This window comes from Pseudomonas sp. IT-347P (assembly GCF_949768005.1).
Classification (GTDB): domain Bacteria; phylum Pseudomonadota; class Gammaproteobacteria; order Pseudomonadales; family Pseudomonadaceae; genus Aquipseudomonas.
In genome coordinates this window covers 114,257-344,942 of sequence record NZ_CATKPQ010000022.1, presented here as the reverse complement: position 1 = coordinate 344,942, position 230,686 = coordinate 114,257, and the positions used below count along the sequence as shown (strand labels likewise).

Here is a 230,686-nt window from a genome sequence, read left to right as displayed (position 1 = left end):
CGACACCAAGACCACCGGCGAACACCGCCTGGTCTGCCTCGGTGACGTAGTCAGCAGCAGCGATGACGAGGACGAAACTGATGAAAATGCGTAAATTCTGGCCGCTGCTGATGGCCGGCAGCGTCGGCGCCATGGGCCTGTCCACGGCCTCCGCCGAGAGCTTCCAGTTGCTGGTCGGCTCCTACACCGCTGGCACCAGCCAGGGCATCTATCGCATGAACTTCGACAGCGCCACCGGCCAGATCGCCGCCAAGCCGCTGCAAGTGGTGAAGAGCGAAAATCCGTCGTGGCTGACCCTGTCCAGGGATCAGAAACGTCTGTTCGTGGTCAACGAAAACGGCCCGGGCCAGGAAGACCCGGTCGGCCGCGTCAGCAGTTATTCGATCGATCCGAAAACCCACGCCCTGAGCCTGATCAATCAGGTGCAGAGCCTGGGCAACGAGCCAACCCACTCGAGCCTCAGCGGCGATGCCAGCCATCTGTTCGTCAGCAACTACTCGGTCATGGAAGATCCGGGTGGCACCTTGGCGGTATTGCCGGTCGGTGCTGACGGCAAACTCAAACCGGTGGTGCAGATGAGCGCGCACACGGCGAGCCGGATCAATCCGGAGCGGCAGGCCTCGAACCACGTGCACTCGACGGTTTCCTCGCCGGACGGCCGTTATGTGTTCTCCAATGATCTGGGCGCGGACAAGGTCTTCGTTTACCTGTTCGATCCGAAGGCCAACCCTGATCTGCCGCTGACACCGGCGATGACCGCCTCCGTGGCCTTGCCGGGCGGCAGCGGCCCGCGTCATCTGCTGTTCAGCGCCGATGGCAAACACGCCTGGCTGACCATGGAAATGAGTGCCCAGGTCGCGGTGTTCGACTACCACGACGGCGTGCTGACCCAGACGCAAATGGTCGATCTGGCGGCTGGCCAGCCGACCTCGGACAAAGCCGCGGCGGCGCTGCATGCCTCGGCCGATGGCAAGTTCCTGTACGTCAGCAACCGTGGCACCGCCAACCAGCTGCTGGTATTCGCTATCGATCCGGCGTCCGGCCAGCTCAAGGAACTGCAAAGACGTTCGGTGGAAGGTGACCATCCGCGTGAGTTCAGCCTCGATCCGAGTGGCAAATTCCTGTTGATCGCCAACCAGAAGAGCAACGAGATTGTCGTCGTCGAGCGCGATGGCAAGACCGGCCTGCTCGGCAAAACCGTGCAAAAACTGCCGATGGACGCCCCGAGCGACCTCAAGTTTATCGTGCGACAATAAGCCACAGGCCCCGGTTTACGGGGCCTGTGTCTTTGTATTAATCGCGCTGATATCCGGTAATGCTACAAAGCATTTCAGGCGATCAACCCTCGAGCGTTAAGTTTGCTTCACGGCCCAACCGGGCAAACAAGCCAACCGAACACGAGGGTTACCGCCATGAACTTCAATCTCTTCTCCGTTATCGCTGCTTCCGCCATCTCCGCCACCGTTGTGCTGCCAGCCAGTGCCAACGTGGAAATCAACAGCAAGAAATCCCACACCCAGAGCTACACCCAGAAATACCTGCAACAGAGCGCCAACTTCTACGCCGCCCTGGATCACAAAGCCCAACACTGAAATGCCCGCTTCGAACTACTCCCAGTAGGCGCTGCCGAAGGCTGCGATCTTTTGATCTTGTTTTAAAAAGCAAAATCAAAAGATCGCAGCCTTCGGCGGCGCCTACACGTGTGCGTGTGTTTTTCGCGGCCTGATAGGTTTCTTGAAGCGCGCAAATAGACTGGCTAAATAATCAACGAAGCTGATATTTACTATGGCAAACCCTGAGTGGTTAGCGCGGCTTTTTTGATTGATTCTGTGGACATCGAAACATGCCCACGGGAGAACACCATGGCCAGCGCAATCCTTCATTCAGCCAAACGCGGCGCCTACCTGGCCATCGGTCTGTACCTGGCCGTGGTGCTGGTCGTCAGCATCGCCTCGCAGATGGAACACAGCTTCGACGCCCCGATTGAAGTCGCCCACCCCGGTATTCAGTTTGAAGTCCGCTCGCAAAGCGTGATGGTCGACCGGGCCGAACTCGCGGGAGTCGGCGGAGCATGAAAGGCTACAGACTTTGGGTGATTGCCGGTTTGGCGTTCTTCACCAACGGCGCATCGTTATTAGGGTTCGGCCAAGGCTCGGTGGGTGCATTGGCCCGCGCCATAGAGTGCAATCACAACATCGCGCACAACATCGAACGGGCAAATACATTGGGACTGCTGGCTGGCAATCCACCGATGAAGGCCACCGCCAGTTTCCTCGGGCCGTTCGAAGTAGACTGCTCGGCGCTCGGCATGTGCCAGGTACTGGCCTGATCCTGCATTGGATTATTTCTTCATGATCGAGGTGAACAGGTCGGATTCGAGGAAGCGCTGCAACCACGCCTGTAAGCGGATGTGAGGCGTCTGCGCAAACCACTCGCGATCAACATGCGCGAACTGTCGAACAAACGGCAGCAGGGCGATATCCGCCAGGCTGGGGTGATCGGCCAGCAAGTAATCACTATCCGCCAATAGCTCATCCAGCCTCTGCAAAAACAACGCCCCTTCAGCCCGATAAACTTCCATGGGTTGCTCCGGATAGCGCTCGGCGTATTTGTAGCGATTCAAATGCACCTTGAACACTTGATCATTCGTTTCGATCAATTCCGCAATCCGCGCGTCATCTGCCAGCAGCCAGTTCTGCGGATCATTCTGCGCCAGCGCCCAGCGCATGATTTCCAGACTCTCATCAATCACCCGACCCTCCGCATCCAGCACCGGCACCGTACCTTTGGGCGAGATCGCCAGCATCTCTGCCGGTTTGGCCTTGAGGCTGACCTCAACGATGTCCACTGGTACGCCCGAATAACGCAGCGCCATCCGCGCCCGCATCGCGTACGGGCAGCGGCGGAAGGAATACAGCGTGTTCATTTCACCTCCAGTGTGCTCAACCCGTTGCCCTGACGCTGCACCTGAATCTGCACCGGGATCCGTTCGTGCATTTCCTGCACATGGGAAATCACCGCGACCTTGCGGCCCTGCGCCTGCAAGCCGTCCAGTGCATCCATCGCCAGTTGCAGCGACTCCGGATCGAGGCTGCCGAAACCTTCATCGATAAACAGCGATTCGATTTTCAGCGTGCTCGACGCCATTGACGCCAAGCCCAGAGCGAGAGCCAGCGACACCAGGAACGTCTCGCCACCGGACAACGAATGCACTGAGCGCAGTTCGTCGCCCATTTCCGTGTCCATCACCAACAGGCCGAGCATGCTGCCGCCACGCTTCAGGCGGTAACGTTTGACCAGTTGGCGCAGTTGCACGTTGGCGTGATGCACTAGCAGGTCGAGGTTGTAAGCCTGGGCGATCTTGCGGAAGGTGTCGCCGGTGGCCGAGCCGATCAAGGCACTCAGGCGCGCCCAGCGTTGATACTCGGCATACGCCGAGGCAATCTGCTGCGCCAGCGCCTGATTGGCGTTCTGTCGGCGCTGGTCTTCGACCTGTTCGGCACGCAGTTCGGCGCACTGCTGCTCGCTGACTGCAAACTGGTTCTGCAGATCGGCGAGGGCGCTGGCCAGTTGTTCGGCATCGAGGTTGCCGTTGTGCTGCGCCTGATGATCGAGCAGGCGCTTGTCACGTTCCTGCAACAACACCTTCGCCTGTTCGATGGCTTTTTCGTTGTGCTGCAAGCGCTGACGCAGTTCGACGACTTGCGCGTCATCGACCCGCAGCAGATCTTCGAGGCCACCGTCATCCAGCTCCGGATGACGGGCGCGCCAGTCGGCAATTTTGCCGGCCAGATCCTGATCTTCGCTGTGCAGCGCCTGCGAACGTTCCTGCTGTGCCTTGAGTTCGGCGGCGATCTGCACGAGCTGTGTGCGCACGTTTTGCAGCTCCTGCGCGGTGCCGGTTTCAGCGTTGCGCGCCTGTTCCACCGCTTGCTCAAGTTGCTGCTGCCAGTGCTCGGCGCTGCTGTGTTCGCCAAGCAATTGCGCCAGTTTCTGCTGGCAGGCTTGCTGTTGCTCAGTCAGTGCGGTGAATTGCTGTTCGGCGCTGAGCAACTGTTGTGCGCGGGTCTGCTGGCGATCCTGTTCTTTCTCCAGCGTCTGTTGCCGCTGTTGCTGCTCGGCCTGTTCTTCTTTCTGCTGATCGACCTGCGCCAGACGCTCGGCAATCTGCCGGTCCAGCGCCATGAAGGTCGCCGCCGGTTCCTGGCGCAGGGCTTCAAGGGTGTCCGCTGGCAGCAGATTGCCGAATGCGCTGAGTTCTTCGTCGAGGCGCTGACGGTCGCTGCTCAGCTCGCGCTGCTGATTGCTCAGGTGCTGCGCGGCTTGCTGGTGTGCGGTTTCCGCGTGGCGCAATTGCTGGGTCAGGCGCGCCGCGTCCTGTTGCAAGGTGAGCAGGGCGCTCTGGCGTTGTTCGTCCTGCGTGATGCTCTGGTTCAGCTGCTCGTTTTGCCGGGCGAGCCAGGCATCGCGCTGGCCAGCGTCCTGATTGAACAACTGCGCGGACAGCGGATGCGCATCGAGGCTAGGCGCCAACGCTTGCTGCTGAGTGGCCAGTTGTTCTTGCTGTTGCAGCAGTTCTTTCTGCTGAGCAATGACGCCACCGACTTCGGCGCGCAGTTCGATGAGTTTTTCCTTGAGCTGATCGACCACCTGTTGGGCGTTGGCCTGCTCGTTTTCATCATGACGACCGAGGCTTTGCAGCAGCGCTTCGGGCTGGTGATACGGGTGCTCGTTGCTGCCACAGACCGGGCACGGTTGATCGTCCTGCAACTGCGCACGCAACTCTTCGACACTGGCACTGCGCGCCAGACGCTGGCGCTCAAGCAGTTCGCGGGTGACGTTGAGGGTTTGCTCGGCGACGGTCAGATCGGCTTTGCTTTTCACACCGTCCTGAGTCAGCCGCTCGCGTTCCTGTTGGGCGCTGAGCTGGCGCTGTTGCAGCTCGCTGCTGCGTTTGTCGAGATCCTGTTGCGTGGCCCACAGGCGCGACAGGTCTTCGAAGGCGCGCAGTTGTTTGCGATTGTCCTGCAGCAGCGTGCCGAGGAGGCCGATCTGCTCGGCGACTGCATCCGGTTCGGCGCCGGCTTCCTTGAACAGCACTTCCAGTTGCTGTTTCTGCGTGGTCAGCTCTGCGGCACTGCGGGTGGCGTTTTCTTCGAGGCTCGCCAGCTCGGCCTGCCCCTTGTTCAAGCGATTGCCGATCAACATCAACTGTTGCAGGCGATCGCGGTAGGCATTCCACGCATCACTCAGCGGCGCCAGATGAGCGCTTTGCTCAAGTTCGGCGGCTATGCGCTGCAGGCGTTCGGCGACCTGGCTCTGCTTTGCCAGCATGGCTTGAATGGCGTTCTGGCCTTCGGTGCAAGCCTGCTGCGCATTGAGCCTGGCTTCGGTACTTTGCGCGACCTCCCTGGCCAGACGGGCGAGGGTGCTTTGCTCTTCAAAAGCCTGACGCAACAGCGGCGCGTTTGCGCTTTGTCGTTGCTGCGCTTCGCTGAGGGCGACTTTTGCCGCTTCGAGGTTTTGCTCCAGTTGCGTCTGGCGCTCAGTCAGTTCGGCGTGTTGCTGGGTGTGCGCGGCGATTTGCGCAGCCAGTGGCGTCAACAGGGCATCGAGTTCGTTTTTGCGCGCGAACTGGTGCCGCTGCGGGCCGAGCTGCTCCAGTCGCGTCAGCTTCACTCGCTCGCCGGCCAGACTCTCCGATTGCTGTTGCGCGCTGTGCAATTGCTCGGCGGCGGCTTGCTGCGCGTCCTGCAACACACGCAAATCCTTGAGCCAGCCGTGCTGTTGCTCAAGCTGTTTGAGCTGGGCCTGCTGCAACTTCATTTGCTGTTGCGCGGCGTTGAAGCGCTCATCCAGCTCGGCCCGGGCTTCGGGCGCCAGTGGTGTGACGCCGGTGGCCTGATCCTGCAACAGCTTGTGTGCTTCGCGGGCCTCTTTGGTCTTGTCGAAGGCGCGGCGGCCGAGGCGGGTGTACAGCGCGGTGTCGGTGAGTTTTTCCAGCAGTTCGCTGCGGTCGTTGTCGTCGGCTTTCAGGAACGCGCTGAACTCACTCTGCGCCAGCAGCACGGCGCGGGTGAACTGTTCGAAGTTCAGGCCGAGCGCGGCTTCCAGCTGGGTTTTGTATTCACCTTTCTGGCTGGCGAGCAGTTGATCCTGATCGATGTCACGCAGGCTCTGACGGCTGGCCTGCAACTTGCCGCCGGCCTTCTCGCGGGCGCGGTTGGCTTCCCAGCGCGCCCGATAACGACGGCCATCGACACCGACAAAATCCACTTCGGCGTAGCCTTCGCCAGTGCCGCGTCGTAGCAGGGTACGCGGGTCGCCGGTGGCAATTTCGCCGTCGGCATCCGGGACTTTGGCGTCGCGGCCAGTGTTGTTCAGGCGCGGCACGGCGCCGAACAGCGCCAGGCACAAGGCGTCGAGCAAAGTACTTTTACCGGCGCCGGTCGGACCAGTAATGGCGAACAAACCGGCGCTGGCCAGCGGTTCGGCGGTGAAATCAATCTCGAACGGCCCGGCCAGCGAGGCGAGGTTTTTCAGGCGAATGGCGAGAATCTTCATGGCTGCTCGCCCTCCAGTTGCACGTCTTGCAGCAGTTCGGCGAAGTCCTTCAGCGTCTGCTCATCGACCTCGCTGCCGTAGTTATCCAGCCACGCGCGGCTGAACAGTTCCTGCGGGGTGAGTTGGTCGAGTTCGATCAGCGCGCTGCCGTCATCGCTGCCGTCAGCGCCACGGTTGCCGGCGTATTCGGCGGCGATGCGCACCAGGCGCACGGCTTTGCCTTGCAGGGCGCTTTCGACTTGGTGGCGCAGATCCGGCTGCGGCTCGTCGAGGGTTACGCGCACTTCCAGCCATGGCTGACGTTGGGTTTCGGCGAGCAGGTCGATGTTCGGCAGATCGGCCAGTTGCAGCAGAATCTCCGCCAGCGGTGCCGGGCCGATGCGTTGCAGGTTGACCGAGCGCGGGATCAGTTTCGGCTCGACGCTGACCAGGGTTTCGCCGTCGAGGGTGACGTCGAGAATCTGGTGCTGATAGCCAATCTCCGAGAACGACAACGGAATCGGCGAGCCGCTATAACGAATGCGCTCTTCACCGTTGACCTTCTGCGGCTTGTGCAAATGACCGAGGGCGACGTAGCTGATGCTCGGCCCGAACAGACTGGCGGGCAGGGCTTCGGCGTTGCCAATGATCAGGCTGCGTTCGGAATCTTCCGACACCGAACCGCCGGCCATGTGCGCGTGGCTGATGGCAATCAGCGCCTGACCGGGTTTGCGCTTGGCGTTGGCCGCTTCGATCAGCCACTCGTGCACCTGACCGATGCCACGCAAATAGTTGTCGCCCAGGTGCGCGCCAGTCACCTCCGCCGGGCGCAGGAACGGCAGCGCCAGGCACCACGCGGCGACTTCGCCGGTTTTATCCGGCAGCGGCAGCAGCAGGCGCTCGGCATCCAGTTGCCCGTCATCCAGCCACAACACCCGACCCAGCGCATGGGTGCGCAAACGGCGCATCAACGGTGCGGGCAACTCGATCCGCGAGCCGGAATCGTGGTTGCCGGCAATCATCACGATGGTCAGCAACGGCTGCTGTTCATGGGCGCTGACGATGAAATCGTAGAGGCGTTCCTGGGCTTTGACCGGCGGATTGACCGTATCGAAGATGTCCCCGGCGATCAGCAGCACATCCGGCTGCGCCAGTTGCAGTTGGCGCAGCAGCCATTCGAGAAAACAGGCGTGCTCGAAATCGCGCTCCTGGCCGTGCAGGTTTTGCCCAAGGTGCCAGTCGGAGGTGTGGAACAGACGCAAGGTGGACTCCGGTGCATTTAAAGAGGTGATGGCCGCGGGGAAATGAAGGGCGGCGAAAGAGGGGAGAGTTTACAGATTATTGCGGCGGGAGGGCTTCTGCGCGATCGCGGTGAATGGCTCAATTGACGCGCTGAAACGCGCTGCTTACCATCGCGCCACTATATTGATGTCATTTTGGCTGCGGGGGTGATTCGCCGTTGGTTGAAACCGGAGGACAACGGAAATGCGGGTTGAAAGCTTGTTCAATCAGGCCAGAGGCATGGTTAAAGGGCTTTATTCTCTGGCAATGGATGACTGGGGATTTCGTGCGGAGCAAGCGTTTGCCTATGCCCAGGATGATCTGGAACTCCTGCTGCGCAAAGATGCGCCCGGACCGAATGCAATTCTTCAGACAGCCATTTATATGGGGTGTTGATCCTTATGTTTCCAACACTAATTGAAGATCGATTGGGTCAGATGTCTCAAAGTCAAAAGATCGCAGCCTTCGGCAACTCCTGCACATACCCCCTTTAGGACCTGCCGAAGCCTGCGATCTTTTGCTCTTTTACTTTGGATAAAGCGGCGGCAATCCACTATCACCCACCGGATCCTGCACCCGCTCCGCCGTCGGAATAGTGCGGATCGCCCGCCACAAATCCTCACCCTGCCAATGCTGCGCCGTTTCGCTGTACAGCGCACCATTCAACCCATCCAGCGCATCCGACAACGGCACAAACCGCGCCGCCATGTCCGCCAGGGTTTCCGGCTGCTGCCGCGCCCACGCGTCCAGTGCCTGCCGCGTCGCCTGCGGGTCATTGGCCTGACTCGCCCGTTTGATGTCATCCATCAACGTGCGCGGGCTCGGGCCGGTTTGTGCGGCGCGGTGCACGGCGGGTTGCCAGCGCGCGCGCCACCACAGGCCGAAGCCGAGGAGGGTGGTGCAGGCGAGGATCAGGGTGCTGAGTTTCCACCACCACAACACGTCGTTATCGACAACGCTCACTTGCAGATTGCCGGCCGGCGTGTCGACTTGCAGGCTCGGGTTGTTGGCCACTTGCAGGGTGCGCGCAGGCAAGCTGCTGTGTTCCAGATGGTCTTCGAAGGTGTTCCACCAGACCACATCCACGGTCGGCAAATCGATGGCGCCGCTGCGGCTCGGCACCAAGGCTTCGCGCTCTTCGCGGCTGCCGACAATGCCCCGCTCGGTGCTCTGGTTGCTCAGCACTGGTTGATCGGGGTAGCGGCGCAGGCCGTTGACGTCGGTGGCGGGCAGCGCCGGCAATTGCGAGGCAGCCAGGCCTTCGACTTTCAACGTCAGGCTGCGGGTCAGGGAATCGCCAACCTGCGTGTGTTCCGGCTCCGGGTTCCAGCTTTCGCTGAGGCTCAGGCTGCGCGCCGGCAGCCACGGCGCGTCGACCGGGTAGGTCAGGGGTTTGGGTTTGACGGTCAGGGGGATTTCGGCGGAACTGACGTGCATCAGTTTGCCCGGTTTCGGCCCCTGTGCATTCGCGTCCTGCGACGGCTGCGTATCGACCAGTGTGGCGCTGAAGGTTTGTGGGGCAATGGTCAGCAAACCGCTGTGCTGCGGGTAGATCGCATAGCGCATTTCGATCACGCCATGACGGACACCGTTGAGGTCTTTTTCGTAGGTGCGGGTGTCACCGAGTTGCTCGATGCGCGCATCGGCGATTTGCAGCGGCGTCAGGCTGCTGTCGTCGTACAGCGACACCGAATGGAAGATGCGCAGGGTCAGGATCGCCTGCGCCTGCACATAGACGCTGGACTGGTCGAGGCTGGCCTCGATGAACACCGGATCAAGGTTGTTCTTGTTCTCGCGGGTGTCGCTTTCGATCACTTGCACGGTGATCGGCTGGCTCTGCGCATCGCCCAGTTGCAGCGGCGGGATCACCACGCTGCCGTTCTCTTTCGGCAGCAGGGTGATGATCCAGCGCGTGGTCGCGCGGTTGTCGCCATTGAGGGTGTTGAGCTGGTTGACCTGCCGCGTGCCGCGCACTTCGAACAACGCTTCCAGCGCGGTCAGGTCGGGTTTGCCGAACTGGGTGACGTCGCTGGTTTCGAGGGTAAGCTCGACCGTCTCGCCGGAATTGAGGCGACTGCGATCCACGCTGGCGGTCAGCTCGGCCGCTTGGGCGGTGGCCGTGCAGAGCAGCAGGGGCAGCAAGAGAGCGGTGAAGCGGGTCATCGAGTGTTTTCCTGATCCTGATGTTGTTGCTGTTCGTACCAGAATTTGCGTCGCAGCAGTTCGCCCGGATCATCCGGGATCTTGCCCAGCCATTGTTCCAGCGCCTGACGCTGCTCACCTTCGAGGTTGTCTTCACTCGGGCGCAGCGTCGGCACGGTATCCGTTTGTTCTTCCTCGTCGCTACCCGGTATTTCGTTGGGGCCTGGCTGCGGCGGCGTGGTCGGTGGCGGTTCGCTGGCCGACTCGGCGGGTTGCGCCTCGCTCTGGGTTTCACTGTTGACCGCCGGTGGCGGTGCGGTCGCGGGCGATGGTTCGTCGCCGGGCAGACGCTGTTCGGCCGGTTTGTTTTCCGCTTCGGCGGGCGGCGGCGTGCGCTTCTGCTTCAGCAGATTCTCTACCAAAGCCTTGTTGGTCTGCGCCGGACGCAAATCCGGTTGCAGTTCCAGCGCCTGTTCATAGGCATCGATTGCTGCTTCCAGCTCACCGCTTTTTGCCAGGGCGTTGCCACGATTGTAGTGGGCGCGAGCGTCGCTGCCTTCGGCAAAGCGCTGGGCGGCGCCACTGTAGTCGCCGGCCTCGTACAACGCCACCCCTTGCCACTGATGATCGTCGAAATGTTGCGCGGCTTCGGCCGGGCGCTTCTGTTTGAGCAGGTGCAGGCCCTGTTGATCGGGACGCAACCACAAATCCTCAAAGTCAAAAGCGTAGCTCGGCTGCGGCAAGCAAAACAGCAGCGGCAGGCAGAACAACCAGCCGCGCCGCCCGGCGCAAGCGGCGAGCAGCAACAGCGGCAACAGCAGCCAGTAACCCTGATCGGCCCAGGTATCCAGACGCACGGTCTGGCCGTCGTCGCGCAAGCTGCGCGGACCGTTGAGCAGGCCGAGCGCGCCAAGATCCGCTTCGTCGAGGCGGGCAGGGTGGTATTCGCCGCCGACGCTATTGAGGAAGGCCGCCAGCCCCGGACTGTCGAGTTGCGGCACGCGTATCGCGCCTTGTTCGTCCTTGAGGAAACTGCCGTCCTCCTGGGCAATCGGCGCACCTTCGGCAGTGCCGACGCCGAGCATCAACAACTGCGCTGATTGCCCGCTGAGTGCGCGGCGAATACCTTGGCGTTCTTCTTCATCAAGCGACGAGCCGATCAGCAGAATCCGCCCCTGACCGAGCGCGCCCTGTTTCAGCAGGGCCAGCGCCTTGCTCACCGCCAGATCGGCGCGATGGCCGCTTTCCGGCATCAGCGACGGTTTGAGCGCGTCGAGCAGATTGCGGCTGGTCGCCAGGTCATCGGAAAGCGGCACGAGTGTGTGCGCGCTACCGGCGTAAACGACGATCGCGGTTTGCGCATCGCTACGCGCCTGCAACAGATCGAAGAGCTTGCGTCGTGCCTGTTCCAGTCGCGTCGGCGGTGCATCAGTGGCGAGCATTTCCGGGGTCAGCTCCAGCACCACCACTAACGGATCGGCAGGTTTCTGGCTGGTCTGTTCGACGCGTTCCCAACTCGGCCCGAGCAACGCCAGAAGGGTCAGCAACCACGCCACGCCAAGGGCAACCCACGGCAGTTTGCTGTCGCGACCATTGCCGCCGCTGAGCAGGGCGGCGTGGAACGCCGGCGGCAGAATCATCTGCCAGCGCCCGGCGCGTTTCTGTCGGTGCCAGAGTTGCCAGATCAGCCAGCCTAGCAGCGGCAACAGCAACAGCCACCAGGGACGAAACCAGTGCGGCCAGAGCGCAATCATCGGCGCCTCCGCAAACGAAGGCGTTTGAGGCGCTCGCGCCAGTCAGGCAGCGGACTTTGCAGATACAGCTCCTTGGTGAACAGCCGTTGCAACGGATTGTCCGGCCACAATTCACGGGAGACCAGCAACAGGCTCAACCACAGCGCGAGCGCCAACGGCCAGTGATACAAAGCTTGCGCCGGGCGCGCCTGCGTGGGTTGTTGAGTGACGGGTTCGAGTTGATCGAGGGTGTCCTTGATCGCTTGCAGTTCCTTGCCATCGTGGGCACGGAAATACTGGCCGCCGGTGACTTCGGCGATGGCTTTGAGTGCCGGTTCGTCGAGGTCCAAGCTCGGATTGACCCCAAGCAGGCCGGTCGAACCGCTGTCCTCGGGATTGGCGCCGATGCCGATCGGATAGATCTTCACACCTTCCCTGGCCGCCAGTTTTGCTGCGGTCAGCGGATTGATTTCGCCGCCGTTGTTGGCGCCGTCAGTCACCAGAATCAGCACGCGACTTTGCGCCGGACGCAGGCGCAGGCGTTTCAGCGCCAGACCGATGGCGTCGCCGATCGCAGTGTTTTTGCCGGCGATGCCGATGCGCGCTTCGTCGAGCCAGACGCGCACGGTGCGGCGATCAAAGGTCAACGGCGCTTGCAGATAAGCCTGGCTGCCGAACAGGATCAGGCCGACGCGGTCACCATCGCGGCTTTCGAGGAAGTCGCCGAGCAGATGCTGCACTAGCGACAGGCGACTGACTTCTTCGTCCTGCCACTGCATATCGGGGAAATCCATCGAGCCGGACACGTCCACCGCCACCAGCAGATCGCGACCACTGGCGGCAATCGGCAGCGGCTCGCCGAGCCATTGCGGGCGTGCGGCGGCGGTCAGCAGCAACAGCCACAACAGCATGAACGGCGCTTGTTGGCGCCACGCCGGCAGATTGGCCCTGGCGCGGCGGCGGGCGAGGCCTTCCAGATCGGCGAGAAAGCTGACTTTCAGCGCGGGCTCGCCACTGTCCGCCACCGGCAGCACCAGACGCATCAGCCACGGCAGCGGCAGCAGCACGAAGATCCATGGCCAGGCGAACTCAAACATGTTTGCGAATCCACGTGTCGACGGCCTGGGTCAGGCCGGCGATGGCTTTGTCATCGAGTTTGCACTCTGGCTTGTAGGCGCCTTCGACCAGCACCATCCAGCGCGTCAGGCCCGCCGCCGGGCAGCGGTTGTCGAGGAACGCCAGCCATTTACGCCCGTTGAGGGTGTGGCTCTGGCTGTAGGGATAGTGGTTGCGGCACAGGCGTTTGAGCAGGCCGTTGAGTTGCTGCAGCCAGGCCCCGGCCGGGGCACCGTCGTAGGGTTTGGGCATCTGCGCGAGTTCGGCGAGGGCGGCGATGCGCACCGGGTCGAGCGGCTGTTCGGCGCGCACGACCGGGCGTTTCTTCACCGGAATGAAACGCCGCAGCTTCCACACGGCGAAACCCAGCAGCGGCAGCAACAGAAGCAGCAGCCACCAACCCGGTGCCGGTGGCCAGAAGGCAATCGGTGGCGGTGAGATCAGCGGTTGCAGTTGTTCGAGGCCGTTCATCGACCGGTCCCCGGACGCTGCGGATTAAGGAACTCACGCATCTGCTCGACCATCTCGCTTTGCGTGCTCAGCGGCATCAGCAGCACTCGCAGTTTTTGCGCAAGCAATTCCCAGCGAGCGATGCGCGCTTCGGCCTGGGCGCGATAGGTCTGGCGCAGCTCGAAATTCAACGTGTCGAGTTCCAGTTGCGCACCGCGCTGGGCGAAGCGCAACAGCCCGGCGGCGGGCAGGGCGTGATCGAGGGGATCGGACAGCGGCAGCATCAGCAAATCGCAATGACGCGAGAGCAGGCTCAGTTGTTGTTCGGCACTGTCAGACAACGCGCGCTCGTCGCAGATGACGATCACCAGACTGCCCGGGCGCAGCACTTCGCGGGCACGGCGCAAGGCCACGCCAAACGCATCGCGATCCGGCTCACGCTCGCTGTGCAGCGACTGATTGACCTTGACCAGACGGTTGAGCAATTGCAGCAGGCTCTGCTTGCTGCGCCGTGGCTTGATTTCGTAGTGCTCGTTGTCGCCGAACACCAGTCCACCGACGCGGTCGTTGTGACCGAGCGCGGCCCAGCCGATCAACGCCGCCGCTTGCGCCGCGAGTACTGATTTGAACATCAGTCCGGAACCGAAAAACAGCCGCGTGCTTTGCTCGACCATGATGAAAATCGGCCGTTCGCGCTCTTCATGGAACAGCTTGGTGTGCGGCTCTTGCGTACGTGCGGTCACTCGCCAATCGATGGTGCGCACATCATCACCGGCCTGATAGACCCGCACCTGGTCGAAATCGACGCCACGGCCACGGAATTTCGAGTGATGCAGGCCGATCAGCGGGCTGCGCTGACTTGGCGTGGAAAACAGCTGCACTTCACGCACCCGGTGGCGCATCTCGATCAGCTCGGCGAGGCTGACGCGGATGCCCGGTTCGGACGGCAGGGGGGCGTTCATGGGGGTCAAGCGACGGCTACGACGTCGAGAATCCGCTGCACCACCCGATCCTGATCGATGCCGGCGGCTTCGGCTTCAAACGACAGAATGATGCGGTGACGCAACACATCGAACAGCACAGCCTGAATATCTTCCGGGCTGACGAAGTCGCGACCGGCCAGCCACGCGTGGGCGCGGGCGCAGCGGTCGAGGGCGATCGAGCCGCGCGGGCTGGCGCCGTAGGCGATCCACTCGGCCATTTCCGGGTCGAACTTGGCCGGGTTGCGCGTGGCCATGACCAGCTGCACGAGGTATTCCTCCACAGCGTCGGCCATGTACAGACCGAGGATTTCCTTGCGCGCGGCGAAGATCGCCTGCTGGCTGACGCGGCGCTCGGGCTTGGTTTCGCCGTTCAGCGCTTCACCACGGGCCTGCTGGAGGATGCGGCGTTCGACGGCGGCATCCGGGAAACCGATTTTCACGTGCATCAGGAAACGGTCGAGCTGCGCTTCCGGCAGCGGGTAAGTGCCTTCCTGCTCGATCGGGTTCTGCGTGGCCATCACCAGAAACAGCGGAGACAGCTCGTACGTGCTGCGGCCGACACTCACCTGACGCTCGGCCATGGCTTCGAGCAGCGCCGATTGCACTTTGGCCGGGGCACGGTTGATTTCGTCGGCCAGCACCAGGTTGTGGAAGATCGGCCCTTGCTGGAACACGAAACTGCCGGTTTCCGGGCGATAGATCTCGGTGCCGGTGATGTCGGCCGGCAGCAGGTCAGGGGTGAACTGGATGCGATGGAACTGGGCTTCGATGCCCTCGGCGAGCTCTTTGATCGCTTTGGTCTTGGCCAGACCCGGAGCGCCCTCGACCAGCATGTGGCCATCGGCGAGCAGGGCGATGAGCAAACGCTCGATGAGTTTTTCCTGGCCGAGAATCTGCGTTGAAAGAAAGGTTCGCAGCGCCAGCAGCGCTTCACGATGTTCCATCGGTGACTGTTCCTGGAAAGGGGTGGCCACAGGCGTTCGGATAACGCCGGGGCTGGGGGCGTTACTTTAATCCATCGCAGGGGGTGGCGACTAACGGCATTTTGCGCAAAGTGCGGGAAATGACTGGGGGATTTGTTGGATTTTTGTAGCGGGGGAGTGATTGGTTGCCAGTGCTGGCCCTATCGCGAGCAGGCTCACTCCTACAATGGATCGTCGTACACCGACCTGTAGGAGTGAGCCTGCTCGCGATGGGGCCAGGCCGGACACCATCAAACTTCGTTAATGAAGGTACCCGTCCCATCAAGGATGTTCGTCAAGGTCTCGACAACCTCATCCAGATCCACCATATCGGGGTTAAAGCTGATCTCCAGCACATCATCCCCGTTCAACGCATCGGCATCCGCCGCCGCGATCTCGATCTTCAACAGATTCGAACTCAAGGTGACTTTCACCCCGTCCAGCGTAGAAGGCTCGCCATCCAGGGTGATCTCCAGCTCATCCTCGTCCGGGTAGCGGCTCATCAGAAACATCTCGCCCTTGTCGCTGTGGCAGCAGAGCATGGCCATGTTGTCTTCTTCGTCATCGCACGGGTTGACGATCAGTAGGGCGGTGGTCATTTGCATGGTCAATTCCTGCCTCGAGGGGCGTGTCGGTCGCTAATGGGCGCGATTCTGCCAGTCCTCGGGAATTTCTGCATGTGAGAGTGTCAGAGGATGTGTCGTGAACGCGACGTGGGTCAATGGTCATTTCTGGCACGCATGTACCGTAAAAACGGGCATTCAGACCAGCATTTTGCGCCACGACTGCTAGTGTTACCGGGGGCCAAAGCCTTGGTTTACGTGCCAATGACCGAATATGTCGCAGCACCGCAAGCAGACACATTGTCGCACCCTTTAAGCTGCGCAACGGATGAGCACCCGTAAAGGCATTGTCGGCCGCGCTGACAGTCGCTTTTGCAGATGCTCATTCAATGGAAGGTGAATGTGACCTGAGTGTCCCGTCCAGCTTCACCCACCTGTCACCCTGTTTCCTCTGCCCGAGAATCAGGAACAGGGCGACACAGGCCCCGAAAGGGGCGTTGCACGCGACGCTTTCCATCAATAACAAGCTTAAGCGGAGTACCACAGATGGCGTTCTTCACCGCAGCCAGCAAAGCCGACTTCCAGCACCAACTGCAAGCGGCACTGGCGCAGCACATCAGTGAACAGGCACTGCCACAAGTGGCGCTGTTCGCTGAACAATTCTTCGGCATCATTTCTCTGGACGAGCTGACTCAACGTCGCCTCTCCGACCTCGCTGGCTGTACTCTTTCCGCGTGGCGCCTGCTTGAGCGCTTCGATCACACGCAACCGCAAGTGCGTGTCTACAACCCTGATTACGAGCGTCATGGCTGGCAGTCGACCCACACCGCGGTCGAAGTGCTGCACCACGACCTGCCATTTCTGGTCGACTCGGTCCGCACCGAGCTGAACCGTCGCGGCTACAGCATCCACACCCTGCAAACCACCGTGCTCAGCGTGCGTCGTGGCAGCAAGGGCGAGTTGCTGGAAATCCTGCCGAAGGGCAGCACCGGCGAAGGCGTGCTGCACGAATCGCTGATGTACCTGGAAATCGATCGCTGCGCCAACGCCGCCGAACTGAATGTGCTGAGCAAAGAGCTGGAACAGGTGCTCGGTGAAGTCCGCGTCGCGGTTGCCGATTTCGAGCCGATGAAAGCCAAGGTGCAGGAAATCCTCACCAAGCTCGACAACAGCGCTTTCGCCGTCGATGCCGACGAGAAGAACGAAGTCAAAAGTTTCCTGGAATGGCTGGTGGGCAACCACTTCACCTTCCTCGGCTACGAAGAGTTCGTGGTCACCGATCAGGCCGATGGCGGCCACATCGAGTACGACCAGAACTCCTTCCTCGGCCTGACCAAACTGCTGCGCACCGGCCTGACCTACGAAGACCTGCGCATCGAAGACTACGCCGTTGCCTACCTGCGCGAGCCGACCCTGCTGTCGTTCGCCAAGGCTGCGCACCCGAGCCGTGTACACCGTCCGGCCTACCCGGACTACGTGTCGATCCGTGAAATCGACGCCGACGGCAAAGTCATCAAGGAACACCGCTTCATGGGCCTGTACACCTCCTCGGTGTATGGCGAGAGCGTGCGGGTCATCCCGTTCATCCGCCGCAAGGTCGAAGAAATCGAGCGTCGCTCCGGCTTCCAGTCCAAGGCTCACTTGGGCAAGGAACTGGCCCAGGTGCTTGAAGTGCTGCCGCGTGATGACCTGTTCCAGACCCCGGTCGACGAACTGTTCACCACCGTGATGTCGATCGTGCAGATCCAGGAACGCAACAAGATCCGCGTGTTCCTGCGCAAAGACCCGTACGGTCGCTTCTGCTACTGCCTGGCCTACGTGCCGCGCGACATCTATTCCACCGAAGTTCGCCAGAAGATCCAGCAAGTGCTGATGGAGCGTCTGAAGGCCTCCGATTGCGAATTCTGGACATTCTTCTCCGAATCCGTGCTGGCGCGCGTGCAGTTGATCCTGCGTGTCGACCCGAAAAACCGTCTCGACATCGATCCGGTGCTGCTGGAAAAAGAAGTCGTTCAAGCTTGCCGCAGCTGGCAGGACGACTACGCCGCACTGACCGTTGAAAGCTTCGGCGAAGCCCACGGCACCAACGTGCTGGCCGACTTCCCGAAAGGCTTCCCGGCCGGTTACCGCGAGCGTTTCGCTGCACATTCGGCCGTGGTCGACATGCAGCACTTGCTGAGCCTCAACGAAAAAAATCCGCTGGTAATGAGCTTCTATCAGCCGCTCGGTCAGGTCTCCGGCCAACGCGAGCTGCATTGCAAGCTGTATCACGCTGACACGCCGCTGGCGCTGTCCGACGTCCTGCCGATTCTGGAAAACCTCGGCCTGCGCGTACTGGGTGAATTCCCGTACCGCCTGCGTCACACCAATGGCCGCGAGTTCTGGATTCACGACTTCGCGTTCACCGCCGCTGAAGGCCTGGACCTCGACATCCAGCAACTCAACGACACCCTGCAGGACGCCTTCGTCCATATCGTCCGTGGCGACGCCGAAAACGATGCGTTCAACCGTCTGGTGCTGACCGCCGGTCTGCCATGGCGCGACGTGGCGCTGCTGCGTGCTTACGCGCGTTACCTGAAGCAGATTCGTCTGGGCTTCGATCTGGGTTATATCGCCAGCACCCTGAACAACCACACCGACATCGCTCGCGAGCTGACCCGGTTGTTCAAGATCCGCTTCTATCTGGCGCGCAAACTCAGCGAAGACGATCTGGAAGACAAGCAACTGCGTCTGGAACAGGCGATTCTGACCGCACTGGACGACGTCCAGGTGCTCAACGAAGACCGCATCCTGCGTCGTTACCTCGACCTGATCAAAGCCACCCTGCGGACCAACTTCTACCAGACTGACGCCAACGGCCAGAACAAGTCGTACTTCAGCTTCAAGTTCAACCCGCACGCGATCCCTGAACTGCCGAAGCCAGTGCCGAAGTTTGAAATCTTCGTTTACTCGCCACGCGTTGAAGGCGTGCACCTGCGCTTCGGTAACGTCGCCCGTGGTGGTCTGCGCTGGTCCGACCGTGAAGAAGACTTCCGTACCGAAGTCCTCGGCCTGGTAAAAGCCCAGCAAGTGAAGAACTCGGTCATCGTGCCGGTGGGCGCGAAGGGCGGCTTCCTGCCGCGTCGCCTGCCACTGGGCGGCAGCCGTGACGAGATCGCGGCCGAAGGCATCGCCTGCTATCGCATCTTCATTTCCGGTCTGTTGGACATCACCGACAACTTGAAGGACGGCGCGCTGGTGCCGCCGGTCAATGTCGTGCGTCACGACGACGATGACCCGTACCTGGTGGTCGCGGCGGACAAGGGCACTGCGACCTTCTCCGACATCGCCAACGGCATCGCCATCGACTACGGCTTCTGGCTGGGTGACGCATTTGCGTCCGGTGGTTCGGCCGGTTACGACCACAAGAAAATGGGCATTACCGCCAAGGGCGCGTGGGTTGGCGTACAACGTCACTTCCGTGAGCGCGGTATCAATGTTCAGGAAGACAGCATCACCGTGGTGGGCGTCGGCGACATGGCCGGCGACGTATTCGGTAACGGCCTGTTGATGTCCGACAAGCTGCAACTGGTCGCAGCCTTCAACCACCTGCACATCTTCATCGATCCGAACCCGAACCCGGCGACCAGTTTCGCCGAGCGTCAGCGCCTGTTCGACCTGCCGCGTTCGGCCTGGACCGACTACGACACCAGCATCATGTCCGAAGGTGGCGGTATCTTCTCGCGCAGCGCGAAGAGCATCGCGATCTCCCCGCAGATGCAGGAACGCTTCGACATCAAGGCTGACAAGCTGACCCCGACCGAACTGCTGAACGCCTTGCTCAAGGCGCCGGTGGATCTGCTGTGGAACGGCGGTATCGGTACTTACGTGAAAGCGAGCACCGAGAGCCATGCAGACGTCGGCGACAAGGCCAACGATGCACTGCGCGTGAACGGTAACGAACTGCGCTGCAAAGTCGTGGGCGAGGGCGGTAACCTCGGCATGACCCAACTGGGTCGTGTGGAATTCGGTCTCAATGGCGGCGGTTCCAACACCGACTTCATCGACAACGCCGGTGGCGTCGACTGCTCCGACCACGAAGTGAACATCAAGATCCTGCTGAACGAAGTGGTTCAGGCCGGTGACATGACCGACAAGCAACGCAACCAGTTGCTGGCGAGCATGACCGACGAAGTCGGCAATCTGGTGCTGGGCAACAACTACAAGCAGACTCAGGCCCTGTCCCTGGCGGCGCGTCGTGCCTACGCGCGCATCGCTGAATACAAGCGTCTGATGAGCGATCTGGAAGGCCGTGGCAAGCTGGACCGTGCCATCGAGTTCCTGCCGAGCGAAGAGCAACTGGCCGAGCGTATTGCCGAAGGCCACGGTCTGACCCGTCCTGAGCTGTCGGTGCTGATTTCGTACAGCAAAATCGACCTCAAAGAGCAGTTGTTGGGCTCCTTGGTGCCGGACGACGACTACCTGACCCGCGACATGGAAACGGCGTTCCCGCCGAGCCTGGTCAGCAAGTTCTCCGAAGCCATGCGTCGTCACCGTCTGAAGCGCGAGATCGTCAGCACACAGATCGCCAACGACCTGGTCAACCACATGGGCATCACTTTCGTGCAACGACTCAAAGAGTCGACCGGCATGAGCCCGGCGAACGTGGCCGGTGCTTACGTGATCGTGCGCGACATCTTCCACCTCCCGCACTGGTTCCGTCAGATCGAAGCGCTGGACTACCAAGTCAGCGCTGATGTGCAGCTGGAGCTGATGGACGAGCTGATGCGTCTGGGCCGCCGCGCCACGCGCTGGTTCCTGCGTGCCCGCCGCAACGAGCAGAACGCTGCCCGTGACGTCGCGCACTTCGGTCCTCACCTGAAAGAGCTGGGCCTGAAACTCGACGAACTGCTGAGCGGCGAAATCCGTGAAAACTGGCAGACGCGTTATCAGGCTTACGTAGAAGCCGGTGTACCGGAACTGCTGGCGCGTATGGTGGCGGGCACCTCGCACCTGTACACCCTGCTGCCGATCATCGAAGCGTCCGACGTGACTGGTCAGAACCCTGCCGAAGTGGCCAAGGCTTACTTCGCTGTGGGCAGTGCGCTGGACATCACCTGGTACCTGCAACAGATCAGCGCGCTGCCGGTTGAAAACAACTGGCAGGCCCTGGCCCGTGAAGCGTTCCGTGATGACGTCGACTGGCAGCAACGTGCGATCACCATCTCCGTCCTGCAACAGGGCGACGGCACGCTGGACGTGGAAGCGCGTCTGGCGCTGTGGATGGCACAGCACGAAAGCATGATCTCGCGCTGGCGCGCCATGCTGGTGGAAATCCGTGCGGCGAGCGGCACGGACTACGCCATGTATGCGGTGGCCAACCGTGAACTGCTGGATCTGGCGTTGAGCGGGCAAGCGGTAGTGCCTGCGGTTGCAGCGAATGCCGAGCTTGAATTGGCGTAAGTAGTGGCTGAATGAAAAGCCTCGGTGTCGTGAGATGCCGGGGCTTTTTTATGTCTGAGGGTTTGTTGGTGTCTGGTCTGGCCCCTTCGCGAGCAAGCCCGCTCCCACAGGGGTAATGCATTTCAAATGTGGGAGCGGGCTTGCTCGCGAAGAGGCTCTTACATTCAATACAACTTCTGACCTTTTTTACTATCGAGCATCGACACGTTACTTGTCGGTCTGGTCAGTAAATTACTGAGCGACTGGTCAAACTTCTGCAACGCCCGAACTTGCACATCCTGCTGCTGATTAATGTCAGCAACTATCTCTTCCGAACGCTTGAAGTCCGCCCACACCGGAGTCAATTCCCGTGCGTCAGAACCTTTCGCCGTACCGATATAGTTCAACTGCGCATCATAAAAATCAGCACTGACGTCGGCCTTGATGTCGGAACTGCGCGAGGTAATCAACTGGCTGTGAGTGTCGACAATCGCCACCACATCCGGCTTCGCCGCGCGCAGGCTTTGCATGTCCGGATACACCGTCACCGAGCCGAACTGGCGTTGCAGCGAGGCATTGACCCATTCCAGCGCCATGTCCGGCTTTGAGCTGGCAACGTAGGCGTCGTGGATCGGTTGCACCAGCAGGCTTTGGCCGAAGCCGGTGCCGGCGTTGGCCTGATAGTCGCGCAGGTATTCGCGGTTGGTCTGTGTGCTCGGGCTGTAGACCACGCCGAGCGACACGCCGGGGCCGCTTTTTACCTGAGTGGCGCTGCTGCGGCCGGTGGGGTGGGGGAGCAAAGTGTTCAGGGATGAAACGGCTTTCGGTGCGGTGGGGACCGAGCAGGCGGAGAGAGTCAGAGCCGATATCGCCAATACACTGGTGAGCGCAAGTTTCATGGTGTTTCTCCCGTGAAACAACATCAGTCGGAAATTTCTACATGCCGTTGATAAAGGCAGTTATTTCAGACTAAACCCGCCAGACTGACAATTTGCTGAGCTAAATCGATTTGAATAGTTTGATTTGTTGTAACCCGCAAGGATTTATTGCTCCGGGCGATAACAAGCCGCCATCATCGATAGCGACTGGCTATTCATGTCAGGCTAGAGTAATAAATGTATGAAAAACTCAGATGCCGTCGTCATTCAACGCAGGTAACGGACGACCATCGGCAGTTTACTACCTACTTCTGAAGAGCTGGAACACATGACCACAACTCGTCCTTTTTGGTCAACCTTTACGGCTTCGCCTCTGCCGGCTGGCTCTACACGAATCCATCCCGTACGTTCGCCAAAATCCAGATCCGGCGCACCATTGGCAAGGAATTGTCCGAGGGGAATGTATCGGTCGGAAAACTCCATTGAATCGCCCGTAGCGAGAATCCGCCCCTCATTGTCCGTGGTGCCGGTGTACCAGACAAATTCTCTGGAATTGTCGGGCGGGGTTAACAAGGGGAGACCGTTAGAAAAGGAAGGATCAAAATTCCCATATTCGTCGAGGCAAATGATCAGTCCCTTACTCGGCAAACCCGAGAGGTCTCCAGTCGAGCCAATCCCGAGCAATTTTTTTTGTTCTGTCATAAGGAGTGTAGAGAGATGGGATGGTGTATCCAGTTCCGTGAGCAAGACAAAACCGTTGCAGCCGTAGCGCGTATCAAGCTCACCGGTCTCGTGATATCGAGCGATCAAACCTGTTTGCTTGCCATTGACGTTGACGCTACCGCCCACGAGGATCAAACCCGGCTCGGGTTGCACCAGGCAATGTGCAGCAGCGGAGCCGTATTCCGGATGAATTACCGCTATAAAGCCTTTTCCTTGGTTGAAGTTCTGATCGATGGTGCCGTTGGAATTCAAGCGGGTTATGTATCCACTCAACACATACAATATCTTCCCGTCGAGAATGATTATTGGACGCCTGCCGATGCCTGAGACAGACATTGATTGTGGGTTCAGGGCCAATCTGTCTTCAGGTTGCGGAATAATGATTTTCCCGTTTTCGCCGAAGTCGGTTTTGTATTGACCGGAAGAGTCGAACAGCGCAAACGCGAGCGAAAATGGCCGGGTTTCGGATGAATACGCGCCTGTTAGAAGAATATTTCCCGTTGTGTTCTCTATTACTATTCCATAGGCAGATGAACTGCCTTCTTCTGCGAATTTTCCAGAAATCAATCCTTCGGTTCCAAACGATTGATCTAGCGTTCCATCATCCTTCAATCGTCCGACGAGATAGCTACCTCCAGCGTTAGCGGCAAATACAATGTTGCCGTCATCGTCGATTGCCAGGTCTGCGCCACTCCCTGATTTACCACCGGACGAATTGATAATGACTCTTCCTGCGTTGCCGAACGAAAGATCTGGACGGGCGTGTGCGTTTGGCGTCACGAATGCATCGGTGGTGTACATGGGAACCTCGAATCGCACGAGAATTGTTGCAGGCTTGCAGTACCGCCTGTTAGTAACATTGTTTATGCGACTGAGGTACAAGTGTCTACTGTCAACTCTGACAGTAGACAAATGTGGGTTTTTGATGATTCAGGTCGACTCTGGAGCTCGCAATCCTTGATTGAATGATTGTTTTAACAGCATTAATTCTCCAGCGGGATCAACACTTGCTCATCCGGGGCCATCACCATGAATACCAGCAACTTCGCTGGCTTGGTCTGGCTGGCATTCTTCGACACCAGATGTTCGGAACCGGCCGGTTCGTACCAGAACTGGCCCTTCTTGTAAGTGATCGCCTGTTCGCCTTTGACCTGGGAAATGATTTCGCCTTCCAGAACGTACGCCATCGCAGTCCCGTCGTGCTTGTGGGCAATGGAGGACTGGCCGGGTTTGTAATCGACCTCGATCATCATGGCTTTTTTGCCGGGGGCGTTTTTCAGCATCTGGTCTTGCAGGACGGTGATTTTTTCGGACGGGTCGTGGGCGAAGGCGGCCGAGGTGCAAAGGCTCAGGGCGAGGGCAGCGGCGAGGAAGGGCAGGGTTTTCATGGCGGGTTACCTGTGATGAATGGGGTGCAATCACAGTAGTCCGCGAGGCTAGGCATTCAAACGGCCAATATTCGGGAAGATTGGGTGACCAATCGCCGGCGCGTCAGAAAGGTCATCGGAGTGGCGGAATACGCCTTCGCGAGTAAGCCCGCTCCCACAGGGGGGCGCATTTCCAATGTGGGAGCGGGCTTGCTCGCGAAGGCGTCAGATCAGACGATAGGGAAACTGTTGAAATCCACGCTATTGGCCAGTCGGCTATCAATCAGGTCAATAAACCCCTGCGCCTCGGGCCGGTTGAAATGCGCCTGCATCGCCGCTTCCGACTGCCAGCGCGCACTGACCGTCCAGCGGTGACTGTCCTCGGGGCAGCGGTCGACCAGGTAGGAATCGCAGCCCGGCGTTTCGCGCAGGGTTTCGACGATCTTCTGCAGTTGCCTGCCCAACTCTTCCGAGCGGCCGGCGGCAGCCTGCACCTGTACGGTATTGATCACTTCGTTGGACATTGCTCACACTCCTGAATCAGGCCGGACGAATCCTGCTCATTGAGGGATAACGCCTGTGCAGGATAGGCCTGCCATCGTGAATCACCAATAACCAATCGGCAGTAAACGCGTTATACCAACGGCTCATGACATCTGTTCGAGGATGTCACGCAGGCGATCCAGAGCGATATCGATGTCCAGCGTCTCGATGGCGCCAAAACCGAAGTACAGGCCGTTCTTCGGCGCTTGTTGGTAATAGAAACCGTTGATCGCATACAGGCCGACTTCGACCTTTTTCGCCAGTTCGATCACCAGCGGCAGGTCGATCGGCACCTTGCAGAACACCGCCATGTGGAACCCGGCACTCGGCGGTACCGCTTGCAGCCATGGCGACAGGTCGGCGGCCATGCGTGCCAGAATGCGCTCGCGGCGCTGGGTGTAAATCGCATGACAGCGGCGGATATGCTTGAGCAGGCAACCCTCGGCAATGAATTTGGCCAGCGCCCATTGCGGCAGGGTCGAGGCATGCAGGTCGGTGAGTTGCTTGGCGCGGATCACCGCTTCGAGAATCGCCGGCGGCAGGATCGCATAGCCCAGACGCAACTCCGGCAGCAGGGTTTTCGAAAAAGTGCCGACGTAGGCGACGATGCCGCGCTGGTCGAGACTGAACAGCGAATCGGTGGGCCGGCCTTCGTAGCGGAATTCACTGTCATAGTCGTCCTCGATGATGATCGCGCCCAATTCATGGGCGCGGGCCAGCAAGGCTTCACGACGTGCCTGGCTCATCGGCATGCCCAGCGGAAACTGGTGCGACGGCGTCACATAGATAAGGCGCGTGCCCTCGGGAATGTGTTCAACCTGAATGCCCTCGGCATCCACCGGCACACCGACCACCTCGGCGCCATGGGTGCCGAACAGCAGGCGCGCCGGCGGATAACCGGGATCTTCCATCGCCACCCGACTGCCGGGGCTGATCAGCACGCGGGTGATCAGGTCCAGCGCCTGCTGCGCGCCGTTGCACACGACGATGTCTTCGTCCTGACAGTTGATCCCGCGGGAAAACGCGATGTGCCGGGCAATCGCATTGCGCAGCGCCGGCAAGCCCTCGGGCAGGCTGTAGAAACCTTTGGACTGCGCCATCTGCCGCATCGCGTGGGACACGCAGCGACGCCAGTCATCCTGCGGGAACTGGCCCTTGCTGGTGGCGCCGCCGATAAAGTCGTAGCGCAGCGAACCTTCCAGCGTCGGGTGACGGAGAAACACCGGCAGATTGCGCCAACGCTCGATCACCTCGGCGCCGGCCAGTTCGGTGTGGCTTTGCTTGCGCTGGATCTGCGCCGGGCGGGCGTTGACGTAGGTGCCTTTGCCGATCACCCCGGTAAGGAAGTTTTCGTAGGTTAATTGGGCGTAGGTGTCGGAGATGGTCTTGCGCGAGATGCCCAGTTGCTCGGCGAGCAGGCGGCTGGGCGGCAATTGCGTGCCAGCGGCCAGACGCCCGGACTCGATGGCCCCGCGCAACTGCTGATACAACTGACCGGCGAGATCCTTGCGGCCGTTGATCACGACGTGAAGTTCCATACCGACGAGGCTCCCGAGGCTATTTGGCGTGCCCGCCAGATTACCGCTGTTGCGGGATCGGCAATAGTTGCGCACCACAAAAACCCGAAATTGGTCCCAATCCCCTTGTGGGAGCGGGCTTGCTCGCGAAGGCGTCCGGTCAGTCAAACGATGGCTGAATGGCCCACCGCTTTCGCGAGCAAGCCCGCTCCCACAGGGGATCGGTGTAGAGGCAGAGGGTAGTGGTGTAGCGGCTTTTCGTGCAATTGGGGCTGTCATGCAGCGCTGTCGGCGTTTACGGTGAGCTCATTATTTCGTCTACCGAGACCTGCCCATGTCCCTGCGCCTGGATTACTACAGCGCTTCGCCCAAAGCCATGAAAGCGATGATTGCCATGGAGGCGTTGACCAGCAACCTGAGCATCGAGCAGCCACTGCTGCAACTGATCCGCATCCGTGCCTCACAACTCAACGGCTGCGCATTCTGCACCGACATGCACTCGGTGGATGCGCGGCGGGCCGGGGAGAGTGATCGACGGTTGTATGCGATTGCGGTGTGGCGCGACAGCAACTTCTTCAATCCGCGAGAGCGTGCGGCGCTGGCCTGGGCGGAGGCGGTGACGTTGTTGGCGGACAGCCGCGTGCCCGATGAGGTGTATCAGCAGGCGCGTGAGCAATTCAACGAAGGCGAGCTGGTTGACCTGACCATGGCCGTGACCACCATCAACAGCTGGAATCGCCTGGCCGTCAGCTTCCGTCAAACCCCAAGCGATTGAACCCGCCCTGATCGTTTCCCCGCTCTGCGTGGGAATGCCTCAACGGACGCTCCGCGTTCGGCTACGGATGGGGCGCAGAGCGTCCCGGGCTGCATTCCTTTGCTGCGCGTGGGAACGATCAAGATCAAAATCATTGCGGTGGACGTTGCGGTTTCACCGACGTGCCAAAGGTATTGCCCATCCGCGTACCGGTCGCGGCCGGGGTCGCGAGGCCAACCTGATTCGGCGGCCGCTTGTTCACCGGCACATTCAGCGCCTCTTGATTCTTCTCCGCCGCCGCAGCACCTTCCGGGTTGTTGCCCATCTGCTGGCTCAAACAGTCGTAATTCGGCGCCTTGTAACCGCCGACCGTCACCTCGACACAGCCCAACGGTTCCTCGGCATACGCGCTCGACAGCGCCGTCATTAACAGCCCGCCAAGGGTGAATCGCCACAGTGTTTTCATGCTCGCCTCCTGGCCGGCCCGGAGGGGCCGCGCTATGGCTTGAGTCTAGTGCAAGCCTTGCGCAATTCCCGTGATGGTTTTTTTGCACCGCCCGTCACACCAGATTCATAAACAGCCCTCAGGATGACGATTTCCAAGGATTCGTCAGCCGTGCAGCGAGGCAATTCCACGGACGGTTTTCAGCGTTCAACGAGGCTTGTGCGCCGGATGTGTCTGGGGTGGCTGCTTGGCTGTGCGGCGGGCCACGCCATGGCTGACGCGGTGCCGGCGGACCTGCGCATGACGCTGCACATTCCGGCACAGGATCTGGCCCAGGCGCTGGACGCGTACAGCCACGCCACTGGCGTTGCGGTGCTGGTCGACAGCCAGTTGAGTCGCGGTCGTCGCTCGTTGGCGGTGGACGGTGAATACACCGCCGCCGATGCCCTGCGTCGCTTGCTCGGCGGCAGTGGTTTGATGGCGCGTTATGCCCGCGACGATGCATTTACGTTGCAAGTGGCGCAGGTCGAAGACGTGCCGGCGCCGCCACAAAAACAGACGCCGGAAAGCGTCGCCGTCAACCGCAGTTACGCGACAGCGGTGCAAGCGGCGATCGAGCGCAACCTGTGCCGCTCGCCGCTGACCCGTCCGGGCAGTTATCGCGCGGTGTTGCAGGTCTGGGTCGGCCGCGATGGCGTGGTGCAGCACAACCGGTTGGTCACTTCGACCGGAGATGTACGGCGCGACAACGCGCTGGTGGAGAGCTTTCGCAATCTCAAGATCGACCGGCCGACGCCCAGCGCCTTGCGTCAGCCGGTCACGTTGCTGTTGTTACCGGAGTCGTCAGGGAAACGCATGGAATGCACCAAATGGGAAGGAGTTTCCGGGGGATGAAAGACACCGGACAAGGTTCGATGGTCCAACTGTTCCTGACGTCCTACGAGGACTTTCGGGTGCGCCTGCGCCGGCGTCTCGGTTCGGAAGATCTGGCCAACGATGTGCTGCACGAAACTTACCTCCGGGTCGATCGCATGGAGACGCCGCCGAACGTCCTGCGGCCCAATGCCTACCTCTATCGCATGGCCCTGAATATCGCCGCCGACCGCCGCCAGGCCGACGCGCGCCTGCTTACCGGCGAAGAAGTCGAAGAGCTGCTGCAAATCGGCGACGAAGCCCTCGACCCGGCGCGAGTGGTCGGCGGGCAAAAGGAAATCCAGTCGCTGCTCAGTGCGTTGTACGAGCTCCCTGCACGGCGCCGGAAGATCTTCATCGCGGCGCGTCTGGAAGAGGCGCCGCACCTGGAAATCTCCCAGCGCTTCGGCATTTCCACGCGCATGGTCGAGAAGGAAATCAAAGCCGCATTGGGTTTCTGCGCGGCGAAACTGGAAAGAAAAGTGTTTCAGCGGTTCGGTCGCGGGGCCGGAAAACCGTCTTCTGAATAGTGCCCGATCAATTCGTTGAGAATCTGCGCGTTTGAACATCTTTCGACTGACACCTGCCGAGCCATCGGTGGCCGACACTCTGCACAGCGAAGCCCGCGACTGGCTGGTCTTGCTGACCTCCGGCCGCGCCACCGTGGCCGACGCCCGCGCTCTGCGTGAATGGTGTGCGCAGAGCGCCGAGCATGCCCGCGCGTTCGAAGAGGCCAAGCGGTTGTGGCAGCAACTGCGACCGGCCGTGGAGCAGATGCAGGCACCGCGCGGGTTTGGTCGACGTGCTTTTCTCGGTGGGGCGATTGCTGCGTCGGCGGCGTTTTTGCTGGTGCGCGGGACGATTCCTGGTGGTTTTGAAGGGCTGGGCGCTGACTACATCACTGAAGTTGGCCAGCAGCGTCGCTTTGAACCGGCGCAGGGTGTGAGCCTGGAGCTGAACACTCAGACGCGGATCAATCAGCGTGCAGTGTCTGACGGTGTGCAGGGGTTTGAGCTGGTCAGTGGTGAAGTTGAGGTGCAGACCGCTCGGTTGCCGTTGGCGATGCAGGCTGGGGGAGGGTGGTTGCGTGCGAGTCAGGGGCGGTTCAATTTGCGTAATACCGATCAGCAGGTGTGTGTGACTTGTCTTGATGGTGCGGTTGAAGTGGATGTTGAAGGTCGTAGTTTGCGGCTTGAACCGGGGCAGCAGGTGACCTATGACGCGCAGCAGGTTGGCAGTGTGCAGAGTGTCGACACAGCGGCGGTGATGAATTGGCGTCAGCAAGTGTTGGTCTTCAATGGCGCGACCCTGAGCCAGATGATTGACGAGATCAACCGGTATCGGCCGGGGATGTTGTTGCTGCTTAATCGTGAGCTTGGGCAGCGGCGGGTGCAGGCGCGTTTCAGCCTTGATCAACTTGCTGGTGTTGCGCTGCTGATTCGCGATGCTTACGGCGTCAAATGCACTGAGCTGCCGGGTGGCGTCGTTGTTTTGAGCTAGTGGGTTTGATTGGGGACATATCCGTTGCTGCGGTAACGGCGGCTTAGGGTTCCGCCCTTACGGCGGGTCACTTTTTCCAGACGCCGAAAAAGTAACCAAAAAGGCTTGCTCCTACGTTCGGCCCGCTCGCTGGGGCTCGGGGTTCCTTCGCTGCGGGATTGATCCGGGCGCAGCGTCTCCGGTTTGCTTCGCTGCACCTCCTCTCGCTGTGTTTGGCTGCGCCAAACGGTCGCTGCGCTCCCACCCCCGGATCAATCCCTCCACTCAGCCTTCCGACGTCGCCCGTGGAACAAGATCAAAAGCTGCAGCCGAGCTAACGCTCATCCTGTTGAGTGGGGCGGCTTTGCCGCTGGGTTGTACGCGAATCAAAAATTGTGGGAGCGAGCCTGCTCGCGAAGGCGGCGCTCCAGCCAACCAATCTCTAGCAGACTGCGTACGATCCAACTATAGGAGTGAGCCTGCTCGCGATGACGGCCTACCAGCCAACCAACCCCCAACTGACTGCCCCCAATCCAATTGTGGGAGCGAGCTTGCTCGCGAAGACGGCTTAACAGCCAACCAATCCCCAACTGACTTCACCCAATCCCAATGTAGTAGCTAGCCAGATCAGTTGTAGACACTCAAGGCCAGGTAGCAGATGCGAAGGTCAAGTGGGTACGGCGCTCCGGGCGCGTTCTGATTCACTCGTGTAATCGCTCACTTCTATCCAAAAGCCACGACATCAGCAGCCCTGGAACCAGAAAGCCCAACGAGACCAAAACCCCGTGAAGCATATGCGCCATAGGCTCCTCAAGGGTGGCAACAAGCTTCATGGGTGAAGCGACCGGGGACAGCTGTAAGAACAAAACCCCCAGCACCACACAAGGCCAAATCAAATTCACACCGCGTCTCGCGCTGAGCCGCCATGCATAAACTGCCAGCACGGCTGAGAAAACCCCTTCGAGCATCCAGGAGACAGTCCCCAGCTTGCCCCAAAGGCCATAACCGTAATGCTCGATCGAGTGGGGATACAGTGCCAAATCACTGTTGTGCATCGGCCAATCAGCGATGAAGTGAGAGAAGGCCGCCAACGCTGCCACGACGGCTACGGGTCGATGCTTTATGAAAAGCAGTCCCCAAATCGCTGACCAGAACACCGCAGCCAGCAATGAGTGATCCCAGTCGATAAAGGTCAAATCAAAAAACAGGTACGGCCCGCTGTTTAAATTTGCCGTGACGGTATTGAAGCCAAGCATGATGAAAATCCCGTCGAGCAGATCCAGAAAACCGACGCCCATCATGATCGGTATCGCGGGGATCTTGGGATAACGTGCCTTGATTGCCAGGCCGATGGCGAAGTGACCTACGTACATTTTGCGTTCCTGATCCAGACAGGCCTGTCGTCTACAGGCCAGAGGCGTCTGATACTATCCGAGCCCTCGAACCAAGATTGTCGGGTTTTGGCAATGTCCGAATTGTCTGCTGAAGTTATAGCCTCATCCTTTTCCCTGCCCCCAGAGGTAGACGCGATTTTGCTTGAGGCCTCGCGGATCAGGACATTGGTAAAAGCAGAGGAACTGTTCCCTCAAGGCTCTAAACCAATGGGCATGTTTCGTGTGATTCAAGGCACCTTGCGCGTCGATAGCCTGGGCGCGAGTGGACACCAACTCTTTCTTACGCAATTGGTCGCTGGAGACTGGTTCGGCGAAGTACCCCTTCTCGATGGCTTACCGAGGAAGTATGACGTTGCAGCCGTCTCGCACGCGCGTATTGCAGTGCTGCCTGCCAGCGCATTCTGGCAAATCATTGAACGCCGCCCCGATGTTCTGCTAGCCATTACGCGTCTGGTCTGTGGCAGATATCGAATGGCGCTCGATTGGGCCGGGAACACGATCCGCAATCCTCTGCCTGTCAGGTTGGCCAACCGACTCGTTTCCTTGATCAAACCTCCAGGTATCGAAGAAGCGCCATGCCTGAAGGTCAACCAGGAACATATCGCCCAACAACTGGGTGTTTCTCGTCAGAGCGTCAACCGCCAGCTGAAAATCTGGGAAGCCGAAGGCCTGTTAGCTGTTCGATACGGCGCCGTCACCCTTCTCGATCTGCAAAAACTCAGAGAGGCAACACGAGAGCATTAGCCTATCCATTCAGTTCAGTGGCCCGATCACTTGTCGGTATTTTTCCGGGCCTTGTGGCGTCTGACGGGTCAGGCGGATCTCCAGTCCGGCCGGATCTTCATGACGATTGCCACTCAGTTGCCGCCAGCCTTTATCGATTTCCCAAACGCGTACTTGCGCATCGCTGACTTCGTTCAACACCGCCACCCCAGCCGTGGGCGCGGGCAACGGATACCGGCTCCGCGCCTCAGCCACCGCTCGATACAACGTGTCGCCCTTGACCCACCACCGCACCCGCTGCAACGTCCCCGGCTGATCCGCCGCCGTACGAATGATGTCCAGACGAAAACCCTGACTGTCGCTACTGCGCACAGTCAGAGCGGGCGGGGCGCTCGGCGGCTCATCATCCACGCCAACCTTCTTCGGCTCGGTCAACTCAATCCCCGCCCGCATCTCCACATCCCGCTGCAACTGATTCAGCGCCCGCAACAAACCGTCACTTTGCTCACTGCTCGCCTGCAAATGGCTGTCCGCCCGCGTCACACTCTCCAGCCCCCGCCAGGCAATCAGACTCACCACCGCCATCAACAAAATCGCGACCATCACCTCAATCAACGTAAACCCTTGCTGGCGCTTCATTGCAGGCTGATCCTTCCACTGCCATCACGCAGCACACTCAAGCGATTCAACCCATCCGACAACGTCAGTTGCAGCGGCGGATTGATCCACTCAGCGTTCAGCACAACCCTCTGTTTCGGCTCCACCCGCACCTCGATCTTCGGACTCTGCCAGGCACGCGGACGCAACTGCGGATCCTGCGCGAAATGATCAAACCCCTTGCCACTGTCACTGCGCCGACTAAAGCGAAACCCTTTGGCATCACTCACCCACACAATCGGCCGGCCAACTGATGACCAGTTGCACGAGCGACGCGTCGACCTAGCGTCCGTGTCCTCCCCGAAGGATCTCCAAATTTCGCTCCTCGCGTATTTAAAGGATATCTAATAAATCTCTGTGCATTGTGGGGCTAAAAACTAGGACTGATAGCCCTTTGCGATCATTGACTTTTAAGTGCTACTATCAGTCGGATCCAATAACTTAACCTGTATTTATATACAGTTTCTTGCTTGTTTGTCTTTCTACTGTTTATGCATACAGCGTGGTTTGCATTAGAAATCTATGAAATACGCCGCTCAAATATCTCAATGAGAAGTTAGTCAACTAGCACGCCTTTAAGGCGCTCGTGGAATGTTTATGGATAAATTGCCAGATAAATTACCCTTTGATGCAACGAAGCTTTTCGAAGCGCTCCAGTATCAGCTCGTGGTTGCTCTTGAGTATTGTTACAAGCTGGAAAAGGGTAAGCGGTTATGGGTTGAAGTTTACGGTGATGTGACCCTAGAAGACGTTGCTCAGATTGAGGTCAAACTGTACGCCGACACCTTGAGAGACGGTCACCCCAACATCTGGAACACTTTGAACAACTGGCTGAACCTGGCGTTTGATCATCGTGCTTACGCTCGCCTCATGTTGGTCACAAACCAGGAATTTTCGCCTAAGTCGACCTTGGCGGATTGGAATGACTGCTCTGCGCAGGAAAAATTCGGCCTCCTGAAAGCAATCTACGACGCCTCCGAGCAGCGATTCAGTACCTCAAAATCAAAAGAGCCCTCAGAAGCCCTTGAGTTGCAACGTTCGGTTATGGCTCCCGCGTTGAGGAGCGATTTGTTGGAGATACTTGAGAGGGCGGTGTTCATCACAAACTCTCCTTCGCTGCAGGACAGGCTCCATGACTTCAAGGTGCTGCACCTGAAGATGATCCGAGAGTCGAAGCATCAACGCTACCTTGACGACATCCTGGGATTCATTGGTAGTACCAGGTTTATTGATTCGGGCTGGGAAATAAGCTGCGAGGAGTTCTCAGGGAAGGTCTCCGAGCTCACTAAGCGCTACATGAAGCATTCGAGTGTCTTCCCGGAAGTGGATGTGGATGCGCTGGAACAGACAATCAATCTGGATGAAATCTCCGATCGCCTATTCGTTCAGAAAATTCGGGAGATCGATGGCGAGGCCCAGGTCAGGCAGGCAGCGCTCCAGTTGCTGATCGCCGCTGAGGTCATTAACGAGCTTTACGATGACAGCTTGGCCTCTCAGAAGGATATCCTGCGCTATCAGGATAACCACCTTCAGCGTCACCTCTCGGGGCGGCTGGGCGCCATAATTGGATGCATGGACGATACTTGCCCTATTCAGTTAAAGCGTAAATCGCTAATGTTTTTCTTTCAGCAACATGCCGCAGAGGTTGTAAGGCTAAACACGTTTGAAGACACTACAGTCGAATTTCGTAATGGCATGTATCACATGCTGGCAGATATAAAGGCTGAAAAGGAAAGTAATGAGTTTTACTGGAGGCTATGGTAGTGAGTACTAGTGCTGCTGATCACATCTATACCTTGCGCCGGACACCTTTTGCTCTCGCACCGGTCATTCAATCTTTCTATGATCACTGGGATCCGACCGAGAAAGATATCCTGCTTAGCTACTTGATTTTGCCTTTGATTACCTACAAGCCCCTGCATAAATTTTTACACTATGCCGGCAAGAAAAGTTCTCTACGTACAATGATGCAAGAGCCTGAGCGTTTGTTGGGTTTGGAACTGCGGATCGAAGAGTTTAAGCCTATTACTAATGCGGCGCTGTTAATACTCAGATCTGAAATGCGGCTGGTAATTAACGAGGATATGTCAGTGGCGACTCTAGGCAAGGTTCAGGAAAAAAATTCTGACGAGAAGCTACTCAAGTATGCCCGTAAGCTTGCAGTGGTATTCACTGGTGAAAATGTTCTGTCAATTTATAGGTCGTTGGGGCTCAAATCGCTATGAACTGCTATGTCAAGTATATCGGCGTTGTTGATAAAGATAGCCGACTTCATTGGGTCGAGTTCACCCAAGGCCTTAATATTATCACCGGTAAATCGTCCACCGGCAAAAGCGCAATTTTGGAAATCTTCGACTACTGCCTAGGCAGCAGCGAGGACACGATTCCTGATGGCAAGCTTACCGATCGGGGTCAGACCTTCTTCACTGTCCTGCAATTCCCAGCGCTCACCCTCGTAATAGGTCGCGCAGCAGCCTCGAAACGCTGCTTCCTACGTGAGGTCACCGGGGTGGAGGCCGAGGACATTCTTGGTTTGATGGGGCATGTAGAGTATTTCTTTGATGACCGGCACTTCATTCATCGGGATCAATACCTGAAAAGCCTAGGCAAATACTTCGGCGTGACCATGGAGAACGTCGATGTTGATGGAGTACTGAAGGAGATCACGGGCAGCAAGGGTTCAACGCCGTCGGTACGCAGCTTCCCGTCGCTCATGCTCCAGCACCAGAACCTGGTCGCGAACAAGCATGCGATCTTTTATCGGTTTGACCAGAAGGTTAAACGCGATCAGGCGATCGACCATTTCAAGATACTCATGGGTATCGTGAAGGAGGAGTATTTTGACCTGGCCAAAGAGCATGCCGAAGCCGCCTTCGAGTTACGCCGGGTTAAGGCCAAAATCCCGAAGGACGACCAGCTCAGGGAGGAGGTCATTGCCAGTTTCGACAGACTGCTGTCGGAGTACAAAGCGCTCGCCGGTGTGTCACTGTTCGAGATGACGGCTGAGGAGATCTATATAAAACCCAAGGTCGCGCTCAGAGAGATGCTCGGCAAGCCGGTGGCCGTGGATGGCCTGGCAGGTGATTATGAGGCCACCCATAACTCGTTACGGGACAGAAAAGCCAAACTTGTGTTTGAGCTTCGCACTGCGCTCGGCAAACTTAATCTCTTGGAGCGTTCGGTCGAGCAGGCTAAAGGAATAGGCACCTCTTTTGCTGAGCTGACCGTCCCGCGTTCGACTAGCTTCGATCACACATTGTGCCCTGTGTGCGAGGCTCACTCAGAGGTGCCTGAGGACGAAGCGAACAAACTCACCGAAGCTATCGAATGGCTGAATACCCAGCTCAAGCTCTCCTCCTATGCTCGGGAAAGTCTCGGCCAGGAGAGCCGCGACCTAAAGGAAGACATCAAGAAGATCCGTCAGCAGCTTAAGGACGTTCAAACATCCTTGAAACCATTCGAGGAGCATGCCGAGCGGTTGGCCCAGGCAAATTCGCTAGAGGATGCTCCGAAAAAAACGAAGCTGCTGCTCGAAATCGAAATCGACAAATTCCTTGAGAACCCGCCGTCCGATTTGAAGAAGATGGAGGAGTACTGGGACGAACAGGTCAAGAGGCTTGAAGGCCTGATGGCCATGCACAATGTCGAAATCGAGCTCGACAGGCTTGCGCGAGACATCAACAAGAAGATGAAAGAAATCGGCAAGCATTTCCATTTTGAGGAAACCTACAAGACAGGGTCTCTGAAGTTTGACCTGAATAGCTTTGACCTCTGGCACGAGAAGGAGGCTTTTAAGAAGGTCTTCCTCCGCTCGATGGGCAGTGGTGCGAACTGGGTTTACTCGCACCTCACTCTGTTCCTGGCCTTGCACTATCAATTTGCTGCACGGGCGAAGGACTGCAAGATTCCGCCGATTCTCTTCCTCGACCAACCGACGCAGGTTTACTTCCCTTCAAATGACGAGGGTGAGGAATTTGAAGCTGAAAACCTGTGGGCGGACGACAAGAAGGATGCAGATCTGCACGATGATATTGATGCTGTCTCCAACATGTTCACGCAGCTCGCCAAGTTCTGTGATGACACCAAGCGTGAAACGGGGGTGATGCCTCAAATCATCGTGTGTGATCACGCAGACGGGCTAAAACTCGGCGAAGGTTACAACTTCAACGACTTTGTTCGTGCCAAGTGGCGTCAGCGCGGCTTCATCGCTGACTGAGACTTTATTGGTTACCAGCAGAGCCTGACCTCTCGGTCGGGCTTTGTCATTTTAAGAGTCTCATTCGGCGCTGTTGATTCTGAGCAGCCTTGCCACCCCCTCGCTAACGCCGATTTGTTTCAGATCTCCAGTGCGGGAAGCGCGATGTTTGGTTCAAGAAAAGTTGCTTTCAAAGTCGAACGCTCGGCGATCCGTATGCTTATCTGAAAGATGTACTGACGCGCATGCCGACTCAGCGGGTAAGTGAGGGATACGCGTCACTCCAACAGCCCAATCACCTGCCGATACTTCTCCACCCCCTGCGCCGTCCCCCGACTCAACCGAATCTCCAACCCCAACGGATCCTCGCGCCGATTCCCGCTCAACTGCCGCCACCCCTTATCCACCTCCCAAACCCGCACCTGCACATCACTGACATCACTCAAAACAGCCACCCCATTCCCAGGCGCGGGCAACGGATACCGACTCCGCGCCTCAGCCACCGCCCGATACAACGTGTCGCCCTTGACCCACCACCGCACCCGCTGCAAAGCCCCCGGCTGATCCGCCGCCGTACGAATGATGTCCAGCCGAAACCCCTTACTGTCGCTACTGCGCACAGTCAGAGCGGGCGGGGCGCTCGGCGGCTCATCATCCACGCCAACCTTCTTCGGCTCGGTCAACTCAATCCCCGCCCGCATCTCCACATCCCGCTGCAACTGATTCAGCGCCCGCAACAAACCGTCACTTTGCTCACTGCTCGCCTGCAAATGGCTGTCCGCCCGCGTCACACTCTCCAGCCCCCGCCAGGCAATCAGACTCACCACCGCCATCAACAAAATCGCGACCATCACCTCAATCAACGTAAACCCTTGCTGGCGCCTCATTGCAGGCTGATCCTGCCACTGCCATCACGCAGCACACTCAAGCGATTCAACCCATCCGACAACGTCAGTTGCAGCGGCGGGTTAATCCACTCAGCGTTCAGCACAACCCTCTGTTTCGGCTCCACCCGCACCTCGATCTTCGGACTCTGCCAGGCACGCGGACGTAACTGCGGATCCTGCGCGAAATGATCAAACCCCTTGCCACTGTCACTGCGCCGACTAAAGCGAAACCCTTTGGCATCACTCACCCACACAATCGGCCGGCCATCGGCGCGCGCCTCGGCCTGCGCCACCTGCAGCAACTGCGCCACACGCTCGGCATCATTGCGCAGCAACTGCAACGGATCGGGCTTGATACTCAGGCTGATCGCCGCACTGGCGATGCCGATGATCACCAGCACCACCATCAACTCGATCAGCGTAAAACCCTGTTGCCTGTTCATCGCGCGCGCGCTCCTTTGCGTCCTGCACCATCGTGCACGGCCAACATGTAAGGCGTGTGAAATAAAACGGAGAGAATTGCCGCGTAGGCTGACAGCAGGGATAAAAAGGAGATTCAACCCATGACCTTCACCGCACGCGTTTCCCCAGCCAAATGGTCCAGGCCCTCGCGCTGCTCGCGGTGGCGGGTCTGCGGTGGTGAGAGAGCAGAGTAAGGCGACGCTCCGGTGGGTGCTGGATAAGTCGCCGGAAGGGCCGGGGCTGCATGGACACTCGACCCTGATGAACCAGAAGCATAATGGCCGTTCGTCGAAAAAGCACCGTTACCTGTCAGATCTGACAGGTGCGCATTTGCGTCCTGCAAGGTTGAATGACTCCGCACCCTTTATTTCACTATCGGAGTTCTTACCATGTCGACATCCCAACCCAATGCAATCGTACCCTCTATCGTTTCGATCAAAGGAGCCAGCGGCGCAGAAATTGCGGAGGGCGGTACAACCAACGAGACCAGCGTGACGCTTGCCGGTAAAGCGGAAAAATCGCAGAAAGTTGCAGTGTATGATAGCGGCTTAGTCAAAGATCAGGCCGATGTCGATTCAAAGGGGAACTGGACCTCTTCCTTGTCCGACTTGAGCGTGGGTCCGCACCGCATGACAGCTAAGGCGTTATACGGTGATGGAGACATGTCTCAGCGTCGGAACTTCACTGTGGCTCCAAACAATTAAGCTTAAAAAATTGGCTTCTGGTCTGGTTCTCTTCCAAATATGAGGGCCAGGCTCAGGAGCTTTACAGGCGGCTCAACAGGGCATCGAGTGTGGCCAACAGTAGTGCCTCCTGACTACGGTTAAACACCTGCACGCAAATCCTCAGCAACTGCACATTCTCCGCCGCGTCTCAACCCGGCCCCGACGATGGTCACACCACCATCAACTCGATCAGCGTAAAACCCTCTTGCCTGTTCATCGCGCGCGCGCTCTTGCGACCAGCGCCATCGTGCACGGCCAACCTGTAAGGCGTGTGAAATAAAACGGAGAGAATTGCCGCGTAGGCTGGCAGCAGGGATAAAAAGGAGATTCAACCCATGACCTTCACCACACGCGTTTCCCCGCCACAAATGGCCCAGGCCCTCGCGCTGCTCGCAGCGCTGATCGGCGTGGCGACATGGTCGTCGCTGCTGCTGACCACCGCCGAATCACACACCCCGGCAGCGGCCCCGCAGTTGCTGGCCGCGCGCAGTGATAGCCCGGCGTTGCAGTGGTTTTCCAATCAAACGGCGCCGATGGACATCAAGGTGAGCGGGGTGATGGCGGGGAGTCGGGGGGCGGTGGCGATACTGAGTTTGAACGATGGGCCGCCGAGGAGTTTTTTGCAGGGGGAGAAGGTGGGGCCTGGGGTGAGGTTGGTGGCGGTAGAGGGGGATGGGGTGGTGATTGAGCAGGGTGGGGAGAGGGTAAGGTTGGGGGTGGAGAGGTTGGTGGAGGGGGTGGTTTTGCCTAGGTTGACGACGCCCTGATTTTTTAGGGGGGATAACGCAGTGATGTGGCTGTTGTAGTTGTGGCTGTATGTTTTGGATTGCCGGGAGTGTACTTGGTTGCTCTGGCCAGAGGAGGCCAGTCGTGAATGTCCTCTTTCGGCCAAAAGCGGACTTTCATGACCGACCGCTTCCGACCCGAAGCGGACGTTCGTGAGTGACGAATAACGACCAATTGTTGGACAAAGCCGAACGTTTAATCCAAGGTGGCTGCAGTCAATAAGCCCTGTGAGTATTCGACATAGCCGCCTACAGGAAAAATGAATTTTTAGATATTCGACTTCATCCAATTTTTTTCGACTCTCGCTAATCTAGTTAGGTTTTATTATTTTGACGCTTTACTGTGTAAGTATGTTTTTTGGCCAAATTATCTGGATGGTAACCGGATACGGAGACGTTTCGCGCAGGGTTAATTAGCAAGTTAACACGCTGTGCAATTTCTTGATGGTTTGGATCAACGATAATAACTTCTTTTTTACAGTCAAAGTCTAGCCCGCAAGCTATAATTTGCTGTAGCTCAGCGTCTAGGGGGGATAATGAAATTCCGAATAGTATTATTCTGGTTGCCGGCTCTAAGGCTCGCCAGGTAGTTCCGTGCATAGTTCCTAGTGTCATCTCCTCTTCATTTGAGCGATATGGTTCTTTTACCATTTCAGTTGGAAGATAAATTCCAGATGGAGTGTCAATATGGCCGTGGATATGAAGAGGGTAAATATTTATGTGATGTGTTTTATTTAGTTCTTTTTTAATTGCATCAGATCCCACGCTGTCCCAGTTTGTTGTTGCGTATAAAAATTTTTTTGAGTGTGAAAGCAGAAAAAATTTAGCACATGCAATCAGTGAAGTTCGAACAGTAATTTCACCGCTGCTTTGAGCTTCCTTAAGCTCACGAGATATTGAGATTTTAATTTCATTAAGAAGCTCTAAGTGAACCTTATATTGCGTTGCTCCATGCTCTGTTTTTAGACAAGAAAACCACCTTAATAAATAAATGAGTCTAGCAAGTATTGAGTTCGCAGAGTCGGAAGTGAGTGGGAAGTCATAATATGGCTGAAGCGCTCTTATTACGGGATCCCACGCATTAACGACGGCTCCTGCTCCGGTTATTAAGGCGCAAATTTTCTCTCTCACTTAAAATCTCTCGCTAATTTTTGTTTGTGTGATACAGCCATGAGTCGGGGTAGGGTTGCTGGGTTTTCCAAAAACATAAAAACCTCAAACCTAAGCACCAGCTAAAATTCAAATAGTTGGCTGAAAATTCATTTCGACGAAATATGTCGTCGCGCGTCTTTACATTACTTTTTTTTCAGTCCTTGTGTGCCTATTAGGTGGGTTTGAGTGGCTACTTTCCATTGGAACCGGTCGCTCATGAAAGACAACTTTTTGCCGTTAGCTGCCGCTCCGACCGTCCGCTTTCGGCCCAAAGCTGACAATCGATTAAAGGCGGCTTTAGCCGATAACGGAAGTTAGCAGCTAACCGCTATCGGCTCATGCAACCCCGCTTGCTAAATATTCGAAGGGTAGTTGCAGATATATATACTACTTTCGCCCCCCTTTTGAATTAGAGCGCCTCGTCTTAGGGGGGGAGATTTCCGCAGTTTGGAAATCAGTGTTGCCGAGACCAAGCTTGCTTTTATCAGCAATTTTCATAAAGTCGTTAACAAACTTGTAAAGCATTTCGGTTTCGACAGTGCTAACTGGTGCTTCTACAATTGAGCCGCTATGCTCCGCGTCCCTTATAACACCTGCGGACTTAAGCCTAAACTGACATACCACTCCAGGAATAATTTCCATCGACAGAACTTTTGGCAGTAGTTTTGGCAACTCTTGAAAACTCTTCTCATTATCTAACGAATCAAGCCATTGATATTCGGCCCATGAAATATCACAAGAAGAGATTTCCTCCCAAGAAAAGCTACTTTTGAGTAGTTTTTCAATGTTTTTGACTGCACGGGCCCAAGCTGGATCCCAAGAAGTAGGCCCGCATAGTGCAGCGATTAAGCCGAACCAAACATAAATTGAAGGATTGCTCTTCACGATGTCTTTTAAAAGAAAAACATGAGAAGTGCCACGTCCAACTAAAAAGGCCGCTAATGCGATTTCCAAATCAGCCTGTTCATTGTGATCTCGTGAGCCAACTAAACGGTCCGACCAGTCTTTCGAGAATTTTCTAAAAGCAACGACGCGCTTTTCAGCGGAGTCACTCAACAACCCCATATAATCTGTTATCGAAGGTCCATTGCCAAATAAATCTTTATTATCTGGATGCAACTCTTGAAGTAGCTGTTCGGCACCCGCGTTTTCGTTCCAAGAAATACTAACTCTACTCCAAATCGGCTGCAAGGATTTGATATGGATTAGACGATCAACAAATCTGGGATCCGATGACAATAATTCCAAGCGATTAATACATTCCTGTGTTACGAAGTCGTCCTTATGAGCAATCGATGCTCTAGCCACCGAAAAACTGTATGTAGCACTAGCACGCGATAGCGGAATCGACGCAACCGAAATATCCCCATCACTTTGTGCCAACATCTCTCCAAGTATCACCGATGGCCATCGGTCTGGGCGGGACCAAAAAAACTTACCCTGGCCTGCAGTTTTTTTAACTGAATCAAAATCAGCCTTACTTACTACTCGGCCAAACTGACTTAGTGGAAAGGTTTCTGGAGCATAAGTTTTTAGCCATGCAAACAATTCAAAAGTTTTTACTAGCGGCAAAATAATTAGATAGGGAGATAAGTAGCCGTGCTCAGAGCTTTGCTTAGGGTATCCAAGAATCGCTCCCAAACCAATAGACTCTACCGCTTCAATAGACAGCTTTGGCGTATACGGGCTATTCAACATCGAAAACAATGCATCCGGCAAATCATCCCGAGAAGAAAATTCGAAGTTTAGCTCAGTCATCGTTAATCATCCGGGAAAAGATTATTAAGGCCAAATAAAGTAGGTTTGGCAAATGCTGCCTCTACTTTAATAGTGGTTTCTCCGCATCTATAAACATTCAGTGCTGTCTTGGCGCGCGTGACACCTGTATAAATTAGTTTTGTCCGTCGCAGCGGGAATTTTGTAAGACCTTCAGCACCAAAAATATGTACACACCTAAACTCAGTTCCTTTTGAGGCATGCAGCGTCAGAATGTGAATTAAGGCGCCTCCTGAAAAAGTTGCATCTGGATCAACTCCGTGGGTGCAAAGCTTGCCTTTTAATTGTGTCGTCTCAAGGTAACTCTTTACTTCGAGTCGGTCTTCTTGCCGAGGGCAAAATATACCAATTGCCTCATTAGGAAACGCATCCAGTTGAACCTCAATTAATTCAAGAATTTTATTTAGTTGTTCAACCCTAGGTTGACTCGGGTGCAGTATAGCTGAAGACTCCCCCTGAATGGTCGGGTCATAGTTACACGTGGACTCCAGAGTTACACCTCCTTTCACTGGAGGCATTAGCTTATCTGCGACTTTAGCAATCTCTTGTCCAATTCGAAAGTGACTAGTTAACCGATGTGTATCTAGCCCGAGCCCCCCGGCAGTACCCATGCCGTCCTGATTATAAATGCCTTGTCGTTCATCGCCACATATACAGACTTTGTCTGAAAGTTCTAGTAAAGCTGTGAGCTCACCAACAGAGAGATCCTGAGCCTCATCAACAAAAATAGCACTGTACATTTTCTCTGAGGGCCTAGCTTCGTTTGCGGCTATCAAATTTTGCAGTGCTTCATTTCGAGAGTCGTCATCAAAATCTCCCTCACTCCACTTTACCTTGCTTCCGAGATTAAGATTTACATAATCAGCGAGCCATGAGTGAAATGTTTTAATCTGGCTAGCTTTTACAAAACCTCTTGCGACAGCTCCGCTCCGAATGAAGTCAGCAAGAGAGCGAGTGTAGGTTATGAATAAAATATCCTTTTCACCACTCCCCACCATAACCTCAGCACGGAGAAGGAGCAAATTGGTCTTACCAGACCCCGGCGGCCCTGATAAAAGATAGCGTCCTTCCATCGGGAGGCCGATAAAATCGATTTGCGCTTGATCCATTTCTTTCTTGCTACGCCACCAATTACCGTTCATCACTCACCCTCTTAAATTCGATCTGTCTTCCATAAAGTGATTCAATGGAGTCAGCTACAGAACAGTGTGAATCTACTTCGCCGATAGCGTTCTCGACAATTTCAGCTATCGATTCAGCAATAATGCTTCCAGCATCATCTATTGCATCAGACATTGAGACCGTACCTAGAAGCTTAAGAATATTCGGATCAAGTGCGAAGTCTGACTCTGGCTGATATATAAAACCCGATGCAAGAATATCGACCGAGCCAGCATATAGCCCCGTCTTCCAGTAAAAACTAATATGAGCCACGACTGCTACATTGTCACTGTATGCGAATTGAAAGCTCACAACTTCTCTGTTGCTCACTTTTGATTTGGAAAAGGATAAAGGCAAATCTGTTCCGCATACGGAAATGAGCAGTACTTTGATTTTATCAATCAATGATTCCTGGAATCGATCTCGATCGAAATTTAATGCTCTTTCGGAATCGGTTTGCTTGTTTGGCCTGGACTTCAATCGAGCTCGAAGTTTATTAAGCCCAACATTATGCTCTTGCACTTCAAAGTCAAGCCAGTCGACAAGTGCCAGCCTGGCCTGCATATCCTTATTAAGACATTTAGCCGCCAGCGATTTCAGATATATCAAGCGGCTGGGATTGCCATCTTTAAAATTTGGCGGGTTCAATAGCACTGCTTTTGCGACGAGCCAACGGTTCCCTGCATCTATTTCAGCTCTGAATAGAGGCTCTTTCATTATCAAATCATGCAAAACCGCACCTACTTGATAAATATTAAGTCCCTGCCATAGCTCACGCGAAGGTTCATCCAAACGAAACAAATATTCAGGAGAACTGTATTGAGCAGTAGCCAAAAACGGCCTTTGAGACCCTTGGTCGGTATCGGCAGCACCTGGACCTGGATCAAATTCACGAACAACGCCCAAATCTAAAAGCTTCAGTTTCCCCCAGCACTCTGAGACATGAATGTTTTCAGGCTTGATATCACGGTGTACGATGCCGTGAGCTTCGAGATAAAGAACGGCAATTACTAGTTGCCGTATAAGTACTTCGACGGAGGCGTCAGGTACATGTTTAAGTACCTCTTTTAATCTCGGCCATTCAACATACTCCATTTCAATGACAGCTGTATTGTCGAAGTTTTCTATCGAGAATGTTTGAACTAGATGGTCGCATTCATGACCTATGAGCCTACGCTGGAGCCCCAAGCGTTCCTGCTCTTTCGAACCCTCCTCATCGCTAATGAATCTCGGGTCGAATACTTTAAAAGCTCGCTTGTCTTCGCGATTAATTCCACGAAATACTGCCGCAGAACCACCAGCGGCGAGAAAATTTATCTCCCATTTCACACCGCTTTTTTCAAGATATCGCTCAAGCGTAACCTGTAACTCATCGATTTTTTCTTGTGATAGATCAGGCATACCTAACTCCTTTAGGGACGGTCGCCTGTTGGCGGCTACCGGCAACCTACGTACAGATTGCCACTATTGATGGCAGTCTGCCAAACCTAAGACCTCAGCAAATGATTCTCGGCTGAGACTCGGACGCAGCTATTCCCGAACGGCAGCTTTTGACCGAAAGCAGCCACCTATATCTTGGCTAAATCCTACTTGCAAACCTTCAGTCGCGTTCCATCAGTGCCACTGCCTTCACTGGAGTCAATCTCTCCGTTATGGTCGATATGAATTTCCGTTGTCGGCCATTGGGGCTTAATACTGACGCAACGGTTCAGGCCCTTTGCGTTCCACCAGTCCAGACGCATGAAGAACTCATCGTCAGGAAAGATATGTCCTACATCACCCGTTGTCTTTCCGGGCAGCAGTTCACCGCGAACGATGGTGTGCTGTGTGTTCAGGACGTAATTAATGTTCTTGGTGCCGTCTTTTGAGTAGTAAACGACAACTCGCGGTATAGCTATGTACCAGCACGCCACAGCAGCAATCAGAAATAACCCTATCCACCGGCCAATACGTCGTGGTCGCTTTTCACTTGCAGACATGCTTTTGAACCCCTGTACCCCAGTCAGCAATTGGCACCGCCAACACCTTGTTCATGATGATTTGTGCCGTGAGACCGCCGTTCGGATATTCCTTGTAGAGTTCCATTCCGAGGATGATCGACACCCTATCAGGAGCATCGTCCCATGCTCGCATCCCTTCGACGCCTTCCGTCCTTCGTGGACCATCAAACCTCTTGGGGTCTTGGAGGAAGCGCCAACTGTCTGAGCCTATTTGCTCGACTCCAGCGCCGTCTAACTGCACGCTGTCAGAGAGTCCACCGGCTAAGCCGACGTACCCATAATGGATGTTCGACCAGATGTCGTAGTAGAAGTCATACGGCCCCTGCTTATGCCAAGGCGCACCAAACAATTTGGCCAATTTGGGCTTGTGATCCCAATCCTGACCCTGTCCTACCTTACTCGTCCAGATGGCGAAAGCCTTCGCCTTTTTCCCAAGTGCCATGCTGTAAAACTGAGGGTCCTGCCCCAGGCGCAGGTAGGGCGGAAGCTCCATAAATTTCTTGGTTTCCGCCTCAGGATCGAAGCTGTTTAATTCTTTCATTTCCAAGACTGCTGGGTCATTGATATTGCGGTTCATCTCATCGGCGATGTAACTGGCCAGTTGCTCCATCATGTCAGGGTCTTTGCACGTTGTAGGTGCTTCCGGCTCTGTCTTCGCTTCGGGTTTTTCGGTACTGGCTTGCGGATCTATCAATGCATTCGCCGCCAGAGCTTTCTCTGTCAAATTTGGATCTGCGAGCAAGGTCGCCATCTTTTCATCGTCCACGGTCCCATCTGGGCGGAACGCTCCCAGTGCCATGAAGTTGATGATGGATGCACCGCCAGCATCGCCCATGACAAACCCGCCACCTACATCGCCTGACCCGGTGATGATGGTTCCGCCATGGCTGGTAGGACTACCAAGGTGGGCCATAGGACGGCCATTCACTTGAATCGATGGAAACCCTGTAGTGATTACGGCGCCACACCCACATGTATCACCAACGCGGGCGGAGCCCATAAAGTTGATATTTACGTCGCCACTGGCGGAGGCAATCGGGGTGGTGCCATGGCCGGGCAAAGGGCAGACATGTTTATCACCCAGTCGTGCAGAAGAAATCATGTATCGTCCTTGAATCGTTGCGAGGCGTGCCAGCTTGTGGCTGCGGTAGTCTGACTTTACCGGGAAGCTCAAGCAATGGCTGCAAGACAAATCCTAAAAGTCCTGCTGAAAATCTTCCGTTTTCCGTGTCAGTTTTTTTCTATAAAAGATATCGGGTCGTGGTGAATCGTCCCTGGTTCGTAGTTACATCCGACGGTCTTCTTTTGGCCTACACAAGTATTTGGAAACGATCGAGCGGTTACCCAAAAAGCACTGGTGGGTAATAGGGGCGTCTTGGGGAGGAGCGCGTCGAGATGTATCGCAAAAAATAGAGCGATTCTCGTGGCCGAGATTATCAGTTGCGACTGGCAATCTCGGTCTTTTTTAATCGTCAGTTGGGATAAGCGGACGGATCTATTCAGGGAGGCGTGACGGAATTCGGTCTCGATAAACACCAATGTTTAAAAAGACATCTCCAAACACTCTTCCAGGCTACACATCCTTGCGCCTTTGCCTACAGCTACGCCAGAATCTGCCGGCTTGTGCGCCTTGGGGGCGGGTTCTATTGTGGTTCGGTCGCTGACGAATCAGCGATCGGGTTTGGTAGCCCGGCTAGACTTGGCGCATAGCGTCACCCGATACGGGCCTTTTTGGGGCTGTGTATTTATGGTGGCCATGCGCAGGGCGTCTTCGGGCGCGCCGGTTCTCCAAGTCACCGGTCTACCAACCTTCGTATGGCCACCACCCCTTCGTTTGGTAGCGAAAGATGATGGCTCCTTTTCTATGATTTGGAGATTCACTCATGATCAAACCAACACCCAACCCGCCTGAAACCGCCTCGGTTTCCCCCTATGAATCCATCGATTCCAAAAAACTCCACGAAGCCGCCGACCGCGCGCTCGACCATTACCTCTGTCCACCCGGTTCCACGCCGCCCCCACGTAAAAACCGTGGGATGTACGCCGTGACGGCGGACAACAAAACCGAAGAACTGCTGGTCGATGCCAGTGCAACACTCGCTTCGGCCAAAACCATCGCCCAGAACGTCTCCAGCCTGTTGCCGGCATCGCAGCGCCATGCGCTGGCGGGGATTGCGCAGTTGATCATGCTCGGGGAGTTGGCGGTGAATCGGGCGTTGGATAATTTGCAATTGCCGGAGTGATGCGGGTGCCGGGATCACTTGGTGATTGATTGGGTGTTCATTCTGACGCTTTCGCGAGCAAGCTCGCTCCCACAGGGTTTTATGCTGATTGCAGATGTTGTGTACGACGCTGACACCTGTGGGAGCAGTTGACTATTACCGCGCAGTTTTCGTGTGGTTATTGAGTCGCTTCAGGACATTCGCGGGTCCATCGTGTCACGGTCATGTCATTGAATTGCTCACCGATGGTATCGACGCGTAGGCAAGTTCCTTTCTTCGCGTAGTACAAGATGCAGCGCGAGCTATCAAACGAGCAGGTATCCAGTTCGAAAAAACTGCGTGTAGCCAGCTCCTTCTCCACGCCACTGTATTCATAGCCGTCGCTGGTATGCGTCCGCGTCGGTTTCCAGCCTTGTTTGACTAGCTTGGATCTGGCCGCGGCCAAACGCTCACCGACGACGATGCCTGCTGGCCCGTGCTTTTCGTGTGACGCCTGTGAGCCACCGGCAAACGCTGCTCTGATACCCATGCAATAAACTGCGACAAGTACGAGGGTTGAGGCCTTCATTGGACAGTTCCTCCGCAGATTTGTAGGTCGATAAAAAGTCTGGATACTCGGCGTAAGGTTGCGGAGGATAGTGATTCCTCTTGCCTGGATCTTCGGGAAGCACCGCCCACTTTGTTGTCGATTTCTGGTTTCAATCCTTTTCAGGGCATTTGAAGTTCCAGGAATAAACTTTCATGTCTTTGACTTCTTCGCCGACAGTTCCTACACCTAAACAATCTCCGTTCTTGATGTAGTTGAAGCTGCAGAAACGGACGCCCTCCGTGCAAGACTCGATTTCAATGAAGCCTTTTCTTTGGATGACGTTTTCGACCCCGAGCTCACCTGAGTAGAACGGATTCGGCTTCCAGCCATTTTTAATCAAAGCTTTTCGGGCTTTCGAAAATGGCATTCCCTCTTTGATAGGAACGTCTGCTGCGCTAGAAAATAAACTGACGCAACATAAAAGGCTGATGGCTAACATTTTTAGTTTCATTTAACAGACCGCCAAAAATCTACCGTCCATGTACATTTGCGTCGCACAGAATGCCTGAGTCGCTCGCAATGCCTTTACGCCCCGACTGGGTTTACGTTTAGTGCGCGGGGAAAATTGCCGGTAATGGGGCAGGTTTGTTTAAGTGGGGGAGGTGCCGCATTAGGTCTCGATAAACGCCAACGTTTAAAAAGACATCTGCAGACACTCTCTCAGGCTACATATCCTTGCGCCTTTGCCTACAGCTACGCCAGAATCCGCCGGCTTGTGCGCCTTGGGGGCGGGTTCTATTGTGGTGCGGTCGCTGACGAATCAGTGATCGGATTTGACCGTCCGCCCAATATCAAGGCGCGCCAGCGTTCTGCACGTGTTCAGGCATTGTCTGAAATCATGTCGCGGTGGCTGTGCGTGGGACACCTTCGGGTGTGCCGGATTCCTTGATGTCCGGTCGGTCAACCCGCGTACAGCTGCCACCCTGTTTGTTTGACCGCGAACGGTGGCGGCTCCAGTCATCAAGGAGCGTTACCATGATCAAACCAACACCCAACCCGCCTGAATCCAACTGCACGTCTCCCTACGAATCCATCGATTCCAAAAAACTCCACGAAGCCGCCGACCGCGCGCTCGACCATTACCTCTGTCCACCCGGTTCCACGCGGCCCCCACGTAAAAACCGTGGGATGTACGCCGTGACGGCGGACAACAAAACCGAAGAACTGCTGGTCGATGCCAGTGCAACACTCGCTTCGGCCAAAACCATCGCCCAGAACGTCTCCAGCCTGTTGCCGGCATCGCAGCGCCATGCGCTGGCGGGGATTGCGCAGTTGATCATGCTCGGGGAGCTGGCGGTGAATCGGGCGCTGGATAATTTGCAATTGCCGGAGTGATGCGGGTGTCGGGGCACTTGGTGATTGATCAGGTGTGAACTCTGGCTCTTTCGCGAGCAGGCTCGCTCCCACCTTTGAGCGTGTTCCAAGGTGGGAGCGGGCTTGCTCTTCAGCCGCGATAAATGTTGAGACGATGTACGCGTATCTGTACCTGCGAGTGGGTTGCTTTCTTTGCGTCAATCGACTGCCAGGTTATCCCGAGCCCACTGTTCAGCCGTAGTCACCTGAATCGACTGCTGTTCGTTGAACGTCCCCGCTTTTGGCCACGACACGCCTCTGCCTTGAGCAAATACGGCACGGTATTTTTTGATATGGTGAGTGGGGTCTTTTTCCAGTTCCTGCATCAGGTACGGAACCGTCCAGACGTTACGCTTGAACGGCCGCCCCAGCACACGCTCAAGGATGCTCGCCACCTGCCCATAAGTCACCGTGTCGCCAGACAGGTAGACGATCTCATTGCGAAAGCGCGGTTCGAAGAAAACGATGTCCGCTGTCAGCTTGCCGATGTCCTCCGGTGTCGTGAGCGTCACGCTGGTTTCCAGGCTGCCCAAGGCGTTGACGGTGTCGCTCTCAAAATCGACGACTTCAAAGACCGGCTCAAACAAAAAACTGGTGAACATGCCGGTCGAGATGATCACCCATTCGGTTTTATCCTGGGCGCGGAGCAACTCGCGTACGTCGAGTTGCGCATCGAACAAATCCTGCGGGCTGCCCCGGCCAATCACTTCGAAATCGACGCCGAACTGCCAGGGGAAGTAGCGCTTCACGCCGGACCTGAGCGCGGCTGTCGCCAGTTTCATCGGTGTTTCACGGCCCGCGACCATGCCTGCGCAGCCTATGACGGTGTCGAATGTTGCGAACACTTCGGCCAGTTGATCGATGGAATCGTTAACCAAGTCTGCAGCGACTAGCTGGATGCCCAGACTGTGCAGTTCATCGATTTCTCGCTTTTTCTCGGGGATTTGCGTGTTGATTGTTGAATCCCTCAGCAGGACGCTGAGGGTGCTGCCGGGTGAGCGCTGGGCTACCCGCGCAAGATTGCGCAGCACCGGCAGGCCGAGTTCGCCGGCGCCGAGTACGAGAATGGATTGTGGGGAAGGGTGGGTCGCTGCGGTCATGATGTCTCCTGAGATTCGTCGTCTGTATGATTTGTCGATGCTGGCACGATTGCGCAGCGCTCAGAAGAAGGCACACGCGTGATACCAGGAGGACACATGACCGATGAGGAAATTCTTAGCCAGGCAGAAGCGATCTGCCAGACGCTGAGACGAGACGAGGATGGCGTGCGGCGCGAAGTCCTGGCGCACGCCGGTAGTCGCTGGTCACTGGGTATCCTGCATGCTCTGGGTGTGTACGGCACGATGCGTCATGCCGAGATCAAACGGCAAATGACGGGCGTGACTCAGCGCATGTTGACCAAAACGCTGCGCGCGCTGGAACGCGATGGTCTGCTGATACGGCGGGAGTTGGATCAAGTGCCGCCCCATGTCGAGTATGAGCTGACGGCGTTGGGTATGGAGTTGTTGGTTCGTATGTCGCCGATTTGGACTTGGGTTGTGGAGCACGTGGATGATTTTCGCGAGGCGCGTCGGGTGTTTGATAGCCAGAGTGGGAAAAAGCCTGCTTGGCAGGTTCCGGCGGTGGGGCTGGTTGATTCAGAAGGGGCCGATTGAACGCTCGTGTCATTGAATGGTTCGCGCCCGAGAAATCAGCGGCGAATCTACTCAAGAAGGCAGGTGATCGAACCACCGCCCTCACGGGCGATGGTTCGATACTTAACGCAGGTTAGATATTCGGGGTGTAAGAGAAACTCTGCGAAGCTTCGGTATCGGTGAATGGCGTGACGCGAGTTTTCTTGTTGAACAGGCCATTGACGACCGAGCCGGGGAACATCTCGATGGCGTTGTTGAACAGTTCGACGTTGCGGTTGTAGATGGTGATGGCTGCGCCGACGTTCTCTTGCTGTTCGGCAATTTCACGCATCATGTTGTTTGCCGCTTCTGATGCTTTTAAATCAGGGTAGGCCTCGAAAGCGATGCGTAGGCCACCTATCAGCTCCCGGGTGGCGGTTTCAACGGTCGTGAGGGCATTGCCATTGGCGCCCGCAGGCAGGGCGTTGACCGCGCTGCGAAGGCCGGTGATCTTTTCCAGGAGGCTGGCCTCATAGACCATGAAATCTGCGAGCACTTTTTGAAGCTGGTCGAGAACTTTGGTCTTCTGGCGTTCGTAAACGAGGACGTCTGACCATGCACGTTGTACTCGGTTGTGTCCCCCGATGATGCCGTTGTAGATGCTGAATCCCCCGATGATCATGACGACAGCGATAACAGCGGCGAGGATGAGTGCAATGTCCATGGCTTACTTCTCTTTGCGGTTTGTAGGGGTAAGGGAGCTGAAGTTGTCATCGTGCAGCTCACTGAGTGCATGGCTCCATTGGAGCGCAGACATCAGGCGCGGCAGTTCGATACCGGCAGAAATTTCTGCGTAAAAATATTTGGGCGAAGCCAGCGAATACTGAGCACCGTACGCGAACAGGTCGCTGCTCTCAAAACTGAGGCAGAGCTCTCCACTGTCGGAGAACTCCAGGTTCGGACGATGGAGGATGTCGAACAGCTTCAGCAAGTGGAGCACCGTCGAAGGCTTGATGAATTTCGCACAGAGCATCTCGCTGCGACCGGTCAAACGGAATGCTTTATTGAAATCCGGAGAGGTCGTGTCCATGGGGTGCGAATAGTCGTTCTTTGACTGGTGATCAGATCTGACCGATATTCCGGTGACCCATGGAAAGTCGATGACCAAACTGTAGCGATCGTAGTGGTCATAAACCACCCGAGTCTCCGTTTTGGTATTGCCCTTTTCGTCGGTAACCGTGGTATGCACCTCTCGTTGGTTGACATAGTGCAGCTGGCGGTACGTGTAAGGGAGGTCGCGCAACGTGCCGGTGAATACGCCCTGTATCGACTCGACCAACTTGCGGCTGTAGTCGCCCCGGCGGTAATCACCAAATTCCGTGTCCAGCTCCTTGAGGGTCGCGGCCGAGTCTTCTCTCAGGAAAGTCAGTCCGTTGTGGAAGTAGGATGACAGTCGAGCAATTCTTTTACTGAGCGACGGCAACCGATCAGATTTGGATTTCATCCATGTCAGACTCCAAACGGCAATCACGATGCCAAGAAAACCAGTACCGATGCCGAACGAGTCGGGATCAATTTCCAACCGGTAAAAGAACAGAGCGACGCTAGAGATATTCCCAATCCAATAAAGGACCACAGCACTCGCAAGCAATAACAGGCCAGTGCCGAAAAACCACCATGCGCGTGTGTGATCAAATTCGAGCGGGCCACGGTACGAGGCGAACTCATGGATCACCTTCAATAAGTCGGTGTTGGACTTAGCCCTGTCAACACTGGCTTCGCTCACGGCCAGCAACTTATTTAACCTCGTGTTCTGCGATGGGTTGGCCATGTCAGGTATCCATTGATTCAGGGATGCCTGAAGCGGGAGCATCTGCCCGGATTGAGGATTTGGTGCTATTCATAATCTGTCAGAAATTTGAAAAAGGAGGGGACGATACCATTGTCATGACAATGATGGCTTCTCGCCTGTTTCAGTCTGGAGGGCAAAAGCTACCCTCACCCCAGCCCTCTCCCGGAGGGAGAAGGGGCCGACCGAGTTGTCTTGTGGGGTACGTCGACCTGGAAGATTTTGGCGATTATGGCTTTGGTGATTCTGGGGGCTTTGTGAGTAGAAGCGGCCCTCACCCCAGCCCTCTCCCGGAGGGAGAGGGGGCCGACCTAGGTGTCTTGCGGGGTACGTCGACCTGAAGGATTTTGGCGATTATGGCTTTGGTGAAGGGCCTTCGATTTGGCTTTGAGAGTTTTGGCGAATTTGGATTCAATGAAATACGTTCAAGTCGGTGTAGCTCGCGAATATCCCCGAATCGGTCCCCTCTACCTCCGGGAGAGGGCTAGGGTGAGGGGCTTTCGGTTCGGGACATTAAAGTCTCAAGTCTGGCCAACGGCGGCGCATCCTGATTACGGTCGAATACCTGGATGCCAATCTTGAGTAAGCGTCCATTTTCGGCTGCGCTGATAAGCTGTTCACAACGCAGCAATAGCCGCCCCTGATCACATTCCTGCGCTTTCATGCCCAGCGGCAACCGACCCTCAAGCCGCAACTCCGCCATCCGACTCTGCGCCGCAATCATCGCAACCGACCGATCCCTCAAAACCCCACTACTCTGCGTCATCAACCCCGCCACGCGCACAGCCGCCGACATCGCCACGGCAATAATCGCCAGCGCCACCAGCACCTCAATCAACGTGAAACCGTCTTCCCGCGAACGCGCACGCATAAACCGCCCAAAAACAAAACCCAGCCCTCGACGCTAACCCGCGTCCTTGACGGCTTGACGACGAAAACACCCGAGGATTTTCAACATCACTGACATATCTTCTTGCAACACTGCGCGTCGAATCGAATCAAGCCAGGGAATGTCGAGATGGATATCGCACCTTTCAAATCGCTTCAGCAACCGATGCGCACGCCGCGTGGGCAGCAGGGTTTTACCCTGATTGAGATCATGGTGGTGGTGGTGATTCTGGGGATTTTGGCGGCGATGGTGGTGCCGAAGGTGCTCGACCGGCCGGATCAGGCGCGGGCGACGGCGGCGAAGCAGGATATTGGTGGGTTGATGCAGGCGTTGAAGTTGTATCGCCTCGATCACGGCACTTACCCGAGCATGAACCAGGGCCTGAAGGTGTTGGTGGAGCGGCCGGCGGATGCGAAGAACAGCAATTGGCGCTCGTACCTGGAGCGTTTGCCGAACGATCCGTGGGGGCGTCCTTATCAGTACCTCAACCCGGGCGCCAATGGCGAGATCGACATCTTTTCCCTCGGTGCCGACGGTCAGCCGGACGGCGACGGTGTGAATGCCGATATCGGTTCCTGGCAGTTGTAAGGCCGGCCATGAACAGCCGCTCGCCTGAGGGGGCGAAGCAACAGGGCATGGCGATTATCAGCGCGTTGTTGATTGCCGCCGTGGTGGCGGTGATTGCGGCGGGCATGTTGACGCGCCAGAGCGTGTCGACCCGTGCGCTGGAGGCGGATCAGCAGCGTGTGCAGGGGCGTTGGCTGGTGCAGGGCGGGTTGGAGATCAGCCGTCAATTGTTGTGGGATGCGCGTCAGCGCGACCCGCTGACCCGGCTCGATCAGCCGTGGGCGCAGCGTCTCTCCGCGCAAGGTTTTGAAGGGCGGCTGGAGGATGAGCAGGGCAAGTTCAACCTGCGCAATCTGGTGGCCAACGAGCGGGTGGATGAGGCGCAGGTCGCGGCGTTTCAGCGTTTGTGCGAGTTGATCGGGGTCAGTGCCGGGTTGAGTCAGCGCATCAGTCAGCGGGTGATTGCGTCCTACCCGCGACTGCTGAATGCGCAGATTGCCGAGGCGCCGAAAAATGGTTTTGACAGTGGTCGCGCGACGTCGCCAAACGCCTCACGCAAACCGCAGAACCCGACGCTGCCGATGCTGCGCAGCATCGATGATTTGCGCAGTGTCGACGGCGTGAATGAGGCGCTGATCGGCAAACTGGCGCCGTACCTGACGGTGATTCCCGCGACGACTTGGCTCAATGGCAACACCGCCACCGCACCGGTGTTGGCCGCGTATGTGCCGGGGCTGTCGCTGGAGCGGGCCAATGCGCTGATTGCCGAGCGTGATGCCGGGCGCTGGTTTATCAACCGTGGCGATTTCGTTAACCGTTTGCGCATGCCGCAATTGGAGCTGACCAGCGTCAAGGTCGGCATCACCAGTGACTGGTTTCGCCTGCGCGGTGAGGCGCGGCGTGATCAGCGGCGGGTCAGTCTTGAGGCGTTGCTGCATCGCAGCGAGGACCGCTTGCCGCAAGTGATCTGGTCGCGGGTGGGCGTATGAGCCAGTTGAAAGTGGCGTTGCCGCCCTTGGCGGAGCTGGATCTGCACAGCGAATTACACTGCGCCTGGCTGGATCGGCAGGGCCTGGTCACGCGGGAAGAGCGCCACAGTCTGAGCCAGTTGAGTCAGCAGTCGAAACTGCCGCCGCTGGTGTGTTTTCTGCACCCGGCCGACAGCCTGTTGGCGAGTCTCGATTTACCGCCGTTGCCGGCCAACAAGATCGTCGCGGCGGTGCAATGTGCGGCGCAGGCCTTGATGCTGGGCGACAGCAGCGAGATGCACATCGCGCACAGCTCGCGAGACGAGGCCGGGCAGGTGCAGATCGCTTGGGCGCCTCGACAACAGTTGTTAGGTTTTGGCCAGTTGCTGAAAAGCGCTGGGTTGAACCTGCGCGGTCTCTACCCGGCGCCGTACTGTTTGCCGGTGTTGCCCGGCACCGTCGGGTGCGTGCAGGACGGGCATTTGTTGTTGCGCGATAGCGTGCAAGCGGCGCGGGTGCAGCCGTTGTTTGATGACGGACTCGACGGTGTTGTGTGGGAACCGGGCATCACTTTGCATTGGATCGGTGAGCAACCGCCGCCGGGTGCCGAATTGCCGATGACCGATGCGCAGCGCTGGACCGGGCCGCTTCCGGGTTGGGGGCTGCATGGCGCGGTCCAGCAGCAAAAAACCGAGCATCGCGGCTGGGGCAGGGCGATTGCCCTGTCAGCGTTGGCCGTGGCGGTATGGGTGATCGGTTTGAACCTGTATGCCGCCCGCGAGGCCGGGCAGGGTCAGCAGTTGAAAACCCAGATGAACCTGCGGGTAAAGCAGGCCTTCCCCGAGTTGCCGGTGATCCTCAACCCGTTGCAACAGGCCCGTCAGCAACTGGCGGCGCGGCAGAAGGGCGCGGCGGATGATCCGGCGCAGACCTTCAATCGTCTGGTGTTGCAGGCCGGCAGCGGCATGCCCTCGATGGCCGGCAGTGTCGAGCGGCTGGCGTTTGTCGACGGCACCTTGCAACTGAGTCTGCTGAGTGAAGCCCGTCGCGGCGGCAATGATCAGGAGTGGCAAAGCACCTTGGCGCAGGCCGGTATCAGCGTGACGGCAGATGACGAGGGCTGGACCTTGCGTCCGTCCACTGAGGTCACCCCAAGCGACAGCGATGACAGCGGCGGGGCAGAAGAAGATGAATAAGGCCTCGCTCGCGCTGTACCGCGCCCAGTGGCAACGCTTCAACGCTCAGTTGCAGGCGCGTTGGCAGCCGTTGGCCCTGCGTGAAAAACGCATGGTCGGCGGCATGGCCATCGCGCTGGTCGGCCTGCTGCTGTGGGTCGCGCTGATCCAGCCACCGCTGAAGAAAATCACCTATTGGCAAACCGAAACGCCAAAGCTGCGCGCGCAGACCGAGGCGCTGGAAGTGCTGTTGCGTGAAGTCAGCGTGCGCCCGGACGGGCAAAGCGTGGCGCAGTCGCTGGAGCAGACCCTGCAGGCCAGCGGCCTGGCGGGGCATTACCAATTACAGGAGGCGCAGGGCGCCTGGCAGTTGACCTTCGACGTGGCCCCCGCCGACGCCGTGCTCGACTGGCTGTTGAGCAACCCGGCACAACTTTCTCTGCAAGTGGTCGAGGCCCGTTTGCAACGCGCCGACAACACCTCGACCGAAGTCACTGCCGGCACTTTGTCAGGCACCGTTCGCATGGATCAGGCGCTGGGCGCTAAGGAAGCTTCATGAAGGGGTCAGGATCCAAACCGGCACGTCTGGCGTTGCCGATGTTGCTGATGGCGTTGAGCGCGTGCAGCAACACCACCACACCTCAGAATCAACCGCCGCTGCTGGTCGACAGTGAACTGGGCCGGCCGCTGGCCAATACCCAGCGCAGCGGCGACGCGGTGCTCGACCGCGAACGCGCACAGGCGCAGGCGCGACCTGTGCCGAAGCAATTGCACAACATCAGCAAGACAGCACGCAGTGGGGCGGCGTCATCGGGTATCGCGTTGCCGAGCAATCCTTTGGGCGATCAACCGGTGACGCTGAATTTTGTCGATGCTGATATTCAAGCAGTGGTGCGGGCGTTGTCGCGGTCGACCGGGCAGCAGTTTCTGGTCGACCCTCGGGTCAAGGGCACGTTGACGCTGGTGTCGGAAGGTCAGGTGCCGGCGCGGCAGGCTTACGACATGCTGTTGGCGGCGTTGCGCATGCAGGGTTTCAGTGTGGTTGATGTTGGCGGTGTGGCGCAGGTGGTGCCGGAGGCGGATGCGAAGTTGCTCGGCGGGCCGATTTACAGCGCTGACAAACCGGCGGGCAATGGCATGCTCACGCGCACGTTTCGTCTGCAATACGAGAACGCGGTGAACCTGATTCCGGTGCTGCGGCCGATCGTTTCGCCGAACAATCCGATCAACGCTTACCCCGGCAATAACACCATCGTCATCACCGATTACGCCGAGAACCTGACCCGCGTTGCACAGTTGATTGCGAGCATTGATTCGCCGAGTGCGATCGACACCGATGTGGTGCAGATTCAGAACGGCATCGCCGCTGACATCGCGCCGATGGTCGCGGATTTACTGGATGCGCCGGGCAATGATCCGACGCAGAAAATCGCCGTGATCGGTGATCCGCGCTCCAACACCATCATCATTCGCGCTGGCAGCCCGGAGCGCACGGAGCTGGCGCGTAACCTGATCTACAAACTGGATAACGCGCAGAGCAATCCGAGCAATCTGCACGTGGTTTATCTGCGTAACGCGCAAGCGGCGAAACTGGCGCAGGCCTTGCGCGGTTTGCTCACCGGCGAAAGCGACAGCGGCACCAGTGACAGTGCGCGTTCGGTGCTTAGCGCCATGGGTGGTAGTACCGGCGGCAGCAATGGGCAGAACGGCCAGAGCGGCACGCAAACCAGCGGCACTACATCGACTAACAGCAGCGGCAGCACGGGCGGCAGTTACGCCCAGGGCAGCAGTGGCAGCACAACCGGCAGCGGCGGCACGCAAAACAGCGAACAGAACGTCGCCTTCAGCGCCGGTGGTGTGACCATTCAGGCTGACGCCACCACCAACACCTTGCTGATTTCTGCGCCGGAGCCGCTGTATCGCAACTTGCGTGAGGTGATCGATCTGCTCGACCAGCGCCGCGCGCAAGTGGTGATCGAAAGCCTGATCGTTGAAGTCGGCGAGGACGATGCCAGTGAGTTCGGCGTGCAATGGCAGACTGGCAACCTCGGCGGTAAAGGCGTGATCGGCGGCGCGAATCTCGGTGGTTCGGGGCTCAACACCAACGGCAAGACCAGCATCGACGTACTGCCGCAAGGTTTGAACCTGGGCTACGTCAACGGCACCGTCGATATCCCCGGCATCGGCAAGATTCTCGACCTGAAGGTGCTGGCCCGGGCGTTGAAGAGCAAGGGCGGCACCAACGTGCTGTCGACGCCGAACCTGCTGACCCTCGACAACGAAGCGGCGAGTATTTTTGTTGGCCAGACCATCCCGTTTGTCAGCGGCAGTTACGTCACCGGTGGCGGCGGTACCAGCAACAACCCGTTCCAGACCGTGACCCGTGAAGAGGTTGGCTTGAAGCTCAATGTGCGCCCGCAGATTTCCGAGGGCGGTACGGTGAAGCTCGATATCTATCAGGAAGTCAGCAGCATCGATGAGCGGGCCTCGAACAGTGCGGCGTCGGCGGGGATCGTCACCAATAAACGTGCGATCGACACCAGCATCCTCCTGGATGACGGGCAGATCATGGTCCTCGGTGGATTGCTGCAGGACGGTTACAGCCAGAGCAATGATGCGGTGCCGTGGCTGTCGACCATCCCCGGTCTCGGCGCGCTGTTTCGCAACGAGCGCCGGGCGATTACCAAGACCAACCTGATGGTGTTCCTGCGTCCGTACATCATTCGCGACAGCGAAGCGGGGCGCAGCATCACTCTGAATCGCTATGACTTCATGCGCCGTGCGCAGGGCGGTTTGCAGCCTGAACGAAGCTGGGCGATGCCGGACATGCAGGCGCCGCAGTTGCCGACAGCGGCGCAAGGTGTGCCTGCGGTGTTACCGGCATCGGGTCCGCGTGCGACGATCAAAGCGGTGCCCATCCAATGAGTTCGCTGCCCTACGCCTGGGCCAAGGCGCAGCGAATTCTGTTGAGTGATGGCGTGCTGACGGTGTGCCCGTCGACGCCGGGCTGGTCGATCAGCGAGGCGCGGCGGCAGTTTGGCGCAACCACAATACAGCGCGTGCGCGATGACGAACTCGACGGTTTGCTCGCCAGCGCTTATGCCGACACCGGCAGCGCGGCGGCGGTGGTTGGCGCGGCGGAAAACGAAGTCGACCTCGACCGGCTGATGCAGGACATGCCGGAAATCACCGACCTGCTCGACACCCAGGACGGCGCGCCGGTAATCCGCATGATCAACGCCTTGCTCACCCAGGCCGCGCGCGATGAAGCCAGCGACATCCATATCGAACCGTTCGAAACCCATTCGGTGGTGCGCTATCGCGTCGACGGCACGCTGCGCGACGTGGTCTCGCCGCGCAAGGCCTTGCACGGTGCGCTGGTGTCGCGGATCAAGATCATGGCCCAGCTCGACATCGCCGAAAAACGCCTGCCACAGGACGGTCGCATCGCCTTGCGCGTGGCCGGGCGGCCGATCGATATTCGTGTTTCAACGGTGCCGACCGGGCATGGCGAGCGAGTGGTGATGCGCTTGCTCGACAAGCAGGCCGGGCGTCTGCATCTGGAAACCTTGGGCATGGACGCACAGGTATTGGCCAAACTCGATCACCTGATCCGCCAGCCGCACGGCATCGTTCTGGTCACCGGGCCAACCGGCAGCGGCAAGACCACCAGCCTCTACGCCGCACTGGCGCGGCTCGATGCCAGCACCAGCAACATCCTCACCGTGGAGGACCCGGTGGAATACGACCTGCCGGGCATCAGCCAGATTCAGGTCAATGCCAAGATCGACATGACCTTCGCCCTGGCGCTCCGAGCAATTCTGCGTCAGGACCCGGACATCATCATGATCGGCGAGATCCGAGATCTGGAGACCGCACAAATCGCCGTGCAGGCTTCGTTGACCGGGCATTTGGTGTTGGCAACCTTGCACACCAACGACGCGGTGTCGGCGGTCAACCGCTTGATCGACATGGGCGTCGAGCCGTTTCTGCTGGCCTCGTCGATGCTCGGCGTGCTCGCGCAACGTTTGGTGCGGCGCCTGTGCAATCAGTGCAAACAGGAAGACCCTGCGGCACCGGGGACATGGCGCCCGGTCGGTTGCCCGGCGTGCAATCACACTGGCTACAGCGGCCGCACCGGCATCCATGAATTGTTCTGCATCGACGACGACATCCGCACCCTGATTCACCAAGGGGCAGGGGAGCAGGCCTTGCGCGCATCCGCCGCCAGGGCCGGGATGTTCAGCCTGCGCGAGGACGGTGAGCGCTGGATCCGCAGCGGCACCACCGCGCCGGAAGAAATCCTCCGTGTGACACGGGACGCCTGATGAATCGCTATCGTTTTGAAGCCGCCGACGCCAGCGGCAAGATCGAAACCGGGCACCTTGAGGCCGACAGCCAGGGCGCGGCGTTCAGTGTCTTGCGCGGGCGCGGGTTGACCGCGTTATCGGTGCACAAGGAAAGCAACGTCGCCCAGCACGGCGGCGGTGGATTGTTCAGCACCAGGCTCTCGGACAACGACCTTGCGTGGGCCACGCGGCAATTGGCGAGTTTGCTCGGTGCCAGCCTGCCGCTGGAAGCGGCGTTGAGTGCCACGGTCGAGCAGGCCGAGAAAAAGCACATCGCCCACACTCTCAGCGCCGTGCGCGCCGATGTGCGCAGCGGCATGCGTCTGGCCGAATCTCTGGCCGCACGACCACGAGACTTTCCCGAGATCTACCGTGCGCTGATTGCGGCCGGGGAGGAGTCCGGTGATCTGGCGCAGGTCATGGAGCGGCTGGCGGATTACATCGAGGAACGCAACAACCTGCGTGGCAAGATTCTCACCGCGTTTATCTATCCGGGTGTGGTCGGGCTGGTGTCGATCGGCATTGTGATTTTCCTGCTCAGTTACGTGGTGCCGCAGGTGGTCAGCGCGTTTTCCCAGGCGCGGCAGGATTTGCCGGGGCTGACCTTGGCGATGCTAAACGCCAGTGATTTCATCCGCAGTTGGGGTTGGCTATGTGCAGGGATCATGGCCGCAAGCTTCTGGAGCTGGCGCCTGTATCTGCGCAATCCGGCGGCGCGCCTGAGTTGGCATCACCGGGTGCTGAAGTTGCCGTTGTTCGGACGTTTTATTCTCGGCCTGAACACCGCGCGGTTCGCCTCGACGCTGGCGATTCTCGGCGGCGCCGGGGTGCCGCTGTTGCGCGCACTGGAGGCGGCGCGGCAGACCTTGTCCAACGATCGCTTGAGTCTGAGTGTCACTGAGGCCACGGCCAAGGTGCGTGAGGGCGTGAACCTGGCGGCAGCGTTGCGCGTGGAGAATGTATTTCCGCCGGTGCTGATACACCTGATTGCCAGCGGTGAGAAAACCGGGTCGTTGCCGCCGATGCTTGAGCGGGCGGCGCAGACGTTGTCGCGGGATATCGAACGGCGGGCGATGGGCATGACCGCGTTGCTGGAGCCGCTGATGATTGTGGTGATGGGCGGGGTGGTGCTGGTGATTGTCATGGCGGTGTTGTTGCCGATCATTGAGATCAATCAGCTGGTCCAGTAGTGGTGTGTCTGATGTTTTGATGCTGTCTGGGCCGGCCCCTTCGCGAGCAAGCCCGCTCCCACAATTGAAATGCGTTCCCCCTGTGGGAGCGAGCTTGCTCGCGAAGGGGCCAGTCAGGGCAATAAATAATCCAGATTTTTCTCCAAACCATTGGCATCACCCGACCCTCGATTCCGCCATCCTCGGGTTCTCCTTTCTGTCATCTGCAACCACCCGCCAACGCCTCCAGCCCGATTCCGCCAAACCCCTGATCCAGACCCTTCGCCAGACCCCGCAAACACCCGAGAAAATCCCTTCGGAAACGCCTCACAGCTCCCGAGGTTTTTTCCTTTATCTGTCACCGGAAGCTGCGAATTTCTCAGTGCGACTTAACCAAGGCCAGCGCTAGCGAGGGCCCCGGTGAGTCCTCCCAGTGTCATGCAAGTTCCCTGAAAACCTGTGTTCAAAACCAACGTTGAAAAGGAGATTCTTCATGTTCAAGCGCACTCTGATCGCCGCTTCCCTGACCGTCGCTGCTCTGGCTTCCGCTCAAGCCATGGCCGTTACCGGTGGTGGTGCAACTCTGCCAGCCGCTCTGTACAAAGGTTCTGCCGACAGCATCCTGCCAGCCAACTTCAGCTACGCGGCCATCGGTAGCGGCGGTGGCAAGACGGCTTTCCTGACCAACAATCCAGCCGGCTTCGGCGCCACCGGTACCGTGCACTTCGCCGGTAGCGATTCGGTGCTCAGCGCTTCGGAAATCAGCACCTACAACAGCGCGTTCGGTGCATCGTACGGTCCGCTGATCCAGTTGCCTTCGGTTGCAACTTCGGTTGCCATCCCGTACAAAAAATCCGGCCAGACCGCGCTGAACCTGACCAGCGCTCAACTGTGCGACGCCTTCTCGGGTACCGTGACCACTTGGGGCGGCCTGCTGGGCACGGCTGACACCACGCCGATCCGCATCGTTTACCGCAACACCTCCAGCGGTACTTCGGAAATCCTCACCCGCCACCTGAACGCCATCTGCCCAACCAAGTTCACCACCAACTCGACGTTCGTCAACGCGCGTCCAGCCGGTTCGACCCTGCCTTCGAACTGGGTCGGTGTTGCCAGCACCGCTAACGTTGCACCGACCGTCGCCGCTGTTGACGGTTCGCTCGGTTATGTCGGTCCGGACGGCGTAGACGCTACCAGCAACGCAGTGGTTGCCCGCGTCAACAACGTACAGCCAACCTCCGCCAACGTTGCACTGGCCCTGGCTTCGGTGACGCCACCGTCGACCGCCGCGCTGGCCGCTGACCCAACCCGCTGGTCGCCAGTGGTGGCTAACCCGGCCATCGGTTACAAACTGGCGGCCTACACCAACCTCATCGTCGGTCAGTGCTACAAGGACGCCGCCGTGGCCAACGACGTCAAGGCGTTCCTGACCACGCACTACAACACCACCACCAACGACCTGGCGATCAAAAACCACGGTTTCGTCACCGTGCCATCGGCCTGGAAAACCAAGGTGTATGAAACCTTCGTGTCCAACGCCACCGGTTACAACCTGAACATCAACAACACCAGCGTCTGCAACACCATCGGTCGCCCTCAGTAAGGCCTTCGTTTACCCGCAACACGATGGCAGCCCTGCAAGGGGCTGCCATTTTTTTTGCAGGCGCAGAACGCCTCGCGCCGCGAATACTCCCCCAACATGAAGTTTGTGTGACATCCGTTCGGTCGCGGCCGCCGCCAACTGCCTATGACGTAACAGCAGGTTTTGTACGCCTGCGGCCATCGGTGGCAATCAAAAAGGATCTCGTAGTGATGCTCGCTCGCCCGTCCCGTCGTCGTACCAACGTCCAGTCGTTCAAACGTGAAGCCGTGGAGCCGGCGCTGTGGCTGCTCAAACCGCTGGCGCAAGCGGTGGCGTTGTGTCTGGTGGCGGGCAATGCGCACGCGGCAACGGCGTTCAGCTCCACCTGGTTCGCCGCCAAAGGTGCGGCGCAGCAAGCGGCGGCTGCACGGCCGAGCATGGGCGGTCTGCCAGGGATGACGCCGCCCCTGGCGCAGCAGCAAAAAGCCAATCAGCAATTGCAGCGCTCGATTCAGACGCTGAACAACACCGTCGCCGCGATTGCCGCGCAGCAGGCGGCTCAGGCTGCCGGGCGTGCCGCCGCATTGGGCTCGGTGCAGTTTGTGCCGGACGGCCTGGGCGAGGGCGGCCTGAAAGTCGATAACAGCCTCACGCAAGGTTGGCAGAACGCCAAGGGTCCGCAGCAAACCCAGGCCGACGGCAGAACCACGGTGAAGATCGAGCAGACCGCCGACAAGGCGATCCTCAATTGGGAAACTTTCAACGTCGGGCGCAACACCACCGTTGAATTTGCCCAGCAAGCGAACTGGGCGGTGCTCAACCGCGTCAACGATCCGAATGCACGGGCCAGCCAGATTCAGGGCCAGATCAAGGGCGACGGCACGGTGATGCTGATCAACCGCAACGGCATCGTGTTCAGCGGCAGCAGTCAGGTCAACGTGCGCAACCTGGTGGCGGCGGCGGCGAATATCACCGATATCCAGTTTCGCGACCGGGGTCTGTACTTCGACAGCACCGGCACCCAGCCGACCTTCACCGATGCCGCCGGCAAGGTGTTGGTGGAGCGCGGTGCGAGCATTGCAACCCATAAACCGGCGTCGTCTACCGCTGCCGGAGGTTATGCGTTGTTGCTCGGCAGTGAAGTGCAGAACGACGGCAGCATCAGCACCGCCAAGGGCCAGACCGTGCTGGGTGCCGGTGACCGCTTTTACATCCGCAAAGGCGCGGGCACCGAGGGCAATGCGCTGTCGACCACGTTCGGCAACGAAGTCACGCCGGGTTTCAAGGCGGGCGATGTCAGCGGCAAGGTCAGCAACAACGGTTTGATTCAGTCGGCTACCGGCGACATCACGCTGACCGGCCACGAAGTCGTACAGAACGGCGTATTGCTCGCCAGCACCTCAGTGGCGGCACGCGGCACGATTCATCTGTCCAATCCCGCCAGCGACAGCGGCGGCAGCGTCACTCTGGCGCAAGGCAGTGCCACGGCGATCATGCTCGACAGCAGCGACTTGACCGCGCTGGACAGCCAGCATCAGGCCACCCTGAGTGCGGTCAACGCGAACAACCGGATCCGTGGCGATCAGTCGCGCATCGAGATCCAGAGCGGCGGCAGTGTCGAGTTTCAGAACGGCTCCATCACCCTCGCCACCGGTGGGCAGGTCGCGGTGAGCGCGCAGCGTCGCAGTCTGGTGCGCGACGGCGCGATGATCGATGTGTCGGGTGCCCTCGGCGTCAAAGTGGCGATGGAAAACAACAACATCAAGATCAACGTGCAAGGCAACGAGCAGCGCGACGCCTCGGTCAATCGCGAGAAAGGCGCGCTCAACAGCAATGACATCTGGATCGATGTGCGCGAACTGGTCCATGTGCCGGCGGGCACCAACGGCTACGCCACGGATCGCTGGTACACCGCCGGTGGTCTGCTCGAAGTCGGTGGCTATCTCGGCACGCAGGCGCACAGTGTGGGCGAGTGGATGGCGCAGGGCGGCACGGTGAGTTTTGCCGGCAACGATGTGGTCAGCGAAAAGGGTTCGCTGATCAACCTGTCCGGCGGCACCCTCGATGTGCAGAGCGGTGAAATCCGCCAGAGCTGGCTGCGCGGTGCGGACGGCAAGTTGTATGAAGTCTCCCGTGCACCGGGGGACCTGCTCTACACCGGGCTGTACAAAGGTTACGAGGACAACAGCGAGCGTTGGGGTCAGACCCGCGCCTTCTACAACCCGTTGATTGCGCCGCGCTCACGTTTCGAGTCGGGATACACCGTGGGCCGCGACGCCGGGCAACTGGTGATTGCCACGGCCAATGCGGTACTCGACGGGCAGATGCTCGGCGAGGTGTATCAGGGCGAGCGGCAGAACCAGGCGCCGACACCGGTGCTCGATGGTTACGAGCAGAGTCAGACCGCGCTGGCCCGTCGCGCGCAGTTGATCGTTGGCAGTTATGACCCGGCTTACGTGGCGGCAGCCGGCGGCGTGTTGTATGCGCTCAACCCGGTGCTGGATCAGGTGCAGATCGGCGGCGAGCGTCCGCTTGCCGGCAATGATCAGGATCTGGCGGGTGCTGTGTCGGCATCGCGCAAGGGCCGGTTGTTTCTCGATAACGAGCAGCTCAACGGTTTCCGTCTCGGCGCGCTCAAGGTGGCGGCGAAGGATCAGGTGGCCGTTGACGGTGCCCTCAGCGTCGATGCCGGTGGCGACATCATCCTGTATGCGCCGGATGTGCAGGTCGGCGCCGACCTGAGCGCGCGTGGCGGCAGCTTGCGCCTGGGCAACGTGCTCAATCAGTTCACCGGCTCCGAGAGCAGCGACACCCGGCTCACGGCGAAAGCCGACAAGGCGACGCAGGTCGCGGTGGCTGACGGTGTGCATCTCGATACGCGCGGTGTGTGGAGCAACCTGCGCACCAATCCGGACGATGGCGCGAGTCTGGCCGCGCTCAACGGTGGTCTGATCTCGATTCGCAGCAGCGGTGACATCGATATCGGCGCCGGCAGTCTGCTCGACGTTGCTTCCGGTGGCGCGATCCTCGCCAACGGCAAGACCCGGGGCGGCAAGGGCGGCGATTTGACGTTGGAGTCCAGCGCGATTTCCGCGCCGGGCCAATCGCATGTGCGCCTCGAGGGTGAGCTGCGCGGCTACGGCGTGAGCGGCGGCGGCACCCTGACGGTTCAGGCCAACAAAATCCTCGTTGGCCAGAGCGACCAGCCGTTGGCCGACACCACACTGCAACTGTCCGCCGATCTATTCAAAACTGGCTTCTCCGCTTACAACCTGATTGGCCTGAGTGGTCTGGACGTGGCCGCCGGCACCGCTGTTGACGTGACGATGCCGGTCTACCGTTTCGCCGACGCTGCGCCAGACCTGGCCAGCGGTGCCGATCCGCAAGCGGCACTGGAGCGGTGGACGCCAGCGCTGTTTCAGGAAAATCCGACTCAGGGCGTGTTGACCCAGCGCGGCGGTGCCAGCCTGACATTGCAGGGCGGCGCGAGCCTGATCAACCTGATCGACGCGGCCAACAGCACGTTGACCCTCGGCCGCGATTCGCGCATCAGCGTTGATCCGGGGCAGCGCATCACGCTGCGTGGTGCCGGGCAGATCACCGTTGACGGGACACTCAACGCCTGGGGCGGCACGATCGATATTCGCCAACAACAATTCGGCTCGATCAAACCGGCCACCTCCAACCAATTGGCCGACCCGACCGCGCATCACCGTTCGATCTGGATCGGAGAGCATGCGGTACTCGACGTGGCCGGGCGTGCGAACACGGCAGTGGATGCGTTGGGGCGCACATATGGGCAGGTCGGCAAGGGCGGCAGCATCATTCTCGGCGGCGAGATCGACGCAAAACTGGCCACGGCTACCGCCGCCGATGCTTACGTGATTGTGCGCCAAGGTGCGCGGCTGGATGCCTCCGGTGCCGAGGCACTGCTGGATATCGCCGGCCAAGGACCGACGCGCGTGGCGACTGACGGCGGACGCATTGGCATCAGTTCTTACAACGGCCTGTTCATCGACGGTGACCTGCGTGCCACGGCGGGCGGTGTCGGCGCGGCGGGCGGGCGGCTGGAGGTGGCGCTGGAGACGCCGTTGTACCTTGAATCGGCAGACAACACTGTTCGCGCCCCCCGCGAATTGATCATTGATCAGCGCGCGACGGAGCAGACGCTTGCCGCCGGGTTGCGTCCGGGCGAGGGCGCTGCCGGGTTGCGTTACGGTCAGGCGCGTTTACATGCCGACAACCTGATGGCCGGCGGTTTCGACAACTTGAGTCTGTTGAGTAACGGCCTGTTGTCGTTCGACGGTGACGTCAACCTGCACATGGCTCAAAGTCTGAGCCTGTACGCCGGTGCACTGTCCCTTGCCGAGTCTTCCAAAGACGCCGCACGGGTGGATTTGCACGCGCCGTACCTGCGTTTGTCCGGTGTCGGCACCTATTACAGTGTGGTCGGCACGGTGCGCCCACGCCCGACCAACAACCCGACCGGCAACGTGTCGGACGCTCGCTTCAGCGCGACAGCGAACCTGCTGGATGTGGGCAATGCTCTGTCGTTCGGCACGCAAGGTTCGATCCTGCAACTCAAGGCGCCGGCTGCGCAATACAGTCGCCGCGCTTTCGCTGACGTCAGCCTCGACAGCCAGGGTGATCTGCGCTTCCTGGCGCCGACCGATGGCGATCAGAAAAGCCGTCTATGGACGCCGGGCGATCTGCACCTGAGTGCGGCGCAGATTTACCCCGCTAGTGATGTGCAGGCGGAAGTGCGTGTCGGTTATCAGGGCGCGCAGTCGGTGGCTGAACATACCCTGCGGATCAGCGGTCACGGGGCGGCGCCGGCGGCCGCGCCATACTCGGCGTTCGGTCAGTTGACGTTCTCGGCCGCGAACATCGAACAGGGCGGGGTGTTGCGCGCCCCGCTGGGCAAGATTGTCCTCGGTGATGACCTGCTGACCACGACCCGCGAAGTGCGTTTGCTGCCGGGCAGTCTGACGTCGGTCAGTGGTGCCGGGCTGATCATGCCGTACGGCGGCACCACGGACGGCATCGACTACCGCTATGGCGGCAAATCGGTGGTGTTGAATGGCATCACCGGGGAAACCTCCGGCGTGTCGATGAGTACTCAGTTCATCGATGTGCAGAGCGGCGCGGTGATCGATCTGTCCGGCGGTGGCGACTTGCGTGGCGCCGGTTTCGTTTCCGGGCGCGGCGGTTCCACGGATGCGCGTTTCAACCCGCTGGTGCGCAATGCCACTGACGGCACCTTCAGCCTGCCGGGGCTGGCCAGCAATCCGGTGTATGCCATCGTGCCGGGTAATCAAAGCGCCTACGCACCCGTGCTGGCCGAGGCGGGCGCGGTGGATCCGCGTATCGGCCAGCAGATCACCCTCGGTGCCGGGGTTCCGGGGCTGGCTGCGGGTACTTACACGTTGTTGCCGTCGACATTTGCGTTGCTGCCGGGCGCCTTTCGGGTCGAGGTCAATGGTCAGGCGACGCCGGGCACATTCACGCAAGCGCTGCCACTGCGCAACGGTTCATGGACCGGCAGCGGACAGTTGTCGATTGCCAACACGAGCCTGCGCGACAGTCTGGCCAAACAGATCATTCTGACCCCGGCCGATGTGCTGCGCCGTTACTCGCAGTACAACGAAACCAGTCTTGCGCAATTTATCCAGAGCGATGCCGCGCGCCGCGGCGTACCCCGGGCGCTGGCGCCGCAGGACGGCAAGACGCTGGACCTGCGTCTGGTTGACGGTGGCGAGCAGGATGTCGCGTTGCAGTTCAATGGATTGGTGCGGTTCGGCGCAGCGACCGGGGGCCTGGTCGGCACCGCGGTGGTGCGCAGCGGCAACGCCCGCAGCAACTTCGAAATCCTCGGCAGCGGACATGCGCCTACCGAGGGCTTCAGCGGCATTTCGCTGTATGCCGACACGCTCAACAACCTCAACGCCGGGCGTTTGAGCATCGGTGCGATGCCGACCGTCAGCTACAGCACGGCGGGCAATATCATCGGTTTCGTCGGCGACACCTCAAGCATCATCCTGCGTGACGGTGCACAGTTGGCGGCGCCGGAAGTGTTATTGCGCACCAACGCAATCAATGGCGGCATCACCGTTGAAGCGGGCGCGGGGATCAACGCTTTGGGACGTGGCAACGTCGCTTATGACTCGACGGCCGGGTACATCTATCAGCCGGGCGCATCCAGCCTCGTGGTGGTCTCGAACGGCTGGACCAATGTCCTGGCGCCGGAGGCGGGCAGTGGCTTCACCGGTGCCGGCAGCATTCGCATCGGCACCTGCGCCACGCGGTCGTGCGACGCTCCGGCGCTGCTGTACTCGAACGGCAGCATCACCGCCGCGACGGACAACCAGTTCGAACTCGGCGAAGCGGTGCGTTTCGGCACGCGTCACCTGGCCCTGTCGGTCGGTGCCGTCAATGCCGGCAGCGCCGAGGCGCTGGCCGCGGCGGGCAACCGCGTGCCGGCCGGTCTGACCTTGAATCAGAATGTGCTGGATCGGTTGCTGCGCGGTGACACGCAATTCGGCGCGCCAGCCCTGGAGACCCTGAGCCTGACCACGCGCGACGCCTTCAATCTGTACGGCAGCGTGACCCTCGATACCTTCGATGCGCAGACCGGGCAGAGCAAGCTGCAAAATCTGCTGCTCGCCACTCCGGCGATTTACGGCGCAGGCACCGCCGACGATATCGCGACGATCCGCACCGCCAACCTGATCTGGAACGGCGCCACGCAAGATCCCGGCAGTGTGATCACCGACGGTGCCGGCACCGGCAGCGGCACGCTGGATATTCAGGCACAACGCATCGAACTGGGTTACGGCCCGATGCCGCAAGCGAGCGGCCTCGACCAGAACAACCGCCTGGCGCTGGGCTTTGCCAATGTCAACCTGACGGCCAGCGAGCGCATCACTGCCAATCACAAAGGCAGTCTGGCGGTGTATCAGCAGCAGGGCGCGTACGACCCGGTCGAGGGCTATGCCTACAGCGGCGGCAATCTGAATCTGCGCACGCCGTTACTCACCGGTGAAGCGGCGTCGGTCAATCTGCTCAAGGCCGGCAACAGCCTGACACTCAGCGGTGCCGGTGCTTTGGGTGTGGCCGACGCGTTGGGCGCTGCACTGAACCTTGAAGCCCGCTACATCGTGCTCGACAGCCGCATCGCGTTGGCCAGCGGCAAACTCACGGTGAAGGCCGAGAATGACCTGACCCTGGCCGGCGGTGCGCAACTGGACATGGCCGGGCGCACCTTGCCGTTCAATGATGTGAGCAAGTACAGCTGGGGCGGTGATGTGTCGCTGCTCAGCAACAGCGGCAATATTCGCCAGCTCGCCGGGTCGCGCATCGACCTGTCAGCGAAAAACAATCAGGCCGGCAACCTCAGCGCCGTCGCGTTGGCGGCGGACGCCGGCCTTGTCGACCTGCAAGGCGAGATTCTCGGCGCCAGCAGTGGCTATTACGATGCCGGTGGAACGCTGGTGCCGTACAAGGCCGGCGGCGTGGACATTCGTGCCCAGCAGTTGGGCGGCGAGGCGAGTGCGCAGTTCGCCGCCCTCAACCAACGCTTGAATGCCGGCCAGGTGTTCGGCAGTCGCAGCCTGCAACTCAAGCAGGGCGATCTGGTGATAGGCGACGGACTCAAAGCCGGTGAGGTCAATGTCTCGGTGGACAATGGCAGCCTGACAGTCAACGGCTTGATCGATGCCAGTGGCGAGCGGGTCGGCAGCATTCGCCTGTCGGCGCAAAACGGCCTGACCCTGAGCGGCAACAGTGTGCTCGACGCCCATGGTCGCGTGTTGCGGGTCGACAGTTACGGCAAGATCATCGACGCGCCGAACCGGGCCATGGTCGAGCTGAATTCCGGTACCGGGTTGTTGACCCTGGCCTCTGGCACGCGCATTGACCTGCGCCATGGCACCGATGCTGTGCCGGGCTTCCTCGCCGGCCAGCACGATCAGATGCTGCGCGGCACGCTGGAACTCAATGCACCGCGTCTTGGCGCTGGCGATATCGCCATCGACGCCAGCGGCAGCGTGAATATTCAGGGCGCGCGTGCCATTGGTCTCAATGGCGTGCGCCGTTATACCGATGCGCGCGACGGCGTCGACCCTGCGGTCAGCGGCCGGCCGTATCAGGTGATCGATCAGGCCCTGTTTACCCGCATCGACGGCGACAGCACCTCCTTCATCGAAGCGGCGTTGAGCAACACCGATCTGTTGCACCGCAAACTGGCCGGTCTGAACAATGCGACGTACGCCGATGCCTTCCACTTGCGTCCAGGCGTCGAGATCGCCAGCAACAGCGCAGACGGTGATCTGGTGGTCGAGGGCGATATCGATCTCTCGCGTTACCGCTACGCCAGCCTCAATCCGCATACGGCCAGGGTCGATGGCGTCTACGGTTCCGGTGAATCCGCCAGTCTGGTGATCCGTGCCGGCGGTAACCTCGATATCTACGGCAGCCTCAACGACGGCTTCGCGCCGCCCCCGGAAACCGTCGATGACGCGGGCTGGAAACTGTTGCCGGGCGTGCAACCGTTCGGTGGCGACCTGATTGTGCCGGGTACCGGCGTGACACTGGCGCCGGGCACGCAATTTCCGTCGGGCGTTACCCTCAATTACGATTTGCCGATCCAGGACACGACGCTGGTCAGCGGTACGTTGCTGCCGGTTCAGGTGGAGCTGGCCGCGCCGTACACCTTCAGCGCCGGCACCGTGCTGGCGGCGGCGGTGCATGATGCTTCGGGCAATCTGCTGTATGCCGCCGGCACGTTACTCGGCAGCGACGTAACAGTGCCGGTCAGCAGCCGTCTGGGCGCCGGCATTCGTTTGAACCGCAACACCGCGTTGAAGGCGATGAACTGGCCTAAAGGGGTACCGTTGCCCGGCGCGTTCGATGCCGACACCGGCAGCAGCAAGAACTTGTTGTTAAGCAGTGCGCTGCCGTTGTTGCGCGGTTCGTTGATTCCGTCCATGACCAACGTGGTGCTCGCCGATGGCGCAGCATTTATCGAATTGCGCGCGCTCAACGGCACGCAGCAAGGCGCCAACTGGGCGCTGGCGAAAATGTTGCCGTCCGGCAGTTCGTCATGGTCGATCCGAGCAGTGGCGGGGGCGGATCTGGCGGCCGCTGACAGCCGTGCGGTGAAACCGCTCACTAGCGCAGGCGATTTGCGTCTGGCAGACACCCATTACGGTGCGAAGATTACCGAAGGCAATCCGCGCGCGGTGTGGTCGGAAACCAACCAGTATGGCTTCCCGGCGTTTGAGCCGGTGCCCGAGGAGTACCTGATTCTCTGCGAGACCGATCCCGGTGCCTGTGCGCCGATGGCGCGCTGGACCTGGGCGCCCGGCAACCAGTTCGGCTTCCAGGATTACGCGCCGATTCCCGAGGAATACCTGACACTGTGCGACAGTTATCCCGAGGTGTGCATCGAGAGCAATCCGGCGAAAAGCGCCAGTATTCACAGCCAGATGTTCAGCGTCTTGCGCACTGGTACCGGCGACCTGGATTTGCTCGCTGCCGGCAACCTGAGCATGGCTTCGCCGTTTGGCGTTTACACCGCGGGGACTCAGTCGGCTGATGTCGATCCACGCTACAACCAGGTGCGCGGACACCTGTCCGACAACAATTCGGTGTTGGGCAGTGGCGGGGTTGATGTTGAAAAATGGGTCAATGGCGACACCGACAGTCTCTATCAGGCCTGGTATCCGCAACTGGGTGGCAACCTGACCATCAACGCCGGCGGATCCGTATCGGGTGATGTTTTGGGACGCAAGTTGGCCAACACCGGTGGCTACCGTGAGCAGGTGCCGAGCGTGGCGGTGGGCAACTGGTTATGGCGTCAGGGTACCGGCAGCAGCGATGTGCCGACCTCGTGGTGGATCAACTTCGGCAGTTATACGACGCAGCCAATGCCGGATGCGGACATGGACACAGCGCCGTATCTGGTGGGCTTCACCGGTTTCGGCACACTCGGTGGCGGCAATATCAGCCTGCGCGCCGGTGCCGACGCCGGCATGCTCAAAGCGATGGGCGATGCGCGAACCAACCCGCGCAGTCAGGGGCTGATCGTGGCGGTGGGCAGTACCGGTCGTGTCGGCAGCGACGGCAGCCTGCAATTGACCGGTGGCGGCGACATGGACATCCGCATCGGTGGCACGCTCAACCCGTCCCTGCAGGCCCGCGCGGGCAGCGATGGTCTCACGCCACCTAAACACGATCTGCAAGGCGCATTGATCAACCTGCGCGGTGCGGCGCAGGTGAGCGGCAGTGCGGCGGGCGGTATCAATCTGCAATATGGCGCCAACAGCGTGCAGCATGATGCTCGCGAAACCCGTGCGCTGGATCCGTTTACCGCAACCACCAGCCATGCCTCCGGCGGGATTGTGCTGATTCCGGGCGACTCCGGCATGCGCATCAATACGCGTGGCGATCTGGTGCTGGGCGGGGCGGTGGATCCGGGTCGGGTGCGGCAACAGAACGCTACGGCGCTGTTCGACAGCCAGGGCGAAATCATTCAGGGCGGAATTTTGAGCGGCTTCTCGTTGTGGACTGATCACACTGCCATCGATCTGTTCTCGGCCGGTGGCAACCTCACCCCGAGCACACAATTGGCCGAGACCGATACCAACGGGCCTATCAAAGGGCAGAACACGTCGCCGACCGACAGCCGTTTCGTCTATCCGTCGATCCTGCGTGCCGTTGCCGCTCAAGGATCGATCTACGCAGGCCCGTCGGCGGCTTACAGCGTTGGCAATACCCCCCCGGCGACCGCGTACTCGCTGTTGTTGGCGCCGTCGACTTCAGGTCAGCTGGAATTGCTGGCCGGCGATTCGATTTATGCCGGCGGCTATGCGATCAACCAGTCAGGAGCCAATCCGCTGGCGCTTGCCACACCGTTCACTCCAGCGTTTTACGGTTATGAAAGCAGCAAGGCGGAAACGCCGTTCATGTCCAACAGCAGCAGCGACGGTATTGCCGCGGAACCGAACCTGCGTTTCCCGCTGTTCACCTTCGGCAGCAATTCGTACTCCGGCCTCAGCGCCGTGCAGGGGCCAGCGCGAATTTATGCGTTGAGCGGCGACCTGGTGGGCGTGCGCAGTGGCGAATCCCTGCGCGCTAGCGATTCGCTACAAACCTGGTACGAAGCCGCAGGGCCGGTGTGGATGATGGCCGGTCGCGACATCGTCGCCTCTGGCACCAACCTGGGTAAACCGACGATTTCCCCGAAGGACGGCGTCGGGACCGCCAAAGATACGATCTACTCCACCGGCAACCTGTTTGTGCATAACGACCCGAGGGATATATCGAAGGTGTCGGCGGGCCGCGACATCCTTTACAGCAGTTTCGACATCGCCGGTCCGGGCACGCTGGAGGTCAATGCCGGGCGCAACATCCTCATGGAAGACCGGGCCGGCATCACCAGCCTCGGACCATTGCTGGCCGGTGATCAGCGGCCGGGCGCCAGTGTGGTCTTGCAGGCCGGCGTGGGCGCAAAGGGACCGGATTATTCACGGTTCATCGCTCGCTACCTGAACCCGCAGAATCTTGCCAATCCGGATACCTCGTTGAGCGCGCAACCGGGCAAGGTCGTCAAGACTTACATCGACGAGTTGCAGAGCTGGCTAACCCTCGGCTACGGCTTCAGCGGCAATGCAGAACAGGCACAAGCGTTCTACGCCGCGCTGCCGAGTGCCGAGCAGGCGATCTTCGCGCGGCAGGTGTACTTCGCCGAACTGCGCGCCGGTGGCCTGGAATACAACGATGTCGACGGCCCGCGCAAGGGCAGTTATCTGCGCGGTCGCAATGCGATTGCCGCGTTGTTCCCAAGCACTGACGTGGCTGGCAATCCGATCCGTTACGACGGCGATATCACGATGTACGGCGGAGCAGGGGTCAAGACCCTGTTCGGCGGTGACATCCAGATGCTCACCCCGGGCGGCGGTCAGGTGTTCGGCATCGAAGGCGCGGCGCCGCCATCCACCGCGGGGATCATCACCCAAGGCTCGGGCAATATTCAGCTCTACTCCCAGGGCAGTATTTTGCTCGGCCAGAGCCGCATCATGACCACCTTCGGCGGTTCGATACTCGGCTGGTCCGCCGAGGGCGACATCAACGCCGGTCGCGGCTCGAAAACCACGGTGGTCTACACGCCGCCGAAACGGGTTTACGACACGTGGGGCAACGTGACGCTGTCGCCTTCGGTACCGAGCACCGGCGCCGGCATCGCCACGCTCAACCCGATTGCCGAAGTGGCACCGGGCGACATCGACCTGATCGCGCCACTGGGCACCATTGATGCCGGCGAAGCGGGGATTCGCGTGTCGGGTAACGTCAACATCGCTGCGCTGACGGTGGTCAACGCCGCCAACATCTCGGTGCAGGGCAAGACGACAGGTGTGCCGGTGGTCTCGGCGGTGAATACCGGGGCGATTACTTCGGCCAGTTCTGCTGCATCGTCAGCCACGCAAGCGGCCGAGGACGTCGCCCGTCAGCAGCAGGCGGCTGCGCGACAGAATCAGGCCTCGGTGTTCACCGTGCAGGTGTTGAGCTTCGGCAACGAACAGCTTGCGCCGTCCCGCGATGGCGCCAGCCGTGCCCCGGCACCGGGTTACAACCCGAACAGCCCGGTGCAGGTGTTGGGCGCCGGGGCGCTGGATGAACAGGCGAAACAGCAGTTGACCGAAGAGGAGCGTGGGCAACTGACGTTGTAAAAGACTCTCGTGCAGTACGTTTGGGCGACCGCTTGGTCGCCCTTTTTTTATTTATGAAGTTCGTGGATATTGTTGTCGGGTGTGGACCAACGTCAGTATTTTGATGCGTCCATTCACTCGATAGACCAGCAGATAGTTTGAATTAACCACCATTTCCCGAGTGCCTGGCGCTCGACCGGATCTGTAACCATAGGGGATTGACGATAGCCTTTGCGTTGCTGCACCAACCTTGTGCTGCAGAGCCGCTGAAGCATTGGAATTGTGTTGTTCAATGTAATCGATGATGTCAGCCAGATCGGAGCCTGATCGCTCCATTCAAGCGGCAGCGCGTCGATTCTTGCGTTTCTCTTCTAACAATTGGTCGAGCCGCACCATGGCCTCCTCATGGGGAATGCCCGGGCGAGGATCATCCAGTGCAGCCTGCACCTTGGCACGGAACCAGCGATCGTAGCTCTCTGCCTCTTCTTCGGATTTGAACTCAGAATAAAACGGGGAAAGCAATATGCTCATATGACCTCCGTGATCAATTTCAAGCAGTCTAAGGGGGGAATGGCCCATTGTCGTCACTGGCTGACGATGCACCCCATGAACCCTTGAGGAACCATGGGATAACGGAGCCCAGTATCTGCAAACACCCCCTTTAAATCTGCCAGACGTTTCCCCCTATTGTCCGGTAATCTCGACCGTCGCTGTAGGCGTATTCCACCCATGCGGTTTTCAGGTTTTCAGGCTACAAATCCAGGTGCGCTTTCCTACAAACCCACTCAGAACGCATAGGGAATACTCACCTTCGCCCACAACATTTCCCCCTCCGGCCGGTTCTCCACATCAAACTCCTTGGCCCAGCGAATCTCCGCACTGGCGTATTTGAGAAAGGTGAAATGCAGCGCCGGGCCAATCGCGAAGACCTTGCCGCGCACGCCGTCATCGACGTCCTGTCCGGCAAACTGCACGGTATGGCCAAACTGTTTGTCGTCGGTGGTCTGCTTGAGGTAGTAGCCGTTGATGCCTAGCATCAGGTCGTCGGTGATCTTGTAGCTGGCCGAATAGTCGAAGTGGAAGATCTGCCCGGACTTGTAGTCGGTGTCCTTGTTCTTCTCGTTGAAGCTGTAGGTGGTCTTCATCGAGACCTCGGTCCGGTCGGTCGGCAGCCAGGTGAACGAGAACAGCGGTTTGTAGGTGTAGAAATTGTTGCTGGTGTTGGCCAGTCGATCGACGCTGTATTCGCCCGTCGGTACGGTGATTTCCACGGCGGCGCCGAGGGTCAGGTGCTTGCCCATGTCCCACAGGATGATCGGCGCGATGGTGGTATCGCCCATGCCTTCGCGGGTGTCGCTCAAGCCGAACACCGAGACTTCCTGTTTCAGCCACGGCTGGGCGATGTAACCGGCCAGGCGCCCGCCGAATACCCGCACCGGGCTTAAGTAATCGAGACGCGGAATCACTGCAGTGGATTCGATTTCGACGTTCGGCACTTTGCCGCCCAGCGAACTGATGTTGAGTTTTCGTGACTTGTAATGGTTGTAGTAGAGATTGAACGCGACCATGTTCTGCGGAAGGCTGTCGACCTCCAGCGGCAGCATGAAGAAACCGTCGGTGCCGGGGCCGATGTTGTCGACGCCGGCTTCGGTGGCCAGCGCCGGCAGGTTGGCGGCGCAGCCCAGCAAGCAAAGGGCCAGACGCAGGGGGAGTGTCGCGCGGTTCGGGTGCATGGCCGTCCTCATTATTATTGTGTTTGGAGCGCAACGCCGGCACGCAGTACGCCCGGCACCATAGAAATAAGCGCTTGGCGCCCGGCGCGGCAGGGTATTGGCGGACAGTTAGGGGGACTTCTGCGGACAGTCGGCCCACCCTGTGCTAACTTCCATCGACACAACCGGTTACAAAAATAACAATCAAGCGTGATCCGGAATGTCAGCCCCATGAATGTAAAAGTCCAAGACCCGACCTTCGAACTGGCGCTGGTCTCGCCGTTCCTCCTGCAAACCCTCGCCGAAGTCGTGCAGAACAAGGGCATTGATCCCCAGAGCCTGTGCCGTGGGCTGGGTTTCACCCTTGAGGATCTGCAGGATCCGGCGCAGCGGATTTCCTATCGTCAGGCCGTGGCGATGATTCAGCGCGCACTGAAAGTGCTGCCCAATCAAGGGTTGGGGCTGTGGGTCGGGGCGCAGAATGTACTCGGCACATTGGGGCTGCTCGGGCATGTGTTGTCGCTGTGCAAGACCTTGCGCGATGCCTTTGCCCTCGGCATTCGCCATCAGCACACGTCCGGCGGGATTGTGGTGTCCAGCGTCGATGTGGTCGGCGCTCAGGTGCATCTCGATGCTGAATGCCGCTTGCCGTTTGCCGATGTGCAGGTGTTTGCGGTCGAGGAGTTTTTCGCCAGTCTGCTGGTGTATGGCCGCGCGCTGGCCGGTGCCGGGTTCAAGGCGATTGCCGTGGAGTTCGTGCACGCCGCGCCGGATTATCTGAGCGAATACCACCGCCTGCTGGGGCCGGACGTGCGCTTCGGTTGCTTGCACAATCGCATGCTGATCGATGCGCAATGGCTGGACGTGAACCTGCCCAATCATCATTCGCTGGCATTGCGTCAGGCCGTTGCGTTACTGGAGCTGGAAGCGGCGCAGGTGCATCAGAAACTCGATCTGATTCAGGCTGTGGAGCGGGCGATTGCCCGGGACCTGAGTCGCGGCAGTCACATTGAAAAGATTGCCGGTGATTTGAACATGAGCAGCCGTACGCTGCGCCGGCGCTTGACCGAGCATGCGCTGACGTTCGAGGCGCTGCTGGAGCAGGTGCGCCAGGCACGGACCCTGAGTCTGCTGGCCAATCCTGATATGCCGATCGAGCGGATTACCGAAGAGGTAGGCTACAGCGATGTGCGCAGTTTTCGCCGGGCATTCAAGCGCTGGACGGGGATGAGCCCAAGTGCCTGGCGTAATGACGCTAACCCTCATCCCAGCCCTCCCGAAACATCGGACCGCCCAGAGGGAGAGGGGACCGACCGAGGTGTCTTGCGAGTTACACCGACCTGAAAGATTGTATCGATTGTGGATTCACAGCCGCACGTTCAAGTCGGCGTATCCCTTAAATATCCCCCATTCAGTCCCCTCTCCCTCCGGGAGAGGGCTAGGGTGAGGGGCTTTTGACTTCCTCCAAACCCCCACAAACCCTCCGGCCACAGGTAAACTCCCGCGCACTTTCCCAAGGAGTTCACATGAGTTACTACCAGCCGGGCATTCTCGCCACCCCAGTTCCTGCGCAAGCGCGTCACCTGTTTTTCGCCCTTGAATCGGTCGAAGCGTTGCCGCAGGCGCTCGATAACCTGATGAATCAGGTGGATGGCAAGTCGGCGGTGGTCGGTTTCGGTGAATCCCTGGCCAAGGCCCTCAACGTGCAGATCGACGGCCTGCGCAGCTTCCCGGCACTGACCGGCGTGGGCGTCGAGAACCCGTCGACCCAGCACGCGCTGTGGGTCTGGCTGCACGGCGTCGACCGGGGTGAACTGCTCAACCGCAGCAACGCCCTCGAAGCCGCTCTGGCGCCGGCGCTGCGTCTGGTCGAGAGGCAGGAAGCCTTCCGCCACAAGGACGGCCACGACCTCACCGGCTACGAAGACGGCACCGAAAACCCGCACGACGAAGCCGCGATCGCGGCGGCCCTGCAAAGTGCCGGCACTGACGGAATGGTCGGTGGCAGCTTCGCTGCGATCCAGCAGTGGCAACACGACCTCAAGGGTTTCCACAAGCTGTCCGCCGAGGACAAGGACAACATCATGGGCCGTCGCCTCAGCGACAACGAAGAGATCGACGACGCGCCGATTTCGGCCCACGTCAAACGCACCGCGCAGGAAAGCTTCGCGCCCGAAGCGTTCGTCGTGCGCCGCTCGATGCCGTGGATCGAAGGTGACCGCGCCGGTTTGATGTTCCTCGCTTTCGGTTATTCGCTGGATGCCTTCGAAGCGCAATTGCGGCGCATGAGCGGTCTGGAGGACGGCATCACCGACGGTTTGTATCGCATCAGCCGACCGATCACCGGCGGCTATTACTGGTGCCCGCCGCTGCAGGACGGGCACCTCGATTTGCGCGCCTTGCGCATGGGTTGAACTAAAAAAAAGGAACTGAAAAATGAACGTGGTGCGCTGGGGGATGATTGGTTGCGGTGATGTCACTGAACGCAAGAGCGGACCGGCCTTTTACAAGGCGCCGGGGTCGGCGCTGGTGGCGGTGATGGGCCGACGTCTGGAGGCGGTCAGTGACTACGCCGCGCGCCACGGCATCGAGCGGTTCTACACCGACGTCGATGCGCTGATCAATGATCCCGAGGTGGACGCGGTGTACATCGCCACGCCACCCGACAGCCACCACGCCTACAGTCTGAAAGTCGCCGCTGCCGGCAAGCATTGCTGCGTGGAAAAACCCATGGCGCTGAATGCCGGGCAAAGCCGTGAAATGCAGCAGGCGTTTGCCGAGGCTGGTTTGCATCTGTTTGTGTCCTACTACCGCCGTTCGCTGCCACGGTTTGCGCAAGTGCGGCAATGGCTGGAGGAGGGGCGAATCGGTGAGGTTCGGCATTTGAGCTGGACATTGACCAAGGCACCGTCACCGGCAGACCTGCAGCGCAGCAACAACTGGCGCACCAATCCGGCGGTGGCCGGTGGCGGTTACTTTGCCGATCTGGCCAGTCATGGCTTTGACCTGTTCCAGTACCTGCTCGGTGACATTGTTGAAGTCGCCGGTTTCACCGCGTCTCAGGCCGGGTTGTATGCGGCAGAGGATGCCGTCAGCGCCAGTTGGCGCTTCGCTAGCGGAGCGCTGGGCATGGGCTGCTGGAACTTTGTCGCGGATCGGCGCGAGGATCGGGTCGAAATCATCGGCAGCCTTGGGCGCATCAACTTTTCCGTGTTTGATGAGCATCCGGTGCAGGTGCATGCCGATGACCCCATCAGCCTGGAAATCCCCCATCACGAACACATTCAGTGGCATCACGTGCTCGGCATGAATGCGCATATTCGTGGTGGTTCAGAACATCCCGCCGTCGCCGAACAAGCGCTCAAGACCGATTGGGTCATGGACCAGATCCTCAAACGCCAGTAGCACACAATTTCCCTGTAGGAGTGAGCCTGCTCGCGATAGCGGTGTGTCAGGCACCGGATTCGTATCTGATACACCGCTATCGCGAGCAGGCTCACTCTACAAAAAGCGATCGTGTGAAGCATCTAAGGTTATGCCTAAACAATATTTCTCAACCTTGTCATAACAATCCTAAGATCACGTCATAACTCGTTATAACAAGTGATTTAGTGATGACCGATAACGTTCTCTCTTTAAGCCCGCTCTCCTTATCAAGTGTCCCGCTGCACACCCAACTGCGCGACGTCCTCCGTGCGCGGATCCTCGACGGCGAATACCCGCAAGACAGCCAGATGCCGTCCGAAAGCGAACTCGGTGCGCTGTTCAAAGTCAGCCGCATCACCGTGCGCCAGGCCCTCGGCGATCTGCAAAAGGAAGGGCTGATCTTCAAGATCCACGGTAAAGGCACCTTCGTTGCCAAGCCGAAAACCTTTCAAAACGTCAGCAGCCTGCAAGGCCTCGCCGAGTCCATGACCGGTCGCGGCTACGAGGTGATCAACCGTTTGCGCAGCTTCAAATTCATCCCGGCGGACAAGCGCGTCGCCGAGCGTTTGCAAGTTGCCGAGGGCGAGGTTGTCGCGCAGATCAAACGGGTGCGGTTGATCAACCGTGAGCCGATTTCCCTGGAAATCACCTACCTGCCCAAAGCCGTCGGCGAGCGCCTTGAGAAGGCCGATCTGGTCACCCGCGACATTTTCCTGATCCTCGAAAACGACTGCGGCATCGCCCTTGGCCATGCTGATCTGGCGATCGACGCAGTGCTGGCCGATAGCGACCTGACCCAGGCGCTGAACGTCGAGACCGGCTCGCCGATCATGCGCATCGAGCGTCTGACCCACGACGCGCAAGGCCAGCCGCTGGACTTCGAACACCTTTACTACCGTGGCGATGCGTTCCAGTACCGCCTGCGGATCGATCGGCAAAAAGGGGAGCAGGCATGACCCGCAACGTTCTCGAACAGGAATACGACATCGTCGTGATTGGCGGCGGTACGGCCGGGCCGATGGCGGCGATCAAGGCCAAAGAGAAGAACCGCGATCTGCGCGTGTTGCTGGTCGACAAGGCCAACGTCAAACGCAGCGGTGCGATCAGCATGGGCATGGACGGCCTGAACAACGCGATCATTCCCGGTCACTCGACGCCTGAGCAGTACACCAAGGAAATCACCATCGCCAATGACGGCATCGTCAATCAGGCTGCCGTTTACGCCTACGCCACCCACAGCTTCGAAACCATTGAGCAACTGGACCGCTGGGGCGTGAAGTTCGAGAAAGACGAGACCGGCGATTACGCGGTGAAAAAAGTCCACCACATGGGCGCCTACGTGCTGCCGATGCCGGAAGGACACGACATCAAAAAAGTTCTTTATCGCCAGTTGAAACGCGCGCGGGTGAGCATTACCAATCGCATGGTCTGCACGCGATTGCTGACCGACGAGGAGGGCGCCGTCAACGGTGTGATGGGCTTCGATTGCCGCACCGCCGACTTCCATGTGATCAAGGCCAAAGCGGTGATCCTCGCTTGTGGTGCCGCCGGGCGCCTCGGTCTGCCGTCGTCGGGCTACCTGATGGGCACTTACGAAAACCCGACCAATGCCGGCGACGGTTACGCGATGGCCTATCACGCTGGCGCCGAACTGGCGAACCTTGAGTGTTTCCAGATCAACCCGTTGATCAAGGATTACAACGGCCCGGCCTGCGCCTACGTCACCGGCCCGCTGGGTGGCTACACCGCCAACAACAAGGGCGAACGCTTCATCGAGTGCGACTACTGGAGCGGGCAGATGATGTGGGAGTTTCATCAGGAACTGGAGAGCGGCAACGGCCCGGTATTCCTCAAACTCGATCACCTCGCCGAGGAAACCATCCAGAACATCGAGGAAATCCTGCACAGCAACGAGCGCCCGAGCCGTGGCCAGTTTCACGCCAATCGCGGCACCGATTACCGCACGCAAATGGTCGAAATGCACATCTCCGAGATCGGCTTTTGCAGTGGGCATTCGGCCTCTGGCGTGTGGGTCAACGAGCGTGCGGAAACCTCGGTGAAAGGTTTGTACTCAGCGGGTGACATGGCTGCCGTGCCACATAACTACATGCTTGGCGCATTCACTTATGGCTGGTTTGCCGGGCACAACGCCGCAGACTTTGTTGCCGGCCGCGAGTTTTCTGCGCTGGATAACGAACAGATCGAAAAGGAAAAAGCCCGGGTCTACGCACCGCTGGACCGCGAGCACGGTCTGCCGCCGGCGCAGGTCGAGTACAAGCTGCGGCGCTTCGTCAACGATTACCTGCAGCCGCCGAAAGTGACCAAGAAGATGCAAATCGGCCTGCAACGCTTCAGCGATATCGAACGCGATCTCGAGCAGATGAAGGCCAACAACGCCCACGAACTGATGCGTGCCATGGAAACCAGCGTGATCCGCGACTGCGCCGAAATGGCTGCGCGCGCCTCGTTGTTCCGCGCCGAAAGCCGCTGGGGCCTGTACCACTACCGCGTCGATCACCCGCAGCGCGATGACAGCGAATGGTTTTGCCATTGCCACCTGAAGAAGGGTGAAGACGGGCAGATGACCAGTTTCAAGAAAGCCGTCGAGCCTTACATCATCCCGCTCGATGCTGAAGAAATGCAGGCTTACGACCGTTTGCGTGTTGGCGCTTTCGCCGCTTGATGCACCACTAAAAAGAGAGTCCGGACCATGGCCTATCAAGCTCAGGAAATCTTCTTCCGCTCCAACGCTCCCGTCACCGTGGACGAGGACAAATGCATTGCCGAAAAGGGCTGCACCGTGTGCGTGGATGTCTGCCCGATGGATTTGCTGGCGATCAATCCGGCGACGCAAAAGGCCTATATGGCGTTCGATGAATGCTGGTACTGCATGCCGTGCGAGAAGGATTGCCCGACCGGCGCCGTGAAAGTCGACATCCCCTATCTCCTGCGTTGACCCACGATCGAAATGTGGGAGGGGGCTTGCTCGCGAATGCGGTGATCCAGCTAGCACATCGACATCTGACACACCGCTTTCGCGAGCAAGCTCGCTCCCACAGTGGATCGAGTTACTGCACAAATTGAATACGCCAGAAATCCTATGGGAGCGAGCTTGCTCGCGAAGAGGCCACCCCAGACAAACCAAAGCCATCCGGAAAACCCCGGACGCTGGATTCACCGAAAACCCCTCGTTTCCCACCGCGCCCTGATCGCGGCGGAGACGAACAGCCAATAAATGATTCGAGGGGAAACACTCATGTTGCGTGCAGCAATCGCCGGTCTGGTACTGGCTTCGTTCACCGTGTCGGCCTCAGCCGAAACCATCCGTATCGCCATCGGCACCCAGGACACCACCATCAACTGCGCCGCCGGCGGGCTGTTGATTCGTGAGCTCGGTCTGCTCGATAAATACCTGCCCCACGACGGCGCCTACAAAGACGCGAAGTACGACGTGCAGTGGAAGAATTTCACCAGCGGCGCGCCGCTGACCAACGAGATGGTTGCCGGCAAACTCGACTTCGGCGCCATGGCCGATTTCCCCGGCGCATTCAACGGTGTCGCGTTCGAAACCGCTGGCAAGCACAGCCTGTTCATCAGCGTGCTGTCGGGGAGTATCAAGGGCAGCGGTAACGGCATCGTCGTGCCGAGCGCGTCTGGCGTGCAGTCGCTGAGCGAGCTCAAGGGCAAGACCATTTCCGTGCCGTTCGCCTCCACGGCCCACGGCATGCTGTTGCGTGCAGTGGCGGAGCAGGGCTGGGATCCGCTCAAGGACGTCAACATCATCGCCCAGCCGCCGGAAGTCGCTGGCTCGGCGTTGCAGGCCGGCAAGATCGACGCTCACGCCGATTTCGTGCCGTTCGCCGAACTGTTCCCGAGCCGAGGCTTCGCCCGCAAGATCTACGACGGTGCCCAGGCCAACGCGCCGACCTTTCACGGTGCGCTGGTCGATCAGGCCTATGCGAAAAAGTACCCGGAGATTGTCGTCGCGTACCTGCGCGCCAGTATTGAAGCCAATCAATTGCTCGCCGCCGAACCTGAGAAGTACAGCGAACTGATCAGCAAAGTCACTGGCGTCGATGCCGAAGTGAATTACCTGTTCCACGGCCCGCTCGGCGTGCAGACCCGCGACCTGAGCTGGAAGCCGGAATATCGCCAGGCGGTCGGCACGGCTATCGATACATTGAAGTTGTTGAAGAAGGCTGATCGCGGCCTCGATCTCAATACCTTCATCGACGATCAATACATCCGTGCGGCGTTCAAGGCGTCGGGTCTGGACTACACGGCGCAACTGGCGAATTACGCGCAGACGCCGTTGCAGGCTACAGATGCGGCGACCGGGAAAGCGATCACCGACTTCAGCCATGTCGCGGAAATCTGGGTGCGGGGGGAGGACAAAGTGCGCCGCTACGCCTCTGCCGAGTCTGCGTTCACCGCGTTGGCGACGTTGAAGCAGGAAGGCAAAAACATTCGTGCGGTGTATGCCCAGGCCAGTGACAGCGGCATCAAGTTGTTGGCTGAGCAGGCATGGTTTGCCAGCGATGCGAAAGGGCGGCTGAGTGCGTTTTTGCTCAAGGGCGAGGCCCAGCAATTTGCCTCGACGCAGGGCGGCAAGGTTTTCGATTTCACCGATGCCACGGCCCAAGCCGTCGCCGCGCGCTGATAGAAGATCAAAAGCCCCTCACCCTAGCCCTCTCCCGGAGGGAGAGGGGACTGACCGCGGTGTTTGGTCAAGGTACGCCGACCTGAAATACCGAGCCGGACTCAGGTTTGAAAAGCATGAAGATCGGCCCTCTATCGAGCCGAACTCAGGTTTGAAAAGCATGAGGACGGGTTCGTTAATGAGCCGAACCGAGGTTTTGAAAGCAGAAGGACGGGTTCGTTAATGAGCCGAACCGAGGTTTTGAAATGCATGAAGATCGGCTCCCTTTCCCCCTCGCCCCCCTTGGGGGGAGAGGGCTGGGGTGAGGGGGGTAAATCTCAGCCTTCAAACAAATCCAGAACTGGAAACCCGCTCGATGAAATCACCCACCCTACGCTGGACATCAAGAGCCGCCTCCTTGCTGCTCTGCCTGCTGTTCTGGCAACTCGCCGCCAGCCATCACTGGAACCTCGGCCTTGTCACCTTCGCCAACGTGCCCACTCCGTTGGCCGTGATCGAAGCGGCATTGGGCCTCGGCGACTCCGGCAAGCTTCTGCAACACCTGAGCGCCAGCCTCAGCCGCGTGTTCGCCGGTTACCTCGCGGCACTGCTGATCGGCATCGCCCTCGGCCTGGCCATCGGCCGCTCGAAATGGGCCGAAGACCTGCTGCTGCCACCCCTTGAAGTCTTGCGCCCGATCCCCGCCGTGGCATGGATTCCGCTGGCAATCCTGATGTTCCCGTCCTCGGAACTGTCGATGGTCTTCATCACCTTCACCGGCGCGCTGTTCCCGATTTTGCTCAACACCGTGCATGGCGTCGAAGGCGTCGATCCACGCCTGATCGCCTCGGCAAAAAGCCTTGGGGCAGGGCGCCGCGCGATCCTGCTGGAAGTGATTCTGCCCGGTGCCGCGCCCAGCATCATCACGGGTCTTGCGATCGGCATGGGCACCTCGTGGTTCTGTCTGGTGACGGCAGAAATGATCTCCGGCCAGTTCGGTATCGGCTACTACACCTGGGAGTCCTACACCATTCAGAACTACGCCGACATCGTCGTCGGCATGCTGCTGATCGGTGTGTTGGGTATGGGCAGCAGTCTGCTGATCAAACGCTTGGGCGGGTTGTTCACGCCCTGGCATCGACCGCGAGGAAAAGCCTGATGAGCGTGATGCAAACCCCGGAAGGGCGGATCGATATTCGCCAGTTGTCCATCGTCCTCGGCCAGGGACGTGAAGCCTTCGAAGCGGTACGGGAGCTTGATTGTCAGATCGAAGCGGGCCAGTTCGTGTGCATTCTCGGCCCGTCCGGTTGCGGCAAATCGACGTTGCTCGGGGCGTTGGCCGGGCATCTCGGTGCACACGCCGGCAGCCTGAAAGTCGATGGCGCGGCGGTGTCCGGACCGTCGCCACAGCGCGGCATGGTGTTCCAGCATCACACGCTGTTTCCGTGGCGTACGGTGCGTGACAACGTCGCCTTCGGCCTGAAGATGCGCGGCATTGGCAAGACTGAACGTCATCGCGCCGCCGATGAAATGCTCAAACTGGTTGGTCTCGAAGGTTTCGCCGAGCGCTGGCCCGATCAGCTCTCGGGCGGCATGCAGCAACGGGTGGAAATCGCCCGCGTATTGGTCAACCGTCCACGCCTGTTGCTAATGGACGAGCCGTTCGGCGCGCTGGATGCCTTGACCCGGTTGAACATGCAGGAACTGCTGCTGGACATCTGGACGCGCATCCGCACCACGGTGGTGTTCGTTACTCACGACATCGATGAGGCGCTATTCCTCGCCGACCGCTTGCTGGTGATGAGCGCACGACCGGGGCGAATCATTGAAGATTTGCGCCTGGATTTCGCCCGACCACGCGCCAGCGAACTGATCACCAGCCCCGAGTTCTCTCGACTCAAACGCCACTGCCTCGACCTGTTGCGCCACGACAACGACCGACCGCTGCCGCGCCTCAACCCGCTCGGCCTGCCTCCCGAAAACCCTTTGCCGCGATTTGCCCTATGACCTCTATTTTTGCTGTGACCGATAACGATGAAATCCTCGCCCTGCAACCGCGCCTGACTGCCGAAGACGCCGGCGTACGGCGCATTGCCCTGATTGATCTGGCGGATCTGGAGGAGCCGGACGGTTTGCTCTGGCTGGTTGATCGTCTGGGGCAAGATCCCGCCGAAGAAGTCCGCGCCGAAGCCGCGCGCTTGCTTGAGGCCTGGGAAGATGCGGAGGTCGTGCAGGCCTTGTGCGAAGCGCTGACCGATCCGTCGCCCGCCGTACAAGCCGCCGCCGCGCAGAGCCTGAGCCTGCTCAAGAGCGAAGCGGCGGGGCGGGTGATTCTGCCGTGGACCGCTCACGCCGACATCAGCGTGCGCATCGCCGCGTTTCGCGCCTTGCGTGAACTGCGTTTCGCCGACGCGGCTCCGGCTGCGGTTGCTGCGTTGAACGATGCCGACGCCAATGTCCGTCGCGAAGCGGTGGGCGTGCTCGGCTGGCTCAAACAACTCGACGCACTGCCAGCCTTGGCCCGATTGGCCAGCGACGACCCGGACACCGAAGTACGCCGCGCCGCTACCGGTGCCCTTGGTCTGGCGTCGGGTGCCGAAGTCCTCCCGGCTCTGCGCCATGCCTTGCAGGACAATGCCTGGCAAGTCCGTGAAGAAGCCGCGACCACCCTGGGCAAGGTCGGTCACCGCGACGCCGGCCCGGCCTTGGTCGAAGCCTTGAACGACGACTATTGGCAAGTGCGCCTGCGCGCCACCCGCAGCCTCGGCCGTTTGCGTTTCACGCCAGCGCTGGACGCCTTGATCGACACCCTCGGCCATCGCATCAGCAACCTGCGCAAGGAAGCCGCGCTGGCCTTGGGCGAATTGAATGATCGCGGCGCCGTGGCCGCGTTGCAGGCGGCGCAGGATGACGGCGACCCGGAAGTGCGCAAAGCCGTGCGCATTGCTTTGGGTCAGCTGCAATGAATCCGCTGTCAGTCGCCAACTCCCGAAGCGAAGGCACGTTGCGCCTGAGCTGGCCGGACGGCCGCGAACAACAGCTCGAACACGCCGACCTGCGCCGCCAGTGCCCGTGCTCGCAATGCCGCGCGTTTCGCCTGAAAGGTCTGACGCCGCTGGTGGATGACCGCGTGCGCCTGATCGAACTCAACCCCCAGGGCTACGGCGTGCAACTGGTGTTCAGCGACGGCCATCAGCGCGGGATCTACCCGTGGGCCTATCTGGCAAACCTCACCCCATGATCCACCACAACCCCCTGTAGGAGTGAGCCTGCTCGCGATAGCGGTGTGTCATTTAACAATGGTGTTGGCTGATCCAACGCTATCGCGAGCAGGCTCACTCCTACAAAGGATCTGCGCAGTATCCAGGTTATTGCGCAGCCGTCATCGCCGGCCGGCAGCCATGGAATATGTCCAGCCCCGGCTGATACACCGACGTCCTCACTTCAAACCACCCCAGCACCGAGTGGAACAGGTTGTCATGGCTCAAATCCGCCTGCCCGGTCTTGCCTTGCAGGCAACCGCGATCAATCCCTTCACGGGCGAGCGTGCCGTCGCCGAACCACATCACCATCGGCACATGGGTCTGTGCTTGCGGCGCCAGCGCATAGGGCGCTGCGTGCAGGTACAAGCCATTCTCGCCCAGTGATTCGCCGTGGTCGGAGACATACACCATCGAGGTGTCCAGCGAGGCCTGATTGCGCTTGAGCAATTCGATGACCTTGGCGAGGAAGTGGTCGGTGTACAGAATCGTGTTGTCGTACACGTTCACCAGTTCATCGCGGCTGCAACTGCCCAACTGGTTGGTGTGGCAAATCGGTTTGAAACGCTCCATGTCTTTCGGATAGCGCTCGTAGTACTCGGGGCCGTGGCTGCCGTCGGCGTGCAGAACGATGATCGCGTGGCCCTTGAGGCTGTCGATGTAGCTTTGCAGGTCTTGCAACAGCGCTTCGTCGAGGCAGTTGTTACCGTCGCAGAATGGCCCCGGCTGATTTTTTGAAATATCCCGATGCGGCACACGCAGGCAGGTGCCTTTGCAGTCGCTGTTGTTGTCCAGCCACAGCACTTGCACGCCGGCGCGCTGGAGAATGTCGAGCAGGCCTTCGTAGGTTTTGCCTTTCTTGTCGCTGTAATCCTCACGCGGGAACATCGAGAACATGCACGGCACCGAGACCGCCGTCGACGTGCCGCAGGAGTGCACCTGGGTGAAGTTGAGGATGTCGAGTTTGCTCAGCTCGGGATTGGTCTCGCGTTCATAACCGTTCAGCGAGAAATGATCGGCGCGGGCGGTTTCACCGACCACGAACACCATCAGCGATTTCTTCTCGCGGCTGGCCGCCTTGGCGCTCATCACCGCGTCCTCGCCAATGGTCTGCACCACAAAGTGCTTTTTGATGCCCAGACGTTGCCTGGTGTACTTGCTGATCGCGTAGATGTAGTTGGTCGGGTTGATGAAGTGAGTGAGCTGGTCTTCTTCGCGAAAGATCGGTGCGTAGGTCGAATAGAACGCGCCCACCGACGCGGCGATCACCAGCACACAGGCGATGATCACCAGGATCTTGTTGAGCAACCCGCGAAAGAACGGCCGATAACTCACCGGCCAGCGCCAGATCAGCACCGCCGGCAACACGCCGAGCAACAGCAGGTAAGCCAGCAGTTTGCCGCTGAACAGCGCGGTGGCTTCGGCGGGATTGGTTTCGAAGACGTTCTGGATCATCACCGTGTCGATGGTGATGCCGTATTCGTTCATGAAATATGCGGCGCACGCCGAGAGCAGGGCGACCACGGTGAGCAGCGGTTTCAGCGTCCAGCGGAACGACACCAGGGTCAGCAGCAGGGTAATCGCCGCCCACAGGAACAATCCGAACGAGGCGAAAAACGCCACTTTGTGCGCGCCTTGCAGCGTGATCAGCGTGCCCAGCGCTTTCCAGGTCGCCAGGTTGTACAAGGCCACCAGCGCCAGGGAAAACAGCAGTACCAGCCGGGTAGGAGTGATGGACGGTAGACGCAGTCCGTTGCCCAAAGCCATGTCAGACATTCCTCTACATAAATAGATAACCACGCGCTTGCGCGGGCAACTGTAGAAGAGCATTGGTCAAAAATTCGTAAACATCCTGTAACAACTGTCTGGCTGGCTCACCACCATTAAAACGGTGGGAGCGGGCTTGCTCGCGAATGCGGTCGTTCATTCAACGTTTATTGCGACTGACCTACCGCTTTCGCGAGCAAGCCCGCTCCCATAGATAGACAGCGTTTTTTTCAGAAGGATTTGCTGAGGCTGGCGACGACGGTGGCGGTGCAGACGTCTTTGAAGCCCCAATTACTCAGGCACTGACTCTGCGAAAGATCAGTGTCGATATAGCTCAACCCCAACTCCACCCCGGCCAGATTGTGGGTGAGTTTGACTTCCCACTCGCGATAACTGTCCTGCGCCTGCCCGGACGCCGAATACAAATACGGATCCTTGAAATCCATATTGCCGTAACGCAACTTCAAGCCCGAGTCGAACGGCAACTCGGTTTCATAACCGATGTAGGTGTAAAGCGAACTCTGTTTGCTATCGATCCCCGGCGCATCACTGGAGTAATACGCCGCCAGCTTCACCCCATAAACCCCGAGAATCCCGTACACCTCGCTCTGGTTGAACTGGCTTTCCTTGGGGTAGGCGTACTTGAGGTAGCCCAGATCGAGGCTGACGTCCTCGGTCGCCTGCCACAGCCAGCCGCCGTAGTAATCGACTTCCTGGCGGGTTTTCAGGCCACTGCCGAAATCGACGTTGGAACTCCACGCGCCGAGGTACAGACCGCTGCTGTGAGCAAGGGTCAGACCGGCCTGCATGGCAGGGTCGTTTTGCGTTTGCGAGATACCGCGCGTGCGGTAATCGCTGGCTAAAGTGAGATCCACCAGCAGCGCAAAGTCATCGTTCAAAGGGATCGCTTGGCTGCTCAACGGCAGCACGCTCAACAAACTCAGGGCGAACAGAGGCAAGGCTTTCATGTGAAGTCCCGATGTTGTGATTGTTATTGGGGCAGTACGAGAACTGCGGGGGGGGGCGATCTCGACCACCCGCACAGACCCTGTGGGAGCGAGCCTGCTCGCGAAAGCGGTGGTTCGTTCAGCATTGATGGCGACTGATACGCCGTCTTCGCGAGCAGGCTCGCTCCCACAGGGGGGAACAGTGTTGTTATTTTGCGGCGGTGTAGACCTGACGGCCGCCGAACCAGGTTTGCAGCACCTGGGTGTCATGCAGGGCCTTGTTGTCGACGCTGAACACATCGCGATCAAGCACGATGAAATCCGCCTGCTTGCCCGGCGTCAGCGAGCCGATCTGCTTCTCCAGGCCAATCGTGCGCGCGGCGTTGATGGTGTAGGCGTAGAACATGCTTTCGCGGTCCAGACGCTCATCGGCATTGAGCACGCCCAACGGGCCGACCCGAGTAATCGCCTGGGCCATGGCGTTGAACGGATTCGGCGAAGACACCGGCCAGTCACTGGCGCCAGCAATCGTTGCGCCCTGTTTCAGCAGCGAGTGCGCCGGGTATTGATAGCGGAAGGCGAGGGCGCTGACGTAGGGCTTGATCATGTCGGTGGTGTAATCGTCGGCGCTGGCCCACAGCAATTGCATCGAGGCGATCACGTTGAGCGGCTGGAAGCGGGCGAACTCTTTCGGGTTGACCATTTGCAGGTGAGTGATCGAATGAGTCACGCCGCTCTGGCGATCCTTGCGCGCCTGGGCGATGCCGTTCAGTGATTCCCGCACGGCGCGGTCGCCGATCGCATGGATGTGCACCCGCCAGCCGCGCTGGTCGATGGCGCTGACCAGTTCGCCAAAATGTTGCGGATCGATCAGCAACTCGCCCTGTTTGTGCGAATTGCTGTAGGGGTCGATCATCGCCGCGCTCTGCGCCGGGAACTCGATCACGCCGTCGGCGAAAATCTTGATCCCGGGCAGGGTCAGGTTGGCAATGCCCTGAAATTGCTGGCGCACCTTGTCCAGCGTATCGAGGTCGGCGGGTACGCTTTTCGGGTTGGCCACCAGCAGCGCCGCGACGTGGACGCTCATGTCGCCGCTTTCCGACAGGGCTTTATAGGCCGGCAGCACACCGACGGTTTTCTCGGTGGGTTTGAGGGCGAACACCGCCTCACCCGGTGCGGCGTTGGCGGCGGGGTCCATCCATGCAGTGATGCCGAGGCTGTTGTTGTAGCGCACCGCTGATTTCGCCGCATTCAACATGTCGACAGGGCTCGGCACCGGCATTTTCGAGGCGACCCGATCCCATCCGGCGTCGACCACAAAGCCATTCGGCTCACCGTTGGCCAGTTTGCCGATGGTGTCTTTTTCCGCGTCGGGCAGGGTTTTCAGCATGGCCGCATCAATCCCGGCGCGTTTGAGCATGACGTTGTTGGCCCACGCCGTGTGGTGGTCGCTGCCGATAAACACCACCGGCACATCGGCCCATTCGCCGGTGTTGAAGGTTTTGCCCAAGGCCTCGGCCTGCGCCCAGTAAACCGAACTCATGCCGGCAATGCTCAGCACATCGCCGTGTTTGGCTTTGCCGTTTTCACGCCAGATGCGCAGGCGCTTTTGCAATTCGTCGAGGCCGATGACTTCGTCTTCCATGTTCGCCGAGACCATTTCCAGCCCGCCGAAAATCGCGTGAGAATGGCTGTCGATCAGGCCGGGCATCAGCGCTTGGCCCTTGAGGTCGATGACCGTTGTGCCGGGTTCGATCAGCGCTTTGACCTGCGCATCCGTGCCGACTTTCAGCACTTTGCCGTCTTCCACGGCCAAGGCTTGCACCTTGGGCTGAGTGCGGTCGGCGGTAAAAATCTTGCCGTTGAGGAGGATCAGGTCGGCGGCGGCCATGGCTTCCATCGAGGCAAAACTTACGGCGCTTAGCAGCAGACTCGGGATGAATCTTTTCATTGAAGATTTCCTTGTTATTGCGTCTGATGGCGAGATTAGTGGCTGACGCCGGCCGACAGAACGCCCGCCTCACGAAAAACGTTTTTGCCTGAATGGAAAAAGCATGGACAAGTTGGGTGCATTGAAAATGTTCGTGGTCACCGCGCAACTCGGCAGTTTCAGCCGCGCTGCCGAGCAGTTGGGCAAAACCCCATCGGCGCTGACCAAAGCGGTCAATCATCTGGAGGCGGAGCTGGGTGCGCGGTTGTTCGAGCGCAGCACGCGACGGATTTTGCTCACTGAAATCGGCCGGGTGTATCTGGAAACCGCGCGGTTGGTGTTGCAGCGACTGGACGAGGCCAGCGAGGAAATCGAGCAGTTGCAGCATGGCTTGCGCGGCAGCCTGAAAATCACCGCGCCACTGGCGTACGGGCGGGCGTTTCTCGACCAAGTGTGTGATGGTTTTTTGCAGCAATACCCGCAGATCAGCCTGCAAGTGGACCTGTGCGATGCGTTTGTCAATTTGCTGGAAAGCGGTTACGACCTGGCGCTGCGTGAGGGCCACGATGATTTGCCGGGGCTGATTGCGCGGGTGGTCGGCAGTAACCGTCTGGCCCTGTGCGGCAGCCCCGACTATCTGGCGCGCAAGGGTTTGCCGGTCAACCCGCAAACCCTCGAACAGCATGAATGGCTGCTCTATCAGCACCCGTTGCTCAGCCGCGAGTTCTGGTGGGCCGAGCGCGACGGACAGCGCTTGAGCCTGGCGCAACCGGCGGCGCCGCGATTGCGCAGCGACAATTATGATTTGTTGCTGGCCAGCGCCCTGGCCGGGCGCGGTTTGCTGCACACGCCGCTGTGGAGCGCCGCACCGTACATTGCCGACGGGCGACTGGTGCGGGTCATGGCGGATTACGACATCGACCCGGACAGCTTCGGCCCGCACATTCTCGCGGTGTACCCGAGTCATCGGCGGGCCACGGCGAAAGTCGTCGCGTTTATCGATTACATCGCCGCATTCCTCACCGAACGCGGCCTGAGCTGACTCCCGTTTCACTCGTCAGCTCTTGCGTCGGCTCAGGCCGACTGGCGGCGCTTGTCAGGAAAATCCTACAGGAGTACAAATGTACTCCATGACGAACCTGACTCCCCGCCGTACCGCCATCCTGACTTTTATCCGCGAACGCATCGCCGAACACGGTCAGTCCCCAAGCCTCGCTGAAATCAGCGAGGCTTTTGGTTTTGCCTCGCGCAGCGTGGCGCGCAAGCATGTGCTCGCGCTCACCGAAGCCGGGTTTATCGAGGTCAATCCGCATCAGGCCCGGGGCATTCGCCTGCTCGGGCAACCGGCGCGCCCGGAATTGCTCGACATCCCTGTGCTCGGCCGCGTCGCTGCCGGTGCGCCGATTGGCGCCGATGCCGACATCCATCGCCGCTTGATGCTCGACCCGGCACTGTTCTCCCGCCCACCCGATTACATGCTGCGGGTGCAGGGCGATTCGATGATCGAGGACGGCATCCTCGACGGCGATCTGGTCGGCGTGAAGCGCAATCCCGAAGCGCTCAACGGCCAGATCGTGGTGGCGCGCCTCGACGGTGAAGTCACCATCAAACGCTTCGAACGGCTGGGCGATGAAGTGCGGCTGTTGCCGCGCAACCCGGCGTACCAGCCGATTGTCGTGCGTGACGATCAGGATCTGGCCATCGAAGGGGTGTTCTGCGGTCTGGTGAGGCAAGGCTGATGGGCGCCGTCGTTGCGTTGGATACGCTGTTCAATGGCGGCCAGGTCTGGAAAGGCCGGCCTGCGCCACCGGCCGCCAGTCCGCAACCGACCGGGCATGCCGCGCTGGACGCGGCACTGCCCAGCGGTGGCTGGCCGGAAGCGGCACTGAGCGAAATCCTCCTGGCCGGTCCCGGTGTCGGCGAACTGCAACTGGTCTGGCCGACACTGGCGCGGCTGTCGGCGGCGGGCGAGCGCATCGTGCTGGTGGCGCCGCCGTTCGTGCCGTACCCGCAAGCGTGGGCAAACGCCGGGGTTGATCTGCGCCAGTTGTCGGTGATCCAGGCCAGCGAGCGCGATGCCTTGTGGGCAGCGGAACAATGCCTGCGTTCGGGCAGTTGCGGCGCGGTGCTGTGCTGGCCGCACAAGGCCGATGACCGCGCCTTGCGGCGTTTGCAGGTGGCGGCGGAAACCGGTCAGACCCTGGCATTCGCCTGGCGCCCGTTGAGCGAAGCGGTCAACCCGTCACCGGCGGCGCTGCGCATCGCCATCGACGCCAGACCTGCGCAGTTGCGCGTGCTCAAGTGCCGTGGCGGTCTGGCGCGTACGGCACCGATTGCCTTTGCCGTGGGTCACTGAGGTCGCCATGCGCTGGGTGTGTATTTTGTTCCCGCAATTGGCCCTCGACGCCGTGCTGCGTCAGCGTCCCGATCCCGATGAGCCGTTGGTGCTGCTCAACGGCCCGGCCCAGCGCCGCGTGCTGCAAGCGGTCAACCCGGCGGCGCGCAAACTCGGGTTGCGCGCTGGCCAGTCGATGACCGCCGCCCAGGCCATGAGCAAAGGTTTTGCCACCGCTGATTACGAGGCCGCCGAGGTCGAACACTGGCAGCAGTTTCTTGCCGCGTGGGCCTACGGTTTCAGCGCGCAGGTCAGCGTGCATTACCCGCGCGCCGTGGTGTTCGAGATTGAATCCAGCCTGGGCCTGTTCGGTACCTGGGCGCAGTTCGAAGCACGACTGCGCCAGGAACTGACCGATCTGGGCTTTCGCCATCGCATCGTTGCCGCACCGAATCCGGTGGCGGCGCGGGTACTGGCCAATGCTTACGACGGCTTGGTGGTGCCGGACGGTGAAGCCTTGCAGCATCACCTCGGCCAGTTGCCGGTCGACCGCGTCGGTCTGGAACCGGCAGTGGCCACGGCGTTATCGCGCATGGGCCTGCGCACTCTCAATCAACTGCAGAGCCTGCCGCGTCAGGCACTGGCCCGGCGCTTCGAAGCGCAGATGCTCAAGCACCTCGACACCCTGTTCGGCGCGCGGCCATTGGCGCTGGAGTTTTACCTGCCGCCGGATCGTTTCGACGTGCGCATCGAACTCAACTTTGACGTGCAGTCCCATCAGGCGCTGCTGTTCCCGTTACGCCGTTTGACTGGTGATCTGTCAGCGTTCCTCTGCGGGCGTGACAGCGGCGTGCAGCGTTTCGATCTGCATCTTGAGCACGCCGGGTTGCCTGACAGCGTAATCAAGGTCGGCCTGCTCAGCGCCGAACGTGATCCGGCGATGCTCTTCGAACTGGCGCGCGGGCGACTGGAACAGGTGCAAGTCGAGGCACCGGTGCGCGGCTTTCGTCTGCGCGCCGAGGACCTGCCGAGCTTCGTGCCGCAGTTTCAGGAATTGTTCGATGACCGTCCGCAGCAGACCCTGCCCTGGGAACAATTGCGCGAACGCCTGCGCGCACGCTTGGGTGATGACGCGGTGCAAGGGCTGCGTTTTCAGGCCGATCATCGTCCGGAGTGCGCGTGGCAGCACGGCGTCGACAAACAACCCTGCGCAGGCTTGCCGAATGTGCATCGTCCGGGCTGGTTGCTCGGCGAGCCGCAAAGCGTGGCGCAAGGTTCGGCGCGAATTCTCATGGGCCCGGAACGTATCGAGTCCGGCTGGTGGGACGGTGACGATGTGCGCCGCGATTATTACCTGATCCAGAACCGCGCCGGTCAGCAGGGCTGGGCTTATCGGGCGGTGGGTGAGGGCGGTCCGCTGTGGCTGCAGGGCTGGTTTGCATGAACGACGGTTATGCCGAGTTGCACTGCCTGTCGAACTTCAGTTTTCAGCGCGGTGCCTCCAGTGCGCTGGAACTGTTTCAACGGGCGAAAAAACACGGCTATCAGGCACTGGCGATCACCGATGAATGCACGCTGGCCGGAATCGTTCGGGCCTGGCAGGCGGCGAAATCGGTGGAGCTGCCGCTGGTCATCGGCAGTGAAGTGCGTATTGAAAACGGCCCGAAACTGGTGCTGCTGGTGGAGAACCTGGCGGGTTATCAAGCGCTGTGCGGCTTGATCACCCGTGCGCGACGGCGCACGCAAAAAGGCCAGTATCAGGTGCTGCGCGAGGACTTCGCCGAGCCATTGCCGGGGTTGCTGGTGTTGTGGGTGCCGGACTCACTCGATAACGTGGAGGAGGGCCGCTGGCTGCAGCAGACCTTCGGCGAACGGTTGTGGCTGGCGGTGCAATTGCATCGTGGGCAGGACGATCAGCAGCGGCTGGCGGCGTTGTTGGCGCTGGCCGCCGAGTTGCAGATTCCCGCTGTGGCCAGCGGCGATGTGCACATGCACGCCCGTGGCCGCCGTGCCTTGCAGGACACCATGACGGCGATCCGTCATCACGTGCCGGTGGCCGAGGCGGGATTACGCCTGCATCCCAATGGCGAGCGGCATTTGCGCAGTGTCGAGGTGTTGCGCGAGTTGTATCCGCAGGCCTTGCTGGATGAGTCGGTGAGCCTGGCCCGACGCTGCACCTTCGATCTGGGCGAGTTGCGTTATCAATACCCCAAAGAGCTGGTGCCCGACGGACACAGCGCCAGTGCCTGGCTAAGGCAACTGACCAAGGAAGGCATCGCCTGGCGTTGGAAGAAGGGCGCGCCCTTCAAGGTGTTGAGGCAGATTAACAAAGAGCTGAAGCTGATCGCCGAACTCGGCTACGAAAGCTACTTCCTTACCGTACATGACGTGGTGCGCTTCGCTCGCGAGCAGAGGATTCTGTGCCAGGGCCGTGGCTCGGCGGCCAACTCGGCGGTGTGTTTTGCCTTGGGCATCACCGAGATCGACCCGGATCGCACCACGCTGCTGTTCGAACGCTTCATGTCCAGGGAACGTAACGAGCCGCCGGACATCGACGTCGATTTCGAGCACGAACGCCGCGAAGAAGTCCTGCAATACGTATTTCGCCGTTATGGCCGTGGTCGTGCAGCGCTGACGGCGGTGGTCAGCACCTACCACGCTGCCGGCGCGGTACGCGATGTGGCCAAGGCCTTGGGCCTGCCGCCGGATCAGATCAACGCACTGGCCGATTGCTGCGGCCACTGGAGCGATGAAACGCCGCCGGTCGCGCGTTTGCTCGAAGGCGGCTTCGACCCCGACAGCCCGGTACTGCGCCGGGTGCTGAGCCTGACCGGGCAGTTGATCGGCTTCCCCCGGCACCTGTCGCAGCACCCCGGCGGCTTCGTGATTTCCGAGCAGCCGCTGGACACACTGGTGCCGGTGGAGAACGCCGCCATGGCCGAGCGCACGATCATTCAGTGGGACAAGGACGATCTCGATGCGGTCGGCCTGCTCAAGGTGGATATCCTCGCCCTCGGCATGCTCAGCGCGATTCGCCGCTGCTTCGACCTGCTGCGTCGGCACCGCAATCTGGACCTGAGCCTGGCGACGATTCCGGCCGAAGACAAACCGACCTACGACATGATCAGCCGCGCCGACACCGTCGGTGTGTTCCAGATTGAGTCGCGGGCGCAGATGTCGATGTTGCCGCGCCTGAAACCGGCGAAGTTCTACGACCTGGTGATTGAAGTGGCCATCGTCCGCCCGGGGCCGATTCAGGGCGGGATGGTGCATCCGTATCTGCGCCGCCGGAACAAGGAAGAAGAGGAAACCTACCCGTCGCCAGAACTCAAGGTCGTTCTGGAAAGAACCCTCGGCGTACCGCTGTTTCAGGAACAGGTGATGCAGATCGCCATCGTCGCCGCTGATTACAGCCCCGGCGAGGCCGATCAGTTGCGTCGCTCGATGGCCGCATGGAAGCGCCACGGCGGACTGGAACCGCACAAGGCACGCCTCGCCGCCGGCATGAAGAAAAACGGCTACACGCCGGAATTCGCCGCGCAGATTTTCGAGCAGATCAAAGGGTTTGGCAGCTACGGTTTTCCCGAGTCCCACGCCGCCAGTTTTGCCTTGCTGACTTACGCCAGTTGCTGGCTCAAGTGCCACGAACCGGCGGCATTCGCCTGTGCGCTGATCAATAGCTGGCCGATGGGCTTCTACAGCCCGGACCAGATTCTCCAGGACGCGCGCCGACATCATTTGCAGATCCGCCCGGTCGACGTGCGCGCCAGTGACTGGGATTGCAGTCTGGAAACCACGACGGCGGCGCAACCGGCGATTCGCATGGGCCTGCGGATGATCAAGGGCTTTCGCGAAGACGATGCCCGGCGCATCGAAACGGCGCGCGCGCGCGGGGCGTTTGCCGATGTCGCCGATCTGGGCGAACGGGCGGCGCTCGACAGTCGGGCGCAGGCGTTGCTCGCCGATTCCGGGGCGTTGCGTGGCCTGGCCGGGCATCGGCATCGGGCGCGCTGGGAAGTCGCCGGGGTGCAGAAACAATTGGGCCTGTTTGCCGGTTTGCCGAGTCAGGAGGAGCCGGAGGTGCTGCTGCCCAAACCCAGTGTTGGCGAGGATCTGCACGCCGATTACAGCACCGTCGGCACCACGTTGGGGCCGCATCCGCTGGCGCTGTTGCGTGGCGAACTCAAGGCCCGGCGCTGCCGCAGTTCGCAGGAATTGCTTGAGGTCGAACACGGCCGACCGGTGAGCGTCGCCGGGTTGGTGACCGGACGGCAACGACCGGGCACCGCCAGTGGCGTGACCTTCGTGACCCTCGAAGACGAGTTCGGCAACGTCAACGTGGTGGTCTGGCGCGATCTGGCCGAGCGTCAGCGTCAGGTATTGGTGGGATCGCAATTGCTCAAGGTCGATGGCCGCTGGGAACGCGAAGGTGAAGTGCGCCACCTGATTGCCGGCCGCCTGAGCGACCTCAGCCCGCTGCTCAATGGCATCCGCGTGCAGAGCCGCGATTTCCACTGATCAACACGATCCCTGTAGGAGTGAGCCTGCTCGCGATAGCGGTGTGTCAGATACAACATTGCTGACTGATCCACCGCCATCGCGAGCAGGCTCACTCCTACAAAGGCTTGCGCAGTTTCAACACAGCCAATTCACTGGCGCCAAAAAAACCTGTCCTCAATGATGGCACTTTGTCATAATGCCGCCCCTTTTCAGCTCCCGGGCGCATTGCCGTGCCGGGACATCCCCGTTTTTCAAAAGGAATACTCAGTGAGAATGATCTCCCGGATGCTGGTCTCAGGCGTTGCGATTGCCGTGCTTGGCACCCTTGCCACGACGCTGGCCGGTTGCGCCACCGAAAGCTCCCGCGCGCTGCCGGTGGCCAAGGTTGAAAGCGCCACACAAGTCTGGACCGGCGTTCGTGTGCCAATGGCCGTGGGCAAGTTCGACAACCGCTCCAGCTACATGCGCGGGATCTTCTCCGACGGCGTCGACCGTCTCGGCGGTCAGGCCAAGACCATCCTCATCACCCACTTGCAGCAAACCAATCGCTTCAGCGTGCTGGATCGCGACAACATGGGCGAAATCCAGCAGGAATCCGCCATCAAGGGCCAGGCCCAGCGTCTGAAAGGTGCTGATTACGTGGTCACCGGCGACGTCACCGAGTTCGGCCGCAAAGAGACCGGCGATCACCAGTTGTTCGGCATTCTCGGCCGTGGCAAGACCCAGGTCGCCTACGCCAAGGTCAACCTGAATATCGTCAATATCAGCACCTCCGAAGTGGTCTATTCGACCCAGGGCGCCGGCGAATACGCCTTGTCCAACCGCGAAATCATCGGCTTCGGCGGCACCGCTGCCTACGACTCGACCCTCAACGGCAAAGTACTGGATCTGGCCATGCGCGAGGCGATCAATCGTCTGGTCGATGGCATGAACGCCGGTGCCTGGAAACCGGGCAACTGATCGACGCCCATTGCAAGGAGCAACACCCCCATGACTCTGAATTTGTCGCGCTCGTTACTGGCGCTGACGCTGGCCGCCAGCGCCTTGCTGGCCGGTTGCAGCAGCCCGAAAACCCTGTATCAGTGGGAAGGCTACGAGCCCCAGGTCTACGAATACTTCAAAGGCGAAGAGCCGAAAGAAGCCCAGGCCGAAGCCCTGGAGCGTGACCTGCAGAAAATCCGCTCCACCGGCAAGGCCGTACCGCCGGGTTACCACGCGCACCTTGGTCTGCTCTACCTGAGCATGGGCAAGGACGATCAAATGGTGCAGCAGTTCAATACCGAGAAAACCCTGTTCCCTGAGTCCGGCACGTACATGGATTTCCTGCTTAAAAACGCCAAGACCGGAGAGGCGAAATGATCGCGCGCACCTTGAAGCTGCTCGCCGCCGGTCTGGCCCTGACCGCACTGGCCGGCTGCGTCGCCCCCAAGACCGTGGACTACTCGGCCTACAAGCAGGCGCGGCCGAAGACCATTCTGGTGCTGCCACCGCTGAACACCTCCCCGGACGTGAAGGCGTCGTACAGTCTGTTGTCGCAGGTGACGTTCCCGTTGGCCGAGGCCGGTTACTACGTGCTGCCGATTACGCTGGTTGACGAGACGTTCCGCCAGAACGGCTTGACCACGCCGGACGATATCCATCAGGCACCACCAAACAAACTGAAGGAGATCTTCGGTGCGGATGCTGCGCTGTACATCACCGTGACCGAATACGGCACCCGTTACATGGTGATCAGCAGCGAAACGGCAGTGACCGCGACGGCAAAACTGGTCGACCTGAAAAGCGGCACCACGCTGTGGACCGGTACGGCCCGGGCGTCGAGCGAAGAGGGCGGCAACAACAACGGTGGCGGGCTGATCGGCATGCTGATCACGGCAGCGGTGAAGCAGATCATCAACAGCTCCACCGATGCCGGCTACCCGATTGCCGGTGTGGCGAGCAATCGTCTGCTCTCGGCCGGGCATCCGGCAGGCCTGCTGTACGGCCCGCGCTCGCCGAAGTACGGCACTGACTGACCCCGGTAATGATCGTTCCCACACTCTGCGTGGGAACGATCAATGTCGGCGTGAGCCTGCTCACCGCCGCCCCCTCCCGGCACTTGTGTCCTGCTTGCAACGAGCAGACAGCTAGAAAGACGCCGCCTCGATGGGTGATTCGCACTCAACGTGCAATCAAGACCCTGCATCTCGAAGCCGAAGGTTATATCCTGCGTGGCACTCAGTTGCTCGACGTTAAAGGAGTGCCCAAATGACCGAAAAGAAACCGGAAACCACGGTCGACCGCGTCTACCAAGGGGTTTACGAGGCGATCAGCAAGCGTTCGTTGCGTCCGGGGATGAAACTGGGCGAGGCCTCCCTGGCCGAGTTATTTAATGTCAGCCGCACGTCGGTGCGCGCGGCATTGAAGCAATTGGAGGCCGACGGACTGGTCACCACCGAGCCCAACAAAGGGGCATCGGTGTCGTTGCCGAGCAATGAAGAGCTTCGCTCGCTGTTCGAAACCCGCCGTCTGATCGAGATCGGTATCGTCACTGAACTGTGCCGGCGCAAGGACAGCGCGGCGATGCAGGATCTGCGCGCACATTTGCTGCTGGAAGATCAAGCCCATGCAGCCGGCGATCACGAACGGCTGATTCATCTGCTTGGCGAGTTCCACCTCAAGCTCGCGCGCAGCCTGAACAATCCGGTGCTGCTCGACTGGTTCCAGAAGCTGATCTCCCGCGCTTCGCTGTACGCAGCGGCGCTGGACGACGACAGCCATGAAGTCTGCCGCGACGACGAGCATCTGCGTCTGATCGAATACATCGAGGCCGGCAATCAGGGCGCCGCCATCGAATTGACCTGCACCCACCTCAACGGCATCGAGAAGGCCATTCTCGACGCCGCCGCCAAAATGAAAACCGGCTACCATCCGCTCAAACACCTGATCGGGGTCTAAGCTTCGAACGGCGATGAAATCGGCTATACCTCATATGAAACCAATACGACTGAAGACGCTCGAAACAGACGGGCGTCGCGTCGTTATGGCGTCGCGATTTATCGGGCAATCACCACAGGACACTGAGTCAGTCGATGCAGTTTTTATCCGATAGCCATGGTTGTGAGGGCTGGAAAGGCGAAATGGCCGGACGCATCAGCGCGTTCGACTGGAGCCACACCGAACTCGGCCCGCTCCATAGCTGGCCGGCCAGTCTGTGCAGCGCGGTGCAACTGATGCTGGCGTCGCCGCTGCCGATGGTCATGCTCTGGGGCTATGCCGGGTACATGATCTATAACGACGCCTATTCCAAGTTTGCCGGTGGTCGCCACCCGTATCTGCTCGGCGCGCCGGTAGAACTGGGCTGGCCGGAAGTCGCCGATTTCAACCGGCATGTCGTCGACACCTGCCTGGCCGGTGGCACCTTGTCGTTTCGCAACAAGGAACTGGTGTTGTTGCGCGATGGCGTCCCCGAAGACGTCTGGATGGATTTGTATTACAGCCCGGTGCCCAATGATGAGGGGCAGCCGGCCGGTGTGATGGCGATGGTGGTGGAAACCACCGAATTCATGCACTCCGAGCGTCGGCGCCAGGCCGCTGAAAAGGCTTACCGCGCCGACAACGAGCGGGTGCGCCTGGCGCTGAATGCCGGGGCTTTGCTTGGCTCGTTTGTCTGGGACGTGAAAAACAACATACTGTCGGCAGACGAACGTTTCGCTCGCACGTTTTCCTATCCGCCGGATCAGGACCTGAGCGACCTGCCGCAGGGCATCGCCGAGTCGCGCATCCACCCCGATGACGCCGCCTGGGTGCAGGAGCGGGTCGCCCATTCCGTGCAGACCGGCGAGCCGTATAACGCCGAATACCGCGTGCGGCGCAGTGATGGCAGTTACTCGTGGGTGTTGGCCAGTGGCGCCTGTGAGTTCGACGAACAGGGTGCGCCGTTGCGTTTTCCCGGGGTATTGATTGACATCCATGAACGCAAGATTGCAGAAGAATCCCTGCTCAAATTTACCCGCAACCTCGAACAGCGCGTGGGCGAGGAGGTGGAGGCGCGGCTGGCGGCTGAAGAGCAGTTGCGCCAGTCGCAGAAGCTCGAAGCGATTGGCGGTCTGACCGGCGGCGTCGCTCACGACTTCAATAATCTGCTGCAAGTGATTGCCGGCAATCTGCATCTGCTCGCGCGCCACGAACCGAACAACGCCAACGTGCAACGCCGGGTCAGCGCTTCGCTGGCGGCGGTCGAGCGCGGGGCCAAGCTGTCCTCGCAACTGCTCGCGTTTGCCCGGCGTCAGCCATTGTCGCCGGCGGTGTGCAACCCGCGGCAGATTTTCGAAGGCGTTGGCGAGTTACTGCAGCGGGCGCTGGGTGAAACCATTCAGATCGACGTGCAGTTGCCGCAACAACCGTGGCACATCAACGTCGACCGCAACCAGTTGGAAAACGCCATCCTCAACCTGGCGATCAACGCCCGTGACGCGATGAAGGGCGAGGGCACCATTGCGCTGAGCGCTGCCAACGTTCGCCTCGACCACGAGTACTGTGCCGGCAAAGGCATCGTTCCCGGCGAGTTTGTCCGCGTCGCCGTCAGTGACACCGGTGTCGGCATCCCGCCCGACATTCTTGAGCAGGTGTTCGAACCGTTTTTCACCACCAAGGCCGATGGCCAGGGCACCGGGCTGGGCCTGAGCATGGTGTTCGGCTTCGTCAAGCAGAGTGGCGGGCATGTCGAGATCAGCAGCAATATAGGCGAGGGCACGCGAGTGCAGTTGTACTTCCCGCGCAGCCTGCGGCCGATCCTTGATGAGGCGCCCAATCTGCAAAGGCAGCAGAGTGGCGGCCATGAGACGATTCTGGTGGTCGAGGACAACGACGCGGTGCGCGCTTCGGCGGTCGAACTGTTGCGCGAGGAGGGCTACCGCGTGTTGACCGCCGGCCACGGCGATGCGGCCATGCAAATGCTCCTTGAAGGTGTCGAGGTCGACCTGATTTTCACCGACGTGGTCATGCCGGGGCTGATCAAAAGCTCCGACCTGTTCGCCTGGGCCAAGGTGCAGACGCCGCCGGTGGCGGTGCTGTTCACGTCGGGGCACACCCGCGACATTATCTCGCGCAATCACCAGTTGAGTCCTGACACTCATTTGCTCGGCAAACCTTACAGCCCGGAGGCATTGCTGCAGATGATTCGGGTGGTGCTCGGCAACTGAGCGCTGAACATTCCATTACCAGGGCAGGTCGATGACTTCCAAACGCACCTCCAAAGCGCCCGCCGGCATGGTCCGGGTCCGCGGCGCTCGCGAACACAACCTGAAGAACGTCGATGTCGACATTCCCCGCGATGCGCTGGTGGTGTTCACCGGGGTATCCGGTTCGGGCAAGTCGTCGCTGGCGTTCTCGACTTTGTATGCCGAAGCCCAACGCCGCTATTTCGAATCCGTGGCGCCCTATGCGCGACGGCTGATCGATCAGGTCGGCGTGCCGGATGTCGACTCCATCGAAGGCCTGCCGCCGGCCGTGGCCCTGCAACAGCAACGCGGCACGCCGAGCACGCGCTCATCGGTGGGCAGCGTGACCACGCTGTCGAGCCTGATCCGTATGCTCTATTCCCGCGCCGGCAGTTATCCGCCGGGCCAGCCGATGTTGTATGCCGAAGACTTTTCGCCGAACACCCCGCAAGGCGCGTGCCCCGAATGCCATGGCCTCGGTCGGGTGTATGAGGTCACCGAGGCGCTGATGGTGCCCGACCCGAACCTGACCATCCGCCAGCGCGCGGTGGCATCCTGGCCGCTGGCGTGGCAGGGGCAGAACCTGCGCGACATCCTTGTGACCATGGGCATCGATGTCGATATCCCCTGGAAGAAATTGCCGAAAAAGCAGCGTGACTGGATTCTCTTCACCGAAGAAACCCCGACCGTGCCGGTGTACGCCGGGCTCACTCCGGAGGAAACCCGGGTTGCCCTCAAGCGCAAGATGGAACCGAGTTATCAGGGCACCTTCACCGGCGCCCGGCGCTATATCCTGCACACGTTTACCCATTCGCAGAGTGCGCTGATGAAGAAGCGCGTTTCGCAGTTCATGCTCGGCAGCCCTTGCCCGTTATGCGACGGCAAGCGCCTGAAGCGTGAAGCGTTGTCGGTGACGTTTGCCGGCTATGACATCGGCGAACTGTCGCAGATGCCGCTGCTGCAAGTGGCCGAAGTGTTACGGCCGGTGGCGGCGGCGAGCTATCTGGAGCACGCCGAGGAAACCGGCGAGACCTTGAGCCACGCGCAAACCCGCGAGGCCCGCCAGCAGCGCGTGGCCCACGGCGCCAGCGGTCACGGCAGCGCGCCAGACGTACGTCACACGCCAAATCTGTCGCTGGAAAAACGCCTGGCGGCGCAGCGCATTGCCGAGGATCTGCTGGAGCGGGTCAGTACCCTGACCGATCTGGGCCTCGGTTATCTGGCGCTGGAGCGCAGCACGCCGACGCTGTCCTCCGGTGAGTTGCAGCGCTTGCGACTGGCAACGCAACTGGGTTCGCAATTGTTCGGGGTGATCTACGTGCTCGACGAGCCGTCGGCCGGTTTGCATCCAGCCGATGGCGAGGCGTTGTTCGAGGCGTTGCAGCGGTTGAAGGCTGACGGCAACACGCTGTTTGTGGTCGAGCATGACCTGGAAACCATGCGCCGCGCTGACTGGCTGATCGACGTCGGCCCGGCGGCGGGCGAGCAGGGTGGTCGAGTGCTGTACAGCGGTCCGCCCTCCGGTCTGGCCGAAATCGAGCAATCGCAGACTCGCGCTTATCTGTTTGCCGAAGCGCAGCGCCAGACACGCGCAGCGCGCAAACCGACGGGATGGCTGAAGCTCGATGGCATCACCCGCAACAACCTCAACAACCTCAGTGCCGAATTCCCACTGGGCTGCTTTACGTCGGTGACCGGAGTATCCGGCTCGGGCAAGTCGAGTCTGGTCAGTCAGGCCTTGCTGGAACTGGTCGGCGCGCAGTTGGGGCGGCCGCCGGTGGAGAGCGAGCCGGAAGAACTCAGCCTCGAAGACGATGCACCGCAGGTCAGCAGCGGCCAGGTTACGTCGGGACTGGAGTCGATCAAGCGACTGGTGCAGGTCGACCAGAAACCCATCGGCCGCACGCCACGCTCCAATCTGGCGACCTACACCGGGTTGTTCGATAACGTGCGCAAGCTCTACGCCGCCACCGACGCAGCACGGGCTGCCGGGTTCGACGCGGGGCAGTTTTCTTTCAACGTCGCCAAGGGCCGCTGCGCCACGTGCGAGGGTGAGGGCTTTGTCAGTGTCGAGTTGTTGTTCATGCCCAGCGTCTATGCGCCGTGCCCGACTTGCCATGGCGCGCGCTACAACCCGCAGACCCTGGCGGTTCTCTGGGAGGGGCTGAGCATTGCGCAGGTGCTGCAATTGACCGTCGAGGAAGCGGTGAAGGTGTTTGCCGAGCAGCCGGGGATTCGCCGTTCGCTGGAGGTATTGCGCGATATCGGCCTCGGTTATCTGCGTCTGGGCCAACCGGCCACGGAGCTTTCCGGCGGCGAAGCGCAGCGGATCAAACTGGCCACCGAGTTGCAGCGCAACCAGCGCGGCGCGACCTTGTATGTGCTGGATGAACCGACCACCGGGCTGCATCCGCGCGATGTCGACCGGCTGCTGGAGCAACTGGATACGCTGGTGACGGCAGGGCATACGGTGATCGTCGTCGAGCACGAAATGCGCGTGGTGGCGCAGAGCGACTGGGTGATCGACATCGGGCCGGGGGCGGGGGATCAGGGCGGTCGAATCGTAGTGGCGGGTACACCGCAGAAGGTTGCGGCGAGCAAAAAGAGCAAGACCGCGCCGTTTCTGGCCCGGGCCTTGAATCGGTAATCGCGCTGCTGCCCCTGGCCTCATCGCTGGCAAGCCAGCTCCCACAGGTTTTAGTGGTGTACGCGGAATATGTGTACACACAAGATCACTGTAGGAGCGAGCTTGCTCGCGAATGCATTGGCTCAGGCACCGTCAAGGGTGCGGCGTACCTTGTCCAGCAGCTCACTGATCTGAAACGGCTTGACCAGCATGTCCATGCCGGTCCCCAGAAATACCTGACGATTGATCGCCGTTTCCGCATATCCGGTCATGAACAGAATCGGCAGCCCCTCACACCACCCTCGCGCAACATCCGCCAGCTCGCGTCCGTTCATGCGCGGCAGGCCGACGTCCGTCAGCAGCAGGTTGATCGATGGATCGTTCTGCAGGCGCTCCAGCGCGGTTTCGATGTCCGCCGCCTGGGTGCAGCGATAACCCGCGTCCTCCAGCACTTCAGCGACAAACATGCGCACCGCCGGCATGTCTTCGACAATCAGCACATGTTCGCCGCTGCCTTGCGGATCGACCACCGGCGCCGGGATGTCGACGCCTGTCGGATCGCTGGTGGCCGGCAACATGATCGTCACTTCCGTCCCGCGCCGCGCGACGCTGCGGATGTGCGCATCACCGCCCGACTGGCGGGCGAAACCATAGATCGTCGACAACCCCAGCCCGGTGCCCTTGCCTAAGGGTTTGGTGGTGAAAAACGGATCGAAGACCTTGTCGATGACGTTGTGCTCGATCCCGGTGCCGTCGTCACGCACCGACAGTGCTACGTAAGCACCGTCGGCCAGATTCGGATCGCCATGGGAATACGCGGCATACGTGTTGACCCAGATATTGCCGCCCACTGGCAAGGCATCCCGGGCGTTGATCACCAGATTCAACACCGCGCTTTCCAGCTGCACCGGGTCGACCAGGGCGATCGCCGGTTTGCTCGTCAACTCAAGCTTGAGGGTGATCCGTTCACCGATGGTGCGCACCAGCAACTCTTCCAGCGAACGCACCTGATCATTGATGTCCACCGGCCGTGTGTCCAGCGGCTGCTGACGGGCAAAAGCCAGCAAGCGATGGGTCAGCGAGGCGGCACTCATCGCCGAATTCAGCGCCGCTTCGCTGTAAAACTGCACCTTGTCCAGACGCTGATCGGCGACGCGTTTCTGGATCAATTCGAGGCTGGTGATGATCCCGGTCAGCAGGTTGTTGAAGTCGTGGGCGATACCGCCGGTGAGCTTGCCCAGTGCATCCATCTTATGCACTTGCAGCAACTGCGCTTCGGCGCGCGCGCGCTCGGCGACTTCCTTGGCCAGTTGCGTGGTGGTGTCGTCCAGACGCGCCAGATGCGAGCGCTCGCGATGGCGGTGCTCGGTAACGTCCTCAACGAACACCAGGCTCAATTCGGGCGTGCGGTATGGGGAAATCTGCCACTCGGTCTCGCGGATTTCCCCCTGCACACGCATGTTCAGCGTGCCTTTCCAGCGCTCGCCATCGACCAGACGCAGGCGCAGCTCATTGAGGATGGCGCTCTGGTCCTCGGCAAAGCATTCACGCAGGGCTTGTGGGTCCAGATTATCGAGAATCAGTTGGGCGAAGGCATGGTTGCACTCATGCACCTTGAGGCTGGCATCGAGCACCGCGATCGGCGCGGACACATTGGCAAATATCTCGCGGAATCGCGCCTCGCTTTCGCGCAGGGCGTTTTCCGTGTCGCGCACCCGCAACAGGGTACGCAGGGTCGCCAACAGCACGTCGGCGTCGACCGGGTGAATCAGATAGGCATCGGCACCGGCGTCGAGGCCGGTGATGATGTCGCCGGTCTGGATCGATGCGGCCGATACATGGATCACTGGCAGCAGCGCGGTGCGAGGGTCAGCGCGCAGAATGCGCACGATGTCGAAGCCGCTCATGTCCGGCAGATTGACGTCGAGGATCAGTGCGTCGAGTACTTCGCTGTCGATCAGCGCCAGCCCCTCGCCGCCCGTGCCAGCCTCCAGCACCTCATAGCCGTGGCGCTCCAGCCGTCGGCGCAGGGCGTAGCGGGTGGCGACGTTGTCGTCGACGATCAACAGGCGGATGTCACGTTTCATCGACGTTCTCCAGAGCGATCGCCAGCGGGATGATCACGAAGAAGGTCGAACCGACCCCCGGCGCACTGTCCATCCCGACATCGCCGCCGAGCAGGGCGGCGAAGCGTTTACACAGCGACAGGCCCAGTCCGGTGCCGCGCAGACGCTTCTGCAACGGCGAGTCGACCTGGGAAAAGTCTTCGAACAATGCGCCATGCAGCTCGGCAGCGATACCGATTCCGGTGTCGCTGACGGCAAAACGCACTTTGTCCGCCCCTTCGAGCCGTGCCGAAACCCGCACCTCGCCTCGGGTGGTGAACTTCAGCGAGTTGGAAATGAAGTTGCGCAGAATCTGCGCGAGCTTCTTGTCGTCGGTGTACAGGCGGGGCAACCCGACCGGTTCTTCGAAGATCAGGTCCACGGCGCTGGCATCGACAATTGGCCGGAACATCCCGCGCAGCGCGGAGAACAGGTCGAACATGTCGAACCATGCCGGGGAGATAGTGATGCGCCCGGCTTCGATCTTCGCCAGATCGAGCAGGTCATCGACCATGTCACTGAGTTCGCGGGCGGCGGTGCTGACGAAGGCCACCTGTTTGTGCTGTTCGGGGCTGAGCGGACCGTCGAGTTCATCGGCCAGCAGGCTGTTGATGCTGAGGATAGAGCCCAGCGGCGTGCGGAACTCATGGCTCATGTACGACAGGAAACGGCTTTTCAGATCCGAGGCCTGGCGCAATTCCTCAGCCTGTACATCGAGTTCGGCGTACAGGGCCAGCACGCCCTGATTGGTTTCATCGAGTTCTTCGCGCAGGGCCGCGGTTTCGCTCTGCAACTGCGCAATCAGCGCAGCCTGCTCGGCATGGCTCAGGATTGGCGACTCAGCCATGGGCGGCCTCCAGGGCAACGACCAGCACCGTTACATCGTCGCGCCCGCGACAGAAGTCGCGCTGCAGGACGGCGGCTATCACGGCGGGATGGCGGTGCACCAGGCCGGGGTAGTCTTGAAGGTTCCAACGGGACTGCAAGCCGTCGCTGTACATGATCAATAGATGTCCGTTCACGTGAGCATAGTCAAAGGGTCGCGCTTTTCGGTATTGCACACCGACAATGCCTGGATGCGAGGCCAGTCCGCGTGATTTGTCGGCGGCGATCAGGCTGGCGCCGATGTTGCCGACGCCGGCGAAGGTCAAGTGATCGCGCCGCGCATCGAACTGGGCAAACGCCACAGCGCCGCCGCGAGTGCCGATCATGTCGCGGTGCATGTCTTCCATCAGCATCACCGGCTCGGCGAAAGGCATCAGAGCGAAGGCTTGTGCTCCGGCCCGCCCGGCCCGTTCGGCATCTTCTCCGTGACCCAGACCGTCGATGATCAGCGCGCTGATGCTGCCGTTGTCATACGCCAGTTGCCAGACATCGCCACACGCCGGATCGTTGTGCAGCGAGTGCTGACTGACCCCGAAACGCATGTCAGGGGCTCGATCCGAGCGCGGATAAAACCTGGCCAGTAATACCGCGCCACGGGTATCGGCGTACACATCAAACACTTCAGCCTGGCGTGATATCGAGCCGAGGCCGATGCCTTGGGTGCCTCCGGTCGAAAACCCGTCGGGCATACACGCCTGCAGATCAAAGCCCTGAGCACGGTCGATGGCGAGCAACTCAATGCCAAAGCCATCGGTGCGGGGCAGCACCCGCAGATGCATTTCACCGTGGCTGGCGTGCTTGAGCACATTACTTGCCAGCTCCGTCGCCACCAGTGCGACACGCCCGGCATCGCGCTCGTCGAATCCATGCTGTTCGGCCAGTTGTTGCGCGGTGCGTCGTGCATGGCCGATCTGGCTGCTGTCCTCGATCAGTAAAACCTGGGTCATCGACCCGCTGATATTCATGTCCATCGGGTAATCGTTATTCGTGTGCCCTTGCCGGGCTCGGTGTCCAGTTCGAACTCTTCGACCAGACGTTTTGCCCCGGTCAGGCCCAGGCCCATGCCGCTGCCGGAGGTCCAGCCGTCGGTCATCGCCAGTTTGATGTCGGCGATACCCGGACCTTCGTCGCGGAAGGTCAAGCGCAGCCCGACCTTGTGATCTTCATCGAGAATCTGCCAGTCCATGTCGCCGCCGCCCCCATAAACCATGGTGTTGCGGGCCAGCTCGCTGACCGCCGTGACCATTTTCGTCAGGTCGATCAGGCGCATTCCGCATTCGGTGGCCAGTTTGCGCGCTGTCTGGCGCGCGAGCACGACATCTTGCTCGATGTGAATGGGTTGAGTACCGCTGCTGCGTACGGTCATTGCCTGTCTACTCGTTCCTGCAGCAGCTTCATCCCGCGCTCGACATTCAGTGCGGTACTGACGCCGGGCAGCGTCATGCCGAGTTCCACCAACGTAATCGCCACCGCCGGTTGCATGCCCACCAGCACAGTTTCGGCGTCCATGATTTTCGACAGGCCGGAAATGGTGCCAATCATCCGGCCAATGAACGAGTCGACCATGTCCAGCGCCGAAATGTCGATCAGCACGCCCCGCGCCGAGGTCTTGCTGATACGCTCGGACAAGTCGTCCTGCAAGGTGAGGGCGAGCTGGTCATGCATGTCGACCTGAATGGTCACCAGCAGAAACTGGCCCATCTGAAGAATCGGGATACGTTCCATGCTTAAACAGTCTTGACGAGGCTGACACCCAGACGGGTCAGGGCCAGTTTCAATGCGTCGGCCAGATTGGCCTTGGTCACCACGCCTTGCAGGTCGAGGCCGAGGTGGACGATGGTTTGTGCAATTTGCGGACGCACGCCGCTGATGATGCAGTCGGCGCCCATCAGGCGGATCGCGGTGACGGTTTTCAGCAGGTGCTGGGCGACCAGGGTGTCAACGGTCGGTACGCCGGTGATGTCGATGATGGCGATTTCCGAGCCGGTGTCGACGATGCGTTGCAGCAGCGATTCCATCACCACCTGCGTGCGCTGCGAGTCGAGGGTGCCGATCATCGGCAATGCCAGAACGCCGTCCCACAGCTTGACCACCGGAGTCGAGAGTTCCAGCAGTTCTTCCTGTTGACGCTTGATTACCGCTTCGCGGGATTTCTGAAAGGTGCGGATGGTGTGCATGCCGAACGCGTCGAGCAGTTCGGAGACTTCCCAGAGCTGTTCGGCGAGCAGCGCCGGCTGGTCTTTGTAGTGGGTCTGCAGCAGGTTGAACAGCGGGCCTTTGAGGGCGAAGATAAAACTGGCGGTCTGCTGCGAATCCTGGCCGAGCAGGGCGCGGCTGTGGGAGAGTTTTTCGAGGAACTGGCGGGTGGTTTCCCAGCCCGGCGCGGCGATGTTGGTGCCGTTACCGTTGTGCAGACCGTTGATCACCAGTTGCAGGAACTCCGAGGTTTGTTGCTGCACATCCTGATCTTTCAGGTTGCGTGCAGCACCGCTGGTTTGCAGTCCGTTGATCCATTCGCCGAGCAACTGCGCCTGTTGGGTTTTCATTGCTTCGAGTGTGCTGTTCTGCAGTGCTGCCATGTGCCTGTTGCTCCGTCGCGAATTGGGGGCGATCGTGGAAAGTGATCGCGGCGAAATGATCGACATTTGCCGATCGAAATAGTTGTTCGTCCTTGCGCGTATTTTTTGCTCTGGCCCAAGACACGCCCCGGTAACTCTAGACGGCGTGGCCGGGCATGACGATGTTTTGAACGATGGAGCGGGGCAGGCTTCGAACCATTGACACCCGGCGGATGTGTGTCGGGCGTGTTTTGACCAACGAGGTGGCCATGAACGAGCAAACGAAGGAACAGAGTCAATCGGGCGAACCGATCAATCGCAATGACCCGGCTATCGACCCGCAGATGCCGGGGCAACCGCTGCCGGCTCAGCAGCAGGGCAATGACGGTCAGGCGCAGAGTGCGGATCCCCAGGTGGACCAGAAGAACCAGCATACGGACAACGACAACGAGTTCAGCCCGGGTTTCGAGCCGCAGCCGGACCGGGCGAAGCCGGGTGAGGAGACGGATGCGGATATTGATACGGATGGCGGTTGATTTTCGGCGGATATGACAAGGCCGCATCTTTATCGATGCGGTCTTTTTTTCGCTTGGGTTTGGTGGTGGGGCTGAGATCAATCCCCCTCACCCCGGCCCTCTCCCCCAAAGGGGCGAGGGGGAAAGGGAGCAGATCGGGGGCTGTTCAGCACCTGAGTTGCGCTTCGGAATCTGAGTTCAAAACCGCAATTGCACTTCCGGGCCTGAGTTCAAAGCCGTAATTGCACTTCCGGCCTTGAGTTCGAAACCGAAATTGCACTTCCGGACCTGAGTTCAAAGCCGAAGTTTCAGGTCGATGCAGCTCGAACACCCAACATGGTCGGCTCCCTCTCCCTCCGGGAGAGGGCTGGGGTGAGGGTAAAGCTTTTACTTGCTAGGGTGTTTGGCCTGCAGCTCCTTGGCATGGGCCAAATGTTTTTCCAGCGCTGGCAGCATTTTCTGCGCAAATGCCTTCAGCTCCTTCGCGCCTTTGACCTTGTCATCGGTCACGGTGTTCGCCTGTTTTTTGAACAGCTCGATCGTTTCTTCGTGAGCCTTAACCTGGTTATTGGCGTACGCCGCGTCGAACGACTCGTCACGCATGTCGAGGATTTTTTCCTTGGCCTGTTTGACCAGGGTCGTGGTGTCCGGGACTTCGATGTCGTTGGCTTTGGCAATGCTTGCCAATTCATCATTGGCCTCGCCGTGATCGGTGATCATCTGGTTCGCAAAAGCTTTGATGTCAGCCGATTGGCTTTTCTCCAGTGCCAGGCGGCTGGTTTCGATTTCGGCAATTCCGCCAGCCGCGGCGTTATCGACGAAGTCGTTGTCAGTCGCAGCGAAAGCACTGCCCATGCCGCTGCTCAAAGCGACAGCCAGAACCAGATGACGCAGGTTGAATCCGTCCATTGGGTATCTCCACGCAGGTTTTTGTGAGCGTTATTCAATGGAGCAAACGCGGGCGTCAAAGGTTTTATCGTATTTACGACAGGGCGACGAACGGCAACCGCTGGTCTGACAGGGAGTCGACAGAAGCCGTTGCGCAAGGCCATGCTGATAACGAGTCAGCGCATCGGTCGCGCTGGATGTCGATCACATTGATGGAGGTGTTTCATGCCGGTTTCACATGATCTGTATCAGGACCTTGGCTGCAAGAAGGAAGAGATCGAGCAAAAACGCTCCGAGGATCCGAAGCTGGATTCGTTGCTCAACAAGTACTTCGACGTCGATAAGACAGTGGTCGCGGCCGAGAACGCCCAGTCAGACGCCCCCAGTGACGATGAGTTGAAAAAGCTCAAGGAGAAACGCGTGATCGTCAAGGAACAGATCGTCGCCCAACTGAATGGTCAGCCGCTGACAGGGCAGTAATCGCCCGACTTGCGGTCAGCATCCAAAGGGAACGGCAACCGCAAACGGCACCTCCAATGTCCAGAGTCTGTAAACCATCGACTCGTTGCGAGGTGCCTTATGAACGATCCGAAATTCCCCAGTGAAGAGCAGGGCGGCTTCGACCCGATTCCCACGCATCCTCAACCCAACAGCCCGGCCCACACCACGGCCAATCCTGAAAGGCCGGATGAGGATTTGCCTGAAGACGAAGATCCTGAGAAGTTCGACAGGTCCAGCAACTGACAGACCGCTATCGCTGGCTTGCCAGCGATGGCGTCAGTTGACTCGATACCGATCCCGCAGATTCACTTCAGGGCCGCATCCAACGGCATCCGCGCCATATGCGTCGCCTTCAACGAACCAAAATACAACCACGGCCCATACTCGCGCACCGTGGTAATCGGTGAGTAATTGCCGTTGCTGGCATCCTGCAAATTGGCGATCACCTTGCCGTCCAGATCCAGCCCCAGGACAAACCCGCGCTTCTCCACCGGTTTCGGCAACACCGTCAATGCCCGCACGATCATCTTGCGCACGAACGGATGCCCGGCGGTACCGTCGAGCAGCGCATTGCGCGGCGCATACAACGCCACCCAAAAACGGTTGCTGCCGTTGAACGCGAGGTTGTCCGGCAGCCCCGGCAGGTTGTCGATGAACAGATCATGAGTGCCGGCTTTCGGCCCGGTCAGCCAATAGCGGCTGATGCGATAGGCGCCGGTTTCGTTGACCAGTACATAGGCGTCGTCCGGGCCCAGCGTCACGCCGTTGGCGAATTCCAGTCTGTCCAGCAACACGCTGGTTTTACCGCTCTGAAAGTCATAGCGCAGCAGGCGTCCGTCACCGCCGTGCTCGATGATCGCTTCGCCGTCATGGCCGTAACCCCAGCGGCTGGAAGCATCGCTGAAATAGGCGTAATGGCCGGACCTGTCGATGGCCACGTCATCGGTGAAACCGAATGCCAGACCATTGGCCTGCGTAGTCAAAGGCACCAGTTGACCTTGCGCATCCAGAGACAGCAAGCCCTTGACCCCATCAGCGATGACCAGCATGCCGTTCGGATGCCGGGCCAGGCCCAGCGGGCGGCCACCGGTGTCGGCGAGTACTTTGCGCTGCTGGCCATCGAGGCTACTGCGGATCAGTCGGCCGTCGTGTAATCCGGTGATCAGGAAGTCACTCTCCAACAGCAAGGCTTCCGGCCCTTCGATGTCGCTTGGCCCGACCTGCGCTGCGCCTTTGAGTTTCTGGTTTTCGGCATAGACGCCTTCTTTCAGGGAGGGTGCTGGCGGCGGTGACCAGGCCACGGGTTCGACTTTGGTGGGCATCAACAATAAAAATCCGATGACGATGAGGACCAGCAACAGCAGCAGATATCTCAACTTCACGCGCTGGCCCTCACTGAGGCCAGGTAGCGGGCGGCCATGTCGCGCAGCGCCAGCATCGACGCGGCAGATTCGCGCTCGATGCGCCGTTTCAGGAGCAAGCGATTGGCGATGCGCATGCCCAGTCCGTCGAAGCGATAATCCAGCGTGCGTACGAACCGTGTACCGCTGCCCTCGGCGCTGCATTCATAGGTCAACAACAGCGACAATCCATGATCGCCTTGCGCCCGCGCGCACCAGCGCCGGCCGGGCAGGTACTCGGTGACCTCCCAACTCAAATGGCCTGCACGCCCGCCGGCATGAATGTCCTCCTCGAAGCGCGCACCGGCATGCAGCGGGCCTTGCGCGCCATCGATCTTCAGCGAAGAGGGGTGCCATTCCGGCCAGCGACTGACACTGGCGGCATAGGCCAGCACGGCGATGGGGTCACCAGCGATATCGATCGGGTGCTGCAGGCGGGTCATGGGCATTGGCGAATCGCTCAAAGGGGTGGTTTCCGGCTCCCGGTACAGGGTGCCGAACAGGTAGTCCATCAACGGCAAAACGATGTTGAAATTGCGCTCTTGCATACGCTCGCGGCGGTGATGCAGTTCGTGCAAGCGACGCATCTGGCGGATCCACGGCAGGCGGGTCAGCGGGTTGTGCGGCGGCAGGTGTTCGCAGGCGTGGAATATCTCGTAGGTCAGGTAACCGAGGACCATGCAACCGCCAAACAGCCCGGCAACGTTGGCGTTTATCTGTGCGAGCAACCACCACAGCGGCAGGGTGATCAACAGTGTGTGCAGCACGATCAGCCACGCGGGGAACAGAATCACCCGCCAGTCACGGGCGCTGTCGTAGGTCATGTGGCCGGGGGTGAAGAAGCTGTGATGATCGCCGGCATGCCGGGCATAGAACATTTTAGCGAAGGTTTTTTTGTGGTGGCCGAGATGGCGGTGGACCATGTACACACCGAAATTGAACAGCAACAGGGTCAGCGGCACGCTCAGCCATTCCAGCAGACGGACCCGCTGCACGCTGCTCCAGAACGCAGCGATGGCCAGCACGCCGAACAGCAGTACGAACGCGCCGTGCAGCCACGGGTTGTACAGCGGATGAATGGCCGCACGGTAGCGGCTGCGAAAGATCTCGGTGGTCTGCCTCACTGCGTCACCTGCGGGTATTGTTGTTATACCCGGCAGATTAGCCGATCCGGCCCGTTGTGCAGGCCGGACCTTGATGTCACATGCGCCATCATCGGCTGTAAAGCCGCCGCTTCAGCTCAGCGGGTTCCAGCGTTGCGACCAGTCGTCATCGGTGCGGATAACTTCGCGCAACAGGTGGAAGGCCTGCTGCAGCGTCGCCGAATCGCGATCCCGTGAGTAAACGAGGTACGTCGGATAGCCGAATTCCGGGGCTTTGGTCACCGCTTCCAGAGCGCCGCTTTCCAGATAAGTGCGCACGACACGGGTGCGGAAATAGCCGCTGCCGCCATGCTCGAGGATGTACTGCAAGGCCAGCGGGCCGAGGTTGAAACTCAGCGCCGCTTTGGCTTTTTCCGGCAGGGCGGCGTCATGCTGACGGCGGAAATCCGGACCCCAATCGATGTAGACGTAAGGATCGGGACGATCGGGGGCACGCACCAGAATCAGTTTTTCTTCCAGCACCTGCTCGACCTGCAGTCCCGGCCAGTATTCAGGTTGATAGACCAGCGCGGCGTCGAGCACACCAAGTTCCAGTTGGCGCAGCAGGTTTTCGCCGTCGCGGATTTCCATGCGCAGAGCATGCCCGGGAATCTTCTCGCGCAGTTCCGCCGCCCAACTGAGCATCAACGGGTTGCACAGGCTGACCTCGCCGCCGATGTGCAGCACGTTGTGATAGCCCTCGGGCAGCGGCAGGTCGCGGCGCGCGGCTTCCCAGGTCTGCACCAGTTGATTGGCGTAGACCACAAAAGCCTCGCCATTGGGCGTCAGTTTCGCCCCGGCGCGGTTGCGCACGAACAACGTGCTGCCCAGCTGGCTCTCGAGTTTCTGTACACGGGCGGTGATTGCCGTTTGCGTGACGAACAGTTTCTGTGCGGCCGCGGCGAGGCTGCCGTGGCGGACGATTTCCAGAAAGGTGCGAGCGAGGTCGATGTCCATGGGCGGGCCGGTGTTTGAGGTGACGGCATTGTAAAGGCAAAAGCCCCTCACCCTCACCCTAACCCTCTCCCTGAGGGAGAGGGGACTGACCGAGGTGTCTTTCGTCATACATCGACCTGAAAGATCGAGTCGATTATGGATTCAGAGCAAGACGCTCAGGTCGGTGTAAATCTTCAAGATTCCCGGCTCGGTTCCCTCTCCCTTGGGAGAGGGCTAGGGTGAGGGGAAAGCAGTCACCGCAAAAATCAACTGGCCAACTCAACCGAACGCCCCCGCGCCCACTCTTCAATCAACCTCGCCGGCGTGCCACACACCTTGCGCTTGTAAACAAAATTGCGGCACTTCTCGGCGAACTGATTACGGTTGTAGAGCATGTCTTCCTGCATCTCCTGCAACTCGGTTTCGCGGCATTGCCGGATCAACCCCTGATCGACCCGCGCCTTGCGCTCGCGCACCGCCGCATAGGTCGGATCGCTCAATACGCCGTTGGCCCGTTGTAGCAACCACAGCGAAAATTCGTCCGGGCAGCGCGGACCGATTTCCTGAACCATGCCCAGTTGCCACGCCTGCACCGCGCTTACCGGCAGACAGGCCTGGGTCAATTGCTCGGCCATCGCCGGGCCGACGGCGCGGGGCAGGCTGTAGGTCCAGTATTCGGAGCCGTACAAGCCCATGCTCTTGTAATGCGGATTGAGCACGATATCGGCGCGGGCAAAGACAATGTCGGCCGCCAGCGCAAGCATCACGCCACCGGCGCCCGCGTTGCCGGTGACGCCACTGACCACCAGTTGCCGGGCCGTCAGCAGTTCTGCGCAGACATCATCGATCGCTTGAATATTGGCCCAGGCTTCGGCACCCGGATCCTGCGCGGCCTGGATCACATTCAAATGCACGCCGTTGGAAAAACTGCCGCGCCCGCCCTTGATCAGCAACACCTGAGTATCACGGGACTTGGCCCAGCGCAGCGCAGCGACCATGCGCTGGCATTGCTCGGTGCTCATGGCGCCGTTGTAGAACTCGAAGGTCAGCTCACCGACAACACCGGATTCGCGATAGCGCAGCGGTTGATAGGCTTCGTCGCTGAACGGCTGTGTGGCGATCGACCAGTCCAGCACGGGCACGTCGGCCAGTTGCCCGGCCAGCACGTGCCGCGCCGGTTGCTTGAAGGTCTCTTCGCCAGGTTGCGGTTTGCGCCGCAGCGCACCGATCCACAGGCTTTGATCACCGGCGGCGACCAGCACGGCATCGTCATGCACGGCGAGAATTTCTCCGGGCATGCCGCTGCGCGCATCCAGGTGCGCGTCGTACACGTAATACTGACCGCCGGCCAGGCTCGCCAACACGCCGGGCTGGCCGTCGGCGGCATCGATGCAGCGTTTGATGAAGCGCGCGCAATCGTGCCAGCTGAAACTGCGGTCGACCTGCTTCATGTTCGGCTGCAAGCGCCCGCGCACGTTCACATCGGCATAGTCCAGAGCCACCGGCTCGAAGCCTTCGACGAATTTCTCCACCACTTCGCGAATGCAGCGAATCGCCGCGTCACTGACCCGGCCGTTATACAGCTCGGATTTGCGCAGGCCCGACGGCAGGTTGAATTCACACGTGGCCCATACCGGCCCGGCGTCCATTTCCTCGACCGCTTGCAACGCGGTGACGCCCCAGCCCGGCAATTCGTTGGTAATCGCCCAGTCGAGGGCACTGGCGCCACGATCGCCGACGATACCCGGATGGATGATCACCACCGGCCGCTCGGTGTTGCTCCACAGCGCCTGCGGCACGCGATCCTTGAGGAACGGGCAGATCACCAGATCCGCGCCGCTGTGTTCGATCTGTTCGCACACAGTCTGTTCATCGGTAAACAGCACGACGCTCGGCGAGTGCCCGGCCTCGCGCAGTTCCAGCCAGGCGCGTTGAGTCAGGCCGTTGAATGCCGACGACAGCAGAATGATGTTGAGTGATCGCATGATTGCTCTTCCTTGAGTGGATTCAGCCGCGGCTCTCGGTGAGCCGTCCCTGGCCTTCGATGGAGCCGCGAGATTAATCAGTGGTCGGCCTTGCGCCAGTGACCGAGGTCAACGTTCTGTCAGCCAATGTTTCTGCGGCGACGAAGCGCCTTATGCTCAATGGTTTGCCTATGCGGATTTTTTATTACTTCAAATGTTGCCGAGGCTATTGCACAGTCGCGCCTGATCAGAGCCGGACGATCCCGGCAGAACGATGGTTTTTCGCAGCGGGTGGGACCCGTTTCAGGGAGCAAGGCATGGGTGGGTACAACCCGCATTACCAAGTCATCGGACAGATGTTCCAAAAGGATTATCGCTGGCTATGCGCTGCCGTTGGCCGCACGCTGGGTTGCCCGCACAGTGCGCAAGACATTGCCTCGGAAACCTTTTTGCGGGTGCTGGCACTGCCGGACCCTACGGCCATTCGCGAGCCTCGGGCGCTGCTGACTACCATTGCCCGCCGCCTGGTGTACGAAGGCTGGCGCCGGCAGGATCTCGAACGTGCGTATCTGGAAAGCCTGGCGCTGGCGCCGGAACCGGTGCATCCGTCTCCGGAGGAGCGGGCGCTGGTGATCGAAGCGCTACTGGCGGTGGATCGTTTGCTCAACGGGCTGTCGGCCAAGGCCAAAGCGGCGTTTCTCTACCATCAACTCGATGGACTGACCTACAGCGAGATCGGCGAGCGCCTCGGGGTGTCCACCAGCCGTGTCCAGCAATACATGGTCGAAGCGTTCAAGCGCTGCTATCAGGCGATGCAGGCATGAGGCCCGACGAGACGGTGATCGACGAGGCAGCGCAATGGCTGGCGTTGTTGCAGTCGGGCGAGGCGGGCATGGCTGAACGGGCAGCGTTTGAAGCGTGGCGGGTTGCCGATCCACGCCATCAACAGGTCATCGAGCAAATGGGCGGCGGCCTCAATCTGTTGCGAAATCCGAGCCTGCGCAGCGTACCGCGCAGCAGTTTGCTGCACAGTCTCAATGCACCGTCGAGCCGTCGACGCTTTATCAGCGGCAGTTTGAGTGTGCTCGGTGTTGCGCTGTTGGCCGGGTTGCTCGGACGGCGCTACGGCTGGCTTCCAGAGGCGGGCGAGTTATCGACCGGCACAGCTGAGCGACGTGATTTCATTCTGGCCGACGGCAGTACGCTGACCCTCAACGCGCGCAGTCGTGTGGTGCCTTTGTTTGACGAGCAACAACGTCTGCTCGGCTTGCGCAGCGGTGAATTGCTGGTCGACGTGGCGAAAGAGCCGGCACGGCCCTTTGTGGTCGAGACCGAGCACGGTCGTATGCGTGCGTTGGGGACCAAATTTCTTGTGCAGTACAGCGAGGATTCGACGCGATTAGTGATGCTTCATTCGCAGGTTGAAGTGGTCACCGCAGGCGGCGCGCGACAAGTGGTGCAGGCCGGCGAAAGTCTACTGTTCAACGACGCCGGCGTGCTGTCGCGGGAACGCAGCAACGGCCAGGAAAGTGCCTGGGTGCAAGGTCGCCTGGAAGTGCGCGACCGGCCTTTACGCGAGGTCATCGACAGCCTGCGCCGCTACCGGCGCGGCATCCTGCATCTGAGTCCGGAGATCGCCGATCTGCGCCTCAGCGGCCTCTATCCGCTCGATGACAGCGACCGCACCTTGCAACTGCTGCAGGACTCGCTGCCGATCCGCGTCACCAGGTACAACCCGTACTGGGTCAGTATCGACGCGCGGTTATAAATCCATAACTTCTTGGCCTAATCGCCGCCCTATAAAAAGCGCCGGCCCGCTGCTCATTCCCTGCAGATGCCTTCAACAGGGAAACCCTTCGATGTTCTCAATCAAACAACAATTACCTCGATTGACCCTCGCCGCTACCTTGGCGATGGGCATCAGTCCATTGGCGGCTGTTGCTCAGGAACCTGCTGCAGCGGTGTTTACCTTCGACATCGCTACCGGGCCGTTAGACGAAGTGCTGCTGGACATCTCGCGGCAGAGCGGTGTGCCGATTTCTTTCAGTCAGGAACTGGTGCAGGGCAAACGCAGCGCAGCGGTGCGCGGGGCGTTGGGCGGTCGTCAGGCGGTGGAAAAAGCCTTGCTTGGCAGCGGCCTGCACGTCGAGCAAAGCGCTCAGGGTTTGACGGTTCGCGAAGCTGATGCGCCGGCGAAAGTCACTGCCGTGGCACCGGTCACCAGCGCCGATTACCGCATGGAAAAAGTCACCGTCACCGGTTCGCGCATTGCCCGTGCGCAGAGCGATGGTGCCACGCCGGTCAACGTTATCACCCACGAAGAAATGGAAGCGCGCGGCTACAAAAACGTCTACGACGCCCTGGCCACACAAACGCAAAACACCGGCATGACCCAAGGCGAAGATTACGGCAACACCTGGCAACCGGCGGCCAGTGCGCTCAACCTGCGCGGCCTCGGCCCCAACCATACGCTGGTGCTGATCAACGGCCGGCGCGTAGCTGATTACCCGACGCCGTACGACGGCAAGGTCAACTTCACCAACCTGGCGAATATTCCTTCGGCAGTCATCGAGCGCATAGAAATCCTCAGCAGCGGCGCCTCGGCGATTTACGGTTCGGATGCGATTGCCGGGGTGGTCAACATCATCCTCAAGGACAAGATCAATGGCGTCGACGTCAACCTCAAGGGCGGTACCAGCGAACGCGGTGGTGGCGACAACCAGCGCTTGCAGATCAGCGGCGGTGGCAGTTGGGGGGATTTTGACGGCTTGTTCGGGCTGGAGCTGACCAACCGTGATCCGATCTGGGCCGATGACCGTGGCTTTATGCAAAACGGCCCGCTGGCGGACGTCGGCTACCGCCGTGACTTGAGTAACAGTCGGTATCTGGGACCCGGTTGCGGTGCCTATCAGGGCACTTTCGACAACAAGCTGTTCAACAGTGGCGGACGCTGCCGCACCGACCAGATGTACAACGACTACTGGACCGTGCAGACCCAGAAGGAAAACTACGACGGTTACACGCGCGGCACTTGGCATTTCAGCGACAGCGGTCAGGTTTTCGCTGACTTGATGTACGGCCTCGACCACATCCAGAACAACACGCGCGGACCGACGTTCACCTCGCCGGACTTCATCAACCAGAACAGCGGCAATCTGGAGCGCTGGTACCGGCGCTTCGGCGAAGAGGAAATCGGTGGCCGCACCAGCAACAACAGCAAGTGGCGCGACACCTCGTGGACCGGCACCCTCGGCCTTTCGGACAAGATTGCCGACACCGGCTGGAGCTACGATCTGGCGGCCAATCGCTCGGAATATCGCAGCGTCAGGACCACGCGCTATACGCCGCTGTCGTCGATCCAGGATTTCTATCTCGGCCCGCAACTCGGTGTCAGCGGCGGTTATCCGGTGTTCGCCCCGGATGCCTCGCGCCTCGACCGGCCACTGACGCCGCAGGAGTGGCAACAGTTTCGCGGTAACCTGAGCCAAAGCAGCAAATCCGTATCGACCAGTTACAACGCTTCGGTCAATGGCGATCTGTTCGATCTGCCGGCTGGCCCCGTCGGTTTCGCCGGGGTGCTGGAAGCGGGTAAGCAGGAATACCGCGTCGATCCGGATGACGGCCTCAACGACGGCACGTTTTATGGCGTAAGCCCACAGCAAAGCTCCGGCGGCTCGCGCAAGCGTTATGCAGCGGGCGGCGAGTTCAGCATTCCAGTGACCGACACCGTGCTGGCAACGGCGGCAGGACGCTGGGACCAATACAAATTCAGCGGCCGCACCGAACAGCAGAAAACCTACAACCTCGGGCTGGAATGGCGCCCGGTCACCAGCTTGTTGCTGCGCGGCAGTTACGGCACCAGTTTCCGCGCGCCGGACCTGAATTACATCTATCAATCCGACAGCAACGGTTACTACCCGGCGCAGATCGATTACTACGGTTGCAGCCAGGGCGTGGAGGGCGCCTGTGAGCGTGGACGGGTCGATTACACCCAGAGCGGCACCGCAGATCTGGAGTCCGAGCGTGGCAAATCCTGGACCTACGGGTTCGTCTGGTCGCCGTCGCGCAACTTCGATTTTTCCACCGATTTCTGGCGGGTCGAGATCGATGATTTGCTCACCACCGTTGATGAAAACCGCTTGCTGCAACAGGAGAATGAATGCCGCAACGGCACACAGGACATCAACTCGGCCAATTGCCAATCAACCCTGGCGCGCATCGATCGTAACGCGGGCAATGCGGCGGTCGATCCCAACCAGTTGAATCGCGTGCGGGTCAACGCGATCAACGCCGCCAGCGAGCGGGTCAGTGGTCTGGACTTCAAGAGCAACATTCGCTGGGGCGCCGGGCAGTACGGTGCGTTCAGTTCGGCGCTGGGCTACACCTTGGTGTTGTCGCATTACTACAAGGAGTCGGAGGAAGCGCCGACGCAAGACTGGCGCACCTCACGCACCAACTACGACTGGCGCAGCAAGGTCAACGCCAGTCTGACCTGGGATTATCAGAAGGCCACAGCGACGCTGATGGGCATTCGTTACGGCTCGGTCACCAACGGCGCCGGAGACGGGCGGCTGTCGCCGTGGACGGTGTTCAACGCCAGTGCGCGCTACAAGCTCAATGATCGGGCGAGTGTCGGTCTGACCGTGAACAACGTACTCAATCAGGTCAAACACGATGACTCGGCGGGATGGCCGTACTATCCGACCGGCAACTATGACCCGTACGGGCGGCAGTGGTGGCTGGATGTGAGTTATCACTTCGGCGGCTGATGGCCACGAATCTGGTGTTTACGTCCTACGGAAAATGCTGGGTTTTGCGGCAAGCAGGGGATATTTCCGACGACCTTTTCAGGTTGGTCGTCGGAAGCGCGATCTATAGCATCGGACCTGACATTGAAGTCGCTGAGCGGCTTGAACGCTCAGGCTCCCAGATCAAGGATCAATTATACGTACCCCACACATCGAGCATGAAACCTCTGTTTATTCCCTGCGCAACTTCTGGATCGACGATCGCGCCAGATGCCCCATGGAGGATGTCGCGATGCCCGCAGCAAAAGTGCCCCGGTTGACGGGGCTGAAGAAGGTCGCGGGCAAGCCTGTCGATCTGCTCGTTAACGGCCAGAACGTCGGTGACGATGCCTTGCTGATCATCCGCCTGACCGACGAGGGTTTCGAACTCAGCGACGTCGTCAACATGCTTTCAACTTCCGAGTTGTACCTGCGCGAAGACATGGTCAAACGCATCACCGGCAAGTCTGTCAGAACCGTGCGCCGGCTCATGAAGGAAGGCAAACCGGTACGGCTTGACCCGCAGCAGAGTGTCGTCGCCTACCAATATGCGCTGGTGCTGGAGATGGCCACTCGGGCATTCGCAGGGCAATCGCGGGCGGAGGCATGGATGCAGAAACCCAGCCCTTATCTGAGCGGCCGCGTGCCGTTGGAATTTATCCGGCATCCACTGGGTTTCCAGATGGTGGAACAATACTTGTGGCAGATCATGTCCGGGGTTTACCCATGAATCCCTTGCCTTGGGACGAGCACTGGTATGCCTGGCGGCTGGACCCCGAGGTCTACGGGACTACGTGGGACAGCGGGATAGGTTCAGAACTGAATGGAGGTCGATGGAATGCGCCTGGGCGGCGAGTCGTTTATGCATCAGTCGACCCGTCTTCGGCCATTCTGGAGGTGGCAGCCAATAACAGCTTCGATGCGCTCGACAGTGAGCCGTATGTACTGACGTGCTTTGAAGTCATCAGCGATGCCAACGTCAGAATCGTGCAGCCGGAAGAGGTGCCGAACCCATACTGGTTGAGCCCCGCACGGCCTTCACCCAATCAGCAGCTGTTTGCCGACGCGCTATTGGCCGAACATCCGTTTGTGCTGATCCCATCGGCGGCCACCCGACATTCGTGGAACCTGCTGGTGAGCTGCGAACTGGCGGAGGGGCAGTTCAAGATGATCTCCCAGGAAAGGTTTGGCCTGGATACCCGGTTGTTAAAGGAGATGGCTTTGGCCTGATACGCAGGCAGGGCATTTTTTGCATAACCTCATCACCCAACGGTCTAAATCACTCCCTATAAATCTTCATGCGTCATCGCACATCCCTGCATAAACCAAACGCAGGGATGGCTGTTCATGATTCAGTTTTTACCCGTCAAATCACCTTTGAGCCTGGCCTTGCTACTGGCCGTCAACACGCTGCCGGCCATTGCCGCCGACGGCCCGGCAACCGAGCCGACCACTCAACTGCAGCGCGTCGAAGTCACGGGGACGGCAATCCGGCGGGTCGATGCAGAAACGGCAGTACCGGTCACCATCCTGCGCGCCGAAGAGTTGCGCGAGCAGGGTGTCAGCACCACGGAGGAGCTGGTCAGTCGCATTTCAGCCAACCAGTCTTCGGTTGGCTCCGGGCGCTCGGTCGGGTCAAGCAGCGGCGGGGCGTCGTATGCAGATTTGCGTGGTATTGGCCCGAACAAGACCCTGGTGTTGCTGAACGGCCGGCGTCTGAGCAACAACGCGACCAACGCAATCAACGGCTCGGGAGTCGACCTCAACACCATCCCGTTCGCCGCTATCGACCGCGTCGAAGTGCTGCGCGATGGCGCCTCTGCGTTGTACGGCACCGATGCGATTGGCGGGGTGATCAATTTCATTACCAAGACCAGCCTCACCGAAGGCCAGATCAGCACGAACTACGACACGCCGACCCATTCGGGTGGCGGTGAAAGCCGTAACTTCAGTGGCAGCTGGGGCTTCGGTGATTTGCAGGATGATCGCTTCAACGTGTTCGGCGTAGTCAGCTACGACAAACAGCAACGTCTGGCTGCTGAGGATCGTGGCTACACCTACAACTATCAACCGAACCGCGGACTCGACTACACCTCGGGCACCGCCTCGCCGGCCAACTGGAGCCAGGGCAGTAACGCCACCAACCCTTTGGCCGGCTCCGGCTGCAACGCACCGGGTTTGCTGGCGCGCAACGGCATCTGCCGGCAGAGCCTGTGGAATTACCTCGATCTGGTTCCGGAAACCGAAAAGACTTCGGCCTTCGCCAAAGCCACCGGCAAGCTGTCGGACGATCACAATGTCAGCCTCGAATATTTTTGGGCGCGCAACGAGAACCGCACGCAAATCGGCCCCGGCACCTTGATGGGCAATCAGGTCAACCCCGGCACTACGTTCTATCCGGGTAATGGCATCACCCCCGGACCAAACGGTTTTGCCCTCGACCCGACACAGCCGGTCGACGTGAACTGGCGCGAAACCGCCGTTGGCCCTCGTCAGCATGAAGACGACAACACTGGGCAGCGCTTGCTGTTGAGCTTTGATGGCACGCTGGTCGGCTGGGATTACAACCTCGGTGCCTCGTACAACCAGAACAAAGTGGTCAACAGTATTCAGGACGGTTATGTCAACGACCGCGCCGTCAGTGCCGGTATTGCCAATGGCGTGATCAACCCGTTCGGCCCGCAGTCGGCTGCCGGTTCGGCGCTGTTGGCAGCCAACGCGGTGGACGGCGATTACGCCACGGCGGTCGGGCGGGTGAAGGCCATCGACGGGCGCATCAGTCGTGAAATCGGCGACTGGTTCGGTGCCGGTCCCTCGGCATTGGCGCTGGGCGGCGAGTATCGCAAGGAGGATTTCCATCAGGATTTCGCACAGTTTGCCGGTGACGTGCAAAGTCTCGGTGTCGATCCGAATGGCAGCGTGGCCGGGGATCGTAGCGTCTCCGCCGAGTACGCCGAGGTCAACGTGCCGGTGTTCGACAGCCTGGAACTGTCCGCCGCCGTGCGCCACGACAAGTACAGCGACTTCGGCAGCACCACCAACCCGAAATACTCGTTCCGCTTCCAACCGTTCAAGGAGCTGGTGGTGCGCGGTGCCTACAGCGAAGGGTTCCGCGCGCCGTCGTTGTATGAGCTGTACAACCCGACGTTCACCAGTTTCACCAACGCCAACTACAACGATCCGCGCTTGTGCGCTGGCGGCAATCCGGGCAATGGCGGCATTGCCAACCGCGACTGTGCGCAGCAGTTCAATCGCACCAGTGGCGGCAATACCGACCTGAGTCCGGAAACCGCGCGCAACGTCACCCTCGGGTTTGTCTATCAACCGTTCGAACGCCTGACGGCCGGGCTGGATTTCTGGTGGATCGATATCGCCAACCAGATTGCCGAGTTCCCCGAGTCGGCGGTATTCGAAAATCCTGAGCTGTACCCCGATCGTCTGGTCCGCAAGCCGGATGGCTCCATCGATCACATCGTCACCGGCCTGGCCAACCTCGGCAAGATCAAGACCAATGGCGTCGACGTCAGCTTCGATTACCGACTGCCGAGCACGCCCTACGGCAACTTCGGCATCGGCCTGCAAGGCACTTACGTCACCCGCTATGACTACCAGCAACAACTCAAGGGCGACTACATCGACAAGCTGGGGGATTTCCGTGGCGGCGACTTTGCTTCGGCGGGCGCCGTGGCGCGCTGGCGGCACAGCCTCACCGGCAGCTGGAACTACGGCCCGTTCGGCGCCGCGCTGACCAACCGTTACACGAGCGGTTACCACGACTCCGATCGCGACGCTCACGATTACGTCGGCTCGTACAACGTCTGGGATCTGGCCGGCACCTATACCTGGCGCAAGACCCTGAGCGTGACCCTCGGCGCGAAAAACCTGTTCGACCGCGAGCCACCGTTCAGCAACCAGACCTACACCTTCCAGAGCGGCTACGACCCGAAATATGGCGATCCGTTTGGGCGGACGTTGTACACGCGGGTCAGTTACAAGTTTTGAAAACGATAGAGATGGCCGGTTTTAGTCACCGATTGATCTAAAGCCTGCCCTATAAAAATCGCCGGCCTGTTGCACATCACAGGTAGGCAGAAGGTGTGTTGACTGCACTGACGCTTTCGCGAGCAAGCTCGCTCCCACAGGAACTTGAGTTCACGGAAGATCCATGTGGGAGCGAGCTTGCTCGCGAAGAGGCCGTCAGCGACACCGTGTAAAAGGATCTGCCCATGTTCCCTAGGCTCATTTTATTCAGCGTTTGTGCGCTTTTAACGTCATTCAGTCGGGCCACCCCGCAAGCAGCGTTAACGGTCTACGGCGAAGCCCCCAAATACGCCTCCGACTTCCAGCACCTGGCCTACGCCAACCCCGACGCGCCAAAGGGCGGCAGCCTGCGTCGCTCGTCGCTGGAAAGCGGCCCGTTCGATCACCTGATTCCGTACACCGACAAAGGCACCGGCGTCGCCGACGTCGATGGCTGGCTCTACGCGCCCCTGGCTTACCGCAGCAAGGACGAACCCTACAGCGTCTACGGTCTTGTGGCGCAACAGATGGAGCTGGATCCGGATCGTCGCTGGTTGCGTTTCTATCTGAACCCGAAAGCGCGTTTCGACGACGGCACACCGATTACCGCCGAAGACGTGCGCTACACCATCGAACTGTTCACCACTCAAGGCAGCCTCAAATACCGTCAGCAGTTTCGTGATGTCGCCAAGGTCGTCGTGGAGTCGCCGACGCAAGTGCGCTTTCTCTTCAAGAACAACGACAGCCGTACCTTGCCGCTGGATCTGGCGACACTGCCGGTGCTGCCCGAACATTGGTGGCGTAGCCGTGATTTTGCCGAGGGCGGCGGTTTCGAGATCCCACCGGGCAGCGGTCCGTATCGCATCAGCGCGGTGGATGCCGGGCGCAGCGTGAAATTCCAGCGGGTCCAGGACTGGTGGGCCAAAGACCTGCCGATTACCCGCGGGCTGTACAACTTCGATCAACTAAGCGTCGAGTTTTTTGCCGATACCGACGTGTCGCGGCAGGTGCTCAAGGCTGGCGGCTTCGATTACAACCGCGAGTTCTCCGCCACCAGTTTCACCATCGGTTACGCCGGGGCGGCACTGGAACAAGGCAAATTGCGCCGTGAGCACCTTGCGCCCGGTGCGGCTCAAGGTGCGCAGGGGTTTGTGTTCAACCTGCAGAAACCCGTGTTTCAGGATCGTCGCGTGCGCCAGGCGATCGGCATGCTCTGGGATTTCGAATGGAGCAACCGGCAGATGATGCGCGGCATGTATCTGCGCCAGCACAGTTACTTCTCCCACAGCGCGCTGGCGGCCAGCGCGTTGCCGGACGCCGAAGAACTGAAAATCCTCGAGCCCTGGCGCGGAAAAATTCCCGATGAAGTCTTCACCCAGGTGTTCCACGCGCCGAAAACCGACGGCAGCGGCAACATTCGCGCCGAACAATTACAGGCGCTGAAATTGCTCGAAGCTGCTGGCTGGAAACCTCAGGGTGATCAGTTGGTGAACGCCAATGGCGAGCCGCTGCACTTCACTTTCCTCAACGGTCAGAAGGGTTTCGAACGCCTGTTGTTGCCGTTCAAGCGCAATCTGGCGCAGATCGGCATCGGCTTCGATATCCGTCAGGTCGACACCGCGCAATACACCAACCGCGTGCGCAATCGCGACTACGACATGATCGTCGCCGGTTACCCGGTGAGTCAGGCCCCGGGCCGCGAAATGTTCAATTACTTCGGCTCCGATGGCGCCGCTGATCCCGGCTCGAACAATTACATGGTGCTGCGCGATCCGGCCGTCGATGCACTGCTTGAAGGGCTGGTGCAGGCCGACAACCGCGAGAGCTTGCTGCGTCACGCCCATGCCCTGGATCGGGTGTTGCAGTGGGGCTACTACTGGGTGCCCAACTATTACCCGCCGGGGATTTCCACGGTGTGGTGGAACCGCTTCGGCCGCCCGGCGATTGCGCCGCTGTACGACGCCGGCCTCGACACCTGGTGGGAAATCAGCCCGACTGCACTGACCGCAAACGAGATGCACAAGGAATACAGCCATGTGGGGCTATAGCCTGCGGCGTCTGCTGCTGATCGTGCCGACCCTGCTCGCGATCCTGCTGGTCAATTTCGTTATCGTCCAAGCCGCGCCCGGTGGCCCGGTGGAGCAGGCCATTGCGCGGTTGCAGGGGATTGGCGTCGGCGCGGCAGTCGGTTCCGGCCATGTCGAAACCGTCGGCGGCGAATCCCGCGCCACCCGCGGGCTGGACCCGAAACTGGTGGCCGATATCGAGCGTCAATACGGCTTCGACAAACCCGCCAGCGAGCGCTTGTGGCTAATGCTCAAAAGCTATGCGCAACTGGATTTCGGTCGGAGCTTCTTTCGCGGTGCCAGCGTCACGGAGCTGATCTGGCAGAAGTTGCCGGTAACGCTGTCGCTGGGGGGGTGGGCGACGCTGATCACCTATCTGGTATCGATTCCGCTGGGCATTCGCAAAGCCGTGCGCAACGGCTCGGCGTTCGATGTCTGGAGCAGCGTGGCGATCATCATCGGTTACGCGCTGCCGGGATTTCTCTTCGCGCTGTTGCTGATTGTGGTGTTTGCCGGCGGCACGGCGCTGGACTGGTTTCCAGTGCGCGGGCTGGTCTCGGACGACTTCGCCGAGTTGCCGCTGTGGGGCAAAGTGGCCGACTATTTCTGGCACCTGGTGCTGCCGGTGACTGCTCTGGTCATCGGCGGTTTTGCCACGTTGACGATCCTGACCAAAAACAGCTTTCTCAATGAGATCTCACGGCTGTATGTGGTGACCGCGCGCGCCAAGGGGCTGAGCGAAAAACAGGTGCTGTACGGCCATGTGTTTCGCAATGCAATGTTACTGGTCGTCGCCGGTTTGCCGCAGGCATTGGTGACGGTGTTCTTCGGCGGCTCGTTGCTGATCGAAGTGATCTTTTCCCTCGATGGCCTCGGCCGCCTCAGTTACGAAGCGGCGGTGGCGCGAGACTATCCGGTGGTGTTCGGTTCGCTGTTCATCTTCACTTTGTTCGGCCTGCTGATAAAACTGCTCGGCGACCTCTGCTACACACTGGTCGACCCGCGCATTGACTTCACCGCGAGGGCCGCCTGATGCTGAGATTGTCTGCAATCGGCCAGCGCCGTTGGGCGCGGTTCAGGGCGCATCGACGCGGCTGGTGGTCGCTGTGGCTGTTTCTCGCGCTGTTCGGCCTGAGCCTCGGCGGTGAACTGGTGGCCAACGACAAACCGCTGTTGGTGACGTATCAGGGCGACTGGTATTTCCCGGCGTTCAAACGCTACACCGAGCAGGACTTCGGCGGCGAGCTACCGTTTCAGCCGGACTATCGCAGCGCGCAGGTGCGGCAATTGATCGAAGGGCAGGGCGGACGTCTGTGGTTTGCGCCGATTCCGTTCGCCTTTGACACGGTCAATTACGACCTCACGGAACCGGCGCCGAGTCCACCCAGCGGCGACAACTGGCTGGGCACTGATGATCAGGCGCGGGACGTGCTGGCGCGGGTGATTTTCGGCACGCGCGTATCGTTGCTGTTTGCCCTGGCGCTAACGGCGGTCAGTGCTCTGATCGGTATCGCCGCCGGGGCATTGCAAGGCTACTACGGTGGTTGGGTCGACTTGATCGGTCAGCGCTTGCTGGAAGTGTGGTCGGGGCTGCCGGTGTTGTACCTGCTGATCATTCTGTCCGGGTTTGTCGAGCCGAATTTCTGCTGGTTGTTGGGGATCATGGCGCTGTTTTCCTGGCTGAGCCTGGTCGATGTGGTACGGGCCGAGTTCCTGCGCAGTCGCGGTCTGGAGTACGTGAAAGCGGCGCGGGCGCTGGGTGTCGGCGATGCGCAGGTGATCGTTCGGCACATTCTGCCCAACGCCATGAGCGCCACGTTGACGTATCTGCCGTTCATTCTGACCGGGGCGATCGCGACCTTGTCGGCGCTGGATTTTCTCGGTTTCGGCATGCCGGCCGGCAGCGCTTCGCTGGGCGAGTTGATCGGCCAGGGCAAAAACAATCTGCAAGCGCCGTGGCTGGGTTTGACCGCGTTCTTTGCCTTGGCGCTGATCCTGTCACTGTTGGTATTCATCGGCGAGGCCTGCCGCGATGCCTTTGATCCGAGGACTTGATATGCCTGAACAACTGATCGAAATTCGTGACCTGTGCGTGGCGTTCAATGGCCAGCCGGTGGTGCACGGCATCGACCTCGATATTCGTCCCGGCGAGTGTCTGGCGCTGGTCGGGGAATCCGGCTCGGGCAAATCGGTGACGGCGCACAGCATTCTGCAATTGCTTGACCCGGCGATCACCCGGATCGACGGCAGCATCCGCTATGCCGGCGAGGAATTGCTGGGCGTGCATGAGCGCTACTTGCGGCAATTGCGTGGCAACCGCATCGCGATGATTTTTCAGGAACCGATGAGTTCACTGAACCCTTTGCACACGATTGAGCGGCAGTTGGGCGAAAGCCTGGCGCTGCACAAGGGGCTGGCCGGTGCGGCAGCGCGGTTACGGATTGTGGAATTGCTCGAACTGGTGGGCATCCAACGCCCGTGCGAGCGGCTCAAGGCCTATCCACATCAACTCTCGGGCGGTCAGCGCCAACGGGTGATGATTGCCATGGCGCTGGCCTGCGAGCCGCAGTTGTTGATTGCCGACGAGCCGACCACGGCGCTGGACGTGACTGTGCAGCGCAAGATCCTGCTGTTGCTCAAGGAGTTGCAGCAGCGCTTGGGCATGGCGTTGTTGATCATCAGTCACGACCTGAATCTGGTGCGTAATATCGCTCAGCGGGTGGCAGTCATGCGTGGCGGGGTGATTGTCGAGCAGGCTTCATGCGAACGGTTGTTCAGCGCGCCGCAGCATCCTTACAGTATTGAATTGCTCAACGCTGAGCCGGGGGGCGAGGCGTTATGTCGGGAACCCGCCGAGGATTTGCTGGAGGTGCGCGATCTCAATGTGCGCTTTCGTTTGGGCGGTGGTTGGCTGCGCACGAAGTCTTGGTTGCACGCGGTCAACGGCATTGACTTGAATCTGCAACGCGGCAAGACCTTGGGGATTGTTGGCGAGTCCGGCTCCGGTAAATCGACATTAGGCCAGGCGATTCTGCGGTTGATCGATGCCCAGGGCAGTATTCGCTTTCAGGGCGAGGCGCTGGAACATCTGAGCGGCCAGCAACTCAGGCCGCTGCGCAAACGCCTGCAAGTGGTGTTTCAGGATCCGTTCGGCAGTCTCAGTCCGCGCCTTTGCGTGGAGCAGATCATTGCAGAAGGTTTACAGGTGCACAGCGCTTTGAATGCTGGCGAGCGTGAGAGGGCGGTGATTGAAGTGCTGCGTGAAGTCGGTCTTGATCCGGCCACTCGCCATCGCTATCCCCACGAGTTTTCCGGCGGTCAGCGGCAACGTATCGCGATTGCCCGGGCACTGGTGCTCAAGCCGGATCTGATCTTGCTCGATGAACCGACCTCGGCGCTGGATCGCACCGTGCAAAAACAGATCGTCGCATTGTTGCGGCGCTTGCAGGCGGAGTACGGCTTGACCTATCTGTTCATCAGCCACGACCTGGCGGTGGTGCGCGCGTTGGCCCATGACTTGATTGTGATGAAGGAGGGGGAGGTGGTAGAGCGTGGCGAGACGAATGCGCTGTTTCATTCGGCGCAGCATCCGTATACCCGGGAGTTGCTGGCGGCTTCGTTCACTGACGACCCCGTATCAAATGTGGGAGCTAGCCTGCTCGCGAATGCGATGTGACAGGCGACAGAAATGTCGATTGAGTTGACGCCTTCGCGAGCAAGCTCACTCCCACAGGTCTCGAGCATAAGCAGTCAATTTCAATGCTCGAATGTAAAAATCCCGCCATGCAGGCGGGATTCTTGTGTCACTGAACGTCGCTATTACGACGGGAACAGCTCGGACAGTTTCATCGACAGCATCATGTCGCCCTCAACGCGCAGCTTGCCGCCCATAAACGCCTGCATGCCGTCGGTTTCGCCGCTGACGATACCTTTCAGGGTTTCGCTGTCCAGCACCAGCGTGCAGTTGGCGTCCGGGTTTTCGCCTTCCTGGATATCGCAGGTGCCATCTTTGACGATCAGCGCGTATTGCTTGTCTTCGTCAGTGATATTGAAACCGAAGACCAGATCCAGACCGGCAGCAGCGGCTGGGTTGAACTTGGCTTGCATTGCTTTTACGGCATCGGCTACGGAGGTCATGGTTCGATCCTTATTGGGGTTGATTACAGCAACGTTCACAAGTTAACCGGACTCAGCGGAAAGTGATGAGTTCCGGGGCCTTCAGCAGTTGCAGATGCGCATGACTGTTGAAGGAAGCCAAAGCCACCTCGCGACCGCGGAATTTCAGCTGATTGAGCGAGGTGTTGACGATTTGCCAATTCAATTCAAAGGCCTGTTTCGCAGGCATTTGCGTAATTAGGTGGAGCAGGGCCGTGATGGTGCCGCCGGAGGTGAACACGGCGATTTTCTGATTTTTTTGCCCCAGATCGAGAATCCGGTGCAGCCCGGCCTGAACCCGTTCGACGAATCCCAGCCAGCTTTCCAGCCCCGGGGTATCGTATGTGCCAGCGAGCCAGCGCTCGATGATCAGGGCGAAAATGCGTTGGAATTCGCCACGGTTCTGCGCAGCGTTGCGCAGGATGTCGAGGGCTTCCGGCTCGTCCGCCAGCATGTCCGGAAGCAGGGCGCGAATGACCGCGTCGGCATCGAACTCGTTGAATGCGGAATCAGTTTCCAGGGTCGGCACCGACAGCCCTTTGGCGGCGAATTGCGCCAGCGCGCTGGTGGCCGTGTGCTGCTGACGGCGCAGGTCACCGGCGAGGCAGCGATCGAAGCTGATACCCAGTTCAGCGAGGTGCTGACCGAGGATTTCTGCCTGCCGCACACCGGTCGGCGACAGGACGTCATAGTCGTCTGCACCGAAGGAGGCCTGGCCATGTCGAATCAAGTAGATGCTGCCCACGTCCGCGTCATCCCGGTACGTTGAAGGTTGTGGCGAGGTTATGAGGATGACGGGTAGCTGTCAATGAAAAAACATACGCTTGTTTGAAATGCCCGTTACAGGGGTGTTGCCAGAGGTTTCACGGCTGGCCGACACGCCGGCGCATGGGTATGCTGGAGCCATCCCGCGTGTGTCTCACATCCGCGCATCGTTTAAGGAGTCTCTGTGGAGTTTTTCACCGAATACGCCAGTTTTCTGGCCAAGACCGTCACCCTGGTAGTCGCCATTCTGGTGGTGCTCGCCAGTTTTGCTGCATTGCGCAGCAAGGGCCGGCGCAAATCGGCCGGTCAGTTGCAGGTCAGCAAGCTCAATGATTTTTACAAGGGGCTGCGTGAGCGCCTGGAACAGACGTTGCTCGACAAGGATCAGCTCAAGGCTTTGCGCAAGGGCGAGGCCAAGTCTGAGAAAAGCGCGAAGAAGCAGAAGAAACAACCCGAAGCCAAATCGCGTGTGTTCGTGCTGGATTTCGACGGCGACATCAAGGCTTCGGCCACCGAAAGCCTGCGTCATGAAATCACCGCGTTGCTCACGCTTGCCACGCCAAAGGACGAAGTGGTCCTGCGTCTGGAAAGCGGTGGCGGCATGGTTCACAGCTATGGCCTGGCGTCCTCGCAACTGGCGCGTATCCGTGAAGCCGGCGTGCCGTTGACCGTGTGCATCGACAAGGTCGCGGCCAGTGGCGGCTACATGATGGCGTGCATCGGCGAGAAGATCATCAGCGCGCCGTTCGCGATCCTCGGTTCGATCGGTGTAGTGGCGCAATTGCCTAACGTCAACCGCTTGCTGAAGAAGCACGACATCGACTTTGAAGTCCTCACCGCCGGCGAGTACAAGCGTACCCTGACCGTGTTTGGCGAAAACACCGAGAAGGGCCGGGAGAAGTTCCAGGAAGACCTGGACATCACCCATCAACTGTTCAAGAACTTCGTCGCCCGCTACCGTCCGCAACTGGCGATTGACGATGTCGCCACCGGTGAAGTCTGGCTCGGTGTCGCGGCGCTGGACAAACAACTGGTGGATGAGCTCAAGACCAGTGATGAATACCTGGCAGAGCGGGCGAAAAAGGCCGAGGTCTATCACCTGCATTACGCTGAGCGCAAAAGCTTGCAGGAGCGCATCGGCATGGCCGCCAGCGGTTCGGTCGACCGCGTGCTGTTGAGCTGGTGGAGTCGCCTGACCCAACAGCGTTTCTGGTAAATCAAGCGGCATAAAAAAACGCCGGTCACATGACCGGCGTTTTTTTGTCCGCGCTAAACCTGCTCGCTTAGCGGCGACGGAACAGTGGCAGCGGTTCGTCAGTGGCGGCCTGATAGGTCACCGAGAAGTCCTTGAGACCTTCCAGAGCTTCGTACGGGTCTTTGTCCGCACGCACGGCAAAGGCGTCGAAACCGCAGCGGTGCATGTAGAACAGCTGATCGCGCAGCACATCGCCTATCGCCCGCAGTTCGCCTTTGAAACCGTAACGGTCACGCAGCAGACGGGCATTGGAATAGTTGCGGCCGTCAGTAAACGCTGGAAAGTTCAGGGCAATCACCTGAAATTTGTCGACGTCTTCACCGATTTCCTCGGCCTCTTCATCAGCGTCCAGCCACACACCCAAGCCACCATCGCGGGCCATGAGCATGCGGCTGTGTTCGCGCCACAGGTGCAGCGGCACGATCAGGTCGTCGCAGTTGCTGATCTCGTCGATGTTGAAATCCTTGGGCAGCAGGTGCCAGGTTTCGTCGACGACTTCGTTGTTCTTAATGATTCGCTGCATAGACGCGTTCCTTGAAGAGGTCGATGCCAATACGCTGGTAGGTGTCGATGAAGCGCTCGTCTTCGGTACGTTGTTCAACGTACACGTCGATCAGCTTCGAGATCACGTCCGGCATGGCTTCCTGAGCGAAGGACGGGCCGAGGATCTTGCCCAGGCTGGCATCACGGCTGGCGCTGCCACCGAGGGACACCTGATAGAACTCTTCGCCTTTCTTGTCCACGCCGAGGATGCCGATGTGGCCGACGTGGTGGTGACCACAGGCGTTCATGCAACCGGAGATGTTCAGGTCCAGCTCACCGATGTCGAACAGGTAATCCAGGTCGTCAAAACGACGCTGGATCGATTCGGCAATCGGGATCGACTTGGCGTTGGCCAGCGAGCAGAAATCGCCGCCAGGGCAGCAGATGATATCGGTCAGCAGGCCGATGTTCGGCGTGGCGAAACCGCCTTCACGCAGTTCGCCCCACAGGGTGAACAGCTGGCTTTGCTCGACATCGGCCAGAATGATGTTCTGTTCGTGCGAAGTGCGCAGTTGACCGAAGCTGTAGCGATCGGCCAGATCGGCGACGGCGTCGAGCTGCTTGTCGGTGATGTCGCCCGGGGCAACACCGGTCGGCTTCAGCGACAGGGTCACGGCGACATAACCCGGCTTTTTGTGCGCCAGGGTATTGCGGGTGCGCCAGCGGGCGAAGCCAGGATGCTCTTTGTCCAGCTCGGCCAGTTGCGCGGTCTGGTTGTCCAGCGCCTTGTAGTCCGGGTCGACGAAGTGCTTGGCGACGCGATGCAGTTCGGCTTCGGTCAACGTGGTCTGGCCACCGCGCAGGTGTTCCATTTCGGCATCGACTTTCTGCGCGAACACTTCAGGCGTGAGGGCTTTGACGAGGATCTTGATCCGCGCCTTGTATTTGTTGTCGCGCCGGCCGTAGCGGTTGTAGACCCGCAGGATGGCGTCGAGGTAGCTCAACAGGTCCTGCCACGGCAGGAACTCGTTGATGAACGCGCCGACCACCGGAGTACGACCGAGGCCACCACCGACCAGCACACGGAAACCCAGCTCGCCGGCGGCGTTGTGCACCGGCTCAAGACCGATGTCGTGGACTTCAATGGCCGCACGGTCAGCGGTCGAGCCGTTGACGGCGATCTTGAACTTGCGCGGCAGGTAGGCGAATTCAGGGTGGAACGTGGTCCACTGACGGACGATCTCGCACCATGGGCGCGGGTCGATCACTTCGTCGGCAGCGACACCGGCGAACTGGTCGGTGGTGACGTTGCGCAGGCAGTTGCCGCTGGTCTGGATCGCGTGCATCTGCACGGTGGCCAGTTCAGCCAGAATGTCCGGGATGTCTTCCACCGCCGGCCAGTTGAACTGTACGTTCTGCCGCGTACTGATGTGGGCGTAGCCCTTGTCGTAGTCGCGGGCAATCCTGGCCATCATGCGCACTTGGCGCGAAGTCAGTTGGCCGTAAGGCACCGCCACACGCAACATCGGCGCGAAGCGCTGGATGTACAGGCCATTTTGCAGGCGCAGGGGGCGGAATTCTTCTTCGCTCAGCTCACCTGCCAGATAGCGTCGGGTCTGATCACGGAACTGCTTGACGCGGTCCTCGATGATCCGCTGATCGTACTCGTCGTATACGTACATATAAGTCCTGTTCTCAGGCTTGGGCTACTCGGAAAACGCTGCGTTTTCGCTTGCTGGAGTCCGATTGTGCCTCTGCAATTCTGCGCGCACGGCCGCGCACTCCATAACGGAGCCGGGGCAATATACCCGTTTGCAGTTATGCGCAAAAGTGATGTTTGAGTATATGTAAAGAACCAAATCGCCTAACGAGAATGGCTGTCAACTAACCCACATTTGTCGTGCGGACAATCATCGTCTTAACTGTGGTCGAGTCTTTCTGCAATCACCGATAAAACCGACAAGAGGCGATGCAATGAGCAATCCGACCAAGGCAAGAAAAAGCGACAGCAGTGTCGATGCGTGGGCCATTTTGTTCCTGATCATTCTCGTAGTGGGAACAGCGGTATTCTGGGTCAGCCATCAGTAAACGACCCATCCGGGCCCGCTTCCGACAGATTGTCGGACAGAAACGGGATCAGGCATCAATAGCCGATGGAACGAGGGCTATAATGCGCGGCCATTTTTCCCTGGCCCGGATGCTTCATGTTCAAGTTTTTCCACATCACTCTTCTGTTGTTCGGCGCGCTGTTCCAGACCGGCGCGCGGGCAGAGTCTGTACTGTTTTTGAATCCGGGCTCGACGCAAGAAGCCTTCTGGGTCAGCTATTCGCAATTCATGCAGGCGGCGGCTCATGATTTGGGCATCGATCTGCAGATTCTCTATTCCCAGCGCCAGCCCGAATTGACCCTCGCTCAGGCGCGCCTCGCACTGCAGGGGCCGGATCGTCCCGAGTATCTGGTGTTCGTCAACGAACAATACGTCGCCCCGCAAATCATGCGTCTGGCCGAGAACAGCGGCGTGAAGCTGTTTATGGTCAACGCCGCGCTGACCGCTGACCAGCAGGCGTTGCTTGGCCAGCGTGACGATCGCATTGGCAGTCTGGTGCCGAACGACGAGGAAGGCGGTTACCTGATGATGAAGGAACTGATCCGCCTGCACCCGTCAACATCCGCTGCAGAGCCGATTGAAGTGCTGGCGTTCTCGGGACTGAAGGTCACGCCCTCGGCGCAACTGCGCGAGCGTGGCATGCAGCGGGCGCTGGCCGAACATCCGCAAACACGCTTGCGGCAATTGGTGTACAGCGGCTGGACGCAAGAACGCGCCTATGAGCAGGCCAAACAGCTGTTTGCCCGCTACCCGAACGTTTCGCTGGTGTGGTCGGCCAATGATGAAATGGCTTTTGGCGCCATGCGCGCGTACGCCGAGACCGGCAAAGTCCCCGGCAAAGATGCCTTGTTCAGTGCGGTCAATACCTCCCCGACGGCCCTGCAGGCTTTGGTTGACGGGCGCCTGAGCGCGTTGGTCGGCGGACACTTCACGCTGGGTGGCTGGGCGTTGGTCGAGCTGCATGACGTTGAACAAGGTGTCGAACTGGATCATTACGGCGGCCGAGACCGACAGATTTCATTGTTGCAATTGATCGACAAACAGCATGCCCGACAAATGCTGGCCATGGGCAAGTCACTGAACTACGGCGTGAATTTCCGCAAGCTTTCCGCCAAGGGGCAACCGTATTCCTACCGCTACCCGTTCAGCTTGCAGACGCTGATGCGCTGACCGCCTCAGACTCCGGCGAAATGCAGCACCAGTTTGACGATGGCAAACAATGCCAGGGCAAACACTGCGGTGAAGAGAATGCCCAGGATCACGAAATGGCTGGGCTTGCCATGGGTGAAATCCCTTGCCCGGTTCTTGCCGCTCTGCACCCCGAATGCCGCTGCCATTACGCTGTGCAGCATTTGCCAGAAGCTCGGCGGCTTGTTATCGACTGGATCGTCCATAAATCCCTCCTCGAAATTTGTGCCTCCCAAGCATAGTCAAATTGCGTGCGGATGACTGAGCGCGTGGCTTCAGACACTGTTACAAGTCTTCCCTGAGCCTATAACTATGTACCGCCTGGCAGGTCGGTGCGGGTGATGTGCTGTCGTTCCATTTACAGGAGCGATGTATGTCCCCCGATTCCTTGAATCCGCAGGCCGCCGACAGGCCGGTAAAACCCTCGGCTACAAACAGTCTTCACGCGTCCTATCTTGAAGCTTCGGTGCCGCGATGGCTGATCGATGCTTCTGCGCAAAGGAAGGCTGAGTTCAAACGGGCCGGGACGGTCCCGCCCGGCTGGTACACGAGAGCGTCGCCGAAGCAGCGCAAGCGTCTGGATGCCAGCTTTAAAAACAGCTTCATGGACCAGACGCAGCTGGATAAAACAATGTCTTCCTTCAAGGACATTGACGCGTTTGCCAGACCCCTGTTGTTACAGGCGCTGAAAAGCCGCTTTGACGTCGAAGTGGATATCGACAAAACCCTGTTGTGCCTGAGACGCCCGATCCGCCTAGGTCTTGTGGGCGAGGAAGTGGGCACATTCGAGGCCTTGACGCTGCCGATGCTGCAGGCTGCACTGCACAATTTCGAAACAGAAGAATGCGAGTACGGTGCGTTTCACCGCAGCTCCGGCTTCGTAAAGGAAACCGCCACCCCGGGTAAATACTCCGCCGTGCCGGTCAACGTGTCGGTCAGGAACTTTCTCGGTCTGTGTCGTGAACTGGACATTGGTGCGAAATACCAAACGTACCTCACGTCGTTTTTCTATCCTGCCGATGCCAATACGCAGGCGACGTTGCGCCGCCATTTCATTACCAGCCAAAAAGCCGCCATGCGTGCAGCGGCCGATCAAGCGTTGTTGACGAAGGACATCCGCCAGGAAGATCACACCATGATCCTTTCGGTCATCCACGGCGAGAGAAATCCCAGAGTGGGCAACAAACAGGTCTGGTTTCAAGACCTGGGCCTGATGAGGCACAGGTTGACCGGCTGTGTTGTTTTCAAGATCGCCGACAAATATCGTCCTGTCGATGCAGTCATTCTGTATGTACCCAACGACCCCGAGCATCCGCTCAAGCGCTATGCCGGGACACAACTGAGGGACACGCTCAAGCGCCTGTTCTCCGCCCGGGATGCACAACAGGCAAATAGCACGGAACCCACCGCCTATCAGCGCTTTTTCAGCCAGTTTTTACCGTATGAAAAACACGCCTACTATTTCAGCCAGTTCGTGAAATCAGCCGACTCCGTTGGCGATTGGCTGTCGTCGCCATGGCGCAAGATTCTGCAAACAACCCTGGACTTTTTCGAGATCTGGAGTAGCGCACCCAAACACCCGAAGATGATGCCCGAACCGGACCCCTATGTTGGCGTGTCGTTGATGCCACACCTGTCCGTTTACCCGTGGGCCGCAAACGCCGACCTGTGGGCCTACCTCTACGAAAAGCACCGTGACAAAGTCTTTGCTGACGCCCGCTTTCGTGCGGTTCCAACCCGTGATGTCGACGCCAAGGCGCGCGACGCCAAACTCGCTGCGCTGCTGCGGTTCGGACTACTGGCAGCCAACGTTGGATCAATGTTCATACCCTTGCTGGGCGAAGTCATGATGTTGGTCATGACCGGCCAACTGTTGTACGAAACCATCGAGGGGGTGATCGAGTGGAGCGAGGGTGACAAGCACGCCGCCAGGGAGCATCTGCTGGATGTGGCCGAGAACCTCGCGCAGATTGCCGCGATGGCCGCCGCCCGAGCGGGTTTCGACAAGCTCACGACGCTCGTACCGGAGCCGGTGCTCGAGAATTTGCACCCGGTGACCTTGCCCAACGGCGAGAAACGCCTGTGGAAACCCGACCTCAGTGGCTATGAAAGTGACGTCACACCGCCCCGGTCGATGGGGCCGAATGCACTGGGGCAGTACCTGATCGACGGCAAAACCTATTTTCGCCAGGGCGAAAAGTTCTACGAGCAGGTATTCGATGAGTCGCACGCTCAGTGGCGGCTCAAACATCCCACCGAGCACAACGCTTATCAGCCGTTGCTTGGCCACAACGGCAGGGGCGCCTGGCGCCTGACGCTGGAACGCCCGATGGCCTGGGGCCGGTTGACACTGCTGCGGCGCATGGGGCATGTGACCGATGGATTCTCTGATGAAGCGTTACTCAACCTGGCCGATGTCAGCGGCGTCAGCGATGACACCCTGCGCAAGATGCATATGGACCATGCACCGCCGCCACCTGAATTGCTTGATGCCATGCGGCTGTTCAAGGCGGATGCGGGGGCAAGGCAATTTATCGAGCAATTGCGGGGGGCGGCGGCTATTGATGAGCGCTATCTGTATGCCTTGCCGTTGGTGACCGACATTCCGCGTTGGCCATACGGTCGGGTGCTGGAGGTGTTTGATGGCCCTGGTTTGTCTGGCAGGTCTATCCGGTATGGCGCCGAAAAACTGCAGCCGGCGACTGCCGCCAGACCCGTCATCCAGCTCAGCCGCGCACAGGTGTTGAACGGGGAAATGCCGGCGCGGATTCTGGCGGCACTGGAGGAAAACGAGATCATTCAATTGCTGGGCATCCGCGATGCGCAGTTTCGTCCCGGCAGACCTGATGTGTTCAGTCAGCGACTCGCCCAGTACGCCTATGAGCGCCAGTCAGCGATTTTCGACAGTCTGTACCGGGGAGGAGAGTCAGTGAGTGCTCGCGCTCGCGGATTGCAGCGCGAGTGCCCCGGTCTCAGCGATGCGGCCGCGCAGGATGTGCTGGAGCATGCCTCGGCCCACGAGCTGGCTCGCCTGGATGCGACTGGCCGTTCATCGTTGAAGATGCTTGAAGAAGCCCGCTGGCATGCTCGTCAAGGGCGACAGACCCGTGCCTTTGCCGGTTTGCTCAGCGAAAGTCTTGCCACGGCGGACAGCCGGCGATTGGCCTTGCATGCCTTGGAGCAGCTGCCGGACTGGCCAAATAACCTGCGCCTGGAAATTCGAGAAGGCCGCACCAGCGGACCGTTGCTCGACAGCATCGGTGAGCCCACCGCGCCGATTAAACGCTACGTGGTAAAAAACGGACCTTATTATCAGGCAGTGGATGAGGCCGGACGGGCGCTCAACCGCGTGCGCAGAGTAGAGGACAGTTTCTACATGGCAGTCCTGCACGCGCTGCCCGAGGACGTCAGTACGGCCATTGGCCTGCCCGACAACCTGAGCAGCCATGTCTTGCAGAACAAGATCTTCGAATCGGCCCACCTTCATCGTCTTGAAGTCCCGCGCCTGCTGGAATCTCCCGGCAAATGGTTCAAACCGCCAGCCCGGGTGGGTAAAAGACTCAAGGGGTATTACGCCAGCGGGCGCGGTGCTGGCTTCAATCCCTCGCTGGCCTGGCGAGTGGAAGAGCTCTACCCGGAGCCGCGACAGGCCGCCGCTTTCATCAACCAGCACGCTCACCTTGGCGATACGGCGATCTACACCGTGCTGCAAACCCGTCGGCTCGAATGGGATGCGCTCAATACCACCCTTGAGCAATGGCAGGCTGCCCCTTCCGGAAGTCAGGCGGCGCAGCACCGGTTTCAGATTGCGCAGACGCTCAGGGAAACCTGGCGCAATCGCCCACTGGCGGAGCAGACCCGAGAAGCGGCGCGCCTGTCATTGGTTTGTGACGAGCCACTGCCCGCGCTGACCACCGTTTTCCCCCATGTGCGCGAACTTTCGGTGACGGGCAGCGGCATAACGGATGCCAATGCCGATGCCTTTCTGGCGCAATTTCCGAACGTTGATAACTTGTCCCTGGGTGACCTGGGCCCGCGCTTCGGTGGGCGGCCTTCCGGGCATCAGCCGCTGACTACATTGCCGGATACTGTCAGTCGGTTGTCCGGGCTGACACGCCTGCGATTCACCACCCATGCCCCTTTGCTGGCGGAGAACTTCGGGCAAAGGCTTGGTGCGTTGACGTCTTTGCAAGAGCTGCGCATCGATTATTCGGGAGTCGATTCCACTCTCTTGCATCGGTTCGACCTGACACCCTTGACGGCCTTGCGTCGGTTGCAGATAGACGCCCCCAACGCCTTGACGCAATGGCCCGCGTACGTCGAGCGACTTGAGCAACTTGAGCGTCTGGATCTGTCGCGCAGTTTGATCAGTACATTGCCTGATTCACTGTATAACGGCCAGGAACGGCTCTGGGCCGGATTGTCGCTCGACTGGGCGCAGCTGACGCCGGCAGCCTTCAGGCGCGCATACGACTATGTCAGGCGCTACGACGGCGACTTGGGCCATCTGGTCGATCTGCATCAGATGGTCAGCGAATATTGCCGCGCCGAACTGGAGGCGATGTCCGCCATGCCGAGTTTCGTCGATCCCTTCCCGGAAACATTCGATGCCGCCTGGGCCACACCCGAGGCGCAATTTACCGCGGTCGAGCAGCTGAGGGCTGAGCACGATGCAATCTTTGCCCGGTTTTACGCCGCCTCCGAACAGCGAGGTTCACGCCATGTCGTTGCCAGGCCGCCGTGGGCGTCGGGCCGTAACGCGACCATTTTGCGCGCCCTGAAAAACAGCTGGCACGGTGCGATCCGGCGGCGTTATGGGCTGCCGGCCAATGTGGAAACGTTCGAGTTGCCCGAGTCGGGCTTGAGTTTCGCCGTGCAAGCGGGCGAACAGACGATTACCGAACTGGCACCATTGCCAGTCGGCAGTTTTTCCCATGTGCGTACATTACGGCTGGGGTTGCTGAATGTACCCATCGAGCAGGCGCGCAGTTTTATCCGCGCCTTCAGCAATATTGAATTCCTCGATATCAGCGTGACCGCGTTCACTGAGTTGCCGTTCGCCGGTACGGACTTTCCAGCCCTGAGAATGCTCAATGCGTCCAACAACAGGCTTGTCGTTACGCCGGCTGTGCAGACGCAGATCAATGGTTTGCAGCACCTCACGACATTGAACCTGAGCAATAACCCGCTGAACAATCTGGATGTCAGCGCGTTGACCGGGCTACAGGCGCTAAACCTCAGAGCGACGACATTGCGGGCCTGGCCTGCCGGCGCCGAAAACCTGCCGCGATTGTCCTGGCTCGACCTGCGTGAAAACCAGATCGCAGCACTCTCGCCGCAAGCGCTGTCGCATCCCGATGTGCTGATGAGAACCAACCTGACCGCCAATGCCTTCAGCCCTGAAGGTGAGGCAGCGTTGAATGCGGCATTGCAGCGCATTGAGCAGGCCAGAGGGCTTGAGCCCGGTACGTTGGCGCGATTCGCCGGGGAGCCGGTGCCAGCCTATTTTCCGCCTGTGGAAACGGGTGGTTCATTTTCCAGCCTGTTATTGCCGCTTCCCGAACAGGGAGCAGTCGTTCACGGCGAAGCGGGGTATGTCAGGCGCGTGCAGCGTTTGAGCCCGAACATGACGGCAGAGCGAGCGGCGCTGAAGGTACGGACGCTGCGCGACGCCGGGCTCAGTCATGGTCAAATTGACGCGCAGATCAGCGCTTGGCACCAGGCCGGTGAAACATTGATCCGTCAGTTGAATGGCTGGTTGTACACCCGCGAAGTGCGCATGGGCCGACGCCGGGTGAATGCGCAAAATCGTTCTCTGGCGTCGATACGCATCCGTGAGGCTTGGCTTGAAGGACTGACGCAAAACGATAGTGGACAAGGTCTTGAACTCAGCCTTCAAGGCCTGCAAACCGGTGATTTGCCGGCGCTGCTGGCGCGCTTTCCGAGGGTGACGACCCTTGATCTGCAGGGCGTGGGCATGACCTGGCAAGGATCAGACGATTTCCTCAATGCCTTCCCCAACCTTGAAAGATTGATCGTCAGTGGCAATGAACTGACGGCAGTCCCAGGCCCTGTGCTGCAAATGAGCCAATTGGAGCGTCTGGAAATGCAGTACTGCGGCCTCGACAGCGCAACCAGTGTTTATCCATTGCTGGCCAGTGAGCGTCTGCGCTGGCTTGATCTGGGCTATAACCATTTGCGCGGATTCAACCCGCCCGGCTTCGGCGCCATGGAAACCCTGGATCTGCGTTACAACGCTTTGAACGAATGGCCAGCAGGTGCTCTGGAGGCACCCCGTCTGCAAACGTTGAACCTGAGCGGCAATGACATCACCGAAGTTCCCGAGGAACTCTTCAACGGCCATCACGCACGCCTGGTCGCCGGTACGGACTTGTCCGAGAACGACAACCTGTCGCTTGCGTCATTGCAGCGGCTCAGGTATCACGCCCGAGTGAGCAACTCTTCGTATAGCCTGGGGATTTCCCGCGGGGACATTGATGGAATGATTCACGCGCAAATCTTCGGCAGTGACGCCAGCGACTTTTCAGACTCGGGCAATGACAGCAATAGCGTCGCCGGGGGCAGCATCGGTAGTCATGACTCCCACGCATCGGTGTCGCCTGTCGAAGACATTGTGGATACGGCTCATGAAGTTTCGCCGAGTTCTCTGCAACCCTGGCTGGCGGATATGAACGCTGAATTGAGCGAGCGCAACAGTGCAATCTGGACGCAGCTGGCACATGAGGAAAACCATGAGCGATTTTTCCACCTGCTTCGTCTGTTGCGCCAGACCCAGGATTTCAAACAGGTCAGGGCCGACCTGACACGCAGGGTGTGGCGGGTGATGCAAGCCGCCAGCGAAGACACTGAACTGCGCCAGTTGCTGTTTCATAACGCTGAAACCCACGGCACCTGCACAGACGGACGTATCCTGACGTTCAGCGATATGGAAGTGCGCGTCGCTGTGCATGACGCCTTGCGCGATATTCCGCTGAATCGAGTGATGCGCAGGGGCCAGGCGCTGGTGCGGTTGTCTCGGCAATTGTTTCGTCTGGATCGGGTCGAGACCGTGGCCGAGGCCGCAGCGCAAGGTCTTGATCGCGCTGAGGTTCGTTTGCGTTATCGGATCGGCTTGACCCGTGGCTGGGGCGATGGCCTGGATTTGCCCGGACAACCGGCGCATATGCTGTTCGGCACCCCGATCAGTGGCGAACTCCAGGCGCAAACCCGTGCGTCGATCCTTGAGGCAGAACGTAGCGACGCGCTGTTGGTGAGCATGGCAACCCGCGAGTTTTGGCTTGATTACTTGCAAGAACGCTACCCGCTGGAGATGAACACGATCAAGGACACGGTGGAGCAGCAGCGTCAGCAACGCTGGAATGTGCTGGATGAACGACTCGCCCGGGATGAAATCAACACCGGGCAGTACGACCGGGAATTGACGGAACTGGACCAGGCAATGGAACGCCAGCGCCAGCAACAACTGGTCGAGCTGACCCGTCGTGAGGTCCATGACTTGCAAAGTCTCGCGGATGAAAGCGAGCCACCTGGTCGTCTTTCGCCCAGGCCGGGGCCTTCATGGCAACCTTGAAAACAGCCGGGTCGAGTCTGGCACCTGAAACGCAAGCGAACGTTGTCGCTGCCGTCGGGTGTGTGCAGACAGCATCGATGCAGCGCACAAATTTCGTTACCAGTTACCGGCCACGCGATAGCGGGATACCGCAGCTGCACTGACCGCAAATGGTTTGCTGGTCGCTCCATTTACAAGGAGTGATCATGAACGTCATCCCACCCAATCCGACACCGGCGCAGCCGGTGTCGCAGGCTAAACCCGCCGTCACCACCAAGCCCTTGAGGGCCACACAAAGCCTGCATGGCGACTTTCTCGAAAAAACCGTTCCAGACTGGCTGACCGACGCAACGGCGCAACGACGCGAAGCGCTCAAGAGCAGCCACACCGTTCTGCCAGCCTGGTATCTGAGCGCTTCGCCCAGTCAGCGCCAGGCTCTGGTTGACAGCTTCACGGCCAGCATCATCGCGCAAAATCGTCTGGATAAAACCATGGCCGGGTTTCAGGACATCGAAGCCTTTGCCCGCCCCCTGCTGATCAAGGCGCTGAGCGATCAGCATCAAGTGCAGGTGGACGTCGACAAGACCCTGCTGTGCCTGCGGCGGCCTCTGGAAATAGGGGTTTTTGGCATCGAGCTGTCGTCGTTCGAATTTCTCAAACTGTCGATGCTCGATGCGGCGCTGCACAACTTCGAAGCCTATGAATGCGAGGCGGGGGCCTACCATGAAACTTCCGGTTTCGTGGTGGCGGGCAGCACGCCGGACCTCTACGAGGCGGTGACGGTCAACCTGACGGTCAGCGAGTTTCTGACCCTGTGCCGCAAACTTGACATCGGCAAGCAATACCAGACCTACCTGCAAGATTTTTTCCACCCTGCTGACGCCGTCACGGAGGCGGCCCTGCGCGAACAGTTCATCGCCAGCCAGAAAACCGCAATGCGCGCCGCCGCCGAGCAGGCCCTGTTGAAAAAGGACATCGAAGCGGCGGACTACACGATGATCCTGCAGGTCATCAACGGTGAAATGCATCCGTGGATCGGCAACAAACAGGTGTGGTTCGAAGACCTTGGGCTGATGAAGAAAAGAATGACCGGCTGCGTGGCGTTCTCGATCTGCGAGAAGTACCGTTACAGCGATGAGGTGATTCTCTATATTCCCCATGATCCCGAACATCCGCTCAAGCGCTACAGCGGCTCGCAAATGAAAGACGAGTTCAAGCGGCTGTTCACCACACGCACTGACGCACAGGCCACGAGCGCCGAGCCGACCGAATATCAGCGCTTCTTTAGCCAGTTCGTTCCGTACAAGGAACGGACCTACTATTTCAGCCAGTTCACGCAGGCGACGGCCGATTCCCCCAGCGACTTCTGGCGCTCACCATGGCGCACCATCGGTGAGACGCTGAGCCCCGCTTCTGCGCTCACTCGCTTCAAGGAGTTGCCGCCGCCACCGGCGGCGAAGCTGGAGCCGGCACCGGATCCGTACCTCGCGCCGTCGACCGTCACCCGCAAGGGACACGGCATCTGGGCGCCCAACGAAGACCTCTGGGAATACCTCTACAAACAGAACCGCGCCAAGGTGCTGGCGGATGCCCGCAGCCATGCGGTGCCGACCGCCGAGGTCGATGCACGGGCAAGAGAGGCCAAACTGGCGCATCTGATGCAGATTGGCCTGCTTGGGCTGAACATGGTGTCGATGTTCGTACCGGTGCTGGGCGAAGTGATGATGGTGGTGATGGCCGGCCAGTTGCTGTACGAAGCCCTCGAGGGCGTGGTCGAGTGGGGCGAGGGCGACCGCCGGGCGGCCAAGGACCATTTGATCGATGTGGCGGAAAACCTCGCGCAGATTGCCTTGATGGTCGGGGTCGGTGCCGGTGCGCGCAAGTTCTCGGCGGCCAGACCTGTTCCGGTGATTGAAAAGCTGCAACCGGTGACGTTGCCCAATGGTCAGACCCGGCTCTGGAAGCCTGACCTCAACGGCTATGAAGCCAATATTGCCCTCGACGCCAGCGCTGTTCCGAATGAAGCTGGGCAGCATGTGGTTGACGGGAAGACCTGTATCCGACAGGGCGGCCGGGTTTACGAGCAGTTCTTCGATGAGACGCTAGGCAAATGGCGGATCAAGCATCCGACCAACGCCGCGGCCTATCAACCGGTTCTTGAGAGCAATGGCCGCGGTGCCTGGCAGCATTCCCTGGAGCGCCCGCTGGAGTGGGATCGTCTGACCCTGTTACGGCGCATGGGCCATGTCACCGAAGGCTTTTCCGACGACGAGTTGATCAGGATTGCCGACGTCAGCGGTGTCAGTGACAACGCGTTGCGTAAAATGCACGTCGACCTTGCGGTACCGCCCCCGGAGCTGACGGACGCCATGCGTCTGTTCAAGGCCGACAGGGAAACTGGGCAGGTTATCGAGCAGCTGCGCGGAACCCGACCGATCAATGAGACGTATCTGTACGCTTTGCCGCTGATGACCGAGATGCCGTACTGGCCGCAGGATCGGACAGTGCAAGCGTTCGAGGGGCCGCAGCTGTCCGGCCCATCGGTCACGTACGGCGCCAGACACCTGCCGTCCGGCGTCGCTGCCAAGGCGCCGATCCGTTTGACCCGCCCGCAGATTCTGAACGGGGAACTGACCACCCGCATTGTCAACGGACTCGATGAATCCGAATTTCCACAATTGTTTCGTGGACGAGGCACACCTGCCCCCGCCGACAGGGCGCAACAGCTCGGCGAGCAGATCGCGGAATATGCCCGTAATCGTCAGCCAGCACTGTTCGACAGTCTTTATCGCGGTACGTCGCCCACCGATGTCCGGGTCAGCGTGTTGCAGCGAGCCTGTCCGGGACTTAGCGAAGCGGCGGCACAGGAAGTCCTTGAACATGCTGCGGCCGACGATCTCGAACGATTCGCCTCAACCCGTCGCGTGCCCATGCGCATGCTGGAGGAAGCACGCTGGTATGCGCGCCAGGGCCGACAGACCCGAGCCTATGCGGGGCTGCGCAGTGACAACATGGCATCGGCCGACAGTCGGCGCCTGGCATTGCAAGCGTTAAAGCGCTTGCCGGGCTGGTCAGACACCCTGCGTCTGGAGGTGCGCCAGGACAGTATCTCGGGGGCGCTGCTCGACAGCGTCGGCGACGAGTCTGCGGCGGACAAGCGTTATCTGGTGAAAAAGGGAGCGCAGTTTCAGGCGTTCAATGACCGCGGCGAAGAACTCAACAGCCTGTCCAGAGAGGGCGACAACTTCTACGCCTCGATCATGCACGCTTTACCCGATGAGGCCCGAGTCCGCCTGGGCCTGCCGAATGTCAGTCAAAGCGTAGACTTGCAACGCAACATCATTGAGCAGGCCGAGCGACATCGCGGTGATGTGCTGGCGGTGCTGGAACCGCAAGCCCGTCCGTTCAAACCACCGGTGCGGATCAATGCCACGCAGGTTGGCTACTACGCCAGTGGACGTGGCCCAGCGTTGAATCCGGAGCTGACAGCGAAGGTCGGCGTCGTCTACCCGGATCTGACCCCTCGCCAGACCGAAGACTTCATCCTCCAACACTTGCGAGCCGGTAAATCGGAACGGGAAATCGCCAACCAGCTAAATGACAGCCTGAAGGAATGGGACACCTTGAAGTCGATGCTCGAAGCATGGGTCGGGCCTGAAGATCCGAGAGCCAGAGATGTGTTCGGTCGACCGGGTATGGAAACAGCGTGGGAGCGGAGGAAAAATGCTTCGCGGGCGCTGAAAAGGAGTTGGCGTTCAGGACCGTTGGCCACAGAAAACCCGCAAGCGGCTCGAGTGGAGATTGACTGCGATGATCCATTGCCGACGCTCACTGTGGACTTCAGCCACGTACGTGAATTGTCCATACATGGACATGGCCTCACGGATACCAATGCCGATAGTTTTCTGGCCCGGTTTCCCAAGCTGGAGAAACTCAAAATCGGCTCGCGCAGCCAGCTCTTCAGTGCCTTGGGTTCTCGCGGCCGGGAACTGACGGAGCTGCCTCGTTCGGTGAGTTCGATGACATCGCTTAAGAGCCTGAGTTATACCTCCCATGCCTTGTCGTTTCCTGAATATTTTGGCAATACCCTGGAAACGCTGACGAACCTTGAAGAGCTTGAAATAGTCAACTTTGGTTTCGACAAGGTGATTCTGGACAATAATCTGGCACCTCTGGTGAAACTGAAAAAACTGACAATCAGGGCGCCTCACCTGACGCAATGGCCTGAGGACACGCTCAATCTGCCCCGGCTGGAACGTCTCAACATGGAGGCCACCTCGATCCATTCCATTCCCGAGGGGTTCTATACCGGGCATGACAAACAGTGGGCGGGGTTATCGCTGAACTGGCGTGAATTCGCTTATGAGGATTTCAAGCGTGCCCGTGACTACGTCAAAGCCCGGGAAGCGACGCTGGGCCACCTGGTGGACCTGGAACGGATGGAACGCGATTACGTTCTGGGCGAACTGGAGTTTCTGTTGCGCATGCCGGGTGAATTCGCTCCGCTTCGGTCGAGACTGCTCAGCCTGGATGTAGAAACCGTTCAGGCACTGAGTGTCGAGTACGCCAGCATCTTCCGTCAATTCCATGAACCGACTCAGGCCTCTGGATTACGAACGGTGGAGGTGTTGGACCAGTGGAAAAAAATGCCTGATTCCAATTTGCTGAAAGCGCTGCGCATGACCTGGCGCGACGCTGTGTACAAGCGTTACGACCTGCCCTTCGAGACAACGGTGTTTCAACTGCCGCCTACAGGTGCGGCCGCGAATGTACGCGGTGACCCCAGGTTCAAAACGCTGCCGGAGCTGCCTGCCGGCCTGTTTCCTCACGTGAAGAGCGTGCGCCTGTTCTGGATGGCGGCGCCTGCCGCGCAGGTCCGTGGATTCGTCCGGGCTTTCAGCGAAACCCAAAGTCTGGAAATCGAGGCCGGTGATCTGACCGAGTTGCCGGTATCGTCAACCGACCTGCCTCGATTGATCCGACTGAACCTGTCTACCAACCGCATTGCCGTAACGCCAGAGGTACAACGTCAGTTCAATGGTTTGACCCATATCGAATATCTCAATGTCTGCGGTAATCCGCTGGGCGCACTCGACCTCAGTGCGCTGACAAACCTCAAGGCTGTGAACCTGTGGGTCACCGGACTCAAGACATGGCCGACGGGTGCCGAAAATACGGCCGGACTGAACTGGATCGACCTGCGCGACAATGCGATTACGCAGATTCCGTCGCAAGTGCTTTCCCACGAAGATGTCTTGATGAAAACCAATCTGACGGGCAACGACTTCAGTCCTGCCGGCAAGACCGATCTGAACGCCGCGTTGCAGCGAATCGAAGGCGCCAAAGGTTTGCCCCCTGGGGCTTTGCAGCGCTTTGCGCAGGAACCGGTGCCGAGCGTTTTTCCACCGTTGGAGACGGGCTGGAGTGTCGCAGAGAATCTGCTGCCGCTGCCCCGACAATCCGCAACAACGCCAGGCGCTGCCGGTTTCGTCAGCCGTTTACGCGACCTCGACTCGCTCATAAGCCCTGCCCGGGCCGCGGATTATTTTTCGCGCCTGCGCAGCGAAGGCCTCACGGATGTGCAGATCGACGCGCGGCTCAATGACCTTCACCAGACAGGCGAAGCGCTGGCACGCCAACTGAACGGCTGGCTGTACATCCGCGAGATCCATACACCCAGAACGCTGATCTCGGCGGAAAGTCGAGGGAGTGCGGCAAAGCAGATCTATCGATGCTGGCAGGACAACCTGCTGGGTTCAAAGTCTGATGCAGGGCGAGTACTGGATCTCATGCACTTGCAAACAGGCGACTTGCCGAGTCTGTCTGTTGCATTCCCGGGAGTAGAGCGGCTGGTACTCACCGGAGCCCGCATCACCGCGCAAGGCTCCAATGGTTTTCTGAGCGCGTTTCCTGACCTCACCACGCTGTTGCTCGAAGGCAATGAGCTGACCGCGTTGCCGGACGCCGTACCGAGCATGGCCCGGCTCGAACGCCTGCAGCTCAATGGCAATCATTTTTCTGATCCGCAAACACTTTATCGACTGCGCGGGGATCGCTTGCGCTGGCTGGATCTGAGCAATAACCAACTGGAGGAGTTTGATGCCAGCGGGTTCAGCCGCCTCGAAAGCCTGAGTCTGGCGTACAACGGCCTCCACTACTTTCCTTCCGGTGCGGTCGAGCTGGAGCACCTGCAAACGCTGGACCTGAGGGGCAATCATTTGCAGTCCTTCCCGGTGAGGATGCTGGAACCGAGCCGTGAAACGCTGGTTCGCGGCACGCTTCTGGACGATAACGGAGTGCTGTCCCTCTATAGCCTGGAGCGGTTGCGCGATTACAGCATTGCCCGCGGCGACATCGATGTCATGGGCATTTCGCGCAGTGATCTGGATCTGCGAATCTCGGCGTTCAGCCATCGACCGGAAAATGAGTCTGGTTCCGGTTCCGGCTCCGGCTCCGGCTCGGATTCGGATTCGGATTCGGATACGAGCTCCGACGGTGACGACGGCGCAGAGCATTTTGACATGCATGCCGAGGTGGAGGAGCCGGAAAACATTGAAACCCCGACACTTCACGTCACGCAGGAGGCGCTTGATCCGTGGCTTATCGATACCCGTACGGATTTGCGCGCCCAGCGCACGAGGCTGTGGCTACGTCTCGCTTGGGAAGACGGTAATGAGGCGTTCTTCAACCTGATCAGGACCTTGCGCGATACCACTGATTTCAAGCTGTCCCGTGCACACCTGAGTTACCGCTTGTGGGGCGTCATGGAGGCCGCGGCAGAGAACACCGAATTGCGCCAGATGCTGTTTCTCGACGCACAAACTCATCTGACCTGTGCCGACGGTCGCATCCTTGCCTTCAGCGAAATGGAAACCCGGGTTTACACGTTCAACGCCTTGCGTGACGTTCCGCGCCAGTCTGTGGATCTGCGGGGCAGGGCGTTGCTGGATCTGTCACGGCAACTGTTTCGCCTGGAACAAGTCGATCGCCTGGCGGAGGCCGCCGGAATTCACCAGGATCGAGCGGAGATTCGCCTGCAATACCGGATTGGTATGACCACGGGTTGGCCCGATGGCCTGGAGCTGCCCGGACAACCGGAGCATATGCTGTACGGCACACCCATTCGCGGGCAGGAACTGATCGATGCGCGCAACAGCGTGCTCGCCGCCGAGGCGTCCGATGACTTCCTTCGCGATCTGGTCTCGCGCGATTACTGGGCGCGTTACCTGACTGAGCGCAATCCCGAGGTGTTCGAAGCACTGGAGCAAGACATGGCGACGCGGGTCAGTGAAGTCCAGGACTCGTATCCAGACTGGGAAAGTGATGCACAGCTCACCGAGCAATTCAAAATCGCAATGAACCTGCTGGAGATCGAGCTGAGCAGCGCACGCAACGAGAAAATGATCGAATTGTCCCGCGCAGAAGTAAAGAGGCTGGCGACGGTGGGCGGACAAGCGCTGCCCCAACGACCTTCCTCTCCACAACCGGGCCCGTCATCGCGGCCTTGACCGAATGACCGGAGGGGCATGGTGCAAACAGTTGCCATGCCCCGCCGAATCTCAGTTGTCGTAACCGAGGTTAGGCGCCAGCCAACGCTCGGTCACGCTCAGCTCCTGACCTTTGCGCGAGGTGTAGCTCTGCACCTGATCCTTGTCGATTTTGCCGACCGCAAAGTACTGCGCCTGTGGATGGGCGAAGTACCAGCCGCTGACAGCTGCCGCCGGGAACATCGCGTAGTGCTCGGTGAGGAACACGCCGCTGCGGCCGGCACGCATTTCTTCAGCCTCCGGATCGAGCAAGGCAAACAATGCGGCTTTCTCGGTGTGATCCGGGCAGGCCGGGTAGCCCGGAGCAGGGCGGATGCCGCTGTACTGTTCTTTGATCAGCGCGTCGTTGTCGAGGACTTCGTCCTTGGCATAACCCCAGTGCTCTTTACGCACTTGCTGGTGCAGCCATTCGGCGCAGGCCTCGGCGAGACGGTCGGCGAGGGCTTTGACCATGATCGAGTTGTAGTCGTCGCCAGCGTCTTGGTAAGCCTTGGCCACTTCTTCGGCGCCGATGCCAGCGGTGGTGATGAAGCCACCGACATAGTCAGTCACTTCGCTGTCCTTCGGTGCCACGAAGTCGGCCAGCGAGAAGTTGGGTTTGCCGTCAGTCTTGATGATCTGCTGGCGCAGGTGATGCAGCTTGGCCAAAGGCTTGCCGTCATCGCCGTAGAGTTCGATATCGTCGTCATGCACTTGATTGGCTGGCCAGAAGCCGAACACTGCTCGGGCGCTGATCAGCTTCTCGTCGATCAGCTTGGCGAGCATTTCCTGCGCGTCCTTGTACAGCGCGGTGGCGGCTTCACCGACCACTTCGTCTTCAAGAATGCGCGGGAACTTGCCGGCCAGGTCCCAAGAGATAAAGAACGGCGTCCAGTCGATGTACTCGGCCAGGACTTTGAGATCGATATTGTCCAGTACCTTGCTGCCGGTGAAGGTCGGTTTGACCGGCTGATAATTCGCCCAGTCGAACTGTGGCTTCTTGGCGATGGCGGCAGCGTAGCTCAGGCGCTCGGTGCGGGCGCTGCGGTTCGAGGTGCGCTCGCGCACATCAATGTATTCCAGGCGCGTCTTTTCGACGAAGCCGGCCTTTAGTTCTTTCGACAGCAATTGCGTCGCCACGCCCACTGCGCGGGAGGCGTCGGTCACGTAGACCACGGCATCGTTGCTGTATTTTGGTTCGATCTTCACTGCGGTGTGCGCTTTGGAAGTGGTCGCGCCGCCGATCATCAACGGCAAGTGGAAATCCTGACGCTGCATCTCGCGGGCGACGTGAACCATTTCATCCAGCGACGGCGTGATCAGGCCGGAGAGGCCGATGATGTCGCACTTTTCCTCTTTGGCGACCTGCAGAATCTTCTCTGCCGGGACCATCACGCCGAGGTCGACGATGTCATAGCCGTTGCAACCCAGTACCACGCCAACGATGTTCTTGCCGATGTCGTGTACGTCGCCTTTTACGGTGGCCATGAGGATCTTGCCCTTGGCTTCCGGCTTGTCGCCTTTTTCCAGTTCGATGAACGGGATCAAGTGCGCCACGGCCTGCTTCATCACACGAGCGGATTTCACCACCTGCGGGAGGAACATTTTGCCGGCGCCGAACAGGTCGCCGACGATGTTCATGCCCGACATCAGCGGGCCTTCGATCACTTCGATCGGGCGCGCAAACGACTGGCGCGATTCTTCGGTGTCCTCAACGATGTGCGTAGTGATGCCCTTGACCAGCGCATGCTCCAGACGCTTGTTGACGTCCCAGTTGCGCCACTCTTCGGTCTCGGCTTCCTTGACGCTGCCGTCGCCCTTGTACTTGTCGGCGATGGCGAGGAGGGCGTCAGTGCCTTCCGGCGTACGGTTGAGGATCACGTCTTCAACGGCGTCGCGCAGCTCCTGCGGGATCTGATCGTAGATCTCCAGCTGCCCGGCATTGACGATACCCATGGTCAGGCCGGCGCGGATCGCGTACAGCAGGAACACCGAGTGAATCGCCTCACGCACCGGGTTGTTGCCACGGAACGAGAACGACACGTTGGACACGCCACCGGAGCTCAACGCGTACGGCAGCTCGTCACGGATGTAGGCGCAGGCATTGATGAAGTCCACCGCGTAGTTGTTGTGTTCCTCGATACCGGTGGCCACTGCGAAGATGTTCGGGTCGAAGATGATGTCTTCCGGCGGGAAGCCGACTTCGTTGACCAGAATGTCGTAAGAGCGTTTGCAGATTTCTTTCTTGCGCGCTTCGGTGTCAGCCTGGCCGGCTTCGTCGAACGCCATCACCACCACCGCCGCGCCGTAGCGTTTGCACAGCTTGGCGTGGTGGATGAACTGCTCGACGCCTTCTTTCATGCTGATCGAGTTGACGATGCCCTTGCCCTGAATGCACTTGAGGCCGGCTTCGATCACTTCCCATTTCGACGAGTCGATCATGATCGGCACGCGCGAAATGTCCGGCTCACCGGCGATCAGATTGAGGAAGGTCACCATGGCCTTCTTCGAATCGAGCATCCCTTCGTCCATGTTGATGTCGATCACCTGTGCGCCGGCTTCGACCTGTTGCAAAGCGACTTCCAACGCCTCGGTGTAGTTGTCTTCACGGATCAGGCGGGCGAACTTGGCGGAGCCGGTGATGTTGGTGCGTTCGCCGACGTTGACGAACAGCGAGCTGCGATCGATGGTGAACGGCTCCAGGCCCGACAGACGGCAGGCCTTGGGGATGTCCGGGATTTCGCGCGGGGCATAACCGGCCACGGCTTTGGCGATGGCTTCGATGTGACCCGGGGTGGTGCCGCAGCAGCCGCCGACGATATTGAGAAAGCCGCTCTGGGCGAATTCTTCGATGACTTTCGCGGTCTGCGACGGCAGTTCGTCGTACTCGCCGAATTCGTTCGGCAAGCCGGCGTTCGGGTGTGCGGACACGTGGGTGCTGGCCTTGTTCGACAGCTCTTCCAGGTATGGACGCAATTCACTGGCGCCAAGCGCGCAGTTGAGGCCGACCGAGATTGGCTTGGCGTGGGCCACCGAGTTCCAGAACGCTTCGGTGGTCTGGCCCGACAGGGTTCGGCCCGAGGCGTCGGTGATGGTCCCGGAAATCATGATCGGCAGTTCGATGTGCAACGCTTCGAACACGCCCTGCACGGCGAAGATCGCCGCTTTGGCATTGAGGGTATCGAAAATGGTTTCGATCAGGATCAGGTCGGCGCCGCCCTCGATCAGCCCTTTGGTCGCTTCGGTGTAGTTCTCCACCAGTTCATCGAAGGTGACGTTGCGGTAGCCCGGGTTGTTGACGTCCGGCGACAGCGAGCAGGTACGACTGGTCGGGCCGAGCACGCCCGCAACGAAACGCGGCTTGGCCGGATTTTCGGCGGTCTTGGCGTCGGCAATCCTGCGGGCCAGCCGTGCGCCTTCTACGTTTAACTCGTAGGCCAGTTCTTCCATGCCGTAATCGGCCATGGAAATGCGCGTGGCGTTGAAAGTGTTGGTTTCCAGAATGTCGGCGCCAGCATCCAGATAGGCTTTCTCGATGCCGCCGATCACGTCTGGGCGTGTGATGACCAGAAGGTCGTTGTTGCCCTTGACGTCACTCGGCCAGTCCGCGAAGCGTTTGCCGCGATAATCCTGCTCTTCGAGCTTGTAGCTCTGGATCATCGTGCCCATTCCGCCGTCGAGTATCAGGATGCGCTCTTTGAGAGCTTGCTTGAGAGCTTGAAGGCGGACGCTGCGATCGGACATTTGGACTACTCGGAAAGACCATTACGAAGGAGCGGGATCATAGCAAACCTGTGCGGTTTTAGAGCATGTGGCGCTTTTGCATGAATATCGCTCATGTTGGTACGGGCGTCATAATGTAGAATCGCGGCGTTTTTTTCCAGGATCGGGATCTAGGGCATGTCGTACCGCGTCATCAGCATTTTTTTGCTGTTCTTAAGCTGGGGCGCCATTGCGCAGGAGCCCTCGATTTCTCCTGGCATTTCGTACAGCCGGGACATTCAACCCATCTTCACCGAGAAGTGCGTGGCCTGCCATGCCTGCTACGACTCGGCCTGCCAGTTGAACCTGGGCAGCGGCGAGGGCGCGGCCCGTGGCGCGAGCAAGATGCCAGTCTACGATGGCGAGCGCTCACAAGCAGCGCCGACCACCCGGCTGTTCTACGACGCCTTCGGCAAGCGCGCCTGGCAGCAAAAAGACTTCTACTCGGTGCTCGATGCGCAGGGCAGTCAGGCGGCGCTGATGGCGCGCATGCTCGAGCTGGGGCACAAGACGCCACTGACGCCGAACGCCAAACTCCCGCAAGACATCGTACTGGGCCTGAACCGCGAGAATATGTGCGCGTTGCCCGCCGAGTTCGAAGGCTATGCCGGTGCACATCCGAAAGAAGGCATGCCGCTGGCAGTCACCGGGCTGACTGATCAGCAATATCAGACGCTGCAGCGCTGGCTGGCCTCGGGAGCGCCAATTGATGAACAGGGTCTGGCGCCGAGCGCCAAAGAGGCGTTGCAGATCGTCCAGTGGGAGAACCTGCTCAACGCCCCCGGCGCACGGCAGAGTCTGGTCGGGCGCTGGCTGTACGAACACTGGTACCTCGCCCACATCTATTTCAAGGAAGGTGAGCCGGGGCATTATTTCCAGTGGGTGCGCTCGCGTACGCCGAGCGGGCAGCCGATCGACCTGATCGCTACCCGCCGCCCCAACGACGATCCGGGCACTCAGGTGTATTACCGCCTGTGGCCGGTGCAAGGGGTGATCGTGCATAAAACCCACATCACCTACCCGCTGAGCGCGGCGAAGATGGCACGGGTGAAAAGCTTGTTCTACAGCGGCAACTGGCAGGCCAATGCATTACCGGGTTATGGCCCGCAGAGCCGCGCCAATCCGTTTGCCACGTTCGAAGCGATTCCGGCGCAGGCGCGTTACCAGTTCATGCTCGATAATGCCGAATACTTTGTCCGCACCTTTATTCGCGGCCCGGTGTGCCGGGGGCAGATCGCCACGGACGTGATCCGCGACAACTTCTGGGCGCTGTTCCAGGCACCGGAACACGACCTCTATGTCACCGACCCGAACTACCGCGGCCAGGCCACGCCGTTGCTGGCGATGCCGGGGCAGAACGACGACGTCGGCAGCGTGTTGAGCCTGTGGCGCAACTACCGCGACAAGCGTAATGAATACGAGGCTTTGCGCCGCGACAGCTACGCCGATCTCCCGGCCCCGAGCTGGTCGACCCTGTGGGCCGGCAATGACAACGCGTTGCTGAGCATTTTCCGTCACTTCGACAGCGCTTCGGTGACCAAAGGCCTGATTGGCGAGGTGCCGCAGACGATGTGGCTGTTCGACTATCCCTTGCTCGAGCGCACCTATTACCAGTTGGCAGTCAACTTCGACGTGTTCGGCAACGTCTCGCATCAGGCGCAAACCCGTCTGTATTTCGACCTGATCCGCAACGGTGCCGAGCAGAACTTCCTGCGCCTGATGCCTGCCGATTCCCGCGAGGATTATCTCAACGATTGGTACCAGAACGGCGGCCAGTTCAAGATGTGGCTCGATTACGAAGCCATTGACGACGACAAACCGACTGCGCTGAAACTCGACGAGAAAGACCCGAAACACGACTTCGCCATGCAATTGCTGGCGCGTTACGGTGATCTCAATGCACATCCTGATCCGATCAACCGCTGCGACGGCGCTTACTGCTCACGGCCAAATATCGATCCGGCGCTGCAAAATGCCGAGCAGGCGCTAAGCCGTCTGACCTCGCGCCCGGCGGCCGGTTTGAAAGTCATCGAGCAATTGCCGGAAGCCACCATGCTGCGCATTGAAACCGCCAGCGGCAAACGTGAGGTCTACAGCCTGTTGCGCAACCGCGCGCACAGCAACGTAGCGTTCCTGCTCGGTGAGTCGCTGCGCTATCAGCCGGGGTTGGACACCCTTACTATTTTTTCGGGTGTCCTCAGCAGTTATCCGAACTTCATCTTCAATATTCCTGCCGATCAGGTGCCCGAATTTGTCGATGCCATGGAAAACGCCAAGGATGCCAACCGTTTCGAGAAAATCGTCGAACGTTGGGGAATTCGGCGCAGTCATCCGCAATTCTGGTTCTATTTCCATGATCTGAGCCAGTACTTGCACGAAACCGATCCGGTGGAAGAGGGCGTGTTGGACATGAACCGCTACGAGAATCTCTGATGGCTGGTAAACGCAAGGATCACTGGCTCAAGGCCGGTATCGACAGTGCGGCTGACGAGAATCTTTCCCGACAAAAATACTAGGACTTTGTCCGGGGCAATGATTGGCGTAAACTGCGCCCAAGCCTGCGAGGAGTTTCCATGACCGCTATTACCATTACCGACGCCGCTCACGATTACCTGGCTGATCTGCTCTCCAAGCAGAACACCCCGGGCATCGGCATCCGCGTCTTCATCACCCAGCCTGGCACCCAGTACGCCGAAACCTGCATTGCCTACTGCAAGCCGGGCGAAGAAAAACCTGAAGACACCGCGCTGGGGCTGAAAAGCTTCACCGCCTACATCGATTCGTTCAGCGAAGCGTTTCTCGATGACGCCGTGGTCGACTACGCCACCGACCGCATGGGCGGCCAGCTGACCATCAAGGCACCCAATGCCAAAGTCCCGATGGTCAACGCCGACAGCCCGGTCAACGAGCGCATCAACTATTACCTGCAAACCGAAATCAACCCGGGGCTGGCCAGCCACGGCGGTCAGGTCAGTCTGATCGATGTGGTTGAAGACGGCATTGCCGTCCTGCAGTTCGGTGGCGGTTGCCAGGGCTGCGGCCAGGCGGATGTTACGTTGAAGGAAGGCATCGAGCGCACGTTGCTCGAGCGCATCCCTGAACTGAAAGGCGTTCGCGACGTGACCGACCACACGCAGAAAGAAAACGCCTACTACTAAGGTGTTCGCTGCAGACATGAAAAACGGCGCCCCGTGAGCGCCGTTTTTTATGGGTGAGTTTTTATGGGTGAAAAGTACCGACGCCTTCGCGAGCAAGCCCGCTCCCACATTTGATCGCATTCCAATTGTGGGAGCGGGCTTGCTCGCGAAGGGGCCTTCAAGGGCGATAGAGATGAGCATGCCCCGCGCGATACAACGATGACTCGCTAAACACCTCACTCCCCAAAACGCGCCCGACCAGAATCAGCGCGGTACGCCGAAACCCTTTCGCCTCAACCTTCCCGGCAATATCCGCCAGCGTCCCCATCACCCAATCCTGATCCGGCCACGTCGCCCGGTGAATCACCGCAATCGGGCAATCGGCGCCGTAATGCGGCAACAGCTCGGCCAGAATCTTGTCCAGATGATTGACCCCCAGATGAATCGCCATGGTCGCGCCATGCTGCGCCAGACTGCCCAGCTCTTCGCCCGCTGGCATGGCGGTCTTGTCGGCGTAGCGGGTCAGAATCACGCTTTGCGACACGTCCGGCAGGGTCAGTTCCGCACCAAGCAACGCCGCACACGCTGCGGTCGCCGTCACGCCGGGGATGATCTCGAACGGAATATTCAGCTCACGCAGATAACGGATCTGCTCCCCGATTGCGCCATACAGGCTCGGATCGCCGGAATGCACCCGCGCTACATCCTGACCCTTGGCATGCGCGGCCTTGATCAGTTCGATGATCTGCTCCAGGTGCAGTTCTGCGCTGTTCACCACTGTCTCGGCTTGGTGGCCGTCGAGCACCGCCGCCGGCACCAGCGAACCTGCGTAGATAATCACCGGGCAGCTGCGGATCAGCCGCTGGCCTTTGACGGTGATCAGTTCCGGATCGCCGGGGCCGGCGCCGATGAAGTAAACGGTCATCGTTGAATCCTGAGTAAAAAGAGGACACGACAGCGTTGCAGATGAACAACGCTCATGATCAATGGCGGGGATTATCGGGATTTTATGCCGCGCCGGCCAATGCCAACGTGGCCTGAGCGTATTTCTGCCGGGAAATCAGCAGTTTTGCCGGTGCCTGAATCAGCTGTTCGGCAAGCGCCAACGCCGCACTTTCGGCGACGCCATAGCAACCCGTGCGTTCGTAAGCAATTTGTGAATGGTGACTGAGTCGTTGCTGATAACTGGCCAATTCTTGACTGCTGAAGTACAGCAAGGGCAGGGCCAGTTGTGCAGCAAGTTCTTGCAGACCCGGTTCATCGCGCTTCAGATCGATGCTGGCCAACGCCTTGACCGCTTCAAGCTCAATGCGGTGTGCCTGTAACGCTTGATCGAGCAACGCGCGCAGCGTGCTGGCCGGGCAGCCACGCTGGCAGCCCAGACCTATGACCAGAGTCGGCGCTGCGCGATCGTCCGTCATGAGTGGTATTGGCCATCGCTTTTGCGGCGGAACAACCAAGCGCTGATCAGGCCCAGGGCTAGCCAGAACGCTACGTTGGTCAATTGCGAAGCGATTTTGAACTGAGCTTCCAATGCCTCGGGGGCGAGCATCGAATGCACTTCCGGTTGCGGTGCGCCGATCACGTGGGGCACGGCGAGGATGGCCACGCCCAGCAGTTTCATCAGCCAGTGGCGGCTGAACACGATGAGGGCCAGGCCGACAGCGGTAGAGGCGGCCGTGCCGATCCACCATGTTTGCCGCGAAGCCAGGTCGGCCGCAGCGGTGCCGGGCAGTTCAGGCGGCAGGCCCAAGGTCGGTGCAAGCACGAACGTCGCGTAACCGGCCAGCCCCCAGAGCAAACCTTGCGAGGTTTTGGTCGGCGCACGCAGGGTGTAGAGACCGGCGAGCATCAAGGCGAAACCCACCGCAACGACGAGATTGCCGCCCGTGGTCGAGACCACGCGCTGCCAGCCGTCTTCCGGCTCCCAGGCTTCGGCATCGTGGGTGTGTACAGCCGCGCCAGCGGCGTGTTCGTGAACCGCCACCGGCTCGGACTTCTCGAAGGTTTCCGCCTGAAGAATCAGCGGCGAAACCCAGAAGCTTTGCAGCAGGGTGAGGAGCAGGGCGGCCAGCAGACCGGTGAAACCCGCGGTTTGCGCAATACGCTTGATCATGTCGGCAGGCCTCAGTGGCACGGGAACGCGGCGCTGTGGCGGGTATCGTGGGCGGCGTTGTGTACCGCTTCGATGTGCGAGAAACCGGCGAAGTAAACCAGGCTGGCGCCGAGGATCGACGCGAAAATCGCAGCCGTCAGGCGTTGGCTCAGGGTGGTGGTGCTGACGATTTTGTCTGTGTTGCTGCCGGTGCTGCTGATGATCGACATGGCGCTTCCCTCTGGAGTGTCAGCGGGTCAATCGAGCGCATGAAAACCCCTGCGGGTCGGGCTCGCAGAGGTTCGAACAGCGCCCGCCCACCGCGGGTTTGTTATGTTCAGCGACGCACAAATGCGGGCTGTGTGTTGCGGGCCGGTCTCCGGGCTCACGAGGGGTTGGCGTCAGGCCGACCTGCAAGCGTCACCTTCCCATGCCTTGCTGGCACAGTGGTTTTGACGCTTCGCTCGCTTACCGTTGCGGGGGCAGCACCGGACTGACATGGGCTTGAGTAAAGCACATGATTCACCGGTTTCCCGTTTCACCCTGTGAAGGGCACCCGTAACAAGGTGTGTAGGAGAGCATGGGTCGGGGATTTTAGTCAATTTGTGGGGGGCTTATCCGTTGCTGCGGGTGTTGCTGATTACGGTTTCGCCCTTACGGCGACTCACTTTTTTTCAAACGCCAAAAAAAGTAAGCAAAAAACGCTTGCTCCTGCGTCCGGCCCGCTCGCTGGGGCTCGGGGTTCCTTCGCTGCGGGATCGATCCGGGCGCAGCGTCTCCGGTTTGCTTCGCTGCACCTCCTCTCGCTGTGTTTGGCTGCGCCAAACGGTCGCTGCGCTCCCACCCCCGGATCAATCCCTCCACTCAGCCTTCCGACGTCGCCCGTGGATCAAGATCAAAAGCAGGCGAGCTGACACTCGGCCTATTGAGTGGGGAAGAGCGCGGGTGTTCGGCTTTTGATTTGCGTTGTTGCTGCCCCTCACCCCAGCCCTCTCCCGAGGGAGAGGGGGCCGATTTGTGGGCTTTTCAAGATCTGTGTTCAACGCGGTATCGCACGTCGGCGTACCTCTCCCAAACACCTCGATCAGTTCCCTCTCCCTTTGGGAGAGGGTTAGGGTGAGGGGGGCTTTTGATCTGTTTCAAAATCTGAGTTCAACTCGGTATTTCACGTCGGTGTAGCTCTCCCAAACACCCCGGTCAGTCCCCTCTCCCTCCGGGAGAGGGCTAGGGTGAGGGGCTTTTGATCTGGCTCTTGATCTTGCTTTGGCTTTTGATTTTTTGCCCCTTCGGCAGGCCGAGCGTAGGTGTCCATCCGGGGGGTAGGCGCGCAGCGCCGTGCGGCGCAGCCGCACACATCGAGAGGAGGTGCAGCGAAGCAAACCGTAGGCGATGCCCCCGGATGGACACCGTAGCGAGGGAACACTGAGCCTCAGCGAAGTGCCGTACGCCGGGGCAAGCCTTTTTGGTTACTTTTTCGGCGTCTGGAAAAAGTGACCCGCCGTAAGGGCGGAACCCTAAGCAGCCGTTACCGCAGCAACGGATATGCCCCCAATCCAAACATTGACCCATAAGCAAGCCATGCGTAGCCTTGCGCCTTCGAGGTTCTTCGGCCGCTGCCGAAGCTAAGAAGGGAACGCGGTCAATGCCGCGGCTGCCCCCGCAACTGTGAACGGTGATGTTCGCTGCCACGCCACTGCCAGCTCAATTGACGAGCCAGCGGGAAGGCGCAACGAATGCCAGGCCCCGCGCCTGAACACCGTCAGCCAGGAGACCTGCCTCGTCACAGATTCTCACTACAACCGGGCGGGGTGATCCGGTGGCGAACGCTTCCGGCGCGCACGCGCGTTACCGGTTCTCGTCCCGTATGCCCGCCGCTTGCCAAAGGGCATACCGATGAAAACACTGGCCAAACTCCCCGTCACCATCGTCACCGGCTTCCTCGGCTCGGGCAAGACTACGCTGCTGCGGCACATGCTCGACAACGCGCAGGGCCGTCGCATTGCGGTGATCGTCAACGAGTTCGGCGAGTTGGGCATTGACGGTGAAATCCTCAAGCAATGCACCATCGGCTGCACCGAAGAAGAAGCCACCGGCCGCGTTTACGAACTGGCCAACGGCTGCCTGTGCTGCACCGTTCAGGAAGAGTTTTTCCCGGTGATGCGTGAACTGGTTGCCCGTCGCGGCGACCTCGACCACATCCTCATCGAAACCTCGGGCCTGGCCCTGCCAAAACCGTTGGTGCAAGCCTTCCAGTGGCCGGAAATCCGCAGCGCCTGCACGGTTGACGCGGTGATCACCGTGGTCGACAGCCCGGCTGTGGCCGCTGGCACCTTTGCCGCGTTCCCGGACCAAGTCGATGCCCAGCGCAAACTCGACCCGAACCTCGATCACGAATCGCCGCTGCACGAATTGTTCGCTGACCAACTGGCCAGCGCCGACCTGGTGATCCTCAACAAGGCTGACCAGACCAGCGCGGAAGACCTCGCTCGTGTCCGCGCCGAAGTCGCCGAAGAGCTGCCGCCAGCGGTGAAAATCATCGAAGCCAGCAACGGCCGTCTGCCGCTGGACGTGCTGATTGGCCTTGGCGCCGGTTCCGAAGAACACATCGACAGCCGTCACAGTCATCACGATCACCACCACGACGGTGATGACGACCACGATGACCACGATCACGACGCCTTCGATTCAATCTCCATCGAACTGCCGCAAGCCGACGAAAGCCTGCTGCTCGACGCGCTGACGCAACTGGTGGTTCAGCACGGTATCCTCCGGGTCAAAGGCTTCGCCGCCATTCCGAACAAGCCAATGCGTTTGCTGATCCAGGGCGTGGGCACGCGTTTCGACAAGCATTTCGACCGTCAGTGGGGCGCCGATGAAGCGCGTGTCACGCGTCTGGTGCTGATCGGCCAGGAACTCGACGCCGCCAAACTCGAAGCGCAACTGCGCGCCGCGCTCAGCGTTTAAGCCATGCACCTGCTCAGGACCCAGCCCGGCGGTTTCGTCTCGGATGACAATATTGCCGACCTTGGCCAGACCCCCGCCGAGCTGGTGATCCTGTGTAGCGGCGACTCCAGCCTCGCGCTGCTTGCCGAAGCCGCGCAGCAATTGCCCGAGGATTACCCGAGCCTGCGTCTGGCCAACCCGATGCAGGTGCAGAATCACGCTTCGGTCGACTTGTACGTCGACGAAGTGCTGCGTCATGCCAAGGTCATCCTGATTTCGCTGCACGGCGGCATCGCCTATTGGCGCTACGGCGTCGAGCGTCTGATCGAACTTTCCGGGCGCGGTGTACAGGTGATTCTGGTGCCGGGCGATGACCGTCCCGATCCGGAGCTCAGCGACTTGAGCACCGTCAACGCCGTGGATCGCGATCGTCTCTGGCAGTTCTTGCGTCAGGGCGGCCTGGGCAATGCACTGGATTTCTTCCGCTGCCTGGCCAACCGTTGGCTGGCTCGCGATTACGCCTGGGAAGAGCCGCAGACGCTGCCGCGCACGGCGATTTACCACCCGAATAAAACTTCCGCCGCTCTGAGTGACTGGCAAGCCGAATGGCTGCCGGAAAACCCGGTCGCGGCGGTGTTGTTTTACCGTTCGCATTTGCAAGCGGCGAACACCGCGTTCATCGATGTGTTCTGCCAGCGCTTGCAAGCGGCGGGGCTGAATCCGCTGCCGATCGCGGTGGCCAGCCTGAAAGAACCCGGCTGTCTGACGGTAGTCGAGGATTGGCTGGACGAGGTCGAGGCCGGGGTGATTCTCAACACTACCGGTTTTGCCCAGTCCAGCCCTGAGGCGCCGCATTTACGGCCGTTTCGCCGCAATATCCCGGTGATTCAGGCGATCTGCGCGCAGGACAACGAACCCGGCTGGCGCGACAGCGAGCAAGGTCTGGGGCCACGGGATCTGGCGATGCACATTGCCTTGCCGGAACTCGACGGGCGCATCATCAGCCGGCCGATCAGTTTCAAGGATCTGGCCTGGCGCAGTGAGCGCAGCCAGTCCGACGTGGTCTGCTACCGCGCGCAAGCCGAACGCATGGATTTTGTCGCCGAACTGGCGCGGCGCTGGATTGATCTGGCGCGGGTGCCGAACGGCGAAAAACGCATCGCGTTGATTCTCGCCAACTACCCGACCCGCGACGGCCGTATCGGCAACGGTGTCGGTCTTGACACGCCGGCGGCGGCGCTGAATATCCTGCGAGCATTGCAAACTGAGGGCTATCCGCTCGCCGCTGAACTGCCGAATAGCGGCACCCGGTTGATCGAGCAATTGCTCGGTGGCGTCAGCAACGATCTCGACACCATCGATCTGCGGCCGTGCCAGCAAAGCCTGGCGATGGACGCTTACCTGACGATGTTCAATGCGCTGCCCGAGGCCAATCGCAGCGCTGTGAACGAACGCTGGGGCGCGCCGCACAACGATCCGATGTGCCGCGACGGGCGCATGATGATCGCCGGTCTGCGTTTTGGCCTTACCTTCGTCGGCATTCAGCCGGCGCGCGGCTATCAGGTTGATCCGAGCGCGGTGTATCACGACCCCGATCTGGTGCCGCCGCACGGTTATCTGGCGTTCTATTTCTGGTTGCGCAATACCTACGGCGCTCACGCCGTGATCCATGTCGGCAAACACGGCAACCTCGAATGGCTGCCGGGCAAAGGCGTTGGTCTTTCGCAGAACTGCTGGCCGGATGCGTTGCTCGGGCCGCTGCCGAATATCTATCCGTTTATCGTCAATGATCCGGGCGAGGGTGCCCAGGCCAAGCGACGCACGCAAGCGGTGATCATCGATCACCTGATGCCACCGCTGACCCGTGCCGAAACCTACGGCCCACTGCGCAATCTGGAGTTGCTGGCCGACGAATATTACGAAGCGCAGTTGCTCGATCCGCGCCGCGCCCGTGAGCTGCAGCGCGACATTCTGCGATTGGTCCGCGAGACGCAGATCGACCGCGAACTGCAACTCGATGCCGCGCTGGACAGCGACGCCGATGCGGCGATCTGGCTGCCGCGTCTCGATACCTATTTGTGTGATCTGAAGGAATCGCAGATTCGCGATGGTTTGCACGTGTTCGGTGAATCGCCGACCGGGCGTTTGCGTATTGATACGTTGCTGGCGCTGCTGCGCATTCCACGCGGAGACGGGAAGGGCGCGCAATCGAGCCTGCTGCGCGCACTGGCCAAAGCCTTCGAACTGGGTTTCGATCCTTTGGATTGTGCGTTGGCTGATCCATGGACAGGCCCGCGTCCCGCAGAGCTGCAATCTCAAAGCGACGAGGTTTGGCGCACTGCTGGCGACACCCGCGAACGCCTCGAACTGTTTGCCACTGCGTTGATCTGCGAATCCCTGCAAATCCCCTGTGGGAGCGAGCCTGCTCGCGAAGGCGTCGTGTCAGTCGCTAAAGATTTACCTGAACCACCGCTTTCGCGAGCAGGCTCGCTCCCACAGGGGCCGGCGTGGGCTGAAGTCAGTGCGATCCTCGATAATCTGCGCGACGTCGTCGCGCCACGCCTCGATGCCTGCGGCCCGGCGGAAATGCGCGGTCTGCTCGACGCCCTCAGCGGTCGTTTCGTCCCCGCCGGCCCCAGCGGTGCTCCGAGCCGAGGTCGCCTCGACGTCCTGCCCACTGGCCGTAATTTCTACTCGGTTGACGTGCGCAACCTGCCGACCACCACCGCGTGGCGCATTGGTTTCCAGTCGGCGACGTTGATTCTTGAGCGCCACCTGCAAGACCACGGCGATCATCTGCGTCAGCTTGGATTATCCGTGTGGGGCACGGCGACCATGCGCACCGGTGGCGATGACATCGCCCAGGCCATGGCGTTGATGGGCGTGCGCCCGGTGTGGGCCACTGGCAGTCAGCGCGTCGATGATTTCGAGATTCTGCCGCTGAGCCTGCTCGATCGTCCGCGTGTCGATGTCACGCTGCGCGTCTCCGGTTTCTTCCGCGATGCCTTCGCTAACCTGATTCGCCTGTTCGACGCCGCCGTGCAAGCGGTGGCTGCCCTCGACGAACCGGACGACCTCAACCCGCTGGCGGCAAAAGTGCGGGCTGAGCGCGAGGCGCTGCGGCAATCGGGCCTCGACGAGGACACCGCGCGGCGTCAGGCCGGTTGGCGGATCTTCGGCGCCAAACCCGGCGCTTACGGCGCAGGCGTGCAGGGCGCGATCGACGGCCGTTTGTGGCAGACCCGCGAAGATCTTGCCGAGGTTTATCTGAACTGGGGCGCGTACGCCTATGGCGGTGCTGATGAGGGTACCGCTGCCCGCGAGCAGTTTGTTCAGCGCCTCAGTCAGGTGCAAGCGGTGCTGCAGAATCAGGACAACCGCGAGCACGACCTGCTTGATTCCAATGATTACTACCAGTTTCAGGGCGGCATGCTCGCGGCGGTGGAAAGCCTGCGCGGCGAGGCGGCGGCGAGTTATCACGGCGATCACAGCCAACCGGATCTGCCGAAGATTCGCACCTTGAAAGAAGAGCTGAACCGGGTGATTCGCTCGCGAGCGGCCAATCCGAAATGGATCGACGGGGTCAAGCGCCACGGCTATAAAGGCGCGTTCGAAATGGCCGCGACGATTGATAATCTGTTTGCGTTCGATGCGACGACGCAGTTGATCGATGACCACCAGTACGCGTTGCTGGCCGATGCTTATCTGCTGGATCCGGCAACGCGGGAGTTTGTTCGTGAGCATAACCCGCATGCGCTGCGGGACATGACCGAGCGCATGCTTGAGGCACAGCAGCGGGGGATGTGGCAGGAGCCGGGGGTTTATAAAGAGGCGCTGGAGAATCTGCTGCTGGATATAGAGGAAGATATGTAGCGTCCTCAGGAAAGTCACCCCCTCACCCCAGCCCTCTCCCCCAAGGGGGCGAGGGGGAAAGGGAGCCGATTTGTGTGCTGTTCAGAGTCGAAGTCAACTCGATAATTCAGGTCGGCGTAACTCGAAACAACACCTCGGTCAGTCCCCTCTCCCTTTGGGAGAGGGCTAGGGTGAGGGCCAGCCCAACTGACACCCCACAACCATCAAGCACACCAAAGACCACGACAGAGAAAACCCAAAATGACCGACACCCCGCATTTCCCCCTCTCCGCCGTGGTCGGCGCCGATGACCTCAAGCTTGCCCTGTGCCTCACCGCCATCGACCCGAAAATCGGCGGTGTGCTGATCGAAGGTCCACGCGGCATGGCCAAATCCACACTCGCCCGGGGCCTGGCCGATCTGCTCGCCAGCGGTCAATTCGTCACCTTGCCGCTGGGCGCCACCGAAGAGCGTCTGGTCGGTACCCTCGACCTCGACGCTGCCCTCAGCGCCGGACGCGCGCAGTTCTCGCCGGGCGTGCTGGCCAAGGCTGACGGCGGTGTGCTGTATGTCGATGAAGTCAATCTGCTGCCGGATCATCTGGTGGACCTGCTGCTCGACGTTGCCGCCAGCGGCACCAACCTGATCGAGCGCGACGGCATTTCCCATCGGCATTCGGCGAAGTTCGTGCTGATCGGTACGATGAATCCGGAAGAGGGCGAGTTGCGTCCGCAACTGCTCGACCGCTTTGGCCTGAACGTCGCCCTCAGCGGGCACACGGCACCTGCCGAACGCGGGCAGATCATCCGTCGCCGACTGGATTTCGACAGCGATCCGCAAGCCTTCTGCGCACAGTGGCAAGGCGAACAACAAGCCTTGCGTGCGCGGTGCGAAAACGCTCGCGGTGCCTTGGCCAATATTCCGCTGGACGATGCTGCACTGGCGCAGATCACCGAGCGTTGTTTCGCTGCCGGGGTGGATGGCCTGCGTGCTGATCTGGTCTGGTTGCGCGCCGCTCGCGCGCATGCGGCATGGCGCGGAGCCGAAGTGATTGGTGCAGAGGATATCGACGCCGTGGCCGAATTTGCCCTGCGCCATCGGCGTCGCGAGCAAGCGCCGTCGAGCCCGCAGCAGCCGGCACAGTCGTCGGCCGAAACTCAGGCTTCACCGAGCGAAGGGCAAGGGCAGTGGGGCGACATGCCGGCGCCGTCACTCGCCACCGGCGCCCGCCGCGAAGTGCCGAGCTGGCCAAAAAAGCTGTAGGCATTCGCCCCCGATCCGACGCGGGGGCGAATGCCAGACCCCGCGCCGGTCGGCTGGACAACGGACGTCAAGGCAAGCGACACAATGCCCGCAACGGCACGGTGAACTGGCCGGGCACGTTGCTCAACGGGCGTCCCCGGACGCGTGAGGATTTACTGTTTCAACTGCGTACGCGTTCACCGCATGAACTGTGGCTGGTGATCGTCGATGCCTCGGCGTCGACCCGGCGCCATCATGCGTTGAGCGATGCCAAAGGTCTGCTCGCGCAACTGTTTGATGACGCCTATCGCCAGCGCGCGCGCCTCGCATTATTGACGGCCAGCGGTTCGGCGCCGAAATGGCAGGTGCAGGGATTGAAGGCGTCCAGCGGCCTGCGGGGCTGGCTGGAGGCTTTGGGTGCCGGCGGCGGCACGCCGTTACTGGCGGCGCTGGTGCAGGCCGGGCAATGGCTGGCGGTGCGGCGCAAGCGTTTTCCCGCCGAGCAGCAACGGTTGCTGGTGGTGACCGATGGGCGTTTGAAACAGTGGTCGGGGTTGCCGGTGCTGGCGTGTCCGGGATTGCTGATCGATATTGAGCGAGGGCCGATTCGGTTGGGGCGGGCCAGGGATCTGGCGACGGCGCTGGATGTCGAGTATCTGCATATTGATGACCTTTAATATTTGCGCCGCCTGACAGGGCCTCATCGCGGGCAAGCCCGCTCCCACATAGTGTGCGAACGCTGCGGAACCTGTGGGAGCGGGCTTGCCCGCGAAGGCATCGACCCGGTTCCAGATCTGTAATACACAGCCCGCATCCCTGCTCTATGCTGCCCCCAGCCCAATCACAAGGAGTGAGCGATGCGCGTACTGGTCAAAAACCTCGCCGACGACTTCCGCGTCAAAGCCTACGCTGGCACCAACGGCGTGCTGCTGGCCATGGATCTGGCCGAGCCACGACGCAAAGGCCTGCTCGGGTTCGCCATCGAAAAGCAGCAGGGCGCCAAACCCTGGTTGTTCCTGTTCAACAGCCTGACCTTCCCGGACAGGGCTCACACTTTCCCCCAGTTCCACGCCACACCGAGTGATATCGCGCCGCTGCAAAAATTCCGTTGGGCCGATTACGCGGTCAATCCGGGCATGACCCTCCATTACCGCGTGCATCTGGCTTACGGCACCGCCGAGGCTGTGCAGTTGGGCGAGTCGCTGGAGTTGACGATCACCTCCGATGACGGCCGCCCGGGCAATCAAAGCGTGATATTCAATCGTGCCGTCGCCGCCAGTCAGGCCTTTCAGCGCAAGTTTCCCGAACTGGACGCGCTTATCAGCGCCAACAAGAACATGCCCATCGAAGCCTGGCCCGACGCGCCACGGCAGTGGCTGGAAAACGGCTTGCTCGGTCGCTTGCTCGGGTTTATCGAGCGTGCTGTCGATAGCCGATGGGCGCTGGACATTGCCATCTACGAATACCAGTTGCAGGCGATCATCGATGCGGTGAACGCGGCGTTCGCGCGGGGCGTGCAGGTGCGAGTGCTGTACCACGCGCGGCCGGATGACGAAGACACCACAATCAACGAAGCGAGCCTGGTGGGGCTGCCTGCCGCGAACAAGCGTGGGCGCGTAACCCATAACATCTTTCACAACAAATTCATGGTGCTGAGCCGCATCGAGGCCAACGGCGAGCAGCACCCTGAAGCGGTTCTGTGTGGCAGCACCAATTTCACCGCCAATGGGGTTTATCGCCAAGCCAACGTGGTGCATGTGCTGGATGATGAAGCGATTGCCGGCAGTTATCGGCAAACGTTCGAGCAGATCTGGGCGCAACCGGATGAGGTTGGCGCAACCCGTGACTGGGTGACCCGACACAACCCGATGAATCTGCAGCAGCCGGTGTTCGCCGGATTCTCACCGCGTACCGGCGGTGCAGATTTGCAGGCGTTCGAGCGGATCATCAACGCGGCCAAAAAGGATGTGCTATTCGTCACCGCGTTCTCGCTACCCGACGCGATCCTTAATGCTTTGCTGGGTCAGCCCCACGACGACATTTTGCGTTACGGTCTGCAAAACACGGCCAGCCGAATCACCGGTTTTCACGCCGACCGCAGCGCAGAATTTGCCGCCACTGCGCTGCTCAACACCGGGCTGGAAGGCTGGCTGCGCGAGAATATGAAGGGCCAGAAGGGCAATTTGCTGGTGCACACCAAAGCGGTGGTCACCGATTTCACCACGGACACACCGACAATCATCAGCGGCAGCCACAACCTCAGCGCTTCGGCGAGTAATGGCAACGACGAAAACTACCTGATCATTCGCGGCGACACCGATCTGGCGGATCGTTACGGCCTGGAACTGCTGCGGTTTTATGAGCATTACCGCTTTCGTTATTTTGCGAAGAAGCTGGCGTTAAAGCAGGTCAATCCGTTGGCGATGGATGACCGTTGGACGAATGATTACTACATCGAAGGGGATTTGCGCCAGTTGTCCCGCCTGCGCTTCGCTGGCCGTTGACGCCGCTCTTCAGGAGCTGCCGCAGGCTGCTCCTACACAGGTTTCTGTGGTGTTTTACAGATTTTGAAATGATTTCAAGCTGTAGGAAAAGTCAGTTAAGCCTGTACGCTCCAAGGCCATTTTTCATTCAGGATTTGCATGAACACCCTCGCGGAGCCTCCCAGTTTCAGATTCCCCTCGTGCCATGGCGCGGTCTTGACGCACTCGCAGCATCCAGTTTTCCGACATCCGACTATCGTTGCCAACGCGGCTCCAGAGCCTTCGCGTTGCACCTTGCCGTGTCCGGCAGCCTGAATTTATCGAGAGAGATAGAGACGTTTTATGGAATGGTTAGCGGATCCCACAGCCTGGTTGGGCTTGTTGACATTGATCGTGCTGGAACTGGTGCTGGGTATCGACAACCTGGTGTTCATCGCCATCCTGGCGGACAAGTTGCCACCGCATCAGCGTGACCGTGCGCGGATTATCGGCCTGTCGCTGGCGCTGATCATGCGCCTTGGCCTGTTGGCGAGTATTTCCTGGCTGGTGACACTGACTCAACCGTTGTTCGAGGTGTTCGGCAAAAGCTTCTCCGGGCGCGATCTGATCATGCTGTTCGGTGGTGTGTTTCTGTTGTTCAAGGCCACCATGGAGTTGCACGAGCGTCTTGAAGGGCATGTCGGTGAGCGCACGACCAACGCCGCTTATGCCTTGTTCTGGCCGATCGTCGCGCAGATTGTGGTGCTCGACGCGGTGTTCTCGCTCGATGCGGTGATCACGGCCGTGGGCATGGTCGATGAATTGGCGGTGATGATGATCGCGGTGATCATCTCGATCGGCTTGATGATTGTTGCCAGCAAGCCGCTGACGCGCTTCGTCAACGCGCACCCGACGGTGATCATGCTGTGTCTGGGCTTCCTGATGATGATCGGTTTTGCCCTGACGGCCGAAGGTCTGGGCTTCCACATTCCGAAAGGTTATCTGTACGCTGCCATCGGTTTCTCGATTCTGATCGAGGTGTTCAATCAGATCGCCCGGGCTCGGCGCAAGCGCTCGATGCAGGGTTTACGGCCAATGCGCGAGCGAACGGCACACGCGGTCATGCGCTTGCTGGGCGGACGCAAACTGGCGGTGGAAGAGGTCGGCGAGGACATTTCGGACCTGCTCGACGACGGTGACGCGCCAAGTGCCGAACTGTTCGATCGTCGTGAACGGGTGATGATCAGCGGTGTGCTGCAACTGGCCGAACGCCCGATTCGTGGACTGATGACCGTGCGTGCCGATGTCGACACTATTGATCTGGCGGATGATCGCGAGGCGATTCGGACCCGCTTGATGCATTCGTCCTACTCGCGTCTGCCGTTGATTCGCAACGGCGTGGTGGATGAGCCTTTGGGCTTCGTGCACAAGAAAGAACTGCTCAAGGAGTACCTGGCCGGCACTGAGCCGAACCTGGAGCATCTGGCGCGCAAGACCATCAACCTGCTCGACAGCTATTCGATCCTCAACGCGCTGGAGCAAATGCGCGCCGCCTCGACTCACATTGCCTTCGTGGTCAATGAATTCGGTGATTTCGTCGGTGTGCTGACCATGACGGACATCCTCGAATCGATCGCCGGCGAGTTGCCGGATGCCAGCGAAATCGAAGGCCCGGACGTGATCGAGGAGCAGGGCGGGTTTATCGTCAGCGGCGCGTTGAACCTGGCGCGTGTACGCCAACGCACCGGGTTTGGTGCGCAGCCGACCGAGGACTATCAGACCATGGCCGGGTTGGTGATGAGCCTGCTGGACCGCTTGCCGGTCATCGGTGATCGTCTGGAACTTGATGGCTGGCAGATGACGGTCAAAGCCGTGGAAGAGCGGCGGGTGACGCGGGTTCTTTTGGAGCGCGCGCCTGCGTAATCCTTGAGTTCTCTACTAACTGTGCCGGCCTCTTCGCGAGCAAGCTCACTCCCACATTGGAACGCGTTGCAAATGTGGGAGCGAGCCTGCTCGCGAATGCATTGGGTTCAGGCACCGCACTATTCACTGATGAAAAGTGTAGTTTTTCAGTCCGCATGTTCAACACAGACTCCGCAGGCGTGCCCGAGGAACAGTGCGCAGAGTACGAAATGTTCGACGCAGCCAAGACAGATCATGCGTTCGCTTTCGGGGCGCGGGGGGCGCCTTGGTCTTGCCGATGTGTTCGGCGAAATCCCGTGCGAGGGTTGTTTCGGTGCCGATGCCCTTGAGTTTTTTCACCAGTCTGCCGCTTTTGTAAAACAACACCGTTGGGGTTCCGGTCACCAGCGGGTGGCGCGGAGATTCGCTGGTATTGAGCATGTAGATATTGGCGCGGTGCCGGTACGGCTCGGCGGTCTGGCGAAAAATCGGACCGGCCCACTCGCAGGCGGGGCAGTGGTCGTTGGCGAAATACAGAATCACCGGGCGCCAGGTTTTCAGGGCTTTGCGATAGGTGGGGGGCAACGTGGAGAGAGGGATATTCGCGCTCATGACGATCTCCGTTTCGGATAACGCTGTTTCGCAAACGGTAATCCAGCGCGGTCGGTACGCCTACTGTCAGAGTTGACAGGTGTAACTCGCCTGGTTTTGTGCCAAGCGCCCTGAAATGTGGCGCGAGTACCCGACGTGTGTGGCCAACGGTAGCGAGTCTTCACCGTGCGTTTGGTAACGGCATTACTGTCCGTCTCTGCATCTCTTTGATTTCGATAATGTTTCATTGCACAGCAGATTCTCATCCAAGGCTGTGGCACACTTTCTGCTGTCTATTCCGTAGTAACAAACCGTGTTCCGGTATAGCGGAATAAACACCATTCTGGAGTGCTTGCCATGCATCGCCGTCCTTCGTTGTTCAAAGCGTGTGTTTTTGTTCTTGCGGCTTCGTCCGCTGTCATGGGCATGGCCCAGGCAGCCGACAGCAAACTCGACAGTGTTCTGGCCCGTGGCAAGTTGATCGTGGGCACCGGCAGCACCAATGCGCCGTGGCACTTTCAGGGTGCGGATGGCAAGCTGCAGGGTTTTGATATCGACATCGCCAGGATGGTGGCCAAAGGTCTATTCAACGATCCGAGCAAAGTCGAGTTCGTCGTGCAGTCGTCGGATGCGCGGATTCCCAATCTGCTCACCGACAAGGTCGACATGAGCTGCCAGTTCATCACTGTCACCGCCAGCCGCGCGCAGCAGGTGGCGTTCACGTTGCCGTATTACCGCGAAGGCGTCGGCCTGCTGCTGCCGAACAACAGCAAGTACAAGGAAATCGAAGACCTGCAAGCCGCCGGCGACAGCGTTACCGTCGCCGTGCTGCAAAACGTCTACGCCGAAGAGCTGGTGCATCAGGCCCTGCCCAAAGCCAAGGTCGACCAGTACGACAGCGTCGATCTGATGTATCAGGCAGTGAACTCCGGTCGCGCCGATGCCGCCGCCACCGACCAGTCCTCGGTCAAATACCTGATGGTGCAGAACCCTGGCCGCTACCGCAGCCCAAGCTATGCGTGGAGCCCGCAAACCTACGCGTGTGCGGTGAAACGCGGCGATCAGGATTGGCTGAACTTCGTCAACACCGCACTGCATGAAGCCATGACCGGCGTTGAATTCCCGACCTACGCGGCCTCGTTCAAGCAATGGTTCGGTGTAGATCTGCCGTCGCCAGCGATCGGTTTCCCAGTCGAATTCAAATGATCCCGTGAGAGCGGGGCGATTCACTTCGCCTCGCTCAAGGTACTGCTGACCATGAACTATCAGTTGAACTTTGCCGCCGTGTGGCGCGATTTCGACACCTTGCTGGCCGGGCTCGGTCTGGGCCTCGAACTGGCGCTGGTGTCGATCGCGATCGGCTGCGTGATCGGCCTGCTGATGGCGTTTGCCTTGCTTTCAAAGCATCGCTCTTTGCGGGTGCTGGCCTCGGTATACGTCACGGTGGTGCGTAACACGCCGATTCTGGTGTTGATTCTATTGATCTACTTTGCGTTGCCGAGTCTCGGCATTCGGCTGGACAAGATTCCCTCGTTCATCATCACCCTGTCACTGTATGCCGGGGCGTACCTGACCGAAGTGTTCCGTGGCGGTTTGCTGAGCATCCCCAAAGGGCAGCGCGAAGCCGGGCTGGCGATCGGTCTCGGTGAATGGCAGGTCAAGGCTTACGTCACGGTGCCGGTGATGCTGCGCAATGTCTTGCCGGCGCTGTCGAACAACTTCATTTCGCTGTTCAAGGACACCTCGCTGGCCGCCGCGATTGCGGTGCCGGAGCTGACCTATTACGCGCGCAAGATCAATGTCGAGAGCTACCGGGTAATCGAAACCTGGCTGGTGACCACGGCGTTGTATGTCGCGGCCTGTTACCTCATTGCCATGCTGCTGCGATACCTCGAGCAGCGTCTGGCGATCCGCCGATAGGAGGCCGCAATGTACGAATCTCCCAGTTGGTTACATGAGTTGTGGATTGCGCGTGAGCCGCTGTGGCAGGGGTTCCTGACCAGTGTGCAAGTGTCGGCGCTGGCGATTTTGCTTGGCACGATAGTCGGCGTTGTTGCCGGGCTGGTGCTGACCTATGGCAAGTTCTGGATGCGCGCACCGTTTCGTTTTTACGTCGACTTGATTCGCGGTACGCCGGTGTTCGTGCTGGTGCTGGCCTGCTTCTATATGGCGCCGGCGCTCGGCTGGCAGATCAGCGCATTTCAGGCCGGGGCATTGGGACTGACGCTGTTTTGCGGTTCCCACGTTGCCGAGATCGTTCGCGGCGCGCTGCAAGCACTGCCCCGGGGACAAATGGAAGCGAGCAAGGCCATCGGTCTGACGTTTTATCAATCCCTTGGCTACGTTTTGTTGCCTCAGGCGTTGCGGCAGATCCTGCCGACCTGGGTCAACTCGTCCACCGAAATCGTCAAGGCGTCGACCTTGCTCTCGGTGATCGGCGTTGCCGAGTTGCTGCTCAGCACGCAACAGATCATCGCGCGAAACTTCATGACCCTGGAATTTTACCTGTTCGCCGGTTTTCTGTTCTTCGTCATCAACTACGGCATCGAATTACTCGGCCGGCACATTGAAAAGCGGGTGGCCCTGCCATGACTCAAGTTCAAGTTTCCTCACAGCCTCAGGCGTTGCTGGACATCCGTGGCCTGCACAAACAATACGGCGCGGTCGAGGTGCTCAGGGGCGTCGATCTGAGTATGCAGCGCGGCAACGTGGTGACGCTGATCGGCTCCAGTGGCTCGGGCAAGACCACGCTGCTGCGTTGCGTGAACATGCTCGAAGAGTTCCAGGGCGGGCAGATCCTGCTCGACGGTGAATCCATCGGTTATGACGAAGTCAACGGCAAGCGCGTGCGCCACGGGGAAAAGGTCATTGCTCGTCATCGTGCGATGACCGGCATGGCGTTCCAGCAATTCAACCTGTTCCCGCACCTGACCGCGTTGCAGAACGTCACCCTGGGCTTGCTCAAGGTGAAGAAAATGCACAAGGACGAAGCCGTGGCGCTCGCCGAGAAATGGTTGGAGCGCGTCGGTCTGCTGGAGCGGCGCAATCACTTTCCCGGTCAGTTGTCCGGCGGTCAGCAACAGCGCGTAGCAATTGCCCGGGCCATTGCGATGAACCCGAGTCTGATGCTCTTCGACGAGGTCACTTCGGCGCTCGACCCGGAACTGGTTGGCGAAGTGCTCAGCGTGATCAAGGGCCTGGCCGAAGACGGCATGACCATGCTGCTGGTGACCCACGAGATGCGTTTTGCCTTCGAAGTCTCGGACAAGATCGTTTTCATGAATCAGGGGCGGATCGAAGAGCAGGGGCCTCCCAAGGAACTGTTCGAACGCCCGCAATCGCCGCGTCTGGCTGAGTTTCTGAAAAGCACGCGGTTTTAATCTTATGTTTTCAAATCAGGAGAAACACCCATGAGCATTACGCGTTACGGCACCGGCAGCACCGCCGCTGGCGGCCAGCCACGTCCATTCGCTCGCGCCGTTGAAGCGGATGGCTGGCTGCATGTGTCCGGCCAGGTGCCGGCGGTGGATGGCGAGATCATTGTCGGCGGCATCGTCGAGCAGACTCACCAGACCATGAAGAATCTGATCGCGATTCTCGAAGAAGCCGGTTATGGCCTGGAAGATGTGGTGCGGGCCGGGGTATGGCTGGATGATCCGCGGGATTTCAGCAGTTTCAACAAGGTCTTCGGCGAGTACTTCAAGCCCGAACACGCACCGGCGCGGGCCTGTGTGCAGGCGAGCATGATGGTCGACTGCAAGGTCGAGATTGACTGCATCGCGTACAAGAAGAAGGTCTGAGTGAAGGCTTCCCCTCACCCTAACCCTCTCCCGGGGGAGAGGGGACTGATCTCTATCGATGCAGGTTTTGGCGGCTGATCACAACATGTGCATCGATACAGTCAGGCTCTATCTCTCTGGGAGAGGGGACTGATCTCTGTCGATGCAGATTTTGGCAAATGACCACAACATGTGCATCGATACGGTCAGGCTCTATCTCTCTGGGAGAGGGGACTGATCTCTGTCGATGCAGATTTTGGCGGCTGATCACAACATGTGCATCGATACAGTCAGGCTCTATCTCTCTGGGAGAGGGGACTGATCTCGATCGATGCAGGTTTTGGCAAATGACCACAACATGTGCATCGATACAGTCAGGCTCCCTCTCCCTCCGGGAGAGGGCGGGGGGTGAGGGCCGCAATCCAACTGACACAACCCCAAGGGCCAGTTACCATCCGGCGACTTTGAATGGGAACCACTGAAATGACCGAAGACACCATCAAGCGCCGGGCTCGCGGTCTGGACCGGGCGTTCGATATTCTCGATTTCCTCAAGGAGATCGGCCAGCCGCTGCGCCCGAACGACATTGCCAATGGCATCGGCAGCCCGAAATCCACCGTCTACGAACTGGTCGCCTCGTTACTCGAACGACGGATTCTGGAACCGGTGGGCAAGGACGGTCATGTCTATCTGGGCCGGCAGTTGTATTTCCTCGGTCAGGCGCATTTGCGTCACTTCGACCTCAGCCGCGAGGCCGATCACGCCTTGCAGGAGATCGTCAGCCAGACCCGCGAAACCGCGCAGATGTGCCTGCTCAACGGGCGTAAATACACGGTGGCACTGATGAAGGAGGGCGAGCGGCATTTTCGTATTTCCTCCGACATCGGCGAAAACGCGCCGATCCCGTGGACCGCTTCCGGGCGCCTGCTGCTCGCGCATTTGAGCGATCAACAGATCATCGACCTGATCGACGAAGACGACTACATCCTGCCCGATGGCGAACGTCTGCCGCTGGAACGCTTCCTCACGGAAATCCGCCAAGCGGGTATCGACGGGTTCTTCTCCTTCGACAGCGTCGCCGACACCTTTACCCACTGCTTCGCCGCGCCGGTCAAAGACCCGCAAGGCGTGGCGATTTGCACCTTGTGCATCGTCGCCCCTCGGGCCGATGCGAAGAACAATTACAACGACTATCGCCGGGTGCTGATCGAGAGCGCCAACAGCCTAGCCCGGCGAATCAACGAATAACCGCGGCTGCGTGCGGCCGCGAAAGTGAGGAGTTCGACCATGACCACTGCCATCAATACTGCTGGAGAAAAGGGCGACGCTGCCATCGGTGCGCACCTGGTACGCGACGTCAGCCTGCCGGCGCTGGTGCTGCATCGCGAAGCCCTGGAGCACAACATCCGCTGGATGCAGAAGTTCATCAGCGACAGCGGCGCGGAACTGGCGCCCCACGGCAAAACCAGCATGACCCCGGCACTGTTCAAACGTCAGCTCGACGCCGGCGCGTGGGGCATCACCCTCGCCAGCGCGACCCAGACCCGTGCCGCTTACGCCCATGGCGTACGCCGCGTGCTGATGGCCAACCAATTGGTTGGCACGCCGAACATGGCGCTGATTGCCGATCTGCTCGCCGATCCGGCGTTCGATTTCTATTGCATGGTCGATCACCCGGATAACGTCGCCGACCTCGGTGCCTACTTCGCCTCGCGCGGGGTGAAGCTCAACGTGATGATCGAGTACGGTGTGGTCGGCGGTCGTTGCGGCTGCCGCAGTGAGCAGGAAGTCATTGAGCTGGCCAAGGCGATCAGTGCGCAACCGGCGCTGGCCCTGACCGGCATCGAAGGTTACGAAGGAGTGATTCACGGCGATCACGCGGTCAGCGGGATTCGTGAATTCGCTGCATCGCTGGTGCGTCTGGCGGTGCAATTGCAGGACTGCGGTGCGTTCGCCATCGCCAAGCCGATCATCACCGCCTCGGGTTCGGCGTGGTACGACCTGATTGCCGAGTCGTTCGAAGCGCAGAACGCCGCTGGGCGCTTCCTCAGCGTGTTGCGTCCAGGCAGTTACGTGGCGCATGACCATGGCATCTACAAGGAAGCGCAGTGCTGCGTGCTCGATCGTCGCAGCGATCTGCACGAAGGCCTGCGTCCGGCGCTGGAAGTCTGGGCGCACGTCCAGTCGCTGCCGGAGCCGGGTTTTGCGGTGATCGCACTGGGCAAACGTGATGTTGCGTTCGATGCCGGTTTGCCGGTGCCGCTGCTGCGCTACAAGGCCGGTGTGGTGCCGGCGGTGGGCGAGGATGTCGGTGCGTGCAAGGTCACGGCGGTGATGGATCAGCATGCGTTCATGAGCGTGGCGCCGGGCGTTGAGTTGCGCGTGGGCGACATCATTTCCTTTGGTACATCGCACCCGTGCCTGACGTTTGACAAGTGGCGTGTGGGGTTGTTGGTGGATGAAGAACTGGCGGTGATCGAGAGCATGGAGACCTGTTTCTAAAGCTTGAGACCGAGTCGCGGCCATTCGCGAGCAAGCTCGCTCCCACAGGTTTCAGTGTTGATTACAAGATCTGTGTACGACATCAATCCTTGTGGGAGCGAGCTTGCTCGCGAAGGCGCCAGTCCAGACACCATCGATCAACCAGAGACATCACAAGATGAACACCCTAAGCCCCCTGGGCCCGAACACCCCGCGCATCGCCCTGATCGGCGAGTGCATGATCGAACTGCAGCAACGCGCCGACGGCAGCCTGCAACAAAGCTTCGGCGGCGACACCCTGAACACCGCGGTGTATCTGTCCCGTGCCATGGGCGCCAAGGCCCAGGTCGATTACGTCACTGCACTGGGCGATGACAGCTTCAGCGACGCCATGTGCCGGATCTGGACCAGCGAAGGCATCGGCCTCGATCTGGTGCAGCGCCTGCCGGGACGTTTGCCGGGCCTGTATTGCATCCAGACCGATGCCAGCGGTGAGCGGCGTTTCCTTTACTGGCGCAACGAAGCGGCGGTTCGCGATTGTTTCACCACGCCGGCCGCCGCGCCGATTCTGGCGGCGTTGCCGGATTACGATGTGCTGTATTTCAGCGGCATCACCCTCGCCGTGCTCGGTGCGCCGGGGCGGGAAAAGCTGATCCAGACGCTGATCGAAGCGCGCCAGCGTGATGCGCGCATCGTCTTCGACAATAACTACCGGCCACGCCTGTGGGCCTCCTTAGAAGACGCGCGTGCGGCGTATCGCAGCGTGTTGCCCTACGTTGATCTGGCACTGCTGACGGTGGATGACGAACAGGCGCTGTTCGGTTTCGCCGATTGCGACGCGGTGTTTGCCGCCTATGCGCAGTTCGGCACGCCGGAAGTGGTGCTCAAGCGAGGCGCCGAGGCGTGTCTGATTCGCTGTGATGGCGAGGCATTCGAAGTGCCGGCGCAGAAAGTCGAGAAGGTGGTGGACACCACGGCGGCGGGGGATTCGTTCAGTGCGGCGTATCTGGCTAGTCGATTGCTCGGCGGCAGTCCGGCGGAGTCTGCCGAGGCGGGGCACCTGCTGGCCAGCAAGGTGATTCAAGTACCGGGGGCATTGATTCCGAAATAGGTTTTGTATCGCCGCTAGCTGCGCAATCGGTTCGCGAGCAAGCTCGTTCCCAGTGGAATGCATCCCAAATGTGGGAGCGAGCTTGCTCGCGAAGAGGCCCTGAAGCCAGACGTCAATCGCGGTAGAAAACCTGCACCAGGTGATAGCCGAACTTGCTCTTGATCGGCCCATGCACGGTACGCAACGGCTTCTTGAAAATCACCGCATCAATCGCCCCGACCATCTGCCCCGGCCGCACTTCACCCAGATCACCGCCGCGCTTGCCGGACGGGCAGGTGGAAAATTTCTTCGCCAGCACATCAAAGGCTTCACCCTTGGCGATGCGTTGTTTGAGCTGTTCGGCCTCTTCGGCGGTTTTCACCAGAATATGGCGGGCTTGGGCTTTCATCGTGCGGTACCTGATAACGGGGTGACGGCGGGGCGCGGATTATGCCTCAAGTCACAGGGTTTGGCTGATCATCGTGCGGATCTTGCTGGCCAGCAACTCAATGGCAAAGGGCTTGGCGACCATGTCCATGCCGTCCTCGAGAAAACCCTGACGCTCGGCGGCTTTTTGCGCGTAACCGGTCATGAACAGCACCTTGAGGCTGGGCCGATGCTGACGGGCGATTTCGGCCAGTTGCCGGCCATTCATGCCGGGCAGGCCGACGTCGGTGACCAGCAGGTCCAGCCGTAGCGCGGACTCCAGCAGGGGCAGGGCAGTCTTGGCATCGACCGCTTCGTAAGCTTGATAGCCCGACTCCCGGAGCAGGTCGAGCACCAGCATGCGTACCGCGGGATCGTCTTCGACCACCAATACCGCTTCCCCCGTCGCCGGCGCCGGCGAGTGTTCAAGGGGCGCAATCACCGGTGGTTCCGGCTCGACGCCGTACAAGCGCGGCAAGTACAAACGCACACAGGTACCCTGGCCTGGCAGGCTGTCGAGGCTGACATGGCCACCCGACTGCTGGGCAAACCCATAAATCATCGACAGTCCCAGCCCGGTGCCCTGGCCTATGGGCTTGGTGGTGAAGAACGGATCGAAGGCTTTGGAGCGCACCGAGGGCGTCATGCCGGTGCCGTTGTCGCTGACCGCCAGCATCACGTAATCGCCGGCCTGGACCGGTTCAAGCGTGGTGATGTCGCTGCCGTCGAGATAGACGTTGGCGGTCTCGATCAGCAACTCACCGCCGTCGGGCATCGCATCGCGGGCATTGATGACCAGATTGAGCAGGGCGTTTTCCAATTGGCTGACATCAGTGCTGACCGGCCACACATTGTCGGCCAGGCGCAGCGTCAGCTCGATCGGATCGCCCTTGGTACGGCGGATCAGATCTTCCAGCGAATGCACCAGTTCATTGGCATCGAGGGTTTTACGATCCAGCGATTGGCGCCGCGAAAACGCCAGCAAGCGATGAGTCAACGCCGCGGCACGATTGGCCGATGACACGGCGGCTTCGGTAAAACGACCAATCTCGTCGGCCCGGCCATTGGCGATGTAACGCTGCATCAAATCGAGACTGCCGATGATCCCGGTGAGCATGTTGTTGAAGTCGTGGGCAATACCGCCGGTAAGCTGGCCGACAGCCTCCATCTTTTGCGCGTGACGCAGCGCATCTTCGGCGCGCTCGCGTTCAAACATCTCGTTCTGCAAACGCTGGTTGGCCTGGGCCAATTGTTCGGTGCGGGCGCTGACCCGGTCTTCCAGGGTTTCGTTGAGATTGCGCAAGGCCTCTTCGGTTTTCTTGCGCTCAGTCTCATCGATCACAAAGATATAGAAACCGTTCACCGCGCCGTCCGCGCCGTAACGGGGCAGGTAATTCATCAGGGCGTGGCGATTGCTGCCATCGCGATGCGGGGTGTACAGGCTGAATGAACAGGGTCTGCCGGCCAGCGCTTCGGCAATGTAAGGCAGGCGCAGGAAATAGGCTTCCTCTCCGATGACTTCACGAATCGTGCGCCCATAGAGTTCCTGCGGCGTCAGCCCGTACCAGTCCAGGTAGGCCGCGTTGTTCAGGCGAAAGCGCTCTTCACGGTCGACATAACTGATCAGGATCGGCATCGCGTTGATGATCAGTTGCAGTTCGGTCTGGCTCTGGCGCAACGCCTGTTCGGTGTGTTTACGCTCGGTGAGGTCCAGCGCTGCACCGAGGAAACGCATGGGGCGGCCATGATGATCCTTGTAGCAGCGCCCGCGAGCGAATACCCAGCGCACCTCGCCGTCGCCTTGCTGCAAACGATATTCCTCGGCGTATTCGGTGCCGTGGGTGATGCAGTGTTTGATGCTGCGCGCAACCATCGCGCGGTCTTCCGGGTGCACGCCCTGCAAGTAATCGCTGATTGGCAACTGGCCGGCGAGGCCGGGATCGACGCCGTGCAATTGGGCGAAATGCGCATCGGCGATAAACCGGTCTTCACCGATGTTCCAGTCCCAGGTGCCGACAGCATCGGTCGCGGCCAGCGCCAGTTGCAGGCGCTCCTCGGTTTCGCGCTGGGCCTTGAGACTTTCTTCGGAGCGTCGCTGTAGCTCCAGAGCGATGCGGCGGCGTTCGTTGGTTTCAATGGCGGTGACCAATATCCCGGCGACTTTCGCGGTTTCATCGCGGATCGGACTGTAGGTCAGATCCAGCCAGAAGTCGGACTCTTTACCTTCGCGTTGCAGGGTGAAGCGTCTTTCGCTGTAGGTGCGTACCTGGCCCTGTAGGACGGCGCTGTATATCGGGTCGGTAAAGTCGCGAAGTTCTGGCCATATCTGATGCGCAGGTTGTCCGAAAGCGTGCGGATGCTTGTGGCCGGCGAGTAAGGCGAAACCGTTGTTGTAGATCTGCGTGAGCTGCGGTCCCCACAGCAACAGCATCGGCATCGGCGAGTGAATCACGATGTCCACCGCGGTACGCAGGCTCTGCGGCCAGTTGCCGGCAGCGCCCAGCGGGCTGCGGCTCCAGTCGGTCCGGGCGATCAGTGCCTGCGCGTCGTCGGTGTTCGGTACAGCATTCATTACATCAATCCTGAGCGTGGTTCGTTGAGGCGACGTCTATCATTGTTGCAGTTGAGCTGCGCCGGGCGCAGGCCATTGTCTGTTCATTGAATGCTTCGCGGGTGCTTTTTGCCATGGAAATCGATGCGCTGTTGTCTGTTTTGTCCAATAAAAACGGTTCGGACCTGTTCCTCTCCACGGGAGCGCCGCCGAGTGTGCGTATCGACGGCGTGCTCACGGCATTGAGCGGACAGCCGTTCAAGAGCGGTGAAATTGCCGCCATCGCCGCCTCCTTGATGGACGCCGAGCAACGACGGGAGTTCGAACGGGATCTGGAAATGAACCTGGCGATTTCACGAACGGGCATCGGGCGTTTTCGTGTGAATATCTTCAAACAGCGTAATGACGTATCGATCGTCATTCGCAACGTCAAACTCGACATTCCGCTTTTCGCCGATCTCAAATTGCCGCCGGTACTGCTCGACACCGTCATGCTCAAGCAAGGTCTGGTTCTATTCGTTGGCGCTACCGATTCCGGTAAGTCGACGTCACTGGCCGCGCTGATCGATCACCGCAACCGCCACAGCAGCGGACATATCGTGACGATCGAGGATCCGATCGAATACATCCATCGGCATCAGCGATCGATCATCAATCAGCGTGAAGTCGGCGTCGACACCCGTAGCTTCCATGCTGCCCTCAAGAATACCTTGCGTCAGGCGCCGGACGTGGTGCTGATCGGCGAAATCCGCGATCGCGAGACCATGGAACATGCCCTGGCGTTTGCCGAGACCGGACATCTGGTGCTGTCGACGTTACATGCCAACAACGCCAATCAGGCGCTGGACCGGATCATCAATATGTTCGCTGAAGAGCGTCGGCCGCAGTTACTGCATGCGCTGGGCAACAATCTCAAGGGGCTGATTTCCCAACGCCTGGTGCGCACGGTCGACGGGCATCGCCGGGCGGCTGTTGAAGTACTGCTGGGCTCACCGACCGTTGCCGACCTGATCCGTCGTAATGAGTTTGGTGAACTGAAGGAAATGATGGAAAAGTCTGGAGCAATGGGCATGCAGACATTTGATCAGTCATTGTTTTTCCTGATTCGGGAAAACATTATCAGTGAAGACGAAGCATTGAAAAATGCTGATTCGGCCAATAACTTGAAGTTGCGCATGAAACTTCAAATCGACAGTGAAAATAAAAGTTCGTTGTCGGGTGAGGGGTGGGGATTGGTGGACTAATGCTCTGGTGGTGAGAGTATTTATCAATAATATATTCTCATAATTATTGGATGGCTGATATGGCGATGGAAAGTTAATACTTTTGATCGCCGATTCGGCGTATCTATAAATTAAGAGATGATTTTCATGGCTGCCGTTACTCCTGTTAAATTATTCAAATCTTGCAGTGATGCTTATCGGCAACAGCAGTACAAGTTAATGTTGGATACGCAAGAGCGTGAAGAGGTGCTCGAACAACTGAAAGATGGACTTGCAGAACAGGGCACGGATACGGTTTACAGTTGGCAGGGTTATACAGTCGATGTGCAGGAAAGCTCTTCCCTGCATGACGTTTATAACCCGGGTAGAGTCTTGTGGAACATGTTGATCAATACCGCTCAAGTCGAAAGTGAGCTTCGCCGGCATCGCGCGATCAACTCCACCGAGCTGGCAAGAGTCAACGCCGCTGGCATCATTGAAGTGTTCAGAGCGGCTACTGCTCAATGGCAGCAGGTGGATGTCGACAATATCGTCCGCGCATCCAATACGTTTAAACGCCTGCAGATAGTCGGGGAGGTGGCGGCAGAAGCGGGCGGGTATATTTATGACACCGATTACGTAAATATCGATCAATGGTTGCGATTTCACGGGTTGAGCATTCCGGAGAACCAGGCGCAAACCAAAAATCTCATCGCTTACCTGGAGTTTGATCCACAAGCTGGGGAGCTGAGCAATTACTGGGAACAACTGGACGCGGATGACCCTTCGTTGGTTGCGCTGTCTCCTGATCATTGTCGCGCAGTGCGCGCGGCAACGGCGAAACTGCTGGGTGCAGGGGCGAAGTTGCTGGAGGTACTGGACAGGAAAACCGGACGCGTGCCGGTGACGGCAGACAACGTCGATGAGTGGATTCGCGGCGTGGTCGACCATTCTTATTCTCAAAGTCTGGCTGAGCAATATTTGCAAACGCTTCAATGGTTCGGTGCGCAACCGGGAGAACAGGTCTCGCCACGGGACGCCGCTCAGTTGCTGGTGACAGCGATGTTGCTGGACAGCTGTCCACTGATCGGTACCCCTCAGCCTCGAAAAAATATTGGCGGTTTCGAGCTTTATTCGCCTTCACACCTAGGCAGCCATCCCTCCAGGGTGCGCGAGCAACTGGAGGCGTTTCTTCGTGGCAGACAGTGGTGCCCTTTTAATCTGGGTTCGGTGGCGGCGCATCTATTGCTGGCGGGCATCGCCCCTGAGTTTCTGGTCAAGTCGATTCCGGCGACGCTGATCATCGGTTCCGTAGACTGGATGACGTTTTGCCACGCGGTGGCACTGGTCGAGGCGGCAAAGAAGGGCGCTGTATGCAGGTTGACTTACGAACAGGTCATGGCGTACGCCGCGCTGGACCCTTTATCCGATGCTCATGTTGAACTGCGCAATCTGTCGTTCATCGATCCTATGATCGAATGGGCGTTGTGCAACGAGATCGTCACGGTGGCGCAGCTGACGCAAAATGAAAAAGCCACGACCGAGCGTGCGATCGAGGCATTTCAAGCGTACGCCGATAACTTTTCCCCACGTTTTGGCCAATTGCCTGACAGACGCCAGATTGCCAGGCTGGCGGTGCAAGATGCTGCGCCGCTGTGTGATTTTCTTGACGATAAAATACTCAATCAGCACCCGGGGCTGTGGAGTTCGGTCACAACCGCGTCGATGATTGACTTGCACATGTCGGGTGATCTGGCAGGCGGAGAATGGGACAGGGCGGCTATCTTCCCGGATAACGTGTATTCCAGTACACCGAGTTTGCATGCCGGCGTTACTAACTATAAGCGGCCCGGCCGATATGACCCTACTGTCATCAGTATTCATCAGGAATTTCCCCGACTGCGACGCCTGCGACCCAATGACGAAGAGTTTCATCGACAGTTGCGCGCTTATCTGAGTAATCTGAACAACTCACTGGTGGCAACAGTAAAACACGCAATTTCCGGTCTGCCGCAAGATGATTTGCAGGCATTTCTTGTTGGCAAAGTCACCTTCTTTACTTTTCGCGACAGTGCCATCGACACTCACGAAAGTCGCGGTGGACCGATAGTATTTTCAACGGAATATGAAACCAGAGAAGGCAAAGATGGCGCCACCGGACGCTTCGGGTTGGTGATGTGTGTTTCCAGTGGAAGCAGACTTATTACTTACGAACTGTTCACCTTACGCGGCGAGTTGATCAGGAATGACGAACTCGGCAGTCAGCTGCTTCGCAAAGGTCTGTTTGATGCTCCTGCCAGACTGGATTTCAGCGGAAACATGAAAGGCCAGGAATCACCCGTTGCGAAGGACGTATTCAATATCAGCTTCAGCAAATATTCACGCAATGAGCTGTCCGACAGCGGATCTGAAAACGATAAGGCCATTGCGGAAAAACTGGGTGAGCTTCCGGCTGCGGGCAGCCCGGCTCCACTCCAGCGAAGTACCTATAAGAATTTCACCCATCCACAACTTTCCCGGCTCGCCGGGTTCATCATCGAACACCACTCCATCATTAAATTCCACGAGTTGGTGGAAGCGGCAACCCTGCCCACGGAGCTGGAACTCGAGCGCGCCAAGGGTAAGAAAATCGCCACATACATTGTCGATCTGGTCGTGCCTTTCAAAAAGTGCATTGAAGATCTTACAAGTGGGGACAGCAATCGCGTCGTCGATGGTATTTACGGTTGCATGATGGACATTATTGCATTGGGTGGAGCATTCGTCGGAGCCGGCGCCAAGGCCTTGAGTATTTCCGCCAAAGCCATCTCGGCGGCGAATAAAGCGGCGAGGGTGGCCAAGCTTGTTGTCGTGACCTCCGTTTCTGTTTTCAATCCGGTAGACGGTGTGCACACAGCCCTTTATGGCGTCGGCAAGCTCGTGCACAAGGGGGGCTTGCGATTCGGCAAGCAAACACTGGAGCTGCTGGCGGTGGCAAAATCCAATTTGAACCGCGTGCATGGCACCAGCGAAATCAAGCGACTGATCCGCAAAGCCGACGATGTGTATGCGGGGCAGGGTACGTGGCGGCCCAACGACTCGCTCGCCGAGACGTTCACAGTATTGGCGGCCCGCAAGAATTCGCATTGGTTTGCACTTGACCGGGTAGGCAAGCCCTGGGGGCCAAGGCTCAATAACTTCAAGCCTGTCGCGCCGGCCCGATTGCCGCGCAGCCTCAAGACGCTGCCCGTCAGCTACACCCGTATGGTCATCGAGCAGAGCCTGCCACGCGCCCGGACAAAAATCGAAAACGCGATCAGCCTGTTGACGCGTAAAGATTTCAGCGCGGAACGCAATGCATTGTTCAGAATCCTGCTGGGAACCACGCCCGGTGCGGCAGCGAACAAAATTGTGGATTACCTGCGGCTGATCAGGGCGGATTTCGCTGGGGTTTCCCTCAGCAACTGTATCCTCGACCCGTTCAAGGACACCAACCATATCGCTGCTTTCGATCTGGATGCCTATAAAGTCTGGAAAACTGACCTCCAGCAAGCCAATGCGCCGTTCATTGAAGTCAACACCGCCAATTTGAATCGGCGGTTCGTCGAGTCCCGCTTCAATCATGATGTCGTCGCGGATGACTTGATCCATGAGCTGTTCCACGGTTCAACCCAGCATGGCGATGTGGTTTATGCCCAGGATGCGGGTCTGGACGCCGGCGGTGGGGTAAACCTGGATGTCACCGCGCTGCTGAATCTTGCGCTCGGGCGACTCCCTTTGGCGGGTGACGACAGCGGCTTTCACCCGGCGTCCAAAACCCTCGAAAATGCTGACAGTCTGACCGTGTTCACATCGCTGTTGAGTCAAATGAGCTCGGAGAAAGAAACGTTCGACAGGAATCTGCAGGTACTTGGCGCGGCCGTTGACAACAGCGGCGGCAGAGCAATCAGCGGCCCTGTATTGATCAATTTGAACAAATAACGCAGCGCAGCTGTGCTCAGGCTCAGGCCGGCGCTGAACGCCGGCTGATCTCGCCGGGTCAGTTTTCCAGCTCTGGCCGATCCCGAAACTGCTCCAGCGCTTCGGGGTTGGCCAGGGCATCGGTGTTCTTTACAGGCTGCCCGTGCACGACGTTTCTCACGGCAAGCTCGACGACCTTGCCGCTGATGGTGCGCGGAATGTCCGTGACCCCGACGATCTTCGTCGGTACATGGCGCGGTGTGGTGTTGGCGCGGATTACCTGGCGAATCTGTTGCTGCAGGGCTTCATCCAGCTCAATGCCGTCCTTCAACCGCACGAACAGCACCACCCGCACGTCGTCCTGCCATTGCTGGCCGATGGCGACACTGTCGAGTACTTGCGGAACCTTCTCCACCTGCCGGTAAATCTCCGCCGTGCCGATACGCACGCCACCGGGGTTGAGCACAGCGTCAGAGCGGCCATGGATCAGCATGGCGCCGTTCGGCAGTTGTTCGGCGTAGTCGCCCTGGGCCCAGACGCCGGGGAACAGGCTGAAATAGGATTGCCGCAATTTGGCCCCGTCCGGATCGTTCCACAGGCCCACCGGTATCGCCGGAAAGTGTCGCGTACACACCAATTCACCTTTCTCGCCGATGACTGGCTGACCGGCCTCGTTCCACACTTCCACCGCCATGCCCAGACTCTTGCCCATGATTTCGCCACGGCGTACGGGCGATAACGGATTGCCGTTGACGAAACACGAGACGATATCCGTGCCGCCGGACATCGATGCCAGGCACACGTCGGGTTTGAAGTCGCGATAAACGAAGTCGTAGCTTTGCGGCGACAGGGCGGAGCCGGTGCAAAGCAGGGTCTTCAGGCTGCCCAGGTCATGGCTGTTGCGGGGTTTGACGCCGCTGCTTTGCAGTGTCGCAAGGAACTTTGGACTCGTGCCGAATACACTGATGCGCTCGTCGTCGATCAAGTCCAGCAAGCGCTCATTGGCCGGATGAAACGGCGAGCCGTCGTACAGCACCACAGCGCTGCCGACGGCGAGTGCCGAGACCAGCCAGTTCCACATCATCCAGCCACACGTGGTGTAGTAGAACAGTCGGTCGCCGGGACCAAGATCGCAATGCAATCCATGCTCTTTGACGTGCTGCAATAACACGCCGCCGGTGCTGTGCACGATGCATTTCGGTACACCGGTGGTACCGCTGGAGTACAGCACGTAGAGCGGATGGTTGAAGGGCACCGAAACAAAGTCCGGTTCGCCGCCGGGCTGGTAAAAGCCGTCCCACACAGTGACCTCGGCGTGGGTCCGGTAATCCTGGATACGCGCGTGCGGTCGTGCGTACGGCACGATGATCAACTGTTTCAGCGTTGGTAGCTGTTCGAGTATTCCGTTGATCTTGTCGGTCTGATCGATCGTTTTGCCGGCGTAGCGATAACCGGCGCAAGTGATCAGCACCTTCGGTTCGATCTGGCCGAACCGGTCGATCACCCCGTGGGTGCCGAAATCCGGCGAGGAACACGACCAGATCGCACCGAGGCTGGTGGTGGCGAGCATCGCCACCAATGTTTGCCACGTATTGGGCATGCACGCGGCCACGCGATCGCCGCGGCCAACACCGGCGGCCTGCAAACTGGCCTGAAATCCGGCGACGTGTTCGGCGAGTTCAGCCCAGGTCAATTGCTCGCGTTCACCGTTCTCCGCCACGCTGATCACCGCCACAGCGTCATCACGTCGACGCAGCAGATGTTCGGCAAAGTTCAGCGTAGCGCCGGGAAACCACTCGGCGTCGGGCATGTTCGGGCCTTCGCGCAGCACGGCATCGGGCTGCGTGTGGAAGCGGATATCGAAAAAATCGACGACTGCCTGCCAGAACTCCGCCCGCTGCTCGACGCTCCATTGATGCAGGGCAGGGTAGTCGTCGAGTTTCAGTGAATGGCGTTGATTGAGCGCACGGCGGAAGGTGTCCATTCGCGACCGGGCGATACGGTTGGCGTCGGGTTGCCAAAGGATGTCGGACATTGTTTGCCTCTTGTTTTATTCATGCACAAAGTCGAGCGCACACATAACACCTGTGGGAGCGAGCCTGCTCGCGAAAACGTCTGTGCACTCAACGACTTCACTGGCTGACCCACCGCTTTCGCGAGCAGGCTCGCTCCCACAGAGGGGGGATGGCTGTCTATTGCGCCAGCCACCCGCCATCAATATTCCACGCCGCGCCGCGCACCTGGCTACCCGCCTCGCTGCACAAGAACAGCACCAGTTCGCCCAGATGCTGTGGCGTGACGAACTCCAGCGACGGTTGTTTCTCGGCCAACAGATCATGTTGCGCCTGCTGGGGATCGACACCTTTTGCTGCACGATCATCGATCTGCTTCTGCACCAGCGGCGTCAACACCCAGCCCGGGCAGATCGCGTTGCAGGTGACGTTGCTGGTCGCGGTTTCCAGGCCCACCACTTTGGTCAAACCGATCACGCCGTGCTTGGCGGCGACATACGCCGCTTTGCCGGTCGATCCGACCTGGCCATGCACCGAGGCAATATTGATGATCCGCCCCCAGCCCTTTGCGCGCATTCCCGGCAGGCTCAGGCGCGTGCTGTGAAACACCGAGGACAAGTTGATGGCGATGATCGAATCCCAGCGTTCGACGGGGAAGTCTTCCACGGCGGCGACATGCTGGATGCCGGCGTTGTTGACCAGAATGTCGACGCCGCCGAACTCGCGCTCGGCGTAATTGATCATGTCGGCAATCTGCGCCGGGTCACTGACATCGGCCGGATGATGGCCGACCTTGCCGCCGAATTGAGCGACTTCGGCGATGACTTTTGATGCATCACCGAAGCCGTTGAGAATCAGATTCGCCCCAGCCTTGGCCAGGCTCAGTGCGATGCCCAGACCGATGCCGCTGGTGGAACCGGTCACCAAAGCTGTTTTGCCGGTAAGAGTGGTCATGAATACCTCACACAATGCCAGTGGCGTAGAAAGTGCCGATCACCACGAAAACCGCCAGGGTCTTGATCAGCGTAATACAGAAAATGTCTTTATAGGCTTCGCGGTGGGTCAGGCCGGTGACTGCCAACAGGGTGATGACCGCGCCGTTGTGCGGCAAGGTATCCATGCCTCCACTGGCCATCGCGGCGACGCGGTGCAGCACCTCCAGCGGAATATTCGCGGCGTGAGCGGCACTGATGAACTGCTCGGACATCGCCGCCAGCGCAATGCTCATGCCGCCCGACGCCGAGCCGGTAATACCGGCGAGTAGCGTTACGGTGATGGCTTCATTGACTAGCGGATTGGGGATTTGCTTGAGCCAGTCCGCTAACACCAGAAAGCCCGGCAGCGAAGCGATCACCGCGCCGAAACCGTACTCGGACGCGGTGTTCATCGCCGCCAGCAACGCACCGCTCACCGCGCTTTTGCTGCCTTCAGCGAGCTTGCTGCGAATCGCCTGAAAGCCGAACGCGAGGACCATCAGAATGCCGACCAGCAACGCCGCCTGCACCGCCCAGATCGCAGTGAGTTTGGCGATCTCGGTGGTGACCGGCGCCGCCATGCCCGGTAGCGCGAGGCTGTGGGTTTTGCCGTACCACTGCGGAATCCATTGGGTGAACAGCAGGTTCATGATGCCAACCGCCAGCAATGGCGACAGGGCAATCCATGGGTTCGGCAGCTTCAGGTCTTCAGCCGTTTCTGGCTCGTTGCGCAATTCGGTGCCGTAGCCTTCGCCAGCGCGCTGCGCCTTGTTGCGTTGCCGCTGCAGAAACAGCATGCCGGCGCAGAACACGAAAATCGTGCCGATCACGCCCAGCCACGGCGCCGCCCACGCGGTGGTGTTGAAGAAGGTGCTGGGAATGATGTTCTGGATCTGTGGCGTGCCGGGCAAGGCATCCATGGTGAAAGAAAACGCACCGAGGGCAATGGTCGCCGGGATCAGCCGCTTGGGAATATCGCTCTGGCGGAACATCTCGGCGGCAAACGGATAAACCGCAAAGACAACGACGAACAGCGACACGCCGCCGTAAGTGAGCAGGGCGCAGACCAGCACAATCACCAGCATCGCCTGTTTGGTGCCCAACAAGCGAATGGCCGCAGCGACGATCGAACGCGAGAAACCCGACAGCTCGATCAACTTGCCGAACACGGCGCCAAGCAGGAACACAGGGAAATACAGTTTGATGAAGCCGACCATTTTTTCCATGAACACCCCGGTGAATGCTGGGGCGACGGCGGAAGGATCAGTGAGCAGGACAGCGCCGAGGGCGGCAATCGGGGCGAAGAGGATAACGCTGTAGCCACGGTAGGCGGCCAGCATCAGCAGCGCCAACGCTGCCAAGGCAATGATCACACTCATGGTGTGTCTCTCCAGAATTGTTATTTTTGTGGGTGGAACGGGTGTAGGAGAGGCTTTAGCGAGATCTGTGCCAGGTGTGTAAGTTGTTGAAATATATGAAGTTGATCTGAGTAATTGAGTCGCAAATGAAATGTTTGTCTCTGTTTTGAGATGGTGTTGATCGGTTTGGCGTCATCGCGAGCAGGCTCGCTCCTACTGGGGGATGTGTACACCTGTCAAAATGCAGGAGTGAGCCTGCTCGCGATGAATGCGAAGCACTCCTGCGTGTCTATCTACATATGGAGATCTATGTCTCTGTGTAGAGACTCAAGCAATCCCTAGCGCCACCATCTTTTTGTACAGCGTCGACCGCCCAAGCCCCAGCCGAGCCGCCGCTTCCGGTACGTTTCCCGCACATTGCACAAGGGTCGACTGAATCAGTTGCCGGTCGAAACGCGCCCGCGCCTCGGCGAACGTCTCAGGCGTCGACACTTCAGGCACTGTCGTCAGCGCGCGCTCAACCGGCGTCAACGTGCCTATCGCCGCACGAATATCCTGCTCGGTCAGCATCAAGTCATCGCTGAGCAACGCCGCCCGTTCCAGCACATTGCGCAACTCGCGAATGTTCCCCGGCCAGGCATGCTGGCCAAGCAACGCGAGCGCATCCCGGTGCAGTTCGTGCTGACTGCGCAGCTCTTCCAGAATCGCTTCGCTGAGTGCCGGCAGGTCATCGAGACGTTCACGCAATGGCGGCACCTGAATCGGCAGCACATTCAGGCGATAGTACAAATCGGCGCGGAACTCGCCACGCTTGATCGCGGCTTGCAGATCGGTCGAGGTGGCGGCAATCACGCGCACATCGCTCTGAATCACCTCGTTGGAACCGACCGGTTCGAACTCCTTTTCCTGCAACACACGCAGCAGTTTGCTCTGCAAGGGCAACGGCATATCGCCAATCTCATCGAGAAACAGCGTGCCCCCCTGGGCAATCTGCAACTTGCCGGTGCGACCCTTGCGGTCGGCACCGGTGAACGCGCCCGGCGCGGTGCCGAAGAACTCGGCTTCCAACAGCGCTTCGGGAATCGCCGCGCTGTTGATGCTGACGAACGCTTTGTGCGCCCGTGGCGAGGCACTGTGAATCGCTTGGGCCAGCAGTTCTTTGCCGGTGCCGGTTTCGCCGAGCAGCAACACCGGCGACTCGGCACTCGCACTGCGCCGGGCGCGGCGTTTGACTTCAAGGCTGGCGGCGCTGGTGCCGATGAAATGGGCAAAGTTGTATTTGGTCTGCCGCGCACGCAGCAGAGAGCGAGTCGAGGCCAGTTCTTCCTGCATGCTCAGGTAGCGTTTAAGCATCGGCGACAACGTGCGCAACTCATCGAACAGGGCAAAACCGATCGCACCGATCACCGTGCCGGCGTCGTCATGGATCGGCAGGCGCATCACCACCAACGGCTCTTTCGGCGTGTCCTGCATATCGAGCAGGATAGGCCGCCCGGTGCGCACCACCTCGCGCAACAGGCTGCCGGGGATCACGCTCTCACAGGGCTTGCCGATCGCGCCTGCCGCCGATTCAAGACCGAAACGCCGGGCGTAACGCTCGTTCATCCAGACGATGTTGGCGTCGCGGTCGACAATCACCGTGCCTTCGCTGGATTGCTCGATGATCTCGAACAGCGAACGGATCGCCAGGGTGCGAACCCGTTGGTAGTCCTTGAGGCTTTCGGTGGTGTTCATCTGGCGGCTGATCCGGAATTTGAGTTGTTGATGCGGGCCTCTTCGCTGGCAAGCCAGCTCCCACAGGGTTCTCGGTCGTTCACACCTGTTGTGTACACCGCAGCCCCTTGTGGGAGCTGGCCTGCCAGCGATGGCCGCGACGCGGTTCCACGTCGATCCCCGATTATGCCTACCCCGGATGCGCCGCCGCCAACAGCTCTTTGGTGTACGGATGCTGTGGCGCATCGAACACATCATGGCTGGCGCCACGTTCGACCACTTTGCCGTCCTTGATCACGATCATGTCGTGGGCCAGCGCGCGCACCACCGCCAGATCGTGGCTGATGAACAGATAGGTCAAACCGTGTTTTTCCTGAAGCTGGCGGAGCAGGGCGACCACTTGTTTCTGCACTGTACGATCCAGCGCCGACGTCGGTTCGTCGAGCAGGATCAGCGCCGGTTTCAGCACCAGTGCCCGCGCGATAGCGATGCGTTGGCGCTGGCCACCGGAGAACTCGTGGGGATAGCGATGGCGACTTTGCGGATCGAGGCCAACTTCTTTCAGCACCCGGATCACTTGCTCATCGCACTCATCGGCGCTCGACTCGCAATGCACTTCCAGGCCTTCGCTGATGATCTGCGCGACCGACATGCGTGGGCTGAGGCTGCCGAACGGATCCTGAAACACCACCTGCATCTGTCGGCGCCACGGGCGCATCTGTTTCTGATTGAGACCGTCGAGTGCTTCGCCCTGGAAGCGGATACTGCCTTCGGAGTCGAGCAGGCGCAGGATCGCCTGACCCAGCGTCGACTTGCCCGAACCGGATTCGCCGACGATGCCCAACGTCTTGCCACGCTGGATGCTCAGGCTGATGCCATCCACCGCACGCAGGTATTGCTTGCGCTGGAACAGACCGCCACCGACGACAAATTCAACTTTCAGATCATCGACTTCCAGCACGTTCTCGCGCTCATCCCGGGGCAGGGCTTCGCCTTCGGGTTCGGCGTTGAGCAGCACGCAACTGTAAGGATGCTTCGGCTCGGTGAACAGGGTCTCGCAGGGCGCCTGTTCGACGATTTCCCCGGCCTTCATCACGCACACGCGCTGGGCAATGCTGCGCACCAGATTAAGGTCGTGGCTGATCAATAGCAGCGACATGCCCAGGCGTTGTTGCAGGGATTTGAGCAGCAGCAGGATCTTGCGCTGCACGGTCACGTCGAGCGCCGTGGTCGGTTCGTCGGCGATCAACAGCTCTGGTTCGCAGGCCAAGGCCATGGCGATCATCACCCGCTGGCGTTGTCCGCCGGAGAGTTGATGGGGGTAAGCCTTGAGGCGTTCCTTGGGTTTCTGGATGCCCACCAGTCCGAGCAGTTCGAGGATCCGCGCTTGCGCCGCTTTGCCACCGAGGCCACGGTGCAGCAGCAGGGTTTCGCCGATCTGCTTTTCGATGGTGTGCAGCGGATTGAGCGAGGTCATTGGCTCCTGGAAGATCATGGCGATGCGGTTGCCGCGCAACTCGCGCAAGACCTTGGGGTCGGCACCGATCAGTTCCTGCCCGCGATAGCGAATGCTGCCCATGGTTTGCGCTTCGCTTTCGGGCAGTAATTGCAGGATCGAATGGGCGGTCACCGATTTGCCCGAGCCCGATTCGCCAACCAGCGCCAGGCACTCGCCGGGGCGGATGTCCAGGCACAAGTCGCGCACCACGGTCTGGCCATGGAAGGCGACGTTGAGGTTGCGGATTTCAATCAGGTTGTCAGTCATGGCCACGCTTCAGGATCGAGGGTCGAACGCGTCACGCAACGCTTCGCCGATGAACACCAATAAGGAAAGGATCAGCGCCAGGGTGAAAAACGCCGTCAGGCCGAGCCACGGTGCTTGCAGGTTCTGTTTGCCCTGACCGATCAACTCACCTAGCGAGGCGCTGCCGGCAGGCATGCCGAAACCGAGAAAATCCAGCGCGGTGAGGGTGGAAATTGCGCCGGTCAGAATGAACGGCAGGTAGCTCAGTGTCGCGTTCATGGCGTTGGGCAGAATGTGCCGGAAAATCACCTTGCGGTCACTCAGGCCCAGCGCGCGGGCGGCTTTGACGTACTCCAGGTTGCGTCCGCGCAGAAATTCGGCACGTACCACGTCCACCAGTGCCAACCATGAAAACAGCGCCATGATCCCCAGCAACCACCAGAAATTCGGCTCGACGAAACCGGAGAGAATGATCAGCAGGTACAACACCGGCAGCCCCGACCAGACTTCCAGCAAACGTTGTCCGAGCAGGTCGACCCAGCCGCCGTAGTAGCCCTGCAACGCTCCGGCGGCGATGCCGATCAGAGCGCTGACAAAGGTCAGCATCAAGGCAAACAGAATCGACACCCGCGCACCGAAGATCACCCGCGCCAGTACATCCCGCGCCTGATCGTCAGTGCCCAGCCAGTTGACTGACGTCGGCGGGCTTGGTGCCGGTTTGTTGAGGTCATAGTTCGGCGTGTCGTCACTGAACGGAATCGGCGGGAACAGCAGCCAGCCGCCGTCCTTGCGAATCAGCTTCTGCACATAGTCGCTGCGATAGTCGGCCTGGAACGGCAGTTGCCCGCCGAACTCCTGCTCGGTGTGGCGCTTGAACACCGGGAAGTACCACTGGCCCTGATAGCTGACGACCAGAGGCTTGTCATTGGCAATCAGTTCGCCGCCCAGTGTCAGCACAAACAGGCCGATAAACAGCCAAAGCGACCACCAGCCACGGCGGTTTTTCTTGAAACGTTCGAAACGACGACGGCCCAGAGGCGAGAGCTTGAACATCAGGCGTTCCTCGCAGCGAAGTCGATACGCGGATCGACCAGCGTGTAGCACAGGTCACCGACCAGTTTTATCAGCAGGCCGAAGAGGGTAAAGATGAACAGCGAACCGAACACCACCGGGTAATCCCGTGACACCGCTGCTTCATAGCTCATGCGCCCGAGACCGTCGAGGGAGAAGATCACTTCAATCAGCAAGGAGCCGGCGAAGAACACACTGATGAACGCCTGCGGGATGCCGGATACCACCAGCAGCATCGCGTTGCGGAACACATGGCCGTAGAGCACGCGACGTTCGCTCAGGCCTTTGGCGCGCGCGGTGACCACGTACTGGCGGGTGATTTCATTGAGAAACGAGTTTTTCGTCAGGATCGTCAGCGTAGCGAACCCGCCGATCACCAACGCCGTCACGGGCAATACCAGGTGCCAGAAATAGTCGGCAATCTTGCCGAGGGTCGAGAGTGATTCGAAATTGTCCGACACCAGGCCGCGCACCGGAAACCAGTTCAGCGACGTGCCGCCGGCAAACACCACGATCAGGAACATCGCAAACAGGAACGCCGGCATCGCGTAGCCGATGATGATCGCCGTGCTGCTCCAGATATCGAAATGACTGCCGTGGTGCACGGCCTTGCGGATCCCCAGCGGGATCGACACCAGGTAGGTAATCAGCGTCGCCCATAACCCGAGGGAAATGGTCACCGGCATTTTTTCCAGGATCAGGTCAGTGACCGTCGCGCCGCGGAAGAAGCTCTTGCCAAAATCCAGTTGGGCGTAGTTCTTCAGCATCAGCCACAGGCGTTCGTGGGCCGGTTTGTCGAAGCCGTACTGTTTTTCGATGTCCTTGATCAGTTGCGGATCGAGGCCGCGACTGGCACGCGAGGCGCCGCTCGTTGTTTCGCTGGCGCCGCCACCGACACTGGCGCCGCCGATCCCTTGCAGGTGGGCGATGGCCTGTTCTACCGGGCCGCCGGGCGCGGCCTGGATGATCACGAAATTGACCAGCAGAATGATCACCAGCGTCGGGATGATCAGCAGCAGACGCCGCAGTATGTAACCCCACATCAGTGCGGCCCTCCGGGTCTGCCACGGGCAATTTTTTCCGCGGTCATCTGCTGATTGGTCAGCGGCGTGCTGCTGATTTCCCACCAGCTCTCAATGGCTTCGTCGTTGCTGGCTTGCACCGTCGGTATGCCGAAGCGGTTCCACCAGACGGTTGAAGTGCCGGGCGGATAGTAGTTGGGAATCCAGTAGTAATTCCATTGCAGCACCCGGTCCAGCGCATGCGCGTAATGCAGCATGTCGGACTGGGTGGATGCGCGGATCAGGCCGTTGATCAACGTATCCACCGCCGGGTTTTTCAGCACCATGTAGTTGTTCGCGCCCGGGTCGTTGGCCGAGGCGGAACCGAAGTAATTGAGCAATTCGCCCCCCGGAGAAGTGCTGACCGGGTAGCCGGTAACGATCATGTCGTAGTCGCGGCTCATCAGGCGATTGACGTATTGCGAGGAATCGATACGCCGGATGTTCAGGTCGATACCGATCTGTTTCAGCGTGCGCTTGTACGGCAGCAGCAAGCGATCCATGCCGTTCTGACTGACCAGGAAGGTGAAACTCAGCGGTTCACCCTGGGCATTCACCAACTGATCGCCATCCGGTTTCCAGCCCGCCTGTTCGAGCAGTTCGAGGGCTTGCAACTGCTTGTCGCGGATGACCCCGCTGCCGTCGGTTTTCGGCGCTTCGAAGACTTTATTGAATACTTCGTCGGGAATCTGGCCTCGCAGCGGTTCGAGGATTTTCAGCTCTTGCGCATCGGGCAGTTCGCTTGCCGCCAGTTGCGTGTTGGAAAAATAGCTCTGCTGGCGGATATACATACCGCGCATCATTTGCCGGTTGCTCCACTCGAAGTCCCAGAGCATCGCCAGTGCCTGACGTACGCGGCGATCGGCGAACATCGGTTTCTGCAGGTTGAAGACAAAACCCTGGGCCGACTGTGGGGCCTCGGTGGCCAAATGCGCTTTTTGCAGACGCCCGTCACTCAGTGCGGGGCTGTCATAGCCGATCGAGTAGCCGGTGGCCGAGAACTCGCGGTTGTAGTCATAAGCGCCACCGCGCAGCACTTGGCGGGCGACGTCAGTATCACCGAAGTATTCGATGCTGAAGTGATCGAAATTGTACAGACCGCGACTGACCGGCAAATCCTTGCCCCACCAGTCGGCATTGCGCTCAAACGTGATGCTGCGCCCTGAATCGATTTTGCCGACTCGATACGGACCGCTGCCCAGAGGTGCTTCATAACCGCCGCCACTGGCGAAATCGCGACTCTTCCACCAGTGCTCGGGGAATACCGGCAGGGTCGCGATGTCCAGTGGCAGGGTGCGGTTTTCATTGCTCTTGAAATCGAAGCGTACGGTCAACGGTGCTTCGACCTCGACGGCTTTGACGTCGGCAAACTGGGTGCGATAACGCAGGCTGCCCTGGGTCATCAATAAATCGTAGGTGTAACGCACGTCTTCGGCGGTGATCGCTTTGCCATCGGCGAAGCGTGCCTTGGGATTGATGAAGAACCGCAGCGACAGACCATCGTCCGAGCGCTCCATCTTTTGCGCAACCAGACCGTAGACGGTGTAAGGCTCGTCCAGCGAACGCTGGGCCAGCGGCGAATAGAGCAAGCCATCGATCTGCGTGACGCCGATGCCTTTGTCTATATAGGGCAGGACGTGGTCGAAGTGGCCGATCTCGATGGCCGAGCGGCGCATCGTCCCGCCTTTGGGCGCTTGCAGGTTGGTGTAGTCGAAGTGGCTGAAGCCGGCGGGATACTTGGCGGGCTCGCCATAAACGGTCAACGCGTGTTGCGGTGCAGCGTTCGCGCTGGTGACGCCCGTGAGCAGGGCGAGGGCGGTGAGCATCAATGTGGGGAAAACCAGTCGCATTGTCAGCCTTGGAACCGGGAAATCGATAAGCGCAAGTTGTACGCGAGAGGCGCGTCAGTCGCCAGCCGTATATGTAACTGAAACACAACGGCCCACCAAAGGGCGGGCCGCTGGCAAGCAATCAGGCGATGGATCAGTCCTGACGGCTGGTGACTTCGAGCAAGTGATAACCGAACTGGGTTTTCACTGGACCTTGCACGACGTTGATTGGCGCGCTGAAAACCACGGTATCGAATTCCTTGACCATCTGGCCCGGACCGAACGAACCCAGATCGCCGCCCTGACGGCTCGATGGGCAGGTGGAGTTGGCCTTGGCGACTTCGGCGAAATCAGCGCCGGCTTCGATCTGGGCCTTGAGTTCGTTGCACTTGTCTTCGCTGGAAACCAGGATGTGGCGGGCAGTGGCTTTAGCCATGGGGAAACTCTCCAATCTATTTCAGTAAAGTGTGGAGCCTACCGGATTCAGTGGGCGAATTCTCGGCAAAGTTCCGTTTGGTTATTCGTGGCTTTGATCAGAGATTCGCCGCTCGCAGGCGTTCGGCGTGTTCAACGTACAGTTCTATCGAGTCGGGTATAGCGTTCGCTGTACGGCGCAGGCTACCCAGATGATCCAGCGGATAGTCGGAGCGGATCACCTGCCCCAGGTGAGAGCTGAAGCGTCCGACAAATCCATCGTTCTGTTGTGTTTCAGTCGTGAAGTACTGCGATAGCGCATGGCAAATGATTTGGGTCGATTCGAGTGTCGACGGGGGGGGCACCGGCAGGACGCCGCTCCAGGAGTAATAGCGCACACCATTGACCTGTTCTGCGCCATGTCCGCCCCACGTGTCGGGCAACCCCTGTGGAAACTTGTCGTTGAAATCGCCCACGCCTTCGGTCGTCAGCGCATTGAGCGCTGCCAGCGCGTTCTGCGGCAACGTCATATTGCCACTGAGCAGTGAAATGAAATTGGCGAACAGCGTTGCCACATTTTGTGCGACGGCTTCCGGTAGTCGCCCGGGCACGAGCGCCTTGCGCAGGAAATCAGCCAGTTCCGAACCGTGATTCGGGCCGCTGACCGAAGTCACCGAGGCTACGGCGTGTGGCGCAAGCGCCGCAGCGTATCGGGCTGCCAACGCTCCCTGGCTGTGTCCGATCAGGTTGACTTTTTCGGCACCTGTGCCTCGCAGCACACGGTCGATCTGCGAGAGCAACTGCTCACCCCGTGTTTCGTTTTTGTGGGTAGCAGAAAGGTGTGGAACAAACACTCGGCCGCCGGCCGTTTTCAGCGCGTCCTTTACGTCATGGAACAGCTCGAAACGACCGATACGCTCGAATCCGAACAGACCGTGTACCAACAGGACGGGATAGCGAGTTGAAGCATTCCGTTGCATGTTCTTACCTTTTTCACAGAAGTTCATCGGGGAATCCGGAGGCCACTCTAAAACACTCATCCCGTTGAAGAAGTAAGAAGGGGCTTCTGTTGCCCGTTGAATCTGGACTACGGGCTGTACGAATTTTCAGATACTTCTGAAATCCCAATCGGAAGTTGCGGACGTCTTTCGCTTGCTTGATGGGGGTTTTGTGCTGTTTGCCTACTTGGCTCGATGCCTTTGCCGGTTGTCCGCGGGGGATGGGACTGACATCGAAAATGTCAGGGATGGCGTTCAATGTGGGCTGTCGATGCCGTCCGCGTAGGCGGCGTTTTTTCCAAGGAATGGAGCCAGTCATGAGCACGCACGAATTCGAGTTTCGCTACCGGATGCGCCACCCCGTCAGCCCCTGTCTGTCGAACGAAATGCTGCCCGCGGCCACTCTCGACTCCCAAGAGGGGACGGTGCTGGATCCCTCGCTGGGCAAGGTCGTTGCCCGTATCGCCCCTTATGCAAACATGGCCTGTGGCGATCAGTTACTGCTGAGCTGGGAGGGTCTGGATATAGAGGGCTTTGCTTATCACCATGAAATGGTTCGCTACGTCAGCGAAGGCCAGGTCGGCAAGGATGTCGTTTTCGTGATCAAAGGCATGCACATTGCGGCGCTGGATGGTGGATCACTGGAGGTCTACTGGAAGCTGATAAGCGCCGGCATGGCAGAACCTGCGTTATCTGCGCGTCTGCAATTGTCTGTGGGGGATGAACCGTCACAGTTGCTTGCGCCGATTGTCGAGGGGGCGATCGGAGGGAGACTGGATCCGGCGCGAGTAACGGAAGGCACCCTTGTCATGCTTCAACCTTATGCCCGGATGGCGGCGGGGGATCGGGTTACATTGCTATGGGGCCCCGATGCATTGCCTGCGACGTTCAGCGACAGTTTGAAGGTCGAAGCTTTTGCTGTCGCGGACGTGTTGTCATTCTGGATTGACGGGGCGCACATCGCTGCCCATCTCGGTGATGAGGTGGTGGTGCGCTACCGGGTTGAACAGGCGGGTGGAGTTGTTCGCGAGTCAGCGGCGGGCAGAATTCTGGTCACCCCGATTCTGCGCGGTGAGCTGGACGCTCCCGATGTGCTTGAAGCTGAAGATGGCGTGCTGGAGGAAGCGGACTTGATCGATGGCGTCACCATCGTGATCGGGAATGCTCAAACGCAGGAAGGCGAGTTGGTGTATCTCAAGTGCGACGGGGATTTTTTCAATCATCGGGATGACCGCGAAATCACCCGGGAGACTGCGGGGAAGCCACTGATCTTCATAGTGCCGCATCGATTCTGGCGCGAGCACCATGGCACGACCGTGCAGGTGGCCTACACGGTTGAACGTCTGGACGATGTCAGTCAGGAATCGGCTGCTACTGAGGTACGGGTGGAAGCATGACGCGACATGGCCAGCCCTCAGGGTTGCGTTTAACCCGCAGGGCTGGCCTGGCGATCAGAGTCTGTCCTGCGCAGCGAGGCGCCGAGAGGCATCAAGCAGCAAACGTTCCGTTGCGCTGAAACCGAGACATCCGTCGGTAATCGACACGCCATAACGCAGGGATTCGCTCAGCGGCTGGCAGCCTTCGAACAAGTGAGACTCAATCATCATGCCGATCACAGAACGGTCACCGTGCAGGCGTTGCTCAAGCACTTCGTTGAAGACACCGGGCTGCCGCAAAGGATCCTTGCCGCTATTGGCGTGGCTGCAATCGACCATGATCCGGCTTGGAATCTTCAGGCGAGTCAGGTCGGCGTGGATTTTCGCAACGCTTTCGCGATCATGATTCGGCCCTTTATGGCCGCCACGGAGAACCAGATGGGTGTCGGGATTGCCTGGGGTTTGAATGATGGCTGGATGACCTTGGCTGTCGACGCCGAAATGCCGGTGCGGATGGGCTGCCGAGCGCATGGCGTCCACGGCGACGGCTGCACCGCCGTCGGTGCCATTCTTGAAGCCGACAGGCATGCTCAATCCACTGGCCATCTCCCGGTGAATCTGCGACTCGGTTGTGCGCGCGCCAATCGCGACCCAGCTCAACAGGTCGTCGAAGTACCCGGCAGCCATGGGCTGTAGCAATTCTGTGGCCACTGGCAAGCCGAGTCGGATCATTTCCAGCATCAGCTCGCGCGACAGCTTGAGGCCTCCCGCCATATCGTCACTGCCGTCCAGATGCGGATCGTAGGCCAGACCTTTCCAGCCAACCGTGGTGCGCGGCTTTTCGACATAGGCCCGCATCACCAACAGCATTTCGCCGCTGACTTCTTCAGCCAGTCGAGCGAGCTTGCCAGCGTATTCAATTGCAGATTGAGGATCATGGATGGAGCAGGGGCCGACGATGACCAGCAGACGCTGGTCCTGGCCATTGAGAATGGCGCGAACCGCCTGACGGTGGGCGGTGACTTGCTGACTCAAGGCATTGCTCAGGGGCAATTGCTGTTTGAGTTGCAACGAGCTGGGCAGACGCAGGGTCAGTGCTTCGTTGGCAGGGTTCAGGGTGGACAGCGGCAGAGCAGAAACGGACGAGTTCATATTCGGTCTTCCTGGGCGGGCGGCGGGTTCTTCCCGCTCGCTCGGCCCTACTGGGGTGTTCGACAGTTGGCCGTATTGGCTACGTGTGTGTGCTTGCCACCTGTAGGTGACCGATCGGAGGCGGCAGGCTGTCCCGAGCGGAAGCTGGTAAATCGCCAGGCGCTGAAGCTGTCGTGACGGTAATAAGTGGCGTAGTTCATTTAGTGATTCCTCAAAGTGTCTGGTGTGTTGCTGAAAAATTCCGGGCTGAAAAAACAAAACCCCCGGTCGGGAGGCCGACCGGGGGTTGAGAATTCTCTGGTAGGCGACCCGTTGTTATGGGCGCCGTTTGGGTGTCAGGCGCGCCAGTGGCTAAACCAATACCCAAAATAAAAGCTGACCGGAGCGCAAACGTTACTCACCCGCGCAGCCGCTACCAAACGCAAAGCGCTGGCGGAACGAAGCTGTGAGAGGGCGTTGAACATGGTCTGTCTCCGATGAATGGGGCGAGCTTACTAGAGGCCGATACGGCTCAGCAATCAGAAATTGCTATCGCGTCTTCATTGAAACGCCTATTGCCAGAGTTGCGCTGGAGTTGTGACACTCCGCACTTCGCTTGATGACCAGGGATGCCCCGTGTCGATCTGCCTGGCAGGGGCGAGTTGTTTCCGGAGCTCAGACTCAATGACATTCCAGTTACGCCTCGCGCGTTCCGAAGATCTGCCCTTTGCCCGCGCGCTCACCTGTCAGAACATGCTGCGTTATTACATTCACTATGAACTGTTGTGGCAGGACGATGCATTTGACGTAGCGTGGCCCGGGCGTCAGAACTGGCTGATCGTGCAGGGTGATGTGCGGGTGGGCTTTCTCAGTCTCAGTCGGGATTTGCGCGCGCTGTACATTCGCGAGTTGCAGATTGCTGAAGCGTTTCAGGGCCGGGGCGCAGGTTCCTGGGCGATTGATCAGGTTATCGACTTGGCCCGCACAGAAAGACGTCCGGCTTTGCGCCTGACTGTATTTGAAAATAATCCGGCGAGAAACTTGTACGAAAGAAAAGGACTACAGGTTCAGGGCGCAGACGAGTGTTTTCTGCGGATGCAGCTGGATATCAGTACACATGTGCTCTGAAACCCGCAGCCGGTAAGCCTTCAATGATGAATTGAAACTTTTTAAATGACGCTTTCTGCTAGGTCTGTCTGGCACTTTTTGCTAAGGTGTCCCGCATTCCAATATGACCATATCGCGAGGTGTCTGCTTGATTAGGGTGCTAGTGGTCGATGACCATGATCTCGTTCGTACAGGCATTACACGTATGCTGGCCGATATCGATGGCTTGCAGGTGGTCGGCCAGGCCGAATCCGGGGAAGAGTCCCTGATCAAGGCCCGAGAGTTGAAGCCCGATGTGGTGCTGATGGACGTCAAAATGCCTGGCATCGGCGGCCTGGAAGCCACGCGCAAACTGTTGCGCAGTCATCCGGACATCAAGGTGGTCGCGGTTACGGTGTGTGAAGAGGATCCTTTCCCGACACGCTTGCTGCAGGCAGGTGCTGCGGGTTATCTGACCAAGGGCGCGGGATTGCCGGAAATGGTTCAGGCCATTCGCCTGGTTTTTGCCGGCCAACGCTACATCAGTCCGCAAATCGCCCAGCAATTGGCGATCAAGTCGTTTCAGCCTTCCAATGATTCTCCCTTCGATGCCTTGTCCGAGCGGGAAATCCAGATCGCCTTGATGATCGTTGGCTGTCAGAAGGTACAAATCATCTCCGACAAGTTGTGTCTGTCGCCGAAAACCGTGAACACCTATCGCTACCGTATTTTCGAGAAGCTTTCGATCAGCAGCGATGTCGAGTTGACACTGTTGGCGGTTCGCCATGGCATGGTTGATGCCAGCCTCTGACCATGACTGAAACATTCGATTCCAGCGCGTTCCTGTCGACAGTCAGCGGGCGTCCAGGCGTCTATCGCATGTTCGACAGCGATGCGCGCCTGTTGTACGTGGGCAAGGCCAAGAACCTGAAAAAGCGTCTGGCCAGCTACTTTCGCAAAACCGGTCTGGCACCCAAAACCGCCGCGTTGGTGGGTCGCATTGCGCAGGTCGAAACGACCATCACCGCCAACGAAACCGAGGCGTTGCTGCTTGAGCAAACGCTGATCAAAGAGTGGCGGCCGCCGTACAACATTCTGTTGCGCGATGACAAATCCTATCCCTACGTGTTTCTGTCCGACGGCCAATTCCCGCGCCTGAGCATTCATCGCGGGGCCAAAAAGGCCAAGGGCAAGTATTTCGGCCCTTATCCGAGTGCTGGCGCCATACGCGAAAGCCTGAGTCTGCTGCAGAAGGCTTTCTTCGTTCGCCAATGTGAAGACAGCTACTACAAGAACCGTACCCGGCCATGTCTGCAGTATCAGATCAAACGCTGCAAAGCGCCTTGCGTCGGGCTGGTCGAGCCTGAGGTGTATGCCGAAGACGTGCGTCACTCGGTCATGTTCCTTGAAGGACGCAGTCACGCGCTGACCAACGAGCTGTCCACGGCGATGGAGGAGGCGGCGATCAATCTCGAGTTCGAGCGAGCTGCCGAGTTGCGCGATCAGATCGCACTGCTGCGCCGGGTCCAGGATCAACAAAGCATGGAAGGCGGCACAGGCGATATCGATGTTATCGCCGCATTCGTCAACCCGGGTGGCGCTTGTGTCCACTTGATCAGCGTCCGTGGCGGGCGTGTGCTGGGCAGCAAGAATTTCTTCCCGCAAGTCGGTATCGAAGAGGATGTGTCGGAAGTCATGGCCGCGTTTCTTGGCCAATACTTCATCAGCAGCCCCGAGCGCGACTTGCCGAGTGAACTGATCGTCAATGTCGTGCACGAGGATTTTCCGACACTGATCGAAGCGATCCATGAGTTGCGTGGTCGCGAGTTGGCCATCAGTCATCGCGTGCGTGGTACGCGCGCGCGCTGGCAACAATTGGCGGTAACCAACGCAGAACAGGCGTTGGGTGCGCGTCTGGCCAACCGTCAACACACGGCGGCGCGGTTCGAGGCCTTGGCCGAAGTATTGAATCTGGACGAGCCGCCCCAGCGTCTGGAGTGCTACGACATCAGTCATTCCAGTGGTGAGGCGACGGTCGCGTCCTGTGTGGTGTTTGGCCCGGAAGGCGCGATCAAATCGGACTACCGACGCTATAACATCGAAGGGGTCACGGCGGGTGACGACTATGCCGCCATGCATCAGGCCCTGACGCGACGCTTCAGCAAACTCAAGGAAGGCGAGGGCAAGCTGCCGGACATTCTGCTGGTGGACGGCGGCAAGGGCCAACTGTCGATGGCGCGAGACGTTCTCAACGAACTGGCAGTGCCGGATCTGATCCTGCTCGGTGTCGCCAAAGGCGCCACGCGCAAGGCCGGCTTCGAAACGTTGTATCTGAATGATGCAGCGCATGAGTTCACCTTGCGTGGCGATTCACCGGCGCTGCACTTGATTCAACAGATCCGCGATGAGGCTCACCGCTTCGCGATTACAGGGCACCGCGCACGCAGAGGCAAAACCCGCCGTACGTCAACGCTGGAAGGGGTTGCGGGCGTCGGACCGACCCGGCGTCGCGACTTGTTGAAACATTTTGGTGGATTGCAGGAGCTGTCTCGTGCAAGCATCGAAGAGATCGCCAAAGCCCCGGGGATCAGTAAAAAGCTCGCAGAGTCGATTTATGCGAACCTGCATAGCGAGTAGAATGCCCCTTCACCTCGTAGCCAGTTGTGCCGATGAATATCCCTAATCTGATTACCGTTCTACGCGTCCTCCTCATACCGATCTTCATTTTGCTGTTCTATCTGCCTTATCAGTGGAGTTACATGGCCTCTGCCTCGGTGTTCGCCTTTGCGGCAGCGACAGATTGGCTGGACGGTTACCTGGCGCGCCGTCTGGAGCAAAGCACGCCGTTCGGTGCGTTTCTCGATCCGGTAGCCGACAAGCTCATGGTTGCGGTGGCACTGGTGCTTCTGGTCCAGGAACACGGCAATCTCTGGCTCACATTGCCTGCGGCTGTCATCATCGGTCGGGAAATTGTAGTGTCGGCACTGCGTGAGTGGATGGCCGAACTCGGTGCCCGTGCCCATGTAGCCGTTTCGAATCTCGGCAAATGGAAAACCGCAGCGCAGATGCTCGCGCTGGTGATTCTGTTAGCCAACCCGAAGGACTTCAGCTTCTGGGTGATTCTGGGTTACGCCTTGCTGATGGTCTCTGCCGGCCTGACGTTGTGGTCGATGGTTCAATACCTTCGGGCTGCCTGGCCGCACCTGAAGACCGATGTTGAAAAGAAATAAAACTTTTTTGAATCAAAGGGTTGACGGAGCTTCTTAATTCTATAGAATGCGCATCACCAAGCGGGAATAGCTCAGTTGGTAGAGCACGACCTTGCCAAGGTCGGGGTCGCGAGTTCGAGTCTCGTTTCCCGCTCCAGTTTTATGTGTTTGTTGTTGTGCTACTGACAGCAGATGCTTTGAGGCCGAGTAGCAAAATGGTTATGCAGCGGATTGCAAATCCGCCTACGCCGGTTCGATTCCGACCTCGGCCTCCACTATGAATAAGCTCCGTAGATCCATGATTTACGGAGCTTTTTTATTGGTAATTACCGCAAGATTTAGTCTTGAAAATGGTCATTGCAAACTTGCTTCACCGGGAAGTGATGTATATATTTCCCGCACTGCTGTTCAAGGTTGGATCCTGTCAGGATCGCAACTGTGCAGCAGACGACAGCAGCACCGCGCTACCGCCCGAATGGCGAAACTGGTAGACGCATGGGACTTAAAATCCCCCGCTCGTAAGGGCGTGCCGGTTCGATTCCGGCTTCGGGCACCATCTTTTATCAAGGGTTTGCCGGCGAAAGCTGATGCAGGCCCTTGTTCGTTTCTGGTCCGCAATTTACTTGTCAGGCATGACCTTTTTGCCCTTTCGATTTATGTAAAGATGCCCGGACGTAGCCGGGCCTGAGGAAAAATTCAGCGCGAATCCACTTCTTTCGATTCGCCAGATGAAGATCGTTCGCTCCGTCTCCGAATCCAGCTCAAGAGCGCGTGCACAGGGTGTAAAAAGGCCACAAGCACGCCGATGAGCATGATGATGAAGATGGCCACAAGCGGGATGCTTTCGTGCGAGAACATGGTGGGTTACTCCTGTAGTCACTATGTCGGAACCCGCAGCCTAGACGCATCGAGCCATGTTTTCGATGAACGTATGTTCATCCTTCGGTGCCTCATTTGTGCTACAGCGAGGCTCACTGGATTGACAGGATTCAGTCCACATGGAGGTTCGGAAAGTGCCGCGCTACACCATGAATATCAAAGGCCTGCATGACTTTGCTCATGCAGGCCTTTTTTGTGCCTTGCCAATACGCAGTGCTAGACAAATGCCTGTCCGCTGAAGCCGCGAGGCAAGCGCTGAAGGCCGGCCATGGCAGTCAGGCGCTCGATCCATTCTGCGCGCCAGGTTGTCGCGCCGTGCGTAGCGTTGGTCTGACGCGCCATTCGACGCGCTGCGTTGCGCTGATCTTTTCGTGCCTGTTTGTAGGCATCGGTATTGCGGCAACTGCGGCACTTCACACGATTGAGCTCGCGGCTTGCCGACAGTTGTTTGCCTTTATGGCCGCAGGCCAGATGCCCGTCGACGTTGAAATGGATAACCATGACCGTCTCCTTTGCGACGTGTATAAGTTTTGACAACTCAGGGACTGCCGCTGTTCGGTGTGTAGGTGTTACTTTGCAAAGGAGTGATCTCACTGCATTCGCGCAGATGTGTTCGTCACGTGAAAACCGGCGAAATAAACATAACGGACAGACGCGCGCGCGGTGACCGTCTGTCACCGCGGGTGGGGCAATTCCTGAGCCTTGGCCAGACCGAGGTCATCTGAACCTGGGCAGCGGCCGATCAACAGGCTTTAACGCCGACAGCGTATTGCGAATCAGCGGAGCATCCTTCTCGATGTCGTTCAGCCGGTCACGGATGCGCAGGGCGGTGGGGTGTCCGCCTTGGTGATCGACCCAGTCGGCGATCTCTTTGCAGGCGGCGGCGAGGCGCGCTTGGCGAGCGTCGAGCAGGGTGAGGAGGGTGGTGATGGACTCTTTTTCGGACATGGAACACCTCCGTTCTATGAAACCTGAGCTGCAGCAAAAAGCCCGCATCTTGCGAGCCTTCTGCCGTGGGGCGCTGCTCCCTCAGCTGTTTTCAGTATAGACCCGCTTCTGATCGGCATCAGCCGGATGACTCGCGGGCCGGTAGTGGGGAACTCGCTGCGTTGAGGCGCTGGCATTCGCGCTTGGCGTCGGGCTCTGCGTCGTAGCCATCGCCAATAAAGCCTCGAGTACGCGTATCGCAGATGCGAAACCAGCTCTGCGCTTCGGCTGGATCATGCTGGCTGTCACCGGCGCGTCGACCGTGAATGATGATCTTGTTGCAACGCTTCACGACGAAAATGTCTTCCATGGCGTCACCGCAGTTGATTCGTGTCAGATCAACTATAGAAGCCCCCGGCAATCGTGCAAAAAATAGACAGCTCAGCTCGTCGGCTGGCAGCGCCACCCCTCGGGGTGCCAGCTCAAAACGTGGCTGGGTTTTAAGGCCCGTAGAAACGCCTGATCGTGGGAAACCGCGACAATCGCTCCAGGAAATGTCTGCAAGGCTTGTTCGAAAGCTTGCACCGACGCCAGGTCCAGATGATTGGTGGGCTCATCCAGCAACAGGAGTTGCGCGGGTGTCTGGCGCCACAACGCCAGCGCGAGGGCTGCCTTCAAGCGTTCGCCGCCACTGAGTGATGCGCAGGGCCGGGTCACGCGTTGGGCGTCCAGTTGCAGATGCGCGAGGAAGCCGCGCAACTCACCTTCGCTCAGAAGCGTCTGCTGTGCCTGTAACTGATTGACGATCGACGTTTGCTGATCCAGCAGTTTCAGCTGTTGATCGAGAAAGGCAAAAGGCACATGCGTGATGCACTCGCCACTCACCGGCGCCCATTCACCTGCCAGCAATTTCAACAGCGTCGATTTGCCACAACCATTGTGACCGCTGACAGCGATGCGCATCGGCCCTTGAATCGCGAGGTCGAGGCGGGAGGAGGGAGATCCTGCCGGTAACCATGGCAAACACGCGTCAATCAGCGTGCACACCCGCCGATTGCCCGGCACCACGCTCCCCGGCAGATTGATCATCACGCCGTCGTCCGGCAGGACGTTTGTGTACGCTTCACGCACGCGCTCATCCAGTTCGGACTTGCGCGCCTGGTGGCCAATTTTTACCTGCCCCATGATATCTCGCGCGGCCGCTTTCAACGCTCCGCGCTCGAAGCCCGAAACGTTGGCACTTTGTGCGTTACGGCGGCTGCCGGCCGCATGACGCTGGATTGTGTCGTGTTCACGCTGCAGCCGCGTACGCTCACGCTGACGTTCGATACGGGCCTGATCAAGTTGCGCCTGCGCCGCCTGTTGACGTATCCGGCGTTGCTCGGTGAACTCCGCAAACTGTCCGCTGAAGACCGTTGCTCCCAAAGACGTAAGTTCGACAATTCGCTGCATCTGTTCCAGTAATTGCCTGTCGTGACTGACGATGACCAGTCCGCCACGCCAGCGCTCAAGCAACTGCATAAGCCATTGTCGACCGGCGCTGTCGAGGTGATTGGTGGGTTCGTCGAGTACCAGCAATGGCGCCTGGCTCAGCAGCGCGCCGATCAAGGCAATTCTGGCTTGCTGACCACCGCTGAGGTGCTCCGTCAGATCGCAAGCATTGATGTCGGCCAACCCGGCATCATCGAGCATCTGGCGCAAACGCTCCGCCATATCCCAGCGTTCACCGATGAGGTCGAAGTCGTCGGCAGTCGCACAACCGTGGTTCAGGCGTTCCAGTGCATTGAGCACCGAGGCCGTCCCCGTTGCGTCGGCTACGGTTTGCCCGGGTGGGGTGAGGAACGTTTGCGCGACGTAATGCACGCAAGCCAGGCGTATCACGCTGCCGCGGGTGGGCTGCAACTGGCCGGCGATCAGGCGTGCGAGCACGCTTTTGCCGACACCATTACGGCCGACGATCGCGGTCGGTCGATGATCGAAAGTCAGGTTCAGGTCTTCAAACAGTATTGTGCCATCGGCGAACTGAAAGCCCAGTTGATTCAGGGAAGCGAGTGCGGGTGTACGCGAGACGTAAGTCATCGGCACCTCCAAAAAATGTCGTGAAAACTGACAAGCACCGAGAAACGGCGTGTCGCGATTACATTTTTAGAAGGCCGGGGTGTTCACTTCTGCGGTCGTCCGAAGGAGGAGAAGGTGGCTAGCCTAGATGACGTTTTACAGCGGATCAAGGGGCGTCGGTCATCTCGCTCATTTGCTCGAGAAACATCGCCAGCGCCACTTCTTCGGTACGCAGACCTTTGCGCATACGCGGACGGGGCAGTTCAGCGAGGGCGCCCAGCATGAATTTCTCCACCACAGCGGGGTGGATATAGCATTTGCGGCACACCGCCGGGGTATTACCCAACTGCCTGGCGACGCCTTTGATCATCTCTACCACATGCCGCTTGGCCTCGGCCTCGGACTCCCATTGCAACTCGCGCAACACTGCCAGCGCCAAGGCACTGCCGGCCCAGGTGCGGTAATCCTTGGCGGTGAAATCGGCGCCGGTCAGGGCCTTCAGGTAAGCGTTGACGTCGGAAGAGCTGACGGTGTGCCGCTCGCCGTTTTCATCCAGATACTGAAACAGGTTCTGCCCGGGAATCTCCAGGCAACGCTTGATGATGCGCGCCAGGCGTCGATCCTTGACGGTGATCTGATGTTCGATGCCGCTTTTGCCGCGGAACTGGAACAGGATCGCGCTGCCGTTGACTTCGACATGGCGGCTGCGCAGGGTGGTCAGGCCGTAGGAGCGATTATCCCGGGCGTATTGCGTGTTGCCGACGCGAATCAGTGTGGCGTCGAGCAGAGTGATCACCGTGGCCATGACCTTGTCGCGACTGAAACCGGGCGCGGCCAACAACGCTTCCAGTTGCTTGCGTAGTTTCGGTAACGCCAGACCGAACTCGCGCAGCCGCGAATACTTGTCGGCATCGCGCACTTCGCGCCAGCGCGGGTGATAGCGATATTGCTTGCGGCCACGGGCATCACGGCCGGTGGCTTGCAGATGACCGCGCGGGTCGGTGCAGATCCACACGTCGGTATAGGCCGGCGGTACCGCGAGGGCATTGATGCGTTTGATTTCTTCCGGATCGGTGATGCGCTGGCCCGACGGTTCGAAATAGCTGAACTTGCCGCGCAGCTTTTTGCGGGTGATACCGGGCTGGGTGTCGTCGACGTAATGCAGGTCGGATGGAAGGTCGGCAGTCAGCACGGTGTCGGGCATGGCAATTTCCTTTTGATGGCGCGGTGGTCTGTAAAGCGATTGACCGCACGCCGTTGCCGTGGTGCCGAATGATTTAGGCGAGGACCGCGACCGCTTTGATCTGCGCCCATAGATGCTGGCCCGGATGCACGCCCAACTGATCCTGGGAGTAACGTGTGATGCGCGCGAGCAGCGGGGTGCCGCCCGCATCGAGACGAATCAATACGTGGGCGGCGTTGCCCGCCGATTGTTCGCTGACCACCGTCACCGGCAGTCGATTGAGGATGCTGCTGAACTCGCTGTTCTGCAGGCTCAGGCTGATATCCCGCGCGTGGACTTTGCAGCGCAAGGCCTGGCCCACCGCCATCGGCGCGTGCGTGACGCGGATGCTCATCTCGGTGGCCGGCAATTGCAGGCTCAGCAATTGATATTGCGCATCGTAGGCGCTGACCTGGCCTTCAATGATCACCCCGGCGTCATCGCCCATCGCCATCGGCAGGTCAAGGCGCGCGAGGGTTTCGCCGATCGGGCCGCTGGCCAGTGCCTTGCCGTCGCTGAGTAACACCAGATGATCGGCCAGTCGCGCCACTTCATCCTGGGCATGGCTGACGTAAAACACTGGAATGTCCAGTTCGTCATGCAGGCGTTGCAGGTACGGCAGGATTTCACGTTTGCGCTGGCTATCGAGCGCGGCCAGTGGCTCATCCATCAGTAGCAGTTTCGGGCTGGTCAGCAGCGCACGGGCGATGCCGACGCGCTGGCGTTCGCCGCCTGACAAATGCTGCGGATGACGTTCGAGCAAATGACCGATGCCCAAGAGCTCGGTGGCCTGCACCATGTCGACCCGACGCTGGGACTTGGCGATGCGCTTGAGGCCGAATTGCAGATTGGCCATTACTGACAAGTGCGGGAACAGGCTGGCTTCCTGAAACACATAGCCGAGCGCGCGTTTGTGTGGCGGGACGAAAATGCCGTTGTCGCTGTCCTGCCAGACTTCGTCGTTGATCTGGATAAAGCCCTGTTCGGCGCGCTCAAGCCCGGCGATACAGCGCAGGCAGGTGGTTTTACCCGAGCCGGAATGACCATAAAGCGCGGTCACGCCACGGCCGGGCAGGTTCAGGTCGACATCGAGGCTGAAGCCCGTATAGGCCCGTTTCAGACGCACATCAATCATCGATCAGCTCCAGCCTGCGCGGGTTTTGCGGCTTGAATACAGCGCCAGCAACACCAGAAACGAGAACACCAGCATCGCCCCGGCCAGCCAGTGGGCCTGGGCGTATTCCATCGCTTCGACGTGGTCGTAGATTTGCACGGAAACCACGCGGGTCTTGTCGGGAATGTTGCCGCCGATCATCAGCACTACGCCGAACTCCCCCACGGTATGTGCAAAGCCGAGGATCGCTGCTGTGATAAAACCGGGACGCGCCAGCGGCACAATGACGCTGAAAAACGTATCCCAGGGACTGGCGCGCAAGGTTGCGGCCACTTCCAGTGGACGGGCACCAATCGCCGAAAATGCGTTCTGCAACGGTTGCACCACGAACGGCATGGAATAGATCACCGAGCCAATCACCAGCCCGGTGAAGCTGAATGTCAAAGTGCCCAGGCCCAGCCATTGAGTGAACTGGCCGAGAAACCCATGCGGCCCCATCACCAGCAACAGATAGAAGCCAATGACGGTGGGCGGCAAGACAAGGGGCAGGGCGACGATCGCCCCGATCGGGCCGCGCAACCACGAATTGGTGCGCGACAGCCACAGGGCGATCGGCGTGCCGACTACCAGCAGGATCGCGGTGGTCAGGGACGCCAGTTTCAGGGTCAGCCAGATCGCCGCGAAATCGGCACTCGTCAGCGACATTTTAGCGCTGGTAACCGTAGGACTTGATCACCGCAGCGGCTTTCGGGCCTTTGAGGTATTCAACCAAGGCTTTGGCGGCGGCGTTGTCTTTGCCTTTGTTCAGAATGACGGCGTCCTGCTTGATCGGGTCGTGCAGGCTGGCCGGGACGATCCATGCCGAACCGCTGCTGACTTTGCCGTCCTTGTAGATCTGTGACAGGGCCACAAAACCCAGCTCGGCGTTGCCGGTCGAGACGAACTGGTAAGCCTGGGTGATGTTCTGGCCTTCAACGATCTTGCCTTTGGTGGCTTCGGTCAGTTTGAGTTTTTCCAGCACTTGTGTGGCTGCCAAACCATAGGGCGCGGCTTTCGGGTTGGCGATGGACAGGTGCTGGTATTCGTTGTTTTTCAGCACCTCGCCTTGCGCATCAACATAACCTTCTTTCGCCGACCACAGCGCTAGCGTGCCGATGGCGTAGGTGAAGCGTGAGCCTTTGACGGTGTCGCCTTCTTTCTCGAGTTTTTCCGGGGTGGTGTCGTCAGCGGAGAGGAACACTTCGAACGGCGCGCCGTTCTTGATCTGGGTGTAGAACTGGCCGGTGGCACCGTAGGCTGCGACCAGCTTGTGTCCGGTGTCTTTTTCGAAATCGGCGGCGATGGCCTGGATCGGCGCGGTGAAATTCGCGGCTACAGCCACCTGCACTTCGTCAGCGTGAGCGGCGCCGATGGCGAAGACGCAGAGCAAAGAGGCCAGGCAAGCAGGGGAAAAACGTGAGACACGAATGGTCATGTAACCGCTCCGTTATTGGCTTGTGCAGAGGGCAGCTACTGTGGGAGGGGACTGCGCCGATGCGAGGATGGATTCGCTATATAGCGAAATATATAGCGAAATGCCGCCAAACAGGAAGTGTTGGTTAAAACGGGCGTGAGGACGGTAAGAATCCTCACGCTGTATAGCTTCAATGGCGAGCGAGTTTTGCCAGTGCACCTTCCGCCAATTGTCGGGTCAGTTCGGCACTGCCGAGGTCTTTGCCCAAGGTGAATGCCTGTCCGGCCCAGAGGTTGGCAAACTCTGCCTCGTTTATCGCTCGCAGCGGCATCAGTGCACCCCCAGCCAAAGGGAATGCCGGTGCTTTTGGCGACACCGGACCCAGTTCACGCATGACCCGGTTGAGGATGCCCCGCGCCGGCCGCCCGGTAAAAATATTGGTGATCGCCGTTTCGCTCTCCTTGGCGGTGCGCAATGCCTTGTGGTGGGCGGCGCTGACTTTGGCTTCCGGTGTGAACAGATAGGCCGTGCCAACCTGTACTGCTGAGGCTCCCAACAAAAACGCCGCCGCTACGCCGCGCGCGTCGGCAATCGCCCCGGCGGCTATCACTGGCACGTTTACCGCATCGACCACCTGCGGCACCAAGGCAAACGTGCCGACCTGGCTGCTCAGATCATCACTGAGAAACATGCCGCGATGGCCGCCGGCTTCGTAGCCCATGGCGATGATCGCGTCGCAGCCGTTCTGCTCCAGCCAGATCGCTTCATCGACCGTCGTCGCCGACGAGAGGATTTTCGCTCCGGTGGCCTTGACCCGATCAAGCAGGGATTTTTCTGGCAGACCGAAGTGGAAACTCACAACCTCCGGGCGAAATTCTTCCAGCACTTCACAGGCTGCCGCATCGAATGGCGCCCGGTTGGACACCGGCGTCGGCGCATCGAAATCGGCGCCCAGTTCGCGGTAATACGGCTCCAGCAGCTGCTTCCAGTCACGTGCGCGTTGCTCATCGGCAGTCGGTGGCTGATGGCAGAAGAAGTTCACGTTGAAAGGCTTATTGGTATGTTGGCGAATGGTTTTCAGCGCTTCGCGCAATTGCTCGATGCTCAGCATCGCCGCCGGCATCGAACCGAGGCCACCGGCATTGCACACGGCGATGACCATGGACGAATTCGTCGCGCCGGCCATCGGGCCCTGGATGATCGGCAACTCTATGCCAAGGAGGTCAAGAATGCGGGTATCTGGCCATTGGCTCATGACAGCGGTTCTCCGAACGACGAAACGGGCAGGGACGGCAGAACCGGTTTTTAGCAGCAAAACCGGTTCTGCAGCCAGTCCGAAATTAAGAACAACCCATGCAGTTTTTCAGCGTCGATGAAATCCGCCGCCTCCGCCGCCGCCAAACGAGCGATTCATGAATTGCGAGGAGTTGTGAAAATTGTTGGTCCGCTGATTGCCGAAATTGCGCGCGGCGGATTCACGGTTGAGGTTCTGCAACTGGGCATTGTTATTGATCGGTGCGGCCCGTGTAGTGCGGGCCCCGGCCATCGATTGCCAGCCGTTGTCGGTCTTTTTGTAGACGTTGCCGTCGTGTCCTGCATAAACGTTGTCGCCCACCCGTGCCGCGCCGCCATTGCGACCGCGAACGCCGCCATATTGAGTGGTATTGCCGGTGTTGGGGTTGTACACGGCGCCACGATTGGCGGTGACTTGTGTGCCATTGCGCGCATTGCCGGCCGTGACGCGTTCGCCGGCAATGGCGCCACCGTTCGGTCCGACCGCTACGCCACTGCGCCCGGCCGCGTAATTGCCGGTGTAGACGTTATGCACGGCACCGCGTTGGCCGGCAGCTGCGACGCCCGTGCGTGAGTTGTAGGAGGCGCCGATCTGACCGGCCCAGCGATTGCCGGTCCAGGCGTTGTAACCGGCGCCGTAGCGGCTGACCGTGGCCCGATCGCCCCACTGATGATAGAGGTTGCCGGTGGTGCCGGCCCAGCCACCAGGCCCCCAGGCCACTGCGCCCCCGCGATAACCGTAAGCGGCGCCACCCCAGGCCAGTGGCGCCGGGTACAGATGCGGCCCCCAGGCATAACCCCAACCGTAATTGCCCCACCACGGGTACGCGCCCCATCCCCAGCCCATCGCCACGGTGCTGCCACCCCAGCTCCAGCCAAAACCGAAACCGAAGGTCCAGCCTGTCCACGGCGTATAGCGGATGGCGACGCCGAAACCGTAAGTCACTGGCGGGCCATACCACACGCTACCGACCCAGGGCGTGTAGGGATAGCCGGTGCCATACACGACGACGCCCGTGGCCGGATCCAGATTCGAACCTTGATAACCGGGCGTGTAGCCGACCACCACGGTGTCGCCGCTGGACTCATAGACTTTGACGTACGTGAGGTAATGCAGGGGCGAGCTCGGCGGGATCGAATAGATCACCGCCGGCACGGAACTGGCCACCACCCAAGGGCCGTTGACAGCGGTGGCGGTGAACCAGATGCCGTTTTCCACGGCGTACCAACTATCGTTGTCGACACGGATGATCGGTGTGGCGCTGTTGGCCACATATTGCAGCGTCGTGTTATTGATGGCTTTGAGTTGCGGCTCGCCATCGAACTGAGGCTCGGTCATTTTTACCGCGCTTTTCTTGATCGCGGATGTCTGCGGGATGGTCGCGGCAATGGCGGCCTCCCTGGCCTGCGGCGTACCGGCGACAGACGCTTTGACGTTTTCTTTCGGACTGTCGTCGGGGATGTTGGCGAAATCGGCCGGCAGTTTATCCGCCGGGGTGAACGTCCACGGGCCATTCATGTCGGTGGCGCGAAACCAGCGCCCGGAGATCAGCACATAGCTGTTCTGATCACCGATCTCCTTGAAGATGTGCCCGGTAGTATTGGTGACATACAGCAGGCCTGTGCCTTGAATCGGCGACCATTGCGCCGCGCCGTCAGTGACCAGCAATTCAGTGGGCGTAGTGGCAATGAAAATCTTCGGTTGTGGCGGTTTGGCCAGACTGGGGATCTTGTCTTTCGGAGCGCTTTGCCCTGTCAGCAGATCCACTTGCCGGGTCTGGATGGCAGCCTGCTTGGCTTTCTCCAGTTCCGCTGACGGTGAGGCCAGGCGCGTGTAAGTGCCATCAAGCTGGTCGGCGACCATCCAGCCATCAAAGACGTGCAGGTAATGTTTGCCTTGCGCGTCCTTCAACAACAGCGGCCGCGTGTTGATCACCCGTTGCAGCGCCGTGCCGTCTAACGGTCGGTAGGCCGCGTCGCCATCAATATAGACGAGCAGGGCGGGTACGTCGGAACTGATGATCGTTGGTGGGGTGTTTTCCAGTGGCGCGAGGTTGGCTTTCTGCTCGGCGGACAGCACGCCGACGGCTGCTTCCAGCTGATCGAGCGAGATGGTTTTCTTGCGCTTTTCGGCGTCTTTCTGCAGGGCTGCGACCCAGATATCGGCTTGACTGGCATCGGCCGGGAAATCGGCCTTGATGATTTTGTACTGATCCAGCACGACCCAGCGCGTGGCCTTGTCGACCAGCGTATGGGCGCTGAATTGCACGATCCCGTAGGTTGATTTGCCGTCGGCACCGCTGGCTTCAACGGCCGCGCGGGCATTGAGGGTGTAGCCGTCCCAACTGTCGAGTTGCGGCTGATACACGGTCAGTTTCGCTTTGCCGTTGCTGATGACTTGCGGCCACGCCGGTTCGCTCGGGGCCTCAGCGGCCGGTGCCGCCCAGGCATGTGCGAACGTCAGCAGGCACAGCATCAACATCGCGAAGAACGAGCGCGGATAAGACATTGTCAACTCCATCGACAGGCCGATCTCTGTAGGAATAACGGCAAAACCACGACCGTCGAAAAAGCATAGTCGTCCGCCATGGAAACACCCGACGGATTCGCCGATTGGCGCAAAGTCGAATGTGGCAGAGTGTTGCGATGTGGTATTTCAAGGCACGATATTCTGAAAACAGTCATGCGAGGCAGTCATGTTCAACGCCATTGTGATCGACAAAGACGACAGCGGTTACCGCGCCAACCTGCAGCAGATCAATGAAGAGCAATTGCCCGAAGGCGATGTCACCGTGGCTGTTGCGTACAGTACGCTGAACTTCAAGGATGGCCTGGCCATTACCGGCAGCAGTCCGGTGGTACGCAAGTTTCCGATGGTGCCGGGCATCGACCTGGCGGGCACCGTGGAGGCCAGTTCGCACCCCGACTATAAGGTGGGGGACCAGGTACTGCTCAATGGCTGGGGTGTCGGCGAGAATCATTGGGGTGGGCTGGCGCAGAGGGCGCGACTCAATGGCGACTGGCTGATTCCTTTGCCCAAAGCCTTTACGGCGGCGCAAGCCATGGCCGTCGGTACGGCCGGTTATACGGCGATGCTGTGCATTCTGGCACTCGAGCGCAATGGCGTGACGCCAGAACAGGGGGAGGTGTTGGTCACGGGGGCCAACGGCGGCGTCGGCAGTTTTGCCATCGCCCTGTTGAGCAAGCTCGGCTATCGCGTTGTCGCCTCGACTGGCCGGGTTTCCGAGCATGAATATCTGCAACAGTTGGGCGCCGGTGAAATCATCGATCGCGCGACGTTATCAGCGCCCGGCAAGCCACTGGCCAAAGAGCGTTGGGCAGCGGTGATCGATTCGGTTGGCAGCCACACGCTGGCCAATGCCTGCGCGAGTACCCGCTCCGAAGGCACCGTCGCGGCCTGTGGTCTGGCGCAAGGCATGGATTTCCCGGCGTCGGTGGCGCCGTTCATTTTGCGTGGCGTGACCCTGGCCGGCATCAACAGCGTGACCCAGCCCAAGGCGCGCCGGCTGGAGGCGTGGGAGCGTCTGGCCAGGGATCTGGATTTCTCGCTGCTGGCATTGATCAGCCATGAAATCGGCCTGAGTGAAGCCATCGATGCGGCGCCAAAATTGCTCGCCGGGCAACTTCGTGGACGGGTAGTGGTGGACGTCAATCGCTGACCGGTCTCCACGCCGAGTAGCATCTATCAAGCCTGCGTTTCGCGCTCAAGCAACTGACGCTTGCGCTCGACGCCCCAGCGATAGCCGGAGAGATTGCCATCGCTGCGAACCACACGGTGGCAAGGGATCGCCACCGCCAAACGGTTCGCCCCGCAAGCCTGGGCCACCGCGCGCATGGACGTCGGTGCGCCGATGCGCTGGGCAATCTCGGCGTAACTCGCCGTCTGGCCCGGCGGAATTTCCCGCAATGCCTGCCACACGCGCTCCTGAAACGCCGTGCCGCGAACGTCCAGCGGCAGATCGAGGCCAAGCGCCGGGGCTTCGATAAACCCCACGACCTTGGCGATCAGTTGCTCGAATCCGGCATCGGCCCCGATCAGGTTGGCCTGGCGAAACTGATCCTGCAGATCGCACACCAGTTGATGCGGATCGTCACCGAGCAGAATCGCGCAGACGCCACGCTCGCTTTGTGCCACCAGGATCGCGCCGAGCGAGCACTGGCCAACGGCGAAACGGATGTCGTTGTTCTTTCCGGCAGCGCGATAGTCGCGGGGCTTCATCCCCAGTAGTTGATTCGCCGATGCATAGAAACGGCTGTTGGAATTGAAGCCTGCGTCGTACAGCGCATCCGTCACCGAACCGCCGTCTGCCAGGCGCTCGCGGACTTTGCGCGAGCGGTGGGCGGCTGCGTAGCCTCTGGGCGTCAAGCCCGTCGCGGCTTTGAATACGCGATGGAAATGAAACGGACTCAGGCCGGCGGCGTCTGCCAGTTCGTTGAGTGCCGGCAACGTTTCGGCCGATTCGATATGGCGGCAGGCAATCGCGACCGTCGCTGCATGCTGCGCGGCCACATCACTCTGGTCCTTGCTGGCGCGCTTGCTCGGCCGATAGCCGGCGGCTTCGGCCTGTTCGGCGGTATCGAAAAACTCGACGTTCTGCGGTTTCGGCAAGCGTGAAAGGCTGCTAGGGCGGCAATAGATGCCCGTGGTCTTCACCGCGTAGACAAATTGCCCGTCCGCCTGCGGATCTCGCGCAACCACGGCAGCCCAGCGTGGATCGTTTTCGGTCGTGAGGGTGGTCGAAAGCGTTTTCATGAGCGGTTATCCGTTGACCTGTTTGATTCAGGTTAACCAGCATCGCAAGGCGCAACACTCCGGGCCTTGCGGTCAAACTTTTGCAGGTTATCCGGCCACGCGAAAGGTCAGATTGATCCGCTGTTCACCCAGGCGCGGATGGCGACCCTGCTTGATCGGCAATACACCGTGATAACGCAAGCGATCAACACCGCCCCAGACCACCACGTCGCCATGCAGCAAGGCAATGCGCTGGCTCTTGTCGCTGCGATTGAAGCCACCGAACAGGAACATGGCCGGCAAGCCCAGTGACAGCGAAACGATCGGTGCGCTGTAGGCATTTTCGTCTTTGTCCTGGTGCAATGACATCTTGGCCCCAGGGACATAGCGGTTGATCAGGCAGGAATCAGCGTTGAATTCGGCAAATCCGGCCTGTGCCGCTGCCGAGTGCGCCAGCGCCGAGAAAACCTCCGGCATCGCTGGCCATGGCCGATCACTGAGCGGATCGACGCTGGAGTAACGATAACCGTGGCGATCGGTAATCCAGCCCAAGGCCCCGCAACTGCTGGTGCCCACCGACATGCTGAAACCACCCGGCGTGACCATGTGGCGCAAAGGCGCTGCCGCGAGAATGGCATCCAGCGCCGGGAGGATTTGGTCTACCGTCGGCAGGGCGAACCCATGCAGCACCCAGGATTGCTCGCCAATCTGCTCGGCGCGCGGGCGCTGTTCGGGTTCGTGATCGGCGAACAGATCGAAAGTGTTCGGTTGCATGCTGGTCAGATAGCGTCGTGAAAGATGATGCCTAGGGTATGCCTTTTTCCACTGTGCAGGCGACTGACGCCGTGACGCAGGGTCACCCGATAATCACCGCGCACGCCTTTGACCGGGCGCTGGTTCACGGCAAAGATCACTGCATCACCTTTCGTCAGATCGAGCACGTGCGGGCGAGATTGCATGCGTGGACGCTGCTCGGTGAGAACGAACTCCCCGCCGCTGAAATCTTTCCCGGGTTCTGACAGAAGAATCGCCACTTGCAGCGGGAACACCGATTCGCCGTACAGGTCCTGATGCAGGCAGTTGTAGTCCTGCGCGCCGTATTGCAACAGGATAGGGGGCGGGCGTAGTTGACCGGCGGCATGGCAGCGCTGAAGGAACTCGGCATGGCTCGGCGGAAAACGTTCGGGCAGGTTCATGCGTTCGTACCAGCGATTGGCCAAGGGCACCAGGTGCGAATACAGCGCGCAGCGAAGACGTTCTACCGGTGTCGGGAGGGGATAGCGAAAGTATTTGTATTCGCCGCGACCGAAGCCGTGACGCGCCATGATCACCTGCGAACGAAACGGTTCGGTCTGCGGGTACAGCGCACTCAGGTGATCGCACGTGTCGGCCGGCAGCAGCGAGCGGATGATCGCGTAGCCGTCCTGATCCAGTTGCTGCTCTAGGCTTGCCCGGTCGAGCGAGTCCAGACGGGAGGGTGACATCGACATGCTGACTCCTTGACTCATGGTCGAAGCAGTCAGTCTGGTTCAGGGCTCGCGACAGAACACTCCGCCGCTTGCGGTCGAATTCGCTATCGCGCCTTACAGTGCTTTGCTGACCGCGATTTCGCTGATCACGTCTTTCTGCTCGTGAA

181 protein-coding genes, 3 tRNA genes, 1 pseudogene and 2 riboswitches (2 of these 187 cut by a window edge) are annotated in these 230,686 nt (G+C 59.6%); of the genes and pseudogenes, 95 read left to right on the top strand and 90 right to left on the bottom strand.

From position 1 onward, the window contains the following. The 5 genes from ACM6IV_RS10250 to ACM6IV_RS10230 form a co-directional block, all read left to right on the top strand. Positions 1–94, top strand: the 3' portion of a protein-coding gene (locus ACM6IV_RS10250) for a DUF5629 family protein (RefSeq protein ID WP_414869860.1). It extends 218 nt beyond the left edge of the window; 94 of the gene's 312 nt are visible here — the last part of the coding sequence; its start codon lies off the left edge, out of view; its stop codon occupies positions 92–94. Next, the gene (locus ACM6IV_RS10245) at positions 81–1,256 is read left to right on the top strand and encodes a lactonase family protein (RefSeq protein WP_414869859.1); all 1,176 of its coding nucleotides are present in this window, start codon (positions 81–83) and stop codon (positions 1,254–1,256) included. The genes ACM6IV_RS10250 and ACM6IV_RS10245 overlap by 14 nt, the downstream gene beginning before the upstream one ends. 156 nt (positions 1,257–1,412) lie before the next feature. Further along, positions 1,413–1,592 carry a hypothetical protein gene (locus ACM6IV_RS10240; RefSeq protein WP_007917967.1) on the top strand — a complete coding sequence of 60 codons (180 nt, stop codon included), beginning with the start codon at positions 1,413–1,415 and terminating at the stop codon, positions 1,590–1,592. 270 nt (positions 1,593–1,862) lie between these two features. Beyond that, the gene (locus ACM6IV_RS10235) at positions 1,863–2,075 is read left to right on the top strand and encodes a hypothetical protein (RefSeq protein ID WP_110720970.1); all 213 of its coding nucleotides are present in this window, start codon (positions 1,863–1,865) and stop codon (positions 2,073–2,075) included. After that, positions 2,072–2,329, top strand: coding sequence for a hypothetical protein (locus tag ACM6IV_RS10230; RefSeq protein ID WP_414869858.1), 258 nt, complete (start codon positions 2,072–2,074; stop codon positions 2,327–2,329). Before ACM6IV_RS10235 ends, ACM6IV_RS10230 begins: the two co-directional genes overlap by 4 nt. Before the next feature lie 12 nt (positions 2,330–2,341). Here ACM6IV_RS10230 and ACM6IV_RS10225 read toward each other — a convergent pair whose 3' ends face one another. The 3 genes from ACM6IV_RS10225 to ACM6IV_RS10215 are packed head-to-tail and all read right to left on the bottom strand — an operon-like array spanning position 2,342 to position 7,805. After that, on the bottom strand, positions 2,342–2,926 hold the full coding sequence (locus ACM6IV_RS10225; protein ID WP_414869857.1) for a glutathione S-transferase: 585 nt from the start codon (positions 2,924–2,926) through the stop codon (positions 2,342–2,344). Next, complete coding sequence (locus tag ACM6IV_RS10220; protein ID WP_414869856.1) at positions 2,923–6,564, bottom strand: AAA family ATPase; 3,642 nt, start codon at positions 6,562–6,564, stop codon at positions 2,923–2,925. The genes ACM6IV_RS10225 and ACM6IV_RS10220 overlap by 4 nt, the downstream gene beginning before the upstream one ends. Beyond that, positions 6,561–7,805, bottom strand: coding sequence for an exonuclease SbcCD subunit D C-terminal domain-containing protein (locus ACM6IV_RS10215; RefSeq protein WP_414869855.1), 1,245 nt, complete (start codon positions 7,803–7,805; stop codon positions 6,561–6,563). The genes ACM6IV_RS10220 and ACM6IV_RS10215 overlap by 4 nt, the downstream gene beginning before the upstream one ends. Before the next feature lie 223 nt (positions 7,806–8,028). On the opposite strand from ACM6IV_RS10215, the gene ACM6IV_RS10210 reads away from it, so the two are divergent. Next, positions 8,029–8,220 (top strand): hypothetical protein, encoded by a 192-nt coding sequence (locus ACM6IV_RS10210; RefSeq protein ID WP_414869854.1) that lies wholly within the window; start codon positions 8,029–8,031, stop codon positions 8,218–8,220. Between the two features lie 129 nt (positions 8,221–8,349). Here ACM6IV_RS10210 and ACM6IV_RS10205 read toward each other — a convergent pair whose 3' ends face one another. The 7 genes from ACM6IV_RS10205 to ACM6IV_RS10175 all read right to left on the bottom strand — a co-directional run bounded on the left by ACM6IV_RS10205 (position 8,350) and on the right by ACM6IV_RS10175 (position 15,815). Beyond that, the gene (locus ACM6IV_RS10205) at positions 8,350–9,987 is read right to left on the bottom strand and encodes a BatD family protein (protein WP_414869853.1); all 1,638 of its coding nucleotides are present in this window, start codon (positions 9,985–9,987) and stop codon (positions 8,350–8,352) included. Then, on the bottom strand, positions 9,984–11,720 hold the full coding sequence (locus ACM6IV_RS10200; RefSeq protein ID WP_414869852.1) for a tetratricopeptide repeat protein: 1,737 nt from the start codon (positions 11,718–11,720) through the stop codon (positions 9,984–9,986). The genes ACM6IV_RS10205 and ACM6IV_RS10200 overlap by 4 nt, the downstream gene beginning before the upstream one ends. After that, complete coding sequence (locus tag ACM6IV_RS10195) at positions 11,717–12,796, bottom strand: vWA domain-containing protein (protein ID WP_414869851.1); 1,080 nt, start codon at positions 12,794–12,796, stop codon at positions 11,717–11,719. Before ACM6IV_RS10195 ends, ACM6IV_RS10200 begins: the two co-directional genes overlap by 4 nt. Then, entirely contained in the window at positions 12,789–13,286 is a 498-nt protein-coding gene (locus ACM6IV_RS10190) for a DUF4381 domain-containing protein (RefSeq protein WP_414869850.1), read from the bottom strand. Before ACM6IV_RS10190 ends, ACM6IV_RS10195 begins: the two co-directional genes overlap by 8 nt. Further along, complete coding sequence (locus ACM6IV_RS10185; protein WP_414869849.1) at positions 13,283–14,227, bottom strand: DUF58 domain-containing protein; 945 nt, start codon at positions 14,225–14,227, stop codon at positions 13,283–13,285. Before ACM6IV_RS10185 ends, ACM6IV_RS10190 begins: the two co-directional genes overlap by 4 nt. Positions 14,228–14,232: 5 nt before the next feature. Further along, positions 14,233–15,192 (bottom strand): AAA family ATPase, encoded by a 960-nt coding sequence (locus tag ACM6IV_RS10180; protein WP_007913915.1) that lies wholly within the window; start codon positions 15,190–15,192, stop codon positions 14,233–14,235. A gap of 269 nt (positions 15,193–15,461) precedes the next feature. After that, on the bottom strand, positions 15,462–15,815 hold the full coding sequence (locus ACM6IV_RS10175) for a hypothetical protein (protein WP_414869848.1): 354 nt from the start codon (positions 15,813–15,815) through the stop codon (positions 15,462–15,464). Positions 15,816–16,319: 504 nt separating this feature from the next. Between ACM6IV_RS10175 and ACM6IV_RS10170 the strand changes: the two genes are divergently transcribed. Continuing rightward, positions 16,320–21,215, top strand: coding sequence for an NAD-glutamate dehydrogenase (locus ACM6IV_RS10170; RefSeq protein WP_414869847.1), 4,896 nt, complete (start codon positions 16,320–16,322; stop codon positions 21,213–21,215). 164 nt (positions 21,216–21,379) lie between these two features. Here ACM6IV_RS10170 and ACM6IV_RS10165 read toward each other — a convergent pair whose 3' ends face one another. The 5 genes from ACM6IV_RS10165 to ACM6IV_RS10145 form a co-directional block, all read right to left on the bottom strand. Next, complete coding sequence (locus tag ACM6IV_RS10165; protein ID WP_414869846.1) at positions 21,380–22,093, bottom strand: ATPase; 714 nt, start codon at positions 22,091–22,093, stop codon at positions 21,380–21,382. 246 nt (positions 22,094–22,339) lie between these two features. Then, on the bottom strand, positions 22,340–23,596 hold the full coding sequence (locus tag ACM6IV_RS10160; RefSeq protein WP_414869845.1) for a hypothetical protein: 1,257 nt from the start codon (positions 23,594–23,596) through the stop codon (positions 22,340–22,342). 182 nt (positions 23,597–23,778) lie between these two features. Continuing rightward, positions 23,779–24,183, bottom strand: coding sequence for a cupin domain-containing protein (locus ACM6IV_RS10155; RefSeq protein ID WP_414869844.1), 405 nt, complete (start codon positions 24,181–24,183; stop codon positions 23,779–23,781). Positions 24,184–24,392: 209 nt separating this feature from the next. Continuing rightward, positions 24,393–24,686: a putative quinol monooxygenase gene (locus tag ACM6IV_RS10150; RefSeq protein WP_103307409.1), complete on the bottom strand. Its 294-nt coding sequence runs from the start codon at positions 24,684–24,686 to the stop codon at positions 24,393–24,395. Positions 24,687–24,809: 123 nt separating this feature from the next. After that, a complete protein-coding gene (locus tag ACM6IV_RS10145) occupies positions 24,810–26,243 on the bottom strand; it encodes a PLP-dependent aminotransferase family protein (RefSeq protein ID WP_414869843.1) in 1,434 nt (477 codons plus the stop codon). 313 nt (positions 26,244–26,556) lie between these two features. Here ACM6IV_RS10145 and ACM6IV_RS10140 point away from each other — a divergent pair, with 313 nt between their 5' ends. Further along, positions 26,557–26,997, top strand: coding sequence for a carboxymuconolactone decarboxylase family protein (locus ACM6IV_RS10140; protein WP_414869842.1), 441 nt, complete (start codon positions 26,557–26,559; stop codon positions 26,995–26,997). A 130-nt stretch (positions 26,998–27,127) separates the two neighbouring features. Here ACM6IV_RS10140 and ACM6IV_RS10135 read toward each other — a convergent pair whose 3' ends face one another. After that, on the bottom strand, positions 27,128–27,442 hold the full coding sequence (locus tag ACM6IV_RS10135) for a hypothetical protein (protein WP_414869841.1): 315 nt from the start codon (positions 27,440–27,442) through the stop codon (positions 27,128–27,130). Positions 27,443–27,649: 207 nt separating this feature from the next. Here ACM6IV_RS10135 and ACM6IV_RS10130 point away from each other — a divergent pair, with 207 nt between their 5' ends. The 3 genes from ACM6IV_RS10130 to ACM6IV_RS10120 are packed head-to-tail and all read left to right on the top strand — an operon-like array spanning position 27,650 to position 29,833. Further along, positions 27,650–28,315, top strand: a complete 666-nt coding sequence (locus ACM6IV_RS10130; RefSeq protein ID WP_414870251.1) for a secretin and TonB N-terminal domain-containing protein — start codon at positions 27,650–27,652, stop codon at positions 28,313–28,315. After that, positions 28,312–28,863, top strand: coding sequence for an RNA polymerase sigma factor (locus tag ACM6IV_RS10125; protein ID WP_007913935.1), 552 nt, complete (start codon positions 28,312–28,314; stop codon positions 28,861–28,863). The genes ACM6IV_RS10130 and ACM6IV_RS10125 overlap by 4 nt, the downstream gene beginning before the upstream one ends. 31 nt (positions 28,864–28,894) lie before the next feature. Continuing rightward, a complete protein-coding gene (locus ACM6IV_RS10120) occupies positions 28,895–29,833 on the top strand; it encodes a FecR family protein (protein ID WP_414869840.1) in 939 nt (312 codons plus the stop codon). Positions 29,834–30,513: 680 nt separating this feature from the next. Here ACM6IV_RS10120 and ACM6IV_RS10115 read toward each other — a convergent pair. Next, a complete protein-coding gene (locus ACM6IV_RS10115; RefSeq protein ID WP_414869839.1) occupies positions 30,514–31,185 on the bottom strand; it encodes a hypothetical protein in 672 nt (223 codons plus the stop codon). 93 nt (positions 31,186–31,278) lie between these two features. Here ACM6IV_RS10115 and ACM6IV_RS10110 point away from each other — a divergent pair, with 93 nt between their 5' ends. Continuing rightward, positions 31,279–31,950, top strand: coding sequence for a Crp/Fnr family transcriptional regulator (locus tag ACM6IV_RS10110; protein ID WP_414869838.1), 672 nt, complete (start codon positions 31,279–31,281; stop codon positions 31,948–31,950). Positions 31,951–31,959: 9 nt separating this feature from the next. Here ACM6IV_RS10110 and ACM6IV_RS10105 read toward each other — a convergent pair whose 3' ends face one another. Beyond that, positions 31,960–32,568, bottom strand: coding sequence for a prepilin-type N-terminal cleavage/methylation domain-containing protein (locus ACM6IV_RS10105; protein WP_414869837.1), 609 nt, complete (start codon positions 32,566–32,568; stop codon positions 31,960–31,962). Further along, positions 32,565–32,834, bottom strand: a pseudogene (locus ACM6IV_RS10100) (type II secretion system protein GspH); the annotation flags it as partial. The pseudogene ACM6IV_RS10100 and the gene ACM6IV_RS10105, both read right to left, overlap by 4 nt. 349 nt (positions 32,835–33,183) lie before the next feature. Between ACM6IV_RS10100 and ACM6IV_RS10095 the strand changes: the two are divergent. Genes ACM6IV_RS10095 through ACM6IV_RS10085 form a run of 3 tightly spaced genes read left to right on the top strand, consistent with a single transcriptional unit; the run spans position 33,184 to position 36,802 of the window. After that, entirely contained in the window at positions 33,184–34,350 is a 1,167-nt protein-coding gene (locus tag ACM6IV_RS10095) for a hypothetical protein (RefSeq protein WP_414869836.1), read from the top strand. Next, positions 34,344–34,811 carry a three component ABC system middle component gene (locus ACM6IV_RS10090; RefSeq protein WP_414869835.1) on the top strand — a complete coding sequence of 156 codons (468 nt, stop codon included), beginning with the start codon at positions 34,344–34,346 and terminating at the stop codon, positions 34,809–34,811. The genes ACM6IV_RS10095 and ACM6IV_RS10090 overlap by 7 nt, the downstream gene beginning before the upstream one ends. Next, positions 34,808–36,802: a DUF3732 domain-containing protein gene (locus ACM6IV_RS10085; RefSeq protein ID WP_414869834.1), complete on the top strand. Its 1,995-nt coding sequence runs from the start codon at positions 34,808–34,810 to the stop codon at positions 36,800–36,802. Before ACM6IV_RS10090 ends, ACM6IV_RS10085 begins: the two co-directional genes overlap by 4 nt. Before the next feature lie 257 nt (positions 36,803–37,059). On the opposite strand, the gene ACM6IV_RS10080 is transcribed toward ACM6IV_RS10085, so the two are convergent. Continuing rightward, on the bottom strand, positions 37,060–37,668 hold the full coding sequence (locus ACM6IV_RS10080) for a prepilin-type N-terminal cleavage/methylation domain-containing protein (protein ID WP_414869833.1): 609 nt from the start codon (positions 37,666–37,668) through the stop codon (positions 37,060–37,062). Beyond that, a complete protein-coding gene (gene gspH / locus ACM6IV_RS10075) occupies positions 37,665–38,111 on the bottom strand; it encodes a type II secretion system minor pseudopilin GspH (RefSeq protein WP_414869832.1) in 447 nt (148 codons plus the stop codon). The genes ACM6IV_RS10080 and gspH overlap by 4 nt, the downstream gene beginning before the upstream one ends. 408 nt (positions 38,112–38,519) lie before the next feature. Here gspH and ACM6IV_RS10070 point away from each other — a divergent pair, with 408 nt between their 5' ends. Beyond that, the gene (locus ACM6IV_RS10070; RefSeq protein WP_414869831.1) at positions 38,520–38,834 is read left to right on the top strand and encodes a hypothetical protein; all 315 of its coding nucleotides are present in this window, start codon (positions 38,520–38,522) and stop codon (positions 38,832–38,834) included. Between the two features lie 190 nt (positions 38,835–39,024). Here the strand turns inward: ACM6IV_RS10070 and ACM6IV_RS10065 are convergent, their stop codons facing one another. Beyond that, positions 39,025–39,072: a prepilin-type N-terminal cleavage/methylation domain-containing protein gene (locus ACM6IV_RS10065; protein ID WP_414870250.1), complete on the bottom strand. Its 48-nt coding sequence runs from the start codon at positions 39,070–39,072 to the stop codon at positions 39,025–39,027. A 118-nt stretch (positions 39,073–39,190) separates the two neighbouring features. Here ACM6IV_RS10065 and ACM6IV_RS10060 point away from each other — a divergent pair, with 118 nt between their 5' ends. Beyond that, positions 39,191–39,622 carry a type II secretion system protein N gene (locus ACM6IV_RS10060; protein ID WP_414869830.1) on the top strand — a complete coding sequence of 144 codons (432 nt, stop codon included), beginning with the start codon at positions 39,191–39,193 and terminating at the stop codon, positions 39,620–39,622. Between the two features lie 333 nt (positions 39,623–39,955). On the opposite strand, the gene ACM6IV_RS10055 is transcribed toward ACM6IV_RS10060, so the two are convergent. From ACM6IV_RS10055 to ACM6IV_RS10030, 6 genes are all read right to left on the bottom strand, one after another. Continuing rightward, positions 39,956–40,771 carry a hypothetical protein gene (locus ACM6IV_RS10055; protein ID WP_414869829.1) on the bottom strand — a complete coding sequence of 272 codons (816 nt, stop codon included), beginning with the start codon at positions 40,769–40,771 and terminating at the stop codon, positions 39,956–39,958. A gap of 408 nt (positions 40,772–41,179) precedes the next feature. Further along, positions 41,180–42,550, bottom strand: coding sequence for a hypothetical protein (locus tag ACM6IV_RS10050; RefSeq protein ID WP_414869828.1), 1,371 nt, complete (start codon positions 42,548–42,550; stop codon positions 41,180–41,182). 2 nt (positions 42,551–42,552) lie between these two features. Next, complete coding sequence (locus ACM6IV_RS10045) at positions 42,553–43,710, bottom strand: ATP-binding domain-containing protein (protein ID WP_414869827.1); 1,158 nt, start codon at positions 43,708–43,710, stop codon at positions 42,553–42,555. Then, positions 43,700–45,130 carry a protein kinase domain-containing protein gene (locus ACM6IV_RS10040; RefSeq protein WP_414869826.1) on the bottom strand — a complete coding sequence of 477 codons (1,431 nt, stop codon included), beginning with the start codon at positions 45,128–45,130 and terminating at the stop codon, positions 43,700–43,702. The genes ACM6IV_RS10045 and ACM6IV_RS10040 overlap by 11 nt, the downstream gene beginning before the upstream one ends. Positions 45,131–45,315: 185 nt before the next feature. Beyond that, entirely contained in the window at positions 45,316–45,708 is a 393-nt protein-coding gene (locus ACM6IV_RS10035) for a hypothetical protein (protein WP_095191945.1), read from the bottom strand. Further along, positions 45,695–46,831 (bottom strand): polymorphic toxin type 44 domain-containing protein, encoded by a 1,137-nt coding sequence (locus ACM6IV_RS10030; protein WP_414869825.1) that lies wholly within the window; start codon positions 46,829–46,831, stop codon positions 45,695–45,697. The genes ACM6IV_RS10035 and ACM6IV_RS10030 overlap by 14 nt, the downstream gene beginning before the upstream one ends. A 781-nt stretch (positions 46,832–47,612) precedes the next feature. Between ACM6IV_RS10030 and ACM6IV_RS10025 the strand changes: the two genes are divergently transcribed. After that, positions 47,613–47,972 carry a DUF6124 family protein gene (locus tag ACM6IV_RS10025; RefSeq protein WP_008087957.1) on the top strand — a complete coding sequence of 120 codons (360 nt, stop codon included), beginning with the start codon at positions 47,613–47,615 and terminating at the stop codon, positions 47,970–47,972. Positions 47,973–48,129: 157 nt separating this feature from the next. On the opposite strand, the gene ACM6IV_RS10020 is transcribed toward ACM6IV_RS10025, so the two are convergent. Then, the gene (locus ACM6IV_RS10020) at positions 48,130–48,519 is read right to left on the bottom strand and encodes a hypothetical protein (protein ID WP_414869824.1); all 390 of its coding nucleotides are present in this window, start codon (positions 48,517–48,519) and stop codon (positions 48,130–48,132) included. Positions 48,520–48,649: 130 nt separating this feature from the next. Further along, complete coding sequence (locus tag ACM6IV_RS10015; protein ID WP_414869823.1) at positions 48,650–48,979, bottom strand: hypothetical protein; 330 nt, start codon at positions 48,977–48,979, stop codon at positions 48,650–48,652. 536 nt (positions 48,980–49,515) lie between these two features. Here ACM6IV_RS10015 and ACM6IV_RS10010 point away from each other — a divergent pair. Then, a complete protein-coding gene (locus tag ACM6IV_RS10010) occupies positions 49,516–49,875 on the top strand; it encodes a DUF6124 family protein (RefSeq protein WP_414869822.1) in 360 nt (119 codons plus the stop codon). A gap of 176 nt (positions 49,876–50,051) precedes the next feature. Here ACM6IV_RS10010 and ACM6IV_RS10005 read toward each other — a convergent pair whose 3' ends face one another. Further along, a complete protein-coding gene (locus ACM6IV_RS10005; protein WP_414869821.1) occupies positions 50,052–50,993 on the bottom strand; it encodes an aromatic alcohol reductase in 942 nt (313 codons plus the stop codon). Between the two features lie 96 nt (positions 50,994–51,089). On the opposite strand from ACM6IV_RS10005, the gene ACM6IV_RS10000 reads away from it, so the two are divergent. Then, positions 51,090–51,548, top strand: a complete 459-nt coding sequence (locus ACM6IV_RS10000; protein ID WP_414869820.1) for a winged helix-turn-helix transcriptional regulator — start codon at positions 51,090–51,092, stop codon at positions 51,546–51,548. Positions 51,549–51,660: 112 nt separating this feature from the next. Here the strand turns inward: ACM6IV_RS10000 and ACM6IV_RS09995 are convergent, their stop codons facing one another. From ACM6IV_RS09995 to gspI, 3 genes are all read right to left on the bottom strand, one after another. Next, positions 51,661–52,230: a LemA family protein gene (locus tag ACM6IV_RS09995; protein WP_414869819.1), complete on the bottom strand. Its 570-nt coding sequence runs from the start codon at positions 52,228–52,230 to the stop codon at positions 51,661–51,663. Between the two features lie 3 nt (positions 52,231–52,233). Then, positions 52,234–53,337 (bottom strand): hypothetical protein, encoded by a 1,104-nt coding sequence (locus tag ACM6IV_RS09990; protein WP_414869818.1) that lies wholly within the window; start codon positions 53,335–53,337, stop codon positions 52,234–52,236. A gap of 502 nt (positions 53,338–53,839) precedes the next feature. Then, the gene (gspI, locus tag ACM6IV_RS09985) at positions 53,840–54,226 is read right to left on the bottom strand and encodes a type II secretion system minor pseudopilin GspI (RefSeq protein WP_414869817.1); all 387 of its coding nucleotides are present in this window, start codon (positions 54,224–54,226) and stop codon (positions 53,840–53,842) included. 147 nt (positions 54,227–54,373) lie between these two features. On the opposite strand from gspI, the gene gspG reads away from it, so the two are divergent. The 9 genes from gspG (at position 54,374) to ACM6IV_RS09940 (ending at position 76,782) form a co-directional block, all read left to right on the top strand. Next, positions 54,374–54,832, top strand: coding sequence for a type II secretion system major pseudopilin GspG (gspG, locus tag ACM6IV_RS09980; RefSeq protein ID WP_038368790.1), 459 nt, complete (start codon positions 54,374–54,376; stop codon positions 54,830–54,832). A gap of 8 nt (positions 54,833–54,840) precedes the next feature. After that, positions 54,841–55,800: a type II secretion system minor pseudopilin GspK gene (gene gspK, locus ACM6IV_RS09975; RefSeq protein WP_414869816.1), complete on the top strand. Its 960-nt coding sequence runs from the start codon at positions 54,841–54,843 to the stop codon at positions 55,798–55,800. Further along, positions 55,797–56,975, top strand: coding sequence for a type II secretion system protein GspL (gene gspL, locus ACM6IV_RS09970; RefSeq protein ID WP_414869815.1), 1,179 nt, complete (start codon positions 55,797–55,799; stop codon positions 56,973–56,975). The genes gspK and gspL overlap by 4 nt, the downstream gene beginning before the upstream one ends. Then, positions 56,968–57,513: a type II secretion system protein GspM gene (gene gspM / locus ACM6IV_RS09965; RefSeq protein ID WP_414869814.1), complete on the top strand. Its 546-nt coding sequence runs from the start codon at positions 56,968–56,970 to the stop codon at positions 57,511–57,513. The genes gspL and gspM overlap by 8 nt, the downstream gene beginning before the upstream one ends. Then, entirely contained in the window at positions 57,510–59,879 is a 2,370-nt protein-coding gene (gene gspD, locus ACM6IV_RS09960) for a type II secretion system secretin GspD (RefSeq protein WP_414869813.1), read from the top strand. Before gspM ends, gspD begins: the two co-directional genes overlap by 4 nt. Then, positions 59,876–61,282 carry a type II secretion system ATPase GspE gene (gspE, locus tag ACM6IV_RS09955; protein ID WP_414869812.1) on the top strand — a complete coding sequence of 469 codons (1,407 nt, stop codon included), beginning with the start codon at positions 59,876–59,878 and terminating at the stop codon, positions 61,280–61,282. Before gspD ends, gspE begins: the two co-directional genes overlap by 4 nt. Further along, positions 61,282–62,493, top strand: a complete 1,212-nt coding sequence (gspF, locus tag ACM6IV_RS09950; protein ID WP_414869811.1) for a type II secretion system inner membrane protein GspF — start codon at positions 61,282–61,284, stop codon at positions 62,491–62,493. Before gspE ends, gspF begins: the two co-directional genes overlap by 1 nt. A 472-nt stretch (positions 62,494–62,965) precedes the next feature. Continuing rightward, positions 62,966–64,075, top strand: a complete 1,110-nt coding sequence (locus ACM6IV_RS09945; RefSeq protein WP_414869810.1) for a substrate-binding domain-containing protein — start codon at positions 62,966–62,968, stop codon at positions 64,073–64,075. A 209-nt stretch (positions 64,076–64,284) separates the two neighbouring features. After that, entirely contained in the window at positions 64,285–76,782 is a 12,498-nt protein-coding gene (locus ACM6IV_RS09940; RefSeq protein WP_414869809.1) for a filamentous haemagglutinin family protein, read from the top strand. 51 nt (positions 76,783–76,833) lie between these two features. On the opposite strand, the gene ACM6IV_RS09935 is transcribed toward ACM6IV_RS09940, so the two are convergent. The 3 genes from ACM6IV_RS09935 to ACM6IV_RS09925 form a co-directional block, all read right to left on the bottom strand. Further along, positions 76,834–77,097, bottom strand: coding sequence for a type II toxin-antitoxin system RelE/ParE family toxin (locus tag ACM6IV_RS09935; protein WP_414869808.1), 264 nt, complete (start codon positions 77,095–77,097; stop codon positions 76,834–76,836). Beyond that, positions 77,098–77,292 carry a stability determinant gene (locus ACM6IV_RS09930; protein ID WP_414869807.1) on the bottom strand — a complete coding sequence of 65 codons (195 nt, stop codon included), beginning with the start codon at positions 77,290–77,292 and terminating at the stop codon, positions 77,098–77,100. Between the two features lie 254 nt (positions 77,293–77,546). Further along, positions 77,547–78,494, bottom strand: a complete 948-nt coding sequence (locus tag ACM6IV_RS09925) for a transporter (protein ID WP_414869806.1) — start codon at positions 78,492–78,494, stop codon at positions 77,547–77,549. A 210-nt stretch (positions 78,495–78,704) separates the two neighbouring features. Between ACM6IV_RS09925 and ACM6IV_RS09920 the strand changes: the two genes are divergently transcribed. The 11 genes from ACM6IV_RS09920 to ACM6IV_RS09870 all read left to right on the top strand — a co-directional run bounded on the left by ACM6IV_RS09920 (position 78,705) and on the right by ACM6IV_RS09870 (position 89,779). Then, on the top strand, positions 78,705–79,817 hold the full coding sequence (locus tag ACM6IV_RS09920; protein WP_414869805.1) for an AraC family transcriptional regulator: 1,113 nt from the start codon (positions 78,705–78,707) through the stop codon (positions 79,815–79,817). A gap of 182 nt (positions 79,818–79,999) precedes the next feature. Beyond that, the gene (locus ACM6IV_RS09915; protein WP_414869804.1) at positions 80,000–80,887 is read left to right on the top strand and encodes a Dyp-type peroxidase; all 888 of its coding nucleotides are present in this window, start codon (positions 80,000–80,002) and stop codon (positions 80,885–80,887) included. Positions 80,888–80,909: 22 nt separating this feature from the next. Then, positions 80,910–81,878: a Gfo/Idh/MocA family protein gene (locus ACM6IV_RS09910; RefSeq protein WP_414869803.1), complete on the top strand. Its 969-nt coding sequence runs from the start codon at positions 80,910–80,912 to the stop codon at positions 81,876–81,878. A gap of 209 nt (positions 81,879–82,087) precedes the next feature. Next, positions 82,088–82,855, top strand: a complete 768-nt coding sequence (locus tag ACM6IV_RS09905; protein ID WP_414869802.1) for a GntR family transcriptional regulator — start codon at positions 82,088–82,090, stop codon at positions 82,853–82,855. After that, entirely contained in the window at positions 82,852–84,582 is a 1,731-nt protein-coding gene (locus ACM6IV_RS09900) for a fumarate reductase/succinate dehydrogenase flavoprotein subunit (RefSeq protein WP_414869801.1), read from the top strand. Before ACM6IV_RS09905 ends, ACM6IV_RS09900 begins: the two co-directional genes overlap by 4 nt. Positions 84,583–84,609: 27 nt before the next feature. Then, on the top strand, positions 84,610–84,855 hold the full coding sequence (locus ACM6IV_RS09895) for a ferredoxin family protein (RefSeq protein ID WP_003225615.1): 246 nt from the start codon (positions 84,610–84,612) through the stop codon (positions 84,853–84,855). Between the two features lie 279 nt (positions 84,856–85,134). Continuing rightward, positions 85,135–86,559 carry an ABC transporter substrate-binding protein gene (locus ACM6IV_RS09890; RefSeq protein ID WP_414869800.1) on the top strand — a complete coding sequence of 475 codons (1,425 nt, stop codon included), beginning with the start codon at positions 85,135–85,137 and terminating at the stop codon, positions 86,557–86,559. 355 nt (positions 86,560–86,914) lie between these two features. After that, on the top strand, positions 86,915–87,697 hold the full coding sequence (locus ACM6IV_RS09885; RefSeq protein WP_414869799.1) for an ABC transporter permease: 783 nt from the start codon (positions 86,915–86,917) through the stop codon (positions 87,695–87,697). Then, the gene (locus ACM6IV_RS09880; RefSeq protein ID WP_414869798.1) at positions 87,697–88,545 is read left to right on the top strand and encodes an ABC transporter ATP-binding protein; all 849 of its coding nucleotides are present in this window, start codon (positions 87,697–87,699) and stop codon (positions 88,543–88,545) included. The genes ACM6IV_RS09885 and ACM6IV_RS09880 overlap by 1 nt, the downstream gene beginning before the upstream one ends. After that, complete coding sequence (locus ACM6IV_RS09875; RefSeq protein WP_414869797.1) at positions 88,542–89,504, top strand: HEAT repeat domain-containing protein; 963 nt, start codon at positions 88,542–88,544, stop codon at positions 89,502–89,504. Before ACM6IV_RS09880 ends, ACM6IV_RS09875 begins: the two co-directional genes overlap by 4 nt. Further along, on the top strand, positions 89,501–89,779 hold the full coding sequence (locus tag ACM6IV_RS09870) for a DUF971 domain-containing protein (RefSeq protein WP_414869796.1): 279 nt from the start codon (positions 89,501–89,503) through the stop codon (positions 89,777–89,779). The genes ACM6IV_RS09875 and ACM6IV_RS09870 overlap by 4 nt, the downstream gene beginning before the upstream one ends. A 127-nt stretch (positions 89,780–89,906) precedes the next feature. On the opposite strand, the gene ACM6IV_RS09865 is transcribed toward ACM6IV_RS09870, so the two are convergent. From ACM6IV_RS09865 to ACM6IV_RS09855, 3 genes are all read right to left on the bottom strand, one after another. After that, complete coding sequence (locus tag ACM6IV_RS09865) at positions 89,907–91,565, bottom strand: phosphoethanolamine transferase (RefSeq protein ID WP_414869795.1); 1,659 nt, start codon at positions 91,563–91,565, stop codon at positions 89,907–89,909. Positions 91,566–91,795: 230 nt separating this feature from the next. Continuing rightward, on the bottom strand, positions 91,796–92,533 hold the full coding sequence (locus tag ACM6IV_RS09860; RefSeq protein ID WP_414869794.1) for a TorF family putative porin: 738 nt from the start codon (positions 92,531–92,533) through the stop codon (positions 91,796–91,798). A 187-nt stretch (positions 92,534–92,720) separates the two neighbouring features. Then, positions 92,721–94,463, bottom strand: a complete 1,743-nt coding sequence (locus ACM6IV_RS09855; RefSeq protein WP_414869793.1) for an amidohydrolase — start codon at positions 94,461–94,463, stop codon at positions 92,721–92,723. 103 nt (positions 94,464–94,566) lie between these two features. Here ACM6IV_RS09855 and ACM6IV_RS09850 point away from each other — a divergent pair, with 103 nt between their 5' ends. The 11 genes from ACM6IV_RS09850 to ACM6IV_RS09800 all read left to right on the top strand — a co-directional run bounded on the left by ACM6IV_RS09850 (position 94,567) and on the right by ACM6IV_RS09800 (position 109,125). Continuing rightward, the gene (locus tag ACM6IV_RS09850) at positions 94,567–95,484 is read left to right on the top strand and encodes a LysR substrate-binding domain-containing protein (protein WP_414869792.1); all 918 of its coding nucleotides are present in this window, start codon (positions 94,567–94,569) and stop codon (positions 95,482–95,484) included. Positions 95,485–95,563: 79 nt separating this feature from the next. Further along, a complete protein-coding gene (gene lexA, locus ACM6IV_RS09845; protein ID WP_414869791.1) occupies positions 95,564–96,181 on the top strand; it encodes a transcriptional repressor LexA in 618 nt (205 codons plus the stop codon). Then, the gene (gene imuA, locus ACM6IV_RS09840; protein ID WP_085710132.1) at positions 96,181–96,798 is read left to right on the top strand and encodes a translesion DNA synthesis-associated protein ImuA; all 618 of its coding nucleotides are present in this window, start codon (positions 96,181–96,183) and stop codon (positions 96,796–96,798) included. The genes lexA and imuA overlap by 1 nt, the downstream gene beginning before the upstream one ends. A 7-nt stretch (positions 96,799–96,805) precedes the next feature. Beyond that, positions 96,806–98,221, top strand: a complete 1,416-nt coding sequence (locus ACM6IV_RS09835; RefSeq protein ID WP_414869790.1) for a Y-family DNA polymerase — start codon at positions 96,806–96,808, stop codon at positions 98,219–98,221. Then, positions 98,197–101,295: an error-prone DNA polymerase gene (locus ACM6IV_RS09830; RefSeq protein ID WP_414869789.1), complete on the top strand. Its 3,099-nt coding sequence runs from the start codon at positions 98,197–98,199 to the stop codon at positions 101,293–101,295. Before ACM6IV_RS09835 ends, ACM6IV_RS09830 begins: the two co-directional genes overlap by 25 nt. 255 nt (positions 101,296–101,550) lie before the next feature. Continuing rightward, entirely contained in the window at positions 101,551–102,237 is a 687-nt protein-coding gene (locus ACM6IV_RS09825; RefSeq protein WP_414870249.1) for a CsgG/HfaB family protein, read from the top strand. A gap of 30 nt (positions 102,238–102,267) precedes the next feature. Next, positions 102,268–102,636 carry a DUF4810 domain-containing protein gene (locus ACM6IV_RS09820; RefSeq protein WP_414869788.1) on the top strand — a complete coding sequence of 123 codons (369 nt, stop codon included), beginning with the start codon at positions 102,268–102,270 and terminating at the stop codon, positions 102,634–102,636. Further along, entirely contained in the window at positions 102,633–103,292 is a 660-nt protein-coding gene (locus ACM6IV_RS09815) for a DUF799 domain-containing protein (RefSeq protein WP_414869787.1), read from the top strand. Before ACM6IV_RS09820 ends, ACM6IV_RS09815 begins: the two co-directional genes overlap by 4 nt. 232 nt (positions 103,293–103,524) lie before the next feature. Further along, positions 103,525–104,214, top strand: a complete 690-nt coding sequence (locus ACM6IV_RS09810; protein WP_414869786.1) for a GntR family transcriptional regulator — start codon at positions 103,525–103,527, stop codon at positions 104,212–104,214. 134 nt (positions 104,215–104,348) lie between these two features. Then, positions 104,349–106,460: an ATP-binding protein gene (locus ACM6IV_RS09805; protein WP_414869785.1), complete on the top strand. Its 2,112-nt coding sequence runs from the start codon at positions 104,349–104,351 to the stop codon at positions 106,458–106,460. A gap of 31 nt (positions 106,461–106,491) precedes the next feature. Continuing rightward, a complete protein-coding gene (locus ACM6IV_RS09800) occupies positions 106,492–109,125 on the top strand; it encodes an excinuclease ABC subunit A (RefSeq protein ID WP_414869784.1) in 2,634 nt (877 codons plus the stop codon). Positions 109,126–109,247: 122 nt separating this feature from the next. On the opposite strand, the gene ACM6IV_RS09795 is transcribed toward ACM6IV_RS09800, so the two are convergent. The 6 genes from ACM6IV_RS09795 to ACM6IV_RS09770 are packed head-to-tail and all read right to left on the bottom strand — an operon-like array spanning position 109,248 to position 114,673. After that, complete coding sequence (locus ACM6IV_RS09795; protein ID WP_414869783.1) at positions 109,248–111,191, bottom strand: response regulator; 1,944 nt, start codon at positions 111,189–111,191, stop codon at positions 109,248–109,250. Next, positions 111,181–112,056, bottom strand: coding sequence for a sensor histidine kinase (locus tag ACM6IV_RS09790; protein WP_414869782.1), 876 nt, complete (start codon positions 112,054–112,056; stop codon positions 111,181–111,183). Before ACM6IV_RS09790 ends, ACM6IV_RS09795 begins: the two co-directional genes overlap by 11 nt. Next, entirely contained in the window at positions 112,049–113,059 is a 1,011-nt protein-coding gene (locus tag ACM6IV_RS09785; RefSeq protein WP_414870248.1) for an ATP-binding protein, read from the bottom strand. Before ACM6IV_RS09785 ends, ACM6IV_RS09790 begins: the two co-directional genes overlap by 8 nt. Continuing rightward, complete coding sequence (locus ACM6IV_RS09780; RefSeq protein WP_003225570.1) at positions 113,056–113,460, bottom strand: anti-sigma regulatory factor; 405 nt, start codon at positions 113,458–113,460, stop codon at positions 113,056–113,058. The genes ACM6IV_RS09785 and ACM6IV_RS09780 overlap by 4 nt, the downstream gene beginning before the upstream one ends. Then, positions 113,457–113,819: an STAS domain-containing protein gene (locus ACM6IV_RS09775; protein WP_414869781.1), complete on the bottom strand. Its 363-nt coding sequence runs from the start codon at positions 113,817–113,819 to the stop codon at positions 113,457–113,459. The genes ACM6IV_RS09780 and ACM6IV_RS09775 overlap by 4 nt, the downstream gene beginning before the upstream one ends. Positions 113,820–113,821: 2 nt before the next feature. Continuing rightward, a complete protein-coding gene (locus ACM6IV_RS09770) occupies positions 113,822–114,673 on the bottom strand; it encodes an STAS domain-containing protein (protein ID WP_414869780.1) in 852 nt (283 codons plus the stop codon). Positions 114,674–114,921: 248 nt separating this feature from the next. Here ACM6IV_RS09770 and ACM6IV_RS09765 point away from each other — a divergent pair, with 248 nt between their 5' ends. Then, on the top strand, positions 114,922–115,188 hold the full coding sequence (locus ACM6IV_RS09765; RefSeq protein WP_414869779.1) for a hypothetical protein: 267 nt from the start codon (positions 114,922–114,924) through the stop codon (positions 115,186–115,188). A 366-nt stretch (positions 115,189–115,554) separates the two neighbouring features. On the opposite strand, the gene ACM6IV_RS09760 is transcribed toward ACM6IV_RS09765, so the two are convergent. Then, positions 115,555–116,076 carry a DUF4142 domain-containing protein gene (locus ACM6IV_RS09760; protein ID WP_414869778.1) on the bottom strand — a complete coding sequence of 174 codons (522 nt, stop codon included), beginning with the start codon at positions 116,074–116,076 and terminating at the stop codon, positions 115,555–115,557. A gap of 204 nt (positions 116,077–116,280) precedes the next feature. Between ACM6IV_RS09760 and ACM6IV_RS09755 the strand changes: the two genes are divergently transcribed. Both ACM6IV_RS09755 and ACM6IV_RS09750 read left to right on the top strand, forming a co-directional pair. Continuing rightward, complete coding sequence (locus tag ACM6IV_RS09755) at positions 116,281–116,535, top strand: hypothetical protein (RefSeq protein ID WP_414869777.1); 255 nt, start codon at positions 116,281–116,283, stop codon at positions 116,533–116,535. 99 nt (positions 116,536–116,634) lie between these two features. Beyond that, complete coding sequence (locus tag ACM6IV_RS09750) at positions 116,635–116,799, top strand: hypothetical protein (RefSeq protein ID WP_414869776.1); 165 nt, start codon at positions 116,635–116,637, stop codon at positions 116,797–116,799. A gap of 62 nt (positions 116,800–116,861) precedes the next feature. Here the strand turns inward: ACM6IV_RS09750 and ACM6IV_RS09745 are convergent, their stop codons facing one another. The 4 genes from ACM6IV_RS09745 to ACM6IV_RS09730 all read right to left on the bottom strand — a co-directional run bounded on the left by ACM6IV_RS09745 (position 116,862) and on the right by ACM6IV_RS09730 (position 122,019). Next, complete coding sequence (locus ACM6IV_RS09745; RefSeq protein ID WP_414869775.1) at positions 116,862–117,938, bottom strand: SMP-30/gluconolactonase/LRE family protein; 1,077 nt, start codon at positions 117,936–117,938, stop codon at positions 116,862–116,864. Then, complete coding sequence (locus tag ACM6IV_RS09740; protein ID WP_414869774.1) at positions 117,935–119,080, bottom strand: sterol desaturase/SRPBCC family protein; 1,146 nt, start codon at positions 119,078–119,080, stop codon at positions 117,935–117,937. The genes ACM6IV_RS09745 and ACM6IV_RS09740 overlap by 4 nt, the downstream gene beginning before the upstream one ends. 111 nt (positions 119,081–119,191) lie before the next feature. After that, positions 119,192–120,055, bottom strand: a complete 864-nt coding sequence (locus tag ACM6IV_RS09735) for a LysR family transcriptional regulator (RefSeq protein WP_007912548.1) — start codon at positions 120,053–120,055, stop codon at positions 119,192–119,194. Between the two features lie 245 nt (positions 120,056–120,300). Further along, a complete protein-coding gene (locus tag ACM6IV_RS09730; protein WP_414869773.1) occupies positions 120,301–122,019 on the bottom strand; it encodes a hydrogenase maturation protein in 1,719 nt (572 codons plus the stop codon). A 296-nt stretch (positions 122,020–122,315) separates the two neighbouring features. Between ACM6IV_RS09730 and ACM6IV_RS09725 the strand changes: the two genes are divergently transcribed. The 10 genes from ACM6IV_RS09725 to ACM6IV_RS09680 all read left to right on the top strand — a co-directional run bounded on the left by ACM6IV_RS09725 (position 122,316) and on the right by ACM6IV_RS09680 (position 136,547). Next, complete coding sequence (locus ACM6IV_RS09725; protein WP_414869772.1) at positions 122,316–122,822, top strand: sigma-70 family RNA polymerase sigma factor; 507 nt, start codon at positions 122,316–122,318, stop codon at positions 122,820–122,822. Then, positions 122,819–123,766 carry a FecR domain-containing protein gene (locus ACM6IV_RS09720; RefSeq protein ID WP_414869771.1) on the top strand — a complete coding sequence of 316 codons (948 nt, stop codon included), beginning with the start codon at positions 122,819–122,821 and terminating at the stop codon, positions 123,764–123,766. The genes ACM6IV_RS09725 and ACM6IV_RS09720 overlap by 4 nt, the downstream gene beginning before the upstream one ends. 91 nt (positions 123,767–123,857) lie before the next feature. Next, on the top strand, positions 123,858–126,767 hold the full coding sequence (locus tag ACM6IV_RS09715; protein WP_414869770.1) for a TonB-dependent receptor domain-containing protein: 2,910 nt from the start codon (positions 123,858–123,860) through the stop codon (positions 126,765–126,767). A 271-nt stretch (positions 126,768–127,038) separates the two neighbouring features. Further along, entirely contained in the window at positions 127,039–127,515 is a 477-nt protein-coding gene (locus ACM6IV_RS09710) for an antitoxin Xre/MbcA/ParS toxin-binding domain-containing protein (RefSeq protein WP_414869769.1), read from the top strand. Then, complete coding sequence (locus ACM6IV_RS09705) at positions 127,512–128,015, top strand: RES family NAD+ phosphorylase (protein ID WP_414869768.1); 504 nt, start codon at positions 127,512–127,514, stop codon at positions 128,013–128,015. The genes ACM6IV_RS09710 and ACM6IV_RS09705 overlap by 4 nt, the downstream gene beginning before the upstream one ends. 117 nt (positions 128,016–128,132) lie before the next feature. Further along, positions 128,133–130,787 carry a TonB-dependent receptor gene (locus ACM6IV_RS09700; protein WP_414869767.1) on the top strand — a complete coding sequence of 885 codons (2,655 nt, stop codon included), beginning with the start codon at positions 128,133–128,135 and terminating at the stop codon, positions 130,785–130,787. Positions 130,788–131,011: 224 nt separating this feature from the next. Then, positions 131,012–132,853 (top strand): extracellular solute-binding protein, encoded by a 1,842-nt coding sequence (locus ACM6IV_RS09695; RefSeq protein WP_414869766.1) that lies wholly within the window; start codon positions 131,012–131,014, stop codon positions 132,851–132,853. Further along, positions 132,840–133,904 (top strand): microcin C ABC transporter permease YejB, encoded by a 1,065-nt coding sequence (locus tag ACM6IV_RS09690; RefSeq protein ID WP_414869765.1) that lies wholly within the window; start codon positions 132,840–132,842, stop codon positions 133,902–133,904. The genes ACM6IV_RS09695 and ACM6IV_RS09690 overlap by 14 nt, the downstream gene beginning before the upstream one ends. Next, positions 133,904–134,926: an ABC transporter permease gene (locus ACM6IV_RS09685; RefSeq protein WP_414869764.1), complete on the top strand. Its 1,023-nt coding sequence runs from the start codon at positions 133,904–133,906 to the stop codon at positions 134,924–134,926. Before ACM6IV_RS09690 ends, ACM6IV_RS09685 begins: the two co-directional genes overlap by 1 nt. A 1-nt stretch (position 134,927) precedes the next feature. After that, positions 134,928–136,547, top strand: a complete 1,620-nt coding sequence (locus ACM6IV_RS09680) for an ABC transporter ATP-binding protein (protein WP_414869763.1) — start codon at positions 134,928–134,930, stop codon at positions 136,545–136,547. A gap of 143 nt (positions 136,548–136,690) precedes the next feature. Here the strand turns inward: ACM6IV_RS09680 and ACM6IV_RS09675 are convergent, their stop codons facing one another. Together ACM6IV_RS09675 and ACM6IV_RS09670 are read right to left on the bottom strand one after the other, a co-directional pair. Then, entirely contained in the window at positions 136,691–137,008 is a 318-nt protein-coding gene (locus ACM6IV_RS09675) for an SCP2 sterol-binding domain-containing protein (RefSeq protein ID WP_042610331.1), read from the bottom strand. 52 nt (positions 137,009–137,060) lie between these two features. Next, the gene (locus ACM6IV_RS09670; RefSeq protein WP_414869762.1) at positions 137,061–137,771 is read right to left on the bottom strand and encodes a histidine phosphatase family protein; all 711 of its coding nucleotides are present in this window, start codon (positions 137,769–137,771) and stop codon (positions 137,061–137,063) included. 204 nt (positions 137,772–137,975) lie between these two features. Here ACM6IV_RS09670 and sohB point away from each other — a divergent pair, with 204 nt between their 5' ends. Further along, positions 137,976–139,007: a protease SohB gene (gene sohB / locus ACM6IV_RS09665; protein WP_414869761.1), complete on the top strand. Its 1,032-nt coding sequence runs from the start codon at positions 137,976–137,978 to the stop codon at positions 139,005–139,007. Positions 139,008–139,074: 67 nt separating this feature from the next. Here the strand turns inward: sohB and ACM6IV_RS09660 are convergent, their stop codons facing one another. Then, positions 139,075–139,569 carry a DUF934 domain-containing protein gene (locus tag ACM6IV_RS09660; protein WP_414869760.1) on the bottom strand — a complete coding sequence of 165 codons (495 nt, stop codon included), beginning with the start codon at positions 139,567–139,569 and terminating at the stop codon, positions 139,075–139,077. After that, the gene (locus tag ACM6IV_RS09655; protein WP_414869759.1) at positions 139,553–141,211 is read right to left on the bottom strand and encodes a nitrite/sulfite reductase; all 1,659 of its coding nucleotides are present in this window, start codon (positions 141,209–141,211) and stop codon (positions 139,553–139,555) included. The genes ACM6IV_RS09660 and ACM6IV_RS09655 overlap by 17 nt, the downstream gene beginning before the upstream one ends. A 522-nt stretch (positions 141,212–141,733) precedes the next feature. Here ACM6IV_RS09655 and ACM6IV_RS09650 point away from each other — a divergent pair. Then, complete coding sequence (locus ACM6IV_RS09650) at positions 141,734–142,807, top strand: ABC transporter substrate-binding protein (protein WP_414869758.1); 1,074 nt, start codon at positions 141,734–141,736, stop codon at positions 142,805–142,807. Between the two features lie 5 nt (positions 142,808–142,812). Here ACM6IV_RS09650 and ACM6IV_RS09645 read toward each other — a convergent pair whose 3' ends face one another. Further along, the gene (locus tag ACM6IV_RS09645; RefSeq protein ID WP_414869757.1) at positions 142,813–143,031 is read right to left on the bottom strand and encodes a DUF2970 domain-containing protein; all 219 of its coding nucleotides are present in this window, start codon (positions 143,029–143,031) and stop codon (positions 142,813–142,815) included. A gap of 425 nt (positions 143,032–143,456) precedes the next feature. On the opposite strand from ACM6IV_RS09645, the gene ACM6IV_RS09640 reads away from it, so the two are divergent. Next, entirely contained in the window at positions 143,457–150,416 is a 6,960-nt protein-coding gene (locus ACM6IV_RS09640; protein ID WP_414869756.1) for an NEL-type E3 ubiquitin ligase domain-containing protein, read from the top strand. A gap of 185 nt (positions 150,417–150,601) precedes the next feature. Next, positions 150,602–157,903, top strand: a complete 7,302-nt coding sequence (locus ACM6IV_RS09635) for an NEL-type E3 ubiquitin ligase domain-containing protein (RefSeq protein WP_414869755.1) — start codon at positions 150,602–150,604, stop codon at positions 157,901–157,903. Positions 157,904–157,954: 51 nt separating this feature from the next. Here ACM6IV_RS09635 and metH read toward each other — a convergent pair whose 3' ends face one another. Continuing rightward, positions 157,955–161,665, bottom strand: coding sequence for a methionine synthase (metH, locus tag ACM6IV_RS09630; protein ID WP_414869754.1), 3,711 nt, complete (start codon positions 161,663–161,665; stop codon positions 157,955–157,957). 156 nt (positions 161,666–161,821) lie between these two features. On the opposite strand from metH, the gene ACM6IV_RS09625 reads away from it, so the two are divergent. Next, positions 161,822–164,116 carry a fatty acid cis/trans isomerase gene (locus ACM6IV_RS09625; protein WP_414869753.1) on the top strand — a complete coding sequence of 765 codons (2,295 nt, stop codon included), beginning with the start codon at positions 161,822–161,824 and terminating at the stop codon, positions 164,114–164,116. Between the two features lie 140 nt (positions 164,117–164,256). Beyond that, on the top strand, positions 164,257–164,841 hold the full coding sequence (nfuA, locus tag ACM6IV_RS09620; RefSeq protein WP_003225494.1) for a Fe-S biogenesis protein NfuA: 585 nt from the start codon (positions 164,257–164,259) through the stop codon (positions 164,839–164,841). Positions 164,842–164,998: 157 nt separating this feature from the next. On the opposite strand, the gene cobM is transcribed toward nfuA, so the two are convergent. The 4 genes from cobM to ACM6IV_RS09600 all read right to left on the bottom strand — a co-directional run bounded on the left by cobM (position 164,999) and on the right by ACM6IV_RS09600 (position 167,145). Next, positions 164,999–165,745 (bottom strand): precorrin-4 C(11)-methyltransferase, encoded by a 747-nt coding sequence (gene cobM / locus ACM6IV_RS09615; protein ID WP_414869752.1) that lies wholly within the window; start codon positions 165,743–165,745, stop codon positions 164,999–165,001. An 82-nt stretch (positions 165,746–165,827) separates the two neighbouring features. Beyond that, on the bottom strand, positions 165,828–166,241 hold the full coding sequence (locus tag ACM6IV_RS09610) for a cobalamin biosynthesis protein (protein ID WP_414869751.1): 414 nt from the start codon (positions 166,239–166,241) through the stop codon (positions 165,828–165,830). Next, entirely contained in the window at positions 166,238–166,936 is a 699-nt protein-coding gene (locus ACM6IV_RS09605) for a CbtA family protein (protein WP_414869750.1), read from the bottom strand. The genes ACM6IV_RS09610 and ACM6IV_RS09605 overlap by 4 nt, the downstream gene beginning before the upstream one ends. Positions 166,937–166,947: 11 nt before the next feature. Further along, a complete protein-coding gene (locus ACM6IV_RS09600) occupies positions 166,948–167,145 on the bottom strand; it encodes a CbtB domain-containing protein (RefSeq protein ID WP_414869749.1) in 198 nt (65 codons plus the stop codon). A 122-nt stretch (positions 167,146–167,267) separates the two neighbouring features. Then, a riboswitch (cobalamin riboswitch) is annotated at positions 167,268–167,490 on the bottom strand. Positions 167,491–168,497: 1,007 nt separating this feature from the next. Beyond that, a riboswitch (cobalamin riboswitch) is annotated at positions 168,498–168,710 on the top strand. A 98-nt stretch (positions 168,711–168,808) separates the two neighbouring features. On the opposite strand from ACM6IV_RS09600, the gene cobW reads away from it, so the two are divergent. The 6 genes from cobW to ACM6IV_RS09570 all read left to right on the top strand — a co-directional run bounded on the left by cobW (position 168,809) and on the right by ACM6IV_RS09570 (position 179,337). Then, entirely contained in the window at positions 168,809–169,879 is a 1,071-nt protein-coding gene (gene cobW, locus ACM6IV_RS09595) for a cobalamin biosynthesis protein CobW (protein WP_414869748.1), read from the top strand. Positions 169,880–169,882: 3 nt separating this feature from the next. Continuing rightward, positions 169,883–173,731 carry a cobaltochelatase subunit CobN gene (gene cobN, locus ACM6IV_RS09590; RefSeq protein WP_414869747.1) on the top strand — a complete coding sequence of 1,283 codons (3,849 nt, stop codon included), beginning with the start codon at positions 169,883–169,885 and terminating at the stop codon, positions 173,729–173,731. Between the two features lie 240 nt (positions 173,732–173,971). After that, positions 173,972–174,973 (top strand): ATP-binding protein, encoded by a 1,002-nt coding sequence (locus ACM6IV_RS09585; RefSeq protein ID WP_414869746.1) that lies wholly within the window; start codon positions 173,972–173,974, stop codon positions 174,971–174,973. Further along, the gene (locus ACM6IV_RS09580; protein WP_414869745.1) at positions 174,898–175,629 is read left to right on the top strand and encodes a vWA domain-containing protein; all 732 of its coding nucleotides are present in this window, start codon (positions 174,898–174,900) and stop codon (positions 175,627–175,629) included. The genes ACM6IV_RS09585 and ACM6IV_RS09580 overlap by 76 nt, the downstream gene beginning before the upstream one ends. A 180-nt stretch (positions 175,630–175,809) precedes the next feature. Beyond that, positions 175,810–177,456, top strand: a complete 1,647-nt coding sequence (locus tag ACM6IV_RS09575; RefSeq protein WP_414869744.1) for a phospholipase D-like domain-containing protein — start codon at positions 175,810–175,812, stop codon at positions 177,454–177,456. Positions 177,457–177,777: 321 nt separating this feature from the next. Continuing rightward, positions 177,778–179,337, top strand: coding sequence for a TerC family protein (locus tag ACM6IV_RS09570; RefSeq protein WP_414869743.1), 1,560 nt, complete (start codon positions 177,778–177,780; stop codon positions 179,335–179,337). Positions 179,338–179,496: 159 nt separating this feature from the next. Here the strand turns inward: ACM6IV_RS09570 and ACM6IV_RS09565 are convergent, their stop codons facing one another. Further along, positions 179,497–179,928, bottom strand: coding sequence for a thioredoxin family protein (locus ACM6IV_RS09565; protein WP_414869742.1), 432 nt, complete (start codon positions 179,926–179,928; stop codon positions 179,497–179,499). Positions 179,929–180,264: 336 nt separating this feature from the next. Here ACM6IV_RS09565 and ACM6IV_RS09560 point away from each other — a divergent pair, with 336 nt between their 5' ends. From ACM6IV_RS09560 to ACM6IV_RS09525, 8 genes are all read left to right on the top strand, one after another. Then, a complete protein-coding gene (locus ACM6IV_RS09560; protein ID WP_123449107.1) occupies positions 180,265–181,113 on the top strand; it encodes a transporter substrate-binding domain-containing protein in 849 nt (282 codons plus the stop codon). Positions 181,114–181,164: 51 nt separating this feature from the next. Then, complete coding sequence (locus tag ACM6IV_RS09555) at positions 181,165–181,827, top strand: amino acid ABC transporter permease (RefSeq protein WP_414869741.1); 663 nt, start codon at positions 181,165–181,167, stop codon at positions 181,825–181,827. Between the two features lie 9 nt (positions 181,828–181,836). Further along, positions 181,837–182,499: an amino acid ABC transporter permease gene (locus ACM6IV_RS09550; RefSeq protein ID WP_414869740.1), complete on the top strand. Its 663-nt coding sequence runs from the start codon at positions 181,837–181,839 to the stop codon at positions 182,497–182,499. Continuing rightward, entirely contained in the window at positions 182,496–183,287 is a 792-nt protein-coding gene (locus tag ACM6IV_RS09545; RefSeq protein WP_414869739.1) for an amino acid ABC transporter ATP-binding protein, read from the top strand. The genes ACM6IV_RS09550 and ACM6IV_RS09545 overlap by 4 nt, the downstream gene beginning before the upstream one ends. Before the next feature lie 30 nt (positions 183,288–183,317). Beyond that, positions 183,318–183,707, top strand: a complete 390-nt coding sequence (locus tag ACM6IV_RS09540) for a RidA family protein (protein ID WP_016984340.1) — start codon at positions 183,318–183,320, stop codon at positions 183,705–183,707. Positions 183,708–184,169: 462 nt separating this feature from the next. Further along, on the top strand, positions 184,170–184,934 hold the full coding sequence (locus tag ACM6IV_RS09535) for an IclR family transcriptional regulator (protein WP_414870247.1): 765 nt from the start codon (positions 184,170–184,172) through the stop codon (positions 184,932–184,934). A 39-nt stretch (positions 184,935–184,973) separates the two neighbouring features. Beyond that, entirely contained in the window at positions 184,974–186,188 is a 1,215-nt protein-coding gene (locus ACM6IV_RS09530) for an amino acid deaminase (protein ID WP_414869738.1), read from the top strand. A 157-nt stretch (positions 186,189–186,345) separates the two neighbouring features. Then, positions 186,346–187,278: a sugar kinase gene (locus ACM6IV_RS09525; protein WP_414869737.1), complete on the top strand. Its 933-nt coding sequence runs from the start codon at positions 186,346–186,348 to the stop codon at positions 187,276–187,278. Positions 187,279–187,390: 112 nt separating this feature from the next. Here the strand turns inward: ACM6IV_RS09525 and ACM6IV_RS09520 are convergent, their stop codons facing one another. After that, entirely contained in the window at positions 187,391–187,666 is a 276-nt protein-coding gene (locus ACM6IV_RS09520; protein ID WP_007912322.1) for a peptidylprolyl isomerase, read from the bottom strand. Between the two features lie 51 nt (positions 187,667–187,717). Further along, positions 187,718–190,255 carry a PAS domain S-box protein gene (locus ACM6IV_RS09515; RefSeq protein ID WP_414869736.1) on the bottom strand — a complete coding sequence of 846 codons (2,538 nt, stop codon included), beginning with the start codon at positions 190,253–190,255 and terminating at the stop codon, positions 187,718–187,720. A gap of 113 nt (positions 190,256–190,368) precedes the next feature. Between ACM6IV_RS09515 and ACM6IV_RS09510 the strand changes: the two genes are divergently transcribed. Beyond that, positions 190,369–191,478 carry a PilT/PilU family type 4a pilus ATPase gene (locus tag ACM6IV_RS09510; RefSeq protein WP_414869735.1) on the top strand — a complete coding sequence of 370 codons (1,110 nt, stop codon included), beginning with the start codon at positions 190,369–190,371 and terminating at the stop codon, positions 191,476–191,478. Positions 191,479–191,604: 126 nt separating this feature from the next. Continuing rightward, the gene (locus ACM6IV_RS09505) at positions 191,605–195,396 is read left to right on the top strand and encodes a hypothetical protein (RefSeq protein ID WP_414869734.1); all 3,792 of its coding nucleotides are present in this window, start codon (positions 191,605–191,607) and stop codon (positions 195,394–195,396) included. Between the two features lie 58 nt (positions 195,397–195,454). Here the strand turns inward: ACM6IV_RS09505 and ACM6IV_RS09500 are convergent, their stop codons facing one another. The 10 genes from ACM6IV_RS09500 to ACM6IV_RS09455 all read right to left on the bottom strand — a co-directional run bounded on the left by ACM6IV_RS09500 (position 195,455) and on the right by ACM6IV_RS09455 (position 208,531). Next, positions 195,455–197,410 (bottom strand): acetoacetate--CoA ligase, encoded by a 1,956-nt coding sequence (locus ACM6IV_RS09500; RefSeq protein ID WP_414869733.1) that lies wholly within the window; start codon positions 197,408–197,410, stop codon positions 195,455–195,457. Between the two features lie 157 nt (positions 197,411–197,567). Beyond that, positions 197,568–198,341: a 3-hydroxybutyrate dehydrogenase gene (gene hbdH / locus ACM6IV_RS09495; protein WP_414869732.1), complete on the bottom strand. Its 774-nt coding sequence runs from the start codon at positions 198,339–198,341 to the stop codon at positions 197,568–197,570. Positions 198,342–198,348: 7 nt separating this feature from the next. Beyond that, complete coding sequence (locus ACM6IV_RS09490) at positions 198,349–199,740, bottom strand: GntP family permease (protein WP_414869731.1); 1,392 nt, start codon at positions 199,738–199,740, stop codon at positions 198,349–198,351. 306 nt (positions 199,741–200,046) lie between these two features. Further along, a complete protein-coding gene (locus ACM6IV_RS09485; RefSeq protein WP_414869730.1) occupies positions 200,047–201,453 on the bottom strand; it encodes a sigma-54 interaction domain-containing protein in 1,407 nt (468 codons plus the stop codon). A gap of 169 nt (positions 201,454–201,622) precedes the next feature. Further along, complete coding sequence (locus ACM6IV_RS09480; protein WP_414869729.1) at positions 201,623–203,197, bottom strand: ABC transporter ATP-binding protein; 1,575 nt, start codon at positions 203,195–203,197, stop codon at positions 201,623–201,625. A 9-nt stretch (positions 203,198–203,206) separates the two neighbouring features. Then, entirely contained in the window at positions 203,207–204,229 is a 1,023-nt protein-coding gene (locus ACM6IV_RS09475; RefSeq protein ID WP_414869728.1) for an ABC transporter permease, read from the bottom strand. Then, positions 204,229–205,290 carry a microcin C ABC transporter permease YejB gene (locus tag ACM6IV_RS09470; protein WP_414869727.1) on the bottom strand — a complete coding sequence of 354 codons (1,062 nt, stop codon included), beginning with the start codon at positions 205,288–205,290 and terminating at the stop codon, positions 204,229–204,231. The genes ACM6IV_RS09475 and ACM6IV_RS09470 overlap by 1 nt, the downstream gene beginning before the upstream one ends. Beyond that, a complete protein-coding gene (locus tag ACM6IV_RS09465) occupies positions 205,290–207,158 on the bottom strand; it encodes an extracellular solute-binding protein (RefSeq protein ID WP_414869726.1) in 1,869 nt (622 codons plus the stop codon). Before ACM6IV_RS09465 ends, ACM6IV_RS09470 begins: the two co-directional genes overlap by 1 nt. Before the next feature lie 133 nt (positions 207,159–207,291). Beyond that, the gene (locus tag ACM6IV_RS09460; RefSeq protein ID WP_041478733.1) at positions 207,292–207,573 is read right to left on the bottom strand and encodes a peptidylprolyl isomerase; all 282 of its coding nucleotides are present in this window, start codon (positions 207,571–207,573) and stop codon (positions 207,292–207,294) included. A 97-nt stretch (positions 207,574–207,670) separates the two neighbouring features. Then, positions 207,671–208,531: a lipase family alpha/beta hydrolase gene (locus tag ACM6IV_RS09455; protein WP_414870246.1), complete on the bottom strand. Its 861-nt coding sequence runs from the start codon at positions 208,529–208,531 to the stop codon at positions 207,671–207,673. A gap of 335 nt (positions 208,532–208,866) precedes the next feature. On the opposite strand from ACM6IV_RS09455, the gene ACM6IV_RS09450 reads away from it, so the two are divergent. Continuing rightward, positions 208,867–209,946, top strand: a complete 1,080-nt coding sequence (locus tag ACM6IV_RS09450) for a hypothetical protein (RefSeq protein ID WP_414869725.1) — start codon at positions 208,867–208,869, stop codon at positions 209,944–209,946. Between the two features lie 54 nt (positions 209,947–210,000). Here the strand turns inward: ACM6IV_RS09450 and ACM6IV_RS09445 are convergent, their stop codons facing one another. Then, the gene (locus tag ACM6IV_RS09445) at positions 210,001–211,077 is read right to left on the bottom strand and encodes a 3-deoxy-7-phosphoheptulonate synthase (protein ID WP_414869724.1); all 1,077 of its coding nucleotides are present in this window, start codon (positions 211,075–211,077) and stop codon (positions 210,001–210,003) included. 663 nt (positions 211,078–211,740) lie between these two features. Here ACM6IV_RS09445 and ACM6IV_RS09440 point away from each other — a divergent pair. From ACM6IV_RS09440 to ACM6IV_RS09410, 7 genes are all read left to right on the top strand, one after another. Continuing rightward, complete coding sequence (locus tag ACM6IV_RS09440; RefSeq protein WP_414870245.1) at positions 211,741–212,184, top strand: GNAT family N-acetyltransferase; 444 nt, start codon at positions 211,741–211,743, stop codon at positions 212,182–212,184. Positions 212,185–212,311: 127 nt separating this feature from the next. After that, positions 212,312–212,953, top strand: a complete 642-nt coding sequence (uvrY, locus tag ACM6IV_RS09435) for a UvrY/SirA/GacA family response regulator transcription factor (protein ID WP_016984198.1) — start codon at positions 212,312–212,314, stop codon at positions 212,951–212,953. A gap of 2 nt (positions 212,954–212,955) precedes the next feature. Further along, the gene (uvrC, locus tag ACM6IV_RS09430) at positions 212,956–214,779 is read left to right on the top strand and encodes an excinuclease ABC subunit UvrC (RefSeq protein ID WP_414869723.1); all 1,824 of its coding nucleotides are present in this window, start codon (positions 212,956–212,958) and stop codon (positions 214,777–214,779) included. Positions 214,780–214,811: 32 nt separating this feature from the next. Further along, positions 214,812–215,372, top strand: coding sequence for a CDP-diacylglycerol--glycerol-3-phosphate 3-phosphatidyltransferase (gene pgsA, locus ACM6IV_RS09425; protein WP_007950102.1), 561 nt, complete (start codon positions 214,812–214,814; stop codon positions 215,370–215,372). Positions 215,373–215,432: 60 nt separating this feature from the next. Continuing rightward, positions 215,433–215,508, top strand: a tRNA-Gly gene (locus ACM6IV_RS09420). A 44-nt stretch (positions 215,509–215,552) separates the two neighbouring features. Then, positions 215,553–215,626, top strand: a tRNA-Cys gene (locus ACM6IV_RS09415). A gap of 194 nt (positions 215,627–215,820) precedes the next feature. Continuing rightward, positions 215,821–215,907: transfer RNA gene (locus tag ACM6IV_RS09410), tRNA-Leu, on the top strand. 140 nt (positions 215,908–216,047) lie between these two features. Here the strand turns inward: ACM6IV_RS09410 and ACM6IV_RS09405 are convergent. The 11 genes from ACM6IV_RS09405 to ACM6IV_RS09355 form a co-directional block, all read right to left on the bottom strand. Next, complete coding sequence (locus tag ACM6IV_RS09405; RefSeq protein WP_414869722.1) at positions 216,048–216,209, bottom strand: hypothetical protein; 162 nt, start codon at positions 216,207–216,209, stop codon at positions 216,048–216,050. A gap of 237 nt (positions 216,210–216,446) precedes the next feature. Beyond that, positions 216,447–216,731 (bottom strand): hypothetical protein, encoded by a 285-nt coding sequence (locus ACM6IV_RS09400; RefSeq protein WP_414869721.1) that lies wholly within the window; start codon positions 216,729–216,731, stop codon positions 216,447–216,449. A 216-nt stretch (positions 216,732–216,947) separates the two neighbouring features. Then, complete coding sequence (locus ACM6IV_RS09395; RefSeq protein WP_008082703.1) at positions 216,948–217,178, bottom strand: hypothetical protein; 231 nt, start codon at positions 217,176–217,178, stop codon at positions 216,948–216,950. 118 nt (positions 217,179–217,296) lie between these two features. Next, positions 217,297–217,527 (bottom strand): hypothetical protein, encoded by a 231-nt coding sequence (locus tag ACM6IV_RS09390; RefSeq protein ID WP_414869720.1) that lies wholly within the window; start codon positions 217,525–217,527, stop codon positions 217,297–217,299. A gap of 71 nt (positions 217,528–217,598) precedes the next feature. After that, positions 217,599–219,236: an ATP-binding cassette domain-containing protein gene (locus ACM6IV_RS09385; RefSeq protein ID WP_414869719.1), complete on the bottom strand. Its 1,638-nt coding sequence runs from the start codon at positions 219,234–219,236 to the stop codon at positions 217,599–217,601. Between the two features lie 145 nt (positions 219,237–219,381). Further along, positions 219,382–220,419, bottom strand: a complete 1,038-nt coding sequence (locus ACM6IV_RS09380) for a DNA topoisomerase IB (protein WP_414869718.1) — start codon at positions 220,417–220,419, stop codon at positions 219,382–219,384. A gap of 73 nt (positions 220,420–220,492) precedes the next feature. Next, complete coding sequence (modC, locus tag ACM6IV_RS09375; RefSeq protein WP_414869717.1) at positions 220,493–221,572, bottom strand: molybdenum ABC transporter ATP-binding protein; 1,080 nt, start codon at positions 221,570–221,572, stop codon at positions 220,493–220,495. 3 nt (positions 221,573–221,575) lie between these two features. Further along, positions 221,576–222,256, bottom strand: coding sequence for a molybdate ABC transporter permease subunit (gene modB, locus ACM6IV_RS09370; protein WP_414869716.1), 681 nt, complete (start codon positions 222,254–222,256; stop codon positions 221,576–221,578). A 1-nt stretch (position 222,257) separates the two neighbouring features. After that, positions 222,258–223,025, bottom strand: a complete 768-nt coding sequence (modA, locus tag ACM6IV_RS09365; protein ID WP_414869715.1) for a molybdate ABC transporter substrate-binding protein — start codon at positions 223,023–223,025, stop codon at positions 222,258–222,260. A gap of 169 nt (positions 223,026–223,194) precedes the next feature. Next, complete coding sequence (locus ACM6IV_RS09360) at positions 223,195–224,259, bottom strand: NAD(P)H-dependent flavin oxidoreductase (RefSeq protein WP_414869714.1); 1,065 nt, start codon at positions 224,257–224,259, stop codon at positions 223,195–223,197. 108 nt (positions 224,260–224,367) lie between these two features. Next, positions 224,368–226,806, bottom strand: a complete 2,439-nt coding sequence (locus ACM6IV_RS09355; protein ID WP_414869713.1) for an autotransporter — start codon at positions 226,804–226,806, stop codon at positions 224,368–224,370. A gap of 187 nt (positions 226,807–226,993) precedes the next feature. Between ACM6IV_RS09355 and ACM6IV_RS09350 the strand changes: the two genes are divergently transcribed. Then, the gene (locus tag ACM6IV_RS09350) at positions 226,994–227,977 is read left to right on the top strand and encodes an MDR family oxidoreductase (RefSeq protein WP_414869712.1); all 984 of its coding nucleotides are present in this window, start codon (positions 226,994–226,996) and stop codon (positions 227,975–227,977) included. 26 nt (positions 227,978–228,003) lie between these two features. Here the strand turns inward: ACM6IV_RS09350 and ada are convergent, their stop codons facing one another. The 4 genes from ada to ACM6IV_RS09330 all read right to left on the bottom strand — a co-directional run. Further along, on the bottom strand, positions 228,004–229,071 hold the full coding sequence (ada, locus tag ACM6IV_RS09345; protein WP_414869711.1) for a bifunctional DNA-binding transcriptional regulator/O6-methylguanine-DNA methyltransferase Ada: 1,068 nt from the start codon (positions 229,069–229,071) through the stop codon (positions 228,004–228,006). Between the two features lie 87 nt (positions 229,072–229,158). Next, a complete protein-coding gene (gene alkB, locus ACM6IV_RS09340) occupies positions 229,159–229,824 on the bottom strand; it encodes a DNA oxidative demethylase AlkB (RefSeq protein WP_414869710.1) in 666 nt (221 codons plus the stop codon). A 5-nt stretch (positions 229,825–229,829) separates the two neighbouring features. Next, complete coding sequence (locus tag ACM6IV_RS09335; RefSeq protein WP_414869709.1) at positions 229,830–230,540, bottom strand: 2OG-Fe(II) oxygenase; 711 nt, start codon at positions 230,538–230,540, stop codon at positions 229,830–229,832. 93 nt (positions 230,541–230,633) lie between these two features. Continuing rightward, positions 230,634–230,686: the 3' portion of a hypothetical protein gene (locus ACM6IV_RS09330; RefSeq protein WP_414869708.1), read on the bottom strand. 121 nt of this gene lie beyond the right edge of the window; only the last 53 of its 174 coding nucleotides appear in the window; its start codon lies beyond the right edge, outside the window; its stop codon occupies positions 230,634–230,636.

Coding starts and splice junctions, on each gene's coding strand:
- ACM6IV_RS10245 (WP_414869859.1), top strand. CDS start 81: ATGAAAATGCGTAAATTCTGGCCGCTGCTGATGGCCGGCAGCGTCGGC.
- ACM6IV_RS10240 (WP_007917967.1), top strand. CDS start 1,413: ATGAACTTCAATCTCTTCTCCGTTATCGCTGCTTCCGCCATCTCCGCC.
- ACM6IV_RS10235 (WP_110720970.1), top strand. CDS start 1,863: ATGGCCAGCGCAATCCTTCATTCAGCCAAACGCGGCGCCTACCTGGCC.
- ACM6IV_RS10230 (WP_414869858.1), top strand. CDS start 2,072: ATGAAAGGCTACAGACTTTGGGTGATTGCCGGTTTGGCGTTCTTCACC.
- ACM6IV_RS10225 (WP_414869857.1), bottom strand. CDS start 2,926: ATGAACACGCTGTATTCCTTCCGCCGCTGCCCGTACGCGATGCGGGCG.
- ACM6IV_RS10220 (WP_414869856.1), bottom strand. CDS start 6,564: ATGAAGATTCTCGCCATTCGCCTGAAAAACCTCGCCTCGCTGGCCGGG.
- ACM6IV_RS10210 (WP_414869854.1), top strand. CDS start 8,029: ATGCGGGTTGAAAGCTTGTTCAATCAGGCCAGAGGCATGGTTAAAGGG.
- ACM6IV_RS10205 (WP_414869853.1), bottom strand. CDS start 9,987: ATGACCCGCTTCACCGCTCTCTTGCTGCCCCTGCTGCTCTGCACGGCC.
- ACM6IV_RS10200 (WP_414869852.1), bottom strand. CDS start 11,720: ATGATTGCGCTCTGGCCGCACTGGTTTCGTCCCTGGTGGCTGTTGCTG.
- ACM6IV_RS10195 (WP_414869851.1), bottom strand. CDS start 12,796: ATGTTTGAGTTCGCCTGGCCATGGATCTTCGTGCTGCTGCCGCTGCCG.
- ACM6IV_RS10190 (WP_414869850.1), bottom strand. CDS start 13,286: ATGAACGGCCTCGAACAACTGCAACCGCTGATCTCACCGCCACCGATT.
- ACM6IV_RS10185 (WP_414869849.1), bottom strand. CDS start 14,227: ATGAACGCCCCCCTGCCGTCCGAACCGGGCATCCGCGTCAGCCTCGCC.
- ACM6IV_RS10180 (WP_007913915.1), bottom strand. CDS start 15,192: ATGGAACATCGTGAAGCGCTGCTGGCGCTGCGAACCTTTCTTTCAACG.
- ACM6IV_RS10175 (WP_414869848.1), bottom strand. CDS start 15,815: ATGCAAATGACCACCGCCCTACTGATCGTCAACCCGTGCGATGACGAA.
- ACM6IV_RS10170 (WP_414869847.1), top strand. CDS start 16,320: ATGGCGTTCTTCACCGCAGCCAGCAAAGCCGACTTCCAGCACCAACTG.
- ACM6IV_RS10165 (WP_414869846.1), bottom strand. CDS start 22,093: ATGAAACTTGCGCTCACCAGTGTATTGGCGATATCGGCTCTGACTCTC.
- ACM6IV_RS10160 (WP_414869845.1), bottom strand. CDS start 23,596: ATGTACACCACCGATGCATTCGTGACGCCAAACGCACACGCCCGTCCA.
- ACM6IV_RS10155 (WP_414869844.1), bottom strand. CDS start 24,183: ATGAAAACCCTGCCCTTCCTCGCCGCTGCCCTCGCCCTGAGCCTTTGC.
- ACM6IV_RS10150 (WP_103307409.1), bottom strand. CDS start 24,686: ATGTCCAACGAAGTGATCAATACCGTACAGGTGCAGGCTGCCGCCGGC.
- ACM6IV_RS10145 (WP_414869843.1), bottom strand. CDS start 26,243: ATGGAACTTCACGTCGTGATCAACGGCCGCAAGGATCTCGCCGGTCAG.
- ACM6IV_RS10140 (WP_414869842.1), top strand. CDS start 26,557: ATGTCCCTGCGCCTGGATTACTACAGCGCTTCGCCCAAAGCCATGAAA.
- ACM6IV_RS10135 (WP_414869841.1), bottom strand. CDS start 27,442: ATGAAAACACTGTGGCGATTCACCCTTGGCGGGCTGTTAATGACGGCG.
- ACM6IV_RS10130 (WP_414870251.1), top strand. CDS start 27,650: ATGTGTCTGGGGTGGCTGCTTGGCTGTGCGGCGGGCCACGCCATGGCT.
- ACM6IV_RS10125 (WP_007913935.1), top strand. CDS start 28,312: ATGAAAGACACCGGACAAGGTTCGATGGTCCAACTGTTCCTGACGTCC.
- ACM6IV_RS10115 (WP_414869839.1), bottom strand. CDS start 31,185: ATGTACGTAGGTCACTTCGCCATCGGCCTGGCAATCAAGGCACGTTAT.
- ACM6IV_RS10110 (WP_414869838.1), top strand. CDS start 31,279: ATGTCCGAATTGTCTGCTGAAGTTATAGCCTCATCCTTTTCCCTGCCC.
- ACM6IV_RS10105 (WP_414869837.1), bottom strand. CDS start 32,568: ATGAAGCGCCAGCAAGGGTTTACGTTGATTGAGGTGATGGTCGCGATT.
- ACM6IV_RS10095 (WP_414869836.1), top strand. CDS start 33,184: ATGGATAAATTGCCAGATAAATTACCCTTTGATGCAACGAAGCTTTTC.
- ACM6IV_RS10090 (WP_414869835.1), top strand. CDS start 34,344: ATGGTAGTGAGTACTAGTGCTGCTGATCACATCTATACCTTGCGCCGG.
- ACM6IV_RS10085 (WP_414869834.1), top strand. CDS start 34,808: ATGAACTGCTATGTCAAGTATATCGGCGTTGTTGATAAAGATAGCCGA.
- ACM6IV_RS10080 (WP_414869833.1), bottom strand. CDS start 37,668: ATGAGGCGCCAGCAAGGGTTTACGTTGATTGAGGTGATGGTCGCGATT.
- gspH (WP_414869832.1), bottom strand. CDS start 38,111: ATGAACAGGCAACAGGGTTTTACGCTGATCGAGTTGATGGTGGTGCTG.
- ACM6IV_RS10070 (WP_414869831.1), top strand. CDS start 38,520: ATGTCGACATCCCAACCCAATGCAATCGTACCCTCTATCGTTTCGATC.
- ACM6IV_RS10060 (WP_414869830.1), top strand. CDS start 39,191: ATGACCTTCACCACACGCGTTTCCCCGCCACAAATGGCCCAGGCCCTC.
- ACM6IV_RS10050 (WP_414869828.1), bottom strand. CDS start 42,550: ATGACTGAGCTAAACTTCGAATTTTCTTCTCGGGATGATTTGCCGGAT.
- ACM6IV_RS10045 (WP_414869827.1), bottom strand. CDS start 43,710: ATGAACGGTAATTGGTGGCGTAGCAAGAAAGAAATGGATCAAGCGCAA.
- ACM6IV_RS10040 (WP_414869826.1), bottom strand. CDS start 45,130: ATGCCTGATCTATCACAAGAAAAAATCGATGAGTTACAGGTTACGCTT.
- ACM6IV_RS10035 (WP_095191945.1), bottom strand. CDS start 45,708: ATGTCTGCAAGTGAAAAGCGACCACGACGTATTGGCCGGTGGATAGGG.
- ACM6IV_RS10030 (WP_414869825.1), bottom strand. CDS start 46,831: ATGATTTCTTCTGCACGACTGGGTGATAAACATGTCTGCCCTTTGCCC.
- ACM6IV_RS10025 (WP_008087957.1), top strand. CDS start 47,613: ATGATCAAACCAACACCCAACCCGCCTGAAACCGCCTCGGTTTCCCCC.
- ACM6IV_RS10020 (WP_414869824.1), bottom strand. CDS start 48,519: ATGAAGGCCTCAACCCTCGTACTTGTCGCAGTTTATTGCATGGGTATC.
- ACM6IV_RS10015 (WP_414869823.1), bottom strand. CDS start 48,979: ATGTTAGCCATCAGCCTTTTATGTTGCGTCAGTTTATTTTCTAGCGCA.
- ACM6IV_RS10010 (WP_414869822.1), top strand. CDS start 49,516: ATGATCAAACCAACACCCAACCCGCCTGAATCCAACTGCACGTCTCCC.
- ACM6IV_RS10005 (WP_414869821.1), bottom strand. CDS start 50,993: ATGACCGCAGCGACCCACCCTTCCCCACAATCCATTCTCGTACTCGGC.
- ACM6IV_RS10000 (WP_414869820.1), top strand. CDS start 51,090: ATGACCGATGAGGAAATTCTTAGCCAGGCAGAAGCGATCTGCCAGACG.
- ACM6IV_RS09995 (WP_414869819.1), bottom strand. CDS start 52,230: ATGGACATTGCACTCATCCTCGCCGCTGTTATCGCTGTCGTCATGATC.
- ACM6IV_RS09990 (WP_414869818.1), bottom strand. CDS start 53,337: ATGGCCAACCCATCGCAGAACACGAGGTTAAATAAGTTGCTGGCCGTG.
- gspI (WP_414869817.1), bottom strand. CDS start 54,226: ATGCGTGCGCGTTCGCGGGAAGACGGTTTCACGTTGATTGAGGTGCTG.
- gspG (WP_038368790.1), top strand. CDS start 54,374: ATGGATATCGCACCTTTCAAATCGCTTCAGCAACCGATGCGCACGCCG.
- gspK (WP_414869816.1), top strand. CDS start 54,841: ATGAACAGCCGCTCGCCTGAGGGGGCGAAGCAACAGGGCATGGCGATT.
- gspL (WP_414869815.1), top strand. CDS start 55,797: ATGAGCCAGTTGAAAGTGGCGTTGCCGCCCTTGGCGGAGCTGGATCTG.
- gspM (WP_414869814.1), top strand. CDS start 56,968: ATGAATAAGGCCTCGCTCGCGCTGTACCGCGCCCAGTGGCAACGCTTC.
- gspD (WP_414869813.1), top strand. CDS start 57,510: ATGAAGGGGTCAGGATCCAAACCGGCACGTCTGGCGTTGCCGATGTTG.
- gspE (WP_414869812.1), top strand. CDS start 59,876: ATGAGTTCGCTGCCCTACGCCTGGGCCAAGGCGCAGCGAATTCTGTTG.
- gspF (WP_414869811.1), top strand. CDS start 61,282: ATGAATCGCTATCGTTTTGAAGCCGCCGACGCCAGCGGCAAGATCGAA.
- ACM6IV_RS09945 (WP_414869810.1), top strand. CDS start 62,966: ATGTTCAAGCGCACTCTGATCGCCGCTTCCCTGACCGTCGCTGCTCTG.
- ACM6IV_RS09940 (WP_414869809.1), top strand. CDS start 64,285: ATGCTCGCTCGCCCGTCCCGTCGTCGTACCAACGTCCAGTCGTTCAAA.
- ACM6IV_RS09935 (WP_414869808.1), bottom strand. CDS start 77,097: ATGGAGCGATCAGGCTCCGATCTGGCTGACATCATCGATTACATTGAA.
- ACM6IV_RS09930 (WP_414869807.1), bottom strand. CDS start 77,292: ATGAGCATATTGCTTTCCCCGTTTTATTCTGAGTTCAAATCCGAAGAA.
- ACM6IV_RS09925 (WP_414869806.1), bottom strand. CDS start 78,494: ATGCACCCGAACCGCGCGACACTCCCCCTGCGTCTGGCCCTTTGCTTG.
- ACM6IV_RS09920 (WP_414869805.1), top strand. CDS start 78,705: ATGAATGTAAAAGTCCAAGACCCGACCTTCGAACTGGCGCTGGTCTCG.
- ACM6IV_RS09915 (WP_414869804.1), top strand. CDS start 80,000: ATGAGTTACTACCAGCCGGGCATTCTCGCCACCCCAGTTCCTGCGCAA.
- ACM6IV_RS09910 (WP_414869803.1), top strand. CDS start 80,910: ATGAACGTGGTGCGCTGGGGGATGATTGGTTGCGGTGATGTCACTGAA.
- ACM6IV_RS09905 (WP_414869802.1), top strand. CDS start 82,088: ATGACCGATAACGTTCTCTCTTTAAGCCCGCTCTCCTTATCAAGTGTC.
- ACM6IV_RS09900 (WP_414869801.1), top strand. CDS start 82,852: ATGACCCGCAACGTTCTCGAACAGGAATACGACATCGTCGTGATTGGC.
- ACM6IV_RS09895 (WP_003225615.1), top strand. CDS start 84,610: ATGGCCTATCAAGCTCAGGAAATCTTCTTCCGCTCCAACGCTCCCGTC.
- ACM6IV_RS09890 (WP_414869800.1), top strand. CDS start 85,135: ATGATTCGAGGGGAAACACTCATGTTGCGTGCAGCAATCGCCGGTCTG.
- ACM6IV_RS09885 (WP_414869799.1), top strand. CDS start 86,915: ATGAAATCACCCACCCTACGCTGGACATCAAGAGCCGCCTCCTTGCTG.
- ACM6IV_RS09880 (WP_414869798.1), top strand. CDS start 87,697: ATGAGCGTGATGCAAACCCCGGAAGGGCGGATCGATATTCGCCAGTTG.
- ACM6IV_RS09875 (WP_414869797.1), top strand. CDS start 88,542: ATGACCTCTATTTTTGCTGTGACCGATAACGATGAAATCCTCGCCCTG.
- ACM6IV_RS09870 (WP_414869796.1), top strand. CDS start 89,501: ATGAATCCGCTGTCAGTCGCCAACTCCCGAAGCGAAGGCACGTTGCGC.
- ACM6IV_RS09865 (WP_414869795.1), bottom strand. CDS start 91,565: ATGGCTTTGGGCAACGGACTGCGTCTACCGTCCATCACTCCTACCCGG.
- ACM6IV_RS09860 (WP_414869794.1), bottom strand. CDS start 92,533: ATGAAAGCCTTGCCTCTGTTCGCCCTGAGTTTGTTGAGCGTGCTGCCG.
- ACM6IV_RS09855 (WP_414869793.1), bottom strand. CDS start 94,463: ATGAAAAGATTCATCCCGAGTCTGCTGCTAAGCGCCGTAAGTTTTGCC.
- ACM6IV_RS09850 (WP_414869792.1), top strand. CDS start 94,567: ATGGACAAGTTGGGTGCATTGAAAATGTTCGTGGTCACCGCGCAACTC.
- lexA (WP_414869791.1), top strand. CDS start 95,564: ATGTACTCCATGACGAACCTGACTCCCCGCCGTACCGCCATCCTGACT.
- imuA (WP_085710132.1), top strand. CDS start 96,181: ATGGGCGCCGTCGTTGCGTTGGATACGCTGTTCAATGGCGGCCAGGTC.
- ACM6IV_RS09835 (WP_414869790.1), top strand. CDS start 96,806: ATGCGCTGGGTGTGTATTTTGTTCCCGCAATTGGCCCTCGACGCCGTG.
- ACM6IV_RS09825 (WP_414870249.1), top strand. CDS start 101,551: ATGATCTCCCGGATGCTGGTCTCAGGCGTTGCGATTGCCGTGCTTGGC.
- ACM6IV_RS09820 (WP_414869788.1), top strand. CDS start 102,268: ATGACTCTGAATTTGTCGCGCTCGTTACTGGCGCTGACGCTGGCCGCC.
- ACM6IV_RS09815 (WP_414869787.1), top strand. CDS start 102,633: ATGATCGCGCGCACCTTGAAGCTGCTCGCCGCCGGTCTGGCCCTGACC.
- ACM6IV_RS09810 (WP_414869786.1), top strand. CDS start 103,525: ATGACCGAAAAGAAACCGGAAACCACGGTCGACCGCGTCTACCAAGGG.
- ACM6IV_RS09805 (WP_414869785.1), top strand. CDS start 104,349: ATGCAGTTTTTATCCGATAGCCATGGTTGTGAGGGCTGGAAAGGCGAA.
- ACM6IV_RS09800 (WP_414869784.1), top strand. CDS start 106,492: ATGACTTCCAAACGCACCTCCAAAGCGCCCGCCGGCATGGTCCGGGTC.
- ACM6IV_RS09795 (WP_414869783.1), bottom strand. CDS start 111,191: ATGAAACGTGACATCCGCCTGTTGATCGTCGACGACAACGTCGCCACC.
- ACM6IV_RS09790 (WP_414869782.1), bottom strand. CDS start 112,056: ATGGCTGAGTCGCCAATCCTGAGCCATGCCGAGCAGGCTGCGCTGATT.
- ACM6IV_RS09785 (WP_414870248.1), bottom strand. CDS start 113,059: ATGAATATCAGCGGGTCGATGACCCAGGTTTTACTGATCGAGGACAGC.
- ACM6IV_RS09780 (WP_003225570.1), bottom strand. CDS start 113,460: ATGACCGTACGCAGCAGCGGTACTCAACCCATTCACATCGAGCAAGAT.
- ACM6IV_RS09775 (WP_414869781.1), bottom strand. CDS start 113,819: ATGGAACGTATCCCGATTCTTCAGATGGGCCAGTTTCTGCTGGTGACC.
- ACM6IV_RS09770 (WP_414869780.1), bottom strand. CDS start 114,673: ATGGCAGCACTGCAGAACAGCACACTCGAAGCAATGAAAACCCAACAG.
- ACM6IV_RS09765 (WP_414869779.1), top strand. CDS start 114,922: ATGAACGAGCAAACGAAGGAACAGAGTCAATCGGGCGAACCGATCAAT.
- ACM6IV_RS09760 (WP_414869778.1), bottom strand. CDS start 116,076: ATGGACGGATTCAACCTGCGTCATCTGGTTCTGGCTGTCGCTTTGAGC.
- ACM6IV_RS09755 (WP_414869777.1), top strand. CDS start 116,281: ATGCCGGTTTCACATGATCTGTATCAGGACCTTGGCTGCAAGAAGGAA.
- ACM6IV_RS09750 (WP_414869776.1), top strand. CDS start 116,635: ATGAACGATCCGAAATTCCCCAGTGAAGAGCAGGGCGGCTTCGACCCG.
- ACM6IV_RS09735 (WP_007912548.1), bottom strand. CDS start 120,055: ATGGACATCGACCTCGCTCGCACCTTTCTGGAAATCGTCCGCCACGGC.
- ACM6IV_RS09730 (WP_414869773.1), bottom strand. CDS start 122,019: ATGCGATCACTCAACATCATTCTGCTGTCGTCGGCATTCAACGGCCTG.
- ACM6IV_RS09725 (WP_414869772.1), top strand. CDS start 122,316: ATGGGTGGGTACAACCCGCATTACCAAGTCATCGGACAGATGTTCCAA.
- ACM6IV_RS09720 (WP_414869771.1), top strand. CDS start 122,819: ATGAGGCCCGACGAGACGGTGATCGACGAGGCAGCGCAATGGCTGGCG.
- ACM6IV_RS09715 (WP_414869770.1), top strand. CDS start 123,858: ATGTTCTCAATCAAACAACAATTACCTCGATTGACCCTCGCCGCTACC.
- ACM6IV_RS09710 (WP_414869769.1), top strand. CDS start 127,039: ATGCCCGCAGCAAAAGTGCCCCGGTTGACGGGGCTGAAGAAGGTCGCG.
- ACM6IV_RS09705 (WP_414869768.1), top strand. CDS start 127,512: ATGAATCCCTTGCCTTGGGACGAGCACTGGTATGCCTGGCGGCTGGAC.
- ACM6IV_RS09700 (WP_414869767.1), top strand. CDS start 128,133: ATGATTCAGTTTTTACCCGTCAAATCACCTTTGAGCCTGGCCTTGCTA.
- ACM6IV_RS09695 (WP_414869766.1), top strand. CDS start 131,012: ATGTTCCCTAGGCTCATTTTATTCAGCGTTTGTGCGCTTTTAACGTCA.
- ACM6IV_RS09690 (WP_414869765.1), top strand. CDS start 132,840: ATGTGGGGCTATAGCCTGCGGCGTCTGCTGCTGATCGTGCCGACCCTG.
- ACM6IV_RS09685 (WP_414869764.1), top strand. CDS start 133,904: ATGCTGAGATTGTCTGCAATCGGCCAGCGCCGTTGGGCGCGGTTCAGG.
- ACM6IV_RS09680 (WP_414869763.1), top strand. CDS start 134,928: ATGCCTGAACAACTGATCGAAATTCGTGACCTGTGCGTGGCGTTCAAT.
- ACM6IV_RS09675 (WP_042610331.1), bottom strand. CDS start 137,008: ATGACCTCCGTAGCCGATGCCGTAAAAGCAATGCAAGCCAAGTTCAAC.
- ACM6IV_RS09660 (WP_414869760.1), bottom strand. CDS start 139,569: ATGCAGCGAATCATTAAGAACAACGAAGTCGTCGACGAAACCTGGCAC.
- ACM6IV_RS09655 (WP_414869759.1), bottom strand. CDS start 141,211: ATGTACGTATACGACGAGTACGATCAGCGGATCATCGAGGACCGCGTC.
- ACM6IV_RS09650 (WP_414869758.1), top strand. CDS start 141,734: ATGTTCAAGTTTTTCCACATCACTCTTCTGTTGTTCGGCGCGCTGTTC.
- ACM6IV_RS09645 (WP_414869757.1), bottom strand. CDS start 143,031: ATGGACGATCCAGTCGATAACAAGCCGCCGAGCTTCTGGCAAATGCTG.
- ACM6IV_RS09640 (WP_414869756.1), top strand. CDS start 143,457: ATGTCTTCCTTCAAGGACATTGACGCGTTTGCCAGACCCCTGTTGTTA.
- ACM6IV_RS09635 (WP_414869755.1), top strand. CDS start 150,602: ATGAACGTCATCCCACCCAATCCGACACCGGCGCAGCCGGTGTCGCAG.
- metH (WP_414869754.1), bottom strand. CDS start 161,665: ATGTCCGATCGCAGCGTCCGCCTTCAAGCTCTCAAGCAAGCTCTCAAA.
- ACM6IV_RS09625 (WP_414869753.1), top strand. CDS start 161,822: ATGTCGTACCGCGTCATCAGCATTTTTTTGCTGTTCTTAAGCTGGGGC.
- nfuA (WP_003225494.1), top strand. CDS start 164,257: ATGACCGCTATTACCATTACCGACGCCGCTCACGATTACCTGGCTGAT.
- cobM (WP_414869752.1), bottom strand. CDS start 165,745: ATGACCGTTTACTTCATCGGCGCCGGCCCCGGCGATCCGGAACTGATC.
- ACM6IV_RS09610 (WP_414869751.1), bottom strand. CDS start 166,241: ATGACGGACGATCGCGCAGCGCCGACTCTGGTCATAGGTCTGGGCTGC.
- ACM6IV_RS09605 (WP_414869750.1), bottom strand. CDS start 166,936: ATGATCAAGCGTATTGCGCAAACCGCGGGTTTCACCGGTCTGCTGGCC.
- ACM6IV_RS09600 (WP_414869749.1), bottom strand. CDS start 167,145: ATGTCGATCATCAGCAGCACCGGCAGCAACACAGACAAAATCGTCAGC.
- cobW (WP_414869748.1), top strand. CDS start 168,809: ATGAAAACACTGGCCAAACTCCCCGTCACCATCGTCACCGGCTTCCTC.
- cobN (WP_414869747.1), top strand. CDS start 169,883: ATGCACCTGCTCAGGACCCAGCCCGGCGGTTTCGTCTCGGATGACAAT.
- ACM6IV_RS09585 (WP_414869746.1), top strand. CDS start 173,972: ATGACCGACACCCCGCATTTCCCCCTCTCCGCCGTGGTCGGCGCCGAT.
- ACM6IV_RS09575 (WP_414869744.1), top strand. CDS start 175,810: ATGCGCGTACTGGTCAAAAACCTCGCCGACGACTTCCGCGTCAAAGCC.
- ACM6IV_RS09570 (WP_414869743.1), top strand. CDS start 177,778: ATGGAATGGTTAGCGGATCCCACAGCCTGGTTGGGCTTGTTGACATTG.
- ACM6IV_RS09565 (WP_414869742.1), bottom strand. CDS start 179,928: ATGAGCGCGAATATCCCTCTCTCCACGTTGCCCCCCACCTATCGCAAA.
- ACM6IV_RS09560 (WP_123449107.1), top strand. CDS start 180,265: ATGCATCGCCGTCCTTCGTTGTTCAAAGCGTGTGTTTTTGTTCTTGCG.
- ACM6IV_RS09555 (WP_414869741.1), top strand. CDS start 181,165: ATGAACTATCAGTTGAACTTTGCCGCCGTGTGGCGCGATTTCGACACC.
- ACM6IV_RS09550 (WP_414869740.1), top strand. CDS start 181,837: ATGTACGAATCTCCCAGTTGGTTACATGAGTTGTGGATTGCGCGTGAG.
- ACM6IV_RS09545 (WP_414869739.1), top strand. CDS start 182,496: ATGACTCAAGTTCAAGTTTCCTCACAGCCTCAGGCGTTGCTGGACATC.
- ACM6IV_RS09540 (WP_016984340.1), top strand. CDS start 183,318: ATGAGCATTACGCGTTACGGCACCGGCAGCACCGCCGCTGGCGGCCAG.
- ACM6IV_RS09535 (WP_414870247.1), top strand. CDS start 184,170: ATGACCGAAGACACCATCAAGCGCCGGGCTCGCGGTCTGGACCGGGCG.
- ACM6IV_RS09530 (WP_414869738.1), top strand. CDS start 184,974: ATGACCACTGCCATCAATACTGCTGGAGAAAAGGGCGACGCTGCCATC.
- ACM6IV_RS09525 (WP_414869737.1), top strand. CDS start 186,346: ATGAACACCCTAAGCCCCCTGGGCCCGAACACCCCGCGCATCGCCCTG.
- ACM6IV_RS09520 (WP_007912322.1), bottom strand. CDS start 187,666: ATGAAAGCCCAAGCCCGCCATATTCTGGTGAAAACCGCCGAAGAGGCC.
- ACM6IV_RS09515 (WP_414869736.1), bottom strand. CDS start 190,255: ATGAATGCTGTACCGAACACCGACGACGCGCAGGCACTGATCGCCCGG.
- ACM6IV_RS09510 (WP_414869735.1), top strand. CDS start 190,369: ATGGAAATCGATGCGCTGTTGTCTGTTTTGTCCAATAAAAACGGTTCG.
- ACM6IV_RS09505 (WP_414869734.1), top strand. CDS start 191,605: ATGGCTGCCGTTACTCCTGTTAAATTATTCAAATCTTGCAGTGATGCT.
- ACM6IV_RS09500 (WP_414869733.1), bottom strand. CDS start 197,410: ATGTCCGACATCCTTTGGCAACCCGACGCCAACCGTATCGCCCGGTCG.
- hbdH (WP_414869732.1), bottom strand. CDS start 198,341: ATGACCACTCTTACCGGCAAAACAGCTTTGGTGACCGGTTCCACCAGC.
- ACM6IV_RS09490 (WP_414869731.1), bottom strand. CDS start 199,740: ATGAGTGTGATCATTGCCTTGGCAGCGTTGGCGCTGCTGATGCTGGCC.
- ACM6IV_RS09485 (WP_414869730.1), bottom strand. CDS start 201,453: ATGAACACCACCGAAAGCCTCAAGGACTACCAACGGGTTCGCACCCTG.
- ACM6IV_RS09480 (WP_414869729.1), bottom strand. CDS start 203,197: ATGACTGACAACCTGATTGAAATCCGCAACCTCAACGTCGCCTTCCAT.
- ACM6IV_RS09475 (WP_414869728.1), bottom strand. CDS start 204,229: ATGTTCAAGCTCTCGCCTCTGGGCCGTCGTCGTTTCGAACGTTTCAAG.
- ACM6IV_RS09470 (WP_414869727.1), bottom strand. CDS start 205,290: ATGTGGGGTTACATACTGCGGCGTCTGCTGCTGATCATCCCGACGCTG.
- ACM6IV_RS09465 (WP_414869726.1), bottom strand. CDS start 207,158: ATGCGACTGGTTTTCCCCACATTGATGCTCACCGCCCTCGCCCTGCTC.
- ACM6IV_RS09460 (WP_041478733.1), bottom strand. CDS start 207,573: ATGGCTAAAGCCACTGCCCGCCACATCCTGGTTTCCAGCGAAGACAAG.
- ACM6IV_RS09455 (WP_414870246.1), bottom strand. CDS start 208,531: ATGCAACGGAATGCTTCAACTCGCTATCCCGTCCTGTTGGTACACGGT.
- ACM6IV_RS09450 (WP_414869725.1), top strand. CDS start 208,867: ATGAGCACGCACGAATTCGAGTTTCGCTACCGGATGCGCCACCCCGTC.
- ACM6IV_RS09445 (WP_414869724.1), bottom strand. CDS start 211,077: ATGAACTCGTCCGTTTCTGCTCTGCCGCTGTCCACCCTGAACCCTGCC.
- ACM6IV_RS09440 (WP_414870245.1), top strand. CDS start 211,741: ATGACATTCCAGTTACGCCTCGCGCGTTCCGAAGATCTGCCCTTTGCC.
- uvrC (WP_414869723.1), top strand. CDS start 212,956: ATGACTGAAACATTCGATTCCAGCGCGTTCCTGTCGACAGTCAGCGGG.
- pgsA (WP_007950102.1), top strand. CDS start 214,812: ATGAATATCCCTAATCTGATTACCGTTCTACGCGTCCTCCTCATACCG.
- ACM6IV_RS09405 (WP_414869722.1), bottom strand. CDS start 216,209: ATGTTCTCGCACGAAAGCATCCCGCTTGTGGCCATCTTCATCATCATG.
- ACM6IV_RS09400 (WP_414869721.1), bottom strand. CDS start 216,731: ATGGTTATCCATTTCAACGTCGACGGGCATCTGGCCTGCGGCCATAAA.
- ACM6IV_RS09395 (WP_008082703.1), bottom strand. CDS start 217,178: ATGTCCGAAAAAGAGTCCATCACCACCCTCCTCACCCTGCTCGACGCT.
- ACM6IV_RS09390 (WP_414869720.1), bottom strand. CDS start 217,527: ATGGAAGACATTTTCGTCGTGAAGCGTTGCAACAAGATCATCATTCAC.
- ACM6IV_RS09385 (WP_414869719.1), bottom strand. CDS start 219,236: ATGACTTACGTCTCGCGTACACCCGCACTCGCTTCCCTGAATCAACTG.
- ACM6IV_RS09380 (WP_414869718.1), bottom strand. CDS start 220,419: ATGCCCGACACCGTGCTGACTGCCGACCTTCCATCCGACCTGCATTAC.
- modC (WP_414869717.1), bottom strand. CDS start 221,572: ATGATTGATGTGCGTCTGAAACGGGCCTATACGGGCTTCAGCCTCGAT.
- modB (WP_414869716.1), bottom strand. CDS start 222,256: ATGTCGCTGACGAGTGCCGATTTCGCGGCGATCTGGCTGACCCTGAAA.
- modA (WP_414869715.1), bottom strand. CDS start 223,025: ATGACCATTCGTGTCTCACGTTTTTCCCCTGCTTGCCTGGCCTCTTTG.
- ACM6IV_RS09360 (WP_414869714.1), bottom strand. CDS start 224,259: ATGAGCCAATGGCCAGATACCCGCATTCTTGACCTCCTTGGCATAGAG.
- ACM6IV_RS09355 (WP_414869713.1), bottom strand. CDS start 226,806: ATGTCTTATCCGCGCTCGTTCTTCGCGATGTTGATGCTGTGCCTGCTG.
- ACM6IV_RS09350 (WP_414869712.1), top strand. CDS start 226,994: ATGTTCAACGCCATTGTGATCGACAAAGACGACAGCGGTTACCGCGCC.
- ada (WP_414869711.1), bottom strand. CDS start 229,071: ATGAAAACGCTTTCGACCACCCTCACGACCGAAAACGATCCACGCTGG.
- alkB (WP_414869710.1), bottom strand. CDS start 229,824: ATGCAACCGAACACTTTCGATCTGTTCGCCGATCACGAACCCGAACAG.
- ACM6IV_RS09335 (WP_414869709.1), bottom strand. CDS start 230,540: ATGTCGATGTCACCCTCCCGTCTGGACTCGCTCGACCGGGCAAGCCTA.